The following is a 230,023-nucleotide window of genomic DNA, read 5'->3' as shown; positions in this document are numbered from 1 at the left end:
ATCACCCGTGAGGCCGGCCTCGGCGGCCTGCTGCACGACACCGGCAAGGCGCTGGTGCCGGACCACATCCTCAACAAGCCGGGTCCGCTGACGGATGAAGAGTTCGCCATCATCAAGAAGCACCCGGAAGATGGCTACAACATCCTGAAGCAATCGCCGGAAATCGGCCCGATCCCGCTCGACATCACGCTGCATCACCACGAGCGGCGCGACGGCAGCGGTTATCCGGGCAAGCAGGCCAACGACGAGATCAGCGAGCTGGCGCAGATGGCGGCGATTGTCGACGTCTACGACGCCATCACGGCCGACCGCGTCTATCACAAGGGCATGTCGGCGGCGGCGGCGCTGCGCAAGATTTACGAGTGGAGCAAGTTCCACTTCAACCCGACCTATGCGCAGGAATTCATGCGTTGCGTGGGCATCTACCCGGTGGGCACCATGGTGTTGCTGGAATCGGGACGGCTGGGCGTGGTGGTGGAGCCGCATGAAACCAATCTGCTGGCGCCCAAGGTCAACGTGTTCTTCCATACCAAGAAGAATGTCTACATCAAGCCGGAAACGGTGGATTTGTCGCGCGGAGTTGGTTTTGGCGGCGGCGACAAGATCGTCGGCCATGAATCGCCGGCCAAGTGGAATGTCGACCCGATGCGCTTCCTGACGGTCGCGGCCTAGAAGAATTCCGCCGTATCGTTGGAGGCGATGGCCTGCAGCAGGCCGCCGTTGACCAGTTCGTCGTAGTGACACACCAGGTTGCGGCCATGGCTCTTGGCGTAGTACAGCGCCTGGTCGGCATGGCCGAGAATGATCACCGGCGCCTCCAGCGCGCTGATGCTGACAAAGCCGACACTCACCGTCACTTTGCCCACCTGCGGGAAGTCGTGCGCCGCCACGTTCATGCGGAAGCGTTCGATGATTTTCTTGGCGTCGTCCAGGGTGGCCGAGCGCAGCAGCACCACAAACTCTTCACCGCCGAAACGGAACACCCGGTCCTGGGCGCGGAACGAGGACGTCAGCAGATTGGCGATCAGGATCAGCACTTCGTCGCCGTACAGGTGGCCGAAGCGGTCGTTGACGTGCTTGAAGTGGTCGACATCGACCACCGCCAGCCATTGTTTTTCCTCGTCGCGATGGGCGCGGCGCTCCGGCTCGCCCGGCAGCGTGACCGAGTCCTGTTCGGTGCTGGCGGCCAGCATCTTGGCCAGCTGGTCGTCGAAGGTCTTGCGGTTGAGCAGGCCGGTCAGCGAATCGCGCTCGCTGTAATCCAGCAAATTCTGGAAGTTGCGGTAAACGCTGACGATGCCGCCGATGACGTGGATGGTTTCCTTGGTGTACGGCGTCGGATGGACGATTTCCAGGCAGGTATCGGCCTTGTCGCCCAGCCAGATCGGCAGCCACAGCGTATGCTCGCCGGCTTCGTTGGCGATGTCGGCACCGGATTCGTGGCGGGCGATGCATTGCGCCAGCGCCGGATAGTGCTCGATCGGCTCGCCTGGATGCAGCTGGTCGGAGGTGTCCACCATTTGCGCGGCCTCGCCGGCAAGCACCACGGCGCGCGGCCGGACAAATACCTTCCCCCTGACGGTGGCGAGCGTCAACACACGGACCTGTGCGGCGTGGGCAAGCTCCTGCACCGCAGAAATCACCGAGATGTCGAGCATCGTGTGATCGCGGTGACCGGTCATGTCCACCATGTGTTTCAGTAGGGAATCCATTTGCCTTTCCAAAAAACAGCTGATCAGGATAATAGCTTTTTGCAATTGAGGCAATTCATGTATATGAAAAAAAACTTACATTGCTGAAGAATGCAACCTTTTTCCGACAATCATCTCTGCACAGATTAAAAAAGATTCCACATGGAAAACTTGCGTGACGTCAACTCTCGTGAATCTGTGGTCCGTATAGTTGAACGCAATGGCGCGGCGGCGTGGCGCCAGAGGTTCTTTTGATGGACTAACCAAGGAGGTCGACATGAACTCGCTGATGGCAGTAGCGAAGGAGTTTGCGCATGACGAGGATGGTATTACGGCGATCGAATACGGGCTGATTGCCGCCGTGATGGTGGCGGCGGTGGTGACCGCGTTCGGTTATCTGGGGCCGGCGCTGAAAACCGCGTTCCAGGACATCGCCAGCAAGATCACCACGTCCTAAGGCGTGGGGCTTTCCGGCAGCGGTCGGGCTGGAAAGCCTTTTTCTGGAGAAATATCATGCTGAACGCGATCGAAGTGATATTGATCTGCCTGGTGGCGCAGGCGGCGCTGACCGATCTGGCGGTGCGCAAGATACCCAATGTGCTGATCCTCAGCGGGCTGCTGCTGGCGCTGATCCTGCACCTGCTGAGCGGACCGCCGTGGGCGCCGCTGTCGCAATGGCTGGCCGGCGCTGTCGCCGGTTTTTTTTTATTCCTGCCGTTGTACTTGCTGCGCGGCATGGCCGCCGGCGATGTCAAGCTGATGGCCATGGTGGCTTCGTTCACCGGACCGTTGACCGGGCTCAAGGTGGCGGTGGTTTCCTATCTGATCGGCGGCGCGCTGGCGCTGCTGTTGCTGTTGTTCAGCGGACGCTGGCGCCAGAGCGCGCGCAACCTGGCGCTGATCTGCAAGCCCTTGCTGTGGCGCATGCTCGGCGTACCGCTATTGCCGGTGCCGCTGGTGCCATCGGCCAGCGTCGGCGGCATTCCCTATGGGGTGGCGATCGCGCTGGGCACGCTGGCCGTGGTGGCGGGGCCGCATCTGTGAGCTGAGCTTGCTGCACGTCAATATCCGTACGGACACACTGGCTAAACTTGATTCCACGCCGAACTATTTCCTGCGGAGAACAAGATGCTTGCCCTCGAACCGCCATCCCCATACGCGCAATTGCTCGACGCCGAGCCGGACCCCTTGCTGCCGCCACAGCCGAAATCGGTGCGCGACAGCGGCCTGGCGCAACAGCTGATCGTCGAGCTGATCGCCAAGGCGCTCTATCTCGGCGGCAAAAGCCATCTGCCGGTGCTGACCGCGCGGTTGCACCTGTCGATCAATGTGCTGCGCGAAGTGCTGGACTTTATGGTGGCCGAGCATGTGGTGGAAGTGGCGTGGCGCGGCGATTCCGACATCGACGTGCAGTACCAGCTGACCAGCGCCGGCAAGCAGCGCGCCAGCGCGTGGCTGGAGCGCAGCCCCTACGCCGGGCCGGCGCCGGTGACGCTGGAAGCTTACCGCGCCATGGTCGAACGCCAGGCCTTGCAGGCACCGCCGCTGAGCGCCGATGAACTGGCGGCCGAATTTGCCGATGATTTTCTGGCGCCAGCGGTGCAGCGCATGCTGGGCACCGCCATGCATGCCGGCCGCAGCATGCTGCTGTACGGCCCGTCCGGCAGCGGCAAGTCGCTGCTGGCGCGCCGCCTGGGCGGGCTGCTGCAAGGATTGGTGGCGGTGCCGCACGCGGTGGTGGTGGGACAGGACATCGTGCTGCTGCATGATCCGGCGGTGCACCGCGCGCCGCTGCCGCGCCAGACGCGCGGCGCGCAGCATGCGAATGAACGGCGCAGCAGCGATCCGCGCTGGGTGCTGTGTCAGCGTCCGGTGGTGGTGCTGGATGCGTCGCTGGACGAGGGCATGCTGGACCTGCAGCCGGATGCGGCCAGCGGCTGCTACCGCGCGCCGCCGCAGATGAAGGCCAACAATGGCTTGTTGATCGTGGATGATCTGGGCCGCCAGCGTGTGCCGGCCGCCGGTCTGCTGAACCGTTTCGCCCAGGCGCTGGAGCAGGAACGCAGTCCGTTGTCGCTGGCGGGCGGCTATCACTTCCAGGTGCCGTGCCGTTTGCGGCTGGTGTTTGCCACCAGCCAGTCGCCATCGGCCTTGCTGGACGAGGCGGCGCTGCGCCGCGTCGGCTACAAGATTCCGGTCGGTGCGCTGAGCGCCGCCAACTACCGCGCGTTGTTCCGCCAGCAGTGTCTGGGCATGGGTGTGGCCTACGATGAGGCGGCGCTGCGCTATCTGCTGGATGAGCTGCACGCCGGCAGCGGGCTGCCGCTGCTGGCCTGTTATCCGCGCGAGATCCTGAGCCGCATCGTCGATTTTGCGGCCTTCCTGGGCGAGCCGCCGCAGATGTCGCTGGCGACGATGGACCAGGCCTGGATCAGCATGTTCGCCGATGCTGCGCCGCGCGCCGTCGACGCTGTTGTGGAGCCGCGCATTGTATGAAGAACCGGCGCGGACTGTTGATGATGGCGTTGGCCATCGTGTTCGGCCTGGTGGCGGTGGCGTTGGCCTCGCGCTGGCTGCTGCGGCAGTCACCCGGCGCCGGCAACAAGATCGTGGTGGCGGCGACGGATGTCAGCCTCGGTCAGCGCCTGACGCCGGAGATGCTGAAGCAGATCGACTGGCCGGCCGACAGCCTGCCGCGCGGCGCGCTGCGCGATGGCAGCAAGCTGGCCGGCCGGGTGCTGAAAACCAGCGTGCTGCGCGATGAGCCGCTGAGCGAGGCCAAGCTGGCGCCGGCCGGCACGCTGGGCGGGCTGTCGGCGCTGATCGCTGAGGGCAAGCGGGCGATCACGGTGCGCGTCAACGATGTGGTGGGTGTGGCCGGTTTTGCATTGCCGGGGAATTTTGTCGACATCATCGTCAACACCCAGGCGCATGAGAGTGCGATTTCCAAGATTGTGCTGGAGCGGATACTGGTGCTGGCGGTGGCACAGGAGGTTGGCCGCGACGAGACCAAGCCGCGCGTGGTGAATGCGGTGACGCTGGAGGTGACGCCGGCGCAGGCCGAGAATCTGGACCTGGCGCGCAGCGTGGGCACGCTGTCGCTGGTGCTGCGCAATCAGGTCGATCCGCAGCCTGGCACCACCGAGGGCGCCACCAAGGGCACGCTGCTGGCTGGTCATCAGCTGGCCGCCGCTACGCCGCCGCCCGCCGCGGACGGCGCGCTGCAAACGGAGCCGCCGCCGGCGGTGGCGCGGCCGCGCGCGCGGCTGGCGACGAACGCATCGCCAGCGCGCTCCTGCGTTGGCGTCATCGAGGGCGTGCAGCGCACGCGGGAATGCCTGTGAGCGCGCCATGGACTTCCACCATCCACCCGCGCGCCCGCGCCGGCCCCACCTTGCTGCCCTGTGCGCGGCGCTGACGCTATCCCTGTTGCCGGTGGCGCCACTGCGGGCTGCCGCGCCAGCATCGGCGCCGGCCGACAGCGGCGGCTTGCGTTGCACCGGCCAGGCCGCGCAGCCCGGCCGTCTGTCGCTCCAGCTGGGCAAATCGACGCTGATGCGGATGCCGGAAGCGGTGCAGGCACGCAGCGTCGGCAATCCCGCCGTGCTGCAGGCGATGCTGGTGGCGCCGGACACGCTGTATGTGGTTGGCGTCGACATCGGCAGCAGCAATATGATTGTGCAGGGCCGCAGCGGCTTGTGCAACGTGGTCGAGGTGGTGGTCGGCATCGATCCCGAAGCGCTGCAGCAGGCGCTGGCCTCGCTGATGCCGGACCAGAAAAACATCCAGGTCAGCGCCGCCGGCGACACGCTGGTCATCAGCGGCACCGTCGATGACGCGCCCACCGCCGCGCGCGTGCTGGAACTGGCGGCCGCCTTTGTGCGTCGTCCCGCGCAACCGCTGGACGTCGGTGGCAAGGGCAGCGCCGCCAACGCTGTCGGCACCGGCGCGCAGGCCGGCGCCCGCATCGTCAACTTCCTCAACATCGGCGCGCCGCAGCAGGTAATGCTGGAAGTGAAAATCGCCGAAGTCTCCAAAACCCTGCTCGACTCATTGGAAGCTAACACCACTTTCAGCATGGGCGGCGGCAGCTGGGCCAGCGCGCTGTCGTCCAGCTTTGTCAGCGGCACGCTGAAAGGCTTGCTCAACATCGGCAAAGCCGCCGGTAACCACGTCAGCATTGCCGGCGGCAAGCAGGACGCGCTGGTGCGCGTGCTGGCCGAACCCACGGTGATGGCGATTAGCGGCCAGGAAGGAAGCTTCCTCGCCGGTGGCCGTATCTACGTGCCGGTCGCCCAGGACAACAACAAGATCACGCTGGAGGAAAAAGAATTCGGCATCGGCCTGCGTTTCACGCCGACCGTGCTGGCCGGTGGCCGCATCAACCTGCGGGTGGCGCCGGAAGTCTCCGAGATCTCGCGTGAAGGCATCGGCATCTCGGCCGCCGGCATCTCCGGCACCTCGGTGCTGCCGCTGATTACCACCCGCCGTGCCGCCACCACCGTCGAACTGTACGACGGCCAAAGCTTCGCCATCGGAGGCCTGATCAAGAACAGCCAGACCGCCAGCATCAACGGCCTGCCGCTGCTGGGTGAACTGCCGGTGCTGGGCGCGCTATTCCGCAGCACCGACTTTCAGCAGGACCGCACCGAGCTGCTGTTTGTCGTCACACCCCACTTGGTGCGGCCCCTACCGGCCAACTACAAGCTGCCGACCGACAGTGTCACGGCGCCCAGCCGCGCCGGATTGTTCCTCGGCGGTCGACTGGAAGGACCGCCGGAGCAGGGCACAGACCACAAATAACCAGGGAACCATGATGCGCAACTTACCAATCCTGCTGGCGTCAGGCATGCTGACCGCCTGCGCTTACAGCACCGTCCCCATCACGCCGCAGTGGGACAACCGCTTCGGCCTCGACACCCGCATGACGCTGGCGCAGCAGGTGTTGTACGCGGATGCCGGCCGCAATCGCGACCCGGTAGCCGGCATGGACGGCCGCAGCGCGCGCGCCGCTTATGAGCGCTATCAGAAAGCCGCTGGCGAGCAGCAGCCGTCACTCGTCAACGGCGGCGCCAAATGAAGGCGCTCATGATCAGCAAGGACAGCCTGCTGCACGCGGAGATCGCGGCGCAGGGCTCGGCGCGCATGCCGGCGGTGCAGTTGGTGGCGTCGCGCAACGGCCTGCGCGACGCGGTTGAGCGCCAGTTGCCGGAGTCACCGGAGCTGGTGGTGCTGGATGCCAGCGATGTCGGCCAGGAGGAGGGCGAACTGGTGGACCGCCTGAGCAAGCTGTATCCGCTGGCCTCCTTCATGCTGCTGACGCGCGATCCGCAACAGGATCTGCTGATCCGCGCCATGCGCGCCGGCATGCGCGAAGTGCTGCCGCTGCCGCTGGTGCACCGCGCCTTTCATGAAGCCATGGACCGCATCGAAGTGGCGGCCGGCGTCAGCTCGGTCCGCGACGGCAAGGTGCTGGCCTTCATCTCCTGCAAGGGCGGCAGCGGCGCTACTTTTTTATCGACCAACTTCGGCTACGCCTTGGCCGCACTGGCCGACAAGAAGGTGCTTCTGATCGACCTGCACGGCCAGTTTGGCGATGCCACGCTGTACGTGTCCGACCAGAAGCCGGCGATGACGCTATCCGACATCTGCGCCCAGATCAGCCGCATGGATGGCGCTTTCCTCGATTCCTGCCTGGTGCACGTGGCATCCAACTTCGGCGTGCTGGCGGCGGCGGACGACCCCAATCATTCGGTCACCATGAAGCCGGAGCACATGGACGCCATCCTGCGCATCGCCCGCCAGCACTATGACTTCGTGGTGCTGGACGTCGGCCGCCAGATCGACGCCATCTCGCTGCGCGCGCTGGATCAGGCGGACACCATCTATCCGGTGCTGCAACTGGCGCTGCCGGACATCCGCGATGGCCGCCGCCTGTTGGACATCTTCCGTTCGCTGGGCTACCCGAATGATCGGGTGCGGCTGATCGTCAACCGCTACGAAAAGGGCGGCAAGCTGCGGCTGATGGATCTGGAACAGGCGCTGGGCGCGGATGTGGTGCACACGGTGCCCAACGATTACCTGTCCGCGACCGACTCGGTCAATCAGGGCATTCCGGTGCTGCAGCTGTCGCGCAGCAGCAATGTGGCGCGCAGCCTGTCGGAGCTGGTGGAACTGGTGGCGGCGCGCCGCGTGTCGGAAACTAAGGGTCTGTTCGACCGCATCTTTGGCCGCAACGATGGAGGAGGACGATGAGCTTACGAGAACGCCTTTCGCTGGCCGATGATGGCCGCACCAACAACGGCCCGCCGGGCCTGGCCGCAGCCGCCTACCAGGAACTGAAGAAGAGCATGCACCAGACCATTCTGGACCGCATCGATCTGGAACGCCTGAAGCGCTTGACGCCCGAGCAGTTCAAGCACGAGCTGGCGCTGCTGGTCCAGCGCATCATCGAGGAAGAGCGCATTGTGCTGAACCAGCACGAACGCCATAACCTGGTGCTGGACATTCAGCACGAGATGCTGGGTTTCGGGCCGCTGGAGCCGCTGCTGGCCGATCCCGGCGTGTCCGACATCCTGGTCAACACCGCAGCCCAGGTCTATGTCGAACGCGCTGGCAAGCTGGAACTGACCGAGACCACCTTCAACGACAATGCCCATCTGATGAAGATCATCGAGAAGATCGTCTCGCGCGTGGGGCGGCGGGTCGATGAATCCAGTCCGATGGTGGATGCGCGCCTGCCGGACGGTTCGCGCGTCAACGCCATCATCCCGCCGCTGGCGATCGATGGACCGATCCTGTCGATCCGTCGCTTTGCCGTGCAGCCGCTGACGGTGGCCAATCTGCTTGAATACCGCAGCCTGACGCCGCCAATGGTGCAGGTGCTGCAGGCGTTGGGGCAGGCCAAGGTCAATATTCTGATCTCGGGCGGCACCGGCTCCGGCAAAACCACTATGCTGAATCTGCTGTCCGGCTTTATTCCGGCGCATGAGCGCATCGTCACCATCGAGGATGCAGCCGAGCTGCAGCTGCGCCAGCCGCATGTGGTGCGGCTGGAGACGCGGCCGCCCAACATCGAAGGCAAGGGCGAGGTCAATCAGCGCTCGCTGGTGCGCAATGCGCTGCGGATGCGGCCGGACCGCATCATCCTCGGCGAGGTGCGCGGTCCGGAAGCGCTGGACATGCTGCAGGCGATGAACACCGGGCACGAAGGTTCACTGGCCACCATCCACTCCAACACGCCACGCGATGCCTTGTCGCGGTTGGAGAATATGGTCGGCATGGCCGGCGTCAACCTGACGCCGCGCGCCACTCGCCAGCAAATCTGCTCCGCAGTGACGGTGGTGATGCAGGTGTCGCGTCTGACCGATGGCACGCGCAAGTTGGTCAGCCTGCAGGAAGTCACCGGCATGGAAGGGGAGGTGATCGCGATGCACGAGATCTTCCGCTTCGAGCAGAAAAACGTGGATGCGCAGGGCAAGGTACAAGGCCGCTTCTACGCCACCGGCGTGCGGCCGCGCTTTGCCGACCGGCTGCGCATGTTCGGCGTGCCGGTGCCGGACAGCGTGTTCGATCCGGACAAGGTCTACGAGTAGCGCCATGGACGGCATCTTCACCGCCTTTGCCGTGATGCTGTTCGCGGCCGTGATCCTGATGATAGAGGGCGCCTGGCTTTGGTGGTCCGGTGCGCATGGCGGCGCGGCGCGGCGCATCTCCAAGCGCCTGCGCTTGATGTCAACCGGCGGCAAGGGCGGTATCGAGCGGATTGATATTCTCAAGCGCCGCACCTACAGCAGCAATCCGGCGCTGGAAAAGCAGTTGCGCCGTATCGCCGGCCTGGCTTTGCTGGACCGGCTGCTGCTGCAGGCCGGCGTGCGCTGGTCGGTGGCGCAGTTTGGCGGTTTCTCGCTGACTGCGATGACGGCCGGTCTGCTGCTGCCGCAGATGCTGGGCATGCCATTGCTGCCCGCCCTCGGCGTGCTGGCGCTGGCGGTCGCCATGCCGTGGCTGTTGCTGATGCGCGCCCGTGCCACGCGTTTGCGCAAGCTGGAGGAACAGCTGCCGGAAGCGGCAGACTTCCTTGGCCGCGCGCTGCGCGCCGGCCATTCCTTCGCGAACGTGATGCAGATGGTGGGCGAGGAAATGCCCGACCCCATCGCCAGCGAATTCAAGTTCGCCTACGAGGAAATCAACTACGGCGTGCCGATGAACGAAGCGCTGCACAACCTGGCGCTGCGGGTGCCGCTGACCGATTTGCGCTATCTGGTGATCGCGGTGCTGATCCAGCGTGAGTCGGGCGGCAATCTGGCCGAGGTGTTCGGCAATATCAGCCGGCTGATACGGGCGCGCCTCAAGCTGCTGGCGCAGGTGCGCGTGATGTCGGCCGAGGGCCGCATGTCGGCCTGGATACTGGGCTTGCTGCCGCTGGGCGTGATGGGGCTGATGCTGCTGTCCAATCCAGCCTACATCAAGGTTCTGTGGACCGATCCGATCGGCGTCACGCTGATGTGGTACGCGGTGGCGGTGGCGGCCGGCGGTGTGCTGTGGATGCGCAATGTGATACGCATCCGCGTCTGAAAGGAGATTCTATGAACGCAGCGCAGGTCGCTTTCCTGGCCGTGGTGTTTGTGGTGGCCGCCGGCATCGCCGTGGCCGCGCTGGCGGTATTTCAGCCGGCCGCCTTGCGCGAGCGCTTGAATGAGGTAATGGAGCCGACCGAAGCCGCGCCAGATCCGATCAGCGCCGGCTGGGTGGAAAAGGTGGCGCAGGTGGCGCAGCCATTTTCTCGCCTGTCGCTGCCGGAAGATGGCTGGGAAAGGTCGCCGCTGCGTACCCGCTTCATGAACGCCGGCTGGCGCAGCGCGGCCGCGCCTTCGCTGTACTTCGCGGCCAAGACGTTGCTGGCGCTTGGTCTGCCGGCGCTGGCGGCGGTAGGCGGCGCGCTGTCGCTGACAGGCGGGATGTATCTGTTGTTGCTGGTTGCCGGCATCGGCTACTACCTGCCCAATGCCGTGCTGTCGCACAAGGCCGCCGCGCGCTGCCGAGAAATCTTCGAAAACTTCCCCGATGCGCTGGATCTGCTGACGGTGTGCGTGGAAGCGGGCCTGAGCCTGGAACGGGCACTGGCCAAGGTGGCGGGCGAGATCCACATCAAGAGCGTGGCGCTGGCGCAGGAACTGCAACTGGCGCTGATGGAGATGCGCGCCGGTTTCACCAAGGAGCGCGCCTTGCGCAATCTGGCGCTGCGCAGCGGCGTGGAGGATGTGGACACGCTGGTGGCGATGCTGATTCAGTCGGAACGCTTCGGCACCAGCATGGGCGATTCGCTGCGCATCCACTCCGATAACCTGCGCGGCAAGCGCAGCGTGCTGGCCGAGGAAGCCGCCGCCAAGATCGCGCTCAAGCTGTTGTTCCCGCTGATCTTCTGCATCTTCCCGACGCTGATGCTGGTGCTGATCGGTCCCGCCGGCATTCAGATCTACCGCATGATGCAGCTCACTCACTAGGAGGCCATGATGAAGCAATCCATCCTCATCACCTGCGTGCTGCTGGTGGCATGCACCAATGTGCAGGTTGAAGCGCCGGCCGAGGACAAGATTACGCCGCTGGAGCAGGCGTGCATGCGCGATCCGCTCGATCCGCAGCGCTGGGAGCAACTGGCCGAAGCGCTGGCCGTCGCCGGCCAGCGCGAACGCGCCGCCAGCATGTATCTGCAAGCGGCCTCGCTGCGCGCGCACGACGCGCGCCAGGACTACGCAATTCTGAAGCAGGCGCGCGACGAAGCTGTAGCAGATAATATGCCGCGCACGCAGGTGCGCCGACTCGGCCCGGCGCTGGTGGAGGTGCTGCGCATTCCGGCCGCGCCCGATCTGGTGCGCCTCGAAATCAGCAACGGCAACGGCATCACTGGCGCCGCCGCGCGGCTGGCGCGCTCGCTGGATGTGGATGGCCTGAAGACAGTACGCCTGTCGAACGTCAAGCCATTCGTGGTGCCGAACAGCCGTATCGAATATCAGCACGATCAGCAGAAGATGGCGCAAGCGCTCAGTCTGCGCCTCAAGCTACCCTTGCAACAGCGCCGCAACAGCATCGCCTACGCCGACATGCGCATCGTGCTCGGTCACGACGCGCGCTATCTCAGATAAAAAAAACCGTCCGAAAGGAGTGGCCTCCTTTGGGACGGTAAAAACACACCCATGTGTTTCCGGTGCCCGGCCACGCAGGCCGGCGCAATCTTTACTGCCAGCTGACGCTGCCCATGCCGCGTGCGCTGGCGTTACGAGTGGCTGGGTTGCCGTAGACTTTGGCCGAACCCATGCCCGTTAATTTGAGATTGGCGCTGTTCTTCGCATAGACCGAAGCGCTGCCCAGGCCAGTCAGGTTGACGTCGATGGCATCCGCGCGCAGCTGCTGCGCATCGAGGCTGCCAACGCCGCCAAGGCTGGCGTACAGTTGTTTGGTCTGGCCGCTCATTTCGATGTGGCCAGCACCGTTAAGATGCAATTCGACCTTGTCGCTATTGCCGCCGTTGACGGTCATGCCGCCCACGCCGCCGAGGCGGACGTCGAAGTTGCGATATTGTGCGTCGACTTTCACCGAGCCCGCGCCGTCCAGCGACAGGCGCAGATTGTCGCCGTTGAATCCACTCACTTCAGTCGCACCCACGCCGGCGGATTTAACTTCGCGCAGATTGGGCAGCGTCAGTTCCGCGCGCAGTTCGCGCTTGTTGCCAAAGCTGATGCTGTTCATTTTCTTGGTGCCGATGTGCAGCGTGTCGCCGCTCTGTTCGACCACCACTTTCTTCACTGCTTCCGGTTCGCCGTAGATGGTCAGCGCGGCGCTGGCGCCTTGCTTCACTTTCAGGCTGATGACGCCATCCAGTTCGATGTTCACCGTGCGCGCATCGACAACGCGGGCTTCGCTGGTGACATCGGCGGCCAGCGCGGCGGGTGCGCCGCTGCTCAGTACTGCCGCCAGGATGATCGCTTTGAAAGTGGTTTTCATCTCGTGCTCCGGGTTGAAATTACAGGGCTGCTTTTTCAGCGGCGGTCAGGCGTTTGGCGGTCACCGTCACGGTAGGCATGGTGGTCGCTTCGGCTTTGATGGCGGCTACTGGCGCGGTGCGTGCCACAGGTACGGCGGCGGTAGCGAACGAGGTGGCGCCGATCACGACGACGGTGGCGACGAAGATGGCTTCCATGTTTTTTGCGATGTTCATTTTGAGCTCCTTGGGGTTGAATAGTTCGTTGCGTTGAGTGAACTATAGACAAGGGCTATCCGTCCATCCACCGGGATGTGACGAACTGCAAAAAACGGGGGGCAGAATGCGTTCTAAGGGTGTAAAGCAGCGCCGCACAGCAGCTGTTCGTTGGCGGCATACACCTGCGACAGCCAGGCGGAGATGGTTTTGAAGCGGGCGATGCCACCGGCGTCGCGGTGGCTGAGCAGCCAGATGTCGCGCTGCACTTCGACCGTGGCGCCGATGCGCTGCAAGCCTTCCTGCTGGCCCATGATGCAGGGCAGGAGCGCCATGCCAACGCCGGCGCGGCAGGCGCGCACCACGGTGCTGAGGCTGTTCACCTTGAGTACGCGGCGCGGCTGCGGGTCCATCCCGGCCAGCCATTGCATTTCACCGGTGCCGGCCAGTGCGTCGTTGTAGGCGATCCAGGGCTGCGTGCCCCAGCAACCGCGCGGCGTGTCGGCGAATTTCTGATGGCCATAGACGGCAAAGCCCATGTCGCCCAGCTTGCGCATCACCAGCGCGGCGTCCTCGCCCGGTTTGCCGAGACGTAGCGCGAAGTCGGCCTCACGCCGGGTGAAGGACAGGTTCTGATTTTCCGCCTGCAGCACCAGTTGCAGGTTGGGATGCTGTTCGTGCAGGGCGGGAACGTGGTCCAGCAGCCAGTAGTCAAACAGGAAGTCGATCGAGGTGATGTTGACTGTGCCCACGGTGGCATCGGCCTCCTGCGAAGAGGCTTGCAACATGCTCTGGACATTGCCGTACACCGCGTCGCCATGCTGGACGAAGATGCGGCCGGCGTCGGTCAGCTGGTAGCCGGTGTTATCGCGGATGAACAGGCGCAGCTTGAGCGCCTTTTCGGCGGCGGCGATGCGGCGGCTGATGGTCGAGGCGTCCACGCCCAGCTGGCGGCCGGTGGCGCTCATGCTGCCGCTGCGGGCCAGCGCCAGGATCAGGGGGATGTCGTTCCAGTCGAATTCGGGGCTAGTGGGCATGGGGGCTCTGCATTTTTGCAAAGTGGGCTTGCAGTGTTGTCTGTTCCACAAACGTTGGCCGAGGCCTAAGATTCATTCCATCGCAGCTGCAGAACGAAATGACTGTAGCACAACACTGATTATCCATACATAGCCTAAAAGGAAGAACATCATGAACACCACCGTTAATCTGTCCCGTCGCAACGCTCTGTTCAACTCCGCTGGCGCCGCTGCCGCCGCCGTGGCCCTGCCACTGGCCGCGCTGGGCACCACCGAAGCGCAAGCCGCCACCAGCACCGGTCCGGTCAGCAAAACCGCCAGCACCATCACCACCCGCGACGGCGTCGAGATCTATTACAAGGACTGGGGCCCACGCAACGGCCAACCGGTGATCCTGAGCCACGGCTGGCCGCTGAGTTCGGACAGCTGGGAGTCGGCAGCGTTCTTCCTGGCCAATAATGGTTTCCGCGTGATTACCCATGACCGCCGTGGCCACGGCCGTTCCAGCCAGCCTTGGGAAGGCAACGACATGGACCACTACGCCGACGACCTGGCGCAGCTGATCGAAGCGCTGGACCTGAAAAACATCATCCTGGCCGGCTTCTCGACCGGCGGTGGCGAAGTGGCGCGCTACGTCGGCCGTTACGGCACCAAGCGCATCGCCAAACTGGGCCTGATCTCCTCGGTGCCACCGCTGATGCTGAAGACCGATACCAACCCGGACGGCCTGCCGATTGAAGTGTTTGACGGCATCCGCGCCGGCCAGGTCAAGGATCGCGGCCAGCTGTATCTGGATATCGCCTCCGGCCCGTTCTATAACTACAACCGTCCTGGTGCCAAACCATCGCAAGGCATCATTCAAGCTTGGTACGCACAGGGCATGCAAGGTGGCTTTAAAAACACCTACGACTCGATCAAAGCCTTCTCGGAAACCGACTTCCGCGACGACCTGAAAAAGTTCGACAAGCCGACCCTGATCATCCACGGTGATGACGACCAGGTCGTGCCGATAAAAGCCGCCGGCATCGCCTCGGCCAAGATCGTCAAGGGTTCGAAGCTGATCGTCTACCCAGGTGCGCCACACGGTCTGACCGACACGCACAAAGAGAAGTTCAATAACGACTTCCTGGCCTTCGCCAAGTCGTAATGCCCAGGTCGGGATGGATCAGTCAGATCCATCCCGGCTGGCGCGCAGAAAGCCCAGCACCAGCCGCAGCAGGGCATCTTCAAATTCCGTCGTGCCCAGTAACGGCGAGCCATGCAACGTTGCATGGCGCAGCACTTCCACCAGCGCCCGCGTCAGCACGAAGGTTTCGCTGGCGTTTAATGCCGCCGCAGTTGTCCCTTCTCCCTCTTGCCAGACTTTGACCAGCGCCTCGGCCAGATCGTCCGACGGCGCCGGCAGGCCGTGGGCGATGGCCAGCCGCAGCAGCGCGAAGGTCAGGCGCTGGTCGGCGTTGCGGTGCAGGCTGAAGGCGTGATGCAGCGTGCGCACGATCAGCCGCAGCTTTTCCTCCATGCCGCCTTTCGGCAGATGCTGGACCACCATGGCGATGCGCTGCCGCGCCTGTTCGCGCTGGCGCTCGATCAGGGCTAGCACGATGGCTTCGCGGTGCGGGAAGTACTGGTAGATGGTGCCGATCGAGAAACCGGCCTTGCGCGCCAGGTAGTTGGTGGTGAGCTTGTCCGCGCCTTCCTCCACCAGAATCTGAGCGGTGGTTTGCAATATGGTGTCGACGGTCTGGCGGGCGCGCTCCTGACGGGGATTTTTTCTTTTGGAATCAGTCATTTGCGCATTAGGGCGTGGCAGCGGCCAAGCCGCCGGGAAAGCGAGTATAAAAACTGAGCATGGCTCATTATACTGAGCGCCATCGTTATCACCGAGGGATTGCAATGCGACGTCTGATGCTGTTGATTGCCGGATTGGCGTTGTGCCTGACCGCCCGCGCCGACCCGTACCACGACAAGGTGGCTGCGGCCGGCTATGTGCAGAAGACCGCGCAGGTCAATCGCATCAAGCTGAGCTACGTGGAAGGGCCGGACAACGGGCCGCCGCTGGTGCTGCTGCATGCGCAGTTGCTGGACTGGTTCAGCTATAGCCGCGTGCTGCCGGCGCTGGCGCAGTCCTTCCATGTCTACGATATCGACTATCCCGGCCATGGCGCGACGGTGACGCCGGCCGATTATTCGATGTCGGCCAACCAGATTGGCGCCGACCTGGGCGATTTCATTGCGCGGCAGATCGGCAAGCCGGTCTACCTGAGTGGCAATTCATCCGGCGGGCTGCTGGCTACGTGGTTGGCGGCGAACCGGCCGCAATTGGTCAAGGCGGTGGTGCTGGAAGATCCGCCGCTGTTCTCATCTGAATATCCGCGCATTCAGCAGACGATCGCCAATCGAGCGTTCAGGACCAGCTATACGGCGCTGCAGGATCATCCGGATAATTTTCTGCTGTACTGGATAGACGGTAATGCCCAGTTCTTCAAAAAGAACGTCGGCCCCGGCACGCCGCTTATGTTGACGCAGCTGGTCAAGCTGTACCACCGCATGCATCCCGGCCAGCCAGCGGAAATCGGCCTGCTGCGTAACGACACGGTGCGCATGATGGTGCGGGGATTGGATCAGTACGATCCGCGTTTCGGCGCGGCGTTCTACGATGGCAGCTGGAATGCCGGCTTCGATCATGCCGCCGCGCTGGCCAGCATCGACTGTCCGGTGCTGCTGATGCAGGCACACACCACCACGCTGCCCGATGGCACCTTGAACGGCGCCATGAGCGAGGCGGAAGCGCAGCGTGCCGTATCGTTACTCAAACATGGCAGCTTGCTCAAGGTGGATGCCGGTCACGTCATCAACCTGGAACAACCGGCGCTGTTTGTCGACACGCTGCGGGGGTTCTTCCTGACGTCGTCAGGAAAGTAAGAGGATTACGGGCAGCAGGCCGCCGTCAGCATCTTCAGGCAGCAGGCGATATCGCCGCAGCAATCCATATTGGCGGCATAGGCGCCGGCCGAGACCAGCAGGATCGCCGTCACGGCGGCGGATTTGATCAGAATCGATTTCATGTGTTTTTCCTTTGAATGAATAGAAGTGTGGGATAGGACTTCCATTCATCAATCGGGCGGCCGCCAGATTTCTTCGGCCGGGCAGGGCAGCTCGGCCGCGCGATGCGGCAGCGGCGCCTGGCGCGGCGATGGCAGATCAAGCTGCAACGCCTTGCCCACCGTCGCCGGCATGGCTGACGGCGTACACGCCATCGCCACACACTGCTCCACCGGACAATGCGCATCCTTGCAGCAAGCCTTGGCCGGCGCAGCCGCCAGCACCGAGCTATACAGCACGAAGATCACTGCAGCGAGCAGGGCCAGGACGTTACGCATGAAGCTATTTTAACAGCGGTGAGTGCCGGCTTGCCAAGCATCAAAGGCGTGCTGCTCCGCTAACCACAATCGGGCCGCGCCGCCGCGCTCAGTGCCAAGCCACATCTCAATATGCTGTGCCAACTCGGGTGTGATCGCCGCGTTACCGTTTAGCACTTGCAGAAAGTGATGAGGATCAACGTCAAGTTGCGCTGCTGCCTGAGGGGCACTTAAACCGAGCGCGGGCAGTACGTCATCACGCAAAGTCAGGCCGGGATGAGGGGGATTATGCATGTGGGCCATGATGATCCTTTCAGTGAGGAACACTTGGCAGTGCGCTGCGCGCGAAATGGGGCGCGGACTTAATCATAGTCCAACGCCCCTTACCCTGTCGGTCGTTACAGCAAGGTGTTTGTCAGGCCAGGCGACTGCGGAACAAGTCGACTGTGCGTTGCCAGGCTAGTTTGGCGGCGGCTTCGTCGTAGCGTGGGGTGGTGTCGTTGTTGAAGCCGTGCTCGACGCCGGCGTACACGTAATGTTCGTACTTCACGCCGGCTTCTTTCAATGCTTTTTCGTAGGCTGGCCAGCCGGCCAGGATGCGTTCGTCCTTGCCGGCGTCGTGGATCAGCAGTTGCGCCTTGATGCGCGCCGCGTCTTCGGCTTTCGGCTGCGCGCCGTAGAAGGGGACCGCCGCCAGCAGGTCCGGCAGCTGCGTCGCCAGGTAGTTGGCGATGCCGCCGCCGTAGCAGAAGCCGACCACGCCCAGCTTGCCGTTCCCTTCCGGCAGCTGCTTCAGCCACTGCGCGGCGGAGAGGAAATCGGCGCGGGTTTTGGTCTGGTCCAGCTTGCCGAACAGTTCGCGCGCCTTGTCCTCGTCGCCCGGATAGCCGCCCAGCGTGTACAGCGCATCCGGCGCGAACGCGACAAACCCGTCCAGCGCCAGACGGCGCGCGATGTCTTCGATGTGCGGATTCAGGCCGCGGTTCTCGTGCACCACCAGCACCGTCGGCAGCTTGCCCTTGGCGCCGGCCGGCGACACCAGGTAGCCGCGCACTTTGCCATTGCCCTGCGGCGAAGGCGGTTCGACATAGCGGGCGTTGAGGCGCTTGTCGTCCGGCGTCACCAGCGGCGCGGCAAAGCTCGGGCTGAGCGCGCTCAGCAGGCCGGCGGCGCTCACGCCTCCCACCGCGTAGCGGGTGGCGGAGGACAGGAAATCGCGCCGGCTGATGCGGCCGTGTACGTACTGGTCAAACAGCTTCAGAACTTCCGGATCAAAGTCGGCGGCGGTCTTACGGGTCATATCCTGGCTCCTGGGGGGCATAAAGATTAGACAAGTGTAGCCCATCAGCGGCTATACTCGCAGGATGAAGTATTGGATCGTGTTCCTGTCTCTGATTTGCGCGACGGCGCAAGCGGCCGGCGCCTGCAAAACGGTGCGCATCGGCTATTCCGATCGCGAACGCGCGCCCTATTACATGGGCAATGGCGGCGAGGTGCCGGCCAAGCCGGGCGTGCTGGTCGAGCTGATGCGCGACGCCTTCCGCGCCGTCGGCTGCCCGGTCGAGCTGGTGCGGCTGCCGGTGGCCAGGGTGCGTCTGGCGCTGAGCAGCGGCGCGGTCGACATCGCCCCGGCCGACACGCCGGCCGACGACAATGCCGGCTACGTCATCGCCACGCTGGCGGGCGGCGACCCGGATAACCGGCGCGCGCTGCGCACCGCAGCCTACGTGTTCGTGCGCACCGCCGACCACTTGCCGGCCGATACCGATCCCACCCAGTATTTCAAGAACCGCACGCTGGCGGCCAATCAAGGCACCGTTCTGGCCCAGCACCTGAAGGAAGCCGGGCTGCGCATCGACGACGGCAGCTTCAGCTCCTGGAACAATCTGGACAAACTGCTAATGAACCGGGTGGATGGCTTCACGCTGGCGCTGATGTCGCCGGGCGCGCTCGATTCCTACGTGGCCAATCGCTACGGCAAGCAGGTGACGCGGCTGGACAAGCCGGCGCGCGTCTCCTACATGTGGCTGGGCGCCAACCGCGATTACTACCAGCGCAACCGTGAGCAGGTAGAAGCGGTCTGGAACTGGATTGGTTCCCACGGCAGCCAGCAAGTCGAGCTGCTGACCCGTAAATACGTGCTTCTGCCTTAGTCTCCTTCCTACAACATCGCAGCTTTACGTCATTGGTATGAAGGTGGTATCGTTAACCGAGTATGTTAACGTTACCCGATCAAGTTGCCGCATAACAATGGAGACCTTGCATCATGACTCATACCACCCGCCTGCTTGCCGCCGGCACCCTGCTGTTGCTGATGGCATCCGCCAGCCCGGTCTACGCCGACAATTTCGATGACCTGCGCGCCAAGTGGCTGGTGGCGCTGACCGGCGGCAGCGCCGCCGATCCCACCGATGCCGACATCGCCACCCAGATCGCCGTCATCAGCGCCAATGCCCAGAGTTATTCAACCAATTTGATCCGCACCAGCGACCGCAGCGCGCTATGGAGCGACCAGGCCGACTTCAGCAAATCGGCCACGCTGTCCAACAACTACGGCCGGCTCAGCACCATGGCGCTGGCCTACAGCACCCCCGGCTCCACGCTGTACCAGGATGCTACGCTGGCGGCCGACATCGTCAGCGCGCTGGACTGGCTGAACACCAGCTACTACAACACCAGCACCGTCTACTTCGACAACTGGTTTCACTGGCAGATCGCCATCCCCAAAACGCTGAACAACATCATGACCCTGATGTACGGCAACCTGACCGCCGCCCAGCGCGCCAACTACATCGCCGCCATCGACCACTTCGTGCCCGATCCCACCAAGCGCAAAAAAGCCAATGGCGATGATTTCGATCTCACCGAAACCGGCGCCAATCTGATCGACAAATGCATGGTGGTGATCGTGCGCGGCATGCTGGAGAAATCCCCGTCCAAACTGATCACCGGCCGCGACGCGCTGAGCGGCGTGCTGCCCTACGTCACCAGCGGCGATGGCTTCTATGAAGACGGCTCCTTCGTCCAGCACACCACCGTGGCCTACACCGGCGGCTACGGCGGCTCGCTGTTGAGCGCCATCAGCAAGATGATCGGCCTGCTGGGCGGCAGCGCATGGGACTTCAGCGATCCGGCCATCGCCAACGTCTACGCCTGGGCCAACAACGCCTTCCGCCCGGTGATCTACGACGGTGCCGCGCTGGATGCGGTACGTGGCCGTAACATTGCCTACGAATCCACCGGCGATCATGTGGCCGGGCGCGGCATGGTGGCGCCGATGGCGCAACTGGCACTGGTGGCGCCAGCGTCCGAAGCGCCGGCGCTGAAAGCCATGGTCAAGGGCTGGATACAGCGCGACACCACCTTCGGCAGCAGCTACTACCAGCCCACCACCACCGCCGGCGGCACCCAGACCGGGTTGGCCATCACCGACCTGGCCGCGCTGAAAAGCATCGCCAACGACAGCGCGGTGACGGCGCAGGACGAAGCCACCGAGGCGCGCGTGTTCGCCGGCATGGACCGGGTGGTGCAGCGCGAGCCGGGTCACGCCTTCGTACTGAGCCTGTTCTCGCCGCGCATTTCCGCCTTCGAATACGGCAACGGCGAAAATATCAAGGGCTGGTGGACCGGCATCGGCATGACCAATCTGCTCAACGCCGACCAGACCCAGTATCTGGGCAACTACTGGCCCACCGTCGACATGACGCGGCTGCCCGGCACCACCACCGACCATACCGGCAGCGGCACGCCGGTGGGCTTTAAAAGCTATCTGAATACGAAGGCGTGGGTGGGCGGCACGGTGGTCAATGGCCGTTACGCGGTGGCCGGCATGAACTACAGCATGTCCGGGGTGACCGGCAGCACGTTGACCGGCAAGAAGAGCTGGTTCATGTTCGGCAATCGCATCACGGCGCTGGGCGCGGGCATTACCAGCAGTGACAACGTCGCGGTGGAAACCATCGTCGAGAACCGCAAGCTGAATAGCGCCGGTGATAACGCGCTGACGGTGGATGGCAGCGGCAAGTCGGTATCCGCCGGTTGGAGCGAGAGCATGGCGGATGTGAAGTGGGCGCATCTGGCAGGCAGCGTGACTGGCGCCGACATTGGTTATCACTTCCCGGTGGCCACCACGGTGCAGGGCTTGCGCGAGGCACGCACCGGCAACTGGTATGCGATCAACAATGGTTCCAGCAGTACCGGCAGCACCACGGCTTACACCCACACCTTCCTCAGCCTGGCGCTGAACCATGGCAGCAATCCGTCTGGCGCGGCGTATGCGTACACGTTGCTGCCCAATCTGAGCGCGTTGGAGACTTCGGCCTATGCATCGGCGCCGACGGTGCGCATTCTGGAGAATTCCAGCGAGGCGCAAGCGGTCAATGACACGGCGCTGCAAGTCACCGGCGCCAATTTCTGGAAAAACGCCACCAAGACTGTGTATGACGGAACGCGGCATCTGATTACCGCCAACCGCATGGCGTCAGTGGCGATGCAGGAGGCTGATGGTGAGCTGGATGTCAGCGTGGCCGATCCTACGCAAACGAATACCGACACCATCGGCGTGGAGATTGGCCGCAGCGCGACTTCGGTGCTGTCGGCAGATAGCGGTGTTACGGTGGACCAGCTGTCGCCATCGGTGAAGTTGACGGTGGCGGTGAGCGGGGCGGTGGGCAAGAGCTTTAGCGTTCGGCTGGGCGGCGTGACGACTGGCGTTGATGTGACGCCGTCGCTGCCGGCCTATCAGGCGCCAACCACTTCGGTGTCCAGCACGTCCACGCTAGATGCTTATATCCGTGGCGGTACCTACGCCAGTACGGCTTATGGCAGCAACAGCTATGCGGTAGTTGCCAAGGCATCGCTGCGCAAGGCGTTGTTTCAGTTCTCGTTGTCCAATGTGCCGGATGGCGCGACCATCAAATCGGCGCAGGTGGTGCTGACGCCGGATACCGTCAGCGGCACCGGTATCACGCACCGCGCTTTCCTGCTGGCGTCCAATAGCTGGACCGAGTCGGTAACGTGGAATACGCAGCCAGCCGCATCGTCCACCACGCCGCTGACGACGTGGACGCCGGCGGTGGGCACGGCGGTCAGCATCGATGTCACCAGCGCCGCTACCGCCGCCATTAGCGTGGATCGCAAGTTGTCGCTGTTGGTCGATTCGCTGTCGGACACCTATGCTTCCTACGCTACGCGTGAATACACCGCCAATACCGCGTACCGGCCGACGCTGGTGGTCACCTATACGCCGGCTAGCAGTACCACCGCGAGCGTGATCGACGCCACCGCCAGTGTGAAGATCGCGCAGTCGGGTCTGACGCTGGACCGCGCCACGCAGCAGAGCAAGGGCACGGTGTCGTTCACCAACAAGACGGCGGCGTCGCTGAATGCGCCGCTGGTGTTCCGGCTGGATGCGCTGAGCAGCGGCGTGACGCTGGCCAATGCCACCGGCAGCCAGAGTGGCGCGCCGACGCTGACGTTGTCGCAGCCGACATTGGCGCCCGGCGCCACCATTACGGTCGCTACCAACTTCCTCAATCCGAACCGCGTGGCGATCAGCTACGTGCCCAAGCTGTTTGCCACTCAATGAAGGATGCACATCATGATGCTGTTTAAATCGATCGTCGTTTGGCTGCTGCTGGCGGTTGCCATGCCCGCGCAGGCAGCGACCTATCAGGTGACGATCAACACCGCTTCGCTGGCGGGGCAGAGTGGTTATCTGGATTTTTTGATGTTGTCGCTGGCGGGCGCCGATCCGGTGCAGGCCACGATCAGCAATTTCACCGGCAGCTACAGCAGCGGCACGTATGTCTACGGCGATGTTGGTGGCAGCGTGACGAGCAGTGTCAGCCTCGTCAACAGCACGGCGTGGAGCGAGTTTGCGCAGTGGGTGAATTTTGGCGGCGTGTACAGCTTTAGCGTCAGCTTCAGCGGCAGCAGCGGCAGCGGCGCTGGCACCAATCTCGGCATCGCGCTGCTGGATCAGGACTTCAGTTATGTCGGCAGCAGTGCGGATATCGTGACATTCGCGCTGCAGCCCGGCAGCGCCGACAGCGTACTCGCCACGGCAGGGCTGGCGACGGTCGCGGTGACCGTGCCGTCGGCCGTGCCGGAGCCGGCGGTGTGGGCGCTGCTGTGCGCGGGCCTGATGTTGCTGGCCCGCGCGCGCAGGCTTACTGGCAGCTGAAGTTGGCCGCGTCCTCGATGCTGCCGCTGCCCTTGTACTTGGCGGCCTTAGGATAAGCGCACAGCGGCCGCGTGCGAGTGGCGGACCAGCTGGACGGCAGATCGCTGTTGACGCCACCGGCATTGCCGGCGCCGCGCACGCTGGCGGTCACGCTGTCCGGTGCGGTGCCCTGTTCAACCCATTTGACCAATGGCGTCAGCATGTCGAACTGGTCGGCGGCGGGCCCGCCGGCACAGTGGTTCATGCCCGGCACCAGGAACAGCTGCGCGAAGTTGCTGGCATCGCCGCTGTTGGCGTCGCGCAGCCCCTTGTACCAGGCCACCGTGTCATCGCTGGAGAAGATCGGATCGCTGGTGCCGTGGTAGGCGATCACCTTGGCGCCACGGTTCTTCAGCGTCGCCAGGTTGGTCGGCGTCGGCGGCAGCATGAAGGACAATCCGCTTTCGGTGTAGACGCTGGTGGTGGCGCCGACCTTGGTCAGCATGCTGGCCAGATCGCCGGTCAGCGCGAAAACCGGGCCGTTGAAAGTAGTCGGGTCTTCCGGCGGCGCCTGCCAGATCAGGCCAACGGCGCCGGAGTCCAGCACCAGCGGGCTGGTGAATTTCCAAAACGCCCAGCCATCGGTGGCGAGGCCGGCATCGTAAGGGAAGCTGGAATAAATCTTGGTGCCGCTTGCCGTGGTGGCGCCTGTGAACAGGCCGCTGATGGCGGTCTTCTGCGCGCTGCTCAGGCAAGTGCCGTCACGCGAACCGCTGCAGGTTGGCACGTCGCGGTTCAAGTCAAAGGCAGCCTGACAGGCTTCGGTATTCTGGATCAGACCATCGCTGGCGCCATCCAGCGCATCGCACTTGGCCAGCACCGCGTTGGAAACCAGTGCGCGCTCGGCCAGCGTGAAGCCGGTGGACGGATCGCCGGCCGTCGAGGCCAGCGCGTTGTAGGCCTTGCCGCCTGCGATGTTGGCGATTGCCGCCAGCGGCAGGCGGTAGCCGGGATCACCGACCAGGAAGCCGTCGTACTGGTCGGCATAGCGCGCTGCCGCCACCATGGTGTGACGGCCGCCGTTGGAGCAGCCACCGAAGTAGGAGCGGTCCGGCTTGCGGCCATATGCGGTTTCGATGATGCTCTTGGCCATCGGCGTCAGCTTGGCCACCGCCTGGTAGCCGTAGTCCAGCCGCGCTTGCGGATCGATGCCGAAGAATGGCGTCGCGGCGCCATGGCCGGCGTCCGAGCTGATGACGGCAAAGCCCATGTTCAGCGCATGGTCGAGCGGCCCGCCGCCGCCCACCGCGCCGGTGGCGGTGACCACGCTGCCATCCAGACCACCGTTGGCCTGATAGAAGAAGCGGCCGTTCCAATTGTTCGGCAGCCGCATTTCAAAGCCGATGGCGTAGCTGTTGCCATCCACCGTGCTGACGCGCTTGTACATCTGGCCGGTGATCTGGCAGTGCGCCGGTACCGCCTTGCCGGCGATGGTCAGCGCGCCGGCCGCAATCGGTGTGGCGGCGGTGATGGTGGTGTTGGCGATGCTGATCTTGCTGGCCAAGTCGGCGCACGAGCTTAGCGTGCCGCTGCTGGCTGCGCTCAGCTGCGGCAGTGCGTTCGAGGTAACGGGAGCAGTGGTGTTGCTGCCGCAGGCGGACAGCAGGGCGGCGGATGCGGCGGCGATGCAGGTCATGCTTTTCATCGATAGTCTCCTTGTTTTTTAGGACGAACAGGCCCGCCGCAGCCTTCTATGGGCTGCGTCCGGACCTGCGGGAACTGCGGGAAAAACTTAGTTCGGCATCACGTCCTTGAGGACGCCGATCGGCTGGTTAACCAGCTTGCCGTTGATCTTTTTGACTTCGCGGATGTACATGTTCTGCACGATGTCGCGGCTGGCGGGATCGATGCTGATCGGGCCGCGCGGGCTGTCCCACTTCATGGTCGACAGGATCGGCATCGCCTTCTCGCCGCTGACATTGCCATTCAGCTTGCGGATGGTTTCATAGATCATGCCCATGGTGTCGTAAGCGGCGACGGTGACAAAGGTCGGCGGCAGATTCTTCGGCAGCGCAGCGGCGTAGGCGGCCAGGAAGGCTTTGTTGGCCGGGTTGTCCAGCGCGGTCGAGTAGTTCAGCACCGTGACCGCGCCCAGCGCGCGGTCACCCAGGGCTTCCAGCGTCGGCGAATCGCTGGTCATGTCGCCGACGCCGAGGAAGCGGATGCCGGCTTTGTCCAGACCTTTGTCGCTGAAGGCTTTCAGCAGGCCGGTGCCATCTTCAGCGCCGGGCGCGAAGAAGAACAGCGCGTCCGGTTTTTCATCCTTGATGCGCTGGACGAACGGCGAGTAATCCGGATTGGCCAGCGGCACCCGCGATGAGCCGATCACCTTGCCGCCGCCAGCGGTCAAGCCTTTGGTGAAGCGCGCCTCGGCGTCGATGCCGGTGCTGTAGTCGCTGACCAGCGTGTAGACCTTGCCGATTTTGTTGGCGGCGGTCCAGGTGCCGAAAGGCTCGGTCATCTGTTGCATGGTCATGCCTGTGCGCAGCATGTACGGTGACTTCGACGTGATGCCAGTGGTGACCGCGTTCATCACGATCATCGGGATCTTGGCCTGGGTGGCGATGGGCGCCACCGCCAGCGCGCTCGGGGTCAGCGAGAAGCCAACCAGGAAGCTGACTTTGTCACGCGAGATCAGTTCCTGCGCGGCGCGCTTGGATTGATCGGCATTGGTGCCGCCATCGTCGCGGTAAATCACTTCGATCTTCTTGCCGGCCACTTTGTCGCCATACTGCTGGATATAGGTCTTGATGCCGTCCTCGAACGGCTTGCCGGTGTTGGCGAACGGGCCGGTGAGGGCGGCGATGACGCCGATGCGGATGGTGTCCTGCGCCTGCGAGGCGCTGGCCAGCAGCACACCGGCGACCAGTACGGCTATCTGTTTAACCTTCATATTCGTCTCCTTTTTTATTTATCAGTGATGATGCGCGGATCGCTGCCCGCATATAGTGCGTCCACCGTGGCGGCGCGCCGGGCCAGTACGGCGGCCTGGTTGATCGAGCCCTTGTCGGTGATTTCCCGGTGGTCGATAGACGGCGGTTCGACCTCCAGCAATAGGCGCTCGATGCGCAGCGAGGAACCGCTGGCGTCGGCGTTGAGGCGCTGCAGCAGGCGCCGGAAGTAGTCGCGTACCGGCGCGCTGTTCAGGATCTGTTCCGGCATGGCGTTGTCGTCCAAGCCGGACAGTTTAAGACAGTGCTCCAGGCGCGGGAACAGCAGCAGGCCGATGGCGCTGCGGTCCATGCCGGTGACCACCGCGTCCATCACGTACGGCGCGGCGCCGCTGATGACGCGCGCCCGCATCGGGCCGACGCTGACGAAGGTGCCGGTGTTGAGCTTGAAGTCTTCCGCGATGCGGCCATCGAACATAAAGCCCAGCTCCGGCTGCGAAGGATCGATAAAACGCAGCGCGTCGCCGGTGCAGTAGTAGCCATCCTCGTCGAAGGCGGCGGCGGTCAGCTGCGGCGCGCGCCAGTAGCCGGGCATCACGTGCGGCCCCTTGAAGCGGGCTTCCAGTTTGTCACCGACCGGCACCAGCTTGACCTTGCAGCCCGGCGCCGGCACGCCGACATAGCCGGCGCGGATGATGTGGCCGGTGCCGAAGGTGCAGGAGGGCGAGGTCTCGGTCATCCCCAGGCCGGTGATGATGCGCACCGATTCGCCGCTGTGGGCGACGGCGGCGGCATCCAATCGGTCCCAGGCCGCTTGCGACAGGCCGGCGCCGGCGCACAGGAACAGCTTCACGCGCGAAAAGAAGTTGGCGCCCAGTTGGGCGTCGGTGGCCAGCGCATCGGTCAGCATTTCAAATCCCTTGGGGATGTTGAAGTACATGGTGGGCGCGATTTCGGCCAGATTGCGCAGCGTGGTCGGGAAGTCGCGCGGCGTCGGCCGGCCATCGTCCAGATACAGCGTGCCGCCGTTGTACAGCGCGATGCCGACATTGTGGCTGCCGCCGAAAGTGTGATTCCACGGCAGCCAGTCGACCAGCACCGGTGGCTCTTCGCCCATGAAGGGGAAGGTTTGCAGCAGCATTTGCTGGTTGCTGCACAACATGCCGTGGGTGGTGGTGACGGCTTTCGGTTTCTTGGTCGAGCCGGAGGTGAACAGGAACTTGGCCACGGTGTCCTTGCCGACCTGCGCGTGGGCCGCTTCCACCGAACCGGGCGTGGCATCCAGCAGCGTGGAGAAGCGGGTAGCGTTGGGGCGGCAGGGCGCGTCGCCGGTGTCCAGAATCAGCTCGGTGTCGTCCGGCAGCACGGCGGAGAGCGCTTTGCAGAAGGCCTCGCCGTCGGCGGCGTAGATGGCGCCCGGCGTCAGCTGGGTCACCAGGTCGGCCAGTTTCTGGAAGTCGGTGGCGACCAGCGAGTAGGCCGGCGACACCGGCGCGTACGGAATGCCGGCGTACATCGCGCCCAGCGCCAATTGGTAGTGTTCCAGGTCGTTGCCGGACAGGATAAGCAGCGGGCGTTCGGCCGACAAGCCACGGTCCAGCAGCGACTGGCCGATGCGGCGCGCGCGGTCCAGCATGTCGGCGTAGGACAGGCGTATCCATTCGCCATCGGGACCACGGCGTGCCACCAGCGTGCGCTCCGGATGGGCGGCGGCGCCGGATTCCAGGCGGTCGGTGTAGCGTGACGGGAACGGGGACAGCGGCGTGACGGCGTCGACATGCCAGACGCCGTCCTGCTGCCAGGCGGCGATTTCCGGTTGTCCCAGTTTGACTGGACGTCGTCTTACTGCTCCCGTTACCTGCTCCGCATTCTTGGTTGGATGCATGCGGAGCTCCTTTCAGATCGGATAGTGGCGCGGCGTGGTTTGTATCGTGATCCAGCGCAGTTCGGTGAACTCGTTGATCGCCGCCTTGCCGCCGAAGCGTCCGTAACCACTGCCCTTGACGCCGCCGAACGGCATCTGCGCCTCATCGTGCACGGTCGGACCGTTGATGTGGCAGATGCCGGACTCGATGCGCTTGGCCACCGCCATCGCGCGGCCGATATCGCGGCTGAACACGGCGGAGGACAGGCCGTATTCGCTGTCGTTGGCGAGTTGAATAGCTTCCTCGTCGCTGTCGAAACGCAGCACCGAGACGATGGGGCCGAACGATTCTTCCTGATACACGCGCATCGCCGGCGTGACCTGGTCGACAATCGCCGGCTGCATCACATTGCCCTGCACCTCGGCCGAGCTTTGCAGCACGCGCGCGCCCAACTGACGGGCATCGTCCAGCATGGCGCTGACGCGTTGCGCGGCGGCCGGCGCGATCATGCCGGCCAGCGGCGCGTCGGCCGGGGCGGCTTTCAGCGTCGCGACCTTGGCGGCGAATTTTTCCAGGAAGGCATCGGCCACTTTGCGGTCGACCAGAATGCGGTCGGCCGACATGCAGATCTGGCCCTGATTAAAGTAGGCGCTGAAGGCGGCCGCTTCGACCGCTTCGTCGAGGTCGGCATCATCCAGCACCAGCAGCGGATTTTTGCCGCCCAGTTCCAGCAGCACCGGTTTCAGATGGCGCGCGCAATGTTCGGCGATGATGCGGCCGACGCCGGTGGAACCGGTGAAGTTGACGCGGCGTACCGCCGGCGCCGCAATCAGGCGCTCGACGATCTGCGGCGCATCCTGTGGCGCGTTGGTGATGACGTTGACCACGCCGGGCGGGAAGCCGGCGTCCTCAAACACCGTGCCGATCAGGCGGTGCACGGCCGGGCACTGTTCGGACGCTTTCAGAATCACGGTATTGCCGCAAGCCAGCGGCATGGCCAGCGCGCGGGTGCCGAGGATGATAGGCGCATTCCACGGCGCGATGCCGACCACCACGCCAGCGGCCTGACGCACGCCCATGGCGATCGAGCCAGGCACGTCGGATGGAATCACTTCGCCGCTGATCTGGGTGGTCATGGATGCCGCTTCGCGCAGCATGTTGGCGGCTAGCGTGACGTTGAACTGATACCAGATGGCGTGGCCGCCGGCTTCCGCCACGGCGCGCTCGACAAAGGCGGCGCGCTGGGCTTCCATGGCGTCGGCCGCTTTCAGCAGCAAGGCGCGGCGGGCGCCCGGCAGCATGGCGGACCAGGCCGGGAAAGCTTCTTGCGCGGCTTTTACCGCGTGGTCCACATCGGCCAGCTGGGCGGCGGCGCTGCGGCTGACGGCTACACCGCAGGCGGGGCCGATGCGGTCGAAGGTTTGTTGGTCCTGGGCGGCCACGGACTGGCCGCCGATCAGCAATTCGTTTGCAAACATGAGTGTCTCCGGTATTTTTTTAGTTGGGGGATTTAATCACGTTTGAAGGTCTGCAGGCCTGGCTTGATGGTCTTATCGTCCAGGAACTGCTTCAGACCTTGCGCCCGGCCTTTTTCCGGATCGCGGAAGTTGGACTGGTCGACCTTGGCGTACAGATAGTCCTCATTCTGATCCCAGTTCAGTTCGCGGCAGCGCTTGAAGCCGTTTTTGGCGATGCGCAGCACCACCGGCGCCTTGGCCAGCAGCTTGTCGGCCAGCGCGAGCACGGCGTCGCGCAGTTCGGCGCGCGGCACGCTCTTGTTGACCAGGCCCATGGCGGCCGCTTCCTGGCCGGTGAAGGTGTCGCCGGTCATGATGTAGTGCAGTGCCTGACGGTGGCCCATGGTGTCGGCCACGGCTTTGCTGACCAGATTGCCGGGCGGGATGCCCCAGTTGATTTCGGACAGGCCGAACACCGCTTCGTCGGCGGCGATCGCCAGGTCGCAAGCCACCAGCGGAGAGAAGGCGCCGCCGAAGCACCAGCCGTTGACCATGGCGATGGTTGGCTTGGAATACATGCGCAGCAACTTCCATTGCCATTGCGAGCAGTCGCGGCGCAGGCGTTCCTGGAAAATTTCCGGCTTGCCGTCGTTTTCGCGGAAGTATTCTTTCAGGTCCATGCCGGCGGTCCACGAGTCGCCGGCGCCGGTCAGCACGATCACTTGGGCGTCTTCGTCCAGCTCCAGCGTTTCCAGCACGTCGATCATTTCGCGGTTCAGCGTTGGGCTCATGGCGTTGCGCTTTTCCGGACGGTTGAGGGTGATCCAGCCGATACGATTTTCCACGTCGACCTTCACGGTTTCCCAGCGTGCTGCATATTTGGACATACAATATCTCCTGTTGGTAAGTTTCTTATCAGGCTGCCTGATATGTGTCTTATACTATACCTGCCTTTTTTATTTTTCAAGCTGAATTTTTATGGTTAAAGCTACGTTGCCGGAAGCCGATCCAACCAAGCCTATGGGATTGGCCTATATGCTGGGTCGTCTGGATCATGTGTTGAACAAGCGCTTGCGCGAGTGTTGCGCGCCGGCTGGCCTGACGGTGCCGCAATACACCGCGCTATCGGTGTTCCGGGCTCAGGGCGCGCTGTCGAACGCGCAACTGGCCACGCGCACCATGATGGCGCCGCAGTCGGCCAATGAAATGGTCAAAGTGATGGAAGCCAAGGGCTGGATCGAACGCACGCCGGACCCGGCGCACGGCCGCATCATCCAGATCCAGCTGACCAAGCAGGGCGATGCGATCCTCAGCGAGTGCGATGGCAAGGTGCGCGCGGTCGAGCAACAGATGTTTCCCGACCTGACTGAAGCGGAATTGCAACAGCTGTTCACGCGCTTGCGCGGCGCGGTGCGGGCGCTGACGCTGGAAGGTATTTGAGTCAACGCCGGCGTGGCGAAAATGTCGGCGGGATACGATAAGAGTATCAGGTAGATTGACAACTGCCTGATTTAAATCCTACTATTTATTTAGGGCGCGAAAAAACGGACGCCCGGATAAAACAACAGGAGACAAACATGACTTATCGTATCCGTGGCGCGGTGGCGCTGCTGGCTGGCCTGGGCGCGTGCAGCGCCGCTTTGGCCCAAAGTAACGTGACCGTGTACGGCTTGCTGGACACCGGTATCGAACGCGTGACCAATGTCGATGCCGCCGGCAATTCCGCCACCCGCATGCCGTCGCTGACCGGCTCCTTCCCTTCGCGCATCGGCTTCCGCGGCAACGAAGACCTGGGCGGCGGCCTGTCGCTGGTGTTCACGCTGGAAGCCGGTCTGGCGCTCGACAGCGGCACCATGGGGCAGGGCAATCGCCTGTTCGGTCGCCAGGCCTCGGTGGGGCTGAAGGGCGACTTCGGCACCGTCACGCTGGGCCGCCAGGTCAACATGACTTACATCGCTTCGCTGAAGTATGATGTGATGGGTCCGAACCTGTTCGCCATCGGCAGCATCGATCCCTACCTGCCGAATGCGCGCAGCGATAACGCCATCGGCTACATCGGCAACTTCAATAATGTCGTGGTGGGCGCCACCTACAGCTTCGGCCGCGATACCTCGTCGGCCGGCGGCCCCGCCGCCACTGGTTGCGCCGGCGAAGTGGCCGGCAATTCCAAAGCCTGCCGTCAGGCGACCGGTTTGCTCGGCTACGAAACGCCGGAGTTCGGCGTCAACACTTCGTACGACATCATGTACGGTAACACCGGCGCCGCTGGTGGCCTCACCAGCAGCAATAACAGCGACAAGCGCGTGACCGCCAACGCCTACGTGAAAGTGGGCGAGGGCAAAATCGCCGGTGGCGTGATCGACCGCACCACCAATGCCGCCACCGGCCGCACCGAGTCGGATCTGTACTTCCTCGGCGTCAGCTATCCGCTGAATCCGTTCACCACGCTGGACACGCAGGTGGCGCGCAAGGACGTCAAGAACAGCGATGCCGACGTTACCATGCTGGTCGCGCGCCTGACCTACTATCTCTCGAAACGCACTGCGGTGTATGGCGGCGTCGGCCGCATGAAGAACTCCGGCCTGTCGGCGGTGGCGCTGGATGCCGGTGGCACGGTCGGCGCGGGCAAGACGCAAAACGGCGTGATGGCCGGCATCCGTCACACTTTCTGAAGCTGAGGGGCGCCCATGCTAGCCAATTTCGCCGGCGTGCTGTTTGACGGCATCGCTTACGGCAGTCTGTTGTTTCTGATCAGTGTCGGTCTGTCGGTGACGATGGGGATGATGAACTTTGTTAACCTGGCCCACGGCGCGTTTGCCATGCTGGGCGGCTATGTCAGCGTGACGCTGCTGGCGCGCTTTGGCTTGCCGTTCCTGGCCTCGCTGCCGCTGGCCTTCATCGCGGCGGCGCTGGTGGGCTGGGTACTGGAGCGTCTGTTGTATCGTCGCCTGTACCGCGCCAGCCATCTGGACCAGGTGCTGTTCTCGATCGGCCTGACCTTCATGTCGGTGGCGGGCGCCACCTATCTGTACGGCCCGACGCAGCAACCGGTGCAGTTGCCGGACTGGCTGCGTGGCCAGGTGCACTTGTTGGGCCTGGACGTGGGCGCGTATCGCTTGTTCCTGATCGGTGTGGTGGTGCTGATGACGGTGGCGCTGGGCCTGCTGATCGAGCGCACCCGCTTTGGCGCGCAAATCCGCGCCTCGGTCGATAACCAGGTGGCTGCGGCCGGCCTCGGTATCAACGTCAGCCGCGTGTTCAGCCTGACGTTTGCGCTGGGCTCGGGCCTGGCCGGCCTGGGCGGCGGCCTCGGCATCGACGTGCTGGGGCTGGACCCCAGCTTCCCGGTCAAGTACATGGTCTACTTCCTGCTGGTGGTTGCGGTGGGTGGCGCCGGCACCATCAAGGGGCCGCTGCTGGCCGCTATTCTGCTGGGCGTGTTCGACGTCGCCGGCAAATACTATGTGCCCGAAGTGGGCGCTTTTGTGATCTATGCGCTGATGGTGGTGCTGCTGATTTTGTTCCCTGCCGGCCTGATGCGGAGAAAAGCATGAATGCGTTTGCTGAAAAAGAAGTGAAGCCGGTGTCGGTGCTGGCGGCGCTGCCGCCGCCACGGTTGCCGAACGACCGCTGGAAGCCGCTGGAGATTGTGTTCTGGCTGCTGCCGCTGGCGGCGTATGTGGCGTTTCCCGGTTATCTGGTGCTGATTAGCCAGATCATGATTATGGGGCTGTTTGCGGTGTCGCTGGATTTGATTCTGGGTTATGCCGGCATCGTCTCGTTGGGCCATGCCGCCTTCTTCGGCCTGGGCGCTTACACCGCCGGCCTGCTGGCGGTGCATGGCTGGGGCGAGCCGCTGAGCGGTTTGCTGGCCGCCGCCGTGGTGGCCGCCGTGTTTGGTTTTGTGGTGTCGCTGCTGGTGGTGCGCGGCCAGGATTTGACGCGATTGATGGTGACGTTGGGTATCGGCCTGATGCTGCATGAGGCGGCCAACAAGGCTTCCTTCCTCACCGGCGGCGTCGACGGCTTGTCGGGCATGATGGTGGACAAGCTGTTTGGCGTGTTCGAATTCGATCTCGATGGCAAGCTCGCTTTCTGGTACAGCTTGTCTGTGTTGTTCGTGCTGTTTGTGGTGCTGCGGCGCATGGTGGCGTCGCCGTTCGGACTGAGCCTGATCGGCATTCGCGAGGGCGTGCGCCGCATGCCGGCGCTGGGCGTCAATGTGCCGCGCCGCTTGATGGCGATCTACACGGTGGGCGCGGCGGTGGCTGGCGTGGCCGGTGCATTGCTGGCGCAGACCACGCAGTTTGTCGGCCTGGATTCGCTGGGCTTCCCGCGTTCGGCCGAACTGATGATCATGCTGGTGCTGGGCGGTACCGGTCGCCTCTATGGTGGGCTGGTGGGCGCGGCGGTGTTCATGCTGGCGCAGGATTACATCTCCGGCCTGAATCCGGTGTACTGGCAGTTCTACATCGGTCTGCTGCTGGTGCTGATCGTGATGTTTGCGCGCGGCGGCATCCTCGGCGGCCTGGAAAAACTGCGCGCGCGTTTCAAGGAGCAGCCATGAGCCAGGACTTTACCCTGCGTACCGAAGGACTGGGCAAGCAATGGGGCGCCTTCGTTGCCAACAGCGATATCAACTTGAGCTTCACGCCGGGCGCGCGCCATGCGTTGATCGGGCCGAACGGTGCCGGCAAGACTACCTTCATCAATCTGCTGACCGGCGCGCTGGCGCCCAGCAGCGGCAAGGTGTTCCTGGGCGGCCAGGACATCACCCACATGCCGCAGCATCAGCGCGTGCATAGCGGCATGACGCGCACCTTCCAGCTGAATACGTTGTTTGCCGGCTTGACGGTGCTGGAATCGGTGGCGCTGGCGATCAGCGAACGGCGCGGCTTGCAGCGCGTGTGGTGGCAGACCGTGGCCAAGCGCGCCGATGTGATCGATGAGGCGATGGCGCTGCTGGCCACGCTGAAGCTGAGCGATCAGGCCAACAGCGTGACACACAGCATGGCTTACGGCAAGCAGCGGCTGGTGGAGATCGCCCTGGCGCTGGCGACCAAGCCGCGCATTCTGCTGCTGGACGAGCCGGCGGCCGGCATTCCGCAGGCCGAAAGCAAGGAGCTATTTGCGGTGCTGGCGCAGTTGCCGCGCGAGGTAACCGTGCTGTTCATTGAGCATGACATGGGATTGGTGTTCCGCTTTGCCGACCGCATCACGGTGCTGGTCGGCGGCAAAGTGCTGACCGAGGGTACGCCGGCCGAGATTGCTGCCGATCCGCGCGTTAAGGAAGTGTATCTGGGGGAGGCTGAGCATGGCTGAGTTGTTGGCGTTGGATGGTGTGACAGCCGGTTATGGCGAGGCCACCGTGCTGGAGGACGTGTCGTTCGCGTTGCAGGAGGGCGACAGTCTGGCGCTGCTGGGCCGTAACGGCGTCGGCAAGACCAGTCTGCTGGTGACGCTGATGGGGTTGACCCGCTTGCATCGCGGTGCGATCCGCTGGGGCGGCGCCGATATCGCGCGGCTCAGCACGCACAAGCGCGCTCGCGCCGGACTGGGATGGGTACCGCAGGAAAGGCATATGTTCCCATCGCTGACGGTGGAGGAGCATTTGACGGTGGTGGCGCGGCCGGGGCCGTGGACGCTGCAGCGGGTCTACGCGATGTTCCCGCGCCTGCAGGAACGGCGCAACAACATGGGCAATCAGCTGTCCGGCGGCGAGCAGCAGATGGTGGCGATCGCCCGCGCGCTGATGACCAATCCGCGCATCCTGTTGCTGGATGAGCCGATGGAGGGTCTGGCGCCGATCATCGTGCAGGAGCTGGTACGAGCGATCCGCAAGCTGGTGCAGGACGAGGGCATGTCGGTGATCGTGGTCGAGCAGCATGCGCGGCTGGCGTTGTCGCTGACGCAGCGCGCCATCGTGCTGGATCGCGGCCGCGTGGTGCACGACTCGGACAGCGCCAGCCTGCTGGCCGATGGCGAACGGCTGGACCGTCTGGTAGCGGTGGCTTAGCCTTCCGCTGAGGCCGTCTGCGCCGGCGGCTCGGCCAGCGGCGCGCGGCTTTGTTCGTTGTTGCCTTCGACCAGTTTGGTCAGCAGTTCCATGAATTGCAGTTGCTCCGGGCCGGTGAGCGGCGCCAGCAACCGGCGCCGCAGGCGTTGCGCGCCGGGGATCAGATCTTCCAGCAGTTTTTCGCCGGCCGGCGTGATGGTCAGCGCGCGCTGACGCCGGTTGTGCGGAATCACCTTGCGTTCCAACAGTCCTTTTTCCTCCAGCCGCGCGCAGACGGTGGCGCCGGTCGAGGTGTCGATGCCGTTCAGCGCCGACAGCGATACCTGATCGATGCCGGGATGGCCGGCCAGATTGCGCAGCATCGCGTATTGCACCGGCGTCAGCTCGTTGCCCAGCTCATCGTAAAAGATGGAGACGGAGATTTGCTGCGCGCGTCGCAGCAAGTGGCCCGGATGTTCGTACAGGTTGATCAGTTGGCTTTCGGTCTCGGGCATGGCGGGCTCATTGTGCGTTGCCGCATCTAAAAAGGTTTACATCGTGTCAGAAGCGCCTATACTTTACAACATTCAGTGCACTGAATATCGAAAACAAAGGAGACAAGATGTACCCAAAAAACACCTGGTACGTGGCCTGTACCCCCGACGAAATCGCCACCAAGCCGCTGGGCCGCCAGATCTGCGGCGAAAAAATCGTGTTCTATCGCGGCCCCGAGGGCAAGGTGGCGGCGGTGGAGGATTTCTGTCCGCATCGTGGCGCGCCGCTGTCGCTGGGCTTTGTGCGCGAGGGCCAGCTGGTGTGCGGTTATCACGGTCTGGAGATGGGCTGTGATGGCAAGGTCATCAGCATGCCCGGCCAGCGCGTGCGCGGCTTCCCGTGCATCCGCAGCTATCCGGTCGAGGAGCGCTACGGCTTCATCTGGGTCTGGACCGGCGAGGCCGACAAAGCCGATCCGGCGCTGATTCATCATCTGGAATGGGCCGTGAATCCGGAATGGGCGTATGGCGGCGGCTTGTACCACATCAACTGTGACTACCGGCTGATGGTCGACAACCTGATGGATCTGACGCACGAGACCTATGTGCATGCGAGCAGCATCGGCCAGAAGGAAATCGACGAAGCGCCGGTCAACACCAAGGTCGAGGGCGAGCAGGTGGTGACCAGCCGCTACATGGAAAACATCATGGCGCCGCCGTTCTGGCGCGCCGCGCTGCGCGGCAACGGCCTGGCCGACGATGTGCCGGTGGACCGCTGGCAGATCTGCCGCTTCTCGCCGCCCAGCCATGTGATGATCGAAGTCGGTGTGGCGCATGCGGGCAAGGGCGGCTATCACGCCGAGCCGCAGCACAAGGCGTCCAGCATCGTGGTCGACTTCATCACGCCGGAGACCGAAACTTCGCACTGGTATTTCTGGGGCATGGCGCGCAACTTCAAGCCGGAGGACGCGGAGCTGACCGCCACCATTCGTGAAGGCCAAGGCAAGATCTTTAGCGAAGACCGCGAAATGTTGGAGCTGCAGCAGGCCAACATCACGCGCCACCCGGAGCGCAAGCTGCTGATGCTGAACATCGACGCCGGCGGCGTGCAGTCGCGCCGCATGATCGACCAGCTGCTGGCGCAGGAGAAACCGGCATGAGTACCGAACTGTTGCAGGTGCGTGTGACGCAGCGCGTGGCCGAGGCGGAAGATATCTGCAGCTACGAGCTGGTCAGCGTGGATGGCGCGCCGCTGCCGGCGTTCGAGGCCGGCGCGCATATCGACGTGCACGTGGCGCCGGGACTGGTGCGCCAGTACTCGCTGTGCAACGCGCCGCATGAGACGCATCGCTATGTGATCGGCGTGCTGCGCGATCCTGCCTCGCGTGGCGGTTCGCAGGCGATGCACGAACGCATACAGGCCGATACCACCTTGCAGATTAGCGCGCCGAAGAATCACTTCCCGCTGCTGGCGGTGGAGCGCAGCCTGCTGCTGGCCGGCGGCATCGGCGTGACGCCGCTGCTGGCGATGGCGGAAACGCTGGCGGCGCGCGGTGCGGACTTTGCGCTGCATTACTGCACCCGTTCGCCGGCACGCACGGCGTTTCGCGAGCGTCTGCAGTCGGCGTCGTACGCGGCGCAGGTGCACTGCCATTACGACAGCGAGACCCCGCTCGATCTGGCGACACTGCTGGCCGGATTGGAGCGCGACACCCATATCTACTTCTGCGGTCCGTCCGGTTTTATCAAGCACGTGCAGTCGTGCGCGGCGGCGCAGGACTGGCCGGCCGATCAGCTGCATCTGGAATACTTCAGCGCCGAGGTGGTGCCGGCCGAAGGTGACCAGGCGTTTGAGGTCAAGCTGGCTTCCAGCGGCGCCTGCTACACCATCCCGGCCGACCGCACCGTATTGCAGGTGCTGAACGAGGCCGGCGTGTTTATTCCCGCCTCGTGCGAGCAGGGCGTGTGCGGCACTTGCCTGACGCGGGTGCTGGATGGCGTGCCCGAACATCGCGATTTGTATCTGACCGAGGAAGAGCAGGCCGCCAACGATCAGTTCACGCCGTGCTGCTCGCGTGCGCGTAGCGCCACTTTGTTGCTGGATCTCTAGTTTCTCGTTGCTATAATCCTCAGGTTTGCAATTTATTCAACCTGATGATGCCGCGCGTATTCACGCTTCTGCTGTTCCTGATTATCGCGATTCAAGCCAGCAGAGCCGAAGCGGCGCGGCCTCTGCTGACCGACTACACCCATACCGCCTGGACCGAGCTGGACGGCGCGCCCAGCGGCTCCACCCGCTTTGCGCAAGGCGCTGATGGCTGGCTGTGGATCGCCTCGCCCACTGGTTTGTACCGCTTTGACGGCGTGCGTTTCGAGCATGCCGACAAGGTCTACGGCTTTCCGCTGCAATCGTCCAATCTGATGGCGGTGACATCGGCGTCGGATGGCGCGCTGTGGGTTGGCTACCGCGTCGGCACGGTCACCGTGTTTCGCAAGAATGGCGCGCATACTTATATGGAAGACGACGGCTTGAATCCGGTCGGCGTCATGCATATTGCCGAGGCGCCGGACGGCGGCATCTGGGTCGCGATGCGCGATGGCCTGGCGGTGCTGGCGCCGGGCGCCCAGCGGTTTGAATATCTGCGCGGCGAGGCTGGCCTGCCGCCGCTGGGCATCTTCCAGGTACTGTTCGCGCGCGATGGCACGGCTTGGGTCGGCACCAATAAAGGGCCGTTCTTTCGCCGCAAGGGCGAGGCCCGTTTTTCCCCGGCGTATCCGCGCGTGACGCTGGTGTCGCTGGCCGAGGCGCCGGACGGAGCGATCTGGGGCAACGATCCGGACAAGCATACCTACCGAATCAGCGTGGCGGACCAGCCGGTGCCATCTCAGTTTGAGAGCGACGGCGTGCTGTTCGATCGCCACGGCACGCTGTGGGCGAAGCATCCCGACCGCTTTGAACGCAAGCTGTCCATCGTCAGCACCGGTGGGCCGGAGCAGTACCTGACCAAAGCCGACAACCTGAGCGGCCTGATGCCGGTGACCGCGTTTGAAGACCGCGAAGGCAATCTGTGGCTGGGTACCACGCGCGGTGTGGACCGGTTGCGGCCGAACCGTTTGCTGACCGTTGACTTGCCGCTGAGGGCGCCCGCGCTGGTGGCCGGCCCGGGTGGGACGGTGTGGGTGGGTGACTACGAGGGTGACCTTTGGCGCTATAACGCCGACGGCCGCTTGCGGCGCGAAGAGCCGGGCGCGATCACAGCCAGCTACGCGGCGCCGGACGGCGTGCTGTGGCTGGGCGGGCTCGAAGGCGTCAAGCGGCGCGATGCGAACGGGACGGTGACCTTGCTGCCATTCCCCGACCATATCAAGGGGCTGCGCGTGCATGCGCTGCAGCAGGATGGCGACGGCGCGTTGTGGGGCTCGTTTTCCACCAATTCCGTGTACAAGTTGGTGGATGGCCAGTGGATACGCAACGGCGGCCTGCAAGGCATACCGAATACGCTGACGGCCAGCATGGCGCGCGATGCGGCCGGCCGTTTGTGGATGGGGCATGTGCGCAGCCAGATCAGCGTCGTCCATGGCGCCGAGCTGCGCCGGCTGGGACCGGAGCAGGGGCTGAAGCTGGGCACCATCCTGGCGATGACGGCCGATGGCGACGCGATGTGGGTCGGCGGCGAGCAGGGTGTGGCCTTGTACCGCGCCGGCCGCTTTGTGACGCTGGGTGGCGAGCATGGCGAAGCGTTTGCCGGCGTGTCCGGCATCGCGCGCTTGCCCAATGGCGAGCTGTGGCTGAATGGCGCCGAGGGACTGTATCGCATCAGCGCCGGCGAAGTGCGGCGCTGGCTCGGCCACAGCGCCACAGCGGTGGCGTTTGCCCGCTTCAATGCGCAGGATGGCATGCAGGGCCATGCGCAGCAATGGCGTCCGCTGCCGTCGCTGTTGTATGGCAGCGATGGCTTGCTGTGGTTTGCCACCAGCGGATCGGTGGGGACGGTCGATCCGGCGCATTTGCGCCACAATCCGCTTCCACCGCCGGTGGAAGTCACTGGTCTGCACGCGGATGGCTTGCGCTATGGCGTGGCTGGCACGGCCCTGCTGAGCCTGCCGAAAGGCACGCGCGATCTGCAAATCGACTTTACCGCGCTGAGCTTGTCGATACCCGAGCGGGTGCGCTTGCGTTACCGCCTGGTCGGCTGGGATGACGCCTGGAAGGAAGCGGTTGGGCGGCGCGAGGCTTACTACACCAATCTGGCGCCGGGCAAGTATCGCTTCGAAGTCATCGCCGCCAACGAGGATGGCGTGTGGAACACCAAGGGCGCCGCATTGGACATGAAGATTCCGCCGACCTTTGTGCAAAGCGTCTGGTTCAAGCTGCTGCTGGCGGCGGCCTGTTTGCTGATTCTGTATGCGGCCTATGTGCTGCGCATCCGCTATCTGACTCAGCTGATACAGGAACGCACCGCCGAGCGCATGCGCATCGCCCGCACCTTGCACGACACGCTGCTGCAAAGCATGCAGGCATTGCTGCTGTCGTTTGACGCGCATAGCCGACATTTGAAGGAGGGCACGCCGGAGCGGCGGCGTCTGGACCAGACGCTGAACCTGGCCGAGCAACTGCTGGTGGAAGGGCGTGACCAGATCATGGACTTGCGCACCGCCGTCTCGCCCGAGGTGCTGTCGCTGACGCTGGAGGAATTCGGCAAGGGGTTGGCGGAACATCGCACCCATGCCTTCCAGATGCGGGTGATGGGCACGCCACGAAAGCTGCGTCCGGGTGTGCATGAGGAGGTGTATGCGATCGGACGCGAGGCACTGTTCAACGCTTCGCGCTACGCCGAGGCGACCCGCATCGAGCTGGAGCTGGAATACAGCGCCAGTGCCTTCGTGCTGCGCATCCGCGACAATGGCCGGGGGCTGGAGGAAGAGGTCGCCATCGCCGGTGGAAAGCCCGGACATTGGGGCTTGTCCGGCATGCGCGAACGCGCCGAGGGCATCGGGGCACAACTGGAGATTGCCAGCGAAATGGGCAGCGGCATCGAGATCACGCTGACGCTGCCGGCCCGGCGGGCATATTGAGAAGTTGCCCGGTTGACACTTGGCATGGGAAGTATATGATTGTTAACTCAAATCAATTTGCGACAATAGAAGGCTGCATGAAGATGGATAAGACATGGCCGAAGTAACCATGAGCGAGGAAGTGATTGCCGCAGCCCGCAAAAAAGTAATGATCGGCTGCAGCCATTTCTGGCCGTCGGTGGGTGGCCTGGAAACCAGCATGGCGCAGCTGGGCGCGGAGTTGATTGCGATTGGCTATGAAGTGACGGTGATTACGATGGCGTTTCCATCGCGGCAAGCCGATCACCATCGCGGCATCCGCATCATCAGTGTGGAACTGGCCGACTTGCCGGACACGATACGCGCGGCGGTCGGCTCGGGTGAGTATGGTGCCTGCCTGCTGATCCAGGACCCGATGGGAACCGTGATCCGCAGCGTCGACCTGCTGGAGCGGCCGGCGCATACGCGCTTGCTGGTCCAACCCATCATCAATGACGACGGCTATAGCCAATGGAAGGACATGGCGGAGTTCCGCCGGCGCCTGGTGCGCGTCCTCAAGATGGCCGACGCCGCGATGACCATGACCAGGAGTGGCATCGACCACCGCTACATGCTGAGTGAAGGGGTGACGCCGGTGTATCTGCCGAACGCCACCAGCCAGATGACGTCGGGCGGCGATTTCCGTAGCGCGTACGGTATCGGCCCCGATCAGTTCATGATCCTGCACGTGGCCAATGTGGTGCGGGTGAAAAACCACGTTGGCCTGATCGACGCCTTGCCGAATATGCCGCCGAACTGGAAGCTGGTGATGGTCGGCACGCCGGTTAACCCCGAGTATGTCGCCGCGCTGCGCGCCAAGCTGGCTGAACGTCCCGAGGTGTTGTACATCCCCGGCCTGGTGCCGGAATGGGTGGCGGCCGCGATGCAGGCGGCCGATGTGATGGTGCTAGCGTCGCACGGCGAAGGCTCGCCGATCACGCTGCTGGAAGGGATGTCGCATGGCAAACCGTGGCTGGCCACGCCGCAGTGCGGCGCCGCCAACGACCACCTGGGCGGCGTGATCTGCGATCTGCCCGACTTCATGCCGCACCTGCGGCAACTGGCCACCGATCCGGCGCTGCGCAAGGATCTGGGCGAGATCAGCCTGGCGCACTGGCAGCAATGCTATTCCTGGCCGGTGGTGTTGCAGGGCTGGCTGGACTTGATCGAAACAGGCCATTTGCGGCGCAGCTTTGAACCGGATGGCGCGCTGGTGGAACAGATGCGGCAAGTCCGTGAACGGATGGCTTCGGCGTTGCCGCGCGTGGCGCTGCTGGTCGAGCGCGGCAGCGCCGAGGCCGCGCTGGCGCCGGCGCTGGGATTGGCGTTGACCGGCCGCTACAGCTTCCATGTGGTGTACCGCGATTGCCAGGAGCAGCCGGACGCCGGCGCCGCCGAGGCCGATGTGCTGGTGGACTTGTGCATGGGCGCCACCGAGACCACCCGCCGCACCGCCGCCCGTTATCTGACGCGCGCCATGCTGGCCGACGGCTTGCGCGCAGTGGATTACGACCTGTACGGGGTGGATGTCTACCGCGACGGGGCGTTGCGGGTGGGCTGGATCGGCGATGCGCCGAAGCGGGCCAACGAAGTGCATCAACTGGTGGTGCCGGCCATGGGCGAGCACCATAGCATGTCGATCCTCGACGAATACGCCTCGCCGCAGGAGCGCGCAGTGTTCCTGCAAGCCATCGATGTGCTGTTGCTGACCAACGATGATGACTACAGTGCCGCAGCGTTGGCCGACGCCATGGCCGGTGCGGTGTTCACACTTGGCATCCGCCATGGGCGGCTGAGCCGCTGGCTGGTGTATCAGCCGGCCGGTATGCTGGCGGAGCCGTCCGGTGAGGCGTTGCACGCGGCGCTCAACTGGTGCGAAGCCAACCTCGGGGAACTGCGCCGGCGCAGCTACCGGCAGGCGCAGCGCATGGCGCTGCACGCGCCGGAGGTGCTGCTGCCCGGGGAATGGGAGCGGGTGCTGGGGCAGGCGCTGGGGCAAGCGGACGCGGTGTGAGGCTGGCTGTGGCGCGCTTGCCAAACCGCATCCCGTATGCGACGATGGGACTCGCCTTTGCATCCTGTCATGATTTCCGCCTTTAGATGAAGCCAATTTACGTCACCGAGCCGTCGCTGCCTCCGCTGGAGGAATTCCTGCCGTATCTGCAGCAGATCTGGGACAGCAAGCAGCTGACCAATGGCGGCCCGTTCCACCAGCAACTGGAACAGGCGTTGTGCGACTATCTGGGGGTGCAGCATATTTCGCTGTTCACCAACGCCACCGTTGCCCTGATCACCGCGCTGCAGGCGCTGCGGATCACGGGGGAGGTCATCACCACCCCCTATTCGTTTGTCGCCACCGCCCACTCGCTGCTGTGGACCGGGGTCAAGCCGGTGTTTGTCGATGTCGATCCGGTCACGCTGAATCTGGACCCGGCCAATATCGAGGCCGCCATCACGCCGCAGACCACCGCCATCATGCCGGTGCACTGCTATGGCCATCCGTGCGACGTTGAGCGGATTCAGCAGATCGCCGATACTTACGGCCTGAAAGTCATCTACGACGCCGCGCACGCCTTTGGCGTGGAGACCGCGACCGGCAGCATTCTCAATCACGGCGATCTGTCGGTGCTGAGTTTTCACGCGACCAAGGTGTTCAACACCTTCGAGGGCGGCGCCATCATCTGCCCGGACGCCAAGACCAAGCGCCGCATCGATCACTTGAAGAATTTCGGTTTCGTCGATGAAGTGACGGTGGTGGCGCCCGGCATCAACGGCAAGATGAGCGAATTCAACGCGGCGCTGGGGCTGGCGCAGCTGAAGGAAATCGAAAGCGCGATCGGCAAGCGGCAGCAAATCGATGCCCGCTACCGCGCCGCCTTTGCCGATGTGGCCGGCATTCATTGCGTGCCCGGCGCCGGCGAGCTGGTGGCCAACTATGCCTATTTCCCGATCCGGGTGCAGCCGGGCTATCCGATCAGCCGCGACGCGCTGTATCAGAAGCTGCGCGATCAGGACATCTATGGGCGGCGCTATTTCTATCCATTGATCAGCGATTTCCCGATGTACCGCGGCCTGCCCTCGGCGGCGCCAGCGCTGCTGCCACGGGCCAGCCTGGCATCCAGCCAGGTGATCTGCCTGCCGATTTATCCCACCCTGACCGAAGAGCAACAGGACCGCATTATCGCCATCGTGCGGGAAGACTAGCGTGTCCGGCTTGCTGCTGTAACTAGGCGCTGAACGGCGTCAGGTCCGCAGCGCTTCCATGCTGTCGACCAGCAGCTCCAGCATGCTGCAATCGAAGGTGGGAATGCCGCACACGGCGGCGACGTCGCGCCGTTCGGCAAAGCTGTCGTCGATGAAGATGGCATCCGGCTCGCTGATGTGGGCCGATTTCTTTTCCTTCAGACGCAAGTGGATCACCTCATCGAACAGGCCGGCCAGACGGTGGCGCGCCAGCGTTTGCTGCAGATCCTGCGCATGGCGCGTGATTAGCTTGACTGGCTTGCCCTGGTTGACGCACTGGAAGATGAACTGCACCAGGGCGGTGTTGACCTTGTCGTTCAGCAGCAGCGTATCGTCCAGGTCGATATAGGCGGTGCTGAACTTCAGCTGGTGCCGGTAGCGGTTGCCGAGCGCGCGGTCCATTTCGATCGGTCCGGGATTGAGCAGCAGCGACAGCGGCAGGCGCTCATGCTCGAAAATGCTCAATAGTGGGAAGTTCACGCCCATCATGCGGTGGGTGGCCATGGCGCCGGCGATGCGCGGCGCCACCTCCAGCAGCACCAGGCGGCCGTCGCTGGCCCGTTTCAGCTGGAAGAACCAGGCACCGCGCAAGCCCAGCCGCGCGCCGATGCCGGCCGCCATGTCTTCGATGCCATCCAGCTGTTCGGTATGGGTGTTGACCGAAATCCCATTGCGGGTACGGCGCCGGCTGCGCGCGCGGGCGAACAGCAAGCCTCGCTCGCGGTCCGAGAAACAGTCGATGGTGTATTCCTCGCCCGGCAGGTATTCGCAAATAATGGTGTCGGCCACCTTGGCCTGGGCCGCCTCCAGCTGCAGGCGCGACTGGGCCAGGCTGATGCCGAACGAGCCTTGGCCGCGGTCAGGCTTGAGAAACACCGGATAGGCCGGCACCGCGTCGGCGTGCGGATATACCGCGGGCACCGCGACCACGTCCGCCAGCGCGCGATAGGTAGCTGATTTGGAACGGGTAATCTCGCATGCCTGCAGGGGTGACGAAATCACGGTCGCCGCCAGCCGGCCCTGATCCTGGGCGCGCGCCAGCGCCACGATCACGTCGTCGTAGGCCGGCAGGATGTAGTCGATCGCCAGTGCTTGGCATAGGGCGTTCAACTGTTCCAGCCAGCCATCCTCATTGATGCTGGGCACCTCGTGGTAGGTCGGATAGGCGAAATAACCATGGTTGGATACCGCCTGGCCAGCACCGAACAGCTTCACTTCCTTGCAATGCTGGAGCGCGCGGTAGATTTCCAGTCCGATTTCGGTCCCCGCTGGGAACACCAGCACATTGCGGACTTTGACAGTAGTCATGCTCTCAGCAGGTGGCTTCAGCATTGATCGAGCGAGGCTGGTTCGCTGCCCTGATTGAGTATGCTCAGGCGCGCCAGCCGGGTTTCCATATTCGGTGCCGGATAGGTCTTGTAGATATACAGCATGGTTTCCAGCGTCAGGTCCTTGCGCGAGTTGCCGCGCCGGATATTTTCTGGCGCGCCGACCGGCGACTTGTGGATGTTGACGCCGGCAGTCGGCACGTAGCTCAAGGTGCGGCCGCGCATGCAGGCCAGCAGGAAATCCCAGTCCTCATAGATCAGCAGATCGGTCGGGAAGCGGTGCGGCGCCACCACGTCGCGGCGGTAGGCCAGGCAGCTGTTGGGGATGCCGTTGTTCACGTGCACGCTGTCGTACGTGACATGGGCGGTTTGCATCTCCAGCACCGACAGCGGGGTTGGCGGATTCTGGGTGCGGTCTTCGTACAGGATGCGGTAGTCGCAGTGCAGCAGTTCCGGCGCGCCGGTGCCGATGTGGTCGGCCATCGCCTGCAGGTGGCCGGGCTCGAAGCTGTCGTCGTCGTCCAGGAAGATCACGTACGGGGTCCTGACCAGGTCCAGCCCCATGTTGCGGCTGTCGGCCGGGCCCAGCGTGCCGCTGCGGATGACGTAGGTGTAACGGCCGGTCAGCTGCACCATTTCCGGAAACGGCGGCACGTAGGCCGCCGAATCGTCAACGACGATGACCTGGAAATCCTTGTAGGTTTGCGCGATCAGCGATTGCAGGGCACGGCGCAACAACAGCGGCCGTTCGTGGGTCGGGATGATGATGGTGAACAAGTGAAGCTCCTCTTGGCGCGCAGGTTATATTTCTCTGGCTACAATATCACAACGTCGTCGGATCGCTGGGGGATTTTGCTTACGCTGTCGCCGCGGCGCGCTGTTATCCAACGCTGGCCCGCCCCTCAATTTTGGGGCCATCGATGTACAGCCTGTAAGTTGTATTTAATTTTTACACCCTATGAGTTGTAAATGTAAAATACAATATATAGGTTGTATTTTGTCTTTACATCTTCTAAGCTGTAAAAACACATAAACTGAGCGCTCTCATGAACTATCCGATCAGAACATTGCAACAGTTGCGTCCGCTGCTCGTGGGGTTTCGTAAACAGGCAGGTTTATCGCAAGCCGATGTCGCGACGCGGCTCGGAGTGACACAACAGAGCTATGCCAAGATCGAGGCTAACCCGGCGACCACCAGTGTGGAACGGCTGTTCACTATCTTGCGGCTATTGGGTGGGGAGATAGTACTGGAACAACCTGAGGTGGTCGGGAAGGGACTGGAAGACGATGCGGCAGGCACTTTGTCGCCAGCGGCCAGCGTGCCGGGGCGTGCCGTCAGCCTTAAGAAGGCCACTGTGGCGGCGCCAACCAAGGTAGTGCCACCGTCGAAGAAAACGGAGCACTGGTAGCATGGGACGGCGCGCGCGCACCCAGCGGTTGTATATCTGGTTGAACGGCACCCCGGTCGGCTACTGGGATGCGGCGGCCGGTGACAACACGTTGACCTATTTCGAAGAATGGCTGGCGGATGAGCAGGGGCGTCCGTTGTCGCTTTCCCTGCCGTTCCAGCCGGGGAATGCGCCGTATCGCGGAGCGGTCGTGCAGAACTATTTCGACAATTTGCTGCCCGACAGCGATGCCATTCGGCGCCGGCTTGCGCAGCATTTCAGAACCGACGGCATCGCCCCTCATCAATTGCTGGCCGCCGTCGGACGCGATTGCGTTGGGGCGATACAGTTGCTTCCTCCGGATGAAACGCCGAGCGATATTTTCTCGATCAACGGCGAACCAGTGGATGAACACGGTGTTGCGTCGCTGCTGCGGCGCACCTTGTCTGACCGTCCGCTAGGACAGGGCGACGAGGTGGACGACCTGCGGTTATCGATTGCGGGCGCCCAGGAGAAAAGCGCGTTACTGTGGCATCAAGGGCAATGGCAGCGGCCGATAGGCAGTACCCCGACCACACACATCCTCAAGCTGCCATTGGGCTTGGTGGGGGCAATGCAGGCGGACATGCGAACCTCGGTGGAGAATGAGTGGTTGTGCTCACGCATCATGCATGGTTTCGGTTTGCCGGTTGCCCAGTGCGAGCTTGCGCAATTCGAGGATATGAAGGCGCTGGTGGTTGAACGCTTTGATCGTCGGTTGGCCGCTGACGGCAGTTGGATTGTGCGCCTGCCTCAAGAGGATTTTTGCCAGGCTACAGCTACCTCACCGTTGCACAAGTACCAGGCGGATGGCGGGCCTGGAATCAGTAGGATCATGGAGATATTGTTGGGTTCAGAGCAAGCGGAACAGGACCGAGCCAACTTCTTTAAAACACAGCTGCTGTTCTGGCTGCTGGCGGCAACGGATGGGCACGCGAAAAATTTCAGCATCTTCCATTTACCGGGCAATCGCTACCGCGCAACTCCGCTGTATGACGTTCTGTCCGCGCACCCTATTCTCGGCACAGGTGCAGGACAGCTGGCACCGCAGCGGGCGAAGCTGGCGATGGCGGTGCGCGGGTCGCAAAATTATTACCACCTACAGCAGATTCAGCGCCGTCATTGGGTGGATCACGCCAAGCTGGTTGGCTTGGGCGAGGTGGTTGCTGAGGGCATTCTCAATGCAGTGTTGTTGGAGGCGGAGGAGGTCGTAGCGATGGTACAGGCGCAACTACCAGATGGGTATCCCATGGACCTCGCAGAGGCAATCTTGCAAGGGATGTTGCGGCAACTTAAACGCTTGAAGCCGATGTGAAATCGGCATTGTATTGCCACGTCATGTCAGAAAAGTCGCGTCTGCGAAGCGGCCTTATCGTGGATCGCCGCTGCCGCCATCCCCGCCGCCCAAGCTTAAGGTTTGCGGAAGCGCAGGATGAACTGATCGGTGTGGGCGCGGATGCCGGTCTCGAACACCTGGGCTGTGCGGTCGTCGGCCGGATTGCGCAACGCCTGCGATTCACCGTCCAGCACGAAGCCGGCCGCCAGCACCTCCTGCTTGACCAGCGCCTCGTCGATGCGGTGCAGCTTGGCCATGCCGGCGTCGTCCAGACCAGCCACGCCCGCGTGGTCCAGCACAATATAGTAACCACCCGGGCGCAGCGCGTCGAAGGCGGCCTTGTTCAGTTGCGCCGTGCCGGCCGCGCCGCCCCAGATATGGATGTCGTGGTAGTTCTGCGAAGTCCACACCAGGTCAGCCTTGACCGGCACGTTCATCGATGCGCCGGCCACCACCTCATGCACATTGCCCCGGCCCGCCTCGGCCGAGACGGGCGGCGGCAGCGGCTTGCCTTTCAGACGGTCGATCCACAGCTGCGGCGCGGCGGCGTACACGGCGCCCTGAGGCCCCACGGCGGTGCTCAGCAGTCGGGTGAAGTAGCCTCGGCCGGGGAAATAATCGATCACCGTTTGGCCCGGCTGCACGCGCGCAAAGTCCAACATCGCATCCGGCTTGCGGTCGCCGTCGCGCGCCTTGTCGGCGTCGGGCCGGCGCGGATCGGCCACGGCCTCCTTGGCCAGCGGGGCTTGACCGGCGGCGCCGGCCGCGCTGGCGCCCAGCAACAGCAAGCCGCCCAGGCTCAGGGCGGCCAAGGGACGGAAAATTTGCGATAACGTCATTTCAATCTCCGGCAGGGTGGATGTGCAGCGATTATGCCACCGGAGCGAGCAATTAAATCAAGTCTGCTTCAAGCTTGAATTTTTGCGCGGTAAGTTGAATGGTTCCTTGCGCGATCGACACGATGCCAAGCCGTGCCAGCTCATCGACGTCATGGCGAACGGTATCCGGATCGCGCTGCAGCCGTGCAGCGATGCCACTGAGCGAGTCAGGTTGCTGTTTAAGCGCGCGGAACAGGGCCAGATTGTCTGCCCTCAACAGCACCAGCAAATCCTCGGGATCCTCGAAGCTGATGCTGCTTAGTTCGGGCAGCGGCAGCTGCTGATCGATCAAGCGCGCAATCATACGCCCCTCCTCCATGAACTCAGCCACGCTGCCGGTCTTGATGGTAGTGGTTTTCATGGCTTCTCCTTGAACATCATCCTTTTGATGCAAGCCATGATGAATATACGCCAGATTGTAGTGTGTGACCTCTTTGTGGGCGTTCACCCGCATTTCGCGACGTCTTATTACAGCTCACAGGAGTACAAGCGGGATACAAAGCAGCGCAAGCGTCGCGCGCAACAAAAAGCGGTTACAGACTGGCGTCTGCAACCGCTTGATGTGTTTGGTGCCGACTGCCGGTTTCGAACTGGCCACCTGATGATTACAAATTAGCTGAGAAAACAGTATGTCTTTGATTATTAAGCGAATTATACCGTAAGCGTGCGGAAGGGAAAACACTTTAAGATCAGTAACTTAGCGTAAAAGAGCGTAGGTTCAGTGAACTGATCCATGTACCGATTTTGTAACTCAGCCATGGTCATCTAGCCGCCCTACTTCAAAGTGTCGTCCGTCCTTTGCGGTGTTACTTCCTCAGCTAAATCGGCTTGTACTTTAACGTTCAAGCCATCGAGATTGTGTTTAATAACGTTTTCAAGATAGCTGCGAGCCTCAGTTGATCGTTTGTCTAAATGGCCCGAGTAGGCGCGCGATTGGAGGTTTATTGCCCATGTCGCATGCTCAGGAACATATAGGATCTCGCCAGCAACTCGGCCTGGCTTACCGTCTATTAAGGTGGGATGTCCTTGGAACTGCTCCTCCCCCTCCGTAACACTAAACTTGTCCTCACCCATCACTAAGTCACCAAGTTCATTGATGACCCAGATATATTTTATTTTGGTGTCGAGCTTGCCCCAGTCGTACCGACTGCCTCTACGAACAGTGAAGGTGTCTGGTCGAAGCTGGATATCATCTATGGCGTCGCTTTCCCCAGGTTTGAGAGAGCGGCGTGGGAGGCCTGCCGGTCCGTACAGCGAGTTCAAGTATGTGCGATTCCGAAGTTCGCTAAAGAATTTAACAATACAGCCAATATATTGTTTGCCGACATTGTCGCCGAGATTGTAGTTTTGCCACACACGCATTGCCAACATGCTTGATATGTTTTCCCATGCGCTAATTGCTTCTGTTGTGTATGCGATGTAGCCGATCAACACCCGGCCTTGTGGTACCTCCGTTGCGTCGAAGACGAGATCTGTGAATGGCACAAGTTTGCCGGCGGACGCAACATGAAGTCTGGCTCGCCAAATGTGCCTCGGCATACTCTGCAATAACAGCGAAGATTTTTCATAAAGCCCGTTGAAGCTTTGAAAGCTCTCATCACTGAGAATTTCCTGTTTCAGTTGAGTACTACTCGTTAAAGCGATTTCCCAAGACCCGTTGGCAATCTGAGCAAAAATATTCGATAACTCATCGACGGTTGCAATGTCGTCCTGCGGCACTTCTGTTCGCGTTTTCGCAATATCGGAGCTTGACAAGCTTGAGTAGGCAGAAAAAGCGGTACAAATATTGAAAATATGTGAGTAAGGAATGCGAACTTTATGATCTAGGCCAACGATCGCGATTTCAGGTACAAAGAGATCGTTATCGCTGCCCTCAAATGCTAAAGCAAAGCCGGTAATCTCATGGTCGCTCAACTTCAGGGACTTGGGCGCCATTCTGACCTTGACATAGGGACCGTACCTATCGTCATGGATGTAGATCTTGTCGATGTCGTGCGACCTGAACTTTAATCCGTTCGCTTGTCCAGTTGGAAGAATACTGTAGCCGACGACACAGACAAGATGCTTGCCTAAATGACTCAGACTTTGGTCTTCCTTAATTTCGTATACCTCGCCGCCGAGAACTACCGGGGTGCCGTTCTGGAGGTGGCTAAATACGTGCTCTTTTAATTCAGTCTGTGCTTGCAACCCTTTATATTCGAAAATTGAAGGCTCATAGCCGAAGGATTTGAAGCTTCGCGCTACCTGAGGTGGCGTGAGCCCAATCGTAGGGAAAGTTCTCGTACCCTCATCCTTATTGCTTGTAGCTGCTCTTGTAATAGAGCTAGGGGAAGGTAGTTGTGAAATTGACGAGTCGCGCGAAGCGCTTAGCGCTGTCCAGACTGCGCTTGTCGCACATGCCGATACGACTTTGTCTTGTTCCAAGAAAGGTACAGTTTCTACCGCTAGCTTCAAACCAAAGAGCGATACTGGAACTTCCCTCGTCAGTATTTTTGCTCCTTGGCGACCGCATAAAGTCGGGTACGGTACCAGACAAATCTTAGCAAAAAAAGTATGCGGAATAGGCCGAATGACAACAAAGCCTAAGTAATTCTCTTGGAGCTCACGGTTTAATTTTCCATGAGAAGTGGCTAAACGAGAGACGAAGTCTTGCTGCTCGAAATTGCTCTTGAAAAAATGAACACGCGAACACTTTCGTGGATGATGGGGGAAACAGCGTGCGTAGTAAGCCGAATAGTCTTCTAGATAGTGCCTATCTATATACTCGTCTTCAACAACAATCGTCTTGCAGCCCATTGCTGGGGCCGCAAGATAATTGCAAAGATAGTTCAGCTGCGTTTTATCAGATACCTCGTTCCTCTGATCCCATCCAGTCTTATGTCGGACTAACTCTACCAGAAAGTCTTTGCTGAAACTGACAACGCTAAACGGAGACAAGGTATTCTCAATCATTTCTGATAACTGATCGTTTTAATAAGATCAAGCATATCAGAAATATTGCTGAGAAAAACAAATATAGCTGAAAAGCTATTAAAGGCCGTAGCTATAATGCAAAACTGGACTACCACTCTGCGGAGTACTTTGGGTGGTCTTAAAGGTAGCTGCGTAAGTGCCAATGTCACGCTGTTCATTGGCTGCGGTGTGACTAATACGCTCGGCTAATGAATCATACGTGTCCTTCTTCTGAGCGCGCAAAAGCAGCTCAGCGAGTCGGTCGTGATTGATCATTCTTCTTTACCTTGTCAGTTTGTCATAAATGGCAGTGTGGTGCAGCCGGCGATTGTAGCCTTTTTTTCGTGCACATGCAATTTATAGCACAAATTTCGAGGGAAGATAGTATTTTGTGCGGCCGCAACAAAAGTGCTTCAAAGGATGATTGCTTGACTCACCGACATGGCTGGTGCTACCGTTTGTAATACAAATGAATACAATGGTAAGCATCTATGACCCAGCCCAAATCCGCACTCATGTCCTTGCGTATGACCCCCGAAGGCAAGGCACTCCTTGCCTTATGCGCAGAACGAGAGCACCGCAGCATGGCGTCCATGATGGAGCACATGGTGCATACGTATGCCGCTCAAGAAGGCATCTCGCTGCCAACACTCAAGGCCGCTAAGCCCATTAAGAACTCAACTAAGAAACCTTGAATGTCAAAACTCGCTGACCTCATCTGGAAAAACGCCGAGCTGCTGCGCGGCGCGTACAAAGAAAACGAATACCGCAAAGTCATCTTACCATTCACTATCCTGCGCCGCCTCGACTGCGTGTTGCATTCCACCCGCGAAGCGGTATGGGCACGCCACGCCACCGTGCAAGGTAAAGGCTACGACTTGGACAAGATGCTTACCCCCATCAGCGGGTACCCGTTCTTCAATACGTCCAAGTTCACTCTCCCAAACATCGCGAAGACTCCTGACGACGTGCGCGACAACCTTGAGGCCATGATCAATGGCTTCTCGCAGAACGTGCGGGACATCTTCGACAAGTTCGGCTTCATCGCCACCCTTGACAAGCTGGCCGAAAAAAACCGCCTGTACCTTGTGGTGCAGCGTTTTGCGGAAACCGACCTCGCCCCCCAGAAGGTCACGAACCACGACATGGGGCAGGCATTTGAAGAACTGCTACGCAAGTTCAACGACGTGTCCCCCGCTGGTGAGCAGTACACCCCACGCGACGTAATTGAGCTCATGGTGACGCTGCTATTCAACGGCGACGACGACGTCCTGTCTGTGCCCGGCGTCGTGCGTACCATGTACGACCCCACTGCAGGCACTGGGGGTATCCTGAGCGTAGCGGAAGAGCACCTGCGTAAGTTTAATGACCGCGCCACTCTGAAACTCTTTGGGCAGGAACTGGAAGACGAGACCTATGCCATTTGCAAGGCGGACATGCTCATTCGCGGGCAAGACCCGGCCAACATCGAGAACGGTGATACTTTGGAGCTCGACCGGCACCCCGGCAAGACCTTTGAGTATCAAGCCGCCAACCCCCCGTATGGCGTGGAATGGAAGCCAGCAGAAACAGCTGTTAAGAAAGAACACGCTCAGGGCGCGGTGGGACGCTTTGGGCCTGGCTTGCCAGCCATTCGCGATGGGCAGATGCTTTTTTCGCTGCATCTGCTGTCCAAGATGAAGCCCGTAGTGGCGGGTAAGGGGGGCGGGCGCATCGGCGTAGTGCACAACGGCTCGCCGCTCTTTACAGGGGATGCTGGCAGCGGGGAGAGCGAAATCCGCCGCCACATCTTAGAGCATGACTACCTTGATTGCATAGTAGCGCTGCCTACGGACATGTTCTATAACACAAACATTACTACTTACCTGTGGTTCATGACGAACCGTAAGCCGGCCGAACGCAAGGGCAAGGTGCTCTTGATCGATGCCAGCGCCATGAGCGTTTTGATGAAGAAGAACCTGGGCAAAAAGCGCCGTGAATTTACTCTCGACTGCGTGGATCGCATTGCCAAGGCATATGCCAACTTCCAATCTACTGAGTGGAAGGAGAGCGCAGATGGCAAGGCCGGGCGCGCGCTCAAATCTAAGGTGTTCGACCGGGACCACTTCTTCTATCGCCGCGTCACCATCGAACGCCCTTTGCGCATGCGCTTCCAGGCTAGCGAGCAGGGCTTGAAGCATCTTGGCTATGACAGTGCTTTTGGCAAACTGTCGCAGGAGCAAAGAGACCTGCTTACACAAGCTATACAAGGCATGGATGCTCAGGCCACGTATCTGGACGCCGACTCGTTCCGGGCAGCATTGCACGCGTTAGCCGCCACGGTGGCTGACGCGCAAGGACTGACCGCCAAGGCTGCTAAGTTAGCGCCAAAATCCGTCGAGCTGGCACGTAAGTATCTGGGCATCAAGGATAAGAACGCCGAGCCCACCACCAATGAGAAGGGCGACATCCTGAGTGATTCGGAATTGCGCGATGCCGAATATGTGTCCCTTAACGAAGACATCGAAGCGTACTTTGACAGCGAGGTGCGTCCGCATTGGCCAGATGCATGGATCAATCATGACGTGAAAGATGCCAAGGACGAAAGGACTGGCGTGGTCGGTGTCGAAATCAACTTTAACCGCGAGTTCTACGTGTACACGCCCCCGCGCAACCGTGAGGCCATCGCGGCAGACATCGAGGCAAAGGAGCATAAGTTCATGGAGCTGCTACGTAGCATCAAGGGCGGAATAAGCCAATGAAAACGTACACGAGCTACAAGCCCTCGGGTGTGCCCTGGCTGGGGGATATTCCGAGCCATTGGTGTGTTGAGAAGTTGAAGTTCTTCGCAAAATTCGTAGGAGGCGGCACCCCTAGTAAAGCTGAGCCTCTTTACTGGGGAGGTGATCTCCCGTGGGTTTCTCCAAAGGACATGAAACGATCACTAATTGGTGAGACTGAGGACTACATCACTTCCGAGGGGCTTAGGAATAGCCCCTGCGCCCTGATTCCTCCAGGTTCGGTGCTCACTGTGGTTCGCTCAGGCATTTTGCAACACACCATCCCGGTGGCTATCAATACACTGCCAGTTGCGTTGAACCAGGACATGAGATCACTTATTCCGAATGAGAGGGTGGATAGTCGATATCTCGCGTATCAAATTGAGGGGTGCCAGAGGGAGCTACGGGAAGAATGGGTCAAGCAAGGCGCAACCGTCGAGAGCATTGATCATCAGCGAATGGTTGACTCGCGTTTGGCTGTTCCATCCACCGACGAACAGCGGTCCATTGTCGACTACCTTGATGTCGAAACTGCTCGCATTGACACCCTGATTCATGAGAAGGATGAACTGATTGGATTGTTGCGGGAGTGGCGCCAGTCAGTGATAGCGGAATACACGTCGGGAGCAACCCAATCACAGGACAAGAAAGCTACCGGCAATGTGCACATGCCATGGATTCCATCGGACTGGTCTATGGTACGTGTAGGAAAGTACGCGCGTATTGGCAATGGTTCGACGCCACTGAAAGACAATGCCAGATACTGGGAAGGTGGCACTTTCCCATGGCTTAACAGTTCGGTGGTCAACTGCGACGTCGTGGATGAGGGCAGCGAATACGTAACTGATGTGGCTTTGCGCGCCTGCCATTTACCTATTGTTGAGCCTGGGTCTTTGTTGGTTGCATTGACAGGTCAGGGAAAGACACGCGGGAAAGTAACCGTTTTGCGCATCCAGGCAACTATTAACCAGCATCTGGCATACCTCGCGTTAGATGGCGCGCGTTTCGATTCCAACTTTTTATTCTGGGCGCTGACTGGCATGTACGCTGCTTTGCGAATGGTGAGTGATGGGCAGGGCGGAACCAAGGGTGCACTGACGTGCGATGACTTGTCACGGTTTGAAGTGCCCATGCCTTCATTGGCTCTGCAGCGAGAAATTGCAAAGGCGGTGTCGAGTGAGACAACCAAGATTGACGACCTCATCTCCCACACCAACGACGAAATTTTGCTCTTAAAAGAACTACGTGCCGCGACCATCGCTGATGCGGTGCTGGGACGTATCGATGTGCGCAGCACATCGCCGCAGTAACAAAAAAAAGAATGAGGATAGGGACACCCATGGCAGCCATCCACTCCGAAGAGCAATTTGAAGACGAAATTTGCGAAGTCCTGAAAGTCTATGGATGGCTTATTGATGGACCCTTGCCCTTCAAAAAAGGCTTTGCCTATGATAAGGGCTATGACCGCCGCGCGGCGCTGTATCCCGAGGATGCAATTGCCTGGGTGAAGGACACTCAGCCCGATACCTGGGAAAAGTTTGCTAAGAACCATTCTAAGAACCCCGAGGCGGTGTTTATTCAGCGGCTGGCGGAAGAGCTAGACAAAGACCGCCCAACAATCAAGAAAGAAACCCCGCAGCTCTGGGGAACGCTTCACGTGTTGCGCAAGGGCTTCAAGGACATCAACGCCACATTCAAGATGGCGCAGTTTGCCCCGAGCAACAAGCAAAATCCCATCACTTGGGAGCACTACAAGAAGAACCGCCTACGCGTGGTGCGGCAGTTGCATTACTCGCTACACAACCAGTTATGCATCGACTTAGTGCTGTTCCTTAATGGTCTGCCTTTGGCAACCGTCGAACTGAAAACCGATACGACGCAAAATATCGAAGACGCCGTCAAGCAGTATAAGTACGACCGCAACCCGGTGGACTTGGTAACAAAGCAGCCAGAGCCCTTGTTGTCGTTCGGAAAGCGCGCGTTTGTCCACTTTGCCGTGAGTACCGACGAGGTTCGGATGACAACCAAGCTTGCGGGCGCGGCCACACGTTTTTTGCCCTTCAACCGTGGCAATCCTGATGGCATGGGTGGCGCAAGCGCGGGCAATCCGCCTGACGAAGCCTTGGGTTATTCCACTGGCTATCTGTGGCACGAGGTGTTCCAACGCGATGCGTGGCTGGCGGTGGTCGGCAAGTTCTTATCGGTGGAAGTGTCCGAGGTCAAGGATGCTAAAGGCAAAAAAGTGTTCAATACTTCGCTTCTGTTCCCGCGCTACCACCAATGGGACGCAGTGAACAAGCTGTTAAATGCGACGTTAGAGGAAGGGGTGGGGCACACCTACCTGGTGCAGCATTCGGCGGGCTCTGGCAAGTCCAACACCATCGGATGGCTAGCGCACCGCCTCGCATCCCTGCATGATGCTAAGGATCAGAAGGTGTACAGCAGCGTGATTGTGATTACCGACCGCAGAGTGTTGGATACGCAGTTGCAGGACACGATCTACCAGTTCGACCATCAACAAGGTGTAGTGGAAAAGATTGACGAAAATAGCGCCCAATTGGCGGATGCCTTGGACAAGGGCAAACTCATCATCATCACCACTTTGCAAAAATTCCCGTGGGTGCTGGACAAGGTAGGTGGTTTGAGCGACAAACGCTTTGCGCTCATCCTGGACGAAGCCCATTCCAGCCAAGCAGGCAAGGGGGCGGTGAAACTGCGCGAGGTGTTAACAAAGGGCAAGCCGGGTGCGGCGGATGGAGACACGAAAGCCGATGGCGCAGCAGAGGTGGTGCCCGGTGGCGATGACGACATCACCGATGAAGACGTGCTCAACACCATCATGGCATCGCGTCAGCGCCCGCCAAATGTGTCGTACTACGCTTTTACGGCGACACCAAAACCCAAGACCATGGAATTGTTTGGACGCACGGGCGCGGACGGCACGCCCGAGCCCTTCCACGTGTATTCAATGCGCCAAGCCATCGAAGAGAAGTTCATCTTGGACGTGCTGCGGGGCTACACCACCTATGGCTTTGCCTTCAAGTTGGAGCAGACGGGCGACGACAAGGCCGTGAAATCGGGCAAGGCCAAGGCCAAGCTGTTCCGCTACGCGCAGTTACACCCGACCAGCATCGCGCAGAAGGTTACGGTCATCGTGGAGCACTTCCGCGAGCACGTCATGCATCAGTTGGGCGGGCAGGCCAAGGCCATGGTCGTGTCGGATAGCCGCGTGGCGGCGGTGCGCTACAAGAAGGCATTCGACGACTACATCAAGAAGATGAAGTACACCGACTTCAAGGCGTTGGTGGCGTATTCGGGCGATGTTACGGACGAAGAATCCAAGGTGCTCAAAGCCAAGGAAGGCGATCTCAACGATCACAGGGAACACGACGAAGGCATCAAGGAGGCGTTCAAGACCGACACCTATCAGGCGCTGATCGTCGCGTCGAAGTTTCAGACGGGCTTTGACCAGCCCAAGTTATGTGCTATGTACGTCGACAAACGTCTGGATGGCGTGTTAGCGGTGCAAACCCTGTCGCGTCTGAACCGCATGTATGCCGGCAAGGAAAACACCTTTGTGCTCGATTTCCGTAACGACGCCGAAGGCATCCTCAAAGCCTTCCTGCCGTTTTACCGCACGGCGAAAATGTCGGCAATAACCGACCCCAATTTGGTTCATACACTGCGACAGAAACTTGACCATGCAGGTATCTATTTGTGGGAGGAGGTGCTGCAATTCGCCAAGGGCTACTTCGACCTTAAGGGCAAGCAGGCCTCGATTCAAGCGCCGTTGAAGAAGGCGCACGAGCGTTTCAAGGCCCAAACCAAGGAAGTGCAAGAGCTGTTCCGTGGGGATGTGTCGTCTTACATTAGCGCCTACGACTTCCTGTCGCAACTGCGCTCCTACGACGATGCTGATCTGGAGCGCTTGCACGCGTTTTGCCGCATGCTGCTGCCCCGTTTGCAGGGCATGGCGGGCGGGGATGAAGCGCTGGATGAGTCCGTGCGCTTAGCGGGCTACAAGGTGGTCAACGAGAGAAAGCACAAGCTCGACATGGAGGCCGGCACCGCCGAGCCGATGAAACCCTTGGGTACTGGCGAGGGGCAAGCCTGGGACGATCTGGAGGATCGGTTGTCCGTCATTATCAAAAAAATGAATGAGGTGTTTTCGGGTAACTTGTCGGATGCCGATTTTAAGGGTTATGCCACTACGTTGATCGGTAAAATGGTGGGCGACCCCATTTTGCAAGAGCAGGCACAGGCTAACGATACTGTGGACGCCTTCGCCAACGGCGCGTACGAAACCAAGCTCAACAGTGCGTTAGTTGACGCATTGGAGAACCACAACGCTATGGCTGACCAAGCGCTACGGCATGAGAAAGTGTTCAAGGGGCTAGCAAACTTGCTGGTTGAAGAGGTGTACCAGCAGTTGCGAGTTGCGATTCGTGGGGGAATGTGGGCCAGTTTTTAGTGCAACTCAACAAACTAGATGCAAGCATGCAAACAGGGCAGCTAGCACTGTTTGCATTTTTAACGGTTAGTCAATTTGGGATAGATTGATTGTCGCCCCCTTAGGAGCGTCACTTCCAAGCAGCTTTAACTGAATCCACAAGTCCCTTAATTGCCTCAAGTACCGGGACAGGTGACACTTCCTCTTTTTCTTTTGAGTCTGTGCCGTTATTTGGATGTGGGGCGAAGGCTGCTCTCAGCATAGTTCCTAGTATCACAACGATAGCAACCGCCAAGATCGATACTAGTGCAACTAAGGGGACCATGGAGTCACGTATCTCACCATATATCTTCGCTTCTATCTTTACGGGTTCGCCTTCCTTGGAGGAACGCTCGTCAGTTTTTTTGGTAACGGGAGACTTGTTTTCTTTACTCGACTCATTTTGAGTTTTCTCGGACTTTGCATCAGCCTTTTGCTCAGTGGCAGGAGAGATTTTATTAACTTTCTCCTGCAACTCCACAACCACAAATTTGGAGATATTTTCAGGCTTCAATGCCTGATAGAAACCTGTACTTAACGTGGCGACCACTCCAGCAAGACTAATGGCAAAGATAGCCAACACTATCAATGCTGCCCACAAAATGGGACGACGGTATCCTCGCCGGGATATCTGATCATCGATAGAGTCCAGCTCGATTCCGGGCATCCGAGGACTATCACCTGGGCCTGTTGCAGCAGGCGTTGACTGAACTGGACTGGAACTAAGTTCTGTCCTAATCTGGTCAGGAGAGGGATCTGCGACATCATTAGTTGAGGCCGCCGCGTTGGACTGGGACTGATTAGAAGATTCACCGGCCGAAGATACAGTGCTCAATATTTTCCCTTATTCATCTAAGGCTACTAAGACCAAGGGATTAGCGAAGCAATCCCAGATTTTTCAATCGATACCCCATAGCATCTCTCGATACACCGAACATACTAGCCAAAGCTCCCACACTTGCTGCATAGTCATTTTGGTAGTACTTGATCACTAGTGAAGCAGGCATCAGAAGCTCAGCGGCAAACCTATTGGCCTGACGCTCTCGAAAATCCCCACTAGACTGGAAGTTTCCAGAGTCGCGCGGAGCATCTTTATGTCCCAGCGCATAGTGTCCTAATTCATGTGCCACCGTAAATCGCTGACGAACAGGGACTTCGGAGACGTTGTACTCAATGGATGGCACGCCATTGAACATTCTATAGTAGCCACTATAGGGATAAGCCTGGTCGCCCCAGCCTCCTCGCCCATATACTGAAATTCCCGCCGATGTAGCAATTTTTACCGGGTCAATCGGGAGCTGACCGTCCCAATATCTAGCTAACAATTCTCGCGCCGCACTCTCTTCGCTTGAGAGGGCGAGCGTGTTGTTGGATAGATGCTCCATAGCCTTCCCTTTCATGATTGTTAGTCGGAAATTTCTACTGTATGACTTTACAGTATTGAAGTTTAAATTCTAACAGCGCCAATCCCCTCATAGCAACCGGCACTTGCACACTAAAGCGAAATGCTGTACCGATATAAACGCAGCGTTGCGATTTTGGTAAAATTGCCATGCAGAGATTGTTTGCAACGTTAGGCAAGTCAAATTGGGTTACATCGCGCTGCAGCTATTGCCCCAACGAACAAGGGGTTACATGATCTATCATGCAACCCCTTGTTTTTAAAGCTAAATTTTGGTGCCGGCTGCCGGTTTCGAACTGGCCACCTGATGATTACAAATTCTTTCGCGCCAGTAACACTAGATCACATTGTACAACGAAATCAAGAACTTATGCTAACTGACCTAACAGTGCTGCCTTGGTGAGCTAACAGTAGCGTTGACACTCTGTTGACGCCCTCTTGGCTATCAGCGTTATTGACTCTTCAGCCGTTGCTCCCGCGCTTTCCAAGCAGCCGGATCGCATTCGTGGCAGAAGCCATGTGCCGAGTGACCATGCTGTGCTTGGAACAGCTTCTCAAGCAGTTCTAGAATTTGCTGAGTGGAAACGTTTGAAGCTTCCGAAGCGAACACGGTTCCGTAGTCGCGCATAAAAATCATAAAGCTTGGGAAATCGGGCAGGAACACTTCGTAGCATGTGGTCCCAGATGGGCATACGCTAGCGTAGAAGGAGTTGCCCCTTGAGGACTCGTAAATCTCAAGCTGACCACCGTGTTCATGCCCGAACTGGTGACGCGCTTGCGTGTATCCGATCCTCTCTAAGTAGCTATCCAAATCCTCGTTACCCTCCCATTCCGGGAGAGGGCTACCGTCTTCCCACGAGCCGCGATTAAACGTGAACATATTGTCAATCCTATTGAGGTTTCGAATATCACATGCTACCAGCTACTGCTGTGGTAAACGGCTATGTTTTTGGCCCTTTCCCTGCGGCTCGCAGTGCTTTTGATGCCATTTGTATTACATCCACTTCATTCCAAGGCACAGCGTGAAATGGCATCTGGCCATCTGGTTGTAGTCCGCCCTGTTCAAACTCATGATTTCTGTGAGACGACACTGAAATCCACCACTGAACGCCTCCATAAATGATGCCCCAGCATCTGTGGCCATTGATGCTCGACTTGCCGGCTTTGGTAACCATATCGACGATGCGCTTGCTTTCGTGATGGACCACTGCATATCCAAATATTGGATATTCCGAAGGCATTCCCGCATTGACATCGAGCAACATTTTTCTAATTCGTTCTTCGTGAGGGCCTAGGCTGACATCGCTGAAAGTTGGCAATGAGCAAACAGATGCCCGGAAGAGAACACTTAGATGGAATAGCTTGAAGGAAGCATATTCAACCCTTGCCATTTGCACATGCTCCAGATCGCTCCAAGGGTCTGGAAGAGGTTTAGCGCGCACCCAGCGATCAAGAAAGGGGATTTCAAAATGCTTGTTAAAGTGTTGCTCACAACTCTCACAGAACAAATGCTGCTTAATGCCGTTTTGAAGTGCAGCCCATCCGCGATTTCCCTGACCGTTAATTCCCATCAAGTGGCCCTTGGTATTGTACAAATTTGCATACAGAAACTCGGGGACAATATGAGAATTGCGTAGTTCTCGATCTTGATGGCATAGATTGCAGCGTGGCATGAGTGAATGCTCCTCTAAATCTTTATTTCTACTGTGGAGTCTGGGCTCAGCCCTGCGCTTGAAGCAGGAATTTAGTCAAATTGAGTAACCGTGCCCAAGGGAAAGGCAAACCCGGAAAGGGCATGGCTCACTATTTGGCTGGAGGCGGCGGCGTAGCTGCGTTCCGATCTGTTTTTCCGCCAGCCTTAAAATCATCGGCCGTCAACGGTTGCAAGTTCAAGTGATTCCTCACTCCCTTCGGCGATGACTGTTTGGTTGGCTTTGAGGCCGCCTTAAATTGATCTGAAGTAATGGGTTGTAATTGTAAGTGATCTCGAACACCAGGCGTTTTGGTAGAAGGCTTCGTATTGCTTGCCTGATTGGATGCAGGCTTAGATGCCTCCTGTTCAGCTGGAGTCTCTGCATTTCTCGCAGATGCCGGAATTGCAACAATAGCGACGAGTGAGGCAACGGTAGCGAATTGCATTCGATATTGTCTAAGACTTTTCATGAGGCACCTACGAAACAGAGATAGCGTAACGTAACATAACAAGATGTTGTAACGTAATATTTCTCTGGTGACTGTGACGCGCCCCACGCACGGGCGCTCCTCAAATCGTCGTTTGCGGTATGCCGTCAGCACGGCGCGTCTATTAGCAAGTCTGTGAGAGTTCTTCATCACTCATAGGGTACCCTGTCGTGCTCTTGCTTGAATTCGTGTGCGTTGCAATTTCCAACGTTGGAAATCTTACATTGTCAGTCGACGTCATAGCGTGACTACCGAGCCGGCTGGTACAACCCTTACGTCGATGCAATCTGACCGTGAGAGTTGATCATCACGCTCTTACTTGCGAAAGTTGCGAACTTTGGGATTCTTGGAATTTCCAATTCTTCAGAACGTGAGCGCTGCCGCGAGCAGGTTCAAAGTTTGGTCACTTGAAGAACTAGCAGTAGTTCAGTTCGGTCATGAGCTCCACTTTTCGAGTGCAGAAATGAGGGTAAAAAAGAGAAGCCTGAATGCCCCACGGTTTCCTTGTCTTCGGTCAGTCCGCCCAGCATGATCAATTCACCCTCCCGTAGTTGTACTCCCGTGCGCAGCTCTCGTTTGATAAGGGTTGGCGATGTGTTTACGCCTGTCGTCGTTTGCACAAAGTTCGAAAGCTGCTGCTCGACCGTCAAATCCACGGCACCTTCACGTATCTGGGGCTGAAGATTAAAGATAACGCCGGAGCTTCGATATTCCACCGACTGAACCGGAACTCCATTCTGTTGGTAGGTCACAGCTCCGAGCACAGGCACGTCCTGACCAACGGAGAAGTGGGCCTGCTGACCACTCCGAACCCGTAACGAAGGTTGAGTAACTACCTTGAACCGGCTATCAGATGATAGTGCCGAGAACACTGCGTCTGCATTCCCTACGCTCAATTTAAGCGAATTGTCTAGGGTCGTGGTTGCGAGGTTGAGTGATAGTTTGCTAGAAAGCAGCGATGCTGCCAGGCTGAACGCTGATCCTTGCTGGTTCCCAGTCTGAACCTCATAAACCACGCCACGGACCATGATTTCGCCAAGTGCATAATCTACCTGAATGAGCAGCTTTTCCAACTTACGAACTTCCGAGGGAACGCCGGAAAATACGAGGACGTCCGCGTTCCTGTCCACCATAGCGGCGGCCGAACCAGCAGGTGCAGAGTCGTCGGCCTTCGATCCAACTGGGGCAGAAATGGTGTGGTTCATAGTAAACTGACCTCGAAAGAGCGGCCGTAATAAATCTGCAAGGTAACCGGCATCTCGGAATCTCGGCTTGTACACAAATACTTCTTGTTCCTGCTCAGGCTCCTTTTTAAGACCAATGTAGTCGACACCAGTTCGCGTGCTGATAGTGTAGCCAAGCGAATCCAGTAACCTGGATAGGTCCGCTCGTACACCTGCCACAGAGCCACTGAACCGGAATGCGATTACACGTTTGTCCGCCACCAGCTCTGGCGCGAGAACATACGCATTGGTAAGGGCATCTTTGTAAATCACGCTAACGACCTGCCCGACTTCGATTCCTGACAGGTCGAAGGATAGATTGTCTTTGCCTTTGTCGGTGGCGTAGCAAACGCCATGGAGTGTAAACAGTGCAGCCAATACCCACCGCATCATTTTGATATCTCCGTTTTGATTTGCCCAGCAATGGCAGTACGAGTTGGGGGAATGCCGCTAAAAGCCGTGACCTTTGCTCCGTCCACATCTCCTATCACAGCCTGGCCAGCGAACTTGAAGACGGACGGATGCTCGTACCGCAGCGCACCGGATGAGGAAACCAGCACTATGAATTTTCCTTGAGGGATCGTGATGCTCCCGGCCGCCCTCCAATCATCACTGAATGCCCGGTGCGAAGATGGGGTTGGAGAGGTGACGGCCGGCGTCGTATTAGGGATTTGAGGGATAACAGTTGTTTTGACGGAGGTTGGTCTCGCATCACCTTTGTTGCCGAAGAAGTGCATCACGCCATATACGCTGACGACACCGCACAGTATTGTCCCGACCGCCATAGCCCATAGCTTCGGGTTCTTGAGTATATTCTGCCGGTCATCCACAGTGACCTCATTACCCTTGCCGCCCGTGTAACTGCTGTAAAGCGGAAAGACATCCTTGTCGTACTTCTTTATTTGAACTGCGACACGTGCCTTTATTGTCTGCTTCCAGCCTTCCCACATTTCGACTCGATATACCTTGTTCAGTCCGAGTGACTTTGCTTTAGTAGTACGGAACGACAGTTCCACCACAGCCTTTAGAATACGATGTAGGTCGCCAATATCCTGTACCATCAGAACCAGGTCACAGGACACCTTCGTGTCAGGATGGACGTAGTGACGATGCTCACGGAAGAAAATACGGTGGTTCGTGTGAATCTTCGAGTCAGTACCCCAAAATCGCCATGCCTCATCGATGCACACGAGATCTCCAGGGCAGCAGAAGGTATCTACTGGCTGGCCGTAAGGTAGAAAGTCTTCCTTAAATACGTCATCGTTCTGGCAATGCACCACGCTGCCAAGCTTTTCTAACTCGATACCTTGGCGCTCGTGGACGAACGCGCGAATTGCTTCTCCGTCGATGCCATCCACATTGGTAACGACTCGGCGTCCCTTTGCGATTGCCGGAACGATCACTGAGGAGACGCACTCGAACGATTTACCACTACCCATTAGACCGGTATAGGCGTTAATGGGCATTATTCAATCCCCCACAAACAATAGCGGCGGCGTTGCCAGGGCCTATTTGTACAGGTTGGAAAAAAATCGATTGACTCATGCAAATAGAAATAAGGTGCCATGGCGTCATCCGATAATTGGGATACGGCGAATAACAAAGCGAGTCAACGCAGCACTGATGATTAGCGGTAGTCCTGTGCTAAACGCAAAAAGATCAAGGAAGTACCACGTCGCTGAACTGATGCCCGCAAACGCATTGGTCAGACCATCACCAGACGGTAGCCAGGACTCCATCGCAAGTACCAGCTCTGAGACGATCATGTAAAGCGCAGTGAACACTACGAATTTAATAAGAACAGTGCGTAGCAGCCAAGCCAGCACCGAATTGAAAGCGGAAAGCAAAATACCAAACATGGCTCACCTCAAGCGGAAAGGACTATGAACATAGCGATCAATAGGAATACGACAATCATGGCGTTGTAGAGCTGTCCTCGGATGTCTTCGAACAAGGAACACTGGCCGTCCATTTTGATCGACTTGCCGAACAGTTCAAAAGTCGGCTTAGGACATTCGCCAACATGATCAGGAACTTTGTAGTTTTTCAAGTCCGGCATGAGACCAGTGAGTGGACGAAGGATATCTGCGCCAGTGGGAGTTGCTTCCAACTGCGGCGAACCAATTACAGGGTCTATTCCTAGGTTCACTAAGGGCTGCGATGCCGCAGGGTTAGTGCCTGGATTCAGCGTTGGGCTAGTCGCTGGCTCGCTAAGCGGATTAGTGGACGAGATTGGCTGAGTAAGATCACCTACAGTGGCAACAGCTTGCGATGGATTTGCCGCACGAGCCGCTGTCACGTCGGCCGCAATAACTGGGTCTGAAATGGAATAGGGAATACCGGCATAATCGGGTTTGGATGCGGCATCGCGCCAAGCAGCATCAGCAATATCAGCGACAACTTTGGGTTCTAGGGGCTTCGACTTCTGATCGGGCGTTAAATCATTAAGCGCATCAGCTACCGGCTTCGTAGTGGTGCCGCCTGCTGGATCAGTTACTGGAATTTGGGTTCCGGAGCCGATCTTTTCATAAGGGAATGGAGAACCTGTAACGGATACTGTCCGCGGCCAGGTGCTCGAAGTACCCGGTTTTGACCAGTAGCCATCGTATGTGTAAGTGTAAGTTTGCCCCAGGCCTGCGAACCATGAGCCGATCGTTCTGCTAGAAATACCTATAGAGTTCCAGGTTAGATTGTTATTGCAAGATGAAGCGCCGCATTCGGATTGCATAATTGCGCTCTGAGCAGTGGATTCGAGATTGGTACCCGTAACGACTACATTGCCTGGAAATACACTCCAGTAATATGCCTCTTGACCACTGGTGGGAGGTTTGGCGCCGGTTACGGTCACGGTGCCATCCTTATTAAACAGCCATCCGGCCAGTGCATTGATGCCATATCCAACGGCTGCAGATAGAGCTGCGGTTGCTAACACCGCGCCCCAGGCCGGAGCGGTGCCGGCAATGACAGCACCTGCGGCAATTTCCGCCACGGCGCCACCTACTGCACCCACTGCCGCCCCGAGGCGTGGATCATTAGCAGCAAATCCGCGTGCCGCAGCTTTCCACTTGATCACCGATGCTATTTCCTGCCCTAAAGCGACAGCCTGCGCATGCGCCTCACTAATGGTGAGCATGAGGCAGAATAAGAATACAAATGCTCGTTTCATCGTTCCCCTCCTTCAAAGCCCTGGATGACGGCCCAAGCACAGAGTAGACCGAACACAAACATAACCAGGTACCACAGTTGATTGATAGTCATACCAACCTCGAAAAAAAAGGGCGAGCCCGCAAAGCAGGCCGCCCTTATTAAACCAACCAGCCGATTAACGACCGCGCAACATGCCCAGCACCGTACGCGCTGCTTTGATGGAAACGTACACCACAGCGAGCGTGCCGGAGATGGCCATGACGCCAGTTACGATGTCCGATGCGCTGAATGCACCGGTAATAGCGGATACATCGACAGTGTCAGCAGCGTTAGCCGACGCAGCCATGACCAGAGCGCCGATGACAGCGACGGAAGTGATTTGCTTTTTCATATTCCTTACCCTTCATTGAATACCGGGAACCGCCCGGTCGGTTGTTATGACCTAACCTTTGCGGATTAGGCCGAGAATTGTTCCCGCGCCACGGGCCACGAACCAGCAAAGCAAAACGGTCGTAAAGCTGAAGCTCCAAAACGTTGCTGCCTGCGCGTAGTCAAATGGCTCAGCAATAGCGTCGAAGCTTCCGGCTTTTGCTGGATCAATAAGGTACGCACTCATTACCTGTGGTTGATAGCCTGTACCGCCTGCGTCCATTCCACACGGAGAAACCGCCGCTCCACCGTCTTGTCGCGGCTGGCAAACGATCACATTTACTACTGAGCCCACATCCATTTGCGTGCCTCTAAAGATCAGTGCTTGCCGGCGCTGTACAACTCGCTGTCGCCTTCGCTGCAAACAACTTGCGTCACGTAAAAACCTTCGTGACAATTCAGCGTTGCTGTATCGCAGGCTTCAGCGATCCCGTCGAAACGACCGGCTTCATGCGCCCACGGCGTGAACCCGACGTCGCCTTCGACCGGCATAAGAAATAGTGCCGACTCTTTGTCCTGTACGATGAATTTGACCTCGGACTTATGCGCTAGCATGCTTGCCACCTGCGGTAGCAGCTTTAGCCGTCTCAACTGGCTTCAGCGAGTGAATAACCGTTTTTTGAGTTTTGCCATTGGTGACGATCTCCATGTCCGCAATCGCCATGAACGGCAGTGCTTCGGCAAGGTGTTTGTACTTCTGGTATTCCTCGGCTTTACCCAAGCCGTATTCGACACATGCCGAACCCATGGCGGTATCCTTGCTGGCATCCAGCTCGGTTTCCACGAAGACCTTTGTGCTGTCGAACGACTGACCGTTATCCATCGTGCCCTTGCTGTACTTCATGCCCATAACTTTGATAGTCGAGGTAAATTTCATAGTTGTGCTCCTTTGACGATAGGCCTACGCGAATCCGTTTTCCCCATTGAGGCCGAAAGATGGGACGGTTTTAATGAATTGGATAAAGCTTGGGATGCTGAGTCCAGCATCCTCGCGAAGTCCAGGGAAATGCTCGTGTGGTTCAACATGAACCGGCGCACGCTCAGTTTTTTCGCAGCTCGCGTGAGGCTTTAGCCGTTTCGGCCAAGCGTGCTCGTCATGGTTGGTGATGAGATCAAGTGCCTCTTGATCACCAAACAAGCCGCGCAACACACGAATATATTTGCCGAATTGGCGTTTTGTAATTTCGATGCAATCATCCACTGTGATCTGAGCTGCTCGTTCTTTGATTCGCATACGAGCCGGCGTATCGTTAGCTACGAATTCAGAAAAGCATGGGTAGGCACCTTTGAAGTACGCGGTTGGGTTAAGCAGGACATCAAGTTCGATGATGCTGTTGGTGTTTTTGAACTCGACTTCACAGCGGCACCACAGAGAAGCCTTATCGCCTTCCTTCTTCCCCTTTTCATAGAAGCGGCAATATTTGCTCGATTTGCGTTGCCCGACGGTCAGCGTCCGACCTTTGCCACTAGGTCGATGCCAATTGCCGACACGCTGAATTTCTGGCGGACGCCCTCCTTGTCGGAAACTGAATCCCCCAGATAGCCATTGTGTTTCGGCCCAATCCACCGAAAGGTATTCACCGTTAAGATCGTCATGTGCTAAATCGATTCGGGAAATGGATGGACGAATGGCGGTCGTTGTTAGGAAGTCATAAAGCCGCTTCTCCCATCCGGCCACGGCATTGATGCAGCCAAGGCCAGTCAAGGTAATCAGCATGGTCGAACGCTGGCCGCCGAAGCATACGAATCCCATTTCATCCCCAAGCACCCAGGATTCGCGATAAAAATTCATACCCTTCTCACGTTTGGCTGTGATGCCGAAACCGAAAATCTTTTCCAACTGGCGGCTTGCCTCGATGATGATTTGGTCATCGGAGATCAAATGCTCACGAGCAGTCTTGAACCAAGTATCTTCAAGAACCGTAAAGTTGACCCAGTCGATTACGCAGCCCTGATTTGCCGCTGGCCGTCGTACGAGCATCGTCTTTACCTTGCCACTATCCGTCAGCACCAACTCAACTTCACCTAAGTCCTCTTCGCACACGCTGATCCAGCGGTCATCAGGGGGGCTGTCTGAGTTTTCCGCCATGTTATTAATGGCGTCGCTTGCTGCTGTAGTTACACCCGCAAAATGCGGCACTAACTGCCGCTCGCCGCTGCCTACGGCGATCCGTTCCGGCAGCGCTGGCGCGCTGGCGGTACGTTCGCCAGCGGCAGCGATGGGCTTGCCGGCGCCGTAAATTTGAGCCTTCACGTCGCGTGCAAGGCCAGATGCGCCAGAAGCATCCGCATAAGCGCGTGCTTCTTGCTCTTGAATTTTGCGAAGGAGGGATGTACGGACGGGCCTCATACACAAACCCCGCTCGCGACCAAAGTGGCATGGGCCATCGAATGGACTCGCAGACCTTCGGCGGGATACGCCCTGCCCCAAAGGGGCACGCCTACCGGCGCGGGGGCTACCGCCTCACCCTCGGCGTAGCCGAGGGCTACGGGCACCTGCTCACCATGAGCGGTAGCCGAAACCCCGCGCCCTATCGGGACGCGGCGGCCACCTTCACCGAGGACTGCGAGCGTCACAAAAAAAGCTTTGCAAATTACGCTCACAGCACAAATTCCTTTCGGGCCAATTCGCGCTGCAATGCCACAACATTGATAAGACGGCGACGGCCGAGGGTGACGGTGGGAAGAATGCCTCGATTGAGATGCCCGAGAACCACGCCTTGCGGTAAACCCACCGCTTCGGCGAACTTTTCCAGAGTCATGAGGCCGACCGTGACGCCTGGCATGTTTGCCGACGCCGCGTGCCCAACTGCGCCTACTTCTTCGATTTTGTTCAGCACCGTGTATCCCTTTTTCAGAGCTGTGTATATTTGACTGATTTGCGGCAATATAAACACAGAAATGCACGCTGTCAATAAATTTTGACCTTGTGCTGTGTAAATTTGATACGATGCTCGACATTTCTAACTGAATGAGAGTCAAATATGGACACTATTCAAGCGAGGCTGAAGGCTGTAATTGAGGTGGTTACGGACGAGCGGGGGCGTTTTGCCGAGTTGGAAAAGCTCACGAAAGTATCCGCAAATAGTTGGAAGAGCTTTTGGCACGGTCGGCAGCGGCCGACGTGCGACATGATCGAGGCAATCTGTGCTCGATGGCCTCACTTCGCATTTTGGATCGCGACCGGAATCACTGATGCGAAATATGGACACGTCAGCAGCCGTGGCGAGGCGACCTATCCCGAAAAGCGTCGGGCGCGCCGTAAGAAAGCTGAGGAATATTGGGAGTTGGCCAGTGCAATGCTCGGCTGGAGGCGTCATTGCGAGCTGAACCAAGATGTGCAAATGGACGGTGTGAGTGAGCGCAACGATGAAATAAGGTTGCTGGAGCTTGAAATTGGTCGCAATGCCGAACAGCAGGCGCTGGCGGGAATCGAGGATGCCGGCCTCATTAACGATCTGGTCAAACTAAAGACACCGTCCTATTTGCTAGACGACGAGCATGACAATAAAGAAAACTGAGAACGGATGGCTGGTAGATATTCAGCCAGGTGGGCGCGGTCATAAGCGTATCCGTAAGACGCTTATGACAAAGGCGGAGGCATTGCAATTTGAAGCATGGGCCAAGACCCAAGTTGCGCAGAATGAAGAATGGATCAAGCCGAAAAAAAACCTTACAAAGCTTTCAGAGCTAATTGAACTATGGCAGTCCCATCACGGAATTCAGCTTCGTCATAGCAGGACGTACAGCACGCTTTTGCGTGTTTGTGAAGCATTGGGAAATCCAATAGCGGAGCAGCTGAAATCGGAACACTTCGCTGCATATCGAGCAGCCCGCTTGGCCGAGGGCGTTGCACGGAATACGATCAACCGCGAGCACGCTTACTTGCGTGCGGTCTTCAACGAACTGATTCGTTTAGGATTTTGGTCGGCTGACAATCCGCTTGCTCGGCTGCGTCAATTTAAAATCGCAGAGCGTGAACTGTCCTACCTCACAGGCGGCGAAATTCGCGCCTTGCTGGCAGCACTGGAAAAGCGGACGGACCGTGATGCACTTCTGATCACAAAGCTGTGTCTTGCCTCCGCTGCACGTTGGAACGAAGCTGAGTCGTTACGCATTGCTCAGCTTCATAGTGGCATGATTCACTTCACTCAAACAAAGACCGACAAGAACCGCTCGATCCCCATTGACGATGAGCTTGCAGAAGAGGTTCGAGAATTTCACAAGACGAGTAGCCGTGATGCAACCGGCCGCATCTTCAAGAGTTCGGTTGGGGCGTTCCGAATGGCGGTAAAGGAATCTGGTATCGAACTGCTTCCCGGCCAGCTCACGCACGTTCTGCGCCACACCTTTGCCAGCCACTTCATGATGAACGGCGGGAACATTCTGGCGCTACAAAAGGTGCTCGGCCATTCAAGCCTGCAAACAACCATGATCTACGCACACCTCAGCCCGGACCATCTACAAGAAGCCAAGATGTTGAATCCGTTGACGCGGTTGACAGTTGGTTGACACCTGCCCAAAAACAAAGGGCTTACATTGCTGTAAGCCCTTGATATTACTGGTGCCGACTGCCGGTTTCGAACTGGCCACCTGATGATTACAAATCAACTGCTCTACCAAATGAGCTAAGCCGGCGTAACTTTTACGGGGCGAATTATACGCTATTTAATACGCGTAAGGGTGGGGCGGCCGCCCTTTTTGGGCGGCTCGTCACCGTCGCCCGGCGCGCTTGGCGCCTCGCTTTTCGGCTCGATGGCGGCCGGTGGCGGCACCGCCGACAGCACCGGTGCCGGTGCCTCGTCCAGTGGCGCCGAGGCCGCTGGTGCCGACTGTTGGCCCAGCTGTGGCTCGAACGCCATGCCCTGGCCATTTTCATTGGCGTAAATCGCCATCACGTTGCCGACCGGGATGTAGATTTCGCGCGAGACGCCGCCGAAGCGGGCGTGGAAGCGGATGCTGTCATTGTCCATCTTCAGGCCGGAGGTGGCGCCGAAGCTGATGTTGAGCACGATTTCACCCTTTTTCACGTATTCCATCGGCACCGTGGTGCTGGCGTCGACTTTGACGGCGAGGTAGGGCGTGTAGCCGCTGTCCGTGCACCATTCATAGATGGCGCGCAGCAGGTAGGGCTTGGTTGAGATTTCAGACATGGGATTCCAGACTGCGGTAAAACACGGCGCGCCGCCGGCAAATGCCGGCAAACGTGCCGCAGTACTTCGACTAAACGGCCGGCGTCCGATTAACGGCGCATGACCTTTTCCGACGGCGTCAGCGCTTCGATGTAGGCGGGACGCGAGAAGATGCGCTCGGCGTACTTCATCAGCGGCGCGGCGGTCTTCGACAGTTCGATGCCGTAGTGATCCAGACGCCACAGCAGCGGTGCGACCGCCACGTCCAGCATCGAGAACTCGTCGCCCAGCATGTACTTGTTCTTCAGGAACAGCGGCGCCAGCGTGGTCAGGCGGTCGCGGATTTCGGCGCGTGCCTTGTCGTGGCTCTTGTCGTTGCCCTTGGCGCGTTCGCTTTCCAGCGTGTGGACGTGGACGAACAGTTCTTTTTCAAAGTTGAACAGCATCAGGCGGGCACGGGCGCGCATCAGCGGGTCGGCCGGCATCAGTTGCGGGTGCGGGAAACGCTCGTCGATGTACTCGTTGATGATGTTCGATTCGTACAGGATCAATTCACGCTCGACCAGAATCGGCACCTGACCATACGGATTCATGGTCGAGATATCTTCCGGCTTGTTGAACAGGTCGACATCGCGCACTTCGAAGTCCATGCCTTTTTCAAACAGGACCAGGCGGCAGCGTTGCGAAAATGGGCAGGTCGTGCCCGAGTAGAGAACCATCATGTTTATCGTTCCTTAGAAGAACAAAAGGGGGTGGGCCGCGAACGGATCACCCCATATCGGCCCGTCAATGCGGGCTTCGCAAAACAAGCGCCGTACCAGCCGGCGCTCTCGTCTATTTCACTTCTTTCCAGAACGACGCATTCAAGCGCCATGCCAGAAGGGCGAACACGGCCATGAACAACACGACCACGGCGCCCAGCTTTTTGCGGGTCTGCGCAGCAGGTTCCGCCATCCATTCCATGTAGCCGACCAGGTCGGCCACGGCGTTGTCAAAGCCTATCTTGTCTAGTTTACCCGGAACGACCTGCTCAAATCCAGCAAACTCGTGCGTCATTTTGCCGTGTTCGTGCGGATCGGCGACTTCTTTCATGACAATTTTCTGTACGCCTTGCAATTCCCACAACACATGCGGCATCGCCGCGTTGTTCAGCACCAGGTTGTTCCAGCCGGTGGGACGGGTGTCGTCCTTGTAGAAAGTGCGCAGATAGGTGTACAGGTAATCGCTGCCGCTGCCGGCGCCAGACGCTTTCGCGCGCTGGATCACCGACAGGTCGGGCGGCACCACGCCGAACCATGCTTTCGCATCCTTCGGATTCAGGGTGGTGGTCATCATTTCGCCGACTTTTTCACCGGTAAACAGCAGATTGGCCTTGATCTGCTCCTCGCTCAACCCCAGGTCACGCAGGCGGTTGTAGCGCATGGAGGACGCATTATGACAGTTAAGACAGTAATTGACGAACAATTTGGCGCCGCGCTGCAGCGCCGCCATGTCGTTGGAGCGGTCCGGCGCCTTGTCCAGCGCCACGCCGCCCTCGTTGGCGAAGGCCAGGCCGGGTAACAATGTCAAAATAGCAAGCAATCGTTTCGGGAAGTTCATGTGTTGTCCTTTATATACTTTAGCGATCAATGGCCGTGGTAGACCACGCGGTCCGGGACCTTCTTGAACGTGCCCATGGCGCTCCACCATGGCATGAACAGGAAGAAACTAAAGTACAGCAGGGTGCATACTTGCGAAACAATGGTACGGCCCTCGGTGGGCGGCAGCGTGCCCAGGTAGCCCAGGGTCAGGAACGACAGGAAGAACACCGCGTACACATATTTGTGCCAGCTTGGGCGGTAGCGGATCGATTTGACCGGCGACTTGTCCAGCCAGGGCAGGAAGGCCAGGATCACCACCGACGAGCCGAAGAACACCACGCCCCAGAACTTGGCGTCCAGCACCTGCGGCAGCATGCCGACGATGGCCAGCAACGCCACCACCGCGATCACGGTCTTGATGCTGCGCGCCAGCCGCGACTTGAGCCACACGAACACCACATAGCCGGCCACGAAGAACATCAGCACCCACATGAAGTCGGCGGTGGTGGCGCGCAGCACCGAGTAGAACGCGGTGAAATACCAGGTCGGCGCGATGTGCAGCGGGGTCTTCAGCGAGTCGCCCGGCAGGAAGTTGTTGTACTCCAGGAAGTAGCCGCCCATTTCCGGCGCGAAGAATACCACCGCGCTGAAGATCAGCAGGAATACCGAGACGCCGAACAGATCGTGCACCGTGTAGTACGGATGGGAAGGGATGGAATCGACCGGGTGGCCGTCGGCGCCCAGGTTTTCCTTCACTTCGATGCCGTCCGGGTTGCTCGAACCGATTTCATGCAGCGCGATCAAGTGCGCCGCCACCAGGCCCAGCAGCACCAGCGGAATCGCGATCACGTGGAAGGCGAAGAAGCGGTTCAGGGTGGCATCGGACACCACGTAGTCGCCGCGGATCCACAGCGACAGGTCGGGGCCGATCAGCGGAATCGCGCCGAACAGGTTGACGATCACCTGCGCGCCCCAGTACGACATCTGGCCCCACGGCAGCAGGTAGCCGAAGAAGGCTTCGGCCATCAGGCACAGGAAGATGGCGAAGCCGAACAGCCAGATCAGCTCGCGTGGTTTGCGATACGAGCCGTACAGCAGGCCGCGCGTCATATGCAGGTAGACGATGATGAAGAACGACGAGGCGCCGGTCGAGTGCATATACCGCACCAGCCAGCCCCACGGCACTTCGCGCATGATGTATTCGACCGAGCCGAAGGCCAGCGTGGCGTCCGGCTTGTAGTGCATGGTCAGGAAGATGCCGGTGACGATTTGCAGCACCAGCACCAGCATCGCCAGCGAGCCGAAGATGTACCAGAAATTGAAGTTTTTCGGGGCGTAGTATTTACCCCATTGATCATTCCACAGCTTGGTGAGCGGGAAGCGGTCATCGATCCAGCCCACTGCTTTTTGAACGGCCGGTGCATCGGCCGGGAATTTGGTCTCCTTGAACGCCCCCATCTTATGCCTCGCCTTTCTCGTCTTTACCGATGACCAGCTTGGTGTCGCTCAAAAACATATAGCGCGGAACTTGCAGATTGTCCGGTGCCGGTTTGTTCTTAAATACACGGCCAGCCATGTCGAAAGTCGAGCCATGGCAAGGGCAGAGGAAGCCACCGTCCCAGTCGTCCGGCAGCGAGGGCTGCGGGCCGGGGGTGAACTTGGACGAGGGCGAGCAGCCCAGGTGGGTACAGATGCCGACCGCCACCATGAGCTCGGGCTTGCGCGAGCGCCATTCGTTGCGGGCGTATTCGGGGGTGAATTCGTCGGGATTGCGTTTCGAGTCGGCGTCGGCCACTTTGCCGTCGGTCTTCTTCAGCGAGGCGATCATCTCGGGCGTGCGTTTGATGATCCAGACCGGCTTGCCGCGCCATTCCACGGTTTTCATTTCACCGGGGTTGAGGGTGGAGATATCTACTTCGACCGGTGCGCCGGCGGCCTTGGCGCGTTCCGATGGCTGGAAGGTACTTACCAATGCGCCAGCGGTGGCCAGACCCACCACCCCGCCGGCTGCGCCCGTCGCGACCAGCAATCCGCGGCGGCCAGAATCGACCTGCTTTTCGTTACTCATACAAACCCCAATCAGTCAAAGTGCGAACAAAATCTTGAGAACTGTGTACCAACTGAAAACTTGGTGAGGCATGAAATCCAAAGCACCTTACCTTATAAGCTGTGCGTCATGCAACTCTTAACACCAACGTTGCCCGATTCCCAAGTTTTGGCCGTCTGTAACACCGTCCCCGCAGCGATAATAGGGGTTAGGGCGATGAGCATAAATTGATGTAGGTCAATTTATAGCGTAATTCGGCTTGTAAATGCGTAAACAGCAAGCGTGTTTGGAATCCAATTGAAAAAATAGTATGATCCAAGCGCGGTTTTGTTCACAAATGGCCACACCAGCGAGGGTAAAAAAATGGCAATGATGCAGGAATTTAAAGAATTCGCGATGAAGGGCAATGTGGTCGATCTGGCGGTCGGTGTCATCATCGGCGGCGCCTTCGGCAAGATCGTCGATTCGCTGGTGGCGGACATCATCATGCCGCCGATCGGCAAGCTGTTTGGCGGGCTCGACTTCGCCAACTACTACCTGCCGTTGAATGGCCAGGCCGCCAATCTGAGCCTGGCGGAAGCGAAAAAACTGGGCGCCGTGTTCGCCTACGGGAATTTTGCTACCATCTTGCTGAACTTCATCATCCTGGCGTTTGTGATCTTCCAGATGGTGCGCCTGATGAACAAGGCGCGTACCTTGGGACAGAAAAAGGACGAGGCCGCGGCTGCGGCCGCGCCACCGCCACCACCGCCGGAAGATATCGTGCTGCTGCGGGAAATCCGCGATTCTCTGAAAAAATAACTGAAGCCGCCTGCGAGGCGGCGGGCTGGACTTGCGATGCGACGACTGTGGTTATTGTTTGCGCAAACGGTGACCGTCGTATTGGCACTGTATTTCGTTTACACGGCGGTGGGCCACGAGCGCCCGGCACCGGTGCGCGTCCAGCAAATGGGCACCAGCGACCATCCGGCGGCGATGCTGGAGGCCGGGCCGGCCAAGCCGCCGGTGTCGGCGGTGGGCTCGTACCGGACGGCGGCGGCGCGCGCCATGCCGGCGGTGGTCAACATCATCACCAGCAAACGCCCGAAGCGCGGCAAGCATCCGCTGCTGCGCGATCCCTTCTTCAAAAAATTCTTCGGCGAGCGCGAGGACAGCGACGATGACGAGTCCAGCCTGGGCTCGGGCGTCATCGTGTCCGGCGAGGGCTATATCCTGACCAACAACCACGTGGTCGAGGCCGCCGATGAAATCGAGGTGGTGCTGGCCGATGGCCGCAAGGCCGCCGCCAAGCTGGTCGGCACCGATCCGGAGACCGACCTGGCGGTCATCAAGATCACGCTCGACAAGCTGCCGGTGATCGTGCTGGGCCAGGCCGAGCAGGCCCAGGTGGGCGACGTGGTGCTGGCGATCGGCAACCCGTTTGGCGTCGGCCAGACCGTGACCATGGGCATCATCTCCGCGCTGGGGCGCAACAACCTGCACATCAATCATTTCGAGAATTTCATCCAGACCGACGCCGCGATCAACTTTGGCAACTCGGGCGGCGCGCTGGTCGACGCCAACGGCAATCTGTTGGGCATCAACTCGGCGATTTATTCGCAGACCGGCGGCTCGGTCGGCATCGGCTTCGCGATTCCGGTCTCGACCGCCAAGAACGTGATGGAAGCCATCATCAAGACCGGCCACGTGGTGCGCGGCTGGATCGGCGTCGAGAGCCAGGAAATCACGCCCGAGCTGGCGGCCAGTTTCGGCCTGTCGCGCCAGAGCGGCGCCATCATCGCCGGCGTGGTGCGCAACGGCCCGGCCGACAAGGGCGGCATCAAGCCCGGTGATATTTTGCTGTCGGTGGACGGCAAAGCGGTGGCCGACACCAACAGCATGCTCAACCTCATCGCCCAGCTGAGTCCCGGCGGAAAAGCTAAAATGACGGTCCTGCGCAAAAACAAGGAAACCACGCTGGACATCACGGTCGGCAAGCGGCCGGCCAACGCCAAATAAGGAAAGCAATGCATCTGCGAGATTTGACCCAATACCTGCGCGAACTGGCGGACAACAACAACCGTCCGTGGTTCATCATGAACAAGCCGCGCTACGACATCCTGCGCGAGGAATTCCTGCAAGTGGTGACCCAGATGATTGCCGAGCTGGGCAAGTTCGACCCCCAGGTCAAGTTCAGCAATCCGAAGAAAGCCATGTTCCGCATCAACCGCGACGTCCGCTTCGCGCATGACAAGAGCCCGTACAAGACGCGCTTTTCGGCGGCGGTGGCGCCGAACGACATGCGCCGTCCGAGCAAGGCCGGCGGGCCGACCTACTATATGCAGATCGACGGCACCGGCCGCATGCTGTTTGGCGCCGGCGAATACATGCCGCCGCCGCATCGGCTGAAAGCGCTGCGCCAGCACATGGTCGACGACGCGGCCGGCTTCCGCAAAGTGCTGAAGAACAAAAAGCTGGTGGCGACCTATGGCGACATCCAGAACGAAGGCAAGCTGCTGCGGCCGCCGAAAGGCTTCGATCCCGAGCATGAGCACATCGAATACATCAAGCTGAAGAGTTTCTTCGTGTGGACCGAGATCGACCTGCCGCTGAACCAGCCGGAAAAGCTGGTGCCGATCCTGGCCGCCGGCCTGAAAGACGCCTACCCGCTGGTGGAATGGATGCGGGCGGCGAAGTCGGACCTCGAAGAGGAGTAATTACTCGTCGCGGGGATCGCGGGCGAGCAGGCGGGCCACCATGGCTTGCGGCTGGTCGCCGTCGAACAGGACACCGGCCACGGCGTTGGTGATCGGCATGTCGACGCCGACCCGGGCCGCCAGTTCGCGCACGGCTTTGGCGCAAGGCACGCCTTCGGCGACGTGACCCAGCTCTTGCACGATGACATCCAGCGCTTTGCCCTGCGCCAGCCCGAGGCCGACGCGGCGGTTGCGCGACAGGTCGCCGGTGCAGGTCAGGATCAAATCGCCCATGCCGGTCAGGCCCATGAAGGTTTCGGTCTGGCCGCCCAGCGCCACGCCGAGGCGGGTGATTTCGGCCAGGCCGCGCGTGATCAGCGCGGCACGCGCGTTCAGGCCCAGCCCCAGGCCGTCGGCGGCGCCGGTGGCGATGGCCAGGATGTTTTTGACCGCGCCACCCACTTCCACGCCCACCAGGTCTTCGCTGGAGTAGACCCGCATGTTGCCGCCGTGCGCGGTCTCGACCACGCAGGCGCGCAGCGTCGCGGAATCGGAGGCGATGGTCAGCGCACACGGCAGCCCTTTGGCCACTTCCTGCGCAAATGACGGGCCGGACAGGGCGCCGCCGGCCACGCTGTCACCCAGCACTTCGCGCACGATCTGGTGCGGCAGCAGGCCGGTGTCGTATTCAAAGCCTTTGCACAGCCAGACCACGTTCGGGATCTGACGACCCTTCAGCGATTGCAGCAGCGGCCGCAGGCCGGCAACCGGACAGGCGGCGATCAGCAGGCTGCCGGGCTCGGCCACATGGGCCAGCGCGGCGTCGAAATCGGCCGCCACGTGCAGCCGTTCGGGGAAGGGCTGGCCGGGCAGGTAGTCGGCGTTGACGCGGGCGCGGCCCATTTCCGCCAGCGCGGCGGCGTTGCGGCCCCACAGCTGGACGTCGTGACGCTGCGCCAGTGCCATGGCCACGGCGGTGCCCCAGGCGCCAGCGCCGAGCACGCTCACCTTGCGGACGCGGTCCGCCTGTTTGCTCTTGTTATCTTGCATGAGATCTCATTCGGCGCGCGGGGAGGCGCCGCTACGGCAATTATATGCCCCAGACTTCGGTTTGCTTGACGTAACCGACCAGGCCGTCGCGATGACGCACCTTGATCCAGCCGCCGGCGGCGTTTTCGCTCAGCTCCAGCAGCACGCCCTTGTCGGCGGTGAACACGGTGGCGGCACTGTCGTCCGGCGTGGCGCGGATTTTCAGATTCGGTACTTTGATGATGACGTTGCGCTTGGGACTCAGTCCCTTGGCTTCGGTCCAGGCCAGTTCGCCGTTGACGTCGCGCACTTTCAGCCATTCGCCATAGGCCAGCACCACTTCCAGCGGCGCGCCGCGCGGCACGACAAACAATTTGCCGCCCTTGGTGGACGGGGCGTCGTACAGGATGACCGGGTTGGCGCCCACCGTTTTGAAGTCGTATGCCTGGCTGCCGGCAGCGGCCAGCGTCATGGTCAGAGCAGCGATCAAACGGGGAAATGTCATGGCTTACCTTGAGAGGGTGAAACTACCGCCGGACAGGCGCCCGGCGGTGATGAAGCAAGTGCTTAGTGGGTTGCGTCGGCGGCTGGCGCGTTGGCGGCAGCTTCGGCGATCGCTTGTTGACGCTGCTGGTAGAACACTTCGAAGTTGATCTCGGCCAGGTGCACTGGCGGGAAGCCGGCACGGGTGATCACGTCGGCGATGTTCGAACGCAGGTATGGGTAAACGATGTTCGGGCAGCCGATGCCCAGCAGCGGATCCAGCTGCTCAGCAGGGATGTTGCGGGCTTCGAAGATGCCGGCTTGCTTGCCTTCTACCAGGAAAGCCACTTTGTCTTTGACTTTGGCGGTCACGGTGATGGTGACGGTCGATTCGAAGATGCCTTCGGCCAGCGGCTCGGCGCCAACGTCCAGTGCGACTTCGATGGTCGGCGCTTCCTGTTCCAGGAAAATCGCCGGCGAGTTAGGTTGCTCCAGCGACAGATCTTTCAGGTAGACGCGTTGGATTTGGAATACTGGTTGCAGGTTTTCTTCAGACATGGAACGCTTTCGTTGTAGTTTCAATGATGTTTGCTTGGTATGGCCAGAAGACAGCTCAAATCAAACGCGAGGGCAATTGTATCAAAACCATTATGGTTTCAAAGGATTTCCCAACCCGCGTTGTATTATGAGGTCCATTAGCCATTTAACAAGGGGGTCAGGCCGCCCGCTTGATCCAGCGCATACAAATCGTCAAAACCGCCAACGTGGGTGTCGCCGATGTAAATCTGCGGCACGGTGCGGCGACCGGTCTTTTGCATCATGCTGATGCGTTGCTCCGGGTCGAGGTCGACGCGGATTTTTTTCAGCCCGGTCACGCCCTTGGCTTCCAGCAGACGCTCGGCGCGGATGCAGTAAGGGCAGACGGCGGTGGTGTACATAATCACTTCGGCGCTCATGATGTGCTCCTTATTTGGCCAGCGGCAGGCCGGCTTTTTGCCAGGCGGCAATGCCACCGTCCAGATTGATCACGTCGGCAAAGCCAGCTTTGGCCAGTTTGGCGGCCGCCGACGAGGCGCGGGCGCCGCTCTTGCAGACCACGATCAGGCTGCGGCTTTTAAATTTGTCCAGTTCACCGATGCGGGTGTCCAGCTCGGCCAGCGGGATATTCTTGGCATCCGCCAGGTGGCCTTCGGCGTATTCCTTGGCATCGCGTACGTCCAAGATGGTGGTCTTGCCGCGATTAATCAACATGGTGATGTCTTGCGGGGTGCCACGCTTGCCGCGCTGGGTCAGCGCCGGCCACAGCAGGGCGCCGCCGGAAATCAGCACGATGGCGATCAGTAAAATATTGTCAATGAAGAATTTCACAGGAATCCAATGGTTGAACTTAATCTGCGCATTATAAAATAGAAGCTGTAAGCATACTCAAAGCACCGGTTTTCCAACTTTTCTGAAAAGATAGTCCATATGTACAAAATCGTTTTCATGCGCCACGGCGAATCCACCTGGAACCTGTCGAACCGCTTCACCGGCTGGACCGATGTCGATCTGACTGAAAAAGGCATCAACGAAGCCAAGCAGGCCGGCAAGCTGCTGAAGGAAGCCGGCTTCACCTTTGATCTGGCTTACACCTCGGTGCTGAAGCGCGCGGTGCGCACGCTGTGGCTGGCGCTGGACGAGATGGATGCGATGTATCTGCCAATCAAGAACGACTGGCGCCTGAACGAACGTCACTACGGCGCGCTGCAGGGCCTGGACAAGGGCGAGACCGCCGCCAAGTACGGCGACGAGCAAGTGCTCGTTTGGCGCCGCAGCTACGACACCCCGCCGCCAGCGCTGGAAGCCAATGACGACCGCGTGTCGTTCAACGATCCGCGCTACGCCGGCCTGTCGAAGGAGCAGATCCCGCTGACCGAGTGCCTGAAAGATACCGTGGCGCGCGTGGTGCCAGCCTGGGACGAGGAAATCGCCCCGGCCATCAAGGCTGGCAAGAAGATCATCATCTCGGCCCACGGCAACAGCCTGCGCGCGCTGATCAAGATGCTGGACGGCATCAGCGACAACGACATCGTCGGCCTCAACATCCCGAACGGCACCCCGCTGGTGTACGAGCTGGACGAGAACCTGAAACCGATCCGTCACTACTACCTGGGTGACGCCGACGCCATCGCCGCCGCGCAAGCCGCCGTGGCCAACCAGGGCAAGGCCAAGTAATTTGTCTTCATCTTCGTTCCGCCACGCGGCAGCGCTGCTGCTGATGTTGGCCTTGGGCGCGCAGGCCGCGCCGTTTGGCAAGGTTACCGAGCGCAGCAAGCAGAAAGCGGCGGCCGAGGCCGAGCGCGTCGGCTTGCAGCAAAAGCTCGGTGCGCTCAAGAAAGACATCAGCAAGACCGAATCCGCCAAGGACGACGCCGCCGACACGCTGGCCGAGTCCGAACAGGCGATTTCGGACGCCAACCGCGCGTTGCGCGACTTGCAGCAGGAGCAGGGCGACACCAATGTCAAACTGCAAACGCTGTCGGGCGAGCACGAGCGGCTGGCCGCCACGGTGGCGCAGCAAAAGCAGCAGCTGGCCAAGCTGCTGCGCGAGCAATACGTGGCCGGTAACGAAGACCGCATCAAGTTGCTGCTGTCCGGCGACAATCCCAACCGCATCAACCGTGATCTGCAAATGCTGGCCTATGTGTCGCAAGCGCAGGCGCGGCTGCTGGAGCAATTGCGCGCCAATCTGAAGGCGGTCGAGGTCAACCAGGAGCAGGCGCAGAACGCCAAGGATGAGCTGGAAGAAATCGCCCAGGAGCAATTGCAGCAGAAAACCAAGCTGGAGCAGGAGAAGGCGCGCCGCGCCGCCCTGCTGACCACGCTGTCGAAGAAACTGGTGGCCCAGCGCAAGGAAGCGGGCAATCTGGAGCGCGACGAGCAGCGCATCACCGGTCTGGTTGATAAACTGAATAAACTGATCGCCGAGCAGGCCGCTGCGGCCGCCGCCGAGAAGAAGCGCCAGGAACAGCTGGCCGCCGCCAAGGCGGCCAAGGCCAAGGCGGACGCCGAAGCGCGCGCGCTGGCCAAAGCCAAGGCCGCCGCCGAGGCCGAACGCCAGCGCCTGGCCAAGGCCAACAACAGCAAGTCCGGCACCATCAAGCCGGTCCAGCCAGCGCCTGCTGCGCCCAACCCGGCCGATGCGATCGATGCCGATGAACCGAAAGTGGCCGCCATCAAGCCAAGCCCGGCCCCGGCGCCACGCGAGGAAGAGTCGCCGCCGCCGGCCAAGGCGGCCGATATCGCGCTGGCGCCCGCCGCCCCGGCCGGCGCCTTCGCCAGCCTGAAAGGCCAGTTGCGGATGCCGGTGGCCGGCAAGCTGGCCGCCAAGTTCGGCGCCCGCCGTGGCGATGGCCCCAGCTGGAAGGGCGTGTTCATCCGCGCCAGCGAGGGCGCCGACGTGCACGCCGTGGCCGGCGGCCGGGTGGTGTTCGCCGATTGGCTGCGCGGCTTCGGCAATCTGATCATTGTCGATCACGGCGGCCAGTACATGAGTATTTATGGCAATAACCAGTCGCTGCTCAAACGGGCCGGTGACATCGTTAAAGCTGGCGACGCCATCGCCAGCGCAGGTAACAGCGGCGGCAACGAGGAATCGGGGCTATACTTTGAACTTCGCCATCAGGGCGCACCATTCGACCCGGCAGGCTGGGTCAAGTTTTAAGGTTCAGCGGAAAATATGGGCAACAAAGTCAAGAGCATCGGCCTGATCGGCCTCGGTATGGTGGCTGGCGTTGCCGCCTCCTTCCAGTTTTCCGCCATCGCGCAAAAAGTCACCGGCGCGCCGTTGCCGCTGGAGGAGTTGCGCCAGCTGTCGGACGTGTTCGGTCTGATCAAGACCGACTACGTCGAAAGCGTGGACGATAAAAAACTGCTGACCGAAGCCATTTCCGGCATGGTGTCGTCGCTGGACCCGCACTCGGTCTACCTGGATAAAAAAGCCTTCCGCGAAATGCGCGAGACCGTGGCCGGCAAATTCGTCGGCATCGGCGTCGAGGTCGGGCTGGAAGACGGCTACATCAAAGTGGTGTCGCCGATCGAGGATACGCCCGCCTTCAAGGCCGGCATCAAGGCCGGCGACGTGATCACCCGCATCGACGGCACGCTGATCAAGGGCGTGTCGCTGGACGAGTCGGTGAAGAAGATGCGCGGCGAGCCGCACTCCAAGGTCAGTGTCACCATCAGCCGCAAGGACGAGGACAAGCCGCTGGTGTTCAACATCACGCGCGAGGAAATCCGCGTGCAGAGCGTCAAGGCCAAGATCATCGAGCCGGGTTATGCGTGGCTGCGCATCTCGCAGTTCCAGGAACCGACCGTCGATGACATGGCGAAGAAGATTGCTGCGCTGTATCAGCAAGACCCGCACATCAAGGGTCTGGTGCTGGATCTGCGCAATGATCCGGGCGGTGTGGTGCCGGGCGCGATCGGCGTTTCGGCCGCCTTCCTGCCCAAGGATTCGGTGATCGTTTCCACCAATGGTCAGCTGCTGAGCTCCAAGGAGACCTTCTACGGTCGCCAGGAATTCTACGCGCCGCGCGCCAAGGCCGATCCGCTGGCCAAGCTGCCGGCCGCGCTGAAGGACGTGCCGATGGTTGTGCTGGTCAATGGTGGCTCGGCGTCGGCGTCGGAGATTGTCGCCGGCGCTCTGCAGGACTACAAGCGCGCCATCATCATGGGTTCGCAGACCTTCGGCAAGGGTTCGGTGCAGACGCTGCGCCAGCTGACCGCCGATACCGCCGTCAAGCTGACCACCGCCCGCTACTACACGCCAAAGAACCGCGCCATCCAGGCGCGCGGCATCACGCCGGATCTGCTGGTCGACGAAAGCGCTGACGGCGATGGCCTGGAACGGCTGCGCGTGCGCGAGGCCGATCTGCAAAAACATCTGGGCAACGACAAGGACCCGGAAGCCGACGTCAAACGCGATCCGCTGGAGGATGAGCAGTCGCTGGCGGTGCTGGCGAAGAAAACCAAGCCGGTGGAATTCGGCTCCAAGGATGACTTCCAGCTGGCGCAGGCGATCAATCACTTCAAGGGCTTGCCGGTCAAGCTGGCCAAGGCCGATGCCGCCGCCGCCCCGGCCAACGATGTTGGCGAGAGCAAGCCGGATACGCCGCCGCAGCCACCGAAGCCGCTGCAGCCCGAAACCAAAGCCAAATAAAACGGCGCGCGCCCACGCCGCAGAGACGATGAACGACGCACAATTGCTGCGCTACTCGCGCCATATCCTGCTGGACGAAATCGGCATCGAGGGCCAGCAAAAGCTGCTCGATGCGCATGCGCTGGTGATCGGCGCCGGCGGCCTCGGTTCTCCGGCCGCCATGTATCTGGCCTCGGCCGGCGTCGGCCACCTGACGCTGGTCGACAACGATGACGTCGACCTGACCAATCTGCAGCGTCAGATCGCCCACACCACCGAGCGGGTGGGCCAGCCCAAGGCCGAATCGGCACGCCTCACGCTACAGCAGATCAACCCGGAGATCGCTATCACCGCGCTGGTTGAGCGGGTTGACGACGCGCGTCTGGCCGAACTGGTGGCCGCCGCCGACGTGGTGCTGGACTGCACCGACAACTTCGCCACCCGTCACGCGGTGAACCGCGCCTGCGTGGCGGCGCATACACCGTTGGTGTCCGGCGCGGTGATCCGCTTCGATGGCCAGATCAGCGTGTTCGATCCCCGCAGCGGCGCGCAGCCCTGTTATTCCTGCCTGTTCCCGCAGGATCAGAAGTTTGAGGATGTGGCCTGCTCCACCATGGGCGTGTTCGCGCCGCTGGTGGGCGTGGTGGGCGCGATGCAGGCGGCCGAGGCGCTCAAGCTGCTGATGGGTGTGGGCGGCTCGCTGGCCGGGCGCCTGATGATGCTGGATGGCCTGTACATGGAATGGACCAGCATCGCTGTGGGGCGAAACGACGCTTGTCCGGTGTGCGCCGCTCAAAGTCGCTAACACTCGTAAGCCCATGTAAAGAAACTGTCATATTAAGATCGAATTAAGCGCCAAAGCGGATAAATCACGGCCAAATGTCGCCGCTGCCTTAAATCGGCCTTATACTCTGCACTCATTTTTATTTGTTACCCGATTATGAAAAAGTTTACCTTTCGTCGCCGTGCCCAGGGTGGTTTCACCCTGATCGAGATCATGGTAGTCGTGGTCATCATGGGTGTGCTGGCTGCCCTGGTGGTGCCGAAGCTGCTGAACCGTACCGGCGAATCGAAGATCGCCGCCGCCAAGGTGGATATCGCCACCATCATGCAGTCGCTCAAGCTGTACAAGCTGGATAACCAGCGTTATCCAACCACCGAACAAGGCTTGAACGCGCTGATCGAAAAGCCGACCAGCGGCCCGGCCGCCAACGGCTGGAAAGCCGGCGGCTACCTGGAGAAGATGCCAAAAGACCCGTGGGGCAGCCCGTACCAGTATTTGTACCCAGGCGTTAAAGGCGAGATCGACGTGTTCTCCTACGGCGCCGACGGCCAGCCGGGCGGCACCGGCGATGATGCCGATATCGGCTCCTGGGACAATTAACCAGGCGATTGTTCGTATCATGCGTCGCGCGCGTGGCTTCACGCTGATCGAACTGCTGGTGGTGATGGTCATCCTGGGCATCACCCTGGGGCTGGTGTCGCTGAGCGCGATGCCGGGCCAGAAGCAGTCCATGCTGCAGGACGCCAAGCGCATCGCGCTGCTGCTGCAACTGGCGCGTGACGAAGCCATCGTGCGCGATCACCAGATCGCGTTCGAGGCGGACAGCAACAGCTACCGCTTCTGGATCCGCAACGACAACAAGCAATGGGAACAACTGTCGCAGGACGAGCTGCTGCGCGAGCGCGAATTCCAGCACGCGCCGGTGACCTTGCTGCTGGACCCGGCGCCGCCGATGCAGGAGCAGAGCTTGCGCATTGTGTTCGGCCGCGAGCCGGTCGACAAACCTTTCGTGCTGACGCTGGCCAGCAGCGATGGCACCACGATTGCCATCCGCGCCGACGGCATTGGCCATTTCACGGTGGACTGACGATGCGCGCACCTAGCCGAGGCTTCACCATGCTGGAAGTGCTGGTCGCGCTGATGATCGTCGCCACCGCGCTGATCGCGTCGCTGCGCGCGGTCGGCAGCCTGACCGCCAACAGCGACGGCCTGCGCACCCATATGATGGCCACCTGGTCGGCTGAGAACCGGCTGGTGCAGATGCGCCTGTCCAAGGTGTTTCCACCGATCGGCAAGACTTCCTACGATTGCCCGCAGGGCGATCTGCCGCTGAGCTGCGAGGAAGAAGTGATTGCCACCGCCAACCCGCGCTTCCGCCGCGTCGAGGTCAGTGTGTATGAGGTGGCGCATCCGGAGCGCCGCATCATCAAGCTGGTGCAACTGGTGCTGAATTCATGACGTCTCGTGCGCGCGGCTTTACGCTGATTGAACTGCTGCTGGCGATTTCGATCCTGGCGGTGATCGCGGTGCTGGGCTGGCGTGGCCTGGACAGCATCATGCGCTCGCGCGGCACGCTGACCGCGGACATGGAACAGACCCGCGGCCTGCAACTGGCCTTCGCCCAACTGCAGAGCGACTGCGAAAACCTGGCCAGCAGCACGGTGCTGCACAACCGCGCCTATATGCAGGCCGAGGATAACCGCGTCACGCTGGTGCGGCTGGTGATGGCCGAGAACCAGGCCACGCGGCTGCAAGTGGTTTCTTACCGCATCAACGACGGCGTGCTGACCCGGCGCGAATCGGCCTCCACCCGCGAGCTGTTGCAACTGGACACCATGTGGCAGGCGGCGCTGGGCGACACCGATGCCGGCGCCACGGTGGCGCTGCAATCCAATGTGCAGGCCATGAGCGCGCGCTTCTGGATACCGGGCGCCACCTCGGCCAGCGCCGGCGGCTGGCGCGCCGCCAATGGCGTCTCGACGGTCGCCACCTCGGGCGTCATCTCTTCCCTGCCGACCGGGCTGGAAGTATCGCTGACGCTGCGCAGCCAGAGCGACTCGATGGTCAAGTCTTTCCTGCTGGGGCCACTATGAGATTCAAGCGACAACGCGGCGTGGCGGTGGTGACGGCGCTGCTGCTGACCACGCTGGCGGTGACCATCGTCGCCAGTCTGTTCTGGCAGCAACAGGTGCAGGTGCGCTCGATGGAGAACCAGCGCCTGCGGCTGCAGACGCGCTGGATTTTGCGCGGCGCGCTGGACCTGAGCCGTTTGGTCCTGAACCAGGACGTGATGGATTCGCCGCTGTATACGCCGCTGAGCGGAGTCTGGGCCACGCCGCTGGAAGAGACCCGGCTCGACGACTATGTCGAGCGTGAGCGGCTGCAGGGCGAAAATTACGCCGCCACGCTGTCCGGCCGCATGGAAGACGCGCAGTCGCGCTACAATCTATCGAATCTGGCGACCGGAACCACTGTCAATACTGCTGAGTTGGCGGTGTTCGAGCGCCTGCTGACCAATCTGAAACTGGACACCAGCCAGGCGTCGGCGGTGGCCAGCCTGGTGGCGAGTTCGCAGGCCACCAGCAGCACCAGCAGCGGTAGCGGCAATAGCAGCGACAGCGAAACCATGGGCATGGTGCGGGCCGACGATTTGCTGGCGGTGAGCGGTTTCACGCCGGCGGCGATTGAAACGCTGCGCAATTACGTGATCGTGCTGCCGACCACCGCAGTGACGCCGCTGAACGTCAACACCGCGCCGGCCGAAGTGCTGGCGGCGCTGGTGCCCAGCCTGTCGCTGTCGGACGCGGCGGCCATGGTCAGTTCGCGCAAGACGGTGTACTACCGCCAGAAGACGGATTTTACGAGTTTGTCGCAGATGTCCGGCAAGACGGTGACGGCCTCCTGGGATGTGCGTAGCGATTACTTCCTGGCCTATAGCCGGGTAAGGCTGGACCGCGCTTCGCTGGATACGGTATCGCTGCTGTACCGGCCGGGCAAGCTACCCGCCACCACGGTGGCATGGATACGGGAATACTAAGAAAGCGAGACCCTTTGACTACATTATTTATCCGCTATCCGTCCAAGGCCAGCGTCGACAGCGGCGCGGCGCAGACCTGTCCGTACGCGTTGGTGGGCGACGGCGGCAATCTGCTGCAGCAGGGCAGTGCGCCGCTGGGTAATCTGGGCCAGATGGTGGCGTCGGCGCGCCGCGTCACGCTGCTGCTGGCGGCGGCCGACGTCACGCTGGTGCGGGTCAAGGCGCCGCCGCTGTCGGGCGCCAGGCTGAAGGCCGCGCTGCCGGCGCTGGTGGAAGAACATGTGCTGGGCGATCCGGCCGATTGTGCCATGGCGGCCGGCGCCGCCGACGATGAAGGCATGCGCACGGTGGCGGTGGTGCAGCGCGCCTGGCTGGAAGTGCTGGTCAAGGCGCTGCTGGCGCAGGGCGCGCACGCGGTGTCGGCGCTGCCGGCGCAACTGGGACTGCCGTTCCAGCCGGGCGCCGTGTCGGCCGCGCTGCTGCCGGGCGATGCAGGCTTTGAGCTGGTGCTGCGCCAGTCGCAGAACGAGGGCCTGGGCCTGACCTTGCCGGCGCAGCCGCAGGCGGCGCTGCAGACCTTGCGCGCGCTGGCAGGCGAGCAGCCGCTGACGCTATACCTGCCGGCCGACTTGAAGCGGCAGTTCGCGCCGCTGGCGGCCGAGCAGCCGCACCTGACGCTGGAAGACGATCACTGGGCACACTGGGTAGCCGCCGCGCGTGGCGCCGGGCTGGATCTGGCGCCGGCACTGGGCGCCGCCAGCGGCGCTGCGGCGCGCGCCTGGCAGCGCTGGCGCTGGCCAGTGCGGCTGGCGTTGCTGGCGCTGCTGGTCAATGTGGTCGGCATCAATGTCGAATGGCTGCACCTGAAGCGCGACGCCAAGGCGGTCGACCAGTCGATGCGCCAGGTGTTCAAGTCGGTGTATCCGAGCGAGCCGCTGGTGGCGGCGCCGCAGGACCAGATGCGCCGCAATATCCGTCTGGCCAAGAACAACAACGGCCAGTCCGGGCCGGATGAATTTGTCACGCTGAGCGCCTCGTTCGGCGAAGCGCTGGCCACGCTGCAGCGGCGCGACATCATCGCCACGCTGGAATACAAGGACCATGCGCTGCTGGTCAAGATCAAGCCCAATACGGTGGATGGCGCGGCGGTGGCGCAGCTGCGCGGCGCGCTGGCCAGCCGCAAGCTGGAATTGCAGGAGCCGACGCCGGGCAGCTGGCGCATCCAGCCTGCCGGCGCGGGAGGAAAATCATGAGTAAAGCAAAACTGTCGACCCAAGAACTGCGCGCGCGCGCCGACGCCTTCTGGCAGGCCCGCACCGAGCAGGAACGCAAGCTGTTGCGCGTTGGTGGCATCGTGGTCGGTCTGGGCCTGTTCTACGGCCTGCTGGTCGGCCCGGCGCTTGATGGCCGCGCCCAGTTGAACAAGGAGCTGCCGCTGCTGCATCAGCAAGCCGCCGAGATGCAGGTGATGGCGCGCGAAGCGCAGGCGCTGAAAGGCCAGAGCGACATCGCGCCGACGCCGATGTCGCGCGAGACGCTGAACGCCAGCCTGGCGGCGCGCAGCCTCAATCCGCAATCGCTGAACATCACCGGCGACTACGCCAAGCTGCAGTTCAACGGCGTGCAGTACGCCGGCGTGGTGGCCTGGCTGGACGCGATCCGCACCGAAAGCCGCATCAATGTGATTGACGCCAGTTTCACCGCGCAGGATGCGCCGGGCGTGGTCAACGGCGTGCTGACGCTGCGCCAGGGCGGCCGATGAAACGCATCGTGTTATGGTTGCTGGTGATCGCGGCGACGATGGCGCTGACGCTGGCGGTGTTTTTCCCGGCCAGCTGGCTGGGCGCCATTGTCGAGGCGCGCAGCGGCGGCCGTTTGACGCTGGGGGATGCGCAAGGTACGCTGTGGCGCGGTTCGGCCTTTGTCGGCGGCGCGGCTGGCGACAACAGCCCGGTGACGCCGCTGCTGCCGGGGCGCTTCAGCTGGAAGATTTCGCCGCTGGCGCTGCTGGGCATGGTGAACATGGAGCTGGAGAATTCGGAAGCGCTGGCGCAGCCGGTGACTTTCCGTGGCGGCTGGTCGCAATGGCAGCTGAGCCCTTCGGCGCTGCTGCTGCCGGCCGAGGGGCTGGCCGGGCTGGGCGCGCCGCTCAACACGCTGGCGCCGAGCGGCACCATGCGGCTCAGCTGGACCGGGCTGGAACTGGCGCTGGCCAATCGCCAGCTCAGCGTCGATGGCCGCACCACGCTGGAGATGAGCGACATGGCGTCGCGGTTGTCGTCGATCCGGCCGCTGGGCAGTTATGCGCTGGCGCTGGACTGGCACGGCCAGCAGGCGCAATTGACGCTCAGTTCCGTCAAGGGACCGCTGCTGTTGAGCGGCAAGGGCGGTTTGAACAACGGCCGGTTGCAGTTTTCCGGACAGGCCGAAGCAGCACAGGGATACGAGGATACGCTGGCCAATTTGCTGAATTTGCTGGGCCAGCGCAAGCCAGGTAGTGACCGCAACATCATCGCATTAGAGTTCCACTAAGATAAAGTCCGACTATGAAAAAACAGTTCGTGAGCAAACCCAATCTTCCCGCGCTGCGCCGCCTGAGCGCGGGTGCGATGCTGTGCTGCGCGATCAGCGCCGCGCCCACCGCCGCGCTGCTGCTGCCCGCCATCGCCCATGCCGCCAGCGAGGAAGCGGCGCTGAACTTTGTCGGCGCCGATATCGAATCGGTGATCAAGGCGATCGGTCACTACACCAACATCACCTTCGTGATCGATCCGCGCGTGAAAGGCACGCTGACCGTGGTGTCGGAAAAGCCGGTCAGCAAATCGCAGGCTTTCTCGATGCTGACTTCCGCGTTGCGCTTGCAGGGCTTCGCGGTGGTCAGCGGCGACGGCTACGCCAAGGTGGTGCCGGAAGCGGACGCCAAGCTGCAGGCCAGCCCGACCCAGGTCGGCGCCGCGCAAGCGTCGGCCAAGGGCGACCAGATCGTCAGCCAGATTTTCCATCTGAGTTATGAATCGGCGGCCAACGTGGTGACCGTGCTGCGTCCGCTGATTTCGCCGAATAACACCATCAACGCCAACCCTGGCAACAACAGCGTGGTGGTCACCGATTACGCCGACAACGTCAAGCGCCTGGCCAAGATCGTGGCCGCGCTGGACGCGCCGGCCGCCACCGATCTGGATGTGATCCCGGTGCGCTACGCCATCGCTTCCGATCTGGCGGTGATGCTGAACAAGATGCTGGAAGGCGGCGGCGGTGGTGGTGGTGGTGGCTCCGGCAGCACCGATTCCAGCAAGACCAGCGTGCTGGCCGATCCGCGTACCAACTCGCTGATACTGCGCGCGCCGTCGGCCGCGCGCGCCAACCTGGCCAAGTCGCTGATCGCCAAGCTGGATCAGCCGACCCAGGAATTGGGCAATGTGCACGTGGTCTATCTGAAGAACGCCGAAGCGACCAAGCTGGCGCAGACGCTGCGTTCGGTGGTGTCGGGTGAGGTGGCGCAGTCGAATAGCGGCAGCGGCACCAGTTCCCAGAACGGCAGCAACAATAACAATAGCCTGGGCAGCAGCTCCAACAGCTCCAGCAGCAGCTCGTCGAGCAGCAGCAGCTCCGGCCCGAGCAGCTCCCTGCTGAGCAACTCCAACAGCTCGCAGCAGAACAGCGGCAGTGGCGGCGGCAGCTCGGCAGGTTTCATCCAGGCCGACGCCACCACCAACACCCTGATCATCACCGCGCCGGAATCGGTGTACCGCAACCTGCGCGCCGTGATCGACCAGCTGGACGTGCGCCGCGCCCAGGTCTACATCGAATCGCTGATCGTCGAAGTCACTTCCGACAAGACCTCGGAATTCGGCGTGCAGTGGGTAGGCGCCACCGGCAATTCGAACAGCTCGACGCGGGTCGGCGTGCTGCAATCGTTCACCACCGGCGGCACCTCCAACTCGCTGACCGGCATTTACAGCGGCGCCGGCTCGGTCTTGCCGAGCAATGGCCTGTCGTTCGGCCTGTTCAACAGCAGCGGTCTGGGCTTCCTGGCGCACTCGCTGGAATCGGACTCCAACGCCAACATCCTGTCGACGCCTAACCTGATCACGCTGGACAACGAACTGGCCACCATCAAGGTCGGCCAGAACGTGCCGATCCTGACCGGTTCGTACACCACCTCGTCGTCGACCTCCAGCAATCCATTCCAGACCATCGAGCGTAAGGACGTCGGCCTGACGCTGAAAGTGCGGCCGCAGATTTCCGAAGGCGGCACCATCAGGCTGGCGATCTACCACGAGACCTCCAGCGTCGACAGCTCGACCCTGACCGACGCCAACGGCATCACCATCAACAGCCGCGTGATCGAAAATAACATCGTGGCCGACGATGGCCAGATCATCGTGCTGGGCGGCCTGATGTCGGACACCGGCGGCGACGGCACCGACAAGGTGCACGGCCTGGGCGATCTGCCGATCATCGGCAATCTGTTCAAATACCAGAGCCGCACCCGCGCCAAGACCAATCTGATGGTGTTCCTGCGGCCGGTGATCGTGCGCAGCAAAGAGCAGAGCGCCAGCCTGTCCACCGACCGTTACGACTACATGCGCTCGCAGCAGAGCAATGTGGTGACGCCGCAGACCGGCCTGGTGAACGATCTGGGGCAGCCGATGCTGCCGGAAATGCAGAACGGTAAACCAGTCAGCGGCGGCGTGCTGGCGCAACCGCCGGCACAGATCCCGGCGCCGCTGCGCAACCCTGGCGCGGCCGAGAACGTGCAGCCGCAACCAGTGCAGCAGTGATATGAGTAACTTGCTCCCTTACGCCTTCGCGCGCGACTTCGTGGTGCTGGCCCAGACCAGCGACACGGCGGAAAACACCGTCGATGTGCTGGTGTGCGGCGCCACCGCGCCGGCCGCCATCGCCGAGGTGTCGCGCCGTTTCGGCCGCATCCAGCTGAAGCAGATGACGCGCGCCGAAATGGATACCGCGATCGCCGCCGCCTACGCCAGCTCGGGCGGCAACGCCTCGATGGTGGCGGAGGAATTCGACGCCGACCTCGATCTGACCAAGCTGCTGCAGGACGTGCCGGCGATCGAAGACTTGCTGGAATCGTCCGACGACGCGCCGGTGATCCGCATGATCAACGCGCTGCTGACGCAGGCGCTGCGCGACAGCGCGTCCGACATCCACATCGAACCGTTCGAGCAGACCTCGGTGGTGCGCTTCCGCGTCGACGGTACGCTGCGCGACATCGTCCGTCCGCGCAAGGCGATTCACGGTTCGCTGATCTCGCGTATCAAGATCATGGCGCAGCTGGACATCGCGGAAAAGCGCCTGCCGCAGGATGGCCGTATCACGCTGCGCATCGGCGGCAAGCCGGTTGACGTGCGGGTGTCGACGCTGCCGACCGGCCACGGCGAACGCGCGGTATTGCGTCTGCTGGACAAGGAAGCCGGCCGCCTCGATCTGAATCACCTCGGCATGAGCGAAATCATGCTGCCGAAGTTCGACGCCATGATCAACCAGCCGCACGGCATCGTGCTGGTGACCGGCCCTACCGGCTCCGGTAAAACCACCACGCTGTATGCCGCGCTGTCGCTGCTGAACGCCACCACCACCAACATCATGACGGTGGAAGACCCGATCGAGTACGACCTGCCGGGCGTTGGCCAGACCCAGGTCAACCCGCGCATCGAGATGACCTTCGCCAAGGCGCTGCGCGCGATTCTGCGGCAAGACCCGGACGTCATCATGATCGGCGAGATTCGCGACCTGGAAACCGCGCAGATCGCGGTGCAGGCATCGCTGACCGGCCACTTGGTGCTGGCCACGCTGCACACCAACGACGCCGCCGCCGCCGTCACCCGTCTGCTGGACATGGGCATCGAACCGTTCCTGCTGTCGTCCACGCTGCTCGGCGTGCTGGCGCAGCGGCTGGTGCGCAAGCTGTGCCCGAGCTGCAAAACCTTCGATGGAAAACTGTGGCACGCGGTCGGCTGCGACCATTGCGGTCATAGCGGCTATCAGGGCCGGGTCGGCGTCTACGAATTCCTGGAGACCACCGAACATATCCGCGCGCAGATTCACAACCGCGCCTCGGAAGCCGAGATCAAGACCACCGCTGTCGGCGATGGCATGCAGACCATGCGCGAGGATGGCGAACGTTGGCTGGCTAGCGGCGTCACCACCCAGGCCGAACTGATGCGCGTCACCAAGGACTAAGGCATGCCCGCATTTCGTTATGAAGCCGTCGATGCCGGCGGCGCCAGCAAAAAAGGCGTTCTCAATTCGGACAGCGCCCGTTCCGCGCGCGCCGAGCTGCGTTCGCAGGGACTGGTGCCGCTCAAGGTCGACCAGATCGCGGCGCAGGTGGATGCCGCCGGCAGGGCGCGCAGCCGTGGCTTTGGCGAACGCCTGAGCGCCAATGAGCTGGCGCTGTTCACGCGTCAGCTGGCCAGTCTGCTGGAAGCCGGGCTGCCGCTGGAGCAGGCGTTCACCGCGCTGCTGGAACAGGCCGAGCGTCCGTATCTGCGCGACCTGATCGCCTCGGTGCGCTCGGAAGTGATCGGCGGCGATTCGCTGTCCGCTGTGCTGGGCCGCCATCCGCGCGACTTCGCTGAAATCTACCGCGCGCTGGTGGCGTCCGGTGAACAGATTGGCCAGCTGTCGCGGGTGCTGTCACGCCTGGCCGACTACATCGAGCGCCGCAACGCGCTGGTGCAAAAGGTGCGGCTGGCGTTCACCTATCCGGCCATCGTCACGGTGGTGGCGTTTTCGATCGTGATCTTCCTGCTGACCTATGTGGTGCCGCAAATCGTGTCGGTGTTCGCCAATACCAAACAGAAGCTGCCGTTCCTGACCTTGCTGATGCTGGCGGTGTCCGAATTCGTGCGCAACTACGGCATTGTGGTGGCGATCGCGCTGGTCGGCGCCTGGTTCGGCTGGCGGCGCGCGCTGCAAAACATCGCGCTGAAACGGCGCTGGCACACCTGGTTGCTGACCGCGCCGCTGTACGGCAAATTTGAACGCAGCCTGAATACCTCGCGCTTCGCCAGCACGCTGGCGATCACCACCGGTTCCGGCGTGCCGATTTTGCGCGCGCTGGAAACCAGCCGCGATACCCTCAACAACGTCGCCATGCAGGAGCTGGTGGAAGAGGCCAGCGACGCGGTGCGCGAAGGCGTTAGCCTGGCGCGCGCGCTGTCGGCGCAGAAGCACTTCCCGCCGATGCTGATCCACATGATACGCGCCGGTGAAATCACCGGCGAACTGCCGGCCATGCTGGACCGCGCCGCCACCGCGCAGGAAGCGGATCTGGAACGGCGCACGCTGACCATCGCCGGCCTGCTGGAGCCGGCGCTGATCCTGGCCATGGGCGTGGTGGTGCTGCTGATCGTGTTGGCGGTGCTGATGCCTATTATCGAAATCAATCAGCTGGTACGCTGATAACAAGGACACCATGAAGCGTTTGCCCTTAATCGTTACTGTTCTCGCCGTGGTGCTGCTGTCCGCATCGCTGGCTTACTGGGGACTGCAGTTGTTCAAGCCGCAGCAGCGCGCGATCGCCGCACCGCCGCCACCGCCGCCGATGGGCGTCAACCTGGATGCCGCCAAGGGGCTGTTCGGCGGCCAGGTGACGGTGGCCGCGGTCAGCAACTACCAGCTGAAAGGCGTGGTGGCGGCGCAGGGTGAGGACAGCGCCGCCATCATCGCGGTCGACAACAAGCCGGCGGTGGCGCTGGCGGTCGGCAAGGAGATCGCGCCGGGCGTGATCGTCAAGGAAGTGCATCCGCGCCATGTGCTGCTGTCCGAGGGCGGCGTGATCAAGCGGGTCGATCTGCCGAGCGATGCCGGCGTGTCGAGCGGACCAGCGGGTGGCGTGCAGGCACCGGTGGCGCCGAGCGCACCGCAGGTGCAGCCGCAACCACCTGCGCCGCAACAGCCGCCGGTGACGCAAATGCCGGCGCCGGTGCAGGGACTGCAGCCGCCGTCGCAGCAGCCGAACGCGCAGACTTCGGGACAACGTCCGATCGCCCCGATGGGCATTCCACCCATCCCCACCAACAACCAGTAGGGTTAGGCCATGGCTTATATCCGCTCCCTGGCCGCAGCTATATGCTGCGGCTTTTTCTTGTCCATCGCCTGGGCCGCGCCGCCGCAGGCCAATGCCACCTCGGTGGCGCCGGATGCCAGCATCAAGCCGCGACCGAAGATCGCGCTGGTGCTGTCGGGCGGCGGCGCGCGTGGCTTCGCCCACATCGGCGTGCTGCGCGCGCTGCAGGAATTGCGGGTGCCGGTCGACTTCGTGGTCGGCACCAGCATGGGCAGCGTGGTGGGCGGCGCTTATGCGGCCGGCACCTCGGTCGATCAGCTGGAGCAGCTGGTGCGCCGCACCGACTGGAACGCGGTGGTGGCCGACCGGCCGCCGCGCGATGAACTGTTCTATCGTCGCCGTGAAGAAGACCTGCTGCTGCCGTCGCGGATTGAATTCGGCGTGCACTCGGACGGCGTGTCGCTGCCGCCGGCCGCCGCCGGCAACGAGGCGCTGGAACTGGCGCTGACCAGCGTGCTGCCGGCCGGCGCGCGCGACAAGCCGGCCAATTTGCTGCAGCTGCCGTTCCGCTCCGTGGCCTCGGACCTGGTGACCGGCGAACTGGTGGAACTGAGCGACGCCCCGCTGTTCCTGGCGATGCGTGCCTCGCTGGCGGTGCCGGGCGTGTTCGCGCCGGTGCGCGTCAACGAACGGTTGCTGGTCGATGGTGGCCTGGTGCGCAATCTGCCGGTCGACGTGGCGCGTGAGATGGGGGCGGACATCATCATCGCCGTCAACGTCGGCACGCCGCTGGCGCCGGAGAAGGAACTGGTCAGCGCGGTCAGCGTGGCGCAGCAGATGCTGCAAATTCTGACCGAACAAAACGTCCAGCGCTCGCTGCGCGAGCTGCGTCCCAACGACGTGCTGCTGCAGCCGAATCTGGGCGGCATCGGCTTCCTCGACTTCGGCCGCTACGACCGCGCGATGAAAGAGGGCGAGGCGGCGGTGCGCGCCATGAGCGACAAACTGGTCAAGCTGGCCTTGCCGGAAGCGCAGTACGCGGCGTATGAAACCAAACGCCTGTCGGCGCCGGTGTCGATCGACCAGTCGGTGCAACTGGCCAAGCTGGAAGTGGCGCCGAGCGGGCGCATCAATCCGAAAGAACTGGAAGTCCAGACCGGGCTCAAAGTCGGCCAGATGGTCACCAGCGAAGAAGCCAACCGGGCCGGCAACCTGCTGTTCGGTCGCGGCGACCTGGCGCGGGTGGAAACCGAAGTGCGCGACGACCAGAACGGCCGCAGTGTGCTGATCAAACCGACCGAGGCCGATTGGGCGCACAGCCGCCTGCGCGTCGGGCTGGAACTGAGCAGCGATTTCAGCGACAACAACGCCTTCGAACTGAAGGTGATGCACGTGCTGTCCTCGCTCAACGACTGGGGCGCCGAACTGCGCACCATCGGCTACGTCGGCACCGAGCGTTTGCTGGGCACACAGTGGTGGCAGCCGCTGGGCGCCGGTTCGCAGTGGTATGTGGCGCCGTCGCTGGAATACGGCTCGGGCGCCAACGACATCTTCAGCTCCAGCGGCTTCCGCCAATCGCGTTACGCCTACAACTACAGCGCCGCCACCATGGCGGTGGGGCGGCAGTTCGGGCGCTGGGGCGACCTGCGCTACTCGGTCGAGCGGCAGAACGCCAACTCGCACCCATCGATACCGGAAGACCTGACCAAGAGCTACACGTCGCAGACCTTGCAGACGCTGAGCTTCAATATCGACACGCTGGATACCATCGCCTTCCCGACCCGTGGCACCCTGTTCAGCCTGGAGTGGCAGCGCGCGCTGCACAAGCCCGGTGAAACCGCGCCGGTGCCGGCCAAGCAGCAGATCAAAGGCATGGAAGCCTTCCATACCGGGCGCTGGGCCGGACACGTGTATGCCGAATGGGCGCGCAGCGAAGGCGGCGCCACCGACAACAACCTGGGCGGCTTCCTGCGGCTATCCGGCACCACGCCGGACTCGATTGTAGGCAGCCGCACAGTGCTGGGGCGGGTGGTGATGGCGCGCAGCATCGGCGCCATGCCAGCCGCCTTGGGTGGCGACGTCCGCCTGGGCTTTTCGCTGGAAGCCGGCGGCGCCTACAGCCCGAGCGACCCGCTGCGCTGGGGTAAGCTGAAAAATGCCGCCAGCGGCTTCGTCGCGGTCGACACCCGCTTCGGCCCCTTATACTTCGGCGCCGGCACCACCAAAGCCGGCAACAGCAGCGCCTACCTCTTCCTCGGCCCGATCTGGTAAAACTCCCCGGAGTTGGCTTTCCATTTGCGCGAAGGGTAGTCGATGGTGATGGTGTGCTGGCCTAGGCCGCCAAGGCCGATGACGCCGGCCAGCGGCGTGCCGATGTCCACGGCGCGCATGCAATGGCCGAGTACCCCATCGCGGAACGTGGTGCCGCCGACGCGCAGCGTGGCGGTGAAACGGCTGATTTCACAGCCGGTCTGTTGGCCAAAGCTGGGGGCGCTGAACGCGGTGCCGCTGTCGGTGCGCAGCGCTTCGTACAGCGAACGCTGAAAGGGGACGAATGTGAACAGCGCCGCGCCGGTGTCGAACATCGCCGCTTGCGGGCCATCGGACAGCAGGATCGGTATGACGATATGGCCGCCGTCCCAGCCTGCCTGGTGCACGTAGGTGAAATCGGTGGCGTCGCTGTCTTCGCGCAGCAGCGCGTCGTCGGTGTAGGCGAAGCGATCCTGCTTCAGGTCCAGCACGATGCTGCCGTGTTCAAAAAACGCGTTTCCAACGGTGCCGGCGCGGCCACATTCGATGATCTGCGGCGCGGTGGAGGTGATGGTGTGGCCGCCGATTTCGATGCTGATCTGGCGCGTGCGCGGGTGGTGCCCGGTCGGGACGAAGGCGGCGTTGGCGCCGGTGTCCAGCTGTACCAGGCAGGGGGCGCCGTCGATCCGGGCCGGAATCAGCGCGGCGGCGCGCGGAAAGTCTTGGTCGCCGATGCGGAAGCTTTGCCAGGTGATGTGCTGCCATGCCGGTTCGGCGTGCGCCAGCATTGTCAGCAACAGCAGGGAACAACCGCAGGCGCGCCGTTTCATCGTTATTTGGTGGCGATGCGGCGGATGATTTCGTACACCGCGATCACCAACGCCAGCACCGGGAAGGCGTTGGTGATGAAGTTGGGGATTTCGTCGATATGCACCACCCGTTCCAGGATGGTGTAGCCGGTCAGCAGGATGAACACGGTGGCCAGCAGCCACTGCTTCTGCACGGTGAAGATGCCGGCCGCCGTGACGGTGCCGGCCAGGCTGATGATGGTGTCGATTTTCATGCGCGCTATTTTAATGGAGCGGCGCGCCGCAAGGCGGTAAAGGCGGCAAATTCCCACGAGCGGAATCCAACCAGCAAGGTGAAGCCGTCGCGCTCGTGCGGCAGCAGCCGGCGGTCGCTCTGGTGCAGCCGCGCCAGCTCGCCGGCCAGCTGCTGGATGCGCGATACCAGCTCCTGCGCGCTCGGCTGCGACAGCCGCGCCGGCAGGCACAGCAAGGTCTCGCCGGCGGCGTTGAAGCTGCCGCCAAAATAATCGTCCACCACGTGTTCGCGGAAGAATTGCTGCACCGGGCCATCCGGCAACCAGCGGAAGGCGTTGGAGACGCGCAGCCGGTAGCGGTTCAGCGGCTTCAGTTCGATCAAGCCCAGCCGATCCAGCTCGGCCAGCAGGACGATGCACTCCGGTTCGGTCAGGTCGTAGGTTTCCAGCACCTGTTCCAGCGTCCAGTGACCCAGGCAGCAGATCGCCATCAGCAGCAGGTTGGGATTGGACAGCAGCGATTTTTCCTGCGGCAGGGTCAGGCAATCGGCTTGCGGCGTGGCGTCGGCGGCGCCACGCAAGACATCTTCCAGCGGCACACCGGCGGCCTTGCAGATCTGCGCCAGCCGCGACAGCGACATGTCTTGCTGGCCAAACATGCGCTTGACGCTGGACTCGCTCATCGAGATGCGCTCGGCCAGCACTTTGTAGGTGACGCCCGCCGCCCGCATCTGGGTCCGCAGCACTTGCAGCAGCAATTCCGGTGAACTCATATCTTGCCTTAGTAAAAAAACAAAAGGTATCGTAGCACGCTACCCGCCGTTCTGAAAACCAGCCTTCGGAATAATTAATTAGTACATCAGCTTGAGGTGCCGCAAACTGGCTGCGTTGCTCCTCGTAGAAGCAGCAACACCAGGCATCAAACTCCGAGTAAAGGTTGTCATGAACAAATCATTGGGCTGGCTGCTGCTGTTGATCGCAGGCGCCGCGCGGGCCGAGGAACCTTCCATCTATTCGCTGGGCGCCGATCTGGGCCTGAACACCCGCTACAAGCTGAAATGCTGGTCCGGCATCGGCTGCGATCAGCGCGCCGAGCGTGGCTTGCGACTGTACACCGCTTATACGCTGGGTAGCAATCAGTTGCTGGGGCTGCGCAATTCCAACGCGCTGGAGCTCAGCGCCTTCGACTTCGGCAATGTGACCAGCGTGGTGCAGACCGCAGCCGATGGCGGCCATCTGCCGGGCAAGAGCAAGGTGGTGGGCGCGTCGCTCAATTATGTGTCGGGCTTGCAGCTGAGCGAGCGGCTGGCGTTGACCACCAAGGCTGGCGTCAGCTTTGCGCGCAGCACGGTGCAGTACGCGGATGCATTTGACCTGTCGAATTACGGCGCCGTGGGCACGACGCGCAGCAATCGCGTTGGCCTGGATTACGGTCTGGGCTTTGCCTACGCGCTGGACAAGAACTGGTCGCTGCATGGCGACTGGCTGCGGGTGCCGATCAAGCTCGGCACTTATGACAAGACCCATGTCGACATGTATTCGATCGGCCTGGGCTACCGTTTCTAATCGGAGGGAAAACAATGAAATTACTGGGATTGGGTTTATTGGCCGTTTGCCTCAGCGCCGGCGCCAGCGAGCCGTGGTATGTGGGTGCCGATGTCGGCATCGCCGGCAATTACACTCAGCAGGGCGGCAATAACGGCCGCATCTATATGGGCTATGAAGTGGTGCCCGGACAGGCAGTGGAGGTGCAGCTGTATCAGTTCAATCTGCGCCGTATCGAAAATATTTATGGCTATACCTACCAGGACACCATCCGCGCCAAGGGTGGGGCGGTGGCTTGGGCCAGCGCGTGGCCGCTCACCGACAAGATCGACCTGAACAGCAGGCTCGGCGTCAGCTATACCGAGACTCGTGTGCGGCCACAAGGTAATGGCGTAGATCAGTTCTATACCAGGGTTGGGCCGCTGGCCAGCGTGGGCGCATCGTATGCGCTGACCGAAAACATCAAGCTGCGTTCGGATGTGAGCTACACCCAACTGCAGACCGGTTACCACGATAATCTAGACCATACGGTGCTGAGCGCCGGTCTGGCCTATAAGTTCTGACGCTGGCTTTACTGCTCGTCGAGATTGAGCTTGGGATTGATCCTGGCGAGCAGCTGTTTGGCGGCGTGTCGGTCGTTGGCCTGCGGTTTGGCATGCGGACCGGCACCGCCGGCCCGCTGTTTGGCCGCCAAGGCCACCGGGTTGCGCGGCGCTTTCTGCGATGGCTCGATGCGCATCGTCATCTTTTGCCGGGTTGCCAGTGCCTTGTTTGCCATTGCCTTAGTCCTTACAGCACGTAGCGCGACAGGTCTTCGTTGACCGCCAGCGCATCCAGCCGCGCGTTGACATAAGCGGCGTCAACCGTGATGGTCTTGCCGCTGTCTTCGCTGGCGGTGAACGACAATTCTTCCAGCAGCTTTTCCATCACCGTGTACAGCCGGCGCGCGCCGATGTTTTCGGTGCGCTCGTTGACCGAATAGGCGATCTCGGCCAGGCGGGTGATGCCTTCCGGCGCGAACTCCAGCTGCACGCTTTCGGTCGCCAGCAGCGCTTCGTACTGCTTGGTCAGGCAGGCGTCGGTGCTGGTCAGGATGCGCTCGAAATCGGCGATCGACAACGACTCCAGTTCGACCCGGATCGGGAAGCGACCCTGCAGCTCGGGGATCAGGTCCGACGGTTTGGCCAGGTGGAAGGCGCCCGAGGCGATGAACAGGATGTGGTCGGTCTTGATCATGCCGTACTTGGTGTTGACGGTGGTGCCCTCGACCAGCGGCAGCAAATCGCGCTGCACGCCGGCGCGCGACACATCGGCGCCGCCGACTTCCGAACGCGACGCGATCTTGTCGATCTCGTCCAGGAACACGATGCCGTTTTGCTCGACGTTCTGGATCGCCTTCTGCTTCATCTCGTCTTCATTGACCAGTTTGGCGGCTTCCTCGTCCAGCAGCACCTTCATGGCTTCCTTGATCTTGACCTTGCGCGCTTTCTTGCGCTGGGCGCCGATGCCGGAGAACATCGACTTGATCTGCTCGGTCATTTCTTCCATGCCGGGCGGCGCCATGATTTCCATTTGCGGGCCGGTCTCGGCCAGTTCGATTTCGATTTCCTTGTCATCCAGCTCGCCCTGACGCAGACGCTTGCGGAAGGTCTGGCGGGTGCTGTCGTCCTTGGTCGGCTCGGCCGCCGATTGGGTGAAGCCGAAATCGCGCGCCGGTGGCAGCAGGATGTCCAGCACGCGGTCTTCGGCCGCGTCCTCGGCGCGCGCGCGCACCTTGGCCATCTCGGCCTGGCGGGTCTGCTTGACGCCAATGTCGATCAGGTCGCGGATGATGGTGTCGACGTCACGGCCGACGTAGCCGACTTCGGTAAACTTGGTGGCCTCGATCTTGATGAAGGGCGCATCGGCCAGCTTGGCCAGGCGGCGCGCGATCTCAGTCTTGCCGACGCCGGTCGGGCCGATCATCAGAATGTTTTTCGGCGTGATTTCATGGCGCAGCGGTTCCTCGACTTGCTGACGCCGCCAGCGGTTGCGCAAGGCGATGGCCACCGCCTTCTTGGCCTTGCCCTGGCCAACCACGTGTTTGTCGAGTTCGCCGACGATTTCCTGTGGGGTCATGTTCATGCTGGATCCAGTGTTTCAATGATGTGGTTCAGATTGGTGTAGATGCACAGCTCACCGGCGATGGTCAGTGATTTTTTGACGACTTCCGCCGGCGACAGTTCCGTGTTCTCTACCAGTGCCTTGGCGGCCGATTGCGCGTAGGTGCCGCCTGAGCCGATGGCGCCGACGCCATCTTCCGGCTCCAGCACGTCGCCGTTGCCGGTGATCACCAGCGTCGACTCGGCGTCGGCCACCAGCAGCATCGCTTCCAGACGGCGCAGCACGCGGTCGGTGCGCCAGTCCTTGGCCAGCTCCACCGAGGCGCGCAGCAGGTTGCCCTGGTGTTTCTCCAGCTTGCCTTCGAAGCGGTCGAGCAGGGTGAAGGCGTCGGCGGTGCCGCCGGCGAAGCCGACCAGGACCTTGCCCTGATACACCTTGCGCACCTTGCGGGCCGTGCCCTTCATGACGATATTGCCCAGCGTAACCTGGCCGTCGCCGCCCAGCGCGACCTGCTTGCCGCGACGCACGCACAGGATGGTGGTGCCGTGAAATTGTTCCATAGTTACCTCAAAGTAATGATGCAGACTGCGTCAAAACAGAAAAGTGGGGCCGGGAACCGAAATTGCAAGTTAGTACTTATGGGGATAGATGCGCGCCAACGAAGCGTAACCCAGCAATCTTAACAGCGCCGTGACCAGATGGTTCACGTCGCGGAAGGCGATTTTGCGGCCCGCCTCGAAGCCGGCCAGCACGCCGTGCAACTGCAGCGCGCAGGCATAGTCGATGCGCGTCAGGCGCGAGCAGTCGAACACCAGCGCCGGATATTCGTCAGCATACTGCTGTATTGCCGGTAGTAAAGCGCCGAGTTGGTTTTCTATGATCGGCGGCAACATGAAGCGGTCAGGCGAGGCCGATACGTGTTGCGCCGGCGCCATCGCCACCTTGTGCGGCGGCGTGAATGAGGGCGGCGAGACTTCAAACGTCACGCAGTAATCCATGGCGGTGTGCTCGAATTCGCGTTCGCGGTTTTGCAATTGCAGTAATTCCAGCAACAGTAGCCAGGGCGCTTCGCCATCGTCGCGGCGCCCCACCGCGATGCCGTCGCGCAGCCGGGTCGCCAGCGCCGGTGCGCCGACCAGGATCAGTTCGCGCTGCTGAGCCTGCAGTTGGCGCAGCGCGTCCAGCAGCAGCGCGCAGCCGTCGGCCGCGATGTCAGTGACGCGGCTGAATTCCAGCCGCAGCACCGGATTGTCGACCGCCAGCTGGCGCAGCCGTTCCAACTGCGGCGCGATATGCTGGTCCAGCGCGCCGGCCAGGGCGGCGGTCGGCGTCAGGCCGGCCCAGTCGGGCGAGGCGGCCGCCAGCGCGGCCGGCGCGTTCCATGGCGGCGGCGAGGTTTCAAAGGTGCTGGCGTAATCGATCGACAGGTTGTCGAAGGCGGCTTGCTGGCCGCTCACCTGGTACAGGTCGAACAACATCCACCAGGTGGTGCGGTCGCTATTGAGGCGGTTGGCCTCGGCCACCGCTGCCGCCAACATGGCTTGCGCCACCGCTTGCTGACCGTTGGCATAGAGGATGGCGATTTCTTCCACCACCGGCGCGCTGTCGTCGGCCGTCACCACCGGCAAGGCCTCGTCGTCCAGCAGCAGGGTGGTGGGGAAGTCGCCCAGGTCATCGTCGTTGCTGGCAGCGCTGGTCGCGGCCGTAGCCGGGCGGGGCGGGCGTTGGCTGCCCCAGGCTGGCTCCGGCTGGTTGAAGATGTCGGCTTCCATCGCCGATTCAATCGCGTCTATCTTCATCGCGGTGGCGCGCGCGATCTCGCGCTGGCGCGCCGCCTGCTGCTGACGCTCCACCTCGCTATTGGCGGCCAGCCGCGCCGCTTCGTCGTCGGTGAGCGGTGGCAGCGTGTCGGCCTTCTTGAAGATAGAGAACAATCCCATAGCAGCCTAGTGTAGCCGGAAGCGGTGTTTTTGCCCCATTACGTATCGGATGGGTAAGGAAAATTTACGTAAAAAAAGCACGCGGGGTCAGGCGCGTGCTTGTTTGGGCGGGGCGGGATTAGTCGCCGTACAACTTCTGCTTCAGTTCGCGGCGCTGCTGGGCTTCCAGCGACAGCGTGGCGGTTGGACGGGCGATCAGGCGCGGAATGCCGATCGGCTCGCCGGTTTCCTCGCACCAGCCATAGTCACCTTCGTCGATGGCGACGATGGATTGCTGCACTTTCTTCAGCAGTTTGCGCTCGCGGTCACGGGTGCGCAGTTCCAGTGCGTGCTCTTCCTCGATGGTGGCGCGGTCGGCCGGGTCCGGCACCAGCACGGTTTCGCGCAGGTGTTCGGTGGTTTCGCCGGCGTTTTTCAGCAGTTCTTTTTCCAGGGCTTGCAGCTTGGCCTTGAAGAACGCCATTTGCGCGGGATTCATATAGTCCTTGTCATCCATCTTCAGAATTTCTTCTTCGGTCAGGATGCGCTCGGCTGCGGGGGTCGATTTATTAGTTTTGGTCATAACTTCGCTTACCTTCGATACGACAGAGTTTTCACATTAATCAGCCCGGGTTTTGTGGCTTTTTAGCCATCCCCACAAAACCCGGATAGTTTATACCAGACATTGTTCTAAACCGCTAATAAAGATGTCTTTGGGCAGATTTTTACCAATAAATACCATTTTGCTGCCACGAACGTCGTTTTCCCCCCATTTGGCGCCCAGATCGCTACCCATGATCTGGTGCACGCCCTGGAACACTACCTTGCGATCAGCGTCCTGCATGAACAATACGCCTTTGTAGCGCAGCATGCGAGGGCCGTACACATTGATCAGACCGCCGAGGAACTCGTCCAGCTTGGCGGTGTCGAACGGGCGGTTGCTTTTGAACACGAAGGCGGCGATGTCGTCGGTGTGATGGCTGTGGTGGTGGTCGTGGTGATCGCAATGCTCACCATGTTCGTGGTCGTGCTCGTGGTGATGGTGGCCGCAGTGCTCGTCGTGGACGTGGCCTTCGTCGTGGGTCTGTTCGGTCAGCAGGAAGTCCGGGTCCAGCTCCAGCTTGTCGTTGAGGTTGAAGCCTTTCAGGTCCAGCACTTCGGCGATCGGGGCGCGGCCGAAGTCGGACTTGCTGATCGGCGCGCGCGGGTTGATGCGGTTCAGGCGGGCGGTCAGCGCGGCCACTTGTTCTGCGCTGACCAGGTCGGTCTTGGACAGCAGGATCTTGTCGGCAAAGCCGACCTGGCGCTGGGCTTCCTCGTGTTGGTCGAGCTGGTCCATGGCGTGGCGGGCATCCACCACGGTGACCACCGCGTCCAGCATGTAGTTAGCGCCCACTTCTTCGTCAACGAAGAAGGTCTGCGCCACCGGGCCGGGATTGGCCAGGCCGGTGGTCTCGATCACCACGCGGTCGAACTGGATTTCGCCGGCCTCGCGCTTTTGCGCCAGGCTGCCCAGCGCCAGGATCAGGTCGCCGCGCACGGTGCAGCAGATGCAGCCATTGTTCATTTCCACGATTTGCTCGCGGCTTTCCTGCACCAGGATTTCATTGTCGATGTTTTCCTGGCCGAACTCGTTTTCAATGACGGCGATGCGCATGCCGTGATCTTCCTGCAGGATGCGGTTGAGCAAAGTCGTCTTGCCAGCGCCCAGGAAGCCGGTAAGGATGGTGGTGGGAATCATAGCCATGTGCGTCTGCCGTAGTGTTAAGGGGGAACCCTATATGGGGTTCAAATGCGTAAATGCAATCGGGCGATTATGCCGGAATTTTTCCGGCACCTGCAATTCGTCCGATTGAGCAATCTCAGTACCGCCGCGCTACTTCAGTTTAGCGCGGGGGTGGGCCTTGTCGTAGACCTCGGCCAGATGCTGGAAATCCAGCGCGGTGTAGACCTGGGTCGAGGCGATGCTGGCGTGACCCAGCATGTCCTGCACCGCGCGCAGGTCGCCCGATGATTGCAGCACATGCGAGGCGAACGAGTGGCGCAGCATGTGCGGATGGACGTGCACCGGCGCGCCGTGCGTCAGCGCGTGCTGCTGCAGCCGTTGCTGGATCACGCGCGGCGACACCCTGGTGCCGCGCTGGCTGAGGAACAGGGCGTCGCTGCCGTCGCTGGGCGCGGGTCGCACCGCCAGCCAGGCGTGCAGCGCGTCCATGGCGGCGCCGCCGACCGGCACCGTGCGCCGCTTGTTGCCCTTGCCGGTGACGATGACTTCGCGGTTGTCCAGCTCGACCCAGCCGGGACTGGTCTTGGCCGGCGTGCGGTCCAGGCTGGCCAGCTCGGACACCCGCAGGCCGCTGGAATACAGCAGTTCGAACATGGCGCGGTTGCACAGCTCGGCCGGCTCGGGCGTGGCGCCGGCCGTTGGCCGCGCTGGCGCCACCAGTTGCACCGCGTCATCCACCGACAGCGCGCGCGGCAGCGTTTTGGCGCGTTTTGGCGGGCGCACGCCCTGCACTGGATTGGCGGCCAGCGGCATCTGCTCGCTGAGCCAGTTGAAATAGCCGCGCCAGCTGGACAGCTTGCGGGCGATCGAACGCGGATCGAGTTGCTGCGCGTGCAGCTTGGCGGTGTAGCGGCGGATCGCGTGCTGGTCGAGCTGCGGCCAGGCGGTGTCAGCGCTCAGCGCGGCCAGTTCCTGCAGGTCGCGCGCGTAGGCGGCCACGGTGTGCGGCGACAGCTGGCGCGCGCCGCGCACATGGGTCAGGTAAGCGTCGATCCAGGCCAGCTTGCTGTCTGGAGCGGCGCTCATGGCGTCGGCGCTCAGGCCAGCAGCCAGGCCAGCGCGGTGCTGGCGGTTTCGCCGATGTGGACCAGGAAGTCGGTCGCCATCAGCGAGGTGAAGCGCGTGGCATCCTGCGAACCCATGATCAGCAGGCCGAAGGCTTGCTTGTCGCCCGGCTTGCGCAGCGGGATGATGACGGTGGACACCACGGCCGACGCATCGTCCAGCCAGCGCACCGCTTCAAAGTCCTTGTTGGCGCCGCAGTACGGGGCCAGCAGGCTGTTGGCGAAGATGCGGGCATCTTCCGACACGCCTTTGACGAACCACTCGTCGCTGTAATCCGGCGCCGCGCCCCAGATGCGCAGGGTGACTTGCGGCACCTCGAACGCGCTCTTCAGGCCGCTGGTGACGGCGTGCGGCATCGAGCCCACGTCTTCCGATTGCAGCAGGATCTGGGTCCAGCGGTGGAACTTGTTGGCGATGGCTTCGTTTTCCGAGGCCAGGCGCATCAGGTTGCTCATGCGCAGTTCCAGCGCTTTGTATTTGTCGCGCAACACTTCCATCTGGCGTTCCTGCAGCGACACGGCGCGGCCGGTCAGCGGGCTGGACAGCTTGATTTCACCCAGCAAGTCAGCGTGCTCTTCGAAGAACTGTGGGTGGTCGGTCAGGTATTGCGCTACGAGCGTGGAATCCAGTGGGGCGGTCATTGAGGTCGTGTCTATGCGAGGTTGGTGTGCAATTTTAAACGAAAAAAAACGGACATGGTGACACCATGTCCGTGATCCCCTAACTCACACGGGCAGTTCTGGGCGACTGCTCAATTCAGAAGTTGTGGTGAATGCCGAGACTGTAGTAATTGAAGGTGGTGGCCGGCGTGATTTTCTTGCGCGTGCCATCCACGTACAGATAGGTGCGTGGCGACAGATTGTAGTCGTAGCCCAGCGAGAATTGCTTGGTCTTGGCGATGGTCGGGCTGTTGAGCACATTGTCCGGCGTCTTCTGGCCGAAGCCGGCGCGCCACATGCCGAGGCCGACGTTCCAGTTGGCGCCGATCATCCAGGCTTTGGTGACCGGGTTGATGGGCAGGCTGTAGTCCTGATTCTGGCGCTGGTAGGTGGCCATCAGCTTGAGCTCGCTGATCGGTTTGTACGAGGTGCCCACCGACCACAGCTTGGTGGCCACGGCGTTGCGCTCGGCCGCCAGGTAGGCCGCGAACGGGCCCTGGGTGGCGGTGGCGGATACCGAGTACGGATACTTGGGCGCCATGCTGTTGGCCGGGAACTGCGGCGCGGCGGTGGTGCCACGGCCGACGATGGCCGGATTATTGTTGGCTTCCTTGGTGCTGACGGTCAGGTTCAGCTGGAAGATGTTGGCGAACACCGGCGAATTGTAGAACACCGCGTTGGAAAAGCGGTTGGCCGAGTTGCCGGCCACGCTCAGCGGATCGCTGGTGTAGCCGGCCACTTGCAGGTCGGTCTGATAACCGGCCACGGCGGGCATGCCGGACCACGGTTCAAAGGCGGTGCTGGTTTCCTGCCACGCGGTCAGGCCGCGCCCCAGGCGCACGGTGCCGAAGTCGCCTTGCAGGCCAACCCGGCTCTGGCCCTGGAACAGCGGCCGCACGGTGCTTTCGATGGCGCCGGTGTCTGGCTCGTAGCGGATCTCCAGCTGGAACAAGGCTTTCAAGCCATTACCCAGATCTTCCACGCCGCGAAAGCCAAGCTTGTTGTTATCGCGTTTGCCGACGGCGGTGACATCGGTATCGGTGCGCCGCGAAATGCCGGCATCCAGCGTGCCATAAATGGTTACGGACGATTGCGCATAGGCGCCGCTAAACGCGCCCATCAGAGCCAGAGCCACCAAAGATTTCTTCATGGGTTCTTCCTTTGTAAGTGTCATCATCCCCGCCGCTGCGTGACCGCCGGTTGCTAAGCACCTTAATTGCTCGTTGCGTCAATTGCGCTGGAATGGTCGATTGTGACGGCTTGTTTTGGTCGAAAGCCGTGGAACCATGGCTTCTTGTTGTATTTTTGAAACGCCGTTTTTGCTTTCATCGGGGCATCAAAACAGCTCTAGCGTACAAGCCATGCAGGGGGGCATCGCTTGTGGCAAATCAAGCCGACACGCATATTGTTTATGGTGTGGCGCGGATCGCACGCTACACTTAGATTCATAAGACGCCGCAGACACAGAGACAACTGAGCGGCTCGCCCCCTTTCGCTAAATCGCATTTTTATAAAGAGACGATGGCCAATCGAGAAGAGTTAGGGATCATACGTGGCGCCCGCGCGGGAGACGCGGACTGCCAACTGGCGCTGGGCAAGCTCTACTTGTTCGGCGGCGCCGGCCTGCCGCTCAACGTGCCGACCGCGCTGCACTGGCTGCGCCGCGCCGCGCAGCAGCAGCGGGACGAAGCCTGGCAATTGATCGGCGCCCACATTCCATTCGACGTTGCCCGCCACAGCCTGGCCGAAGTGCTGCCGTGGTATCAGCGCGCCTGCGATGCCGGCGTTGCCGCCGCCGCGCCGGTACTGCAGCAACTGCTTGCCTTGCGGGCGCAGCAGGACGGCTGCCAGGCGCCGCCGCCAGACACGCGCAGCGTGGCGCCGCCGCCACGCCGGCCACATCCGCTGTCGCACAACGACCACGTCATCGCGCCGGAACAGCACGCGCAGCTGGAACGGCTGTGGCAACGCGACCACGGACTGTTTTTGCAACAGGCGCGCTTGCTGTTGCAGCTGCTATTGCAAGCAGCGCCGGCCGATGCGGAAGCGGCGCGCGCCAGCGACTGGCAGGCCGGGCCACAACAACTGAGCTTGCTGGCGCGCTGCGCCGAACTGTTGGCGCCGGGCGATATCGATGCCGAGCTGCAGCATTGCCGCGAGCTGGCGGCGCACTGTGGCGAGCGCAACGCCCAGCTGGCGCTGGGCCTGTGGTTTGCGCGCATGGATGGCGACGGCAAGCGTTTGAGTCACGGCATTGCCGCCGTCAACTTCAAGCGTGCTATCCGCTGGCTGACGCTGGCCGGAGAGCAGGGGCTGGCCGAAGCCTGGTTCGCGCTGTCGCGCATTTATCTGAAGCCGGAGTTCTCGCAACGCTGCGTGGCGGAGGCGCAAGCTTATCTGGAGCGCGCGGCCGAGATGGGGCATTGCGGCGCGCAGCTGGAATGCGGCATGTATGCGTGGCGCAACCGCCGCACCGATGAGCTCAGCGACGTGCGCGCCGCCTACTGGCTGCAGAAGGCTGCCGCGCAAGGCTGCACCGAAGCGGAAACGGCGCTGGCGCGGGTGGCGGCGCCGCCCAAGGAAGCCGGCTGGATCGCCAGCATCGTTACTTGCCTGACACGGGAATTGCTGGAGAGCCAACCGTTGCTGGCGGCGCGACTGGAGTTGGCCACGCTGTTCGGCCTCAGTCGCGCCGAAGCCTTGCTGCTGGATGTGAACGCGGCCGACCAGGGCCATTGTCTGGTGGTGGATATCCGCGCCAGCTATGGCCGCGGCAAGCGCCGGCTGGTGCTGCTGCGCACCGCGCGCGAGCGGCAGGCGCTGGACCGCATCGTGCGCTTGTTTGAATCGATCGACAGCGGTCCGGATGGATTGGAAGGGAACTACCGCCAGCGCCTGTATCGTCTGAAGACCTGGCTGCCGGCGGCGGATGACGACTTGCTGGCCGCTTAAATTGCGCGCTTAAATCTCGATTTCGCCTTCAAACACGGTGACGGCCGGGCCGGTCAGCAACACTGGCTGGCCTTCGCCGGCCCAGGCGATCGACAGCTGGCCGCCGCGCGCATCGACGCGCACCGGGCTGTCCAGCAAACCGCGACGAATGCCGGCCACGGCGGCCGCGCAGGCGCCGGTGCCGCAGGCCAGCGTTTCGCCCACGCCACGTTCGAACACGCGCAGTTTCACGTGCTGGCGGTTGATGATTTGCATGAAGCCGGCGTTGACGCGGTTGGGGAAGCGCGCATGATGCTCGATCAGCGGCCCGGTCAATTCCACCGGCGCGGTCTCGACATCGGCCACCACCTGCACCGCGTGCGGGTTGCCCATCGAGACGGCGGAAATCAGCACGCTTTCACGCGTGCCGCCCAGTTCCAGCAGCAGCGGCCACAGCGTGTCATTGCCTTGCTGCTCACCTTGCAAGCCGTCGGCGTCAAACGGTACGCGGCCCGGTTCCAGGATCGGCGCGCCCATGTCGACCGTGATCGAGCCGTTGGCCTCCAGTCGCGGCGCGATCACGCCAGCCTTGGTTTGCACCGTGATCGATTGCTTGTCGGTCAGACCTTTTTCCGAAACGAACTTCACGAACGCGCGCGAGCCATTGCCGCACTGCTCCACTTCGCCGCCGTCGGCGTTGAAGATGCGATAGCGGAAATCGCAACCGGCTTCGGTTGGCGGTTCGACCAGCAGGATCTGGTCGGCGCCGACGCCGAAGCGGCGGTCGCCCAACAGCTTCCATTGCGTGGGCGTGAAATCGATGTGCTGGTTGACGCCGTCGATGACCACGAAGTCATTGCCGGCGCCGTGCATTTTGGTGAATTTCAGTTTCATGGTCAGATTATTTTTGATACAGCGAAGGCTCGCCGTTAGGGCGGGTCTTGAAGCGTTTATGGGTCCAGAAGTATTCGGCCGGCGCCTCGCGCACGCGCTCTTCGATGAATTGGTTCATGCGACGGGTGGCGGCCACCATGTCGTCACCCGGGTAATTGTCCCACACCGGATAGAATTTCACACGCCAGCCTTGGTAATTGGGCAGGAAGGTGGCGATCACCGGCATCACTTGCGCGCCGGTGGTGGCGGCGATGCGCGCGGTGGCGGTCAGCGTGGCCGCTTCCACGCCGAAGAACGGCACGAATTCGGCATCCTTCTCGCCGAAGTCCATGTCCGGCAGCATGAAGTAGGGCAGCCGGTCGCGCAGCGCGCGCAGAATCGGCTTGATGCCGTCCTGGCGGGTGAACAGCTTGACCGGCTTGAAGCGGGCACGGCCGGCGCGCAGCACCTGGTCGAAGGCCGCATTCTTTTGCGTTACATACATCGACGAGGCGCTGGCTTCCATCGCGATCGAGGCGCCGGCCACGTCCAGGCAGACGAAGTGCGGGCACAGCAGGATGGTTGGTTTGTCGGTCATGGTCGCCACTGGAATCACGCCGTCCGGGTCGAGCTGCATCAGCCGTTTCAGGCGCGCCTCCGAGGCCCACCACAAAATCGAGCGCTCCCACACGCTGCGCGAGTACGCCTGAAAATGGCGGTGGGCGATATCGCGCCGCTCGGCCTCGCTCAGTTCCGGCATGCACAGCCGCAGATTGGTCAGCGCGATCTTGCGCCGCGCCGGCATGGCGATGAACAACAGGCTGCCGATGGCATTGCCAAAGCGGCCCAGCACCGGCAGCGGCAACCAGTGCAGCAGCCACATCAGTCCTAACAGGAATTTCATGCTTGTTCTCCCGCCGTGGTGGGCGCGGCTATGCCGTGCGGCACCTTGTAGCGGTTGTAGCTCCAGTAATATTGCGACGGGTTGCGGGCGATCAGGCGTTCCATGGCGTGGTTGATGGCCTGCGCCTGGGCGGCGCTGTCGCCGTCCAGCGTGCCGTCAAAGGGCACGAAGCGTATCACATAGCCACGTCCGCCGGGCAGGCGTTCGGCGTAGGTGACGATGATGGTGGCGTCGCCCAGGATCGCCAGCTTGGCCGGCAAGGTCATGGTGTAGGCGTTGCGGCCGAAGAAGGTGGCCCACACGCCTTCGCCCTCCTGCGGCACCTGGTCCGGCAGCACGCCGACCGGCTGGCCCTTTTTGAGGAACTTGGCCAGCATCCGCACGCCGGACATATTGGCTGGCGCCAGCAGCAGATTGTCGCGCGCGCGGGCGCCCTCGATCAACGGCTTCAGCGCTTCTTTTTTTGGTGGCCGGTACATCACCATCAGCTCGTTGCGCAGCGCGATTTCCTGCGCCACGATTTCAAAGCAGCCCAGGTGTGGCGTCATGAACACGATGCCGTGGCCGGCGTCCAGCTCCTTTTGCACCAGTTCCCAGTTTTCCAGCGTGGCGTGGCGCGACACCCGGGCCGGATCGGCGCACCAGATGAAGGGCAGTTCGAACATGCTTTTGCCGGCTTCGGCGACGGCGGCCGGCAGGTGCTGGCTAAAGCCGGCCTGGCGCATATTGTCGCGCATGCGGCGGCGGTACGATGGCGAAGCCCAGTACACGACCCAGCCCAGCGCGGCGCCCAGCGCGTGCAGGAATGACAAGGGGAAAATCGACAAAAAGCGGAAAATAGGAACCAGCATGTGGATGTTGTGCCTGTGTGAGAAGCAAGTTTTTTCAAAAAAGCGTAAAATACCACGATAGCAGTAGCCGCTGAGTTAATGACAACTTGCGATGCGGGATACAAATGTCGCTAAAGCGTCGCAAGCCGTGTTGGTATGCGACCAGTATTATTCACACCATATCAGGAGCTTGCGATGTCTAATGATTATCTTTTCACCTCGGAATCCGTCTCGGAAGGTCACCCAGACAAGGTAGCTGACCAAATTTCCGACGCCATCCTCGACGCGATTCTGGCCCAGGATCCCAAAGCCCGTGTTGCCGCTGAAACTCTGTGCAACACCGGTCTGGTGGTGCTGGCTGGTGAAATCACCACCCACGCCAACGTTGATTATATTCAAGTCGCGCGCGAAACCATCAAGCGTATCGGTTACGACAATACCGACTACGGCATCGACTACAAGGGTTGCGCCGTGCTGGTGGCTTATGACAAGCAATCGCCCGACATCGCCCAGGGCGTGGACGAAGGCGCCGGTATCGATCTGGACCAGGGTGCTGGCGACCAGGGTCTGATGTTCGGTTACGCTTGCGACGAGACCGCCGAGCTGATGCCAGCCGCGATCCACTACGCGCACCGTCTGGTCGAGCGCCAGTCGCAGCTGCGCAAGGATGGCCGTCTGCCATGGCTGCGTCCGGATGCCAAGTCGCAAGTCACGCTGCGTTATGTGAATGGCCGTCCGGTGGCGGTGGATACCGTGGTGCTGTCGACCCAGCACGCGCCGGAAATGCTGCACAAGCAGATTGAAGAAGCGGTGATCGAAGAGATCATCAAGCCGGTGCTGCCGAAAGAGTGGCTGCAGGACACCAAATACCTGGTCAACCCGACCGGCCGTTTCGTTATCGGCGGCCCGCAGGGCGATTGCGGTCTGACCGGCCGCAAGATTATCGTCGACACCTACGGCGGCGCATCGCCACACGGTGGTGGCGCGTTCTCCGGTAAAGATCCATCCAAGGTTGACCGTTCGGCTGCTTATGCGGCGCGTTATGTGGCCAAGAACGTGGTGGCGGCGGGTCTGGCGCGTCAGTGCCAGGTGCAAGTGTCGTACGCGATTGGCGTGGCGCGTCCGATCAACATCACGGTCTACACCGAAGGCACCGGCGTGATCCCGGACGAGAAAATCGCTCAGCTGGTACAAGAACACTTCGACCTGCGTCCAAAAGGCATCGTGCTGATGCTGGACCTGCTGCGTCCGATCTACGCCAAGACCGCCGCTTACGGCCACTTCGGCCGCGAAGAGCCGGAATTCACGTGGGAACGCACCGACAAGGCCGCCATCCTGCGCGCAGCAGCCGGCCTGAAGTAATCCGCCCGCATCAGATAAAACGCCCCGGCATGCCGGGGCATTTTCATTTGTGGATCATGTCGGCCGCTTTGGCGGCGGCGGAATAGGATTTGGCGGATCGTATTTCCGCCTCGGGTCGTTTTCTTTGATCATGATGATCCTAATGTCCGGTTGAGTGCGGCCTGTGTTTTTGTGCGCAGGGCTTGAGTCAATAGCAGATCATGCACAAACATATTTGATTCTGCTCCAAATTTGTTGCGCAACGCCAGCAGATCCTTTTCAAATTCTTCGATACCGAAGTCGGTATGAATCTTCATCCGCAAAATCATGGAGCCAATCTCGGTGTCCAGATTTCCGAGCGCAGCGACAGATGTGGCATGCATTTTCAGCGTTTCAGCAACGTTCAATTGCTTGGATATGATTGCCAGCAACGCACTGGTGGATGTGAACATCGGCCATAGAAAAGTATAGTCGCTATTTTTCCAGAATACGAGTCCGGCCAGCGCGGCGCCGCCGGATGCGATGGCGACCGCTATTTTGGTAATGCTATCGAGCCATACCCAACGTGCGTAGGCGCCGCATAAAAAATCAAGCCTAGCGCGGTGATACGCAGTGGTTTTGAGCTGGCGCAAATGGGAGGATTTTGTCGCCATGCGGACATAACGATGCTAGAATGCACGCTCCGAGGAGCGCTGCGACGAACTAGCTTTCGCCAGGCTCGGAGATCCCCAACCGCGCTCACGTTACTTTTTTCAACACATGAAAGGAGGGCGTGATGAACGCCGTACTCAAATCCGCTCAAGATTACCTGGTTGCCGATATCTCGCTGGCACCATGGGGTAACAAAGAAATCAAGATTGCCGAAACCGAAATGCCTGGCCTGATGGCCATCCGCGAAGAATTCGCCGCGGCCCAGCCGCTGAAAGGCGCGCGCATCACCGGTTCGCTGCACATGACCATCCAGACCGCCGTGCTGATCCAGACGCTGGAAGCGCTGGGCGCCGACGTCCGCTGGGCTTCGTGCAATATCTACTCGACCCAGGACCACGCCGCCGCCGCCATCGCCGCCAACGGCACTCCGGTGTTCGCGATCAAAGGCGAAACCCTGGACGAATACTGGGACTATACCCACCGCATCTTCGAGTGGCCAGCGGACGCCGCCGGCAACCCGGTCTACTCCAACATGATCCTGGACGACGGCGGCGACGCCACCCTGCTGCTGCACTTGGGCGCGCGCGCTGAAAAAGATATCTCGGTACTGGCCGCACCTGGCTCGGAAGAAGAAATCTGCCTGTTCAACGCCATCAAGACCCACCTGGCGAAAGATCCGGCCTGGTACTCCAAGCGTCTGCCGCACATCCTGGGCGTGACCGAGGAAACCACCACCGGCGTGCACCGCCTGTACCAGATGCACAAGGAAGGCAAGCTGGCTTTCCCTGCGATCAACGTCAACGACTCGGTCACCAAATCGAAATTCGACAACCTGTACGGTTGCCGCGAATCGCTGGTGGACGGCATCAAGCGCGCCACCGACGTGATGATCGCTGGCAAGATCGCCGTCATCGCCGGTTATGGTGACGTCGGCAAGGGCTCGGCGCAAGCCATGCGCGCGCTGTCGGCGCAAGTATGGGTCACCGAGATCGATCCGATCTGCGCGCTGCAAGCCGCGATGGAAGGCTACCGCGTGGTGACCATGGATTACGCCGCTGAACACGGCGACATCTTCGTTACCTGCACCGGCAACTATCACATCCTGACCGAAGAGCACATCCTGAAGATGAAGGACCAGGCCATCGTCTGCAACATCGGCCACTTCGACAACGAGATCGATGTTGCCGCGCTGAAGAAGTACACCTGGGAAAACATCAAGCCGCAAGTGGATCACGTGATCTTCCCGAACGGCAAGCGCATCATCCTGCTGGCCGAAGGCCGTCTGGTCAATCTGGGTTGCGGTACCGGTCACCCTTCGTACGTGATGTCGTCGTCGTTCGCGAATCAGACCATCGCCCAGATCGAGCTGTACGCCAACACCGCGAAATATCCGGTCGGCGTGTACGTGCTGCCTAAGCACCTGGACGAGAAAGTGGCGCGCCTGCAGCTGAAGAAGCTGAACGCGCAACTGACCGTGCTGACCGAAGAGCAAGCGGCCTACATCGGCGTGACGCAAGCAGGTCCGTACAAGCCAGACCACTACCGTTATTAATCGACGGACATGAGGCGGGGCCGGATGGCCCCGCTTTTTTCTGTAGCCTTTTTGCAGCGAGTCTTATCCATGCGTTTGGTCCTTACCTGGTTAATCAATGCAGTTGCCTTGCTGGCAGTGCCTTACCTGATGCATTCCGTCGATGTCACAAGCATAGGCGCAGCCCTCGTCGCGGCTCTCGTCCTGGGCCTGGTCAATACGCTGATACGCCCCGTCCTGTTATTACTGACTTTACCGGTGACCTTGTTGTCGCTGGGCCTGTTCATCTTCATCCTCAACGGCTTTATGTTCTGGCTGGTGGCGCAATGGGTGGACGGTTTCCACGTCGATAGCTTCCTGTCGGCCATCGGTGGCGCTGTGTTGTACAGTATTATTTCCTGGGCTTTGTCGACCTTACTTCTGAAGAAACAAGATGGACAATCCTAATTTCAGTATCGAATTCTTTCCGCCGAAGACGGCGGAAGGCGCGGAAAAGCTGCGCGTCACGCGCGCCAAGCTGTCCGAGCTCAAGCCTAAATATTTTTCGGTGACGTTTGGTGCCGGCGGCACCACCCAGCAGGGCACGCTGGACACCGTGGTTGAAATCCTGGCCGCTGGCGAAGACGCCGCGCCCCACCTGTCCTGCGTCGGCGGCACCCGCGACTCGATCCGCCAGATCCTGGCCGATTTCAAATCGCACAACATCAAGCGCATCGTCGCGCTGCGCGGCGACCTGCCGAGCGGCTACGGCGCGGCTGGCGAGTTCCGTTATGCCAATGAGCTGGTGGCATTCATCCGCCAGGAAACCGGCGATCATTTCCACATCGAAGTGGCGGCCTATCCGGAAGTGCACCCGCAGGCCAAATCGCCGCAGGATGACCTGCTGGCCTTCGAACGCAAAGTGAAAGCCGGCGCCAACGCTGCCATCACCCAGTACTTCTACAATGCCGACGCCTATTTCCAGTTCGTCGAGCAGACCCGCAAGCTGGGCATCGACGTGCCTATCGTGCCCGGCATCATGCCGATCACCAACTACACGCAGCTGATGCGCTTCTCCGATATGTGCGGCGCCGAGATCCCACGCTGGGTACGCCTGAAGCTGGCCAGCTTCGGCGACGACACCGCGTCGATCAAAGCCTTCGGCCTGGACGTGGTGACCGGCCTGGCCGAACGCCTGCTCCAGGGCGGCGCGCCCGGCCTGCACTTCTACAGCATGAACCAGGCCGCAGCCACCACCGCGTTGTGGCAGCGACTGGTTTAAGCTGATTCCTAAGCTGACTCGGTCACGATGCGGTCCAGCGCCACATCGTGACCATCGCTGTCGAAGCGCACCTGCAGACATTGATAGGCGATGCCCAGCGTCTGCGGGCGCGGCGCGCGCGCCAGCGTGCGGTCGTAAAAGCCGCCGCCATAACCCAGTCGATAGCCTTGCGGGCTGTAACCCAGGCAAGGCACCAGCAGCGCTGGCGGATATGCGGCCTGTAGCCGCAAGTCGGCCGGCACCGCCACTCCCATCGCATCCTTGACCATCGGCTCGCCGATGCGCCACTCGGCAAACTCCAGCGCCGCATCTTTGGCCACCACCACTGGCAGCAGCAGACGCGCACCGAGGCGCGCCAGTTCGGCATAAGCCGGATGCAGATCCGGTTCGTCGCGCAGCGGCCAGTACACGCCCAGCGCCGCCGGTTGTGTCGCCCGCCACCAGTCCACCACCTGTGTGCCGATCGCGTGGTCCCAGGCGGCGCGCGTGGCGCTGTCGATGGCGCGCCGCGCGGTCAGCAATTGCTTCCGCAAATCCGCCTTGCGGGCTGGTGATTGGGCATCGCTGCGTGGTATTCTAGGGTCGCTGGTCATATTTGGTTCAAGACTTTAGAGAGTTGCACTTTGATTTCTGCTTCGAAATGGATTGCCGGCGCCTTCGTCGTTGCCTTTACCTCGCTTGCCCATGCCGACGACATCAGCGCAGATAACCGCAGGGACGACGATAGCTTCCTGCTGTTGCGCGACGCTGTACGCCAGGACGATGCCAGCAAAGCGGATTTCTACGCCGCCCGCCTGACCGATTACGCGATTCCATCCTACGTCGATTATTATCGACTGAAATCGCATTTGAAGGATGCCACGCCGGACGATTTCCGCGCCTTCTTCAAACGCTACGAAGGCCAGGCCATCGTCGACCGCCTGCGCAACGACTGGCTGCTGGAGCTGGGCCGCAAGCGCGACTGGGCCAACTTCGACGAGCAACTGCCGCTGTTCGTGCTGAATGACGATACCCAGGTCAAATGCTACGCGCTGATCTCGCGCGCGCTCAAGGGCCAGAAAGTGGCCGACGACGCGCGCGCGCTGCTGACCTCTCCATCGGTGTACGGCCAGCCCTGCGCCGACCTGATCGCCACGCTGTACCAGAACGGCCAGTTCAACACCGACGACCTGTATGCGCAACTGCGCTTGTCCGGCGAGTTCAATGCCACCGGCCAGGCGCGCCGCATTGTCGCGCTGCTGGACGGACCGGAAAAGAAAGCGGTGCAAGCGGTCGACCTGCCGGCGGTGGCGGCGGCCAAGGGCATCGGCGCCAGCAAGGTGGAACATCAGATTTACATCGTCGCCATCGGCCGCCTGGCCAAGACCAGCATCAAGCTGGCGACCATGGCGCTGAACAAGGCGGCGCCGAAAATGTCGGCGCTGGAGCAGCAGGAAGCGTGGGCGGCGATCGCGCTGCAATCGTCGTACACGCTGGCGCCGGAAACCAGCGATTACTGGAAGCGCTCCAACGGCGCGCCGCTGTCGATCGACCAGATCCAGTGGAAGACCCGCATCGCGCTCCGTAACGGCGACTGGAAGCAGGTCGAGAACAATATCCGCGCCATGCCGTCCGCGCTGCGCGGGGAGCAGACCTGGGTCTACTGGCTGGGCCGCGCGCTGATGGCGCGTGACGGCGTCACCAGCCAGCCGACCGGCGAGGCGCTGCAGCTGTTGCGCAGCATCTCGGACCAGTCCAACTACTACGGCCAGCTGGCGCTGGAGGAAACCGGCAAGCTGATTACCATTCCGGCGCCGGGCGCGCCGATCACGCCGGCCGAGATTGCGCCGATCGCCAACAATCCCAACTTCCAGCGCGCGTTGAAGTTCTTCAGCATGCGTCTGCGCTTCGAAGGCACGCGCGAATGGAACTGGGGCTTGCGCGGCATGAGCGAGCGCGAACACCTGGCCGCAGCAGAATACGCGCGCCAGAACAATATCCTCGACCGCATGGTGAATACCTCCGAGCGGACCCGTATCCAGGTCGATTACACGCAGCGCTTCCCGTCGCCGCACAACGACATCATGCATCCGGCCACGCAGACGCTGGGCCTGGATAAAGCCTGGGTGTATGGCCTGATACGGCAGGAATCGCGCTTCATCATGGACGCGCAATCGCACGTCGGCGCTTCGGGCCTGATGCAGGTGATGCCGTCCACCGGCCGCTGGGTGGCCAAGAAAATCGGCCTGACCGACTTCGCGCAGGAGATGCTGAGCGATATCCGTTACAACATCATGCTGGGCACGAACTACCTGAATATGGTGCTGGGGAATATGGACGGCAACGAGGTGCTGGCCACCGCCGCCTACAACGCCGGGCCGGGTCGCTTGCGCACCTGGCGCGCCACGCTGGTCAAGCCGATGGATAGCACCGTGTTCATCGAATCGATCCCGTACGCGGAGACCCGCACCTACGTCAAGAACGTGATGTCGAACGCCACCTACTACGCCGTGCTGTTCGAAGGCCGGCCACAATCGCTGAAAGCGCGCCTGGGCAATGTCTCGCCCAAGGGTTATACCGAACAGGAAGAGCAGGAAACCAGTTTCGGCCCGCGCTGATTAACACCATACAGGAAACGTCATGCAGACTACCCAACTCGATCCCAGCCTGTCGCAAACCCTGGCCGCCGCGCGCTCGCCCGGCCTGACCCTCGTCATCGGCAACAAGAACTACTCGTCGTGGTCGATGCGGCCGTGGGTGGCGATGGTCGCTTTCGGCATTCCGTTCCAGGAAGTGCGCGTGCTGCTGGACCGCGACGACACCGCCAACCGCATATGCAGCTATTCCGCCTCGGGCCGGGTGCCGGTGCTGCTGGCTGGCGAAGAGATGACGATCTGGGACAGCCTGGCTATCTGCGAATATCTGGCCGAGCAGTTCCCCGAGCTGCATCTGTGGCCGCAGGACGTGGCGGCGCGCGCCATCGCGCGTTCGGTGTGCGCCGAGATGCACGCCGGCTTCAGCGACCTGCGCAACTCGATGTCGATGAATATTCGCGGCAGCTATCCGGGCAAGGGCCGCACGCCGGGCACCCAGGCCGACATCGGCCGCATCAGCGAAATCTGGGAAGAGTGTTTGTCGCGCTTTGGTCACCACCAGTTCCTGTTCGGAGAATTCTCGATCGCCGACGCTTATTATGCACCGGTGGTGATGCGCTTCCGCACTTACGGCGTGACGCTGGCGCCGGCGCTGGACGCCTACTGCCAGCGCGTGCTGGCGCATCCGGCGGTGGCGCGCTGGGTCAGCGAGGCGTTGGCCGAAACCGAAACGGCGCCCAAGCACGACGCCGAAATGCCGGACTAAGATGATGCGGACTTACGTTGTCGGCGGCGCGGTACGCGATGCGCTGCTTGGCCTGCCGGTCAAGGATCATGACCATGTGGTGGTGGGTGCCACGCCGGATCAGATGATCGCCCAAGGCTTCCGCCCGGTGGGCAAGGACTTCCCGGTGTTCCTGCATCCGCAGACGCAGGAGGAATACGCGCTGGCGCGCACCGAGCGCAAGACCGCGCCCGGCTACAAGGGCTTTGTGTTCCACACTTCGGCCGACGTCACGCTGGAAGAAGATCTGGTGCGGCGCGATCTCACCATCAACGCCATCGCCCGCGCCGACGATGGCACGCTGACCGACCCGTATGGCGGCCAGCGCGACATCGAACAGCGCGTGTTCCGCCATGTCTCCGATGCCTTCGCCGAAGACCCGGTACGCATCCTGCGACTGGCGCGCTTTGCCGCGCGCTTCAGCGATTTCACGGTGGCCCCGGAAACCAACGCGCTGATGAAACAGATGGTGGCCGATGGCGAGGTCGACGCGCTGGTGGCGGAACGCGTGTGGCAGGAATTGTCGCGCGGGCTGATGGAACACAAGCCATCGCGCATGTTCGAAGTGCTGCGCGATTGCGGCGCCCTGGCGCGCATCCTGCCGGAGCTGGACGCGCTGTGGGGCGTGCCGCAGCCGGAGCAATGGCATCCGGAGATCGACACCGGTGTGCATGTGATGCAGGTGGTCGATTGCGCGGCCGCGCTGGAGCGCGAGCTGCCGGTGCGTTTCGCCAGTCTGATGCACGATCTGGGCAAGGCGGTGACGCCATCCGACAAATGGCCATCGCATCACGGCCACGAAGAACTGGGCATCAAGCTGGTGGAGCAGCTGTGCAAGCGCCTGCGGGTGCCGACCGACTGTCGCGACCTGGCGGTGATGACCACGCGTGAACACGGCAACGTCGGCCGTGCGCTGCAGCTGCGCGCCAACACCATCGTCAAGCTGTTCGAACGTTGCGACGGCTTCCGCAAGCCGGCGCGCTTCACGCAAATGCTGCAGGCCACCGAGTGCGATTCGCGCGGCCGCATCGGTCCCAATGCCAGCTTTGCCGACAAGCCGTTCCCGCAGATGGAGCATCTGGAGCGCGCGCTGGCGGCGGCACGTGGCGTCAACGCCGGCGAGATCGCCGCCGCCTGCGCCGAACAACCGCAGCGCATTCCCGAGCGCGTGCACCAGGCGCGCGTGGCTGCGGTCAAGGCCGCGCTGTCGCTGCCCGATGAGGATGACGGGGCGCCGGCATGAATTCGTCCGACCTGTTCCAGAATCCCCTGCGCCGCTGGGGACGGGACAAGGACGGCAAACGCCGGCCGACGGTGCCGGTGAAGGAACTGCGCGAACGTGACCGGCGCCGCATGCTGCGTCATTTCATGGAGCTGGAAGACAGCGACCGCCTGCTGCGTTTCGGCTCGGTGCTGCCGGACGAGCAGGTGGAGGCTTACGTCAAGCGCATCGACTTCTCGCGCGACATGGTGTTTGGCGTCTACAACCGGGTGTTCCGATTGGTGGCGGTTGGCCATCTGGCGTTTGCGCCGCGCGATGAGAAGAACAGCGCCACCGAGAAGGAGCGGGTGGCGGAGTTTGGGGTCTCGGTCAATAAATCGGCGCGCGGCCTGGGCGTCGGCTCGCGGCTGTTCGAGCGCGCCGCCATCCACTGCCGCAACAACGACGTCGACACGCTGTACATGCACTGCCTGTCGTCCAACAAAACCATGATGCACATCGCGAAGAAGGCCGGCATGGAAATCCACCGCGACTACGGCGAGGCCGACGCCTACCTCAAGCTGCTGCCGGCCGATCCGGCCAGCATGCTGCAGGAAGCGCTGCACGAACAGTTCGCGGTGCTGGACTACACCCTCAAAGCCAACAAACGCATCGCCTCCAAGTGGCTGGGCCGGCTGTTTCGCCGCAAATAAGCAACCTTACCAATCTGCAATGATTTGAGAATATCATTGAGATAATATTGTGGAATCACAACAATATCTCAGGGATCTCGATTGAAATCGCTCACCAGCCTGCTTGCCGCCGCGCTCCTGGCGGCCGTGCCCCTGGCCCACGCCGCCACGCCAATCAATGTGTCCGCCGAAGGTTTGACCAAGACCGCCCAGTTGAAAAACTGGCGCGTGACGATACAGCCGCCGTTCAAGATCGGCACGGTGTCGCGCGGCTTGTTCTGCAATGGCGCGACCGATATGACGTACAACAAAACCTATGACCAGTACCTGACGCGTCGCATGGTCGAGGTGTTCCAGGAGCGCTCCACCGCGCTGGGCTATCCGCGCTACGCGGCCGACGATTCGGCGTTTGCCAGCCCCACCGCCAGCAATGGCGCCGACTACCGTGTCGGCTTCTCGCTGAACGCCATGAGCAACAACATCTGCGTCACCGCACCGGAAATGAGCGGCACCTCGTCGGTGACGCTGAAGGTCGAACTGTTCTCCAACCAGTTGCAGAAAGTGGTGTACTCGCGAGCGATCGACGCCAGCTACAGCTCGGACAGCAAGATCAAGGAAAACCAGTTCTACGACAATCTGATGACCAATGTTGTGAACCAGCTGTTTGCCGATCCTGCGTACGTCGATGCGTTCCGCGACAAGGCACCGGTGCCGGTGACGGTCGCGCTGGAACCACTGGCGGTGAAGAACGGCGCCAAGCCCAAGGAAAACGTCAAGACCAACTCCAAGGGACTGCTGAGCGCCGTGGTGACGGTGGAGAATGCGGGCGTCAGCGGCTCCGGCTTCTACATCGGCCGTGATGGCTATGTGATCTCGAACCAGCACGTGGTGGGGGACGCCAAGTTTGTGCGCATCCGCATGCTGGGCGGTTACTCGGTGCCGGGCGAGGTGCTGCGCACCGATACCGCGCGCGACGTGGCGCTGATCAAGACCGACATTGAACCGCCGGTGCCGATGTTCGTGCGCCAGACCATCGCCAAGACCGGCGATGAGGTGTATGCGATTGGCTCGCCATTTGGCGCGGCGCTGAGCAGCACCGTGACGCGCGGGGTGTTCAGCGGCGTGCGCAAATTCGATGAGCAGACCTATATCCAGAGCGATGTCGCCATCAATCCTGGCAACAGCGGCGGCCCGCTGGTGGATGCGGACGGTGGCCTGATCGGCATCGCCGCCCGCAAGGCCGACGCCGCCGGCATCGGCCTGTTCATCCCGATTGGCGAGGCGCTGCAAAAGCTGGGCCTCAACCTGCAATAAGGCTTACACCAGCGGCAGCGCGGTGGTGTCCTTGACGCGCTGCAGGGCGAACGAGGATTTCACGTCCAGCACCGCCGGGTGGCGCAGCAGGGTCGCCATCATGAAGCGTGAGAAGTGGTCCATGTCTTCGACGTGGACCCGCAGCAGATAGTCCATCTCGCCGGTCATGGCGTAGCAGGCCACCACTTCCGGCCAGTGCGCCACCGATTCGGCAAAGTCCTGGCGCGGCGACGGCGGCGCGTTGGGCGCGCCCAGCGCGCGCGCATTGCTGTGCGCCGCCGCGTCGCTGTGTTTTTCCAGCCGCACGTTCACATAGGCCAGCAGGCCAAGGCCAATCTTGTCCGGGTCCAGCAGGGCCACGTACTGGCGGATCACGCCGGCTTCCTCCAGGCGCTTGATGCGGCGCAGGCAAGGGGAGGGTGACAGCGCTACCTGTTCGGCCACGTCCTGGTTGGACAGGCGCCCGTCGGCCTGCAAGATGGATAAAATCTTGCGGTCGGTTTTGTCTAGCGCGATTTTGGTCATAAATACCTCTTGGTTACGGATTTAGGGCAATATTATTGCTCAAAACGGCGGCAGCCGGGAATTGTTTGCAATTTAATGCTTCGACGGCGGATCTATACTGACCGCTATAAAAAAGGAGACTTGCATGCAATTTCAGCCATGGGACAATCCGATGGGCACCGACGGCTTCGAGTTCGTCGAATACGCCGCCCCCGATCCCCAAGCCCTGGGGGCGCTGTTTGAGCGCATGGGCTTCACTGCAATCGCCCGCCACCGCCACAAGGATGTGACGCTGTACCGTCAGGGCGACATCAATTTCATCATCAACGCCGAGCAGGATTCGTTCGCGCAGCGCTTCGCGCGCCAGCATGGTCCTTCGGTGTGCGCGATCGCGATCCGCGTGCAGGACGCCGCCGCTGCCTACCGGCGCGCGCTGGAACTGGGCGCCTGGGGCTTCGATAACAAGACCGGCCCGATGGAGCTGAACATCCCGGCGATTAAAGGCGTGGGCGATTCGCTGATTTATCTGGTGGACCGCTGGCGCGGCAAGAATGGCCAGCAGGGCGGCATCGGTGACATCAGCATCTATGACGTCGACTTCGTGGCGATTCCGGGTGCTGATCCGCATCCGGTCGGCCGTGGCCTGACCTATATCGATCACCTGACCAACAACGTTCATCGCGGCCGCATGAAGGAGTGGGCGGACTTTTACGAGAAGATGTTCAACTTCCGCGAGATCCGCTATTTCGACATCGAGGGCAAGCTGACCGGCCTGAAGTCGAAAGCCATGACTTCCCCATGCGGCAAGGTGCGCATTCCGATCAACGAATCGTCGGACGACAAGTCGCAGATCGCCGAGTATCTGGACGAGTACCACGGCGAGGGCATCCAGCACATCGCGCTGGGCAGCGATGATATCTACACCTCGGTCGAGGGCATGAAGCACGATGGCATTCAGTTCCAGGACACCATCGAGACCTATTACGAACTGGTGAACCGTCGCTTGCCGAACCACGGCGAGCGGCTGGAAGAGCTGCGCCGCCTGCGCATTCTGATCGATGGCCACAGCAGCGAGAACGAACGCGAGCTGCTGCTGCAGATTTTTACCCAGAACGTGATCGGCCCGATCTTCTTCGAGATCATCCAGCGCAAGGGTGACCAGGGCTTCGGTGAAGGCAATTTCCGCGCGCTGTTTGAATCGATCGAACTGGATCAAATCAAAAGGGGTGTGCTAAAGGAGTAGAGTAGTACCAAAGCCGGTAGCAAAGCACATAGACGGAGCACCGGCGTGAACGCGGCAAAGCCTAGCCGGCACTGTCGCGCTGATTCAAAAAATTGGAGACAAAGAAATGAATGCACCTCAAAAGGGTTTGCTATTGGATCCGGCCGACATTACGTTGGACGATAAATGGACCCTGGAACGCGGCCGCGCTTTCATGACCGGCACGCAAGCGCTGATACGCCTGCCGATGATGCAGCGCGAGCGCGATTTGAAAGCTGGCCTGAACACCGCAGGCTATATCACCGGCTATCGCGGTTCCCCGGTCACCAGCGTCGACATGACGGCGATGAAGGCCAAGAAGTACCTCGACGAACATCACGTCAAATTCCATCCCGGGATGAATGAAGACCTGGCGGCGACCGCCGTCTGGGGCACCCAGCAAACCAATCTGTTCAAGGATGCCAAGTACGATGGCGTGTTCGCCATGTGGTACGGCAAAGGGCCGGGCGTGGACCGCTGCGGCGACGTTTTCAAGCATGCCAACAACGCCGGCTCCGCGCAGCATGGCGGCGTGCTGGTGCTGGCCGGCGATGATCATGCGGCCAAGTCCTCGTCCACCGCGCACCAATCGGACCATATCCTGAACGCCTGCGGCATACCGGTGCTGTATCCATCGTCAGTGCAGGAGTATATCGACTACGGCTTGCACGCATGGGCCATGAGCCGCTACACCGGGCTGTGGGTGTCGATGAAGTGCGTGACCGATATCATCGAATCCGGCGCGGTGGTGGACTTCGATCCGGACCGCGTGCAGATCCAGCTGCCGACCGATTTCGAGCTGCCGGAAGGCGGCTTGAATATCCGCTGGCCGGACACGGTGCTGGACATGGAAGTGCGCATGAACAGCTACAAGTGGTACGCCGCGCTGGCCTACTGCCGCGCCAACAAGCTGAATAAAATTATCTGGGATTCGCCCAAGCCGAAGATCGGCATCATCACCGCCGGCAAATCCTATCTGGACACGCGTCAGGCGCTGGCCGACCTGGGCATCGACGAGCAGGCCGCCGCCGACATCGGTATTCGCCTGTACAAAATCGGCATGACCTGGCCGCTGGAGGCGGAAGGCGTGCAGGAATTCGCCAAGGGGCTGGAAGAGATTCTAGTGGTCGAGGAGAAGCGCCAGATTCTCGAATACGCGCTGAAGGAAGAGCTGTACAACCTGCGCGACGACCAGCGTCCGCGCGTCGTCGGCAAGTTCGACGACACCGGTGAGTGGAGCAATCACGGTAAGACCGGACATGGCGACTGGCTGCTGCCGGCGACCTATGAACTGAATCCGGCGCAGATCGCGCGCGCCATCGCTTCGCGCATTGCCCATTACTGCCACGGCCATCCAGTGGCACAACGCGTGCAGGAGCGCATCGCCTATCTGGAAGCGAAGGAAGCGGCGCTGAAATCGCTGCCGGTAAAGGCCAATCCGCAGACCGACCGCACGCCGTTCTTCTGCTCCGGCTGTCCGCACAACTCGTCGACCAAGGTGCCGGAAGGTTCGCGCGCGCTGGCCGGCATCGGCTGTCACTACATGGTGCTGTGGATGGACCGCGAGACTTCGACCTTCACCCACATGGGCGCCGAGGGCGTGACGTGGGTGGGCCAGGCGCCGTTCACCAACGAGAAGCACGTGTTTACCAATCTTGGTGACGGTACTTACTTCCACTCGGGGATATTGGCGATACGGGCGGCGGTGGCGGCCAAGGTCAATATCACCTACAAGATCCTGTTCAACGACGCGGTGGCCATGACCGGCGGTCAGGCTTTCGACGGCCCGCTTGATCCCGGCATGATCTCGCGTCAGATTGCGGCGGAGGGCGTGTCGCCGATCATCGTGGTGACCGATGAACCGGAGAAGTACCCGTCGGATTACAACTGGGCGCCTGGTGTCACCGTGCGCCATCGCAGCGAGTTGATGGATGTGCAGCGCGAGTTGCGCGACAAGCCGGGTGTGTCGGCCATGATTTACGATCAGACCTGTGCGTCCGAAAAACGTCGTCGCCGCAAACGCAACGAATACCCGGATCCTGCCAAGCGCGCGGTGATCAATGAAGCAGTGTGTGAGGGTTGCGGCGACTGTTCGGTGCAGTCCAACTGTCTGTCAGTGGAGCCGCTGGAGACGGAGTTGGGGCGCAAGCGCCAGATCAACCAATCGTCGTGCAACAAGGACTTCTCGTGCACCACCGGTTTCTGCCCGAGCTTTGTGACGGTGGAAGGCGGCGCACTGAAGAAACCGAAGAAAGCAGCAGTGGGCGATGCGCCGCAGATGGCGTTGCCGATGCCGGTGCTGCCTTCGACCGCGCAGCCGTTTGGCATTCTCATCACCGGCATTGGTGGCACTGGCGTGGTGACGGTTGGCCAGATCCTGGCGATGGCGGCGCACGTCGAGAACAAGGGCGCCATCGTGCTGGACATGAGCGGACTGGCGCAGAAGGGCGGACCGGTGATGTCGCACGTGCGGCTGGCGGATCATCAGAGCGATCTGCATTCCACCCGCGTGGGCACTGGCAGCGCCGACCTGGTGATCGGCTGCGACCAGATCGTCACCGCCTCGCGTGACGCCCTGTCGCGCATGGGCGAGGGACGCACGCACGCCATTGTCAATTCCAGCGGCGCCACCACGGCGGCGTTTGTGAAGAATCCGGACTGGCAGTTCCCGGATGCCGGCTCGCGTGGCGAAATCCTGCGCGCCTGCGGCAACGACCACGTCGACTTTATCGACGGTGGCCAGATCGCCAGCGCGCTGATGGGCGACTCCATCGCCACCAATATGTTCATGCTGGGCTACGCCTTCCAGAAAGGCCATGTGCCGCTGAGCGAGGCGGCGCTGATCAAGGCGATCGAACTGAATGGCGTGTCGGTGGCGTTCAACAAGGCCGCCTTCCACTGGGGCCGCACAGCCGCGCACGACCTGGCGTCGGTGACCAAGCTGACCACCCCGGCCAAGGTGATCGAGTTTAAACGCATTCAGACGCTGGACGATATCGTCACCAAACGTATCGAGCTGCTGATCGCCTATCAGAATGCGGATTATGCTAAACAATATAAATCGTTTATCGACGAAGTCCACGCGGCCGAGACCAAGCTAGGAAAAGGCACGCGTCTGAGCGAAGCCGTGGCGCGCTATTACTACAAACTGATGGCCTACAAGGATGAATACGAAGTCGCTCGCCTGTACACGGATGGCGCGTTCCAGCAGAAGATTGCTGGCATGTTCGAAGGCGAGTACCAGTTGAAGTTCCATCTGGCGCCGCCGATCCTCGCCAAAACCGATGCGCAGGGCCATCTGATCAAAAAGCAGTATGGCCCGTGGATGATGAAAGCGTTCGGCGTGCTGGCCAAATTCAAAGGTCTGCGCGGCACCGCGCTCGACCCGTTCGGCCGTACCGCCGAGCGCAAGATGGAGCGCGCGCTGATCGCTGAATACCGCCAGACCATCGCCAGCCTGCTGCCCAAGCTGACGGCCGAGAACCTGGCACAGGCAGTCGCCATCGCCAGCATTCCGGAAGACATCCGCGGCTACGGCCACGTCAAGGAACGCCACCTCAACGCGGCCAAGCAGAAACAAGCCAGCCTGCTGGCCAGCTTCGGCAAACCGGTCGCCACGCCGGCATCGGCAAGCGAGGCGGCCGCCCCGCACGCTGCTTAAACTATCGACCCGTAAAGAAAAGGCGCCCAAGTGGCGCCTTTTATCTTCATCCCTTATTTTGCCTCCGACGCAGCTCTTGATGTACATCAAACGCTACACGATGCCCAGAGATAGGATCTTCAGATCTAACTCAACCAGTGAGGAAATTATGGGCTTTTCTGTTGGAATTATTACGCTTCTGTTGACAATCTCGATTGTTGCCATCGTCTATGGACGCTATGCGGTGGATTGTTTAGCTGCTTGGTATAACAAAGAGCCTCCACCCAAATATCGCGTGCATGTCGGCGCAATGGTCTTCGCGATACTATTTTTTGTGCTGGGCAGTGTACTTCAGGCTGAATTCGATAAGTATTCCGAATGCCGGCATTCTGGGTACAGTCTTGGCGAGTGCATCATGATGCACAGGTAAAGGACCGATCAGCAATATCTGCCGATCGGTTGGTGTAGACCTTTTTTAAACCACAACTTTGCGCTGGCTAGCGTGGGTCAGATATTCGCTGACCCAATACAGCAGTGCGATAGCGTTGAAGGCCATGCCGGTCAGCAGGGCGGCGTGCCAGCCGTGGGTGGCGTAGATCCAGCCGCCCAGCGCCGAGCCGATCGCGCCACCGGCGAAGAACAGGGCGAAGTAGACGCCGTTCAGGCGGCTGCGCACTTCCGCACCCAGGCTGAAGATGGCGCGCTGGCCCAGCACCAGGTTGGCCGCGACGCCCATGTCCAGCACGATCGAGGCCAGTACCAACACCCCCAGTGCGACATTGCGCGAACCCGGTACCAGCATCGGCAGCGCGAAGCCGATCACGCCCAGCAGCAGCGCGGCGGCGGTGGCCATCAGTGTGTGACCCTGGTCGGCCAGCTTGCCGGCGATCGGCGAGGCCACCGCGCCGGCCATGCCGACCAGCGCGAAGATGGCGATGCCGGTTTGCGACAGGTGGAAGGCGGGACTGGCCAGCATCAGCGGTGTCACGGTCCAGAACAGGCTGAACGAACCAAACAGACCGGCGTGATAGGCGGCGCGGCGGCGCAGTACCGGCGTTTGCAGGAACAGCTGCCACAGCGATGCCATCAGCTTGGGATAGCTGATGTGGTGGTTGGGCATGCGCTCAGGCAGTTTGGCGCGCAGGACGAAGGCCACCGCCAGTACCACCAGCGCGGCGCCGGCGAACACTACGTGCCAGCTGGTGGCGTCGGCGATCAGGCTGGCGGCGGGGCGGGACAGCATGATCCCCAGCAGCAGGCCGCTGACCACTTTGCCGACGGTGACCCCGCGCGTGGCTTCCTGCGACAGGTGGGCGGCAAACGGCACCACGATCTGCGCCGCCACCGAGCCCAGGCCGATGCCCAGCGCGGCGGTCAGGAACATCCAGGCGCTGCTGCTGATTGCGGCCAGCACCAGCATGGCGCTGGTGAACAGCAGGCCGGTGAAGATCAGGCGGCGGTTTTCCAGCAGGTCGCCCAGCGGGACGATGAATAGCAGGCCGATGCAATAGCCGATCTGGGTCAGGGTGACGATCAGGCCGGCCGCTGCGGGCGACAGGCCGGTGGAGGCGCTGATCGGGCCGACCAGGGTTTGGGCGTAGTACAAGCTGGCCACGATCAGGCCGGTGGCGCTGGCCAGCAGTGTGACCATGCCGGGGCTGATGTCTTTGTTGCTCATGATGGTTCTCCAGTGAGAGTGCGATGAGCAGATTCTAGGCAAAGTCGGAACAAAGATAATTAGGGCATAATGCACCTATACTTTTCACATTATGTGAACAATGGACCGATTAAAAGCCATGCAGACCTTTGTCCGCATCGTCGAGGCCAATAGCTACACCAAGGCCGCCGAGACGCTGGACCTGCCGCGCGCCGCGCTCACCGCCACCATCAAGAAGCTGGAAGCCTTCCTCGGCACGCAGTTGTTGCAGCGGACCACGCGCCGCTTGTCGTTGACGCCGGACGGCGCCGTTTACTTCCGCCAGTGTCTGGAAATCCTGCAGGCGGTGGAGCAGGCCGAGGGCGCGTTCCGTGGTCAGGCCGCCGGCCAGCCGCGCGGCAAGCTGCGGGTGGAGCTGCCGGGAACCTTCGGCCGGTTGGCGCTGATGCCGCACATGGGCGAGTTTTGCCGCGCCTATCCGGAGATTGAGCTGGTGGTCAGCCTGAGCGAGCGGGTGCGCGATCTGACCGAGGAGGGCGCCGACTGTGCGCTGCGCATCGGCGCGTTGCAGGATTCGGCGATGATCGGGCGGCAATTGGGCAGCATGGGGTTTGTCACCTGCGCGTCACCGGCGTATCTGGCGGCGCATGGCACGCCACAGGTGTGGAGCGAGATTCGCGAGCATCGCGGCATCCTGCATTTTTCCGGTCTCACCGGCCGGCCGTATGACTGGGATTTTATGGTCGATGGCAGTGTGGTGACGACCGAGGTGCGGAGCGTTATCAGCGTCAACGATGCCGAGGCCAGTGTCAGCTGCGCCTTGCAGGGCTTGGGCCTGGCGCAGACGGCGCGCTATCAGGTGCGTCCGCATCTGCGGAGCGGGGCGCTGGTCGAGGTGCTGGCAGACACGCTGCCGACGCCGATGCCGATCTCGCTGCTGTATCCGCAGGGGCGGATGTCGTCGCCGCGCCTGCGCGTGTTTGCCGATTGGCTGGGGGCGCTGTTGCGGGATGATCCGGACTTGCAGGAAAAGCTATAATGCTTTGATGAAATATCATCATCTCATCCTGGGGGCGGCGCTGGCCGCGTTGATCGCCGGCTGCGGCGGCGGTTCGTCCGACACGGCGGCGCAAACGCCGACCACACCGGAGACGCCCACCACGCCGACTACGCCTGAAACGCCCACCACGCCCACCACGCCCACCACGCCCACCACGCCCACCACGCCTGAAACGCCGACCACGCCGACGCTGCCGGACTGGTACACGTTGCTCAATCACTGCGCGGCGCCGCGCGGCACCGGCTTCTCGGACGTGCAGGGCACGCTGACCGATGAGATGAAGTGGCTCAGCTCCTACTTTGGCGAGACCTATCTGTGGTACCGCGAAATCCCGGCCGAACTGAACATGGCCGACTACAGCAGCGCCATCGCCTGGTTCAACAAGCTGAAGACGAGCGCCATCACCGCCTCCGGCCGTCCCAAGGACCGCTTCCACTTCACCTATCCCACCGCGACCTGGGAGGCGATGAACAACGCCGCCACCTCGGTCAGCTACGGCATCACCTGGCTGCGCAACAACGACGCCACGCTGTCGCGCATCCTCACCGCCGGCATGGTGGAGCCGAATTCGCCGGCCGCGCTGGCGGGACTGCAGCGCGGCGACAGCCTGGTGTCGGTGGACGGCATCGCGGTCAGCGACACCAGCAGCAGCGCGGTGGCGGCCATCAACGCCGCGCTGGCGCCCACCACAGCAGGCGAAAGCCATCAACTGAGCTGGAGCCGCAACGGCACCACCTTGCGGGGCACGGTGGCGGCGGTGACGCTGACGGTACCGCCGGTGCGGCTGGCCAAGGTGCTCGACACGGCGGACGGCAAGGTCGGCTACCTGCAGTTCAACGAACACAATGCGGTGGCCGAGGGCCAACTGGTGACTGCCTTCCAGTCGTTCAAGGACGCCGGCGTGCAGGATCTGGTGCTGGACCTGCGCTACAACGGCGGCGGCCTGCTGACCATCGCCAGCGAGCTGGCGTACATGGTCGCCGGCCCCGACCCGACCAGCGGCAAGGTGTTTGAACAGCCGACCTACAACGACAAGACCAAGCCGCAGCCGGCCATTCTGTTCCAGTCGACGGCGGCCGGATACAAATCGGATAACACCATCAAGGCCGGCACCGCCTTGCCTTATCTGGGCCTGAAGCGCGTGACGGTGCTGACGGCGGCCGGCACCTGCTCGGCCAGCGAGTCGGTCATCAACAGCCTGCGAGGGGTGGATGTGGAAGTGAACCTGATCGGCGGCGATACCTGCGGCAAGCCGTATGCGTTCACGCCGGCCGCCAACTGCGGCACCACCTATTTCGCGATTCAGATCCAGGGCACCAACAACAAAGGCTTTGGCGATTACGCCGACGGCTTTGCGCCCACCTGCCGTGTTGCCGACGACCTGACGCACGCGCAGGGCGATCCGGCGGAAGGCATGCTGGCGGCGGCGCTGAGCTATCGCAGCACCGGTGTCTGTCCGCCGGTGGCGCAGGCGCTGCGCAAGGCGGCGGCATCCAGCGTGATCCTGACGCCGCTGCGGCACGAGGTGCAGGAAATATCGATACGAGATCGATGATCGCAAGCGGCGGAACCGGACTATAATTTTCGACGCATCCGATGCCGGTACAGGCATCGGTCGATCAACCCTAAGCTGGAAGAGTTTCCATGATCCGTTCCGCCATTCTGCTTGCCTTTGCCACCAGCGCATCGCTGGCCCACGCCGCTCCCGCCACCGCCCCTTTGACCACTGTCGCTGAACGTTCCGGCTTCCAGAGCACCGGCCGTTATGATGAAGTCATCGCCCTGTGCAGCCAGTTCCAGAAAGCCTATCCCAAGCAGGTGCGCTGCTTTGAGTACGGCCGCACGCCGGAAGGCCGGCCGATGCTGGCGCTGGCCGTCACCCGCACCGGTGCGTTGACCGCCGAGCAGGCGAAGAAGAAGGGCGTACCGGTGATGCTGATCCAGGGCGGCATTCATGCCGGCGAGATCGACGGCAAGGACGCCGGCTTCCTGGCGCTGCGTGAAGCGCTGGAGAACAAGGTGGCACCGGGCGCGCTGGACAAGCAGGTGCTGTTGTTCGTCCCGGTGTTCAACGTCGATGGCCATGAGCGCTTTGGCAAGAACAATCGTCCGAACCAGCGCGGCCCGGTGGAGATGGGCTGGCGCGTCACCGCGCAGAACTACAATCTGAATCGCGATTACGTGAAGGCCGACGCGCCGGAAATGCAGGCCATGCTGGCGCTGGTGAATGCCTGGGACCCGCTGGCCTATGTCGACCTGCACGTGACCGATGGCGCCAAGTTCCAGCCGGATGTGTCGATCCAGGTGGAGCCGGTGCACGGCGGCGACGAGGCGCTGAAGGTGGCCGGCGCCGCGCTGCAGAAGAATGTGATGGCGGACCTGAAGGCGCAGGGTTCCGATCCGAAGCCATACTACATCTCGTTCGACAAGGAAGACGATCCGATGTCCGGTTTTGTCGATTCGATGTCGACGCCGCGCTTCTCGACCGGCTACTTCCCGCTGCGTAACCGCTTCGCCATGCTGGTGGAAACCCACTCGTGGAAGGATTACCCGACCCGCGTGCGCATCACCCACAACACCATCGTCTCGCTGCTGTCGCAGGTGGCGCAGCATGGCCAGGAGTGGCAGAAGCTGGCACGCGAAGCCGACCAGCGCGCGGTGGCGATCGCCGGCAGCGAGGTGCCGCTCAGCTATCGCACCACCTACAACACCAAGACCATCCAGTTCGCCGGCTACGCCTACACGCGTGAGCATTCGGAGATTTCCGGCGGCCTGTGGACGCGCTATGACGAGAGCAAGCCGCAGATGTGGACCGTGCCATTGCGCGACGAGGTCGTGCCGGATCTGAAAGTGGAGGCGCCGCTGGGCGGCTACATTGTGCCGGCGGCGGAAGCGGCGCTGGTGGCGGCCAAGCTGAAACAGCATGGCATTGAGTTCAAGGTGATCAACGCCGATCAGATGTCGGCCGAGGTGGAGACCTTCCGCGCCACCAAGACCAAGTTCAGCGCGCAGCCGTTTGAAGGTCATCAGTCGCTGGCGGTGGAAGGTGACTGGGGCCGCGAACGCCGTCCGGTGGCCAAGGGCGCGCTGTTCGTGCCGATCGCGCAGCCGAAGGCGCGTCTGGTCATGACCTTGCTGGAACCGCGCGGCGGCGACGGCCTGCTGGCCTGGGGCGAATTCAATAACTTCTTCGAGCGCAAGGAGTATATGGAAGACTACGTGGCCGAAGAAGTCGCGCGCGACCAGCTGGACGCCGATCCCGCGCTGCGCGCCGAGTTCCAGAAGAAGCTGGACAGCGACGCGGACTTCAACAAGAGCCCGCAGAAGCGCCTGGAATTCTTCGCCAAGCGTCACGCCTCGTGGGACGAGCGTTTCAACCTCTACCCGGTGATGCGCACCGCGCAGAAGTACTAAATCTTGATGGAGACGGCGGCGCCCTGATTCTGCGCCGTCTGTTGTTCCATCTGCTGCTGGATCATTTGGTTGATCTTGTTCATGACGGCGGTCTGCTGGGCCGGCGTCATGGCGTTGAACGCCTCCTGCGTGATGCCCAGCTTCTTCATCATCGCCTGCGTCATGCGTTCCGCCGGCGACATGTCCACATACTCTTTCAGCTCCGAAGCGGCATCGGATTGCTTGGCCGAAGCCTGCTCCAGCAGCGCGCCGAAGTCGCTGCTCTTTTTGCTGGTGCCGCTGCTACTGGCAGCAAAAGCCGCCGCCAGATTGGTGGTATCGATCTTCATTTTTTCTCCCTTACCCAAGGTTGGTGGTGCAGCTCATTAGCCGAGGGCAGGGAAAGCAATATGCTGGGAGAGTCGAAGGCTGGCATGAGCCTTTCACGCATGGATGATGTCGCCGGATGCCGCTTGATTTTGAGAGCGTAAAAAGTCTATACGCATTTCGCGACAGCTTTTTGCTGACCCGCTTCCGGCATAAGCGCCGAAATGCGGCCGACAGTGACAAATACGATTGACGGAAAGTCAGCCGAAATTCCAACAAGGCGATGACCGCTATCTAAAGGCCCTGGCACTGGCAAGCGAGATCCTTGCGCGCGCACACGAAAATTTGAAGGGGCCATGTCCAGATCTTCCTGATCGCGACCTTGTTGCAGCATTTCTTAAAGCTGACAAGGAACCTGGATTGTTACAAATGTTGAGAGGATTGAATGCTGCAGACAGAGCGGTATCAACTAAGAAGAACTCCATTCTGATATTTTCAGAAGGGATGCCGCTTGAAGTTAGAACATTTAGGGATGCTACTGATGCACTGAGGACTTGAGAGTGGGTGTGCAAAGCTGACTAAGACTAAGAATATACTTGAAGTATACCGTCCCAAAAAACGAACAAGTCGGAGACTGCGCGCTTGGTCCATTTAATTGGGAGCTCAGGCGCCATAGCGCGCGAACAGGGCCTGAACTTCGTCTTCGGATGCGAATTCGCCGCGATCAGCTGCTGCGATCGCTTCCTGCAGATCGGTCAGTTGGGCGCTGCGCCAACTTACGTAGTGTTCCAGTGCATCTTGTGCGATTTCGGGAAGCGCCTGGCCGGATAAGGCAGCGATCTCGTCGACTGCCTGTTTGAGTTCTGGCGTTACCTGAACTTCGATACATAAGCTGTTAGCCATGGCGCGCTCCCGTCAGTTGGTTTGCTTCACTCTTCCCGCTGTAATGGAATGATACCCGGTACCGTGGCCGGGGTGGAGCAGGGTTCTTCGTCGAAGGCGATGTCGCCTTGCGGGTTGGCGATGCCGTCGGCTTTGATGTCTTTGAAGCCGAACAGGTCGCGGTCCATCAGGTGCGATGGCACCACCGTCGACAGCGACGAGAAGATGTTTTCCACGCGGCCGGGGAATTTCTTTTCCCAGTCGCGCATCATCATCTTGATCTGCTTGCGCTGCAGGTTTTCCTGCGAGCCGCACAGGTCGCATGGGATGATCGGGAACTGCTTCACTTCCGCGTAGCGCTCGGTATCTTCTTCTTTCACGTAGGCCAGCGGACGGATCACCATGTGCTTGCCGTCGTCCGACACCAGCTTGGCCGGCATGCCTTTGATTTTCCCGCCGAAGAACATATTCAGGAAGAAGGTTTCGAGGATGTCGTCGCGGTGGTGGCCCAAGGCGATCTTGTTGCAGCCCAGTTCATCGGCCACGCGGTACAGGATGCCGCGGCGCAGGCGCGAGCACAGCGAGCAGGTGGTCTTGCCTTCCGGGATCAGGCGCTTGACGATGCTGTAGGTGTCCTGGTTCTCGATGTGGAACGGGATGCCCAGCTTTTCCAGATACGCCGGCAGGATGTCGGCCGGGAAGTTGGGCTGTTTCTGGTCCAGATTGACGGCCACGATCTCGAAGTTGATCGGCGCGCGTTCGCGCAGCGTCATCAGGATGTCCAGCAGCGCGTAGGAGTCCTTGCCGCCGGACAGGCAGACCATCACCTTGTCGCCGTCTTCAATCATGTTGAAGTCGCCGATGGCCTGGCCGACCAGGCGGCACAGGCGCTTGTGCAGTTTATTGTTTTCGTGCGCGATTTTCTCGGCGGACTTGACGCTCACTGGTTCGATAACGGCGTTCATGCTGCTTCCTTGATTTTGAATACTTCCACGCCCACACCTTCGCAGTCCGGATACACGTCCGGCTTCATGGTCGACACGCGCGCCGCGCGCACGCTCGGATGCGCCAGCATTTCGCGCACGATGTCGTCGCACAGCGTTTCCTGCAGCTGGACGTGGCCGCGCGCCATGCGCTGGGCGATGGTGTTGCGCATGAAGTCGTAGTCCACCACTTCCTCCAGCTGATCGTGCTGCGGCGACGAGACCGACAGCGGGATGTAGAGGTCGACGTTGATCAGCAAACGCTGTTCGCCCTTTTTCTCGAACTCGTAGACGCCGATGTTGATCATCACTTCGTAATTGCGCAGGAACAGGCGGCGGCAGTCGTTCAGTTGCGGGTGTATCAGGGCGGACAGCATGGGAATACCTTTTAATGATTGAATTTATTTAGCCAAAAACATGACGTCGCGCGGCAGCGGCAGCAGGTGCTGGCCGCCGTCGACCAGCAGCGTGGTGCCGGTCAGCGCGCGCGCCGAGGCGGCATACACCACGGCGTCGCTGATGTCTTCGGGCGTGCTGGAACGGCCCAGCGGCGTTTGTTGGTGCGCGTTGGCGAAACCGGCTTCGCTCTGGTCGCCGGACACCATGGTCAGCCCCGGCGCCACGCCGACCACCCGCAGCTTCGGCGCCAGCTGCTGCGCCAGCATGGTGGTGGCGGTGTGCAGCGCGGCCTTGGACAGCGTGTACGACAGAAAATCCGGGTTGAGATTGTACAGCTTCTGGTCCAGCAGATTGATGACGGCGGCCTGCTGGCCGTCCGGCGTGGCCGCGTGCAGCGCCTGCGCCAGCAGGATGGGCGCGGCGACGTTGGCGTGCATGTGGGCGTCGAGGCGCGCGCTGCTGAAGTCCTCGGCGCTGTCATAGTCGAACAGCGAGGCGTTGTTGACCACGCAGTGCAGCGCGCCCAGCGCCTGCACCGCGCGCGGCAGCAGTGCGCGCACCGCCGCCTCGTCCGACAGGTCGGCTTGCAGGGCGACCGCGCGGCGGCCCAGCGCGATGATCTCGGCGGCCACGGCGGCCGCTTCGGCGGCGGAAGCGCGGTAGTGCACCGCCACGTCCCAACCGGCGCGCGCCAGCCCGAGAGCGATGGCGCGGCCGATGCGGCGGCCGGCGCCGGTCACCAACGCGACGCGGGGGGCGGGCGCCGGGGCGCCGGAGGATGCTGAGTTGTCCTGTGCTGTCATCATGTTTGAACTGGATATAATGCCGGGATGTCCTTACCCGTACCTTCTAGCGACGCGCTGGCCGCGTCCCACGCCCTGCAGCACCTGATTGCCGCCGATATCGAAAGCAACGCAGGCGCCATTTCCTTCGCCCGTTACATGGAGCTGGCGCTGTATGCGCCCGGTCTGGGCTACTACAGCGGCGGCTCCGCCAAGCTGGGAAAAGATGGCGATTTTACAACCGCCCCCGAGCTGTCGCCGCTGTTCGGCGCTGCGCTGGCGCAGGTTGCAGCCGCTATTATCGCCCAAAGCGCGCCGAACCTCCTTGAATTCGGCGCCGGCACCGGCAAGCTGGCGTTCGACATCCTGACCGAGCTGAGCGCCGCCGGGGTGAAGGTCGAGCGTTATTACATCGTCGAACTGTCGGGCGAGCTGCGTGGCCGCCAGCAGGAAAAGCTGCGCGACTTCCCGCAGGTGCAATGGCTGGACGCCTTGCCCGAGTCCTTCGACGGCGTGGTGTTCGGTAACGAGGTGCTGGACGCGATGCCGGTCCACCTGGTGACCAAGCACCCGGACGGCTGGCAGGAATTGCAGGTAACGCTGCGCGACGGCCGTTTCGATTACCTCGAAGCGCCGGCCGGCGCCGAACTGCAGGCGCAGATCGAACGCCAGATTCCAGAGCACGAGTATCTGCCGGTCGGCTATGTCACCGAGCTGCATGGCGTGGCCTGCGGCTTCATGGCGACGCTGGCGCGCATGCTGGCCGCCGGCCGCGCCAATGCCGCCTTCCTGTTCGACTACGGCTTCCCGGCGCGCGAATACTATTTCGACCAGCGCGTCACCGGCACCCTGATGTGCCATTACCGCCATCACGCTCACCCGGACCCGTTCTACTATCCGGGCCTGCAGGACATCACCGCCCACGTCGATTTCACGGCGATGGCGCTGGCGGCGCAAGATGCCGGGGCCGAGGTGCTGGGCTATCTGAACCAGTCCGGCTTCCTGCTGGGCGCCGGCATCGGCGAGCTGCTGCTGCGTACCGATCCCGAGGACGCCAAGGTCTATCTGCCGCAGGCCAAGGCGATGCAGAAGCTGGTGTCGCCGGCCGAAATGGGCGAATTGTTCAAGGTGCTGGCGGTGGGCAAAGCGGTCGAGCTGCCGGCGGCCATCGTGGCGCAGGACCGCACGCACCGGCTGTAGACAGAAAGGCACAGTGAGCAGAAATGCAAGCCAATTCCTTGCCTGATCTTCGGGTTGCATGCGCTAAGATGGGCTATCATGACTGATTCTGCATCGATTACGTGCCATGGCCAAGACTCACACCCACTATGACAACCTGAAAGTGTCGCGGATGGCGCCACAGGAGGTCATACGTGCCGCCTACAAGGCCTTGAGCCAGAAATACCACCCGGACAAAAACCCGGGGGATGAGAAGGCGGCGCGCATCATGGCCATCCTCAACAGCGCCTACGAGACCTTGTCCGACCCGCAGCGCCGCAAGGAGCACGACGAATGGATCGCCTCCGAGGAATGGGAAATCGAATGGCTGGAAAGCACCCGCCACGAGGACGGCCATCATCGCCCCGACAAGGGCAAGCATGACAGCGGCTGGCATCCGGAGCATGTGCACGAGTCGCCGCTGCGGCGTGGCCGGCGCCGCGACTGGCGGGTCTGGGCCGGGCTGGCGGCCTGTCTGGCGCTGGGCTGGGTAGGCGGCATGACCATGGTGGCCGAGCCGCAGATGATGAGCAATTTATTGAGCAGCGCCTGGGGCGGCAAGGGCGGCATCAACGCCAACGCGGCCACCGCCGACTCGGCACCGGCGCACAGCGAGCTGCGTGATCTGCGCGCCGAGGCCAAGGCCGAGCAGCGCGATGCCTGGGCCTCGGTGCGCTTGTCGGAATCGCATAATTACAAGGCGTCGCCGATCCGGGTGGCGGCCATGTCGCAGGTGGTGCTGCCCGGCGCGGGCGCCGAGTGCGACACCGAAAACCAAACCCAGACCCTGGTGGCGCCCAACGGCGAGCCATGGCCGACCAAGTCCGGCTATATGGAGGGCTTCCCGGTCGGCAATCGCGGCGACGAGATGCAGCTGACGCTGGATAACTCCGGCAACGGCTCGGCGGTGTTCATCAAGGTCTACGACATGGACCGCCGCTCCAATGTGCGCTACGCCTATGTGCAGGCACACGACAAGCTGCTGGTCGATAAACTAGCCAACGGCAAGTATGAAATCCGCTACCAGAACCTGGATGTCAGCGCCAACCCGGGCGCCTGCGGCGCGACCAGCAGCCGCACCGCTGTCGCCGGCGCGGAAGCAGGGGCGTCACCGGTCAACAACTAGGGCATCGCCCCTGTCCGATAAGAGTTGTCACAGGGTGGGAATCTGATTATCCTAGGGTCACAATAGGAGAGCACGCATGACAGATTCCAACGCCGCAGACGACAACTGGCTGATCGACGAAGACGAAGAAGAGCTTCCCGCCAGCGGTCTCGGCGCTCCAGACCAGCGCTTGTGGCGGGTGCTGATCGTCGATGACGATGTCGATGTCCATGCCGTCACCCGGCTGGCGCTGCGCAACGTCAGTTTCAAGGGCCGCGAGCTGGAACTGTTCTCCGCCTACAGCGGGCGCGAAGCCTACGACATTCTGCGCGACACGCCGGACATCGCGCTGGTGCTGCTGGACGTGGTGATGGAAACCGACGACGCCGGACTGATACTGGCGCGCCGCATCCGCGAAGAGCTGCACAACTCCATCGTGCGGGTGGTGCTGCGCACCGGCCAGCCGGGCCAGGCGCCCGAGCAGCGCGTCATCATCGAATACGACATCAACGACTACAAGGCCAAGACCGAGCTGACCACGCAAAAGCTGTTCACCACGGTGATCTCGGCGCTGCGCGCCTACGAGAGCCTGAACATGCTGGAGCGCAGCCGCATCGGCCTCGGCAAGATCCTGGCCGGCGCCACCAATCTGTACCAGATCCATTCGCTGCGCGAGTTCGCGTCCGGGGTGCTGAACCAGGTCAGCGCCATCCTGGACGTCGGCTCGGACGGCGTGCTGTGCCTGATGCAGGGCGACACCGGCGTCACCACCGTGGTGGCGGCCACCGGCGGCTACGCCGAGCTGAACGACGCCGAGCTGATGCCGGCCACGCATCCGCTGTGGCCCACCATCTCGAAGGCGTTCGCGGAAAAGAAATCGCAGTTCGAACATCCGGCCAATGTGCTGTTCATCCACACCCAGGAAAACCGCGAGGTGGCGATCTCGGTGACGCCGCCGTGGCCGCTGGCGCAGATCCAGCGCGACCTGCTGGAAGTGTTCTGCCAGCGCATCGCGGCGGCGTTCGACAATCTGTACATGTTCGGCCAGCTGCGCAAGGCGCAGGAAGCCACGGTGGTGGCGCTGGCCGACCTGGCCGAGTTCCGCGACAGCGGCACCGGCGGCCATGTGCGGCGGGTGCAACTGCTGTCGTCAACCTTGGCGCAGCGGCTGCACGAGCGCGGGTCGTATCCGGACGAGGTGACGCCGCAGCTGCTGGAAATGATCGGCCTGGCCTCGATCCTGCACGACGTCGGCAAGGTGGCGACGCCGGATCACATTCTGCTCAAGCCGGGCATCCACACGCCGGAGGAGCGCGCCGAGATGCAGCAGCATGCGGCGGTGGGGCGGACCATTCTGGAGCGCGCGGCGAATATGGTGGATGGCGTCAGCTATCTGACCTATGGCGCGCAGATCGCCGGCGGCCATCACGAGCACTGGGACGGCAATGGTTATCCGAACCAGCTGAAGGGGCGTGAAATTCCGATCGCGGCGCGGATTGTGGCGGTGATCGATGTCTTCGATTCGCTGCTGCACGAGCGTCCGTACAAGGAGCCGTGGCCGCACACCGAGGCGGTCAACTACATCCGCGACCGCGCCGGCAAGCAGTTCGACCCCGAGGTGGTGGCGGCGCTGCTGGAGATGATCGAACGCGACCCTTCCATCGGCCGCACGCCCGGCTAAGCGGGCGGCGTCAAACGGCGGCCACCGGCGCGGTGGCTGCCTTCACCATCGCTTCAAACTGCGCCACCGGCATCGGCCGCGCGAACAGATAGCCCTGCGCTTCATCGCACTGCTTGGCACGCAGGAAGTCCCGCTGCGCCTGGGTTTCCACCCCTTCCGCAATCACTTCCAGTCCCAATGAATGGGCCAGCGCGATGGTGGCGGCGACGATCACCGCGTCATTCGGATCGCTCTCGATATCCTTCACAAAACCACGGTCGATCTTGATGCGGTCGATCTCGAACAGCTTCAGATAACTGAGCGACGAATAGCCGGTGCCGAAATCGTCGATCGCCACCTTGATGCCGCGCGAGCGCAGTTCGTTCAACAGCGTGCGGCTGCGTTCCGGATCCTGCATCGCCGCCGATTCGGTGATCTCCAGTTCCAGCAGCGCCGGATCGATGCCATGGCTGTGCAGCTGCCGGTCCAGATGCGGCAGCAGTCCTGGGCCGTGGCACTGGCGCGCCGACAGATTGACCGCCAGCCGCAGGTGCGCCAGCCCCGGCGCGCGCCACGAATCCAGCAAACTGATCGCGCGCTGCAGCACCCAGTCGCCGAGCGGGATGATCAGGCCTGATTCCTCGGCGATCGGAATGAAGCGGTCCGGCCCGACCATGCCCAGCTCGGGATGGTGCCAGCGCAGCAGCGCCTCGGCGCCGATGATGCGCTGGGTCGCGAGCTCGATCTGCGGCTGCAGATACAGTTCGAATTCTTCCTGTTCCAGTGCCTGCCACAAGCGGTTTTCCAGCATCAGGCGCTCGTGGGTGGCGGTGTTCATCTCGGCCGAGAAGAACTGGAAGTTGCCGCGGCCCAGGCTCTTGGCGGCGTACATGGCGGTGTCGGCGTGGCGCATCAGCGTGCCGGCGTCCTCGCCATCGTCGGGGAACATGGCGACGCCGACCGAGGCGCCGCTGTGCACGGTTTTGCCGTTCAGGTGATACGGCGCGGTCAGCGCGTCGACGATGCGCACCGCGATGTTGGAGGCGTCGTCCGGCGAGATGGCGCCGTCGGTGACGACAATGAATTCGTCGCCGCCGAGGCGGGCGATGGTGTCGACTTCGCGCAGCAGTTCCTGCAGCCGCTGCGACACCGCCACCAGCAGCAGGTCGCCGGTGGCGTGGCCGTGGGTGTCGTTGATTTTCTTGAAGTGATCGAGGTCGATGAACAGCACCGCCGCCATGCCGCCGTTGCGCCGGGTCTGCGCCAGCAACTGCTCCAGCCGCAGGTTCAGCGACAGCCGATTGGCCAGCCCGGTCAGGGTGTCGTGGTGGGCCAGGCGGTGGATGCGTTCCTGCGCCAGGTGCTGTTCGGTCAGGTCGTGCAGGATGGCGACGAACAGGTGCTCGTCCGGCAGTTCGACTTCCGACACCGACATCGCCAGCGGGAATTCGTTGCCGTCGCTGCGCCAGCCGGGCAGCTCGTATTCGTGGGTGACGCCGCAGGCGATCATGCGCAGCAGGCCGGCCGCGTCGAGACCGGCGGCCTCGCCGACGCCGACCGGGATCAAGCGCTCCAGCGGCAGCGCGCTCATCTTCTCCGGCGCGTAGCCGAACAGGCGGCCGGCGGCGGCGTTGGCCGACATCAGCACGCCATTGCTGTCGATGGTGAGGATGGCGTCGGCCGCCTTGTTGAGGATCGCCTGCAACCGTGCCTCGCGCTGACGCAGGCGCGAGGTCGATTCCTTGACCTCGCCCTGGATGCGGGCGCGCTCGCCGGAGATCAGCATCATCAACGTGCCCAGCAGGCCAGTCAGCAGCAGGCCGCAGGTCAGCACGGTCCAGCTTTGCCAGCCGCGCTGCTGTTGCAGATATTCCGCCGTCGGCGCCAGCGTCAGCTCGTAGATGCGGCCACCGAAATGCAGCTGGCGCTGGAAGTCGCCGGCGGCCGCCGGCCGTTGCAGCGTGTCGCGCACCACGCGGCTCGGGCTGTCGTCGTCGGTGTCTTCAAAGCGCACCAGGAAGTAGGGGAACTCGGAGCGCTTCAGCGCCTGCCGCAGATACGCCTCGAACTGCATCGCGATCAGCAGCGAACCCACGGCCTGGCGGTGGTTGTTGTTGGGATGTACGGTCTGCAGCAACAGCAGGCCGCCGCCCGGTTCGGCGCGGGCAAAGCGCAGCGGCGCGGTGGCGGTCGGCTGGCCGGACTGGATGGCGCGTTCCAGCGCGGCACGGCGGCGCTCTTCGGACAGCATGTCCATGCCGACGTAATCGCGGCCCGCCTCGGGTTCCACAAAGGTGATGGCGAAGTAGCGCTCGCGCTGGGCCGCGGTCTTCAATTCGCCCGACGGCTCGACCCGCTCGCGGATGCTGAACTTGGGATCGACCTGCTGCCGTGCCCAGGCTTCAAACGCCGGGCGCTCGCTGCCGGCCACCGGCATCAGCCAGGCCATCGACAGCAGCTCGGGGCGCTGGTCCAGATAGCCGTGCGCCAGGTTGCCGAAGTCCTCGGCGTTGATGGCGCGGCGCGGATCGTTGAGCGCCTTGGCCATGGCGTAGATGAAGCGTTCGTGCTCGCTGAACTGGGCTTGCAGCATGTCGCCGGTCTGCTGCGCCTTGAGGCGGAAGGTCTGCAACTGCTGGTTGCTTTCCCAGCGGTCGGCCTGCAGGTAGATGGCGATGAAGGCGGCGGCCGACAGCAGCAGCGGCAAGCCGACCAGGGTGCGCCGGCGCGCCCACAGCGCGCGCGGCCGACCGATCACGATCCAGGTCAGCGGCGCCGCCAGCAGGATGCCGATGGTGTCGCCCATCCACCATGCGATCCAGTCGGTGGCCAGGGTGTCGCGCTGCAGGATGCCCAGCATCAGCATGCCGGACAGTGAGACGGTGCTGGACACCACCGTGACGCAGGCCGCCAGCACGATGAAGCGCACCACGTCGCGGCCGGAGCCGATGGCGCTGTCGATGTAGCGGCGGAACAGCGTGCTGCCGACCCAGGCCTGCAGCGCCGCGCCGACCGCCGGCGCCAGCGCGCCAAGGAAGCTGGTGACGCTGATGCCTTGCGGGCTCAGCCATGGATAGACCAGATTGACCGACAGCGAGCCCAGCGCTACCGCCGGCAGCAGCCGGGCGCCGCCGACGGCGCAGGCGGCCAGCGCCAGGCCGGCCGGCAGGAAGATCGGGGAGGCGTAGCTCGGCGGCAGCGCCAGCAGTAGCCCAAGGCGGCCGGTGCCGAAATACACGACCCATAGGGCCAGATTGGCGAACAGCGTCAGATACCAGCGACCGCTACGATTATTCAAATCCGGGGCTCCAAGTGGCTTGTGGGATCAGATGATTCTATAGGAAAACATGCAACATAAAAACAACACTTGCACTTTCGCAGTCGGTGCGTATAAAATCTCGCCCCGAAGCAGACGAACTGTTAGCTAAGCATCGACAAGATGATAAAAACAGTTGACGGTTCGAGAATTTTGCTTCATACTCTGCGGTTCCTCGCGGAGGGGTGGCCGAGTGGTTAAAGGCGACGGACTGTAAATCCGTTCTCTCAGAGTACACTGGTTCGAATCCAGTCCCCTCCACCAAGTTTTTGCAAAAAGACTGAGTGGCGCAGTAGATGAAGAGTTGAATTGAACCAATACCTCGCGGGTGTAGCTCAATGGTAGAGCTGAAGCCTTCCAAGCTTATGACGAGGGTTCGATTCCCTTCACCCGCTCCAGTGTTGTTGCAAGCCGATGCGCAGGCATCACAGCAGTACCAATAAGCCCTTGTAGCTCAGTGGTAGAGCACTCCCTTGGTAAGGGAGAGGCCACGTGTTCAATCCACGTCAAGGGCACCAGAATTCGCAGTACGCAGTACGGCAGCACTATCAAGACAGTCGGGCAGGGTTCCTGCCAATCACACCAAATCGTTAGGAGTCTAAAATGGCAAAAGAGAAATTCGAGCGGACCAAGCCGCACGTCAACGTCGGCACCATTGGTCACGTTGACCACGGCAAGACCACCCTGACCGCTGCAATCGCAACCGTTCTGTCGAAAAAATTCGGCGGCGAAGCTAAAGCTTACGACCAGATCGATGCTGCTCCTGAAGAAAAAGCACGCGGCATTACCATCAACACCGCGCACGTCGAGTACGAAACCGCCGGTCGTCACTACGCTCACGTTGACTGCCCAGGCCACGCCGACTACATCAAAAACATGATCACCGGTGCCGCCCAGATGGACGGCGCGATCCTGGTTTGCTCCGCAGCTGACGGCCCAATGCCACAGACCCGCGAGCACATCCTGCTGGCCCGCCAAGTTGGCGTTCCATACATCATCGTGTTCCTGAACAAATGCGATCTGGTGGATGACGAAGAGCTGCTGGAGCTGGTTGAAATGGAAGTGCGCGAGCTGTTGTCGAAATACGAGTTCCCAGGCGACGACCTGCCAATCGTAAAAGGTTCGGCACGTAAAGCACTGGACGGCGACACCGGTCCTCTGGGCGAGCAAGCCATCATGGCCCTGGCCGATGCACTGGACAGCTACATCCCTACGCCAGAGCGCGCAGTGGACGGCGCCTTCCTGATGCCAGTGGAAGACGTGTTCTCGATCTCGGGTCGCGGCACCGTGGTAACCGGTCGTATCGAACGCGGCGTGATCAAAGTCGGCGAAGAGATCGAAATCGTCGGCATCATCGACACCGTGAAAACCACCTGCACCGGCGTGGAAATGTTCCGCAAACTGCTGGACCAAGGTCAAGCAGGCGACAACGTTGGTCTGCTGCTGCGCGGCACCAAGCGTGAAGACGTGCAACGTGGTCAGGTTCTGGCGAAGCCAGCATCGATCAAGCCGCACAACCACTTCACCGGCGAGATCTATGTTCTGTCGAAAGATGAAGGCGGCCGTCACACCCCGTTCTTCAACAACTATCGTCCACAGTTCTATTTCCGTACCACCGACGTGACCGGTTCGATCGAACTGCCAGCGGACAAAGAAATGGTTATGCCTGGCGACAACGTGTCGATCACTGTGAAGCTGATCAACCCGATCGCGATGGAAGAAGGTCTGCGTTTCGCTATCCGTGAGGGTGGCCGTACCGTGGGCGCAGGCGTGGTCGCTAAGATCATCGCTTAATAAGGTTCAAGATTGCCACCCGGGTGTCCGGGTGGTATAATCCGATCCTTTCTGGTTTTATGTAGGGGCGTAGCTCAATTGGCAGAGCGTCGGTCTCCAAAACCGAAGGTTGGGGGTTCGATGCCCTCCGCCCCTGCCACCGAATCTGGTGCAGGGCACCGAAAGTAAAATATAAATGTCTAATCAATCCGTGCAGACCGTCAGCACGTCGAATGACAAGATTAAGGTTGTACTGGCGATCATCGTTGCGGTAGTGGGCGTGATCGGGTTTTATTACCTGTCAGACAAACCAGCTCTGGTACGCGCAGGCGCACTTGTGGCTGGTTTGGCTTTTGCCGTTTTGATCTTGTGGACTTCGTCGACTGGCCGTGAATTCCTGAATTTCGCTAAAGAAGCCGTACGCGAGACTAAAAAGGTCGTGTGGCCTACCCGTCGCGAGGCCTCCCAAATCACGGGCATCGTGTTTGCCTTTGTGCTGGTGATGGCGGTTTTCCTGTGGGGCACGGATAAGACCTTGGAATTCCTGTTATACGACGTCATTCTGGGCATACGAAAATAATGAGCGAAAATGTGCAAGATGACGCGGCGGACGCAGTTCCGCCGCAAGACGCTGGCGCAGCGCCAATCAGCGTACCAGTGAGCAACAAGCGCTGGTACGTTGTGCATGCGTATTCCGGCATGGAAAAAAGCGTGCAGCGCGCGCTGACCGAGCGCGTCGAGCGCGCCGGCATGCAAGACCAGTTTGGCCAAATCCTGGTGCCGACCGAAGAAGTGGTGGAAGTCCGCAACGGTCAAAAATCGGTCACCGAACGTCGTTTCTTCCCCGGCTATGTGCTGGTGGAAATGGAAATGACCGACGAAACCTGGCACTTGGTGAAAAACACCTCGAAAGTCACCGGCTTCATCGGCGGCAAATCGAACAAGCCGACCCCGATTCCAGCGCGCGAGATCGACAAGATCATGCAGCAGATGCAGGAAGGCGTCGAGAAGCCACGGCCGAAAGTGCTGTACGAGGTGGGCGAGCAAGTCCGCATCAAGGACGGCCCGTTCACCGACTTCAACGGCAATGTCGAGGAAGTCAACTACGAGAAATCGAAAGTGCGCGTCTCGGTCACCATTTTTGGCCGCGCCACACCAGTCGAACTCGAATTCGGCCAGGTCGAAAAAGTATAAGCAACCGTTCGCCAGAACGGGCGACGGTGTCAAAACCCTAGTGAATTCTGGCAAAAGAGGAGCCCCGCCCTGCAGTTGCGCATGGTGGGGCGCTACTACTCATATCCAAGATAGGAGCCATCATGGCAAAGAAAATCATTGGTTTTATCAAGCTGCAAGTGCCAGCTGGTAAAGCAAACCCATCCCCACCGATCGGCCCAGCGCTGGGTCAGCGCGGTCTGAACATCATGGAATTCTGCAAAGCGTTCAACGCGCAGACCCAAGGTATGGAACCAGGCATGCCGATCCCAGTGGTGATCACCGCTTTCGCGGACAAGTCGTTCACCTTCGTGATGAAGACCCCACCAGCGACCTTCCTGATCAAGAAGCATTCGGGCGTGCAAAAAGGTTCGGCCAAGCCACATACCGACAAGGTAGGCAAGCTGACCCGCGCTCAAGCTGAAGAAATCGCTAAACTGAAAACCCCTGACCTGACCGCTGCTGACCTGGATGCTGCTGTACGCACCATCGCTGGCTCGGCTCGTTCGATGGGCATCACCGTGGAAGGTCTGTAATCATGGCAAAACTGTCCAAACGCGCACAAGCCATCAAGGCCAAAGTTGACACCACCAAGAACTACTCGTTCGATAGCGCTGTCGCGCTGATCAAAGAACTGGCTACCGCCAAGTTCAATGAATCGATCGACGTGTCGGTTCAGCTGGGCGTGGATCCTAAGAAATCGGACCAGGTGGTTCGTGGTTCGGTGGTTCTGCCAGCCGGCACCGGCAAGACCGTTCGCGTCGCCGTGTTCGCCTCGGGCGACAAGGCTGAAGCCGCTAAAGCAGCTGGCGCCGACGTGGTCGGTATGGAAGACCTGGCCGAGCGCGTCAAAGCCGGCGACATGCCTTTCGATATCGTCATCGCTTCGCCAGACACCATGCGTATCGTTGGTACCCTGGGTCAGATCCTGGGCCCACGTGGCCTGATGCCTAACCCGAAAGTCGGCACCGTAACCCCTGACGTCGCTACCGCCGTGAAAAACGCGAAAGCCGGTCAAGTTCAGTACCGTACCGACAAAGCCGGTATCATCCACGCCACCATCGGCCGTAAATCGTTCGCTGACGCGGATCTGAAGTCGAACCTGAACGCACTGATCGACGCCCTGAACAAAGCTAAACCAGCTTCGTCCAAAGGCGTGTACCTGCGTAAAGTGTCGCTGTCGTCGACCATGGGCGCTGGCGTCCGTGTTGACCAGACCACGCTGGCCGCTTAAGTTTTAAAGTATCAAGTCGCCGTGCCGCAAGGCATGGCGCAGTTCTTTGGGATGGTTGCCGCGCGAGCGGCAGCCGCAATCAAAGACCGTTGGGCTGGATGCATCAGGCAGGCATCCGGTTAATTGAATGTCTCACCCAACGCAGATGGTGTTCCCGATCAAGTTTTGCAGTCCATTGGACTCCTAACCTCGGACGCCGTTGTTCGAACCGATGGCCGGCAATTTCGCTGGCTATCATTTAAGGAGATTGACCGTGGGTCTCAATCTGAATGACAAAAAGGCCGTCGTCGCCGAAGTTTCCGCAAAAGTAGCAACTGCGCAAACTATCGTCGTGGCCGAGTATCGTGGCATCCAGGTTGCTCACTTGACGCAACTCCGTGCCAAAGCGCGCGCTCAAGGCGTGTACCTGCGAGTGTTGAAAAACACCCTCGCTCGTCGCTCCGTTGAAGGCACGCAGTTCGCCCCGCTGGCAGACAGCATGACCGGTCCGCTGATCTATTCGATCTCGGACGACGCCGTTGCAGCAGCTAAAGTCATCAACGACTTCGCTAAAACCAACGACAAACTGGTCATCACCGCCGGTAACTTCGCAGGCAAACAGCTGGATAAAGCTGGTGTTGCCGCGTTGGCGAGCATTCCTAGCCGTGAAGTTCTGCTCTCGCAGTTGTTGGGCGTTATGCTGGCTCCGGTGTCGGGCTTTGCACGTGGTCTGGCGGCTCTGGCCGCCAAAAAATCCGAAGGCGCTCCTGCCGCTGCCGAAGTGGCCGCAGAAGAAGCGCCAGCCGCCTAAGTTGCTTAGGTTGCCGGGTTTTTCATCAAGTAGCATTCTGCTGTATTAACGAATCAAAAATTATTGGAGTTTCAAATGGCAATTAGCAAAGAAGACATCCTGAACGCAGTTTCCGAACTGTCCGTGCTGGAACTGAACGAACTGGTCAAACTGTTCGAAGAAAAATTCGGCGTATCGGCTGCCGCAATGGCTGCTCCAGCCGCTGGTGGCGCAGGTCCTGCAGCCGCTGCTGAAGAGCAAACCGAGTTCAACCTGGTTCTGACCGAAGTCGGCGCGAACAAAGTTGGCGTGATTAAAGCAGTTCGCGAAATCACCGGTCTGGGCCTGAAAGAAGCCAAAGACGTGGTTGATGGCGCACCAAAAACCGTAAAAGAAGCCCTGTCGAAAGCTGACGCTGAAGCCGCTAAGAAAAAGCTGGAAGAAGCTGGCGCCAAGGCTGACCTGAAGTAATTCGTTGTACCGGCCGCTAACAGCTTATAGTTAGCGCCACGAGCCAAAGCTGCGGAAGTTTCCCCTTGCATGAGGGGAAACTTTCGGCTTTGGCTCCTTTGTCGTCTGTGTCGTATTTGTAGCGTTGTATTGACGTTGCAGTCCCAATTGAATCAGCTGGAAATGGTAGAAGTTTCAGGTTTCGTCTGTGTGACAGACAGCCTACGCCACACAGGCTAAACCTGAAATTTTTTCCCTTTCTGTCACTCACGGAGTGTCCATGCACTACTCATTTACTGAGAAGAAACGCATTCGCAAATCATTCGCGAAGCGCGCCAACGTTCACAACGTTCCGTTCCTGCTGGCTACCCAGCTCGAGTCCTACCATAGTTTCTTGCAGGAAGACGTCGCCCCGTCGACCCGTAAGAATGACGGCCTGCAGTCGGCCTTCACTTCGATTTTCCCCATCGTTTCGCACAATGGCTTCGCACGTCTGGAGTTCTTGTCGTACGTGCTGGGCGACCCTGTCTTTGACGTCAAGGAATGCCAGCTGCGCGGCCTGACCTTCGCGTCGCCGCTGCGCGCCAAGGTGCGCCTGGTGATCCTGGACAAGGAATCGCCGACCAAGCCGGTCATCAAGGAAATGAAGGAACAGGAAGTCTACATGGGCGAACTGCCCCTGATGACCTCCACCGGTTCGTTCGTCATCAATGGTACCGAGCGCGTTATCGTTTCGCAGCTGCACCGCTCCCCGGGCGTGTTCTTCGAGCACGACCGTGGCAAGACCCACTCGTCCGGCAAACTGCTGTTCTCGGCCCGCATCATTCCTTACCGCGGCTCGTGGCTGGACTTCGAGTTCGACCCGAAAGACATTCTGTACTTCCGCGTCGACCGTCGCCGCAAGATGCCAGTCAGCATCCTGCTGAAAGCGATCGGCATGTCGCCGGAACAAATCCTGGCCAACTTCTTCGTGTTCGACAACTTCCACCTGCGCTCCGAAGGCGCGGAAATGGAATTCGTCGCCGAACGCCTGCGCGGTGAAGTCGCGCGCTTCGACATCGTCGATCCGAAGACTGGCAAGACCATCGTCATGAAAGACAAGCGTATCAATGCCAAGCATGTACGCGACATCGATGGCGCCGGCCTGAAACACATTTCGGTACCGGAAGACTACCTGCTGGGCCGCGTGCTGGCCAAGAACATCGTCGACGCCGACACCGGCGAGGTGATCGCCAACGCCAACGATGAGCTGACCGATGAAGTGCTGAACCGTCTGCGCGACGCCAACGTCAACGACATCCAGACCCTGTACACCAACGATCTGGACCAGGGCGCCTACATCTCGCAGACGCTGCGCATCGACGACACCGCCGACCAGACCGCCGCCCGCATCGCGATCTACCGCATGATGCGTCCTGGCGAACCGCCAACCGAAGAGTCGGTGGAAGCGCTGTTCAACGGCCTGTTCTACAGCCCGGACCGCTACGACCTGTCGGCCGTCGGCCGCATGAAGTTCAACCGCCGCATTGGCCGCGATGAACTGACCGGCGCCATGACGCTGTCGAACGAAGACGTGCTGGCCGTGATCAAGATCCTGGTCGAGCTGCGCAATGGCCGCGGCGAAGTCGACGATATCGATCACCTGGGTAACCGTCGCGTGCGTTGCGTCGGCGAACTGGCCGAGAACCAGTTCCGCGCCGGCCTGGTGCGCGTTGAGCGCGCCGTCAAAGAGCGTCTGGGTCAAGCCGAAGCCGACAACCTGATGCCGCACGACCTGATCAACTCGAAGCCGATCTCGGCCGCTATCCGCGAGTTCTTCGGTTCGTCGCAGCTGTCGCAGTTCATGGACCAGACCAACCCGCTGTCGGAAATCACCCACAAGCGCCGTGTGTCCGCACTGGGCCCTGGCGGTCTGACCCGCGAACGCGCCGGCTTTGAAGTGCGCGACGTGCACCCGACCCACTACGGCCGCGTGTGCCCGATCGAGACTCCTGAGGGTCCGAACATTGGTCTGATCAACTCGCTGGCACTGTACGCCCGCCTGAACGAATACGGCTTCCTGGAAACCCCATACCGCAAGGTGGTGGACTCCAAGGTAACCGACCAGATCGACTACCTGTCGGCGATCGAAGAAGGCCGTTACATCATCGCTCAGGCAAATGCCAAGATCGATGAAAGCGGCAAGCTGAACGACGAACTGGTGTCGTCGCGTGAAGCCGGCGAAACCATTCTGGTGTCGCCAGAGCGCGTGCAGTACATGGACGTGGCGCCAGGCCAGATCGTCTCGGTCGCAGCCTCGCTGATTCCATTCCTGGAACACGATGATGCGAACCGTGCACTGATGGGCGCCAACATGCAGCGTCAGGCTGTGCCTTGCCTGCGTCCTGAAAAGGCGCTGGTCGGTACCGGTATCGAACGTACTGTTGCAGTCGACTCCGGCACCACCGTGCAGGCAGTCCGTGGCGGTATCGTGGATTACATCGATGCAGGCCGTGTGGTGATTCGCGTCAACGACGACGAAGCGACCGCGGGCGAAGTCGGTGTGGATATCTACAACCTGATCAAGTACACCCGTTCCAACCAGAACACCAACATTAACCAGCGTCCTATTGTTGAGCGCGGTGACCGCGTGGCCAAAGGCGACGTGATCGCTGACGGCGCATCGACCGACCTGGGCGAGCTGGCACTGGGCCAGAACATGACCGTGGCCTTCATGCCATGGAATGGTCTGAACTTCGAGGATTCGATCCTGATCTCGGAAAACGTCGTCAAAGACGACCGTTACACCTCGATCCACATCGAAGAGCTGAGCGTTGTTGCTCGTGACACCAAGCTGGGCGCGGAAGAAATCACCCGCGACATCTCGAACCTGGCTGAGAACCAGCTGGCGCGTCTGGATGAATCCGGCATCGTGTACATCGGCGCCGAAGTGCAGGCCGGTGACACCCTGGTCGGTAAAGTGACGCCAAAAGGCGAAACCCAGCTGACCCCGGAAGAGAAGCTGCTGCGCGCGATCTTCGGCGAGAAAGCCTCGGACGTGAAAGACACCTCGCTGCGCGTGCCTTCGGGCATGGTCGGCACCGTGATCGACGTCCAAGTGTTCACCCGCGAAGGCATCGTGCGTGACAAGCGCGCGCAACAGATCATCGACGATGAACTGAAGCGTTTCCGTCTGGACCTGAACGACCAGATGCGTATCGTCGAGGGCGACGCCTTCCAGCGTCTGGAAAAAATGCTGATTGGCCAAGTGGTCAACGGCGGTCCGAAGAAGCTGGCCAAGGGCGCTAAGATCACCAAGGAATACCTGGACGATCTGGACAAATACCACTGGTTCGACATCCGCCCGGCGGAAGACGCATCGGCCACCGCGCTGGAAGCGATCAAGGAATCGATCAACGAGAAGCGCCACCAGTTCGATCTGGCCTTCGAAGAGAAGCGCAAGAAACTGACCCAGGGCGACGAGCTGCAACCTGGCGTGCAGAAAATGGTCAAGGTTTACCTGGCCGTGAAACGCCGCCTGCAGTCGGGCGACAAGATGGCGGGTCGCCACGGTAACAAGGGTGTGGTGTCGCGTATCGTGCCGGTGGAAGACATGCCGCACATGGCGGACGGTACGCCGGCCGACGTGGTGCTGAACCCGCTGGGTGTTCCGTCCCGTATGAACGTGGGTCAGATTCTGGAAACCCACTTGGGCTGGGCTGCCAAGGGTCTGGGTATCCGCATCAGCGAAATGCTGGCGCAGCAGATCAAAGTGGAAGAGATGCGCAAGTATCTGACCACGGTCTACAACGAAACCGGCCGTCCGGAAGATCTGGACAACTTCGATGATGAAGAGATCATGAAGCTGGCGCGCAACCTGAAAAAAGGTGTGCCGTTCGCAACGCCGGTGTTTGACGGTGCGCACGAAGAGGAAATCCGCCGCATGCTGGACCTGGCTTACCCTGACGACATCGCCCGCAACCTGGGCATGACCGCGTCGAAGAACCAGGTCACCATGTACGACGGCCGCACCGGCGAAGCGTTCGAGCGCAAGGTTACCGTCGGCGTGATGCACATGCTGAAACTGCACCACTTGGTCGACGACAAGATGCACGCCCGTTCGACCGGTCCTTACTCGCTGGTGACGCAACAGCCGCTGGGTGGTAAAGCCCAGTTCGGTGGTCAGCGCTTCGGTGAGATGGAGGTGTGGGCACTGGAAGCGTACGGCGCCTCGTACGTGCTGCAAGAAATGCTGACCGTGAAGTCCGATGACGTGAATGGCCGTACCAAAGTGTACGAAAACCTCGTCAAGGGCGACCACGTGATCGACGCCGGCATGCCGGAATCGTTCAACGTGCTGGTGAAAGAGATCCGTTCCCTGGGTATCGATATCGACCTGGAACGCAACTAAAGCTTCGAGCTTAAGTTCACACGCACGGGCCCCGCTGGCGTCGCTGGCGGGGCAGTTTAAGAATTCATCACTACCTGGAGTGATACATGAAAGCACTGCTCGATCTATTCAAGCAAGTACAGACGAACGAGACCTTTGACGCGATCAAAATCGGTCTCGCTTCGCCTGAGAAAATCCGTTCGTGGTCCTACGGCGAAGTTAAAAAGCCGGAAACCATCAACTACCGTACCTTCAAGCCAGAGCGCGACGGTCTGTTCTGCGCCAAGATCTTTGGCCCGATCAAAGACTACGAATGCCTGTGCGGCAAGTACAAACGCCTGAAACACCGCGGCGTGATCTGCGAAAAATGCGGCGTTGAAGTCACGCTGGCCAAGGTGCGTCGTGAGCGCATGGGCCACATCGAACTGGCTTCGCCGACCGCCCACATCTGGTTCCTGAAATCGCTGCCGTCGCGTCTGGGCATGGTGCTGGACATGACGCTGCGCGATATCGAACGCGTGCTGTACTTCGAAGCATACGTCGTGACCGATCCAGGCATGACCCCGCTGAAAAAGTGCCAGATCATGTCGGAAGACGACTACGCCGCCAAGTACGAAGAGTACGGCGACGACTTCACCGCCTACATGGGCGCGGAAGGTATCCGTGAACTGCTGCGCTCGATCGACATCCACCGCGATGCCGAAACCCTGCGCGTGGAACTGAAGGAATCGAAGTCCGAAGCCAAGATCAAGAAATACGCCAAGCGTCTGAAAGTGCTGGAAGCGTTCCAGCGTTCGGGCATCAAGCCTGAGTGGATGATCATGGAAGTGCTGCCGGTGCTGCCACCGGAACTGCGCCCACTGGTGCCACTGGACGGCGGCCGTTTCGCCACCTCGGACCTGAATGACCTGTATCGCCGCGTCATTAACCGTAATAATCGTCTCAAGCGTTTGATGGAGCTGCGCGCTCCAGAGATCATCACGCGCAACGAAAAGCGCATGCTGCAAGAAGCGGTCGATTCGCTGCTGGACAACGGCCGTCGCGGCAAAGCGATGACCGGCGCCAACAAGCGTCCGCTGAAATCGCTGGCTGAGATGATCAAAGGTAAGGGCGGCCGCTTCCGTCAGAACTTGCTGGGTAAACGCGTCGACTACTCTGGCCGTTCGGTGATCGTGGTGGGTCCACAGCTGAAACTGCACCAGTGCGGTCTGCCGAAGCTGATGGCGCTGGAACTGTTCAAGCCCTTCATCTTCAACAAGCTGGAACTGATGGGTCTGGCGACCACGATCAAGGCTGCCAAGAAACTGGTTGAGATTCAAGAACCAGTGGTGTGGGACATCCTGGAAGATGTGATCCGCGAACACCCGATCATGCTGAACCGTGCACCAACCCTGCACCGTCTGGGCATTCAGGCTTTCGAGCCAGTGCTGATCGAAGGTAAAGCGATCCAACTGCACCCACTGGTTTGCGCGGCATTCAATGCTGACTTCGACGGTGACCAGATGGCAGTTCACGTGCCGCTGTCGATCGAAGCGCAGATGGAAGCCCGTACCCTGATGCTGGCGTCGAACAACATCCTGTTCCCATCGAACGGCGAACCATCGATCGTTCCTTCGCAGGATATCGTGCTGGGTCTGTACTACGCGACCCGCGAAGCGATCAACGCCAAGGGCGAGGGCATGCTGTTCCCTGACGTGTCGGAAGTCATCCGTGCCTACGACAACAAGGAAGTGGAACTGACTACCCGCATCACCGTGCGTATCGTCGAGAATCCAAAAGACGCTACCACTGGCGAGTTCGTGCGTACGCTGACCCGCTACGAAACCACCGTGGGTCGTGCGATCCTGTCCGAGATCCTGCCGAAAGGTCTGCCGTTCTCGGTGCTGAACCGCGCGCTGAAGAAAAAAGAAATTTCCAAGCTGATCAACACCTCGTTCCGTAAGTGCGGCCTGCGCGCTACCGTGGTGTTTGCCGACCAGCTGATGCAGTCGGGCTTCCGCCTGGCGACCCGCGCCGGTATTTCGATCTGCGTGGACGACATGCTGGTACCGCCGCAGAAGAAGATCCTGATCTCGACCGCCGAATCGGAAGTCAAGCAGATCGAACAGCAGTACGCTTCCGGTCTGGTGACCGCCGGCGAACGCTACAACAAAGTGGTCGACATCTGGGGCAAGACTTCCGACGAAGTCGGCAAGGCCATGATGGACCAGCTGAAAGTCGAAGACGTTGTCAAACGCGACGGCACCCAGACCACTCAGGAATCGTTCAACGCGATTTACATGATGGCCGACTCGGGCGCCCGTGGTTCGGCGGCACAGATTCGTCAGCTGGCCGGTATGCGTGGTCTGATGGCGAAACCGGATGGTTCGATTATCGAAACCCCGATTACCGCGAACTTCCGCGAAGGTCTGAACGTGTTGCAGTACTTCATCTCGACCCACGGCGCTCGTAAAGGTCTGGCGGATACGGCACTGAAAACCGCGAACTCGGGTTACCTGACCCGTCGTCTGGTCGACGTGACCCAGGATCTGGTGGTGATCGAAGACGATTGCGGCACCTCGAACGGCACCGTCATGAAGGCGATGGTCGAAGGTGGTGAAGTGATCGAAGCCCTGCGCGACCGTATTCTGGGCCGCGTGGCAGGTACCGACGTGGTCAATCCTGAAACCCAGGAAACCCTGTACGAAGCCGGCACGCTGCTGGACGAAGACATGGTGGAAGAAATCGAACGCGTCGGCATCGACGAAGTCAAAGTCCGCACCCCGCTGACCTGCGACACCCGCTTCGGCCTGTGCGCCAAGTGCTACGGCCGCGACCTGGGCCGCGGCCTGCTGGTCAACTCCGGCGAGGCAGTTGGTGTGGTGGCAGCGCAGTCGATCGGTGAGCCGGGTACCCAGCTGACCATGCGTACCTTCCACATTGGTGGTGCGGCGTCGCGTGCGGCAGTGGCATCGTCGGTGGAAGCCAAGTCGAACGGTATCATCCGCTTCACCTCGACCATGCGTTATGTGACCAACGGCAAGGGCGCGCAGATCGTCATTTCCCGTTCGGGCGAAGTACTGATCACCGACGACCACGGCCGTGAGCGCGAGCGCCACAAAGTGCCGTACGGCGCGACCCTGATCGTCAAGGATGGCCTGACCGTGAAAGCCGGTACCGCCCTGGCGACCTGGGATCCGCTGACCCGTCCGATCATTACCGAGTACGCCGGTACGGTGCGTTTCGAGAACGTCGAAGAAGGCGTGACCGTGGCCCGTCAGGTGGACGAAGTGACCGGTCTGGCCACGCTGGTGGTGATCGATGCCAAACGTCGCGGTTCGCTGACCAAAACCATGCGTCCGCAGGTCAAACTGCTGAACGAAGATGGCCAGGAAGTGAAGATCGCCGGCACCGAACACGCGGTAGCGATCGGCTTCCAGGTTGGCGCGCTGATCATGGTGAAAGACGGTCAATCGGTATCGGTGGGTGAAGTGCTGGCACGTATCCCGACCGAATCGCAGAAAACCCGTGACATTACCGGTGGTCTGCCACGCGTGGCCGAGCTGTTCGAAGCACGTTCGCCGAAAGATGCGGGCATGCTGGCGGAAGTTACCGGTACTGTTGCCTTCGGTAAAGAAACCAAGGGTAAGCAGCGTCTGGAAATCACCGACATGGACGGCAACAAGCACGAGTTCCTGATTACCAAGGACAAGCAAGTGCTGGTGCACGACGGCCAGGTGGTGAACAAGGGCGAGATGATCGTGGACGGCCCGGCCGATCCGCAAGACATCCTGCGTCTGCTGGGTATCGAAGCGCTGGCGCGTTACATCGTTGACGAAGTGCAGGACGTGTACCGTCTGCAGGGCGTGAAGATTAACGACAAGCACATCGAAGTGATCGTGCGTCAGATGCTGCGTCGGGTGCAGATCGTCAATGCCGGCGACACCAACTACATCGTTGGCGAGCAGGTTGAGCGTTCGGAAATGCTGGATGAGAACGATCGCGTGACCGCAGAGAACAAGATTCCTGCGACTTACGAGAACGTGCTGCTGGGTATTACCAAAGCGTCGCTGTCGACTGACTCGTTCATCTCGGCCGCATCGTTCCAGGAAACCACCCGCGTGCTGACCGAAGCGGCGATCATGGGCAAGCGCGATGGTCTGCGCGGCCTGAAAGAAAACGTGATCGTTGGTCGTCTGATTCCAGGCGGTACCGGTTTGGCATTCCACCGCGCTCGCAAAGAGAAAGAGCAGTGGGAAGTCGAAGAGCGTCAAGCGCTGCTGGCTGCGGAAAAAGCCGCGATGGCTGGCTCGGCAGTGGAAGCGACCGAATCGGTTATTCCACACGACGGCGAAGCATAATCTCTTCGCTGTAAATAAAAACGGCACCTGCGGGTGCCGTTTTTTTTTGCCTATTTATTTAGAAAACAGTTTTGCATCGGTTCCGAATGAAGGCCGGCTGGTTTAGGTGTGCCGCCTGGTTCGCTTTTAAACATTTCCAGCCTGCAGTGCTCACCGTTAAAAGTGTAACGAATAATATGCAGCATGCCGGGCGAGGGAATAAATGAGTATTCGCCTTCGCAAGTATATACTCCGGTCGGTACATGGAGCCGCGATTGAATATAGAAATGCGTGGTTTTATCAGCGGGGATTTTAAATTTCTTACCGCTTGGGGAATCGATGTCAGTGCGGGCGCCGCAAAAGCCTTCCTGACCGATGGTGAAACGGTCGGCATCACCCACCACGGCGATGATGGCTTTGGGCGCGTCTTCGGCAGGTGCGGCGTGGCAGGGCAGGAGCAGGGCGGCGGCAAACAGATAACGGGAGTACATGTGTCCAATGGCAAGTTTGTGTTGCCACATTATATGATGCCAACTTGGCAATGTGTAAGTGAACTGGGCGCGGTGCTTGCCAAGGCGGCGCTAAAATATGTCGCCCAGCTCTATATGGCATGCCAGCAAATAGTTCGTTCATGCTAAGATTTGGCTATGATTGCTCAAGCCCTCTTCACTCCCGCCCAGCAAAAACTGCTGGGCTTGCTGTTTGTACGTGTGAATCAAGGATTCCACCTCAACGAAATCATGCGTCTGACGGGCCTGGGCAGCGCTTCGGCGCAGCGCGAGCTGAAGCGGCTGCATGAGTCCGGGGTGATCGTCTCCGAGCGCATCGGCAATGTGCGCCGCTTCAGGCCGAACAAGGATTGCATTGTTTTCGGTGAACTCAGCGGCCTGGTGAAGAAGACCTTCGGCCTGGTCAGCGTGCTGAATTCGGCGCTGGCGCCGCTGCAGCATGTGCTGAATGTGGCGTTTGTGTATGGCGCCACCGCCAAGGAACAGGAGCATATGGATACGCCGGTGGAGTTATTGCTGATTGGCGATAACACCAGTTACGGCGAATTATTATCCCGGCTGCCGGTGGCGGAGCGTTTATTGCGCCGTAAAATTAATCCCAATCTGTATTCCATTCCCGACTTTAAACGTCGTCTGCGCGAACAGCAGCCATTTATTCTAGAAGTGCTGCGCGGTTCGAAAATATATGTGCTGGGCGATGAAACCGATTTGGAAAAAGTCAGCGGCGAGGAATTAAACGCTTAAATTTGCCCGCTGCGGAAATGACAGCGCAAAGCGGGTATATTTCCCCATCTTGGATTCGCATTGAATATTGCCGCCAAAAGCGGTAATCACTTTCTGGCAAAAAGCCAATCCCATGCCGGTGCCGCCGGTGCTATAAAACGGTTCAAATACATGGGGTAATACATCGTCTGGAATACCAGGGCCGGTATCGGTGACCAATAATCGGCGGCCGGTCAGCGTTATTTCCACCTCGCCGCGTCCGGCTGATTTAATCGCGTGCAGCGCATTTTTGAACAGGTTATACAGCACATACACCAGCAATACATCGGAACCGAAAAAAGTAAAATCTTCGGCGCCGAGGACTTGCACCTTGTCCCGCATCGCGCTTTCGAATGGATAACTGGCCAGTGCCTCATCCACGCATTTCTTGATCGAGTGATTGGCGAAATCGGCGCGGTTCAGCGTGCCGGCGCGGGCCGAGGCCAGCATCATGTCGACGATGAAATTGGAGCGGCAAATCTCGGTCTCGATATGCTGTCCCAGCCCGGCCAGATATTGCCGCTGGTTGGCTGACAGCCCGCTGACGATCAGCCCATGCGCCAGCGCCCGCTCGTAGCCGGCCATCAACTCCGGCAACGAGCGGGACAACAGGCGCGACTGGTTGCGGATGGTGGCCAGCGGCGTGCGTACCTCATGCGCGATGGTGGCCGCCACCTCCAACGGATCGGCCAGCAGGTTGTGCCGTACCATGGCCTGGGCGATCAGCCCCAGGCTGGCGGCGACAAACAGCACGCCGGGCGGATAAAACTGCACGCCGTAGTTGCACAGATAATCCACTGCGGCAAAAAAGTAGATCAGCAGGCTGACCAGGCAATAGCGCAGCCGCGTCTTTTCGGTCGACACCGCCTGCTGCTGGCGCCGGTATAGCAACCACAGCCCGCGCCCGACCACCAGCGCCGTCTGCAGCAGGTGCAGCGCGTGCAGCGGCCCGGCTTTGGGATAAAAACCGAAGAAATAGCGATACAGGCCGGCCACCACCCAATCGCTGGCCAGCAGCGCCACGCCCAGCGCGCCGGCAAAGGCGTAGGACAGCGCCACCCGGCGGCGCTCGCCGTGCTGTCCGGTCAGCTCGGCAATGAAGTGGTACAGCGTGGTCGGCAGGAACAAAATCAGCAGATAGCCCAGCTTGGCCAGCAGCAGCGCCTCCTGGGCGTCGCGCAGCTGGAACAGGATGGCCCAGGTGAATTGCCAGCAAAAAGTGGTCACGCACAGCACAAAGAAGGTCAGGCTGATGCGGTTCACGCCCCTTGAATGCAGCACATAAGCGCCGTAGCACAGGAAGAGCAGGGAAACCACGGCTGGCAGGAGCGAATGCATGGCGCTGTCCGATGAGTAAGCGGGGGAACCAAGTATTGCGCGGCCTGCAGCGGCTCGCTCGAATATCGCAACAGGATTTGTGCAAGATCAAACTTCCACCATGCCAACTCCCGCGTAGTGGGGTTGCCCGGTTGCCGGGTAACCACTTTAGGAGAACATCATGCTGATGCAAGTTACCACCCAGACCTTCACCCATTCGCTGACCATTTACCTGAAAGACTCCAACGCCTACGGCAATACCTACTTTGCCCGCTACTTTGAATGGCAAGGCATCTGCCGCGAAAAATGGTTCTTCGAGTGCATATCGTCCGACATGCTGCAGAAAGAGGGCGTCTTCATCACCAAGCACGCGGAACAGGACTACCTGCAGGAGACTTTCCCGTTCCAGGAGGTTTCTTGCGAGTTGAACGCTTATGACGTCAAAAAGTGCTCATTTTGGCTGGAGTTCCGCTTTTATGCGAACGGCCGGCCGGTCTCGGTCGGACGCCAGCAGATCGTGTTTGCCAACCACGCCAAGCAGATCACCGCGCTGCCGGCGGCGGTGATCGAGCGCATCAAGGGCTACGCTAAATAAGGGGGAGGGAAACGGCGGGCCAGGACGGCCCGCCCGAAACGATTACTGTTGCGCAGCGATCCAGCGGTCGACCTTCTGTTCCAGCAGGGCCAGCGGCACGGTGCCGTCATCCAGCACCACGGCGTGGAAGGCTGGCAGGCTGAACTTGGCGCCCAGCGCCGTCTCGGCGCGCTTGCGCAGCTCCTGGATCTTCAACGAACCGACCTTGTAGCCCAGCGCCTGACCCGGCCACGCCATGTAGCGTTCGGTCTCGCTCTTGGCGTAATCGGTGTAGCCCAGCGTATCCTGCATGTACTGGATGCTTTGCTCGCGGGTCCAGCCCTTGGCGTGCATGCCGGTATCGACCACCAGGCGCACCGCGCGCAGCATTTCATCGTTCAGATGGCCGAAGTACTGGGCCGGATCGTCAAACAAGCCCATTTCCTTGCCCAGCGTTTCGGCGTACAGCGCCCAACCTTCGGTAAACGCGTTGTTGCCGCCATATTTGCGGAAGTTAGGCAGATTCAGCTCTTGCATCAGCGCGATGTGGAAGTGGTGGCCAGGCTTGCCCTCGTGCAGGAACAGCGTGGTCATGCCGGTGCTGCCGTACTTGGTCGGATCGTTGACCACCGACCAGAACACGCCCGGACGCGAACCGTCGCCGGCTGGCGCGGTGTAGTGGTCGGACGCGGTGGCGCGGCTCAGCTCGGGCTCCAGGCGCAGGTCCAGCTTGGCTTTCGGCTGCAAGGTGAACATTTGTGGCAGCTTGGTGTCCAGCACGTCGTTCAGCTTGTGGAACACGGCCTGGACTTCCTCCTCGGTCTTGAACGGGAAGAATTTCGGCTGCGCCGCCACCCACACCGGCAGGCCGGCCGGCGCACCGTCGTAGCCCAGCTTCGGTCCCAGCACCGCAAATTGCGACTGGATGCGCGCCACTTCCTTCAGGCCGATGGCGTGGATTTCGTCCGGCGTCAGCGTGGTGGTGGTGGCGTTGGCGACACGGGCCTGATACCAGGCGGCGCCGTCCGGCAGCGCGCCCAGCCCGGTCGAGGTGCGGCAGGCCGGCAGGTATTCCTTCTCCAGGAAGGTGGACAGACGCACCAGCGCCGGCATCAGCTTGTCGTTGATGGTCTTGCGGTAGGCGGCGCTCAGGCGTTGCTTGTCGGCGTCGGAGAAGGCGGCCGGCAGCTTGGTGATCGGCGTGTAGTAAATGCTGGCTTCCGGCGTCGCACTCACCAGTTTCTGGAATTGCGGCAGCGCCGAGATCATCAGCGCCTTGGGCTGGGTGATGCCTTGCTTGATGCCCACGCGCATGTTGGCAATCGCCTGGTCGATCCACACCGGCAACTGGGCCAGGCGGCTCAGGTAGGCGTCGTATTCCTTGACGGTGCCGAGTGGCTGCGAGCCTTCGCCGCCGGCATAGTTGGCCAGCGTGACCGGGATGTTGTCCATCTGGCTGATCGGCAGCAGATGCTCGGGGAAGCGCTCCATGGCGATCAGGCCGTTCAGCTCGTATTGCAGGATGTCGTAGTTGATGCGGTCCTTGTCATCCAGCTGGTCGCGCGCGATGGCGTGCAGGCGCTGCGCGAACTGGCGGTAGGCCTTGAACTGCACCGCGCGCTTGGCTGGCGAGATGCTCAGGCCGAGTTGATTGTCGAAACGGTTGTCGCCGTTCTCGGTGGCGCCGACCGGATCGAAGCGGGCGACCGCATCGTAGTACTGGTCTGCAATTTTCAACAAAGCCTGGTGGGCCGGAGCGGCACTCACTTGCGGCGCGGCCACGGTGTCGGCGGCGTGCACGGCGCCCAGCGGCGCGAAGGCCAGCGCGATAGCGGCGGCCAGGGGAGCGATGATGTTGCGGCGATACGTCATGTGATTAGTCCAAGGTGTAACAAATTGGCGAATAGCATAAGCCATCACAAGACTGACGAGGAACAATTTTTGTATCTATCGGACACATTGTTTTTCGCCGGCAAGAGTAACTTTTAAATTGCCATGTTTATTTGTCGATTGGCTATCAGAGCAGGAGTAAGATGGCGTTCAGCGGTACCGAGAAAACCAGGGGGAGATACAAATAATAAAAGGTCGTACCACGCCATTGAGGCCGCGTTCACACGCGGCCTTTTTTTATGCGGCGGTTTCCGCGAAGCGGCTTTCATACAAGGCCGCCACCAGATCGGATTGGGTGACGATGCCGACAAATCGCTGCTCTTCGTCGACGATCGGGATGTGATGGAAACCCGAGTCCGCCATCAGCGGCACCAGATCGACAATCGGCGTATCGACCCGCGCCGTGGTCGGGTGCTGGGTCATGATCTGGCCCACCACCTCGGCCTTTTCGGTGTGAGTGATGCCGCTTTTGCGCAGGAATCGCTGCAGTTGCTGGCGGATGCTGCCGTAATCGTCCAAACCGCCGTGCTCCAGGAAGTCAGTCTGAGTGACGATGCCGATCACGCGCCGCGCGCGGTTCAGCACCGGCAGCGCGGCCACATGGTGGATGCGCATCTGCTGCCACGCCTCTGCCAGCCCAGTGCCGAACTCGGCGCTGACGATGTCGTGCGACATGATGTCGGCGCAATTGATGATGCCGAAGCGGCGCTGGTAGGCGCGCTGTTCGGTCTGCATGAACAGCGATTCCAGATCGTCGCGGCTGATATCCAGCACCTGGTTGTGCTGTTGCAGCACCGCGTCCAGGTCTTCCGGCTTGAAGCCCAGGCGCACGGTCGGCACCGCGTCCCGGGTGGCGTGCGGATTCGGATGCGGGCTGGTCTGCTGGTGCGGGTAGGCGCGACCGGTGAGGTTGTTGTAGGTCACCGCCATCAGCACCAGAAGAATAGAGTCGGCCAGCACCGTCATCAGCACGAATTCAAAGCCGGCCGCGTGCACCAGCGGGCCGCCGATCACCGTGGTCAGCGCCACCGCGCCGCCGGGTGGGTGCAGGCAACGCATGAAGAACATGGCGGCGATCGCACTGCCGCAGGCCAGGCCGGCCAACAGCGGCAGCGGCAGACTGTCACCGAACCAGCGTACACAAGCGGCGCCGGCCAGACCGCTGACGACATTGCCGCCAATCACCGACCACGGTTGCGCCAACGGGCTGGCCGGCAGCGCAAACAGCAGCACCGACGAGGCGCCGATCGGCGCCACCAGGAAGATGCTGGCATGGGTGTTTTGCAGCAGCGCTTGACTGAGCAGCGCGGTCAGCAGGATGCCGCACAGGGCGCCGAAGGCGGCGCGCAACTGTTCACGGCGATTGGCAGTGGTGGGGCTGGGCAGCCAGCTGGCGAAGAAGGCGCGCATGATCTAAATCAAGTATTTGAAATGGCGCATTATCGCACGATTGCACTTTATTGGTGCGAGACCAGACCGAGCGGCAATGCCGTGGTAATTTTGATTTGCTCCATCGAAAACGCCGACGAGACGCCGGTCAGCTGCACAGACTTGATTAACTTCTTGTAAAAGCGATCATATCCTTCGATATCGCTGGTTACCACCTTCAGCAGATAGTCGATATCACCGCTCATGCGATGGAATTCCTGCACCTCCGGCAAGGCTGCCACGGCGGCGGCAAAGTGTGCGAACCATTTCTCGTCGTGCTGGGTGATGCGGATGCTGACAAACACCGTCACCGGCAAGCCCACCTTGCGGCGGTTGATGATGGCCACGCGGTTCTCGATATAGCCTTCCTCCTCCAGCCGCCGCAGCCGTTTCCAGCACGGCGTGGACGACAAACCTATTTGCTCGCTGAGCTGGGCAACCGACAGCGTACCGTCGCGTTGCAGAGCGTCCAGGATGGCGTAATCGTAGCGGTCAAGATTGTTCATTCTAAAAATAGGAAAATCAAAGCATAAAATGACTACATCTTATGCTTGAGCGCAGAATTTTGGTACGACTATTTCACTCTGACTTAGTAAGCTATGTGCATGACTACCGAAATCTATCTCGACAGCAACGCCACCAGCGTTGTGCTGCCTGCCGCCATTACCGCCGCCGCTGATGCCATGGGCCAGCGCTACGGCAATCCGAGCAGTACCCACGCGACCGGCCTCAAGGCCAAGGTCATTCTCGACGACGCGCGCGCCCGCGCCATGCGCCTGCTCGGCGTCGGCAGCGGCCGCCTGATGTTCAACAGCGGCGCCACCGAAGGCATTCAGACCGCCGTGCTGTCGGCGCTGGTCGCGCTGCGCGAGCGCCGCGACGCCGGCGAGACCATCGGCACCTTGCTGGTCTACGGCGCCACCGAACACAAGGCGGTGCCGGAAAGCCTGGCGCACTGGAACCGCCTGCTGGGCCTGAATCTAACGCTGCACCAGTTGCCGGTCGACGCCGACGGCGCCCACCGCCTCGACGCATTGCGCGCGATCGCCGCCAACGCCGCCATGGTCTGTACCATGGCCGCCAACAACGAAACCGGCGTCATCAGCGATCTGAGCGGCATCGAAGCTATGCTCAGCGACACCGGCAGCAAGGCCTACTGGATGGTCGACTGCGTCCAGGCGTTGGGCAAGCTCAAGCTGGATCTGTCGTCAACCCGCATCGATTACGCACCGTTCTCCGGTCATAAACTGTATGCGCCCAAAGGCATCGGCATGCTGTATGTGCGTGCCGGCGCGCCGTTCACCGCCCTCATCATGGGCGGCGGCCAGGAAGCCGGGCAGCGCTCGGGCACCGAAAACATGGCCGGCATCGCCGCCCTGGGCGCGGTGCTGGCGGCGCTGGAGCGCGGCGACACCTTCCGCACTCCAGCCGAACTGTGCGCCTACCGCGCCCGTTTGGCGGACAGCCTGCGCGCCGCGCTGCCGGGCGTGGTATTCAACAATCCCTTCGACAAAGCGCTGCCAACCACGCTGAACTTCGCCGTACCAGGCCTTTCCAGCCGCGAATTGATGGACGTGTTCGACGCCGCCGAGGTACGCGTCAGCGCCGGCAGCGCCTGTTCCTCGTCCAAGGCCGCGCCCAGTTACGTGCTGGACGCGATGGGCCTGCCGCTGTGGCGCAGCGCCGGCGCCATCCGCATGTCGTTCGGCCCGCTGGCCGACGACGCCACCATCGCCGCCGCTTGCGCCCGCATCGAACGTTGCGGCGCCGCGCTGCGCGCCAGTTGCCTGATCCCATCCGAGCGCACCGCCGTGCCGCATGATGGTCTGCTGCAACTCGGTGTCGAAGGCGCGTGCAGCTGGCTGTTGCTGGATGCCGCCAGCCGCAGCTGCATCGTCATCGACCCGCTGCCGGACCATGTGGCGCGCATCGAATCCTACGTGCGCTGCCAGAACTACCAGGTGCAAGCCATCGTCAGCACCTTGCCGAACGCCGGCCGCGGCATGCTGATCGACGCGTTGGGCCGCCACTACAACCGCCATGCCGAAGCTGACGAGTACGGCTGGCCAGCCAACGCCGCCAGTGTGGCACTGGCCAACGGCGCCCGCGCCGGCGCGGTCCGGTTGGGCGCCCAGGTGCTGGCGGCGCTTCCGTGCGGCACCGGCGACGAACTGCGCGCCTATCTGCTGGGCACGCCGGAGGACGGACAATTGAAAGCGCAAGCCGTACGCTTCGCCTTCAGTGCCAAGCCAGCGCAGCAGATGCTGCGCGACTGCACCGATGGGCGCACCTTACTGTGTCCAACCCGCGATGAGCAGAATCAGTTTTGCCTCAGCATGACAACTACCCCGACGGCAACGCTCGCGAACGGCGTACAACTCGACAGCAGCATGCTGGACGCCTTCCTGCAAGCCCATCCGGAAGCCCGTTTGATCGACGTGCGCGAGCCCTATGAATTCGCCGCCACATTATCGCCGGCACCGGCCGGCCGCATCGCGTTGAGCGTACCGTTGAGCCGCCTGGCCGAGTACGCCAGTCTATGGCTACATGAAACCCCGGTACCGCTGATCTTCTTCTGCCGCAGCGGCAACCGCAGCCTGAAAGCCGCGCACTGCCTGCGCCGTCTCGGCCACCCCCAAGCCTACAGCCTCAACGGCGGCCTCGCGCTAGCCGTCCCCCTGCCACTGGCCGCCTGATTTTTTTTCACCCACTCCGGGGTCAGGTCCATCATTTCTACACGGACTCAACCGTAGCGCCCGCGCTACGGTTGAGTCCGTGTAGAAATGATGGACCTGACCCCATCTTTGTCTGCTGACCTTGTTATGTACGTCACCGTACAGTCGCCTGCCGTGCGCCCTCGTACGATGCTCTGAGACATAATTTCCCATTCGCAGAATTCGAAGCGAGGTCTAAGTTGAACAAGTCCAATCCCCTGCTGCCCGAGATGTCGCTCGGCTTCCGCGAATCCCAAACTGCCTCGCTGGTGTCCGACGACGATGATGAGGACTTGCCGCTGCGCGCTGAGCTGTTCAGCGCGGCGCAGATGGCCGCGCATGGTAAGACGCTGGCCATGCATCACGAACTCAGCAAGCGCGGCGGCCGCGATCGCCTGCTGGCGCGACTGGCGGAGAACGCGGCCGTTATTGATTCCACTTGTGATGAGCTGACCGTCGCCGTCAAGGCCGGCCGCCAGATCACGCCCGCTTCCGAATGGCTGCTGGATAATTTCTATCTGATCGAAGAGCAGATCCGCATCGCTCGCCGTCACCTGCCGAAGAATTACAGCAAGGAGCTGCCTCGCCTGGGCAAGGGCGCGCCGGATGGCTGCCCGCGCGTCTACAAGATCGCGCTGGAAATCATTTCGCACGGCGATGGCCGCGTCGATCCGGAATCGCTGTGCCGCTTCGTCGACGCGTATCAGGAGGTGGCCACGCTCAAGCTTGGCGAGCTGTGGGCGATTCCCATCATGCTGCGGCTGGCGCTGATCGAAAACCTGCGCCGCGTGGCCGCGCGCGTGGCCGAAAACCGCATCCAGCGCGACCTCGCCAACACCTGGGCCGATCAGATGACCGAGGTGGCGGAAAAAAATCCCAGCGGCTTGATTCTGATGGTGGCCGATATGGCCCGCTCCAATCCGCCCATCACCAGCGCCTTCGTGGCCGAATTGGCGCGCCGCCTGCAAGGACAGAGTCCCGCGCTGACGCTGGCGCTGACCTGGATCACGCACCGCCTGGCCGAATCCGGCCAGACCATCGAGCAGCAGATTCAGACCGAGATCCAGCAGCAGGCCGCCGAGCAGGTGTCGATCGCCAACAGCATCGGCAGCCTGCGCTTCCTCGGCACCATGGACTGGCAGGAGTTTGTCGAGACCATGAGCGTGGTCGAACAAACGCTGCGCGAAGATCCGGCCGACATCTACGGCAAAATGGAATTCGCCACCCGCGACCAGTACCGCCACGCCATCGAGAAGATCGCCAAGCGCTCGAAGTTCAGCGAAGTGGAAGTGGCGCAGCAGGCGTTGGCGCTGGCACAGGCGCATCACGGCCAGGGCGATGCGCGCCATGGCCACGTTGGTTTCTATTTGATCGGCGGCGGCCTGGCCGCGCTGGAAAAACAGACTGGCATGCGCCGCCCATGGCTGGAGGCGTTCCAGCAAACCTCTAGCGCTTCTCCTCTGACGTCCTATCTGGGCGCGATCGCCGCGATTGCGCTGGTGTCCACCGCGCTGCTGCTGGAGCGCGCGGCCTATCACGGCGTGCATGGCGTGGTATTGGCGGCGCTGGGCGTGCTGGCGCTGCTGGGCAGCAGCCAGCTGGCACTGAGTCTGGTGAACTGGGTGGCCACGCTGGTCACGCATCCTCGACCCTTGCCGCGCATGGACTTCAAGGATGGCATCCCGGCCGAGGCACGCACGCTGGTGGTGGTGCCGACGCTGGTCTACAGCAAGGAGAATATCGAGGATCTGTTCGAGCAGATGGAGGTGCGCTTCCTCGCCAATCGCGATCCCAATCTGCGCTTTTGCCTGCTGACCGATTTCGCCGATTCTCGCGCGGAGAAAATGCCGAACGATGATGCGTTGATCGAGCAGATGAAGCGCTGCCTGGCGCATCTCAATCACAAGTATGCCGGCGATCAGCCGCATGCGCCGTTCCTGCTGCTGCATCGGCCGCGCCTGTGGAATCCGCAGGAAGGCGTGTGGATGGGTTATGAGCGCAAGCGCGGCAAGCTGGAAGATCTGAACCGCTTTCTGCGCGGCGGCGCGCGCGAAAAATTCTCGCTGGTGCTGGGTGAAACCTCGGAGCTGGAAAGCATCCGCTACGTCATCACGCTGGACACCGATACCCAGCTGCCGCGCGACGCCGCGGCGCAGTTCATCGCCACCATGGAGCATCCGCTCAACCGGCCGCGCGTGGACAAACAACGTGGCCGCGTCACCGAAGGCTATGGCATTCTGCAGCCGCGCGTGGCGGTGGCGCTGCCGAGCGAGAATGCGTCGCGCTACGAGAAGCTGTGCGGTGGCGAACCGGGCATCGATCCCTATACCCGCACGGTGTCGGACGTGTATCAGGACGTGTTCTTCGAAGGTTCTTTCATCGGCAAGGGCATCTACGATGTCGACGTGTTCGAGCAGGTACTGGGCGGCCATCTGCCGGAAAACAAAATCCTCAGCCACGATCTGCTGGAGGGCTGCTATCTGCGCGCCGGCCTGCTGAGCGATGCGCAGCTGTACGAAGCCTATCCGACCCGCTACAGCGAGGATGTGACGCGTCGCCAGCGCTGGATACGCGGTGACTGGCAGCTGATCGGCTGGCTGGCCGGCCGTGTTCCGGGGCGCAGCGGCAAGCGTGAAAAGAATCCGCTGTCGCTGCTGTCGCGCTGGAAGCTGTTCGATAACCTGCGCCGCAGCTTGACCGCGCCGGCGCTGGTGTTGTCGCTGATTACCGCGTGGCGCTGGCTGCCGGATCCGTGGCTGTGGACCGGTGCCGTGCTGGCGGTGATCTTTGTGCCGCCGCTGGTCAGCATGCTGTATGACCTGGTCCACCGTCCGCGCGATACCTTGTGGAGCCAGCATATCCGCGCCTCGCTGCGGCGCGCCGGCATGCAGTTCTCGCACGCGGTTCTGATGCTGGTGTTCCTGCCATACGAAGCTTACTTCAGCATGGACGCCATCTTGCGCAGTCTGTGGCGTTCGCTGATCTCGCACCGCAAGCTGCTGGAGTGGCGCGCCTCCGCGCTGTCGCGCCAGGCCGATGGCAGTGCCAGTACCTGGCGCACCATGTGGACCGCGCCGGTGCTGGCGCTGTTCGTCGGCGGCTGGTTGCTGGGCTGGCGTCCTGCCAGTCTGCCGCCGGCCGCGCTGTTCCTGCTGGCCTGGTTGCTGGCGCCGGCGGTGGCGGACTGGATCAGCCGTCCGATCCCGCGCAAGGACGCGGTGCTGACGCCGGAGCAGCATCAGTTCCTGCACAACCTGGCGCGCCGCACCTGGGCGTATTTCGATCGCTTCGTCGGCCCGGACGACAACTGGCTGCCGCCGGATAATATGCAGGAGCATCCGGTGCAGGTGGTGGCGCACCGCACGTCACCGACCAATATCGGCATGGCGCTGCTGGCTAATCTGAGCGCGGCCGATTTCGGCTACATCACGGTGGGACAGATGATGGAGCGCACCGCCAACACGCTGAACACCATGGACCTGCTGGAGCGCCACCACGGCCACTTCTACAACTGGTATGACACGCTGACCCTGAAGCCGCTGCACCCGATCTATATCTCGTCGGTCGACAGTGGCAACCTGGCGGGCCATCTGTTGACCATGCAGCCCGGCCTGACCGGTTTGTATGATGAACCGGTGCTGGGACCGCAGATTGTCAATGGCGTCATCGCCACCGTGCGCGTGCTGCGGGAAACCATGGCTGGCGATGCCGTCACCGTTGCGGACAGCAGCGGCATCGATGAACTGCTGGCCGCATTGGCGCCGGCGCCGGAAGCCGGCAACCTGCAGCAGTTGCACACCTGGCTGACGCGGATGAGCGCTGCGTCGGAAGCTATCCAGCCGCAGGCCGCCGCGCATGGCGAGGCTGCGCTCAGCTGGGCCGACTCGCTGCTGCAGCAATGCCGCGCCGCGCTGGCTGAATTGAACGCGCTAACGCCATGGGCCGCGCTGGCTGCGGATGCCATCTTCGACACCAGCATGACGCGCATGCCGACGCTGCGCGAACTGGCGGCGCTGGCACGCGCCACCAACGATATCGCCGCCACCAATCTGGCGCCGGATGAACTGGAACGCCAGCAGCGGCTGGCCGCGTTGTTCGAACAGGGCAGCACCGCCGCGCATGAGCGCATGCGCGCGCTGGCCGATCTGGCGCAACGCTGCGCCGCGTTCGCGCAGATGGAATATGCCTTCCTGTTCAATCCCACCACCAATCTGCTGGCGATCGGCTACAACGTCACCGACCGCCGGCTGGACGCCAGCTATTACGATCTGCTGGCCTCGGAGTCGCGCCTGGCCAGCTTTGTCGCCATCGCGCAGGGCCAGCTGCCGCAGGATCATTGGTTCGCGCTGGGACGCCAGCTGTGCATCGTGTCCGGCAAGCCGGTGCTGCTGTCGTGGAGCGGTTCGATGTTCGAGTATCTGATGCCGCTGCTGGTGATGCCGAATTATCCGAACACGCTGCTGGATCAGACCTACCAGTCGGTGATCGATGCGCAAATTGATTACGGCAAGCGCCGCAACGTCCCGTGGGGCATTTCGGAGTCGGGTTACAACACCGTCGACGCCAGCCTGAATTACCAGTACCGCGCTTTCGGCGTGCCAGGCCTGGGCCTGAAGCGCGGCCTGGCCGACGATCTGGTGATCGCGCCCTACGCCACCATGATGGGGTTGATGGTGCAGCCGGAAGCCTCCTGCGCCAATCTGCAGAAAATGGCCGATACCGGTTTCATGGGACGCTACGGCTTCTACGAGGCGATCGACTACACGCCATCGCGCCTGCCGCGCGGCCAGAATTACGCCATCATTCGTTCCTTCATGGTGCACCATCAGGGCATGGGCCTGCTGGCGCTCAGCTATCTGCTGCACGACCGGCCGATGCAGCGCCGCTTCGAGTCCGACCCGCTGCTGCAATCGACGCTGCTGGTGCTGCAGGAACGCAGCCCGCAGGCGGGCGCGTTCTATTCCAACACCACCGAGATGGCGGCCGCGATCCGCAGCAACGGACCGGATCAGACGATGCCGATGCGCGTGTTGACCCAGCATTCAACCCCGCTGCCGGAAACCCAGCTGCTGTCCAACGGCCGCTATCACGTCATGGTCACCAACGCCGGCGGCAGCTACAGCCGCTGGAAAGACCTGGCGGTGACGCGCTGGCGCGAGGACAGCACGCGCGACAACTGGGGCAATTTCTGCTACGTGCGCGATCTGGAAGACGGCGAATTCTGGTCCACCACCTATCAGCCCACGCTGGTCGATCCACGCAAGTTCGAGGTAGTGTTCTCCGAAGGCCGCGCCGAGTTCCGCCGCTCCGACCGCCACATCGATCTGTACACCGAAATCGTGGTGTCGCCGGAAGACGATATCGAATTGCGCCGCACCCGCATCACCAACAAGTCGGACCGCGTGCGCACCATCGAGGTCACCAGCTTTGCCGAGGTGGTGATGGCACCTGCCGCCGCCGACAACGCCCACCCGGCGTTCAGCAAATTGTTCGTGCAGACCGAGATCCTCAAGCATGAAAACGCCATCCTGTGCACGCGCCGTCCGCGCGGCGCGCACGAGGTGATGCCGTGGCTGATGCATTCGATGATGGTGCACGATGCGCCGGTGCTGGAGGTGTCGTTCGAAACCGACCGCTCGCGCTTCATCGGCCGTGGCAACACCGCGATGGCGCCGACCGCCATGCTGGCCGAGGGTGCATTGAGCGGCGCCGAAGGTTCGGTGCTGGACCCGGTGGTGGCGATCCGCTACACCATCACGCTGAAGCCGGACCAGTTTGCGACGGTGGACATCGTCACCGGCATGACCGAACAGCGCGACACCGCGCTGCACCTGATCGATAAATATCAGGATCGCCATCTGGCCGACCGCGTGTTCGAACTGGCGTGGACCCACAGCCAGGTGGTGCTGCGTCAGCTGAACGCCAGCGAGGCCGACGGCCAGTTGTACAGCCGCCTGGCCAATTCGGTGATCTATCCGAATGGCGGCTTGCGCGCCGAGGCATCGACGCTGATCAAGAATCAGCGCGGCCAGTCCGGCCTGTGGGCGTATGCGATTTCCGGCGACCTGCCGATCGTGCTGCTGCAAATTAAAGACGCGGCCAACATCGAGCTGGCGCGCCAGATGGTGCAGGCGCACGCCTACTGGCGTCTGAAAGGGCTGGTGGTGGACTTGGTGATCTGGTACGAGGATCTGTCGGGCTATCGCCAGGCGCTGCACGATCAGATCATGGGCCTGATCGCTTCCGGCATCGACGCCCAGGCGATCGACCGGCCGGGCGGCATCTTCGTGCGCCTGATCGACCAGATTCCGAACGAGGACCGCATCCTGATGCAGTCGGTGGCGCGCGTCATCATCAGCGATGCACGCGGCACACTGGCCGAGCAGATCAAGCGTCCGGCGCCGCCGTCGATGCGCATGCCGCCGCTGCTGGCCGACAGCCGTGGCGAGTATGCGGATGCCGGTCCGGTCACGCATCAGCCGCACGACCTGGTGCTGGAAAACGGTATCGGCGGCTTCTCGCCGGATGGCCGCGAATACGTCATCACCACCAGCGCCACCCAGCGCACGCCGGCGCCGTGGTCCAACGTGCTGGCCAATCCGCAGTTCGGCAGCGTGATTTCGGAAAGCGGCCAGGCCTACACCTGGCATGAGAACGCGCACGAGTACCGCATCACGCCGTGGCACAACGACCCGGTCAGCGACGCCAGCGGCGAAGCGTTCTACCTGCGCGATGAGCAGAGCGGCCAGTTCTGGTCACCGACCGCCTTGCCGGCGCGCGGCAACGGCGTGTACGTCACGCGCCACGGTTTCGGTTACAGCGTGTTTGAACATATCGAGGCCGGCATTCACAGCGAGATGACGACCTTCGTCGCGGTTGACGCGCCGATCAAGTACACCGTGCTCAAGGTGCGCAACGACTCGCTGGTGCAGCGTCGCCTGTCGGCCTTTGGCTATGTGGAGTGGGTGCTGGGTGATATGCGTTCCAAGTCCGGCATGCACCTCGTCACCGAGGCCGATCCGGTCAGTGGCGCGCTGTTTGCCAAGAATGGTTACAACACGGAGTTCAGCGGCCGCGTGGCCTTCTTCAATTGCGACGCCTCGCTGCGCACCTTCACCGGTGACCGCACCGAATTCGTGGGCCGCAACGGCTCGCTGGCGGCGCCGGCGGCGCTGAAGCGTTCGCGCCTGTCCGGCAAGATCGGCGCAGGCCTGGATGCCTGCGCGGCGATTCAGGCGCCGTTCGATCTGCTGCCGGGACAGGAGCGCGAGATTGTGTTCGTGCTGGGCGTGGGCGGTCGCCGTAATGCGGACGCCAGCATCCTGGTACAGAAACACCGCAGCGCCGGCGCCGCGCAGGAAGCGCTGGCCGCCGTGCATGCGCACTGGGAGCAGACCTTGAGTGCGGTGAAGATCGAGACGCCGGAAAAGGAACTGGACGTTCTCGCCAACGGTTGGCTGATGTATCAGACCATCGCCTGCCGCATCTGGGCGCGCAGCGGTTACTACCAGTCTGGTGGCGCGTTCGGCTTCCGCGATCAACTGCAGGATGCGATGGCCACCATCCATACGCAACCGCAACTGCTGCGTGACCAACTGCTACTGTGTGCCGCCCACCAGTTCCTGGAAGGCGATGTGCAGCACTGGTGGCATCCACCGTCGGACCGTGGCGTGCGCACGCACTGCTCGGACGATTATCTGTGGTTGCCGTTGGGTGCCTGGCGCTACGTCTCGACCACTGGCGACACAAGCATCCTGGATGAAACCGCGCCATATCTGGAAGGCCGCGCGGTCAAGCTGGAAGAGGACTCTTACTACGACATGCCGCAGCGCTCCGGCGAACAAGGCACGCTGTACGAGCACTGTCAGCGCGCCATCCGCAACGGCCTGCGCTTCGGCCAACACGGCCTGCCGCTGATCGGCTCCTGCGACTGGAACGACGGCATGGACAAAGTGGGCGAACATGGCAAAGGGGAGAGCGTGTGGCTGGCCTTCTTCCTGTGCGAAGTGCTGAAGCGCTTTGCCGAAGTGGCTGACTTGCGTCAGGACGTTGAGTTCTCGGCCGAGTGCCGTGAACAGGCGCGCCGCATCGCCGCCAACGTCGAGCAGCATGCGTGGGACGGCGAATGGTATCGCCGCGCCTATTTCGACGATGGCACGCCGCTCGGCTCGCACACCAATGAAGAATGCCAGATCGATTCGATCTCGCAAAGCTGGGGCGTGCTGTCCGGTTCCGCCGATCCGGTGCGGGTGCGCGGCGCGATGGAGCAGGTCAATCAGCGCCTGGTGCGGCGCGATTCCGGCATCATCCAGTTGCTGGACCCGCCGTTCGATAAAGCCGGGCCGAATCCGGGCTACATCCGTGGTTACGTGCCGGGTGTGCGCGAGAATGGCGGCCAGTACACCCACGCCGCGATCTGGACCGCGATGGCCTTCGCCAGCCTGGGGGAAACCGAAAGGGCGTGGGAACTGGCGCGCATGATCAATCCGGTCATGCACGGCCGCAGCGCTGAAGGTGTCGCGGTGTACAAGGTGGAACCGTATGTGGTGACGGCCGACGTCTACGCCGTGCCGCCGCATGTGGGGCGCGGCGGCTGGAGCTGGTACACCGGCTCGTCGGGTTGGATGTATCGCTTGATACTGGAATCGCTACTCGGCCTGACGCGCAGCGCGACCCATCTGAAGCTGGAGCCGCGCATGCCGCAGGACTGGAACACATTCTCGCTGAACTACCGCTATGGCGGCACCATCTACGAGATCCGCGTCACGAAAGGCGCGACCTCGGCGCCGATCATGACGGTGGATGGTGTGCCGCAGCCCGACCGTTTGATCGCGCTGCGTGACAGCGGCGGTAGCCACCGCGTCGAGCTGCTGGTGCCTGCCTTAGACACCCAAGCTGGCGCCGGCGCCGAGTAGGGTCGCCACGCCCAGTACCGCGAAGATGACGGCGGCGATGCCGTGCACCAGCTTGAGCGAGACCTTGTTGGCGATCTTGTCACCGAAGTAGACCGCAGGGACGTTGGCCAGCATCATGCCCAGCGTGGTGCCGCACACCACGGCCACCACACTGTGGTAGCGCGCCGCCAGCGCCACCGTGGCGACCTGGGTCTTGTCGCCCATCTCGGCCAGGAAGAAGGCGATCACGGTGGTGAGGAACACGCCGTACTTGGCGAGCTGAGTGTCTTCGTCATCCAGTTTGTCCGGCACCAGCGTCCATGCCGCCATCGCCAGGAAGGACGCGCCCAGCACCCAACGCAGCAATTCCGGTCCCATCAGGCTGGTGATCCAGGCTCCGATGGCGGCGGCAAAAGCATGGTTGGCGATGGTGGACACGAAGATCCCGGCAACGATGGGTAAGGGACGGCGGAACCTGGCGGCAAGTACGAATGCGAGGAGCTGGGTTTTGTCGCCGATTTCTGCGAGGGCGACAATGCCGGTGGAGACGAGGAAGGCTTCCATTATTTTTCTGACTGAGGTTAGTGGGCCGGATAACGAAAAACCTATGACCCAAGCGCGGCTCCGGCCCAACATGGCCGCGCTGTGGTCATGGTCTCGTCAAGCCTGTACTGCTGGCCACCTGCGCCACGGTCTGTGGACCGATTATGTTGACACAGGTTCTTGCGCCGGGGAGGCGCAAGCCGACTACTCCCCAATTACGGGCGCCATCTTATCACATCCCATGAACACATCCCAGAAACATCCCTATGGTATTCTGCTTCGCGCTGCACATAACATTGAAAGTATCACCATATGATCAAGAAGACACTTACCGCCTTCGTGCTATCCGCATGCATGTCGCTGGCCGCCCACGCCGATCCGCTGAGCTACGCCCGCTACGACCAGGTCCGCACCACCGATCTGTACCTGGATCTGAAGGCCGATTTCAATCACAAAATCCTGTCCGGCTACGCCGAACTGTCGCTGAACTGGATCGACAAGAACGCCCGCACGCTGGTGCTGGACACCAATGAACTCAACATCGCCAAAGTGCAGGTGTTGAACGCCGCTGGCCGCTGGACCGCCGCCTCCTTCATGCTGGACAAGCTGGATGTGGAAAAGGGCCGCGCGCTGCGCATCGCCCTGCCGTTCCAGCCGCAGAAGGTGCGTGTCTATTACCGCACCGCGCCATCGGCCGCCGCGCTGCAGTGGATGAATCCCGAGCAGACCATGTCCGGCAAGCGTCCGTTCATGTTCAGTCAGTCCGAGAAAATCAACGCCCGTTCGTGGGCGCCGGTGCAGGACACGCCGGAAGTGCGCTTCACCTACAGCGCTCGGGTCGACGCACCGGCCGGCATGCGCGTGGTGATGAGCGCCGAGAACGACCAGCAGTCCACCGGCGCCGGTGGCTGGAAGTTCAAGATGACGAATCCGATTCCTTCCTACCTGCTGGCGATCGCGATTGGTGAACTGGATGTGCGCAACGTCGGCCCGCGTTCGGCGGTGTATGCCGAGCCACAGCGCATCGATGCCGCAGCCTACGAAATGGCCGACACCGAAAAGATGATCGCCGCCGCCGAAAGCCTGTACGGCCCATATCGCTGGGAGCGATATGACATGATCGTGCTGCCGCCATCGTTCCCGATCGGCGGCATGGAAAATCCGCGCCTGACCTTCGTCACGCCGACCATGATCGCCGGCGACCGCAGCCTGGTCGACCTGATCGCCCATGAACTGGCGCACTCGTGGTCCGGCAATCTGGTGACCAACGCCTCGTGGAAGCACTTCTGGCTGAACGAAGGCTTCACCACCTACGTCACTACCCGCGTAGTCGAAAAACTGTATGGCGAAGAAGTCGCGGACATCAACCTGCAAGTGGAGCAGGAAGAAGCCATGGCATCGCTGGCCAGCATCCCGGCCGCCAAACAGGCGCTGCTCACGCGCGACCCGGACAGCAATGCCAACAGCTACACCGACGATGGCCTGGTCTATCCGAAAGGCGCCTGGCTGTTGCGCACACTGGAACAGCGCGCCGGCCGCGAAGTGTTCGATCCCTTCCTGCGCGGCTGGTTCGATCAGCACGCGTTCAAGTCCGCCACCACCGACGAATTCGTCGCCTACCTGAAGCAGAACCTGCTGGCCGCGCATCCGGAAGTGATGTCGCAGGCGGAGTTGGACGAGTGGCTGTACGGTCCAGGCATTCCGGCCAGCGCCAAGCACGTGGCGTCGCCGCGCCTGGCCGCGCTGGACGAACAGCGCAACGCCTGGCTGAAAGGCGAACTGCCGACGGCGGACCTGAACGGCAAAAACTGGATCGCGCTGGAGTGGATGCACTTCCTGAACGATATCGCCGGCAAGGCCAATGCGCAGCAGATGCAGGAGCTGGATTCGAGCTTCGCGCTGGGTAAAAGCGGCAACAACGAAATCGCCTACCGCTTCTTCCTGGCTTCGGTGCAGGCGGGCTACAACGTGCGCGAACCGCTCAACAAATTCCTGATGAGCGTGGGCCGCAAGAAGTTCGTGGTACCGCTGTATAGCGCGCTGCTGAAGAACCCCAACGAGAAGGACTGGGCCAAGGGCGTGTACGCCAAGGCGCGTTCGCACTATCACCCGGTAACCCAGATCGCTGTTGACCAGGCATTTAAAAAATAATGAAATTCTCCCGTACCTTCGCGGCCGGCGCATTGACGCTGGCGGTTTGGGGCACGCTCGCCGGCACGCCAGTCATGGCCGCGCCGGCGGTGGCCGCTGTTCCCGCATTTAATCTCGACGCGGACGTCAACCGCGCATTGAAAACCTTCGACGTGCCAGGCATGGCCATCGCCATCGTCAAGGATGGCAAAGTGGTGGTGGCCAAAGGCTACGGCGTGCGCAAGCTGGGCGAAGCCACGCCGGTGGACGGCAAGACGCTGTTCGAAGTCGCCTCCAACTCCAAAGCCTTCACCGCCGCCACGCTGGCGCAGTTGGTCGACGAGGGCAAGCTGGCGTGGGACGACCCGGTCACCAAACATCTGCCAGGCTTCCAGATGTATGACTCGTATGTCACCGGCCAGATGACGGTGCGCGATCTGCTGACGCACCGCAGTGGCCTGGGCCTGGGCGCCGGCGATTTGCTGTGGTGGCCGAGCACCCAGTTCAGCACCGACGAAATCATCGAGAAGCTCCGTTACATCAAGCCGGCCACCAGCTTCCGCGCCAGCTACGCGTATGACAATCTGCTGTACATCGTGGCCGGCAAGATCATCGCCGAGAAGACTGGCAAGCCGTGGGGCGAGGCGGTCCAGGAACGCATCCTGACGCCGCTGGGCATGAGCGGCACCAAAACCAGCGTGGCCGAGATGCTGGCCACCAGCGACTACTCGGCGCCGCACAGCAAGATCGGTGACAAGATCTCAGTGGTGAAACCGATGCCGGTGCCGAACGCGGTGGGCGCGGTCGGCATCAACACCAACGCCGAAGACATCGCGCGCTGGATGAACGTACTGCTCGACCAGGGCAAGATGGAGAACGGCAAACAGCTGTTCAGCGCCAAGCAGGCGGCCGAGTTGTGGACCGAGCAGACGCCGATGCGCATCCGCGACCCCAAGCCGGCGCTGGCCGCCACCAAGCCTAACTTCTACGCCTATGGCCTGGGCTTCCAGCTGCGCGACTACAAGGGCCGCAAGATCGCCATGCACGGCGGCGCGCTGCAGGGCTTTTATTCGACCGTGTTGATGGTGCCCGAAGAGAAGCTGGGCATCGCGATCCTGACCAATGCCGAGAACAGCCCGGCCATGGCCTCGCTGTACTACCGCATTCTGGACCAGTACCTGAAAGTGGCGCCGAGCGACTGGATCAAGCTGTATGCCGAGCAGGAAGCGGCGTCGCACAAGGAAGAGCTGGAGCGCCAGGGCAAGGAGCACACATCGCGCGCGGCGGCCTCGCAACCATCGCTGCCGCTGGCGTCCTACGATGGCGAGTATGAGGATATCTGGTACGGCAAGGCCAGCATCCGCGAAGAGGGCGGCAAGCATATCATGCGTTTCGAGCGCACGCCGGACTTGAGCGGGGAACTGGAGCACTTCCAGCACGACACCTTCATCGTGCGCTGGAAGGAGCGCAACTTCAACGCCGACGCCTACGTCACCTTCGCGCTGAATCCGGACGGCAGCATCGAACGCATGAAAATGGCGCCGATCTCCACCGAAACCGACTTCAGCTACGACTTCCGCGACCTCACCTTCACCCCAGTGAAAAAGTAAGCCCCAATCCGGGGTCAGGTCCATCATTTCTACACGAGCCCAGCTGTAGCCGTACGGCTACAGCTGGGCTCGTGTAGAAATGATGGACCTGACCCCGGAGTTATTCGACGCGGTTGCGGCCGTTGCGTTTGGCGCGGTAGAGCGCGAGGTCGGCTTGGTGCAGCAGGTCGTCCAGCGCGGCTTGCGGGCCGCTGGCGCTGGCGACGCCGAAGCTGGCGGTGACGCGTAATACCTGGCCTCCGCTGATGGTCAGCGGCTCGCGCGCAATGGCGCTGCGCAGCCGCTCGGCCAGCAGGCCCGCTTGCTCGCGCGTGCAGTTGGATGGCATGACGACAAACTCTTCTCCGCCATGGCGCGCCAGGATTTCGCCGTCGCGCAGTTCGTTGCGGACCAATTCAGACACCTGTATCAGTACCTGGTCGCCCGCTTCGTGGCCATGGTTGTCGTTGACCGATTTGAAGTGGTCGATGTCGAACAGCAGCACCGCCAGCAGTTCGTTGCGTTCGCGCGCGTGGTGCAGGCGACGGTTGCCGGCTTTGGCGAACGCGCGCCGGTTCAGGATGCCGGTCAGGTAGTCGGTGTCGGCGCGCTTGCGCAATTCTTCGATCAGCCGTTTGCGCTCCAGCTCCAGTTGCTGGCGTTCGATGCTGTTGGTGCGCAGCGTCGACAGCGCGCGCAGCATGTCGCCGATTTCGTCGGCCCGTTGCGCGCCGCCCGGATCGCGCGAGTAGTCGCCATTCCCCAACCGGATCACGGCGCGGGTGGCGCGCAGCAGCGGTACGATCACGCGCCGCCGTACGATCAGCAGCAGCAGGGTCAGCGCCAGCAGTATGGCCACGCCGGACAGCGCCGCGATCCACAATTCGCGCAGCGCGTGATCGCGATCGCGTTCGGCCTGGGCCTGCGCGGCGCGCAGCAGTTCGTCGCGCACGGCGACGATCGGCGCCATGGTCGGCACGTAGCGCTGGGCGAACTGGCCCGGCTCGGTGGCGTAGGCGTGGCCGGCGCGGCTGGCTTGTTCGATCTCTGTCACCAGCTGCTGGCCGCCGTCGAAGTAGACGCGGTCCATGCGCGCGATCGCCGCCGTCAGCGCCGGCGGGTTGCCATCGACGCGGAACGGCATCTGGATCTGCTGGCGCAGCAATTGCAACCGGCCACGCAGCACGTTCATTTGCTCGTGCTCGGCCAGCGTCAGCGGCTGACCGGTGATCAGCGGTACGGTCAGGATGGAGCCCAGCCGCCCGGCATATTCGCGCAGTTCGACCGCATAGCGCGCCTTGATCAGGGTGCGTGAGATGCGCGGATAGGCTTGTTCGGACAGCAGCGTGTAATTGGTCACCGCGTCCAGCGCCAGCGGTACCAGCGCGAACATGCGCGCGATCGCGCCTTGCAGCTGCGCCGGCGGCCGCGTCGCCGGCGTCTGCGCCGCCAGCCGGTCGACTTCGCCGCGCGCCGCCCCCAGCGCCGCATACAGCGGCTCGATCGCGACCGGATGCGGCGCGTCGTAACCCTGCAACTGGCGGCCAACGTCGGCCCGCAGTTCGCGTTCCAGCTGCAGCAGCGCCAGGTCGGTGGCGGCGCGCGCCTGGCGCAGCCGTTCGCGCCGCGCCGGATCGCCGCCGCTCTGCTCGCCCAGCACGGCGTTGACCGGGCCGCGCTCGGCCGACAGTTTTTCCGCCGCCACCATCGCGCTTTGTGTCAGCCGCAGCGCTTGCAGGCCGGCGCCGGTGTCGTCATAGCGGCGCCAGGCGTCGCGCGTGATGTGGCCCAGCATGCCGCACACCATCAGCCCGAGTGCGGCGGTGGACAGGGTCAACTGGCGCGAAAGTTTCATGAAAATAGGTGAAGATGACTCCAGGTAAGCAATATGCCACAAAGCGGCCGTTGGCGGTGGGAATGCGGCAGTGCGCAACGGCAAATGGTACAATGCCGCCCGCGCATCGCTGCCGTTGCCTGGACAGGATGCCAAGTTTGAATGATTACTATCGAGGGAAGAAGATGTCGATGCAACGTATGATGCTGCGCTCCAAACTGCACCGTGTGACGGTGACGCAGGCCGACCTGAACTACGAAGGTTCCTGCGGTATCGACGTGGACCTGCTGGAAGCTGCGGATATCAAGGTCAACGAATATATCGAGCTGTATAACGTGAACAACGGCGAGCGCTTCGCCACCTACGCTATCGCCGGCAAACGCGGCAGCGGCGAGATTTCGCTGAACGGCGCCGCCGCCCGCAAGGCGCAGCTGGGCGACCTGCTGATCATCTGCACCTACGGTCCGATGAGCGAGGAAGCGGTCGCCACGCACCAGCCGAAACTGGTGTTCGTCGACGAAAACAACAAGATCAAGAGTGTGAAGCCGTAATCCACGCGGCCGCAAACAAAAAGGCGCCTTTCAAGGCGCCTTTTTTTATGGCTTGCTGCCGTCCTGCCGCAGCAGCTGCGACATGTATTGCGGCGTGATGCCGAGGAACGATGCCACCACCTTCTGCGAGATGCGCTGCTCCAGCCCCGGATACTCGCGGCGGAAGGCGTTCAGGCGGCCCTGCGCCGGCGAGGCGTTCAGGTACAGCCGGCGGCTCTGCTCGATGATGCTGTACTCGGTGGCGCCCAGGTAGTAGTCGCGCAGCTGGCTGTTGCGCTGGTACAGGGCGTTGATTTCGGCCCACTCCAGACGAAAGCCGTGGATGGCGGTCTCAGCCAGCACGAAGTTGCGCGCCGGCGCCGATTCGCGCGAACGCAACAGATCGTCGTGCGCGGCCACCGGTTCGCCATCGGTCTGGAAGTGCAGCGTGACTTCATTGCCGGTCTCGGTGATGAAGCCGGTGCGGGCGACGCCGCTGTTCAGCCAGTACACATATTGGGCCGGGGTGCCGATGCGTTGCAGGTACTCGCCCTTGCGCATGCTGAACGGCACCGCCAGCGGTGCGAGCAGGCGAGAGGCCTCATCGTACAACTCGGGGGAAACGCCGTAGCGGCGGGAAACGACTTCGCGATATTTGACGCGGTGCTCTAGGAATGCGTTGCTCATGAGTTTGGGTTATCGGGGGCGGGGATAGCCACTGGAACGATGATGTTTAAAATTCCGTTATGTAAACGGCCGTACAAAACCAATCCGGGAGTGTAAACCTTTTCACACGAAATGTCGGAATATTTGTTGCAGATTAGAATGGAAATTAAAATATATTTCAAGTTTCAACTAGTTGAATAGTTGTTGCCGGCGGCGGGTTTGGCGTTACTATTGAAAAACAATTCAAATACGGAGACCGGCCATGAAACTCTCTGATCTCAGCATCGGCAGGCGCATGTCGTTTGGCTTTGCCGTCATTTTCGCCATCCTGATACTCAACACCGGTCTCGGCATTTACCGCCTGCAGGGCGTGGCCGCGTCTACCCGGGCCATGATGGAGCAGCCGCTGGCCAAGGAGCGCCTGATCTCCGACTGGTATCGCAATGTGTTCGCCGGCATCCGCCGCACCACCGCCATCGCCAAGAGCGCCGATCCGTCGCTGGCCACCTTCTTTGCCGAAGAGGCCAAGAGCGCCACCGTCTTCTCGCAGGGCTTGATCAAGAAAATCGAGGAGCTGGCCAGCGACGACGACAAGAAGCTGATGAGCGAGCTGAACGCCACCCGCAAGGTCTATCTGGAGTCGCGCGACGGCTTGATGAAGGCCAAGGCGGCCGGCGACGCCGCCGAGGCCACCCGGCTGCTGGAGCAAGTCTATCTGCCGGCCTGCAAGGTGTACGAAGAGATGTTGCAGCGCATCCTGACCCATCAGCGCAAGGAGATCGACGCCGCCGCCGCCCGCATCGACGAGGTCGCGCGCGACAGCCGCAACCTGCTGATCGTGCTGGCGGTGCTGGTGGTCGGCTTCGGCTCGGCCTTCGCCTGGTGGCTGACCGCCGGCATCACCCGTCCGATCAACGAGGCGGTGGCGCTGGCCGAGAGTGTGGCCGAAGGCGATCTGGTCGACCACGGCAGCCGCAGCGCATACAGCCAGGATGAGCCGGGCAAGCTGCTGCAGGCGCTCAACCGCATGTCGCACAGCCTGGTGCGCATCGTGGGCGAAGTGCGCCAGGGCACGGACACCATCAGCACCGCCTCCACCGAAATCGCCGCCGGTAATCTGGACCTGTCGTCGCGCACCGAGGAACAGGCCAGCTCGCTGGAGGAAACCGCATCGTCGATGGAAGAACTGACCAGCACCGTCAAGCAAAACGCCGACAACGCGCGCCAGGCCAACCAGCTGGCGGCCAGCGCCGCCGAGGTGGCGCAGCGCGGCGGCGCCGTGGTGTCGGACGTGGTGCACACCATGGCCTCGATCGAGGCCTCGTCGAAGAAGATCGTCGACATCATCGGCGTCATCGACGGCATCGCGTTCCAGACCAATATCCTGGCGCTGAACGCGGCGGTGGAAGCGGCGCGCGCCGGCGAGCAGGGGCGCGGCTTCGCGGTGGTGGCGTCCGAGGTGCGTAACCTGGCGCAGCGCTCGGCCAGCGCCGCCAGGGAGATCAAGGGCTTGATCGACGATTCGGTCGGCAAGGTGGAAGCCGGCACGCGGCTGGTGGGCCAGGCCGGCAGTACCATGGAAGAGGTGGTGGACAGCATCGCCCGCGTCACCGCCATCATGGGGGAGATCAGCAACGCCAGCGCCGAGCAGACCCATGGCATCGAACAGATCAACCAGGCCATCACGCAGATGGACCATGTGACACAGCAGAACGCGGCACTGGTGGAGCAGGCTGCGGCGGCGGCCGGCGCCATGCAGGAACAGGCGGCGCGGCTGGCCGACGCGGTCAGCATTTTCAAGCTGGATCATGCTGCGCCGCAGCGGCCGGTCTTGCGCGCTACGCCCCGGACGCTGCTGGCGCAAGGCTGAAGCACGCATCGCGCACAGGCGCGGTTGTTTTGGTGCAACAGCATTGGCAATCGCGTGTCGGCGGTGGCGCGTGCGGCTGATTCTGCGCTACAGTGGGACTACCGAAGGCGCTGCCCTCAGCGGCGCTCGGCTACTACAGTGGGGTGGCGTCCAGTGAAGACTCAGACCGGGGTAGGTAGCAAATTACTAGTGCCATTCGGCTTGGCTGCCGCTGGCGCGTTGGGCACCATCGTCGCGGGCTGGAGCGCCTGGGGTTGGTACACGCTGATCTGGGCGGCGCTGCTGCTGGGCGCGGCCTTCTGGCTGAGCCGCGACAGCGGTTTCGGCAGCCCCGGCGCCGGCAACGACAGCATGATCGCCGACTACCTGGAGGGCCGACAGCGCTTTGGCGACGCGGTGCTGCCGGTGTGGTGCCGGCATATCGAAAATTCACGCACGCAGATGGAGGAAGCGGTGTCCGATCTGGCGACGCGCTTCTCCAACATCGTCGACAAGCTGGACAACGCGGTGCACGTCTCCGCCGGCGACCAGCAGAACGGCCGCTCGATGACCGAGGTGTTCAGCCACAGCGAACAGCAATTGGGCTCGGTGGTGAAGTCGATGAAGTCGGCGATGAGTTCGAAGCAGGCGATGCTGGCGCAAATCAAGGATCTGGAACGCTTCACGCGCGAGCTGCGCGGCATGGCCGAAGGCGTGGCCAGCATCGCCGCGCAAACCAATCTGCTGGCGCTGAACGCGGCGGTGGAGGCGGCGCGCGCCGGCGAGCAGGGGCGCGGCTTCGCGGTGGTGGCACAGGAGGTGCGGCAACTGTCGATGCGCTCGGCCGAAACCGGCAAGGAAATCACCAACCGCGTGGGGCTGATCAGCAGCGCCATTCTGGCCGCCAGCCAGGCCGCCGAGCAGTCGAGCGAGGCGGAAGACAAATCGATGCAGTCGGCCGAGGGCATGATCGGCGCGGTGCTGGCCGAATTCCGCCAGATGACCGACGCGCTGGTGCAATCGTCCGAGCTGCTGAAGCAGGAAAGCCGCGGCATTCAGGGCGAGGTGGGCGAGGCGCTCGTGCAGCTGCAGTTCCAGGACCGCGTCAGCCAGGTGATGGCGCACGTGCGCGAAAACATGGAGCACCTGCCGCAGCTGCTGCAGGAGAATCAGCAGGAGTACGCCGACAGCGGCGTGCTGCAGGCGCCCGACCCAGACCGTCTGCTGGGCGAGCTGCAAAAGACCTATGCAATGGCGGAGGAACACGCGGTACACAGCGGCGTGCGCCACGCGGCGCCCAGCGCCGCCGCAGCCGACGAAATCACTTTTTTCTGAAGGTGGATGAGACATGGCAAAAACCATCATGGTGGTCGATGATTCGGCCTCTTTGCGTCAGGTAGTGGGGATAGCGCTGAAGGGCGCGGGTTACGATGTGATCGAGGGACGGGATGGCGTCGATGCGCTGTCCAAATGCACCGGGCAGAAAATTCATCTGGTGGTGTGCGATGTGAATATGCCGAATATGGACGGCATCACCTTCGTCAAACAGTTCAAGCAGCTGCCGCTGTACAAATTCACGCCGGTGATCATGCTGACCACCGAGTCGCAGGAAAGCAAAAAGGAAGAGGGCAAGGCGGCCGGCGCCAGGGCGTGGGTGGTCAAGCCGTTCAAACCGGAGGTGCTGTTGGGCGCCGTCGCCAAGCTGGTGCTGCCATAATCCGAGGGAGGCTGTGATGGCGGATGATGTGAGTCGCATTTCCCTCGACGGCGAGCTGACGATCTACCGCGCCGCCGACGTGAAAGTCATTGTGCTGGAGGCGCTGCGCAAGACGCGCGTGCTGGAAATCGATTTGTCCGGTGTGATCGAGCTGGATACCGCCGGTCTGCAGGTGCTGATGCTGGCCAAGCAGACCGCCGCCGCCGACCAGCGCGAGCTGCGCCTGCTGCAGCACAGCCCCGCCGTGCTGGAGATTTTCGAGATGCTGGACCTGGTCGCCTTCTTTGGCGACGCCGTGCTGATACACGCGTGAGGGCATAGCCATGAATCTGGACGAAGCGTTACAGACATTTATCGCCGAGAGCCGCGAGCTGCTGGAAGAGATGGAGAACGCGCTGCTCAACGTCGACCTGGCCGGCGATCAGAACGAGGCGATCAACGCCATCTTCCGCGCCGCCCATACCATCAAGGGCTCGGCGGGCTTGTTCAGCCTCGATCACATCGTCGCCTTCACCCACGTGGTGGAAAGCCTGCTGGACAAGGTGCGCGACGGCAGTGTCACGCTGAATGATGAAATGGTGGTGTTGCTGCTGTCCTGCTGCGACTACCTGTCCGGCATGATAGACGCGCTGGCCGCCGGCCGCACCGAACAGGACCCGGATACCGCGCCGGAAGGCGAAATGCTGCAGCATCAGCTGCGCCGCCACATGGATGGCAACACCGCGCCGCAGATTCCGGCCGCGCTGGCGGTGCACGCCGACACGCCCAGCGTGGAGCGCATCGACAAGGATCACCTGGAGCGCATGAGCAGCGATTACTGGCACATCTCGCTGCGCTTCGGCCGGGTCGTGCTGCAGAACGGGATGGACCCGATCGCCTTCCTGCGCTACCTGGGCAAATTGGGCAAGATCGTCGGCATCGCCACGCTGCCGGACGCGCTGCCGCCGGCCGAGGAAATGGATGCGGAGTTGTGCTACCTCGGGTTTGAAATCGCCTTCGACAGCACGGCCGACCGCGAAGCCATCGCCGGCGTGTTCGAGTTCGTGCAGGAGGACTGCGAAATCCGCATCATCCCGCCGCACAGCAAGGTGTCCGAGTATGTGAATCTGATCCGCGCCTTGCCGGAGCAGGCGGCGCGGCTGGGCGAGATTCTGGTCCGTTGCGGCAGCGTGACCCAGCAGGAACTGGACGGCGCGCTACAGCAGCAATCGAATCCGGACCAGCGCCGTGACGACGCGCCGCCGCAGCAACTGGGCAGCATCCTGGTCGACGGCGGCAATGTGCCGCCGGTGGTGGTGGAGGCGGCGCTGGCCAAGCAGAAGCAGGTCAGCGAACAGAAGGCGCAGGAAAGCCGTTCGATCCGGGTCGATTCCGACAAGCTGGATCGGCTGATCGATCTGGTGGGCGAGCTGATTATCGCCGGCGCGCGCGCCAATATGATCGGCCAGCATATCCAGAACAGCGAGCTGCTGGAATGCACCTCGACCCTGACCGGCCTGGTGGAGGACGTGCGCGACGCCGCGCTGGAGCTGCGCATGGTGAAGATAGGCGCCACCTTCAACCGCTTCCAGCGCGTGGTGCACGACGTGGCGCGTGAACTGGGCAAGGACATCGGCCTGATAGTCGATGGCGAGGATTCGGAGCTGGACAAAACCGTGGTGGAGAAAATCGGCGATCCGCTGATGCACCTGGTGCGCAACGCCATGGACCACGGCATCGAACCGGCCGAGGTGCGGCTGGCGGCCGGCAAGCCGGCCAAGGGCATGATCAAGCTGAATGCCTTCCATGAATCGGGCAGCATCGTGATTGAAGTCAGCGATGACGGCGGTGGTTTGCGCAAGGAGAAAATTCTGGCCAAGGCCATCGAGCGCGGGTTGATCGACGCCGAGCGCAAGCTGACCGACAGTGAAATCTACAACCTGATTTTCGAAGCTGGCTTCTCGACGGCGGAGAAGATCACCAACCTGTCCGGGCGCGGCGTCGGCATGGACGTGGTGAAGCGGAATATCCAGGCGCTGCGCGGCAGCGTGGACGTCGGCAGCAAGGAGGGACAAGGCACCACCGTCACCGTGCGTCTGCCACTGACGCTGGCCATCATCGACGGCTTCCTGGTGCAGGTGGGGGCGTCGGTGTTTGTGATCCCGCTCGACATGATCGAGGAATGCATCGAATACGCCACCGAGCCGGGACAGGATTACACCAATCTGCGCGGCCAGGTGCTGCCGCTGGTGCGGCTGCGCGAGCTGTTCCGCATCGGCGGCGCCGCCACCCGGCGCGAGAGCATCGTGGTGCTCAAGTTCGGCAACCACCGCGCCGGGCTGGTGGTGGATACGCTGCTGGGCGAGTTCCAGACCGTGATCAAGCCACTCAGCCCGGTGTTCAGCGAAGTCAAATGCATCAGCGGTTCCACCATTCTCGGCAGCGGTGAGGTGGCGCTGATCCTGGATGTAGCGGCATTGATGCACACCGTCGGCGGCCGCGGCGCGGTGGCGCTGGCAGCCTAGGAGAGCAGGTATGAGCATAGACGCCAATGTGGTCACGTACGGAAGTCACGCCATCGTCGCGCTGCAAAGCGGCGCCGCGCTGCCCAGCCAGTTCCTGACCTTCATGCTGGGCGAGGAGCAGTATGCGGTCGGCATCCTGCACATCAAGGAGATCATCGAATACGGCAGCCTGGCCACGGTGCCGATGATGCCCGACTGCGTGCGCGGCGTGATCAACCTGCGCGGCGCGGTGGTGCCGGTGATGGATTTGTCGGCCCGCTTCGGCCGCGCCCAGAGCATCATCGGCAAACGCAGTTGCATCGTCATCGTCGAAACGGCGGGCGAGGATGGCGACAGCAAGCAGGTGCTGGGCATGCTGGTGGACGCGGTCAACGCGGTGGTGGAAATCGCCGCCGACGATATCGAACCGGCGCCGTCGTTCGGTACCCGCATCCGGCCCGACTTCATCGCTGGCATGGGTAAATACAATGGCCGCTTCGTGATCCTGCTCGATATTGAGCGCGTGCTGTCCAGCGAGGAGATTGTTGAAATGGCGCGCGGCACCGCCGCCCTGGCATGAGGATTGAGCGACATGGCCGCAGCGATGATCACCGAGCGCGAGTTTATGCAGTTCCAGCGCTTTATCTACGATGCGGCCGGCATCACCATGTCCAATGGCAAGCAGGCATTGGTGAGCGGCCGTCTGGCCAAGCGGCTGGCGCATTATCAGCTGGATAGCTTCAGCGATTATCTGCGGCTGCTGGAAAGCCGCGCGCAACCGGCCGAACTGCAGATGGCGGTGGATCTGCTGACCACCAATGAAACCTACTTCTTCCGCGAACCCAAACACTTTGCGCTGCTGCGCGACCTCGCCACCGAGGCGCGCGACAAGGGGCGCGGCCTGCGGGTGTGGAGCGCCGCCAGTTCCAGCGGCGAGGAACCGTACAGCATCGGCATGGTGCTGGCCGACGTGATGGGCATGGACGGCGCCTGGGAGGTGCTGGGCACCGACATCAGCACCCGCGTGCTGCAGCGCGCGCGCAGCGGCCACTATCCGATGGAGCGGGTGGCGCAGATGCCGCAGAATTATCTGAAAAAGTTCTGCCTCAAGGGGCAGGGCAGCGAGGCTGGCACCATGCTGATCGAACGCACGTTGCGGCAGCGCGTGCAGTTCCAGCATCTGAACCTGAACGCGCCGCTGCCGCGGGTTGGTACCTTTGATGTGATCTTTCTGCGTAACGTCATGATCTACTTCAATATGGAGACCAAGCGCCAGGTGGTGGCGCGCCTGCTGGCGCAACTGCGTCCGGGCGGCTACTTCCTGATTGGTCACTCGGAGACGCTGAACGAGATTAATGAAACGCTGGTCGCCGCCGCGCCGTCGATTTATCGCAAGCCATGAGTGAGAAGCTGATCGATATCTTCCTGATGCCGGGCGATTATTTCGTCGGCGATGGGCAGTACCGGGTGCGCACGCTGCTCGGTTCCTGCGTATCGATCACGTTGTGGCATCCGGCCTTGCGGATTGGCGCCATGTCGCATTTTCTGCTGCCGGGCCACGGCCGCCGCAAGCATGACCGGCCGGCCGACAAGCCGGGCATGTATGGCGCCGACGCCATGCAGCTGATGATGGATGGGATGGCGCAGCACGGCGTGCCGCTGGCGCAGTGCCAGGGCAAGATCTTCGGCGGCGGTGCGATGTTCCCGCGCAGCGCCAAGGTACGCGACATCGGCATGCAGAACGGCGACTACGCGCGCAGCATGCTGCAGGAACATGGCATACACGTGGTGTCCGAAAGCCTGTTTGGCGAGGGACACCGTCAACTGATATTTACCATCCGTAATGGCGAGGTTCTGAGCCGGCAGGTACCGCCGGAACCGGCATGGAGCAAGGAAGAGGCATGAATGAAATCAAGGTCATGATCGTCGACGATTCCGCCGTGGTGCGGCAGGTGCTGAGCGGCCTGCTGAACGCGGCGCCTGGCATCAAGGTCACTCACGCCGTCGCCAATCCACTGTTGGCGATGGATCGCATGAAGGTGCAGTGGCCGGACGTGCTGGTGCTGGACGTGGAAATGCCGAAGATGGACGGTATCACCTTCCTGCGCAAGCTGATGACCGAGCATCCGACCCCGGTGGTGATCTGCTCGACGCTGACCGAGAAGGGCGCGCAGACGTCGGTCGAGGCGCTGACCGCCGGCGCGGTGGCCATCATCACCAAGCCACGGCTGGACCTCAAGCAGTTTTTGCACGATAGCGCGGACGAGCTGATTTCGGCGGTGCGCGCCGCCGCTGGCGCCCATGTCGGCAAGCTGGCCAGCCGCCCGGCGCCGCCACCGGTGACAGTCAAGCTGAATGCCGACGCCATCCTGCCGCCGGAAACGGTGCGGCCGATGACCGCCACCACCGAGCGCGTAGTGGCGATCGGCACCTCGACCGGCGGCACCCAGGCACTGGAGGAAGTGCTGACCGCGCTGCCACGGGTCTCGCCAGGCATCGTGGTGGTGCAGCACATGCCGGAGAAATTCACCGCCGCCTTCGCGGCGCGGCTGGACAGCGTGTGCGAGGTGCGCGTCAAGGAGGCGGCCAACAACGACCGTGTGCTGCAAGGACAGGTGCTGATCGCGCCCGGCGGCAAGCACATGCTGCTGCGCCGCACCGGCGCGCAGTACTTCGTCGAAGTGGTGGATGGGCCGCTGGTGAACCGGCACCGGCCGTCGGTGGATGTGCTGTTCCGCTCCGCCGCGCGCGCCGCCGGTGCCAATGCGCTGGGCGTCATCATGACCGGCATGGGCGACGATGGCGCCGCCGGCCTGCTGGAGATGCTGAAGGCCGGCGCCCGCACCGTGGCGCAGGATGAAGCCACTTGCGTGGTGTATGGCATGCCGAAGGAAGCGGTGAAGAAGGGCGCGGTCGAGAAATCGCTGCCGCTGAACGCGATCTATCGCGAAATCCTGCAGCAGCTTCAGTACTAAGCATGAGCACTCAGCCAGCCGCCACTTTCGCCTGGGCCGGCCGCCGCGTGCTGGTGGTGGAGGACAGCGTGGTGCAGCGCGGCTATCTGGTCGGCTTGCTGCGCCAGCTGGCGTTTGGCGAGATTCTGGAGGCGGGTGATGGCAACGAGGCTTTGCAGCTGCTGGAACGCGAAGCGGAGCCGCTGTTCCTGGTGCTGACCGATCTGGAGATGCCGGGCATGGATGGCATTGAGCTGACTTGCCAGCTGCGCGAGCGCCGGCTGGCGGAGCACCTGATCGTGGTCAGCGCGCGCGATCCACGTCTGCTGGAGATCATCGAGAGCATGGCCTGCGAAGACGCGGCGATCGGACTGCTGGGCACCCTGCTCAAACCGGTGCAACTGGAGCCGCTGACGCAGTTGCTGTACAAGGCAGAGGGACGCAGCCGCGATTGCGCGCCCTCCGTCGCCATGCCGCCGCCGCAGGCCACGCTGGACGAGTTGGCGCAGGCATTGGCGCGCAATGAATTCCTGCCCTGGTTCCAGCCCAAGGTATCGATGCAGCATGGCCAGCTGAAAGGCGTGGAGGCGCTGGCGCGCTGGCAGCATCCGCAGCGCGGCTTGCTGTCGCCGGCGCACTTCATCGACACGCTGGAGGGACAGCCGCTGATGGCCGAATTCACGCTGGCGATGGTGCAGCAGGTGCTGCAACACATCCTGCAGTGGCAGAAGGCCGGCTTGCCGCCGCTGACGGTGTCGGTCAACCTGTCGGCCGATAACCTGGCCGAACGTGGCTTCATCGACCGCCTGACGGCGCAGGTCAGTGCTTCCGGCGTGGCGCCGGGCTGGCTGGTGTGGGAGGTCACCGAGACCAGCGTGATGCGCCAGCTGTCGCAGGCGCTGACCAATATGGGCCGGCTGCGGCTGATGGGCTATGGGCTGGCGATGGACGATTTCGGCATCGGTTATTCGTCGATGCAGCAGTTTGCGCGCTGTCCGTTCACGGAACTGAAGATAGACCGCGCCTTCGTCAATGGCGCGGCGCAGTGGCCCAACCGCCACAAGGTGCTGAAAAGCGCGCTCGATCTGGGCCAGAGCCTGGGCGTGGCGACGGTGGCCGAAGGGGTGGAAACGGAGGAGGACTGGAAGCTGTTGCGCGACCTTGGTTGCGACATGGCCCAGGGCTATTTGCTGGCCAAGCCGATGCCGGCCGAAGCGCTGGTGGGCTGGATGCGACAGGACCGGCGCCGCTTGCGCGCGCTGGCGGGATCAGAATAACGACAACCAAAGCTGGGGGGGCATCATGTTAGCGACGTTGCAGGTCAGGACCAAGATTTTGATTTTGCTGGCGGTGGCGGTGATCGCCCTGCTGACGGTGATGCTGATTGCCTTCTCGGGCATGAAGACACAGAGCGAGATGCTGGCAGAAATCGGCGGCAACCGCATGCCCTCGGTGCAGGGGCTGCAAATGATTTCGGAGGCGCAGACGGCGGCGCGTTCGGCCAGCCGCGCCATCGACGCGATGTCGGCCTATCCGGACGACGTGGCCGAGATCACCCACGAGCTGGAACGCAAGCAGCAGGCTTGGGCCGCCATCGACAAGGGCTGGAAAATCTATGAGCCCTTGCCACAGAGCTCGGAGGAAGCCGCGCTGTGGAAGATCTTCGTCAAGCAGTGGGACGCGTGGAAGCAGCGCGACGCCGTGGTGAGCGACATGGCCAGTCAGATCCTGCGTGCCGATGCCGCCAAGCGGCGCGAATTGTTCAGCAGCCTGCATGCCGCGATCAAGGACAACCGCACTGTCTTTCGCGATGCGGAAGAGAGCATCAACAAGCTGGTGGCGCTGAACATCCAGTATGGCGATCAGGCGGTCAAGGATGCGGACGCGGCGTCGGCGGCCGCGCTGCGCAGCATGTATCTGGCCTCCGGCATTGCGCTGGCGCTGCTGGTGGTGATTGGCCTGTTGATCCTGAGCGGCATCATGAAGCAGCTGGGCGGCGATCCTTCGTATGCGGCCGAGATCGTGCGTCTGGTAGCGGACGGTGATCTGCGCGTGGATGTGCAGCTGAGGAGTGGCGATACCGGCAGCCTGCTGGCGGCGATGAAGGGCATGATCGAGAAGCTGTCGCAGGTGGTGCAGGAAGTGAACAACGGCGCCGAGGCGCTGGCGTCGGCATCGGAAGAAGTCAGCGCCACCGCGCAGTCGCTGTCGCAGGCGGCCAGCGAGCAAGCCGCGGGCACCGAGGAAACCAGCGCTTCGGTGGAGCAGATGACGGCCTCGATTTCGCAGAACACCGAAAACGCCAAGGTCACCGACGGCATCGCCAGCAAGGCGGCGGTGGAAGCGGCCGAAGGCGGCGAGGCGGTCAAGTCGACGGTGGCGGCGATGCAGCAGATCGCCAAGAAGATCAGCATCATCGACGATATCGCTTACCAGACCAATCTGCTGGCGCTGAACGCGGCGATCGAGGCGGCGCGCGCCGGCGAGCATGGCAAGGGCTTCGCGGTGGTGGCGGCCGAGGTGCGCAAGCTGGCCGAACGCAGCCAGGTGGCGGCGCAGGAAATCGAACAGGTGGCGTCCAGCAGCGTGGAGCTGGCGGACAAGGCGGGGCGCTTGCTGGACGAGATGGTGCCCAACATCCGTCGCACCTCCAATCTGGTGCAGGAGATCACGGCGGCGTCGGAAGAGCAGTCGGCCGGCGTTGGCCAGATCAACGCCGCCGTCACGCAGTTGAGCCAGACCACGCAGCAGAACGCGTCCAGCTCCGAGGAGTTGGCGGCGACGGCGGAAGAGATGAGCGGCCAGGCCGAGCAGCTGCAGCACACCATGTCCTTCTTCAAGCTGGCCGGCGGCCCGCGTCCGGTGCGCACGCCTGCGGTCAGCACCCGCAAGCCGGGGCGTGGCGGCCGCGCGGCCATCGGCGCGGTGTCCAGCCGGCGCATGAGTGAAGTGACGGAGCCGGACGAGTCGCACTTCGTCAAATTTTGAGCGAGGCTAGCCATGCATACCTTGACCGCAGCCGAGCCGCCGCCGGACGGCGCCGCGCAGCAGGCGTCGGCGCAGTACCTCAGCTTCATGCTGGGGCAGGACATGTTCGCGATGGGCATATTGGCGGTGCGCGAGATTCTGGAATACGCCGGCGTGACGCCGGTGCCGCAAATGCCGCCGTCGATCAGCGGCATCATCAATTTGCGCGGCACGGCGGTGCCGGTGCTGAATCTGGCGCGGCGGCTGGACCGCGAGCCTTCCGCCATCAGCAAACGCACTTGCATCATCGTGGTCGAGGTGGCGAGCGAGGAAGGCGCGCTGGTGATCGGCATTCTGGTTGATGCGGTGAACGCGGTGCTGGACATCCCTGCCATCGACATCGAACCGGCGCCGCGCTTTGGCGCCGTCAAGGCCGATCTGCTGCATGGCATCGGCAAGGTACAAGGCCGCTTCGTGCTGCTGTTGAATGTGCAGCACCTGGTATCGACGCTGCATTTACAGGAATTCGTTGCACACATCCCCTAGGAGACTTTATATGTTCAGAAACCTGACAGTCAGGACCAAGATCCTGACGCTGATCGGCGTTGCGGTGCTGGCGCTGTTGCTGGTGGTGGTGATTGCTTTCCAGGGGCTGCAGAAGGAGGGCAGCATGCTGGCCGAGATAGGCAAGAACCGCATGCCTTCGGTGCAGGCGCTGATGGCCATCAATGAAGGCAAGACCGCGCTGCGTTCCGCCAACCGCGCGGTGGACGCTCTGGCGCTGTATCCGGATGACACAGCGGAAATCACGCAGCAGATCAAGCGCCGCACCGACACCATGGCCGGCATCGACAAGGCATGGGCGATCTATGACGCTTTGCCGCAGTCGCCCGACGAGGCCACGCTGTGGAAGACCTTCGTCAAGCAGTGGACCACGTGGAAGCAAACCGACGCTGAACTGGCTCAGTTGCTGACGCAGATGCAGGGCGTCGACACGGCCAAGCGCAAGGAATTGTTTGTCGCGGTGCACCGCAATCTGACGGAGAACAAGCAGATCTTCCGCGATATCGATGACAGCCTGCAGAAGCTGGTGGACCTGAACGTCGGCTATGGTGAGGATGCGGTGAAGGAGGCCGATGCGGCATCGACCGCCGCCACCTCGCGCATGTATAGCGCGTCGGCGGTGGCGCTGCTGGTGCTGGTCGGCCTGGGGCTGCTGATTTTGCGCGACATTCTCAAGCAGCTGGGCGGCGATCCTTCGTATGCGGCCGAGATTGTGCGCCAGGTGGCGGACGGCGATCTGCGCGTCGATGTGCAGCTGAAGAACGGCGATACCAGCAGCCTGCTGGCGGCGATGAAGAGCATGATCGAAAAGCTGTCGCAGGTGGTGCAGGAAGTGAACAACGGCGCCGAGGCGCTGGCGTCGGCGTCGGAAGAGGTCAGCGCGACGGCGCAGTCCTTGTCGCAGGCGGCCAGCGAGCAGGCCGCGGGCACCGAGCAAACCAGCGCCTCGGTGGAGCAGATGACGGCCTCGATTTCTCAGAACACCGAGAACGCCAAGGTCACCGACGGCATCGCCAGCAAGGCTGCGGTGGAGGCGGCCGAAGGCGGCGAGGCGGTCAAGTCGACGGTGGCGGCGATGCAGCAGATCGCCAAGAAGATCAGCATCATCGACGATATCGCTTACCAGACCAATCTGCTGGCGCTGAACGCGGCGATCGAGGCGGCGCGAGCCGGCGAGCATGGCAAGGGTTTCGCGGTCGTGGCGGCCGAGGTGCGCAAACTGGCCGAACGTTCGCAGGTGGCGGCGCAGGAAATCGAACAGGTGGCGTCCAGCAGCGTGGAGCTGGCCGACAAGGCGGGGCGCTTGCTGGACGAGATGGTGCCGAATATCCGCCGCACCTCCAACCTGGTGCAGGAGATCACGGCGGCGTCGGAAGAACAATCGGCCGGCGTCGGCCAGATCAACGCCGCCGTCACGCAGTTGAGCCAGACCACGCAGCAGAACGCGTCCAGCTCCGAACAGCTGGCGGCGACGGCGGAAGAGATGAGCGGTCAGGCCGAGCAACTGCAGCAGGCCATGTCCTTCTTCAAGCTGGCCGGCGCCAGCCGCGCACCGCGCGCGCCGGTGGTTCACACCCGCAAGCCTGGTCGCGGTGGCCGCCCGGCGGTGGGTGCTGCCTCCAGCCGGCGCATGCCGGAAATGGGCGAACCGGATGAAACCAATTTTGTGAAGTTCTGAGTGGAGGCCGGCGATGCGCTGCGCATCTCTGGCCCTTGCGCTGCTGCTGGCCGTGCCGGCAGCAGCGGTGGCAGCGGCGCCTACGCCGGCGCCGCCGCGCGAATCGATGCGCATTTTCGGCGCCGTCATCCCGCCGCTTAGCTTTATGCGCGACGGCACGCCAACCGGCTATTGCGTCGATCTGGCGCACGAGATTCAGCGCCGCATCAAGGACCGCACGCGGGTGGAATTGCTGCCGTGGGCACGCGCCTACCGTCTCGCCGTCGATGGCGCCAACATCATGCTGATATGCCCCAAGCGCACGCCGGAACGCGAGCCGCTGTTCCGTTGGGTGGGGCCGGTGCTGGAGTCGCAAAGCGTGGTGTACGCGCTGCGCAGTTCACGCCTGCGCCTCGGCAACCTGGCTGATTTGCGTGCGCTGGATGGGGTGCTGGTGCCGCGCGATTTCTATACCCATCAATATTTGCGCATTGCCGGCTTTACCAATCTGGACCCGGTGAACTCTTCGCAAACCATGCTGGCCATGCTGCTGGCGGGGCGCCGCAAGGCGATGGTGCTGGACCGCGAGCAGCTGCCCTTTCTGCTGCGGCAGGCTGGCGTCTCGGCCGATGTGGTGGAGCCGGTGTTGCGGGTGATGACCATCCATAGCTATTTCGCGTTTCCCCTGTACGCACCGGACGCGCTGGTCGCGCAGTGGCAGCAGGCGCTTGACCAGATGCGGCGTGACGGTACGCTGTTGCGCATTCACCGCAACTGGTTCCCGGACCTTGCAGATAGTACCGCACACCGTTAGTTTTGGTGAGAATTCCCGGCCAATATTGGATCACAATGAACGGAGATCCTGTCTGCCCGAGGAGTATTCACCCATGTTCACGCATATGAAAATGGAGACCCGGCTGCATGCCGGTTTTGGCGTCATCGTCCTGCTGGTGATACTGATGGGCTTAATCGCCTTCAGCAAACTGAGTTCGCTGCACCAGCACTGGAGCGATTTCGAACACGTGACGCTGGCGCGCAAGAACGCGGTGCTGGAAGGCGTGACGGCGCACGGCCACGCGGTGCGCCACTTCAAGAACTATCTGCTGCGCGGGGGCGACAACAACGCCAAGTTCCGCGCCGATCTCGCTGTCATAGACAAAGAGATGAACAACTACCGCGCCGCCGGCGCGCTGACGTCGGAAGAGCAGGTGCTGCTGGGCGAAGTGCTGGCGGGCCTGAAGAGTTACGACAGCAGCATGGTCCAGCTGGAGGCGATGCAGGAAAAGGGCGCCAGCGTTGTCGACATGGACAAAGCCATCAAGGGCGCCGATGACGCCATCGCCACCGCCTTCCGCAAGCTGCTCAAGGTGAACGACGCCGAAACCCAGCAAGAGTCGGAAGCCATGGGCGAGGTCACCAGCTCCGCCAAGCAGATGATACTGGCGGTGGACGTGGTGATCGCGCTACTCGGCTGCGTGCTGGCGGTGTGGCTGTCGCGCAGTCTGGCCGGCATTGTGCGCGAAGTGCAGACGGTGGTGGCCAGTCTGTCCGGCGCCTCGCAGGAAGTCAGCGCGACGGCGCAGTCGCTGTCGCAGGCGGCCAGCGAGCAGGCGGCGGGCGTGGAGGAAACCAGCGCCTCGATCGAGCAGATGACCGCCTCGATCGCGCAAAACACCGAGAACGCCAAAATCACCGACGGCATCGCCACCCAGGCGGCGGTGGAAGCGGCGCGCGGCGGCGAAGTGGTGAAGGCCACCGCATCGGCCATGAAGCAAATCGCCGGCAAGATCGGCATCATCGACGATATCGCTTATCAGACCAACCTGTTGGCGCTGAACGCGGCGATCGAGGCAGCGCGCGCCGGCGAGCATGGCAAGGGCTTCGCGGTAGTGGCGGCCGAGGTACGCAAGCTGGCCGAACGCAGCCAGGTGGCGGCGCAGGAGATCGGCGAGGTGGCGGCCGACAGCGTCAAACTGGCCGAGCAGGCCGGCGCCATGTTCGACCAGCTGGCGCCCAATATCCGCAAGACTTCGGAGCTGGTGCAGGAGATCACGGCGGCGTCGGAAGAACAGTCGTCTGGAGTGCGTCAGATTAACGGCGCGGTGATGCAGCTGAGCGAAACCACACAGGTCAACGCGGCCAGCTCGGAAGAGCTGGCGGCGACCTCGGAAGAAATGAGCGCGCAGGCCGATCAGCTGCGGCGCTTGATGGCGGTGTTCAAGCAGTACGCGGTGGACGATGGCGCGCCGCTGGTGGCATCGGTGCGGCGGCCGTCGAAATTGAAACCCGCGGCTGCCGGGCGGCCGGCGCGCAGCGTGGCGCTGTCCACCGACAGCGCGCCGGATGAAACCAAATTTACGCGTTTCTGATTATTTCGGCTTCACGAACTTGAGCGTCATGCGGTCGCTCTCGCCGATGGCCAGATATTTGGCGCGGTCCTCGTCCTTGTTGTCCAGCGTTGGCGGCAGCGCCCACACGCCGCCCTTGTGGTCGGCCGTGTCTTTCGGATTGGCGTTCACCTCCGACTTGGCGGCCAGCTTGAAGCCGGCCGCCTCCGCCAGTTTGATCACATAGGCTTCATGCATATAACCGCTGCTGGCGGTGGCGTCCTGGGTTTTCGACGCCGGCAGCCGGTGCTCCTCCACCCCCAGCACGCCGCCCGGTTTCAGCACCGTGTACAGGTTGGCGAACAGCTCCTTCGTCTTGTCCGGACCCAGCTCGATCCAGTTGTGGATGTTGCGGAAGGTGAGCACCATGTCGACGCTGTTGGGCGGCGCCATCTCGTATTTGCGGCCCGGCGAAAACACGCCGATGGCGACCTTGTTGAAGACCTCGGGCTTGGCGTTCAGGCGCGCCAGGAAGCGTTCCGCGCCCTTGCGCTCACCTTCGTTGGGCGAGGCCAGGTCGCTGCCACCGGTAATCAGCTTACCGTGATCGCGCAGATACGGCGCCAGGATCTCGGTGTACCAGCCGCCGCCCGGCGCCAACTCCACCACCGTCATATTCGGCTTGATGCCGAAGAAGGACAGTGTTTCATAAGGATGGCGGTAGACGTCGCGCTTCACATAATCCGGTGTGCGCGAGGGCGCGGCGACCGCCGCTTTCAGTGCATCGTCGGCGCTGGCGGTGCCGGTGGCGCCGATCAGCAAGGTGGCCGCCAGCGCAGCCAGTACAGATAGTTTCATGCACATCTCCTGAAGTGTGGGGTTTAGGCGACGCCCGCATCGCCCTGCGCGATCATCGGCCATGCACGCAAACAGGTCAAGCAAAACGGCGGCCACGCACAGCGCAGGTGCGTGGACACGGCGCGGACAGCATGCGGACACTGAGCGGACACCGAATCGGACACTTTATGCGTGCAAAACAGGTACTTGCGCTTGCCTTTCCGATGGCATACATTTTGCCTACTGCGCTCCTTAATCCCTCGCTAATATTGCGTGATCCGTAAAAACGAGCGACAGATATTCTGATGTAACGTTAAGTAACAATAACGATCGTGGTAGTTCAGGCAGTTAAAGCAAATAAAACGCAGAAACCTCAGCAGGACCATCGGGCGGCTGGCCCGTAACAATGTGGAGATACTATGGAACGACGTGCATTCCTCAACATCAGTAGTCTGGCTATGGGCACGATGCTGCTGCCCGCCTTTGGCCGCGCCATCGCCGCCGAAGAGCTGCTCAAGCCAGTGGATGTGAAGTTCAAAAAAGCGCTGGCCGATACCGCCATGACCGCCGCCACCCAGGCCGGCGCCTCCTACTGCGACGTGCGCGTGGGCCGCTATCTGAATCAGTTCATCACCACCCGTGACCTGAACGTGGACAACGTCACCAACACCGAATCGGCCGGCGTCGGCGTGCGCGTGATCGCCGGCGGCGCTTACGGCTTTGCCGCCACCAACGACATGACGCCGGATGGCGTGGCCGCCGCAGCGCGCCAGGCGGTGGCGATCGCCAAGGCCAATGCCAAGCTGCAGACCGAACCCGTGATTCTGGCGCCGGTAAAAGGCGTGGGTGAAGTGTCGTGGGCCACGCCCATCATCAAGGACTGGCGCACCGTCGCCATCAAGGACAAGGCCGACCTGCTGATCGCCGCCAACAAGGCCGGCATGGAGAGCGGCGCCAGCTTCATGCAGTCCTTGCTGTTCCAGGTCAACCAGCAGAAGTACTTCGCTTCCACCGATGGTTCCTATATCGACCAGGACGTGCATCGTTTGTGGATGCCGTTCTTCGCCACCGCCGTCGATCAGAAAGAGAACAAGTTCCGCACCCGCCAGGGTTTGTCGGCGCCGGTCGGCATGGGCTACGAGTATCTGGACGGACGCCCCGAGCACAAGCTGCAGGCGGCCGGCGGCATCACCACGCTGTACACCAAATCGTATGACCTGATCGAAGACGCGCGCCTGGCCGGCAAGCAGGCCAAGGCCAAGCTGAAAGCCAAGTCGGTGGAACCGGGCAAGTACGATCTGGTGCTGTCGCCTGAACACCTGTGGCTGACCATCCACGAATCGGTGGGCCACCCGACCGAGCTGGATCGCGTGCTGGGCTACGAGGCCAACTTCGCCGGCACCAGCTTCGCCACGCTGGACAAATGGCAGTCGAAGAAATTCAAGTACGGTTCGGAGCTGGTTAACATCCTCGCCGACAAAACCACGCCAGGCTCGCTGGGCGCGGTCGGTTACGACGACGAAGGCGTCAAGTGCAAGAACTGGGACATCATCAAGGACGGCATCCTGGTCAACTACCAGGCCACGCGCGATCAGGCCCACATCATCGGCGAGAAGGAGTCGCACGGCTGCTCGTATGCCGACAACTGGGCCAACGTGCAGTTCCAGCGCATGCCGAACGTATCGCTCAAGGCCGGCAAGAAGAAGCTGACGCCGGACGAAATGATCAAGGACGTCAAGAAGGGCATCTACATCGTCGGCGATGGCTCGTTCTCGATCGACCAGCAGCGCTACAACTTCCAGTTCGGCGGCCAGCTGTTCTACGAAATCAAGAACGGCAAGATCGGTCAGATGCTGGAGGACGTGGCCTATCAGTCGAATACCCAGGAATTCTGGAACGCTTGCGTGGCCATCTGCGACGAACGCGATTGGCGCATGGGCGGTTCCTTCTTCGACGGCAAAGGCCAGCCGTCACAGTCATCGATTGTGTCGCACGGCGCATCGACCACGCGCTTCAACGGCGTCAACGTGATCAATACCGCCCGCAAGATCGGCTAAAGCCTGGAGAGAGAGACAACAATGAAATTCCTGAGTCAAGAAGAGACCAAGCGTATCAGCGACAAGCTGCTGTCGCTGACCAAGGCCGATCAGTGCGAAGTCGCCATCAACGGCAAACGCAAGGGCAATATCCGCTATGCGCGCAATGCCGTGTCGACCGCCGGTCTGATTGAAGACACGCAGCTGGCGGTGTCGGTTGCCTTCGGCAAGAAGCAGGGCACCGCCACCATCAATGAATTTGACGACAAGTCGCTGGAAAAAGCCGTGCGCCGCGCCGAAGACCTGGCGCGCCTGGCACCGGAAAATCCGGAGTTCATGCCGACGCCGTCGAAGCAGGAGTACAAGGCGTCGCAGACCTTCTTCCAGAAGACCGCCGACATCGATCCTGAATTCCGCGCCCAGGTGGCGGCCTACAGCATCGAGAACTCGCGCAAGAACAAGCTGGTGGCGGCGGGCTTCTTCACCGACACCACCGAGTTCACGGCGATCGCCAATTCCAACGGCGTGTTCGGTTACCAGACCGATACCAGCCTTGATTTCACGCTGACCGTCCGTACCGAAGATGGCCGCGGCTCCGGCTGGGTCAAGCGCAGCGTGGGCGACGCCAGCAAATTCGACGCGCGCGCCGCGTCCGATGTCGCGATTGAAAAGGCGCTGCGTTCGGTGGACGCCAAGGCGCTGGAGCCGGGCCGCTACACGGTGATCCTGGAGCCGGCCGCCACCTCGGACGTGCTGGCCTATATGTTCAACTCCTTCGATGCCCGTTCGGCCGATGAGGGCCGCAGCTTCCTGGCCAAGAAGGGCGGTGGCAACCGTCTGGGCGAGAAGCTGTTCGATGAGCAGGTCAATGTGTGGGCCGACCCGTGGGACAAGGATGTCGCCGTGCTGCCGTGGGATGGTCAGAGCATGCTGGCGCGCGAACGCCAGGACATCATCAAGGATGGCCGTATCGCCAATCTGGATTACTCGCAGTACTGGGCCAAGAAGATGGGCAAGCGCGCCATCGGCGCGCCGGGCAATATCATCATGGCCGGCACCAGCAAGTCGACCGAAGAGCTGATCGCCAATACCAAGAAGGGCATCCTGGTCACCCGCACCTGGTATATCCGCATGGTGGACCCGCAATCTGTGCTGCTGACCGGTTTGACCCGTGACGGCACTTTCTACATCGAGAACGGCAAGATCAAGCACCCGATCAAGAACTTCCGCTTCAACGAAAGTCCGGTGGCGATGTTGAACAACATCGAGGAAATCGGCAAGCCGGAAATCCTGTCGGGCGACGAGTCGCAATTCCAGTTGCTGATTCCCGCCATGAAGGTGCGCGACTTTAACTTCACTTCCTTGTCGGACGCGGTGTAATAATGGAACGACGTTCATTCCTCAAAGTGGGCGCCATCGCCGGTGGCAGTTTGCTGGTGCCGGTGTTTGGCAATGCGATCGCGGCGGAAGAGCTGCTCAACCCGATGGCGGTGCAGTTCAAGAAGTCGCTGGCCGATGCCGCCATGAACGCGGCCACCAAGGCCGGCGCCAGCTACTGCGACGTGCGTGTCGGCCGTTACCTGAACCAGTTCATCACCACCCGTGACCTGAACGTGGAAAACATCGTCAACACCGAATCGTCCGGGGTTGGCGTGCGGGTGATCGCCAACGGCGCTTACGGCTTCTGCGCCACCAACGTGATGACGCTGGATGCGGTGGCCGACGCCGCGCGCCAGGCGGTGGCCATCGCCAAGGCCAACGCCAAGCTGCAAACCGAGCCGGTGGTGCTGGCGCCTGTGAAGGGCGTGGGCGAAGTGGCATGGGCCACGCCGTTCAAGAAGGACTGGCGCGCGGTGCCGATCAAGGACAAGGCCGAGATGCTGCTGGCGGCGAACAAGGCCGGCCTGGATGCGGGCGCCAGCTTCATGGCGGCCAATCTGTTCCAGGTCAACCAGCAGAAGTACTTTGCCTCCACCGACGGTTCCTACATCGACCAGGATATTCATCGTCTGTGGTCGCCGTTCACCGCCACCGCCGTCGATAAAGCCAGCGGCAAGTTCCGCACCCGCGACGGCCTGTCGTCGCCGGCCAGCATGGGCTTTGAATTCTTCGATTGCAAACCGGAGAATCGCATTCATGCCGCCGGCGGCGTCACCACGCTGTACAAGGGCGCCTACGATTTGATCGAAGATGCACGCGCGGCCGGCAAGCAGGCGCGCGAGAAGCTGAGCGCCAAGACGGTCGATCCGGGCAAGTACGATCTGGTGCTGTCGCCGGAACACCTGTTCCTGACCATCCACGAATCGGTGGGTCACGCCACCGAGCTGGATCGGGTGCTGGGCTACGAGGCCAATTACGCCGGCACCAGCTTCGCCACGCTGGACAAGTGGCAGTCGAAAAACTTCAAGTACGGTTCGGACCTGGTCAACATCGTCGCCGACAAGACCACGCCGGGTTCGCTCGGCCTGGTGGGCTACGACGATGAAGGCGTGGCGTCCAAGCGCTGGGATCTGATCCGCAACGGCATCCTGGTCAACTACCAGGCCACGCGCGACCAGGTGCAGATCATCGGTGAGAAGGAGTCGCAGGGCTGCTCGTATGCGGACAGCTGGAGCAGCGTGCAGTTCCAGCGCATGCCGAACGTGTCGCTGGAAGCGGGCAAGAAGAAGCTGACGCCGGACGAGATGGTCAAGGACATCAAGAAGGGCATCTACATTCTGGGGCGCGGTTCGTACTCGATCGACCAGCAGCGCTACAACTTCCAGTTCGGCGGCCAGCTGTACTTCGAAATCAAGAACGGCAAGATCGGCCAACAGCTGGAGGACGTGGCTTACCAGTCCAACACCCAGGAGTTCTGGAATGCCTGCTCGGCGCTGTGCGATGAACGCGACTGGCGCTTGGGCGGCTCCTTCTTCGATGGCAAAGGGCAGCCTAGCCAGGTCAGCGCCGTGTCGCACGGTTCGCCAACCACGCGCTTCAACGGCATCAACGTGATTAACACCGCTCGCAAGATAGGATAAGACAATGAAGATGCTGAACCAGGAAGAAGCAAAACGCATTTGCGACAAGGTGATGTCGCTGTCCAAGGCCGACGAGTGCCGCGTGCAGATCAGCGGCAGCCGTAACGGTAATATCCGCTATGCGCGCAACGCGGTGTCGACGGCGGGCCTGATCGAGAACACCCAGCTGACCGTGAGCGTCGCTTTCGGCAAGAAGCAGGGCACGGCGTCGATCAATGAGTTTGACGACAAGTCGCTGGAAAGAGTGGTGCGCCGCGCCGAAGACGTGGCACGTCTGGCGCCGGAGAATCCGGAGTTCCTGCCAGCGATCAAGAAGCAGGAATTCAAGCCATCGGTAACCTTTAGCGAGGCCACCGCCGCCATCGATCCCGAGTACCGCGCCGAAGTGGCGGCGGCCAGCATCAACGCGGCCAAGAAGCAGGGCTTGATCGCGGCCGGCTTCTTCAGCGATACCAACGGCTTTGAAACCGTGGCCAATTCCAACGGCGTGTTCGGTTACCAGACGCTGAGTAACCTCGGCTTCACCGTCACCACCCGTACAGAGGATGGACGCGGTTCCGGCTGGGTGACCCGCTCCGCCAACGACGCGCGCAAGTTCGACGCGCGCGAAGCGTCCGAAGTGGCCATCGAGAAGGCTGTCAAATCGGTGGATGCCAAGGCGCTGGAGCCGGGCCGCTATACCGTGATTCTGGAACCGGCGGCGACTTCGGAAATCATTGGCCGCATGTTCGGCGCCTTTGATGCGCGTCGTGCCGATGAGGGTCGCAGCTTCCTGTCGAAAAAGGGCGGTGGCAATCGCCTGGGCGAGAAGCTGTTCGACGAACAGGTCAACATCTGGGCCGATCCATGGAATCCGGATGTGCCGGTGCTGCCGTGGGATGACCAGGCCATGCTGGCGCGCGAGCGCACGGACGTGATCAAGGGCGGCAAGGTGGCTTCGCTGGATTACACCCGCTACTGGGCGGAGAAGCAGGGCCAGCGCGCCACCGGCCGTCATGGCAATATGATCATGGCCGGCGGCGGCAAGTCGACCGAGGAACTGATCGCTTCGACCAAGAAGGGCATTCTGGTTACCCGCACCTGGTATATCCGCATGGTCGATCCGCAATCGCTGCTGCTCACTGGCCTGACGCGTGACGGCACTTTCTACATCGAGAACGGCAAGATCAAGCATCCGATCAAGAACTTCCGCTTCAACGAAAGCCCGGTGTCGATGCTGAACAATATCGATGAACTGGGCAAGCCGGTGGTGATCGGCGGCGATGAGGTGCGCTTCCAGATGCTGATTCCGCCAATGAAGGTGCGCGACTTTAACTTCACGTCGCTGTCGGACGCGGTGTAAGGGCTGCCGTGGCCTCGTACGATTTCTATTTCACGCGCCTGACTTACGAGTCGGGCGACTGGGATGTGGATGTCCGCATGCCCAGCAACGTGCTCAATTCGCTGGTGGAATACACCACCTTGCGGGTCGATCCCGTTGAACGCATCGTCGCGCTGTCCGACCCCAAGATGCTGGAGGCGCCGTTCTGCTATTTCGCCGGCCACAAGCTGGTGCAGTTCACGGCGGCCGAGCGCAAGAACCTGGAACGCTACATCAAGGGCGGCGGTTTTTTGTTCGTGGACGACTGCAACCACGACATCGACGGGCTGTTCGCGAAATCGTTCGAGGCCGAAATCGCCCGTATCTTCGGGCCGAAGGCGTTGCACAAGATCCCCAACAACCATCCGATTTATTCGAGCTTCTTCAAGTTCGAGGATGGGCCGCCAAATACGACGGTGGAGTTGAACGGCTGGGGCGACGATCTGGTGCACGACTATCTGAAGGCGATCGAAGTTGGGGGCCGCGTGCGGCTCCTGTACAGCAACAAGGACTACGGCTGCGAGTGGGACTACGACTTCCGCAACAAGCGCTTTCTCGCCGTCGACAACACCCGCTTTGCGGTCAATATCATTCAATATGCGTTGGGAGCTTAGTAATGGCTGATGGGGCAATCGCCTGGAGCGAAAATGAAATCGGTGAACTGACCGCGAAGGTGAAGGCGCTGAAGGCCAGCATGTCGCGTGTGATCATCGGCCAGGAGAACGTGATCGACTCGCTCATCATCTGCCTGCTGGCCGGTGGCCACGCGCTGGTGGAGGGCGTGCCGGGACTGGGCAAGACGCTGCTGGTGAAGTCGCTGTCGCAAGCGACCGAGCTGGATTTCCATCGCGTGCAGTTCACGCCGGACTTGATGCCGTCCGATATCGTCGGCACCGAGATTCTGGAAGAGGACCATGCGACGCGCAAGCGCGAGTTCCGCTTCCAGCAAGGTCCGGTGTTCACGCAGGTGCTGCTGGCGGATGAGATCAACCGCGCGCCGCCGAAGACGCAATCGGCGCTGCTGGAGGCGATGCAGGAACGTTCGGTGACCTTCGCCGGTCAGACCCACAAGCTGCCGAAGCCGTTCTTTGTGCTGGCGACGCAGAATCCGATCGAGCAGGCTGGCACTTATCCGCTGCCGGAGGCGCAGCTGGACCGCTTCCTGCTGCGCATCGATGTGGTCTATCCGACCGAGGAAGAAGAGATTCGCATGGTATCCGCCACCACGCACGCGGGCCTGAAGGATGCGGAACCGGTGATGGACGTGCCAACCTTGCTGCGCCTGCAGCAGCTGGTGCGTGACATCGAGATCGGTGATCATCTGTTGGCGTATGCGACACGGCTGGTGCGCGCCACAAGGCCGGCGCTGACCACGGTGCCGGCGGTGAAGCAGCATATCGGCTGGGGCGCTGGTCCGCGCGCCGGGCAGGCGCTGGTGCTGGCATCGAAGGCACGCGCGTTGATGCAGGGCCGTCTGGCCGTCACGCGCGAGGATATCGGCGAGATGCTGCTGCCGGTGCTGGCGCACCGTGTGCTGCGCAACTTCGAGGCCGAGGCGGACGGCATTGCGATTGCCGACATCCTGCAGGCGCTGCGCGACCACATTCGTCCTGACTGATGCAAGCCGCCACCAGCGCCGCGCTGGCGCAGACGCGCGATCTGGATCTGGTGATCCGCCACGTGCTGGCGGGGCTGGGCCATGGCATTCACGCTGGCCGCGAGCGCGGCGCCGGCGTCGAATTCTCCGAGTACCGTGCCTACGCGCCGGGCGACGAATGGCGCCGCGTGGACTGGAAGCTGCTGGCCCGCGCCGACCGCTATTTCGTCCGTGAGGCGGAGCGCGACAGTCATGTCGCGGTGTGGTTGGTGTTGGACGCGACCGCGTCGATGGCGGAGCCTAGCCGTGAGATCAACGGCGTCGACAAGCTGTGGTTCGCGCGCACCGTGCTGGCTTGCGTGGCCGCGATCGCGCAGCGTCAGGGCGACGCCTTCGGGCTGCTGATCTGCACCGATGGCCGCATCGACTTCACGCCGGCCTCGCGCGGCCCGCGTCAGTTGCAGCGCGTGCTGGCGGCCATGAATAAAGTCACGCCGCAGGGCGTGCTGCCCGCTGCCGACATCCTGCGCAGCAGCCTGCATTTCGCCCGCGCGCCGAGTGTGATCTTCACCGCCAGCGATTTCCTCGACTGGCCATCGCCGCTGAGCGAAGCCTTGCTGCGGCTGCGGAATATGCGCCATGACGTACGTCTGCTGACGTTGCGCACGCAGGCCGAGGTGGACGCCAGTTTCAAATCCGGCACCGGTTATCGCGATCCTGAGCGGATGGATGGCTTGCACCGCATCGGCAACGCCGACAGGGCACACTACAAGCAGCAAAGCCGTGCGCACTTTGACAGCGTGGCGGCCAGCTGTCGTCAACATAACATCGTTCACCATGAGGCATGCATCGAGCAGCCGCTGGGGAGCGTCTTGCGCAGCTGGTTGCAGCTGGCGGGAGCACGCGCTAAATGATGGTGAGTACCTATCCTTTGTGGTGGCTGGCATTGCCGCTACTGTTGCTGCCGATTTGGTGGCATCGGCAGAAGCGTCAGCGCATCAAGGCCGAGCTGCTGGCGACGGCGCGGTTCCTGCCGTCGGCGCCGCCGGAACAGTTGCGGGTCTGGCAGTGGCGCGACAAGGTACTGCTGCTGGTGCGCTGCCTGCTGTTGATTGCCTTGATCGCGTGGTTGGCGGCGGTGGTATTCCCATGGCGTGGCGATACCGTGCTGCTGGATGCCGGCGTGGATCAGAGCTGGGCCGAGCAGCAAATCACCGCTGCTGGTTTTGGCGGCGCCGCGCGCATGCCGCTGCCGCCATCGGCGTTGCAATGGCTGCGCCAGAACGAGCGCGATTGGCGTGCGGACGCCCGTATCCTCATCGTCACCCGCGCCAACCAGATCGCCATGCCCGCTCGCATACCGCAATTCGGCCATGCCGTCACGGTGCGCGCACAAATGCCACCAGCACCGCCGGCCGCCCCGTCGATCGAGCAGCGCATCGCCCTGTCGGCCGAGAGCGCACACGCCGGCGCCTGGCGTTCCCTGTTTGCGGCCTTCGATGTCGCCGGCGGCGGCACTGCGCACCACACGCTGACCACCGAGCCGGACGCCCGCACCTCGCTGATCATCTGGGACCAGTCCAACACCGCACCACCCGCCAACTGGCGCGCGCCCCACTGGTGGAGCACTGCGGCCGCCTTCCCCGAGCTGACCAACGCTGTCACGCTGACAGCCAACGGCATCATCCTGAAATACGCCGACACTGCGCGTGGCCGCGTCTGGACCTCGGACGCATTCCCGCCACGCGACGCCGGCGCCGCACGCGCCCTTTACGACACCTGGCAAGCACTGGCTGCCACGCCCGCCCCAGCCTACGCCATGCCATCGCAAAGCTTCGCCGCCGCCGCGCTGCCGGCCATCAAAAACGCCAAACCCGAATACTGGCTCGCCCTGATTCTGCTAGCCCTCTTCATACTCGAACGGACCCTGACCCATGCCCGGCGAAACTGACCACCTGCTACGCCGGCTGTGGGCCGCCATCCTGCGCCGCCGCGCGCCGCAATGGCTGTTGGTGCTCGCCCCGCTGGCGATTCTCGCCATCGTCCTGCCAGCCGCTCGCACGGCAGCCGCCATCGCCATCGTCGCATGGGCGGTATGGGCCATCGCCGACGCGGCGCGCTGGCGCCGCCGCACCGCCACACAATGGACATCCTGGCTGAACGAAGCCATCCCCGCGCTGGAAGACAGCAGCGCACTGCTGGCCAGCGCCCCCCAAACGCCCATCACCCGACTGCAGCAACAACGCCTGCAAGCCCGTCTCGCCAGCGCGCTGACCGACCACGACTACCGCAGCATCGCCCGCCAACAAAGCCGCTACGCAATCGCGCCGCTACTGGTCAGCCTCGCCATTGCCGGCGCCGCAGCCGGTTTCCATGCCCAGTCCACTATCGCCGCCGTGCCGCGCCATCAGCAGCAGGCCGGCAAACCGATTATCGATGGCGAGGTCTATCTGCGCGTCACGCCTCCAGCCTACACCGGCGTCGCCGCCTTCGACACCGGTGCGCGCGACATCCAGATCCCGCAATACTCGCAAGTCCGCTGGTGCGTAAAGAACCCGACCGGCGCCCAGCCGATAGTGGAACTCGGCGACGGCCAAACCCTCACCATCGGCCCGGATTGCGCCACACTGCGCGTTGAAGACTCGCTGTTCTGGCGCACGCGCGGCACCAACACCAGCCGCTACAACATCCGCGTTACACCAGACCAGGCACCCGAAGTCACCGTCATCGAACCCACGGAACTGATCCACCTGCTGAAAAAAGACACCAGCACCGTCCAGATATCGGTCAGCGCAAAAGACGATTACGCCATCGTCCGCGCCAGCCTGCACATGACCCTCGCGCGCGGCAGCGGCGAAAACATCCGCTTCAGCGACAAGGAAGTCCCGCTGCCGCAATCGAACGACCCCAAGACCCGCAGCTGGAAAAAGCAGTGGACGCTGGCGGAACTCGGCATGGAGCCAGGCGATGAACTCTACTTCTTCGTCCGCGCCACCGACAACGCGCCGGAAAATCCGCACACCACGCAGTCGCCGACCTACACCCTGCGTCTGCCCGGCCCCGAAGCGGAAAGCCTGGATTCCACTGCATTGCCATCGATGAGCAAACCGGAAAACCTGCGCAGCCAGCGCCAGGTCATTATCGACACCGAACAGCTGGTGGCCGATCTGAAGGCGCATCCCGATATGGCCGCCGCCACGCTGCGCAGCCGTAGCGAAGGCATCGCCGCCGACCAGGCCGCGCTGCGTTTGCGCTATGGGCAGTTCCTGGGCGAGGAATCCAGCTTGTTCGGCAACGAGGAGCATGAACACGAACACCACGACAACGACAAGGGCGAGGCCGGTATGATGAAAGAATTCGGCCACGCCCACGACCAGGAAGACAACGCCACCATCTTCGATCCGCAAACCAAGGCGGTATTGAAGCGCGCGCTGGCGGCGATGTGGGATGCTGAAAAATCGCTGCGCGCAGTCTCGCCCAAGACCGCGCTGCCGCCGGAATACAAGGCGCTGGACGCCATCAAGGAACTGCAGGCTGCGGAGCGGGTCTACCTGCACCGCACCGCTTTTGTGCCGCCAGCACTGAAGGAAGAGAAGCGCATGACCGGCGATATCGTCGGCGCCATGAGCTACAAGCGCGCGCAGGGCACGGCTGGTGATACGGTGCCGGCCGAGGTGCGCGATCTGGTGCAGGCGTTGTCGCGGGATGGCGCGCTGCCGGCGCTGTGGAGTAAAGCGGCGCGTGATGCGATAGCGGCGCGCATCGGCGATCAGGAACAGAAGCTGAGCGCACAGCGCGCGGTGCAGGATGTGCAGGATGGCTGCGTGCCATGCCGCGCCGAACTGCGTGCCTGGTTGCGCGGCACACTGACGGATGCGCCGGTGCTGTTGCAGGCGCGTCCATCGGCCGATACGGCGTTCAGCAAGGCGTGGCAAGGCAAGGAGCAGGGGAAATGATGATGTCTACAGACCTGGCGACCTTGGCGCCACCGCTGCTGGCGCTCGGCACCGGCGTGGTGAGCGCGCTGCTGTATGCGCGCAAGCGGCGTTGGGCGGACGCCCTGCTGGCTGGCGTGGCCGGCGCTGCGCTGGCGGTGACGATAGCCGACGTGCGCTTGCCAACCGATGGCACATCCGCCACCGCGACCTCGATCGCTGTCGGAACGGCGGCTGGCCGCCTCGCAGATGCCGACCGCGCAGCGATTCCGGCGGCGGCCGGCATCGTGCAGACCGGCGACGGCCTGCGTGACGCCGAATGGCGCGATCTGCCCGCGCGTCCGCTGCAATGGAAACCGGCGGCGGCGGACCTGCTATGGTTGGACTTTCCACGCTCGATATCGTTGGGCCGCATCTTCACGCTGACAGTGCGTCGTCCGCAATCGGCCGCATGGCGCCTGCAACTGCTGGCGGAAAACAAGCAGGTGCTGGCCGATTCCGGCACACCATCCGCAGCGTCGCAACTGTCGGTGCAGTGGCTGGCGCCGGTGGCCGAGAACATGGTGCTGCAAGCCCGCCTGCTGGATGCAAACGGCAAGACGATCGCGCAGGGCCCGATCCCGTTGCAAGTCAAGGACGCAGTTCCCCTGCAAATCCAGGGCCGCTTCGACGCCCCATCATTCGATGCGCGCGTATTGAACCAGCTGCTGGCCGATGGCGGCGCGATCATGGACTGGAACGTCACGCTGGGCAAAGCCATCACCCGCAGCGAAACCGCGCGCGCGCCGCTGACCACACCCAACGCGATCTTCGTCGATGCCGCCTATGTCGAACACCTGAGTCCCGCCGCGCGCGGCAGCCTACTGGCGCAAGCGGCGCAGGGCATAACGCTGGTGATCCTGGGCGGCAGCGCGGCCGACGTCAGCATGTGGCAGCGGGAGCTGGGTCTGTATCTACATCCACAGTCACCCACGACCGAGAAGGAAGACGTGCGCCAGTTCGGCGTCACGTTGGCCATGCCACCGGCCACGCTGAACCCCGCCGACAACGCCGCAGCGCCATGGTCGGTGCTGGCGCGCGATGTGAAGAAGCAGCCGTGGATGTGGCAGCGCGCCGTGGGCCAAGGGCAGGTGGTATGGATGGGCGTCATGGACTGGCACAAATATGCGATCAGCGAGCCGCATTTGCTGACCTTGTGGTGGCAGTCGGCCATGGACCGCATTGCGCTGGAGAGTCCGCAGAAAACCGCCTGGCAGTTGAATGATCCGATGCCGGTGCCCGGCCTGCGCAGCGAAGTATGCGCGCAGGGCGTCAAACCTGGTGCGGCGCTGACTGTGACAGGACAGCCGCCGCTGGCCATGCAGCCGCGTAGCGACAAGGCGGATGGCGTGTGCGCCGCGTTCTGGCCACGGCAGGCCGGCTGGGTACAAGTGTCAGCGGAAGGCATGACGGAGCAGGGCAGCGAATACGTCTACGCCGCCGGCGACTGGCCGGCCTGGCAGCGCGCACTGCGTCGCGATGCCACTGCGGTGTACGTAGCCCGCGCTACGCCATCCGGCATTGCCCGCGCCGATGCCGGCACCGCTGGTATGGGCGGCGAGCAGTGGCCGTCATGGCCGACGGCCATCGTGTTCGCGCTCGCGCTGTTCGGCCTGTGGTGGCGCGAGCAGCGGGGCGGTGGCAGCCGTCCATCTGAGCGGATCGGCACAGAAACCGATTGACGCAGCACGGCGCGCGGGGCGGACAGCAGGTACACTAGCTGCATCAACCTTTCCGGTCCATCCTATGCGTGCCCACAAACCCTCACGACGCGACCGCCCCGGCATCGGCGCCGCCGCACAAGCCGGCCCCGGACAGGCGCTGCTGGACTATGCCTTCGGGCGCGCGACCGAAGCGCTGCACCCGCAGGCCGGCGTTCCCGCACCGGTGGCGCGGATTGCGTTGATGGTCGGCTATGCATCGCCTTCCCGTTTCGCCGTGCGTTTTCGCCAGCGCTTCGGCTTCACCCCCACTGCCGTCAGAGGACTTCAATCATGATCCGGATACACCACCTGAATGACTCCCAGTCCGAGCGCATTGTCTGGCTCTGCGAAGAACTGGGCATACCGTATGAATTGCAGTGTTACCAGCGCGATCCTGTCACCCGACTTTCGCCGCCGGCGCTGAAGGCGCTGCACCCGCTGGGAGCGGCGCCGGTGATCGAGGATGGCGATGTGATGCTGGCCGAATCCGCCGCCATCGTGGAGTACATCATCGTCAAGCATGGCCAGGGGCGGCTCAAGCCGGGGCCCGAATCGGCGGCGTATGCCGATTTCCTGTACTGGTTCCACTTCGCCAATGGCACGCTGCAGCCTGCGCTGCTGCGTCTGTTGTCGGTGAGCCGCGCGCAACTGCCGGACGACCATCCTGTGCTGACGGCGGTGCGCGGCCGCGCGGAGCTGGCGCTATCCCTGGTTGAGGCGCGGCTGGCGGTAGCGTCCTGTCTGGCCGGCGACGATTTCAGCGCCGCCGACATCATGACCCTGTTCAGCCTCACCACCATGCTGCTGTTTCAGCCGGTCGACCTCGCGCCTTATCCCGCCATTCGCGCCTATGTCCAGCGCATGCGCGAACGTCCTGCTTATCTCCGCAGCCAGTCGCGCACGTAAGCCGGCGCCGGCAGCGTGCAGGCCGGATCGGCTTGCGGTGCGATTGGCGTGCGTGCCCAGGGCAGCACGCCTGCCCATGCTGGCCAGCTCAGATCTTCCTCGTCGTCATTCGGACCGCCGCTGCGGATTTTGCAGGCGGCTTCCGTCAGCGGGATGCGCATCACGGTGGTGGCCGCGTATTCCTTGTCCGATCCGGGACGGATTTCGGCCTGGCGACCGGGCGCCAGCTTCTCCATGAACGCTTCCATCGCATGGCGCGCGTCATCGCCTTCCACCACCTCAAAGCGGCCGTAGATCATGGCCGAGCGGTAGTTCATCGAATGGCTAAAGGCCGATCGCGCCAATACCAGTCCATCCAGGTGCGTGATCGTCACGCAGCATTCGTCTTCCATCAGACGCTTCAGCATGCGACTGCCGTTCGAGCCATGGATGTATAGATGGTCCGCCTCGCGCCAGCACGCGGTGGGGATGCAATGCGCGCCCCTGGCGTCGCTGAAGGCGATGTGGCACAGATAGGCGTCGTCAATGATGGCGTGCAGCGTGGCGCTGTCGTAGTGCGCGTTGGTGGCGATGCGGCGGATGCGGGTGCGATCGGTCGGTGGCGTGTTCATGATCTCCTTTCGAAAGACTGCAATATAATGCGCTTACTGGCTCTATAAAAAGATCCAGCTATGGGTAATTATTTGGAGCCACGAATGGATATCTCGCTGCTGATCAATACTTATGATGCACAGCATCGCCAGCAGGGCTGGCCGCGTCAGCGTCTGTTGCACGAATGTCTGCGTGATGCCATCCGCAGCGGCAAGCTGGCCGCCGGCCAGCGCCTGGCGGCCTCGCGGGCGCTGGCCGAGGAACTGGGTGTGGCGCGCAATACGGTGCTGTACGCGTACGAACAGCTGGCCAGCGAGGGCTTCGTGACAACCGATCGGCGCGGCACGGTGGTGGCTGAGCTGCGCACAACGGGTGCGCCCATGGGAGATAGCGGGAGCGCGGGCGAGGCGGCGGCGCAGCTGGCGCCAGGCTTGTCGCAGCGCGCATGCAATCTGCGGCCGGTGTCCGGTGCAGCTGACCGCATGGGCGCGTTTGTGCCTGGCGTGCCGGCGCTGGAGCAGTTTCCGATGGCGCTATGGCGGCGCATGCTGGAGCGCGCGCTGCGCGGTATAACGGTGCGGCAGCTGAACTACGGCGACCCGGCCGGCGAGCCACAGCTGCGCGCCGCCATTGCCGATCATCTGCGCGCTTCGCGCGGCGTGGTGTGCGAGGCGACGCAAGTGTTCATCACCGACGGCACGCAAAGCAGCCTGGATCTGTGCATGCTCGCGCTGGCCGACGACGGCGACACCATCTGGATTGAAAATCCCGGCTACGGCGGCGCGCTGGCGGCCGCGCGCGGCGCCGGACTGGCGGTGGCCGGCATCGACGTCGACGACGAAGGCATCGCGCCCAAGCCGGACGATTGGCTGCTGCGGCCACCGCGCCTGATCTACACCACGCCCTCGCACCAGTACCCGGTGGGCAGCGTGCTCAGTCTGCGCCGCCGCCATGCGCTGATCGAAGCGGCGCACACCGCCGGCGCGCTGATTATCGAGGACGACTACGACAGCGAATTCCGTCACGACGGCGCGCCGCTGCACGCCATGCAGGGCTTGGCCAAAGACGCGCCGGTAGTCTATCTCGGTACCTTCAGCAAAACGATGTTCCCCTCGCTGCGGATAGGTTTTGTGGTGGTGCCGGCCGCGCTGGCAGATCAATTTGCGCAGATGCGCGCGCAGTCGTCGGCACGCGGCCGCGTCGCGGAACAATTGGCGTTGGCGGAGTTCCTGCGCAGCGGCCAGTTCCTGCTGCACTTGCGCCGCATGCGGCGGTTGTACCGGCAGCGGCGCGACGCGCTGGTGACAGCGCTACAAAAGCATCTCGGCGCGGTGGCCACGGTGCATGGCGGCTCGGCCGGCATGCATTTGTCGCTGCGCTTCAAGCGCGAGGGCATGGATGATGTGGCGGTGGTGGCGCAGGCGGCGCGGCACGGCATCGCCGTCAATGCGCTCAGCACCCACGACACGCAAGGCGATTCAGGCTGGAAGGGACTGATGCTCGGCTACGCACAAGTGCCGGCCGAGCAAATGGATGAACTGGTACAGCGATTGGCGGCGGTGGTGCACCTTGCGGCCTATGCCGCCAATCGCAAGTCCGCGCTGGCGGCGGAACTTAGAACGCCGTATCCGCCCGCACGTAGAACGAACGGCCGTTCACGCCGATAGGGCAGGTTTCCCAGCAGCGGGTGAAGCCCAGTTTAGGAAAATCGCCGCCGTTGGCCCACAGGTTGGGTAACTGGTTGAACGCATTGTTCACGCCCACGCTGAGGAAGGTACGCTTGCTGAAGGCGTAACGCACCGACGCATCCATCAGCCAGCGCGGGTCCCACTTCTGCAGAGGGCTGAAGTTTTCCGCATACACCGGACCGTAGTAGTTGGCGCGGGTGTTCAGATTCCAGGCACCGGCGGTGTAGTCGGCCGCCACCACGTGGTGCTTGCGCGGCTGGCCATGCTCGATCAGCGTCACCTGCGACTTGTCGAACAGCTGCTCGCCGGTCAGCACCGACGACGTCGAATGACGCTTGGTCACTTCCGTCTTGTTGAAGCCCAGTTGGCCCGACAGCACCAGCGTCGACGCGCTGAATTTGTTGGTCTGCTCGGCCACAATGTCCAGGCCGCGCGTGCGCGTGTCCACCGCATTGGTGAAGAACTGCGCCTGGCCCACGCCCAGCGGCTTGAGGATGTTGGCGATCGGGCCGCCATTGGCTTCCGGCGCGATCTCGCTGGAGAACACGATGCGGTCCTTGATGCGGATTTCATACGCATCGGCGGTCAGTGAGAAGTTCTTCGCCGGACGCAGCACCACACCCACGCTGCCGCTGGTCGAGGTTTCCTCTTTCAGCGGCTTGATGCCGAAGGCCTGGGTGACGGCGCTGCCCTGGCGCGCGGTCAGGGTTTCGGTCAGCACGCCGTTATTCAGGTTGGTGGAGACGGAGCTGTAGAACTCCTGCTGCACGCTCGGCGCGCGGAAGCCGGTCGACAGACTGGCGCGGATGCCGATTTCCTTGGTCGGGTCGAAACGGCCACTCAGTTTGCCGGTGACAGTGCTGCCGAAGTCCGAGTATTTTTCGTAGCGTAGCGCGCCGCCCAGCGTCACGGTGTTCACCGGCTTGGTCTCGGCGTCGAGGAACAGCGCGATATTGTGACGGCCCGAATCCACCGCCGTGCCGGGCGTGTAGCCAGGGAAGCCCTGAATCCCTGCCGCCGCGGTGGCGCCGCTGGCGGTGGTGATGGCGATGGCCGGATTGTTGGTGCGGCCGTACTGGTAAGAGACCGGATCGCCGGCGATGATCTGGTAGTTGTCGCTGCGGTACTCGAAACCGGTGGCCAGCGAGACGATGGTGTCACCGAAACGGACCGGCCCCTTGACGTCGGCGTTGAAGGTCACTTGCGAGAACTTCAGCGTGCCGGTATCAGCCTCGGTTGGCGACTCGGCGTAGATGCCGCCGCTGGCTTTCGGCTCGTACCAGTAGCTCACATTCAGGCTGTTGGACTCATGGAAGGCCAGTTCGCTGGCGCCGTAGTTGATGCTGATGTCGGCCTTCCAGTCGTTCGGCAGATCGTGCCGGTAGCCGAAGGCGAACGAGGCGTCCTTGATGTCGGTGTGGATGGCGGGCAGGAAGCCGTTCGGGTACACCGCCGTGACGGTGCGCGTATCGCCGGCCGAGCGGAAGAAGCCATACGAATCGCTCTTGCGCTGCGAAACGCCGCCGAAGGCGTAGAACTCGCTCTGCTTGTCGATCGGCAGCGCGCCGTTCCACCACAGGTAGTAATCCTTGGTATTGCTGTCGCCGATGTGCTGCGTCACGCGCGGCGGATTGACGCGTAGCGAGTCCGGGCCGGCGCGATTGGTCTCGCCGCGCTTGCGCGCTTCCGCCGTCAGGTTGAGGAAGCCGCCGTTTTCACCCAGCGCGAAGCCGCGATTGATGCTGCCCGCGTACAGGTCGCCGTCGCCTTCCGAGGTGGTGCCCAGCTGGCCGCTCAGCGCGGTCTCGCCGATGTTCGATTTCAGCACGATGTTGATCACGCCCGCAATCGCATCCGAGCCGTATTGGGCGGCGGCGCCGTCGCGCAGCACTTCGATGTGGTGGATGGCCGCCAGCGGAATGGCGTTGATGTCGGTGCCGGCCGAGCCACGGCCGATGGTCTGCTGCACGTTGACCAGCGCCTGCTGGTGACGGCGCTTGCCGTTCACCAGTACCAGCACCTGGTCCGGTCCCAGCGAACGCAGGGTGGCGGGGCGGATCGAGTCGGTGCCGTCGCTGATGAAGGTGGTGGAGAAGTTGAACGACGGGTCCAGCGTTTGCAGCAGCTTGCCCAGCTCCAGCGGGCCGGCGGTCTGCAAGTCCTTCTGGCTGATCAGGCCCACCGGGGAGGACGTGTCCAGCGCGGTCTTGGCCACCGAGCGCGAGCCCAGGACCACCACCGTTTGTTCCTCGGCCTTTACGCTGCCGTCGGTGGACGATTGCGCCTGGGCCGTTTGCGCCGCCAGCAGCAGGATGGCGCTGGCGAGCAAGGTGCGTTTGAATTGAGGTGCTCTTTGCATGGTTCTCTCTCTTGGTATTTTTCGTGAACGACTTGGGTAAGCCGTTGGAAAAATACTAAGGGGCCGCGTGAATCCAGTACAACGCGACATGCACCACAATGTTGCGAATTATGCACATTTGCTAATATTTCGTGCTTTGTAACGCAATGTATCGTAATCTGGCCGGCGGCCCGGAACGACTGTGGTGCAGAGGTGCACAAAAGTGTGGCGCGCCTGCATCGGTATGATGCGCGCGCATATCGATAGACGGAAAACTACTGCTGGTCCAGCATCCAGCCCTTCAAACCATTTACCCAGTTTTTGGCCGGTAGATTCAGGGTTTTCTTGAGGTGGGCGGCGCGCTCATACAGCACGCTGAAGTCCAGCGATGGCGATTCCTTGAAGGCGATGACGACGATGTTCGCGTCGTGTACTTCCGGCAGCCAGACCACGGCGTCGAACACCAGCTCCATGATCTGCAGGTTCTTGTCGTAGTTGGCGAAGTCGTCGCCGAATACGTTGGTGGTCATGATGCCGCCGTCGCGCAGCACGTCGGCGCAGCCCTGGTAGAACTCCTGGCTGCTCAGCACCGGCCCGCGCGCCTCCTCGTCGTACAGGTCCACCTGCAGGATGTCGACCGTGTTGCGGTTGGCTGGATCGAGCACGAAATCGAGCGCGTTCATTTCGCGTACCTGCAGCCGTTCGTCGTTGGGCGGCAGCGCGAACTGCGCTTCGCACATGGCGATTACGTTGGGATTGAGTTCGATCGCGGTGACGCGCGCCTGCGGCAGGCGGCGGTAGCAGAACTTGGTCAGCGCGGCGCTACCCAGGCCCAGTTGCACGATGTGGCGTGGCTGCTCGTTAAACAGCAACCACATCATCATCATCTGCACGTATTCGAGTTCGATGTTGTCTGGTTTGGCGACGCGCATCGCGCCCTGCACCCATGAGGTGCCGAGGTGCAGGCTGCGCACGCCCTGGAATTCGGTGATGGTGGCCGGTGGATGGCCGGGCTGGTCGAAACGGACGGCGTTGGCGGGAGACTTGGACATCCCGCTAGTTTATCAGGCCAACGGCAGGATGATGGTGACGGTCAGGCCGCCTCCTTCGCGATTGGCGAGGGTGATGCGGCCGCCGTGCGCCTCCGCGATCTCGCGCGCCAGCGCCAGACCGAGGCCGGTGCCACTGCGTTTGGTCGAATAGAACGGCACCAGCGCGTTGGTCAGCACGGCGTCGCTCATGCCGGGGCCGCGATCTTGCACGTCGATGCGCACGCCTTCGTGCAGGCGCCGCACTTCCAGGCTGACCTGGTCGGCGGGCGAGCCGGATTCGTGGGCGTTCTTCAGCAGGTTCAATAGCGCCTGTTCCAGTTGGGCCGGATCGAAGGCGCAGGCTTCGGCAGGGGCTTCGCCGCTTTGTGTGAAGATCACTTGCTCGCGCAACTGGTCGATGAAGGGCTGCCACTGCTGCGCTTCCAGGCGCGGTGCCGGCAGCTTGGCGAAGCGCGCGTAGCCGAGGATGAAGCTTTCGAGGTGGCGCGTGCGTTCTTCGATGGTGCCCAGGATTTGCGGCAGGCGTTCCGGCTGGCCGCGCCGTACCAGCTCGGCGCCGGAGTGGGCCAGCGAGGTTAGTGGCGCCAGTGAGTTATTCAGTTCGTGGCTAATGACGCGGATGACTTTTTTCCAGGTCTGGACTTCCTGCCGGCGCAGCTCCATGGTCAGTTGGCGCAGCAGCAGCAGTTCGTGTTTGCGGCCGTTCAGGTTGAAGCTGCGGCGGGCCAGGTGGTAGACCTCTTCCTCTTCATTGTCCTTGGTGGTGAACAGGCCATCGCCGCCGCGTGCCAGCGCTTCCAGCAGGGCGGGGGAGGCGTGCTGCAGGATGTCGTCCAGTTTGTGGCCTTCGAGGCGGCGGCCCTGGTGCAGCAGCTGGCGCGCGGCGATATTGGCGTAGACGATGGGGCCGGACTCGCGGACCAGCAGCATGGCCACCGGCGTGTTCTGGACCATGGTGTCCAGCAGCAGTTCGCGCTGCACCAGGTCGAGGCGCTGTTGGCGCAGCACGTCGCCGAGGGCGTTGTGGGCGGTCACCAGGTCGCTCAGTTCATCGTTCTGCGGCCAGTGCAGGCTGAACGAAAAGTCGCCGTCGCGGTAGCTGGTGACGGTGCCGGTGAGGGCGCGGAACAGCGACAGCATGCGTTCCAGTTCGGCGCGGATGGTGATGATGGAGATCGGCAGTACGCACAGCAGGCAGATGGCGACCACCAGCCCGGGATTGGCCGGCAGGTAGTGCAGCAGGGCCAGCGCGATCAGGATGCCGACCGTCAGCAGGGTGCCGATCAGCGCGGTCCAGCGGGTCAGCAATGACAGACGGAGGCCGGAGCGGCGCGCTGCGGTGGCGGTGCGGCGCGGCCGGTCGCCCGGTGGCGTGGGCTCGTCCGGCTGGCGCTCGGGCGCTGGTGGTTCGCGCTCCATTACGGGCGGACGATGCCCAGCCGCTCCATGCGGCGGTACAGCGCCTGGCGCGACAGGCCGAGTTCCGCCGCCGCCTGCGCCACCACGCCGCCGGCGCGGCTCAGCGCCAGGCTGATGGCGTCGCGGTCTGGCTCGCGCATGCCGTCTTCGGCGCCGTGGCCGATGCCGTTACTGGCCGTGGCAACCGGCAGACCGAGATCGGCCACTTTGATGACATCACCGCTGGCCAGCAGCGCGGCGCGCATCATCACATTCTTCAGCTCCCGCACATTGCCCGGCCACGCATGCGCCAGCAGCGCCGCCCGTGCATCCGCGTGCAGCTGCTTGTCCGGGCCGAGGAAGTGCATGGCCAGCGGCAGGATGTCCATTGGCCGCGCCGCCAGTGGCGGCAGCCGCAGTTCGATCACGTTCAGCCGATAGAACAGATCCTCGCGGAAGCTGCCGGCCTTGATCATCGCCTGCAGATCCGCATTGGTGGCGCTGACCACGCGCACCTTGACCTGGCGCTCGCGGTTGGAGCCGAGACGATCGAAGCGCCCGGTCTCCAGCACCCGCAACAGCTTCATTTGTCCGGCCAGTGGCAGATTGCCGATTTCGTCGAGGAATAGCGTGCCGCCATCGGCCGCTTCAAACTTGCCCTCGCGCGCCTTGGAGGCGCCAGTGTAGGCGCCGGCCTCCGCGCCAAACAGCTCGGCTTCGATCAACTCGGACGGGATGGCGCCGCAGTTCAACACCACGAACGGGCCGTTGCGCACCGAGGAATTGGCCTGGATGATTTCCGCGATCCGCTCCTTGCCGGTGCCGTTGGGGCCGGAGATCAGCACCGGCACGTCGGCGCGCGCCACCTGGCAGGCCAGATGGATCACGCGTTCGGTGGCAGGGTCCTGATACACCATGCCGCGCAGATCGTGGCCGCTTTCCAGCTCGCGGCGCTGGCGCAGTTCGGATTGCACCCGCTGCTGCAAGGCGCGCTTGGCCTGTCCCAGTTCGATCAGATTGTTGACGGTGGCGATCAGCTTGTGGTCGTCCCACGGCTTGGCCAGGTAATCGGCGGCGCCGGCCTTGATCAGGTCCACCGCCGCATCCAGATGCGTCCACGCCGTCAGCAGGATCACCGGCAGCTCCGGATGGCGCGCGCGGATGGCGCGGAACAGCGCCGTGCCTTCCTCGCCGGAGGTGGTGTCGGCCGTGAAGTTCATATCCTGGATCACCAGGTCCACGCTGTGCTGCTCCAGCAGCGCCAGGCCGGCCTCGGGCGAGGCCGCGCGCAGCGCTTCGATATCGTGCAGCGAGAACAGCACGTCCAGGGCCACGGCAACGGCGGCGTTATCGTCGATAATCAGTACGGTAGGCATGGCGCAAGCATAACATCCCCGCACCTTACGCGGTGCGGGTCGCGGTGGCTGGTGAGATGCTGGCCGCGCGCCAGGCCGGCCCATACACCGCGATCAAGCCCAGTGCCCACAACATGCCGGCGCCGGTCAGCAGATAGCCTACCGGCAGCCGCGCCATTTCCAGCTTGCTGACCAACAGCTGATTCAGGCCCAGCGCCAGCAGCACGCCGGCACCGACACCGGCGCTGGTGATCATGAAATTCTCGGTCAGGAAGTAACGCATGATATCGATCCTGCGCGCACCCAGCGCGCGCCGCACGCCAATCTGCTTGCGCCGTTGCGTCACCCACAGGCTGGCCATGCCGACGATGCCGCTGGCGGTAATCAGCAACAGCAGCACGCTGACCGTCACCAGCATCCACGCCAGCGCGTTGTCGGCGCGGTAGCGGATGTTGCGGTATTCGGTCATGGAGCGGGTCTTGATGATCAGTGCTTCCGGCGTGGCGGCGCGCAGCGCGGCTTCGGTTTCCTTCATCACGCGGTCCAGCTGTCCCGGCTCGGCACGCACCGTGTAGGTGTAGCCGGAGTCGCCGGTGAAGCGCAGCGGGACGATCATCGACTGCTCGCCACGGTCGCCCAGCT

General features: G+C 61.9%; 205 protein-coding genes, 5 tRNA genes and 2 riboswitches (2 of these 212 cut by a window edge). Of the genes, 127 read left to right on the top strand and 83 right to left on the bottom strand.

The window, feature by feature from the left end; translation table 11 throughout:
- Positions 1-672: the 3' portion of an HD-GYP domain-containing protein gene (locus GJ699_RS13940; protein ID WP_154377145.1), read on the top strand. It extends 552 nt beyond the left edge of the window; 672 of the gene's 1,224 nt are visible here — the last part of the coding sequence; the start codon falls outside the window, past its left edge; the stop codon is at positions 670-672.
- Here GJ699_RS13940 and GJ699_RS13935 read toward each other — a convergent pair.
- Positions 669-1,712 carry a GGDEF domain-containing protein gene (locus GJ699_RS13935; RefSeq protein WP_154377143.1) on the bottom strand — a complete coding sequence of 348 codons (1,044 nt, stop codon included), beginning with the start codon at positions 1,710-1,712 and terminating at the stop codon, positions 669-671. The genes GJ699_RS13940 and GJ699_RS13935 overlap by 4 nt on opposite strands.
- A gap of 256 nt (positions 1,713-1,968) precedes the next feature.
- Here GJ699_RS13935 and GJ699_RS13930 point away from each other — a divergent pair, with 256 nt between their 5' ends.
- The 11 genes from GJ699_RS13930 (at position 1,969) to GJ699_RS13880 (ending at position 11,836) form a co-directional block, all read left to right on the top strand.
- Entirely contained in the window at positions 1,969-2,148 is a 180-nt protein-coding gene (locus tag GJ699_RS13930; RefSeq protein WP_154377141.1) for a Flp family type IVb pilin, read from the top strand.
- Between the two features lie 56 nt (positions 2,149-2,204).
- Entirely contained in the window at positions 2,205-2,735 is a 531-nt protein-coding gene (locus GJ699_RS13925; protein WP_154377139.1) for a prepilin peptidase, read from the top strand.
- 84 nt (positions 2,736-2,819) lie between these two features.
- A complete protein-coding gene (locus GJ699_RS13920) occupies positions 2,820-4,187 on the top strand; it encodes a DUF8689 domain-containing protein (RefSeq protein WP_154377137.1) in 1,368 nt (455 codons plus the stop codon).
- A complete protein-coding gene (cpaB, locus tag GJ699_RS13915; RefSeq protein ID WP_154377135.1) occupies positions 4,184-5,035 on the top strand; it encodes a Flp pilus assembly protein CpaB in 852 nt (283 codons plus the stop codon). The genes GJ699_RS13920 and cpaB overlap by 4 nt, the downstream gene beginning before the upstream one ends.
- 7 nt (positions 5,036-5,042) lie before the next feature.
- On the top strand, positions 5,043-6,494 hold the full coding sequence (locus tag GJ699_RS13910) for a type II and III secretion system protein family protein (RefSeq protein ID WP_154377133.1): 1,452 nt from the start codon (positions 5,043-5,045) through the stop codon (positions 6,492-6,494).
- A gap of 10 nt (positions 6,495-6,504) precedes the next feature.
- Positions 6,505-6,771 carry a hypothetical protein gene (locus GJ699_RS13905; RefSeq protein ID WP_229262096.1) on the top strand — a complete coding sequence of 89 codons (267 nt, stop codon included), beginning with the start codon at positions 6,505-6,507 and terminating at the stop codon, positions 6,769-6,771.
- Complete coding sequence (locus GJ699_RS13900) at positions 6,768-7,946, top strand: CpaE/TadZ family protein (protein ID WP_154377130.1); 1,179 nt, start codon at positions 6,768-6,770, stop codon at positions 7,944-7,946. The genes GJ699_RS13905 and GJ699_RS13900 overlap by 4 nt, the downstream gene beginning before the upstream one ends.
- Entirely contained in the window at positions 7,943-9,286 is a 1,344-nt protein-coding gene (locus GJ699_RS13895; protein WP_154377128.1) for a TadA family conjugal transfer-associated ATPase, read from the top strand. The genes GJ699_RS13900 and GJ699_RS13895 overlap by 4 nt, the downstream gene beginning before the upstream one ends.
- A 4-nt stretch (positions 9,287-9,290) precedes the next feature.
- Positions 9,291-10,268 carry a type II secretion system F family protein gene (locus tag GJ699_RS13890; protein WP_154377126.1) on the top strand — a complete coding sequence of 326 codons (978 nt, stop codon included), beginning with the start codon at positions 9,291-9,293 and terminating at the stop codon, positions 10,266-10,268.
- A gap of 11 nt (positions 10,269-10,279) precedes the next feature.
- Positions 10,280-11,197 carry a type II secretion system F family protein gene (locus tag GJ699_RS13885; RefSeq protein ID WP_154377125.1) on the top strand — a complete coding sequence of 306 codons (918 nt, stop codon included), beginning with the start codon at positions 10,280-10,282 and terminating at the stop codon, positions 11,195-11,197.
- A gap of 6 nt (positions 11,198-11,203) precedes the next feature.
- Positions 11,204-11,836, top strand: a complete 633-nt coding sequence (locus GJ699_RS13880) for a LytR C-terminal domain-containing protein (protein WP_154377123.1) — start codon at positions 11,204-11,206, stop codon at positions 11,834-11,836.
- 91 nt (positions 11,837-11,927) lie between these two features.
- Here the strand turns inward: GJ699_RS13880 and GJ699_RS13875 are convergent, their stop codons facing one another.
- From GJ699_RS13875 to GJ699_RS13865, 3 genes are all read right to left on the bottom strand, one after another.
- Complete coding sequence (locus GJ699_RS13875) at positions 11,928-12,695, bottom strand: head GIN domain-containing protein (protein ID WP_154377121.1); 768 nt, start codon at positions 12,693-12,695, stop codon at positions 11,928-11,930.
- A gap of 19 nt (positions 12,696-12,714) precedes the next feature.
- Positions 12,715-12,909, bottom strand: coding sequence for a hypothetical protein (locus tag GJ699_RS13870; protein ID WP_154377119.1), 195 nt, complete (start codon positions 12,907-12,909; stop codon positions 12,715-12,717).
- Between the two features lie 113 nt (positions 12,910-13,022).
- Positions 13,023-13,925 (bottom strand): LysR family transcriptional regulator, encoded by a 903-nt coding sequence (locus GJ699_RS13865; RefSeq protein ID WP_154377117.1) that lies wholly within the window; start codon positions 13,923-13,925, stop codon positions 13,023-13,025.
- Between the two features lie 151 nt (positions 13,926-14,076).
- Between GJ699_RS13865 and GJ699_RS13860 the strand changes: the two genes are divergently transcribed.
- Positions 14,077-15,051 carry an alpha/beta fold hydrolase gene (locus tag GJ699_RS13860; protein ID WP_154377115.1) on the top strand — a complete coding sequence of 325 codons (975 nt, stop codon included), beginning with the start codon at positions 14,077-14,079 and terminating at the stop codon, positions 15,049-15,051.
- A gap of 18 nt (positions 15,052-15,069) precedes the next feature.
- Here GJ699_RS13860 and GJ699_RS13855 read toward each other — a convergent pair whose 3' ends face one another.
- Positions 15,070-15,693 carry a TetR/AcrR family transcriptional regulator gene (locus tag GJ699_RS13855; RefSeq protein WP_154377112.1) on the bottom strand — a complete coding sequence of 208 codons (624 nt, stop codon included), beginning with the start codon at positions 15,691-15,693 and terminating at the stop codon, positions 15,070-15,072.
- A 104-nt stretch (positions 15,694-15,797) separates the two neighbouring features.
- Here GJ699_RS13855 and GJ699_RS13850 point away from each other — a divergent pair, with 104 nt between their 5' ends.
- Complete coding sequence (locus GJ699_RS13850) at positions 15,798-16,826, top strand: alpha/beta fold hydrolase (protein ID WP_195763539.1); 1,029 nt, start codon at positions 15,798-15,800, stop codon at positions 16,824-16,826.
- 5 nt (positions 16,827-16,831) lie between these two features.
- Here the strand turns inward: GJ699_RS13850 and GJ699_RS13845 are convergent, their stop codons facing one another.
- The 4 genes from GJ699_RS13845 to GJ699_RS13830 form a co-directional block, all read right to left on the bottom strand.
- Entirely contained in the window at positions 16,832-16,969 is a 138-nt protein-coding gene (locus GJ699_RS13845; protein WP_154377110.1) for a hypothetical protein, read from the bottom strand.
- Between the two features lie 48 nt (positions 16,970-17,017).
- Positions 17,018-17,284 carry a hypothetical protein gene (locus tag GJ699_RS13840; RefSeq protein ID WP_154377109.1) on the bottom strand — a complete coding sequence of 89 codons (267 nt, stop codon included), beginning with the start codon at positions 17,282-17,284 and terminating at the stop codon, positions 17,018-17,020.
- 9 nt (positions 17,285-17,293) lie between these two features.
- Positions 17,294-17,566, bottom strand: coding sequence for a HigA family addiction module antitoxin (locus GJ699_RS13835; protein ID WP_154377108.1), 273 nt, complete (start codon positions 17,564-17,566; stop codon positions 17,294-17,296).
- A gap of 112 nt (positions 17,567-17,678) precedes the next feature.
- Positions 17,679-18,563, bottom strand: coding sequence for a dienelactone hydrolase family protein (locus GJ699_RS13830; protein ID WP_154377107.1), 885 nt, complete (start codon positions 18,561-18,563; stop codon positions 17,679-17,681).
- 79 nt (positions 18,564-18,642) lie between these two features.
- Between GJ699_RS13830 and GJ699_RS13825 the strand changes: the two genes are divergently transcribed.
- The 3 genes from GJ699_RS13825 to GJ699_RS13815 all read left to right on the top strand — a co-directional run bounded on the left by GJ699_RS13825 (position 18,643) and on the right by GJ699_RS13815 (position 23,447).
- Complete coding sequence (locus GJ699_RS13825; RefSeq protein ID WP_154377106.1) at positions 18,643-19,416, top strand: transporter substrate-binding domain-containing protein; 774 nt, start codon at positions 18,643-18,645, stop codon at positions 19,414-19,416.
- Positions 19,417-19,529: 113 nt separating this feature from the next.
- A complete protein-coding gene (locus GJ699_RS13820; protein WP_154377104.1) occupies positions 19,530-22,850 on the top strand; it encodes a polysaccharide lyase family 8 super-sandwich domain-containing protein in 3,321 nt (1,106 codons plus the stop codon).
- Between the two features lie 12 nt (positions 22,851-22,862).
- Positions 22,863-23,447: an NF038129 family PEP-CTERM protein gene (locus GJ699_RS13815; RefSeq protein ID WP_195763538.1), complete on the top strand. Its 585-nt coding sequence runs from the start codon at positions 22,863-22,865 to the stop codon at positions 23,445-23,447.
- Here GJ699_RS13815 and GJ699_RS13810 read toward each other — a convergent pair.
- The 5 genes from GJ699_RS13810 to GJ699_RS13790 form a co-directional block, all read right to left on the bottom strand.
- On the bottom strand, positions 23,434-25,131 hold the full coding sequence (locus GJ699_RS13810; protein WP_371867557.1) for a tannase/feruloyl esterase family alpha/beta hydrolase: 1,698 nt from the start codon (positions 25,129-25,131) through the stop codon (positions 23,434-23,436). The two genes, GJ699_RS13815 and GJ699_RS13810, sit on opposite strands and share 14 nt — an antisense overlap.
- Positions 25,132-25,218: 87 nt before the next feature.
- Positions 25,219-26,379, bottom strand: coding sequence for an ABC transporter substrate-binding protein (locus GJ699_RS13805; RefSeq protein WP_154377100.1), 1,161 nt, complete (start codon positions 26,377-26,379; stop codon positions 25,219-25,221).
- Positions 26,380-26,393: 14 nt separating this feature from the next.
- The gene (locus GJ699_RS13800) at positions 26,394-28,262 is read right to left on the bottom strand and encodes a feruloyl-CoA synthase (RefSeq protein ID WP_154377097.1); all 1,869 of its coding nucleotides are present in this window, start codon (positions 28,260-28,262) and stop codon (positions 26,394-26,396) included.
- 12 nt (positions 28,263-28,274) lie between these two features.
- The gene (locus tag GJ699_RS13795) at positions 28,275-29,720 is read right to left on the bottom strand and encodes an aldehyde dehydrogenase (RefSeq protein WP_154377095.1); all 1,446 of its coding nucleotides are present in this window, start codon (positions 29,718-29,720) and stop codon (positions 28,275-28,277) included.
- Positions 29,721-29,752: 32 nt separating this feature from the next.
- Positions 29,753-30,586, bottom strand: coding sequence for a p-hydroxycinnamoyl CoA hydratase/lyase (locus GJ699_RS13790; protein WP_154377093.1), 834 nt, complete (start codon positions 30,584-30,586; stop codon positions 29,753-29,755).
- 91 nt (positions 30,587-30,677) lie between these two features.
- Here GJ699_RS13790 and GJ699_RS13785 point away from each other — a divergent pair, with 91 nt between their 5' ends.
- The 6 genes from GJ699_RS13785 to GJ699_RS13760 all read left to right on the top strand — a co-directional run bounded on the left by GJ699_RS13785 (position 30,678) and on the right by GJ699_RS13760 (position 35,715).
- Positions 30,678-31,139 (top strand): MarR family winged helix-turn-helix transcriptional regulator, encoded by a 462-nt coding sequence (locus GJ699_RS13785; protein ID WP_154377091.1) that lies wholly within the window; start codon positions 30,678-30,680, stop codon positions 31,137-31,139.
- A gap of 137 nt (positions 31,140-31,276) precedes the next feature.
- Positions 31,277-32,371 (top strand): porin, encoded by a 1,095-nt coding sequence (locus tag GJ699_RS13780; protein ID WP_154377089.1) that lies wholly within the window; start codon positions 31,277-31,279, stop codon positions 32,369-32,371.
- A gap of 15 nt (positions 32,372-32,386) precedes the next feature.
- Entirely contained in the window at positions 32,387-33,253 is an 867-nt protein-coding gene (locus GJ699_RS13775; RefSeq protein WP_154377086.1) for a branched-chain amino acid ABC transporter permease, read from the top strand.
- A complete protein-coding gene (locus GJ699_RS13770; protein ID WP_154377084.1) occupies positions 33,250-34,266 on the top strand; it encodes a branched-chain amino acid ABC transporter permease in 1,017 nt (338 codons plus the stop codon). Before GJ699_RS13775 ends, GJ699_RS13770 begins: the two co-directional genes overlap by 4 nt.
- A complete protein-coding gene (locus tag GJ699_RS13765; RefSeq protein WP_154377082.1) occupies positions 34,263-35,021 on the top strand; it encodes an ABC transporter ATP-binding protein in 759 nt (252 codons plus the stop codon). Before GJ699_RS13770 ends, GJ699_RS13765 begins: the two co-directional genes overlap by 4 nt.
- The gene (locus tag GJ699_RS13760; protein WP_154377080.1) at positions 35,014-35,715 is read left to right on the top strand and encodes an ABC transporter ATP-binding protein; all 702 of its coding nucleotides are present in this window, start codon (positions 35,014-35,016) and stop codon (positions 35,713-35,715) included. The genes GJ699_RS13765 and GJ699_RS13760 overlap by 8 nt, the downstream gene beginning before the upstream one ends.
- Here GJ699_RS13760 and GJ699_RS13755 read toward each other — a convergent pair.
- Positions 35,712-36,209 carry a MarR family winged helix-turn-helix transcriptional regulator gene (locus GJ699_RS13755; protein ID WP_154377078.1) on the bottom strand — a complete coding sequence of 166 codons (498 nt, stop codon included), beginning with the start codon at positions 36,207-36,209 and terminating at the stop codon, positions 35,712-35,714. The genes GJ699_RS13760 and GJ699_RS13755 overlap by 4 nt on opposite strands.
- 107 nt (positions 36,210-36,316) lie before the next feature.
- Here GJ699_RS13755 and GJ699_RS13750 point away from each other — a divergent pair, with 107 nt between their 5' ends.
- The 5 genes from GJ699_RS13750 to vioA all read left to right on the top strand — a co-directional run bounded on the left by GJ699_RS13750 (position 36,317) and on the right by vioA (position 44,486).
- Positions 36,317-37,348 (top strand): Rieske 2Fe-2S domain-containing protein, encoded by a 1,032-nt coding sequence (locus GJ699_RS13750; RefSeq protein ID WP_154377076.1) that lies wholly within the window; start codon positions 36,317-36,319, stop codon positions 37,346-37,348.
- On the top strand, positions 37,345-38,298 hold the full coding sequence (locus GJ699_RS13745; protein WP_154377074.1) for a PDR/VanB family oxidoreductase: 954 nt from the start codon (positions 37,345-37,347) through the stop codon (positions 38,296-38,298). Before GJ699_RS13750 ends, GJ699_RS13745 begins: the two co-directional genes overlap by 4 nt.
- A gap of 44 nt (positions 38,299-38,342) precedes the next feature.
- A complete protein-coding gene (locus tag GJ699_RS13740) occupies positions 38,343-41,264 on the top strand; it encodes a sensor histidine kinase (protein ID WP_154377072.1) in 2,922 nt (973 codons plus the stop codon).
- A 94-nt stretch (positions 41,265-41,358) separates the two neighbouring features.
- Positions 41,359-43,296: a glycosyltransferase family 4 protein gene (locus GJ699_RS13735; RefSeq protein WP_154377070.1), complete on the top strand. Its 1,938-nt coding sequence runs from the start codon at positions 41,359-41,361 to the stop codon at positions 43,294-43,296.
- A gap of 86 nt (positions 43,297-43,382) precedes the next feature.
- A complete protein-coding gene (gene vioA / locus GJ699_RS13730; RefSeq protein ID WP_154377068.1) occupies positions 43,383-44,486 on the top strand; it encodes a dTDP-4-amino-4,6-dideoxy-D-glucose aminotransferase VioA in 1,104 nt (367 codons plus the stop codon).
- A gap of 39 nt (positions 44,487-44,525) precedes the next feature.
- Here the strand turns inward: vioA and GJ699_RS13725 are convergent, their stop codons facing one another.
- Together GJ699_RS13725 and GJ699_RS13720 are read right to left on the bottom strand one after the other, a co-directional pair.
- Positions 44,526-45,833 (bottom strand): ATP-grasp domain-containing protein, encoded by a 1,308-nt coding sequence (locus GJ699_RS13725; RefSeq protein ID WP_154377067.1) that lies wholly within the window; start codon positions 45,831-45,833, stop codon positions 44,526-44,528.
- A gap of 17 nt (positions 45,834-45,850) precedes the next feature.
- Entirely contained in the window at positions 45,851-46,630 is a 780-nt protein-coding gene (locus tag GJ699_RS13720; protein WP_154377065.1) for a glycosyltransferase family 2 protein, read from the bottom strand.
- Between the two features lie 269 nt (positions 46,631-46,899).
- Here GJ699_RS13720 and GJ699_RS13715 point away from each other — a divergent pair, with 269 nt between their 5' ends.
- Entirely contained in the window at positions 46,900-47,262 is a 363-nt protein-coding gene (locus GJ699_RS13715; protein WP_154377063.1) for a helix-turn-helix transcriptional regulator, read from the top strand.
- Position 47,263: 1 nt separating this feature from the next.
- Positions 47,264-48,595 carry a type II toxin-antitoxin system HipA family toxin gene (locus GJ699_RS13710; protein ID WP_154377061.1) on the top strand — a complete coding sequence of 444 codons (1,332 nt, stop codon included), beginning with the start codon at positions 47,264-47,266 and terminating at the stop codon, positions 48,593-48,595.
- Positions 48,596-48,690: 95 nt separating this feature from the next.
- Here the strand turns inward: GJ699_RS13710 and GJ699_RS13705 are convergent, their stop codons facing one another.
- Together GJ699_RS13705 and GJ699_RS13700 are read right to left on the bottom strand one after the other, a co-directional pair.
- Positions 48,691-49,455, bottom strand: a complete 765-nt coding sequence (locus GJ699_RS13705) for a class I SAM-dependent methyltransferase (protein WP_154377059.1) — start codon at positions 49,453-49,455, stop codon at positions 48,691-48,693.
- Between the two features lie 52 nt (positions 49,456-49,507).
- Positions 49,508-49,855, bottom strand: coding sequence for an HVO_A0114 family putative DNA-binding protein (locus GJ699_RS13700; protein ID WP_154377057.1), 348 nt, complete (start codon positions 49,853-49,855; stop codon positions 49,508-49,510).
- A gap of 9 nt (positions 49,856-49,864) precedes the next feature.
- On the opposite strand from GJ699_RS13700, the gene GJ699_RS13695 reads away from it, so the two are divergent.
- Positions 49,865-50,110 (top strand): hypothetical protein, encoded by a 246-nt coding sequence (locus tag GJ699_RS13695; RefSeq protein WP_154377055.1) that lies wholly within the window; start codon positions 49,865-49,867, stop codon positions 50,108-50,110.
- A 158-nt stretch (positions 50,111-50,268) separates the two neighbouring features.
- On the opposite strand, the gene GJ699_RS13690 is transcribed toward GJ699_RS13695, so the two are convergent.
- Positions 50,269-52,446 (bottom strand): hypothetical protein, encoded by a 2,178-nt coding sequence (locus tag GJ699_RS13690; RefSeq protein WP_154377053.1) that lies wholly within the window; start codon positions 52,444-52,446, stop codon positions 50,269-50,271.
- Positions 52,447-53,141: 695 nt separating this feature from the next.
- Here GJ699_RS13690 and GJ699_RS13685 point away from each other — a divergent pair.
- The 3 genes from GJ699_RS13685 to GJ699_RS13675 are packed head-to-tail and all read left to right on the top strand — an operon-like array spanning position 53,142 to position 59,676.
- A complete protein-coding gene (locus GJ699_RS13685) occupies positions 53,142-55,187 on the top strand; it encodes a type I restriction-modification system subunit M (RefSeq protein WP_154377051.1) in 2,046 nt (681 codons plus the stop codon).
- A complete protein-coding gene (locus tag GJ699_RS13680) occupies positions 55,184-56,515 on the top strand; it encodes a restriction endonuclease subunit S (RefSeq protein ID WP_154377048.1) in 1,332 nt (443 codons plus the stop codon). Before GJ699_RS13685 ends, GJ699_RS13680 begins: the two co-directional genes overlap by 4 nt.
- Before the next feature lie 29 nt (positions 56,516-56,544).
- Positions 56,545-59,676 (top strand): type I restriction endonuclease subunit R, encoded by a 3,132-nt coding sequence (locus tag GJ699_RS13675; protein WP_229262095.1) that lies wholly within the window; start codon positions 56,545-56,547, stop codon positions 59,674-59,676.
- Positions 59,677-59,785: 109 nt separating this feature from the next.
- Here GJ699_RS13675 and GJ699_RS13670 read toward each other — a convergent pair whose 3' ends face one another.
- The 13 genes from GJ699_RS13670 to GJ699_RS13610 form a co-directional block, all read right to left on the bottom strand.
- On the bottom strand, positions 59,786-60,274 hold the full coding sequence (locus GJ699_RS13670) for a hypothetical protein (protein WP_154377044.1): 489 nt from the start codon (positions 60,272-60,274) through the stop codon (positions 59,786-59,788).
- Positions 60,275-60,569: 295 nt separating this feature from the next.
- Positions 60,570-61,079, bottom strand: a complete 510-nt coding sequence (locus GJ699_RS13665) for an ImmA/IrrE family metallo-endopeptidase (protein ID WP_195763537.1) — start codon at positions 61,077-61,079, stop codon at positions 60,570-60,572.
- A gap of 468 nt (positions 61,080-61,547) precedes the next feature.
- Positions 61,548-61,976 (bottom strand): hypothetical protein, encoded by a 429-nt coding sequence (locus GJ699_RS13660; protein WP_154377040.1) that lies wholly within the window; start codon positions 61,974-61,976, stop codon positions 61,548-61,550.
- Positions 61,977-62,037: 61 nt separating this feature from the next.
- Positions 62,038-62,769, bottom strand: a complete 732-nt coding sequence (locus tag GJ699_RS13655) for a hypothetical protein (protein WP_154377038.1) — start codon at positions 62,767-62,769, stop codon at positions 62,038-62,040.
- Between the two features lie 900 nt (positions 62,770-63,669).
- Positions 63,670-64,893 carry a type II secretion system protein GspD gene (locus GJ699_RS13650; protein ID WP_154377036.1) on the bottom strand — a complete coding sequence of 408 codons (1,224 nt, stop codon included), beginning with the start codon at positions 64,891-64,893 and terminating at the stop codon, positions 63,670-63,672.
- The gene (locus GJ699_RS13645) at positions 64,890-65,966 is read right to left on the bottom strand and encodes a zonular occludens toxin domain-containing protein (RefSeq protein WP_154377034.1); all 1,077 of its coding nucleotides are present in this window, start codon (positions 65,964-65,966) and stop codon (positions 64,890-64,892) included. Before GJ699_RS13645 ends, GJ699_RS13650 begins: the two co-directional genes overlap by 4 nt.
- 105 nt (positions 65,967-66,071) lie before the next feature.
- On the bottom strand, positions 66,072-66,359 hold the full coding sequence (locus tag GJ699_RS13640; protein WP_154377032.1) for a DUF2523 family protein: 288 nt from the start codon (positions 66,357-66,359) through the stop codon (positions 66,072-66,074).
- Between the two features lie 8 nt (positions 66,360-66,367).
- Positions 66,368-67,666 (bottom strand): hypothetical protein, encoded by a 1,299-nt coding sequence (locus GJ699_RS13635; protein ID WP_154377030.1) that lies wholly within the window; start codon positions 67,664-67,666, stop codon positions 66,368-66,370.
- 156 nt (positions 67,667-67,822) lie between these two features.
- A complete protein-coding gene (locus GJ699_RS13630; protein ID WP_154377028.1) occupies positions 67,823-68,038 on the bottom strand; it encodes a hypothetical protein in 216 nt (71 codons plus the stop codon).
- 356 nt (positions 68,039-68,394) lie between these two features.
- Positions 68,395-68,631, bottom strand: a complete 237-nt coding sequence (locus GJ699_RS13625; RefSeq protein ID WP_154377026.1) for a hypothetical protein — start codon at positions 68,629-68,631, stop codon at positions 68,395-68,397.
- Complete coding sequence (locus GJ699_RS13620; RefSeq protein ID WP_154377023.1) at positions 68,618-68,953, bottom strand: hypothetical protein; 336 nt, start codon at positions 68,951-68,953, stop codon at positions 68,618-68,620. Before GJ699_RS13620 ends, GJ699_RS13625 begins: the two co-directional genes overlap by 14 nt.
- Positions 68,954-68,977: 24 nt before the next feature.
- On the bottom strand, positions 68,978-70,426 hold the full coding sequence (locus tag GJ699_RS13615; protein WP_229262094.1) for a replication initiation factor domain-containing protein: 1,449 nt from the start codon (positions 70,424-70,426) through the stop codon (positions 68,978-68,980).
- 250 nt (positions 70,427-70,676) lie between these two features.
- Positions 70,677-70,916 carry a hypothetical protein gene (locus GJ699_RS13610; RefSeq protein WP_195763547.1) on the bottom strand — a complete coding sequence of 80 codons (240 nt, stop codon included), beginning with the start codon at positions 70,914-70,916 and terminating at the stop codon, positions 70,677-70,679.
- A 144-nt stretch (positions 70,917-71,060) separates the two neighbouring features.
- On the opposite strand from GJ699_RS13610, the gene GJ699_RS13605 reads away from it, so the two are divergent.
- Both GJ699_RS13605 and GJ699_RS13600 read left to right on the top strand, forming a co-directional pair.
- Positions 71,061-71,597, top strand: a complete 537-nt coding sequence (locus GJ699_RS13605) for a hypothetical protein (RefSeq protein WP_154377021.1) — start codon at positions 71,061-71,063, stop codon at positions 71,595-71,597.
- Complete coding sequence (locus GJ699_RS13600) at positions 71,578-72,588, top strand: phage integrase (RefSeq protein ID WP_154377019.1); 1,011 nt, start codon at positions 71,578-71,580, stop codon at positions 72,586-72,588. Before GJ699_RS13605 ends, GJ699_RS13600 begins: the two co-directional genes overlap by 20 nt.
- A 50-nt stretch (positions 72,589-72,638) precedes the next feature.
- Here GJ699_RS13600 and GJ699_RS13595 read toward each other — a convergent pair.
- From GJ699_RS13595 to petA, 6 genes are all read right to left on the bottom strand, one after another.
- Positions 72,639-72,714: transfer RNA gene (locus tag GJ699_RS13595), tRNA-Thr, on the bottom strand.
- Between the two features lie 26 nt (positions 72,715-72,740).
- Positions 72,741-73,229, bottom strand: a complete 489-nt coding sequence (locus GJ699_RS13590) for a ClpXP protease specificity-enhancing factor (protein WP_154377017.1) — start codon at positions 73,227-73,229, stop codon at positions 72,741-72,743.
- A gap of 89 nt (positions 73,230-73,318) precedes the next feature.
- Positions 73,319-73,930: a glutathione S-transferase N-terminal domain-containing protein gene (locus GJ699_RS13585; RefSeq protein WP_072788101.1), complete on the bottom strand. Its 612-nt coding sequence runs from the start codon at positions 73,928-73,930 to the stop codon at positions 73,319-73,321.
- A 112-nt stretch (positions 73,931-74,042) separates the two neighbouring features.
- Complete coding sequence (locus GJ699_RS13580; protein WP_154377015.1) at positions 74,043-74,807, bottom strand: cytochrome c1; 765 nt, start codon at positions 74,805-74,807, stop codon at positions 74,043-74,045.
- Between the two features lie 26 nt (positions 74,808-74,833).
- Positions 74,834-76,246, bottom strand: a complete 1,413-nt coding sequence (locus GJ699_RS13575; protein WP_154377013.1) for a cytochrome b — start codon at positions 76,244-76,246, stop codon at positions 74,834-74,836.
- A gap of 1 nt (position 76,247) precedes the next feature.
- Complete coding sequence (gene petA / locus GJ699_RS13570; protein WP_154377011.1) at positions 76,248-76,856, bottom strand: ubiquinol-cytochrome c reductase iron-sulfur subunit; 609 nt, start codon at positions 76,854-76,856, stop codon at positions 76,248-76,250.
- A 348-nt stretch (positions 76,857-77,204) separates the two neighbouring features.
- Between petA and mscL the strand changes: the two genes are divergently transcribed.
- Genes mscL through GJ699_RS13555 form a run of 3 tightly spaced genes read left to right on the top strand, consistent with a single transcriptional unit; the run spans position 77,205 to position 79,531 of the window.
- Entirely contained in the window at positions 77,205-77,636 is a 432-nt protein-coding gene (mscL, locus tag GJ699_RS13565; protein ID WP_371867556.1) for a large conductance mechanosensitive channel protein MscL, read from the top strand.
- 36 nt (positions 77,637-77,672) lie between these two features.
- Entirely contained in the window at positions 77,673-78,833 is a 1,161-nt protein-coding gene (locus GJ699_RS13560; protein WP_154377007.1) for a Do family serine endopeptidase, read from the top strand.
- Positions 78,834-78,841: 8 nt separating this feature from the next.
- Entirely contained in the window at positions 78,842-79,531 is a 690-nt protein-coding gene (locus tag GJ699_RS13555; RefSeq protein ID WP_154377006.1) for a DUF2461 domain-containing protein, read from the top strand.
- On the opposite strand, the gene GJ699_RS13550 is transcribed toward GJ699_RS13555, so the two are convergent.
- The 5 genes from GJ699_RS13550 to GJ699_RS13530 form a co-directional block, all read right to left on the bottom strand.
- On the bottom strand, positions 79,532-80,560 hold the full coding sequence (locus GJ699_RS13550) for an NAD(P)H-dependent glycerol-3-phosphate dehydrogenase (RefSeq protein ID WP_154377004.1): 1,029 nt from the start codon (positions 80,558-80,560) through the stop codon (positions 79,532-79,534).
- Positions 80,561-80,600: 40 nt separating this feature from the next.
- Positions 80,601-81,044 (bottom strand): SH3 domain-containing protein, encoded by a 444-nt coding sequence (locus GJ699_RS13545; RefSeq protein ID WP_154377002.1) that lies wholly within the window; start codon positions 81,042-81,044, stop codon positions 80,601-80,603.
- 62 nt (positions 81,045-81,106) lie between these two features.
- A complete protein-coding gene (gene secB, locus GJ699_RS13540) occupies positions 81,107-81,580 on the bottom strand; it encodes a protein-export chaperone SecB (protein WP_154377000.1) in 474 nt (157 codons plus the stop codon).
- Between the two features lie 137 nt (positions 81,581-81,717).
- Positions 81,718-81,978 carry a glutaredoxin 3 gene (gene grxC / locus GJ699_RS13535; protein WP_154376998.1) on the bottom strand — a complete coding sequence of 87 codons (261 nt, stop codon included), beginning with the start codon at positions 81,976-81,978 and terminating at the stop codon, positions 81,718-81,720.
- Positions 81,979-81,988: 10 nt separating this feature from the next.
- Positions 81,989-82,390, bottom strand: a complete 402-nt coding sequence (locus tag GJ699_RS13530; RefSeq protein WP_371867555.1) for a rhodanese-like domain-containing protein — start codon at positions 82,388-82,390, stop codon at positions 81,989-81,991.
- Between the two features lie 99 nt (positions 82,391-82,489).
- Between GJ699_RS13530 and gpmA the strand changes: the two genes are divergently transcribed.
- The 17 genes from gpmA to GJ699_RS13445 all read left to right on the top strand — a co-directional run bounded on the left by gpmA (position 82,490) and on the right by GJ699_RS13445 (position 100,331).
- A complete protein-coding gene (gpmA, locus tag GJ699_RS13525) occupies positions 82,490-83,236 on the top strand; it encodes a 2,3-diphosphoglycerate-dependent phosphoglycerate mutase (RefSeq protein WP_154376996.1) in 747 nt (248 codons plus the stop codon).
- A 43-nt stretch (positions 83,237-83,279) separates the two neighbouring features.
- Positions 83,280-84,725, top strand: a complete 1,446-nt coding sequence (locus GJ699_RS13520; RefSeq protein WP_154377320.1) for a murein hydrolase activator EnvC family protein — start codon at positions 83,280-83,282, stop codon at positions 84,723-84,725.
- A gap of 15 nt (positions 84,726-84,740) precedes the next feature.
- A complete protein-coding gene (locus GJ699_RS13515) occupies positions 84,741-86,222 on the top strand; it encodes a S41 family peptidase (RefSeq protein ID WP_154376994.1) in 1,482 nt (493 codons plus the stop codon).
- A gap of 28 nt (positions 86,223-86,250) precedes the next feature.
- Positions 86,251-87,006 carry a HesA/MoeB/ThiF family protein gene (locus GJ699_RS13510; protein WP_154376992.1) on the top strand — a complete coding sequence of 252 codons (756 nt, stop codon included), beginning with the start codon at positions 86,251-86,253 and terminating at the stop codon, positions 87,004-87,006.
- Positions 87,007-87,141: 135 nt separating this feature from the next.
- On the top strand, positions 87,142-87,585 hold the full coding sequence (gene gspG, locus GJ699_RS13505; RefSeq protein WP_154376990.1) for a type II secretion system major pseudopilin GspG: 444 nt from the start codon (positions 87,142-87,144) through the stop codon (positions 87,583-87,585).
- Positions 87,586-87,604: 19 nt separating this feature from the next.
- Positions 87,605-88,072: a GspH/FimT family pseudopilin gene (locus GJ699_RS13500; RefSeq protein ID WP_154376988.1), complete on the top strand. Its 468-nt coding sequence runs from the start codon at positions 87,605-87,607 to the stop codon at positions 88,070-88,072.
- A gap of 2 nt (positions 88,073-88,074) precedes the next feature.
- Entirely contained in the window at positions 88,075-88,443 is a 369-nt protein-coding gene (gene gspI / locus GJ699_RS13495; protein WP_154376985.1) for a type II secretion system minor pseudopilin GspI, read from the top strand.
- Positions 88,440-89,078 carry a PulJ/GspJ family protein gene (locus GJ699_RS13490; protein ID WP_154376983.1) on the top strand — a complete coding sequence of 213 codons (639 nt, stop codon included), beginning with the start codon at positions 88,440-88,442 and terminating at the stop codon, positions 89,076-89,078. Before gspI ends, GJ699_RS13490 begins: the two co-directional genes overlap by 4 nt.
- A complete protein-coding gene (gspK, locus tag GJ699_RS13485) occupies positions 89,075-90,022 on the top strand; it encodes a type II secretion system minor pseudopilin GspK (RefSeq protein ID WP_154376981.1) in 948 nt (315 codons plus the stop codon). Before GJ699_RS13490 ends, gspK begins: the two co-directional genes overlap by 4 nt.
- Positions 90,023-90,036: 14 nt before the next feature.
- Positions 90,037-91,275: a type II secretion system protein GspL gene (gspL, locus tag GJ699_RS13480; RefSeq protein ID WP_154376980.1), complete on the top strand. Its 1,239-nt coding sequence runs from the start codon at positions 90,037-90,039 to the stop codon at positions 91,273-91,275.
- Positions 91,272-91,784 carry a type II secretion system protein M gene (locus tag GJ699_RS13475; RefSeq protein WP_154376978.1) on the top strand — a complete coding sequence of 171 codons (513 nt, stop codon included), beginning with the start codon at positions 91,272-91,274 and terminating at the stop codon, positions 91,782-91,784. The genes gspL and GJ699_RS13475 overlap by 4 nt, the downstream gene beginning before the upstream one ends.
- Positions 91,781-92,554, top strand: a complete 774-nt coding sequence (locus tag GJ699_RS13470; protein ID WP_154376976.1) for a type II secretion system protein N — start codon at positions 91,781-91,783, stop codon at positions 92,552-92,554. Before GJ699_RS13475 ends, GJ699_RS13470 begins: the two co-directional genes overlap by 4 nt.
- Positions 92,555-92,568: 14 nt before the next feature.
- Positions 92,569-94,806: a type II secretion system secretin GspD gene (gene gspD, locus GJ699_RS13465; protein WP_154376974.1), complete on the top strand. Its 2,238-nt coding sequence runs from the start codon at positions 92,569-92,571 to the stop codon at positions 94,804-94,806.
- A gap of 1 nt (position 94,807) precedes the next feature.
- A complete protein-coding gene (gene gspE, locus GJ699_RS13460) occupies positions 94,808-96,229 on the top strand; it encodes a type II secretion system ATPase GspE (RefSeq protein WP_154376971.1) in 1,422 nt (473 codons plus the stop codon).
- Positions 96,230-96,232: 3 nt separating this feature from the next.
- A complete protein-coding gene (gspF, locus tag GJ699_RS13455) occupies positions 96,233-97,453 on the top strand; it encodes a type II secretion system inner membrane protein GspF (protein WP_154376969.1) in 1,221 nt (406 codons plus the stop codon).
- 13 nt (positions 97,454-97,466) lie between these two features.
- Positions 97,467-98,081 carry a type II secretion system protein N gene (locus tag GJ699_RS13450; protein WP_154376967.1) on the top strand — a complete coding sequence of 205 codons (615 nt, stop codon included), beginning with the start codon at positions 97,467-97,469 and terminating at the stop codon, positions 98,079-98,081.
- A gap of 57 nt (positions 98,082-98,138) precedes the next feature.
- Positions 98,139-100,331, top strand: coding sequence for a patatin-like phospholipase family protein (locus GJ699_RS13445; protein WP_229262093.1), 2,193 nt, complete (start codon positions 98,139-98,141; stop codon positions 100,329-100,331).
- Here GJ699_RS13445 and GJ699_RS13440 read toward each other — a convergent pair.
- The 3 genes from GJ699_RS13440 to GJ699_RS13430 are packed head-to-tail and all read right to left on the bottom strand — an operon-like array spanning position 100,304 to position 102,125.
- Positions 100,304-101,140: a hypothetical protein gene (locus tag GJ699_RS13440; protein ID WP_154376963.1), complete on the bottom strand. Its 837-nt coding sequence runs from the start codon at positions 101,138-101,140 to the stop codon at positions 100,304-100,306. The genes GJ699_RS13445 and GJ699_RS13440 overlap by 28 nt on opposite strands.
- Positions 101,141-101,142: 2 nt before the next feature.
- Entirely contained in the window at positions 101,143-101,373 is a 231-nt protein-coding gene (locus tag GJ699_RS13435) for a hypothetical protein (RefSeq protein WP_154376961.1), read from the bottom strand.
- A 5-nt stretch (positions 101,374-101,378) separates the two neighbouring features.
- The gene (locus GJ699_RS13430; RefSeq protein ID WP_154376958.1) at positions 101,379-102,125 is read right to left on the bottom strand and encodes a helix-turn-helix domain-containing protein; all 747 of its coding nucleotides are present in this window, start codon (positions 102,123-102,125) and stop codon (positions 101,379-101,381) included.
- Positions 102,126-102,294: 169 nt separating this feature from the next.
- Here GJ699_RS13430 and GJ699_RS13425 point away from each other — a divergent pair, with 169 nt between their 5' ends.
- Both GJ699_RS13425 and GJ699_RS13420 read left to right on the top strand, forming a co-directional pair.
- The gene (locus tag GJ699_RS13425) at positions 102,295-102,918 is read left to right on the top strand and encodes an outer membrane beta-barrel protein (protein WP_154376956.1); all 624 of its coding nucleotides are present in this window, start codon (positions 102,295-102,297) and stop codon (positions 102,916-102,918) included.
- A gap of 14 nt (positions 102,919-102,932) precedes the next feature.
- On the top strand, positions 102,933-103,460 hold the full coding sequence (locus GJ699_RS13420) for an outer membrane beta-barrel protein (RefSeq protein ID WP_154376954.1): 528 nt from the start codon (positions 102,933-102,935) through the stop codon (positions 103,458-103,460).
- Between the two features lie 8 nt (positions 103,461-103,468).
- Here the strand turns inward: GJ699_RS13420 and GJ699_RS13415 are convergent, their stop codons facing one another.
- The 9 genes from GJ699_RS13415 to GJ699_RS13375 all read right to left on the bottom strand — a co-directional run bounded on the left by GJ699_RS13415 (position 103,469) and on the right by GJ699_RS13375 (position 111,579).
- Positions 103,469-103,675, bottom strand: a complete 207-nt coding sequence (locus GJ699_RS13415) for a hypothetical protein (RefSeq protein WP_154376952.1) — start codon at positions 103,673-103,675, stop codon at positions 103,469-103,471.
- Between the two features lie 11 nt (positions 103,676-103,686).
- A complete protein-coding gene (gene hslU / locus GJ699_RS13410) occupies positions 103,687-105,021 on the bottom strand; it encodes an ATP-dependent protease ATPase subunit HslU (RefSeq protein WP_154376950.1) in 1,335 nt (444 codons plus the stop codon).
- Positions 105,018-105,560 carry an ATP-dependent protease subunit HslV gene (gene hslV, locus GJ699_RS13405; protein ID WP_072788154.1) on the bottom strand — a complete coding sequence of 181 codons (543 nt, stop codon included), beginning with the start codon at positions 105,558-105,560 and terminating at the stop codon, positions 105,018-105,020. The genes hslU and hslV overlap by 4 nt, the downstream gene beginning before the upstream one ends.
- Positions 105,561-105,629: 69 nt before the next feature.
- Positions 105,630-106,940, bottom strand: coding sequence for an STAS domain-containing protein (locus tag GJ699_RS13400; protein ID WP_154376948.1), 1,311 nt, complete (start codon positions 106,938-106,940; stop codon positions 105,630-105,632).
- A 118-nt stretch (positions 106,941-107,058) separates the two neighbouring features.
- On the bottom strand, positions 107,059-107,502 hold the full coding sequence (gene dksA, locus GJ699_RS13395; RefSeq protein ID WP_154376946.1) for an RNA polymerase-binding protein DksA: 444 nt from the start codon (positions 107,500-107,502) through the stop codon (positions 107,059-107,061).
- Between the two features lie 90 nt (positions 107,503-107,592).
- Complete coding sequence (locus GJ699_RS13390) at positions 107,593-108,666, bottom strand: CobW family GTP-binding protein (RefSeq protein ID WP_154376944.1); 1,074 nt, start codon at positions 108,664-108,666, stop codon at positions 107,593-107,595.
- 129 nt (positions 108,667-108,795) lie between these two features.
- Entirely contained in the window at positions 108,796-109,731 is a 936-nt protein-coding gene (gene xerC / locus GJ699_RS13385) for a tyrosine recombinase XerC (protein WP_154376942.1), read from the bottom strand.
- An 11-nt stretch (positions 109,732-109,742) separates the two neighbouring features.
- A complete protein-coding gene (locus tag GJ699_RS13380) occupies positions 109,743-110,411 on the bottom strand; it encodes a DUF484 family protein (RefSeq protein WP_154376940.1) in 669 nt (222 codons plus the stop codon).
- Positions 110,412-110,526: 115 nt separating this feature from the next.
- Positions 110,527-111,579 carry a porin gene (locus tag GJ699_RS13375; RefSeq protein ID WP_154376938.1) on the bottom strand — a complete coding sequence of 351 codons (1,053 nt, stop codon included), beginning with the start codon at positions 111,577-111,579 and terminating at the stop codon, positions 110,527-110,529.
- Between the two features lie 371 nt (positions 111,580-111,950).
- Between GJ699_RS13375 and GJ699_RS13370 the strand changes: the two genes are divergently transcribed.
- Positions 111,951-113,381: an SEL1-like repeat protein gene (locus GJ699_RS13370; protein ID WP_154376936.1), complete on the top strand. Its 1,431-nt coding sequence runs from the start codon at positions 111,951-111,953 to the stop codon at positions 113,379-113,381.
- A gap of 9 nt (positions 113,382-113,390) precedes the next feature.
- Here GJ699_RS13370 and dapF read toward each other — a convergent pair whose 3' ends face one another.
- The 3 genes from dapF to GJ699_RS13355 are packed head-to-tail and all read right to left on the bottom strand — an operon-like array spanning position 113,391 to position 115,988.
- A complete protein-coding gene (dapF, locus tag GJ699_RS13365) occupies positions 113,391-114,254 on the bottom strand; it encodes a diaminopimelate epimerase (RefSeq protein ID WP_154376934.1) in 864 nt (287 codons plus the stop codon).
- 7 nt (positions 114,255-114,261) lie between these two features.
- Positions 114,262-115,137: an LpxL/LpxP family acyltransferase gene (locus GJ699_RS13360; protein ID WP_154376932.1), complete on the bottom strand. Its 876-nt coding sequence runs from the start codon at positions 115,135-115,137 to the stop codon at positions 114,262-114,264.
- The gene (locus GJ699_RS13355) at positions 115,134-115,988 is read right to left on the bottom strand and encodes a lysophospholipid acyltransferase family protein (RefSeq protein WP_154376930.1); all 855 of its coding nucleotides are present in this window, start codon (positions 115,986-115,988) and stop codon (positions 115,134-115,136) included. The genes GJ699_RS13360 and GJ699_RS13355 overlap by 4 nt, the downstream gene beginning before the upstream one ends.
- 174 nt (positions 115,989-116,162) lie before the next feature.
- On the opposite strand from GJ699_RS13355, the gene metK reads away from it, so the two are divergent.
- Positions 116,163-117,329: a methionine adenosyltransferase gene (metK, locus tag GJ699_RS13350; RefSeq protein WP_154376928.1), complete on the top strand. Its 1,167-nt coding sequence runs from the start codon at positions 116,163-116,165 to the stop codon at positions 117,327-117,329.
- A gap of 128 nt (positions 117,330-117,457) precedes the next feature.
- Here the strand turns inward: metK and GJ699_RS13345 are convergent, their stop codons facing one another.
- Positions 117,458-117,961: a hypothetical protein gene (locus GJ699_RS13345; protein ID WP_154376926.1), complete on the bottom strand. Its 504-nt coding sequence runs from the start codon at positions 117,959-117,961 to the stop codon at positions 117,458-117,460.
- A 25-nt stretch (positions 117,962-117,986) separates the two neighbouring features.
- Positions 117,987-118,055, top strand: a riboswitch (S-adenosyl-L-homocysteine riboswitch).
- A gap of 28 nt (positions 118,056-118,083) precedes the next feature.
- On the opposite strand from GJ699_RS13345, the gene ahcY reads away from it, so the two are divergent.
- The 3 genes from ahcY to metF all read left to right on the top strand — a co-directional run bounded on the left by ahcY (position 118,084) and on the right by metF (position 120,751).
- The gene (ahcY, locus tag GJ699_RS13340) at positions 118,084-119,511 is read left to right on the top strand and encodes an adenosylhomocysteinase (RefSeq protein WP_154376924.1); all 1,428 of its coding nucleotides are present in this window, start codon (positions 118,084-118,086) and stop codon (positions 119,509-119,511) included.
- 69 nt (positions 119,512-119,580) lie between these two features.
- Entirely contained in the window at positions 119,581-119,937 is a 357-nt protein-coding gene (locus GJ699_RS13335) for a phage holin family protein (protein WP_154376922.1), read from the top strand.
- Positions 119,924-120,751, top strand: a complete 828-nt coding sequence (gene metF / locus GJ699_RS13330) for a methylenetetrahydrofolate reductase [NAD(P)H] (RefSeq protein ID WP_154376920.1) — start codon at positions 119,924-119,926, stop codon at positions 120,749-120,751. The genes GJ699_RS13335 and metF overlap by 14 nt, the downstream gene beginning before the upstream one ends.
- Before the next feature lie 8 nt (positions 120,752-120,759).
- On the opposite strand, the gene GJ699_RS13325 is transcribed toward metF, so the two are convergent.
- Positions 120,760-121,344, bottom strand: coding sequence for a 5-formyltetrahydrofolate cyclo-ligase (locus GJ699_RS13325; RefSeq protein WP_154376918.1), 585 nt, complete (start codon positions 121,342-121,344; stop codon positions 120,760-120,762).
- Between the two features lie 30 nt (positions 121,345-121,374).
- On the opposite strand from GJ699_RS13325, the gene GJ699_RS13320 reads away from it, so the two are divergent.
- The 5 genes from GJ699_RS13320 to GJ699_RS13300 all read left to right on the top strand — a co-directional run bounded on the left by GJ699_RS13320 (position 121,375) and on the right by GJ699_RS13300 (position 127,315).
- Positions 121,375-123,348 carry a lytic transglycosylase domain-containing protein gene (locus GJ699_RS13320; protein ID WP_154376916.1) on the top strand — a complete coding sequence of 658 codons (1,974 nt, stop codon included), beginning with the start codon at positions 121,375-121,377 and terminating at the stop codon, positions 123,346-123,348.
- A 22-nt stretch (positions 123,349-123,370) separates the two neighbouring features.
- Positions 123,371-124,090 carry a glutathione S-transferase family protein gene (locus tag GJ699_RS13315; RefSeq protein WP_154376914.1) on the top strand — a complete coding sequence of 240 codons (720 nt, stop codon included), beginning with the start codon at positions 123,371-123,373 and terminating at the stop codon, positions 124,088-124,090.
- Positions 124,091-124,094: 4 nt separating this feature from the next.
- Entirely contained in the window at positions 124,095-125,351 is a 1,257-nt protein-coding gene (locus tag GJ699_RS13310) for a multifunctional CCA addition/repair protein (protein ID WP_154377318.1), read from the top strand.
- The gene (locus GJ699_RS13305; protein WP_154376912.1) at positions 125,348-126,022 is read left to right on the top strand and encodes a GNAT family N-acetyltransferase; all 675 of its coding nucleotides are present in this window, start codon (positions 125,348-125,350) and stop codon (positions 126,020-126,022) included. The genes GJ699_RS13310 and GJ699_RS13305 overlap by 4 nt, the downstream gene beginning before the upstream one ends.
- 81 nt (positions 126,023-126,103) lie before the next feature.
- Positions 126,104-127,315: a S1C family serine protease gene (locus GJ699_RS13300; RefSeq protein WP_154376910.1), complete on the top strand. Its 1,212-nt coding sequence runs from the start codon at positions 126,104-126,106 to the stop codon at positions 127,313-127,315.
- A 3-nt stretch (positions 127,316-127,318) separates the two neighbouring features.
- On the opposite strand, the gene GJ699_RS13295 is transcribed toward GJ699_RS13300, so the two are convergent.
- A complete protein-coding gene (locus GJ699_RS13295) occupies positions 127,319-127,840 on the bottom strand; it encodes an Lrp/AsnC family transcriptional regulator (RefSeq protein ID WP_154376908.1) in 522 nt (173 codons plus the stop codon).
- Between the two features lie 124 nt (positions 127,841-127,964).
- On the opposite strand from GJ699_RS13295, the gene hppD reads away from it, so the two are divergent.
- The 3 genes from hppD (at position 127,965) to GJ699_RS13280 (ending at position 133,150) form a co-directional block, all read left to right on the top strand.
- Complete coding sequence (gene hppD / locus GJ699_RS13290; RefSeq protein WP_154376906.1) at positions 127,965-129,062, top strand: 4-hydroxyphenylpyruvate dioxygenase; 1,098 nt, start codon at positions 127,965-127,967, stop codon at positions 129,060-129,062.
- Positions 129,063-129,168: 106 nt separating this feature from the next.
- Positions 129,169-132,741 (top strand): indolepyruvate ferredoxin oxidoreductase family protein, encoded by a 3,573-nt coding sequence (locus GJ699_RS13285; protein WP_154376904.1) that lies wholly within the window; start codon positions 129,169-129,171, stop codon positions 132,739-132,741.
- A 79-nt stretch (positions 132,742-132,820) separates the two neighbouring features.
- A complete protein-coding gene (locus GJ699_RS13280; protein WP_154376902.1) occupies positions 132,821-133,150 on the top strand; it encodes a hypothetical protein in 330 nt (109 codons plus the stop codon).
- Positions 133,151-133,195: 45 nt separating this feature from the next.
- Here GJ699_RS13280 and GJ699_RS13275 read toward each other — a convergent pair whose 3' ends face one another.
- On the bottom strand, positions 133,196-134,398 hold the full coding sequence (locus GJ699_RS13275) for an MFS transporter (protein ID WP_154376900.1): 1,203 nt from the start codon (positions 134,396-134,398) through the stop codon (positions 133,196-133,198).
- A 118-nt stretch (positions 134,399-134,516) separates the two neighbouring features.
- Here GJ699_RS13275 and GJ699_RS13270 point away from each other — a divergent pair, with 118 nt between their 5' ends.
- The 3 genes from GJ699_RS13270 (at position 134,517) to GJ699_RS13260 (ending at position 138,851) form a co-directional block, all read left to right on the top strand.
- Positions 134,517-135,416 (top strand): LysR family transcriptional regulator, encoded by a 900-nt coding sequence (locus tag GJ699_RS13270; RefSeq protein WP_308495516.1) that lies wholly within the window; start codon positions 134,517-134,519, stop codon positions 135,414-135,416.
- Positions 135,417-135,423: 7 nt separating this feature from the next.
- Positions 135,424-136,992: a S41 family peptidase gene (locus GJ699_RS13265; RefSeq protein ID WP_154376896.1), complete on the top strand. Its 1,569-nt coding sequence runs from the start codon at positions 135,424-135,426 to the stop codon at positions 136,990-136,992.
- Positions 136,993-137,081: 89 nt separating this feature from the next.
- The gene (locus GJ699_RS13260; RefSeq protein WP_154376894.1) at positions 137,082-138,851 is read left to right on the top strand and encodes a M14 family metallopeptidase; all 1,770 of its coding nucleotides are present in this window, start codon (positions 137,082-137,084) and stop codon (positions 138,849-138,851) included.
- Here the strand turns inward: GJ699_RS13260 and GJ699_RS13255 are convergent.
- Positions 138,848-139,180 (bottom strand): hypothetical protein, encoded by a 333-nt coding sequence (locus GJ699_RS13255; protein ID WP_154376892.1) that lies wholly within the window; start codon positions 139,178-139,180, stop codon positions 138,848-138,850. The genes GJ699_RS13260 and GJ699_RS13255 overlap by 4 nt on opposite strands.
- A gap of 226 nt (positions 139,181-139,406) precedes the next feature.
- Between GJ699_RS13255 and GJ699_RS13250 the strand changes: the two genes are divergently transcribed.
- Positions 139,407-139,715, top strand: coding sequence for a hypothetical protein (locus tag GJ699_RS13250; RefSeq protein ID WP_154376890.1), 309 nt, complete (start codon positions 139,407-139,409; stop codon positions 139,713-139,715).
- Positions 139,716-139,820: 105 nt separating this feature from the next.
- Here GJ699_RS13250 and GJ699_RS13245 read toward each other — a convergent pair whose 3' ends face one another.
- Genes GJ699_RS13245 through GJ699_RS13230 form a run of 4 tightly spaced genes read right to left on the bottom strand, consistent with a single transcriptional unit; the run spans position 139,821 to position 142,227 of the window.
- The gene (locus GJ699_RS13245) at positions 139,821-140,060 is read right to left on the bottom strand and encodes a CopG family ribbon-helix-helix protein (protein ID WP_154376888.1); all 240 of its coding nucleotides are present in this window, start codon (positions 140,058-140,060) and stop codon (positions 139,821-139,823) included.
- A 26-nt stretch (positions 140,061-140,086) separates the two neighbouring features.
- Positions 140,087-141,004: a tRNA 2-thiocytidine(32) synthetase TtcA gene (gene ttcA, locus GJ699_RS13240; protein ID WP_154376886.1), complete on the bottom strand. Its 918-nt coding sequence runs from the start codon at positions 141,002-141,004 to the stop codon at positions 140,087-140,089.
- The gene (locus GJ699_RS13235) at positions 141,001-141,399 is read right to left on the bottom strand and encodes a dihydroneopterin aldolase (protein ID WP_154376884.1); all 399 of its coding nucleotides are present in this window, start codon (positions 141,397-141,399) and stop codon (positions 141,001-141,003) included. The genes ttcA and GJ699_RS13235 overlap by 4 nt, the downstream gene beginning before the upstream one ends.
- A gap of 24 nt (positions 141,400-141,423) precedes the next feature.
- Positions 141,424-142,227 (bottom strand): SDR family oxidoreductase, encoded by an 804-nt coding sequence (locus GJ699_RS13230; protein WP_154376882.1) that lies wholly within the window; start codon positions 142,225-142,227, stop codon positions 141,424-141,426.
- Positions 142,228-142,251: 24 nt separating this feature from the next.
- Between GJ699_RS13230 and GJ699_RS13225 the strand changes: the two genes are divergently transcribed.
- The 3 genes from GJ699_RS13225 (at position 142,252) to GJ699_RS13215 (ending at position 146,207) form a co-directional block, all read left to right on the top strand.
- The gene (locus GJ699_RS13225; protein WP_154376880.1) at positions 142,252-143,403 is read left to right on the top strand and encodes a class I SAM-dependent methyltransferase; all 1,152 of its coding nucleotides are present in this window, start codon (positions 142,252-142,254) and stop codon (positions 143,401-143,403) included.
- Between the two features lie 106 nt (positions 143,404-143,509).
- Positions 143,510-144,547, top strand: coding sequence for a J domain-containing protein (locus GJ699_RS13220; RefSeq protein ID WP_154376877.1), 1,038 nt, complete (start codon positions 143,510-143,512; stop codon positions 144,545-144,547).
- Between the two features lie 76 nt (positions 144,548-144,623).
- Positions 144,624-146,207: a DUF3369 domain-containing protein gene (locus GJ699_RS13215; protein WP_154376875.1), complete on the top strand. Its 1,584-nt coding sequence runs from the start codon at positions 144,624-144,626 to the stop codon at positions 146,205-146,207.
- A gap of 10 nt (positions 146,208-146,217) precedes the next feature.
- Here GJ699_RS13215 and GJ699_RS13210 read toward each other — a convergent pair whose 3' ends face one another.
- Positions 146,218-149,484 carry an EAL domain-containing protein gene (locus GJ699_RS13210; protein ID WP_154376873.1) on the bottom strand — a complete coding sequence of 1,089 codons (3,267 nt, stop codon included), beginning with the start codon at positions 149,482-149,484 and terminating at the stop codon, positions 146,218-146,220.
- 197 nt (positions 149,485-149,681) lie between these two features.
- Between GJ699_RS13210 and GJ699_RS13205 the strand changes: the two genes are divergently transcribed.
- From GJ699_RS13205 to GJ699_RS13135, 15 genes are all read left to right on the top strand, one after another.
- A tRNA-Tyr gene (locus tag GJ699_RS13205) sits at positions 149,682-149,766 on the top strand.
- 60 nt (positions 149,767-149,826) lie between these two features.
- A tRNA-Gly gene (locus GJ699_RS13200) sits at positions 149,827-149,900 on the top strand.
- Positions 149,901-149,945: 45 nt separating this feature from the next.
- Positions 149,946-150,020, top strand: a tRNA-Thr gene (locus GJ699_RS13195).
- Positions 150,021-150,105: 85 nt separating this feature from the next.
- Complete coding sequence (gene tuf, locus GJ699_RS13190; RefSeq protein ID WP_154376748.1) at positions 150,106-151,296, top strand: elongation factor Tu; 1,191 nt, start codon at positions 150,106-150,108, stop codon at positions 151,294-151,296.
- A gap of 63 nt (positions 151,297-151,359) precedes the next feature.
- Positions 151,360-151,435 (top strand) — tRNA-Trp (locus tag GJ699_RS13185).
- Between the two features lie 36 nt (positions 151,436-151,471).
- Positions 151,472-151,855: a preprotein translocase subunit SecE gene (secE, locus tag GJ699_RS13180; RefSeq protein WP_154376871.1), complete on the top strand. Its 384-nt coding sequence runs from the start codon at positions 151,472-151,474 to the stop codon at positions 151,853-151,855.
- On the top strand, positions 151,855-152,469 hold the full coding sequence (nusG, locus tag GJ699_RS13175) for a transcription termination/antitermination protein NusG (RefSeq protein WP_154376869.1): 615 nt from the start codon (positions 151,855-151,857) through the stop codon (positions 152,467-152,469). Before secE ends, nusG begins: the two co-directional genes overlap by 1 nt.
- Positions 152,470-152,591: 122 nt before the next feature.
- Positions 152,592-153,023: a 50S ribosomal protein L11 gene (rplK, locus tag GJ699_RS13170; RefSeq protein ID WP_072789258.1), complete on the top strand. Its 432-nt coding sequence runs from the start codon at positions 152,592-152,594 to the stop codon at positions 153,021-153,023.
- Between the two features lie 2 nt (positions 153,024-153,025).
- Positions 153,026-153,721 carry a 50S ribosomal protein L1 gene (gene rplA / locus GJ699_RS13165; protein ID WP_154376867.1) on the top strand — a complete coding sequence of 232 codons (696 nt, stop codon included), beginning with the start codon at positions 153,026-153,028 and terminating at the stop codon, positions 153,719-153,721.
- Positions 153,722-153,974: 253 nt separating this feature from the next.
- Positions 153,975-154,511, top strand: a complete 537-nt coding sequence (gene rplJ, locus GJ699_RS13160; protein ID WP_371867554.1) for a 50S ribosomal protein L10 — start codon at positions 153,975-153,977, stop codon at positions 154,509-154,511.
- A gap of 75 nt (positions 154,512-154,586) precedes the next feature.
- On the top strand, positions 154,587-154,961 hold the full coding sequence (gene rplL / locus GJ699_RS13155; RefSeq protein WP_154376865.1) for a 50S ribosomal protein L7/L12: 375 nt from the start codon (positions 154,587-154,589) through the stop codon (positions 154,959-154,961).
- A gap of 259 nt (positions 154,962-155,220) precedes the next feature.
- Complete coding sequence (gene rpoB, locus GJ699_RS13150) at positions 155,221-159,330, top strand: DNA-directed RNA polymerase subunit beta (protein ID WP_154376863.1); 4,110 nt, start codon at positions 155,221-155,223, stop codon at positions 159,328-159,330.
- 86 nt (positions 159,331-159,416) lie between these two features.
- Positions 159,417-163,649 (top strand): DNA-directed RNA polymerase subunit beta', encoded by a 4,233-nt coding sequence (gene rpoC / locus GJ699_RS13145; protein WP_154376861.1) that lies wholly within the window; start codon positions 159,417-159,419, stop codon positions 163,647-163,649.
- Positions 163,650-163,903: 254 nt separating this feature from the next.
- Complete coding sequence (locus tag GJ699_RS13140) at positions 163,904-164,266, top strand: hypothetical protein (protein WP_154376859.1); 363 nt, start codon at positions 163,904-163,906, stop codon at positions 164,264-164,266.
- Positions 164,267-164,275: 9 nt separating this feature from the next.
- Positions 164,276-164,881 (top strand): helix-turn-helix domain-containing protein, encoded by a 606-nt coding sequence (locus GJ699_RS13135; protein WP_154376857.1) that lies wholly within the window; start codon positions 164,276-164,278, stop codon positions 164,879-164,881.
- Here the strand turns inward: GJ699_RS13135 and GJ699_RS13130 are convergent.
- Positions 164,870-166,237, bottom strand: coding sequence for a sensor histidine kinase (locus GJ699_RS13130; RefSeq protein WP_154376855.1), 1,368 nt, complete (start codon positions 166,235-166,237; stop codon positions 164,870-164,872). The genes GJ699_RS13135 and GJ699_RS13130 overlap by 12 nt on opposite strands.
- A 160-nt stretch (positions 166,238-166,397) precedes the next feature.
- Here GJ699_RS13130 and GJ699_RS13125 point away from each other — a divergent pair, with 160 nt between their 5' ends.
- Entirely contained in the window at positions 166,398-166,811 is a 414-nt protein-coding gene (locus GJ699_RS13125; RefSeq protein WP_154376853.1) for an acyl-CoA thioesterase, read from the top strand.
- A gap of 42 nt (positions 166,812-166,853) precedes the next feature.
- Here the strand turns inward: GJ699_RS13125 and GJ699_RS13120 are convergent, their stop codons facing one another.
- The 3 genes from GJ699_RS13120 to GJ699_RS13110 all read right to left on the bottom strand — a co-directional run bounded on the left by GJ699_RS13120 (position 166,854) and on the right by GJ699_RS13110 (position 170,614).
- On the bottom strand, positions 166,854-168,662 hold the full coding sequence (locus tag GJ699_RS13120; RefSeq protein ID WP_154376851.1) for a DUF885 domain-containing protein: 1,809 nt from the start codon (positions 168,660-168,662) through the stop codon (positions 166,854-166,856).
- Positions 168,663-168,917: 255 nt separating this feature from the next.
- A complete protein-coding gene (locus GJ699_RS13115) occupies positions 168,918-170,090 on the bottom strand; it encodes an HPP family protein (protein ID WP_154376849.1) in 1,173 nt (390 codons plus the stop codon).
- Positions 170,091-170,137: 47 nt separating this feature from the next.
- Positions 170,138-170,614 (bottom strand): Lrp/AsnC family transcriptional regulator, encoded by a 477-nt coding sequence (locus tag GJ699_RS13110; protein WP_154376847.1) that lies wholly within the window; start codon positions 170,612-170,614, stop codon positions 170,138-170,140.
- A 99-nt stretch (positions 170,615-170,713) separates the two neighbouring features.
- Here GJ699_RS13110 and GJ699_RS13105 point away from each other — a divergent pair, with 99 nt between their 5' ends.
- Both GJ699_RS13105 and GJ699_RS13100 read left to right on the top strand, forming a co-directional pair.
- Positions 170,714-172,804 carry an aminotransferase class V-fold PLP-dependent enzyme gene (locus tag GJ699_RS13105; protein ID WP_154376845.1) on the top strand — a complete coding sequence of 697 codons (2,091 nt, stop codon included), beginning with the start codon at positions 170,714-170,716 and terminating at the stop codon, positions 172,802-172,804.
- A gap of 248 nt (positions 172,805-173,052) precedes the next feature.
- Complete coding sequence (locus GJ699_RS13100) at positions 173,053-181,737, top strand: GH36-type glycosyl hydrolase domain-containing protein (protein ID WP_154377313.1); 8,685 nt, start codon at positions 173,053-173,055, stop codon at positions 181,735-181,737.
- On the opposite strand, the gene GJ699_RS13095 is transcribed toward GJ699_RS13100, so the two are convergent.
- Positions 181,705-182,280 (bottom strand): TMEM165/GDT1 family protein, encoded by a 576-nt coding sequence (locus tag GJ699_RS13095; RefSeq protein ID WP_154376843.1) that lies wholly within the window; start codon positions 182,278-182,280, stop codon positions 181,705-181,707. The two genes, GJ699_RS13100 and GJ699_RS13095, sit on opposite strands and share 33 nt — an antisense overlap.
- A gap of 24 nt (positions 182,281-182,304) precedes the next feature.
- Positions 182,305-182,484, bottom strand: a riboswitch (yybP-ykoY riboswitch).
- Positions 182,485-182,571: 87 nt separating this feature from the next.
- Between GJ699_RS13095 and GJ699_RS13090 the strand changes: the two genes are divergently transcribed.
- Positions 182,572-184,410 (top strand): M1 family metallopeptidase, encoded by a 1,839-nt coding sequence (locus GJ699_RS13090; RefSeq protein ID WP_154376841.1) that lies wholly within the window; start codon positions 182,572-182,574, stop codon positions 184,408-184,410.
- Positions 184,410-185,999: a serine hydrolase gene (locus tag GJ699_RS13085; RefSeq protein WP_154376839.1), complete on the top strand. Its 1,590-nt coding sequence runs from the start codon at positions 184,410-184,412 to the stop codon at positions 185,997-185,999. Before GJ699_RS13090 ends, GJ699_RS13085 begins: the two co-directional genes overlap by 1 nt.
- Positions 186,000-186,099: 100 nt before the next feature.
- On the opposite strand, the gene GJ699_RS13080 is transcribed toward GJ699_RS13085, so the two are convergent.
- Positions 186,100-187,833 carry a GGDEF domain-containing protein gene (locus tag GJ699_RS13080; protein WP_154376837.1) on the bottom strand — a complete coding sequence of 578 codons (1,734 nt, stop codon included), beginning with the start codon at positions 187,831-187,833 and terminating at the stop codon, positions 186,100-186,102.
- 170 nt (positions 187,834-188,003) lie between these two features.
- On the opposite strand from GJ699_RS13080, the gene panD reads away from it, so the two are divergent.
- Entirely contained in the window at positions 188,004-188,363 is a 360-nt protein-coding gene (panD, locus tag GJ699_RS13075; RefSeq protein WP_154376835.1) for an aspartate 1-decarboxylase, read from the top strand.
- Positions 188,364-188,408: 45 nt separating this feature from the next.
- Here the strand turns inward: panD and GJ699_RS13070 are convergent, their stop codons facing one another.
- Entirely contained in the window at positions 188,409-189,029 is a 621-nt protein-coding gene (locus GJ699_RS13070) for a Crp/Fnr family transcriptional regulator (RefSeq protein WP_229262092.1), read from the bottom strand.
- A gap of 241 nt (positions 189,030-189,270) precedes the next feature.
- Here GJ699_RS13070 and GJ699_RS13065 point away from each other — a divergent pair, with 241 nt between their 5' ends.
- From GJ699_RS13065 to GJ699_RS12995, 15 genes are all read left to right on the top strand, one after another.
- Entirely contained in the window at positions 189,271-190,878 is a 1,608-nt protein-coding gene (locus GJ699_RS13065) for a methyl-accepting chemotaxis protein (protein ID WP_154376833.1), read from the top strand.
- 189 nt (positions 190,879-191,067) lie between these two features.
- Positions 191,068-192,192, top strand: a complete 1,125-nt coding sequence (locus GJ699_RS13060) for a methyl-accepting chemotaxis protein (protein ID WP_371867553.1) — start codon at positions 191,068-191,070, stop codon at positions 192,190-192,192.
- A 13-nt stretch (positions 192,193-192,205) separates the two neighbouring features.
- A complete protein-coding gene (locus GJ699_RS13055; protein WP_154376830.1) occupies positions 192,206-192,574 on the top strand; it encodes a response regulator in 369 nt (122 codons plus the stop codon).
- A gap of 28 nt (positions 192,575-192,602) precedes the next feature.
- On the top strand, positions 192,603-192,887 hold the full coding sequence (locus tag GJ699_RS13050; RefSeq protein WP_371867552.1) for an STAS domain-containing protein: 285 nt from the start codon (positions 192,603-192,605) through the stop codon (positions 192,885-192,887).
- Positions 192,888-192,897: 10 nt separating this feature from the next.
- On the top strand, positions 192,898-195,078 hold the full coding sequence (locus GJ699_RS13045) for a chemotaxis protein CheA (protein WP_154376828.1): 2,181 nt from the start codon (positions 192,898-192,900) through the stop codon (positions 195,076-195,078).
- A 10-nt stretch (positions 195,079-195,088) separates the two neighbouring features.
- A complete protein-coding gene (locus GJ699_RS13040) occupies positions 195,089-195,637 on the top strand; it encodes a chemotaxis protein CheW (RefSeq protein WP_154376827.1) in 549 nt (182 codons plus the stop codon).
- A 12-nt stretch (positions 195,638-195,649) separates the two neighbouring features.
- Positions 195,650-196,459 carry a CheR family methyltransferase gene (locus GJ699_RS13035; protein WP_154376826.1) on the top strand — a complete coding sequence of 270 codons (810 nt, stop codon included), beginning with the start codon at positions 195,650-195,652 and terminating at the stop codon, positions 196,457-196,459.
- Positions 196,456-196,962 carry a chemotaxis protein CheD gene (locus GJ699_RS13030; protein WP_154376825.1) on the top strand — a complete coding sequence of 169 codons (507 nt, stop codon included), beginning with the start codon at positions 196,456-196,458 and terminating at the stop codon, positions 196,960-196,962. Before GJ699_RS13035 ends, GJ699_RS13030 begins: the two co-directional genes overlap by 4 nt.
- Positions 196,959-198,032, top strand: coding sequence for a protein-glutamate methylesterase/protein-glutamine glutaminase (locus GJ699_RS13025; protein ID WP_154376824.1), 1,074 nt, complete (start codon positions 196,959-196,961; stop codon positions 198,030-198,032). The genes GJ699_RS13030 and GJ699_RS13025 overlap by 4 nt, the downstream gene beginning before the upstream one ends.
- 2 nt (positions 198,033-198,034) lie before the next feature.
- Positions 198,035-199,288 (top strand): EAL domain-containing response regulator, encoded by a 1,254-nt coding sequence (locus GJ699_RS13020; protein ID WP_154376822.1) that lies wholly within the window; start codon positions 198,035-198,037, stop codon positions 199,286-199,288.
- Between the two features lie 25 nt (positions 199,289-199,313).
- On the top strand, positions 199,314-200,999 hold the full coding sequence (locus tag GJ699_RS13015; RefSeq protein ID WP_154376820.1) for a methyl-accepting chemotaxis protein: 1,686 nt from the start codon (positions 199,314-199,316) through the stop codon (positions 200,997-200,999).
- Positions 201,000-201,011: 12 nt separating this feature from the next.
- Complete coding sequence (locus tag GJ699_RS13010; protein ID WP_154376818.1) at positions 201,012-201,524, top strand: chemotaxis protein CheW; 513 nt, start codon at positions 201,012-201,014, stop codon at positions 201,522-201,524.
- A gap of 10 nt (positions 201,525-201,534) precedes the next feature.
- Entirely contained in the window at positions 201,535-203,220 is a 1,686-nt protein-coding gene (locus GJ699_RS13005; RefSeq protein ID WP_154376816.1) for a methyl-accepting chemotaxis protein, read from the top strand.
- Positions 203,221-203,233: 13 nt separating this feature from the next.
- Entirely contained in the window at positions 203,234-204,013 is a 780-nt protein-coding gene (locus GJ699_RS13000; RefSeq protein ID WP_154376814.1) for a substrate-binding periplasmic protein, read from the top strand.
- A gap of 73 nt (positions 204,014-204,086) precedes the next feature.
- Positions 204,087-205,568, top strand: coding sequence for a methyl-accepting chemotaxis protein (locus GJ699_RS12995; protein WP_154376812.1), 1,482 nt, complete (start codon positions 204,087-204,089; stop codon positions 205,566-205,568).
- Here the strand turns inward: GJ699_RS12995 and GJ699_RS12990 are convergent, their stop codons facing one another.
- Positions 205,569-206,384 (bottom strand): class I SAM-dependent methyltransferase, encoded by an 816-nt coding sequence (locus GJ699_RS12990; RefSeq protein WP_154376810.1) that lies wholly within the window; start codon positions 206,382-206,384, stop codon positions 205,569-205,571.
- Between the two features lie 398 nt (positions 206,385-206,782).
- Here GJ699_RS12990 and GJ699_RS12985 point away from each other — a divergent pair, with 398 nt between their 5' ends.
- From GJ699_RS12985 to GJ699_RS12930, 12 genes are all read left to right on the top strand, one after another.
- Positions 206,783-208,420 carry a TldD/PmbA family protein gene (locus GJ699_RS12985; RefSeq protein WP_154376808.1) on the top strand — a complete coding sequence of 546 codons (1,638 nt, stop codon included), beginning with the start codon at positions 206,783-206,785 and terminating at the stop codon, positions 208,418-208,420.
- Between the two features lie 21 nt (positions 208,421-208,441).
- Positions 208,442-209,779 (top strand): TldD/PmbA family protein, encoded by a 1,338-nt coding sequence (locus GJ699_RS12980; protein ID WP_154376806.1) that lies wholly within the window; start codon positions 208,442-208,444, stop codon positions 209,777-209,779.
- A gap of 2 nt (positions 209,780-209,781) precedes the next feature.
- Positions 209,782-211,419, top strand: coding sequence for a TldD/PmbA family protein (locus GJ699_RS12975; protein WP_154376804.1), 1,638 nt, complete (start codon positions 209,782-209,784; stop codon positions 211,417-211,419).
- Between the two features lie 4 nt (positions 211,420-211,423).
- On the top strand, positions 211,424-212,761 hold the full coding sequence (locus tag GJ699_RS12970) for a TldD/PmbA family protein (protein ID WP_154376802.1): 1,338 nt from the start codon (positions 211,424-211,426) through the stop codon (positions 212,759-212,761).
- Positions 212,762-212,769: 8 nt separating this feature from the next.
- Positions 212,770-213,393, top strand: a complete 624-nt coding sequence (locus GJ699_RS12965; protein ID WP_371867551.1) for a DUF4159 domain-containing protein — start codon at positions 212,770-212,772, stop codon at positions 213,391-213,393.
- A 2-nt stretch (positions 213,394-213,395) separates the two neighbouring features.
- Positions 213,396-214,397 (top strand): AAA family ATPase, encoded by a 1,002-nt coding sequence (locus tag GJ699_RS12960; RefSeq protein ID WP_154376800.1) that lies wholly within the window; start codon positions 213,396-213,398, stop codon positions 214,395-214,397.
- Positions 214,397-215,290 (top strand): DUF58 domain-containing protein, encoded by an 894-nt coding sequence (locus tag GJ699_RS12955; RefSeq protein ID WP_154376798.1) that lies wholly within the window; start codon positions 214,397-214,399, stop codon positions 215,288-215,290. Before GJ699_RS12960 ends, GJ699_RS12955 begins: the two co-directional genes overlap by 1 nt.
- Positions 215,287-216,327, top strand: a complete 1,041-nt coding sequence (locus GJ699_RS12950; RefSeq protein WP_229262091.1) for a BatA domain-containing protein — start codon at positions 215,287-215,289, stop codon at positions 216,325-216,327. Before GJ699_RS12955 ends, GJ699_RS12950 begins: the two co-directional genes overlap by 4 nt.
- Complete coding sequence (locus tag GJ699_RS12945; protein ID WP_154376796.1) at positions 216,311-218,332, top strand: DUF4175 family protein; 2,022 nt, start codon at positions 216,311-216,313, stop codon at positions 218,330-218,332. Before GJ699_RS12950 ends, GJ699_RS12945 begins: the two co-directional genes overlap by 17 nt.
- Positions 218,329-220,032, top strand: a complete 1,704-nt coding sequence (locus GJ699_RS12940; protein ID WP_229262090.1) for a hypothetical protein — start codon at positions 218,329-218,331, stop codon at positions 220,030-220,032. Before GJ699_RS12945 ends, GJ699_RS12940 begins: the two co-directional genes overlap by 4 nt.
- Before the next feature lie 64 nt (positions 220,033-220,096).
- The gene (locus GJ699_RS12935) at positions 220,097-220,348 is read left to right on the top strand and encodes a helix-turn-helix domain-containing protein (RefSeq protein WP_154376794.1); all 252 of its coding nucleotides are present in this window, start codon (positions 220,097-220,099) and stop codon (positions 220,346-220,348) included.
- Positions 220,345-220,959 (top strand): glutathione S-transferase family protein, encoded by a 615-nt coding sequence (locus GJ699_RS12930; protein ID WP_154376792.1) that lies wholly within the window; start codon positions 220,345-220,347, stop codon positions 220,957-220,959. Before GJ699_RS12935 ends, GJ699_RS12930 begins: the two co-directional genes overlap by 4 nt.
- Here the strand turns inward: GJ699_RS12930 and GJ699_RS12925 are convergent.
- Positions 220,932-221,570, bottom strand: coding sequence for a pyridoxamine 5'-phosphate oxidase family protein (locus tag GJ699_RS12925; protein ID WP_154376790.1), 639 nt, complete (start codon positions 221,568-221,570; stop codon positions 220,932-220,934). The genes GJ699_RS12930 and GJ699_RS12925 overlap by 28 nt on opposite strands.
- A gap of 84 nt (positions 221,571-221,654) precedes the next feature.
- Here GJ699_RS12925 and pdxR point away from each other — a divergent pair, with 84 nt between their 5' ends.
- Entirely contained in the window at positions 221,655-223,217 is a 1,563-nt protein-coding gene (gene pdxR / locus GJ699_RS12920; protein ID WP_154376788.1) for a MocR-like pyridoxine biosynthesis transcription factor PdxR, read from the top strand.
- Here pdxR and GJ699_RS12915 read toward each other — a convergent pair.
- The 5 genes from GJ699_RS12915 to GJ699_RS12895 form a co-directional block, all read right to left on the bottom strand.
- Positions 223,165-225,597, bottom strand: a complete 2,433-nt coding sequence (locus GJ699_RS12915) for a TonB-dependent receptor plug domain-containing protein (RefSeq protein WP_154376786.1) — start codon at positions 225,595-225,597, stop codon at positions 223,165-223,167. The two genes, pdxR and GJ699_RS12915, sit on opposite strands and share 53 nt — an antisense overlap.
- Before the next feature lie 254 nt (positions 225,598-225,851).
- Positions 225,852-226,628 carry a spermine/spermidine synthase domain-containing protein gene (locus GJ699_RS12910; RefSeq protein WP_154376784.1) on the bottom strand — a complete coding sequence of 259 codons (777 nt, stop codon included), beginning with the start codon at positions 226,626-226,628 and terminating at the stop codon, positions 225,852-225,854.
- 12 nt (positions 226,629-226,640) lie between these two features.
- On the bottom strand, positions 226,641-228,047 hold the full coding sequence (locus GJ699_RS12905) for a sensor histidine kinase (protein WP_154376782.1): 1,407 nt from the start codon (positions 228,045-228,047) through the stop codon (positions 226,641-226,643).
- A complete protein-coding gene (locus GJ699_RS12900; RefSeq protein ID WP_154376780.1) occupies positions 228,047-229,402 on the bottom strand; it encodes a sigma-54-dependent transcriptional regulator in 1,356 nt (451 codons plus the stop codon). The genes GJ699_RS12905 and GJ699_RS12900 overlap by 1 nt, the downstream gene beginning before the upstream one ends.
- 25 nt (positions 229,403-229,427) lie before the next feature.
- A protein-coding gene (locus GJ699_RS12895; RefSeq protein ID WP_154376778.1) for an ABC transporter permease crosses the window boundary here: on the bottom strand, positions 229,428-230,023 show its 3' end. Its footprint extends 640 nt past the window's final position; 596 of the gene's 1,236 nt are visible here — the last part of the coding sequence; its start codon lies off the right edge, out of view; the stop codon is at positions 229,428-229,430.

The organism is Duganella guangzhouensis (assembly GCF_009674535.1).
Lineage (GTDB): Bacteria > Pseudomonadota > Gammaproteobacteria > Burkholderiales > Burkholderiaceae_D > Rugamonas > Rugamonas guangzhouensis.
The sequence above is the reverse complement of the archived record's forward strand: the minus strand, read 5'-3'. Positions and strand labels throughout refer to the sequence as shown.

Bases quoted from the DNA above. Each gene is read 5' to 3' on its own strand.
- GJ699_RS13935 (WP_154377143.1), bottom strand. From the start codon at position 1,712: ATGGATTCCCTACTGAAACACATGGTGGACATGACCGGTCACCGCGAT.
- GJ699_RS13930 (WP_154377141.1), top strand. From the start codon at position 1,969: ATGAACTCGCTGATGGCAGTAGCGAAGGAGTTTGCGCATGACGAGGAT.
- GJ699_RS13925 (WP_154377139.1), top strand. From the start codon at position 2,205: ATGCTGAACGCGATCGAAGTGATATTGATCTGCCTGGTGGCGCAGGCG.
- GJ699_RS13920 (WP_154377137.1), top strand. From the start codon at position 2,820: ATGCTTGCCCTCGAACCGCCATCCCCATACGCGCAATTGCTCGACGCC.
- cpaB (WP_154377135.1), top strand. From the start codon at position 4,184: ATGAAGAACCGGCGCGGACTGTTGATGATGGCGTTGGCCATCGTGTTC.
- GJ699_RS13910 (WP_154377133.1), top strand. From the start codon at position 5,043: ATGGACTTCCACCATCCACCCGCGCGCCCGCGCCGGCCCCACCTTGCT.
- GJ699_RS13905 (WP_229262096.1), top strand. From the start codon at position 6,505: ATGATGCGCAACTTACCAATCCTGCTGGCGTCAGGCATGCTGACCGCC.
- GJ699_RS13900 (WP_154377130.1), top strand. From the start codon at position 6,768: ATGAAGGCGCTCATGATCAGCAAGGACAGCCTGCTGCACGCGGAGATC.
- GJ699_RS13895 (WP_154377128.1), top strand. From the start codon at position 7,943: ATGAGCTTACGAGAACGCCTTTCGCTGGCCGATGATGGCCGCACCAAC.
- GJ699_RS13890 (WP_154377126.1), top strand. From the start codon at position 9,291: ATGGACGGCATCTTCACCGCCTTTGCCGTGATGCTGTTCGCGGCCGTG.
- GJ699_RS13885 (WP_154377125.1), top strand. From the start codon at position 10,280: ATGAACGCAGCGCAGGTCGCTTTCCTGGCCGTGGTGTTTGTGGTGGCC.
- GJ699_RS13880 (WP_154377123.1), top strand. From the start codon at position 11,204: ATGATGAAGCAATCCATCCTCATCACCTGCGTGCTGCTGGTGGCATGC.
- GJ699_RS13875 (WP_154377121.1), bottom strand. From the start codon at position 12,695: ATGAAAACCACTTTCAAAGCGATCATCCTGGCGGCAGTACTGAGCAGC.
- GJ699_RS13870 (WP_154377119.1), bottom strand. From the start codon at position 12,909: ATGAACATCGCAAAAAACATGGAAGCCATCTTCGTCGCCACCGTCGTC.
- GJ699_RS13865 (WP_154377117.1), bottom strand. From the start codon at position 13,925: ATGCCCACTAGCCCCGAATTCGACTGGAACGACATCCCCCTGATCCTG.
- GJ699_RS13860 (WP_154377115.1), top strand. From the start codon at position 14,077: ATGAACACCACCGTTAATCTGTCCCGTCGCAACGCTCTGTTCAACTCC.
- GJ699_RS13855 (WP_154377112.1), bottom strand. From the start codon at position 15,693: ATGACTGATTCCAAAAGAAAAAATCCCCGTCAGGAGCGCGCCCGCCAG.
- GJ699_RS13850 (WP_195763539.1), top strand. From the start codon at position 15,798: ATGCGACGTCTGATGCTGTTGATTGCCGGATTGGCGTTGTGCCTGACC.
- GJ699_RS13845 (WP_154377110.1), bottom strand. From the start codon at position 16,969: ATGAAATCGATTCTGATCAAATCCGCCGCCGTGACGGCGATCCTGCTG.
- GJ699_RS13840 (WP_154377109.1), bottom strand. From the start codon at position 17,284: ATGCGTAACGTCCTGGCCCTGCTCGCTGCAGTGATCTTCGTGCTGTAT.
- GJ699_RS13835 (WP_154377108.1), bottom strand. From the start codon at position 17,566: ATGGCCCACATGCATAATCCCCCTCATCCCGGCCTGACTTTGCGTGAT.
- GJ699_RS13830 (WP_154377107.1), bottom strand. From the start codon at position 18,563: ATGACCCGTAAGACCGCCGCCGACTTTGATCCGGAAGTTCTGAAGCTG.
- GJ699_RS13820 (WP_154377104.1), top strand. From the start codon at position 19,530: ATGACTCATACCACCCGCCTGCTTGCCGCCGGCACCCTGCTGTTGCTG.
- GJ699_RS13815 (WP_195763538.1), top strand. From the start codon at position 22,863: ATGATGCTGTTTAAATCGATCGTCGTTTGGCTGCTGCTGGCGGTTGCC.
- GJ699_RS13810 (WP_371867557.1), bottom strand. From the start codon at position 25,131: ATGAAAAGCATGACCTGCATCGCCGCCGCATCCGCCGCCCTGCTGTCC.
- GJ699_RS13805 (WP_154377100.1), bottom strand. From the start codon at position 26,379: ATGAAGGTTAAACAGATAGCCGTACTGGTCGCCGGTGTGCTGCTGGCC.
- GJ699_RS13800 (WP_154377097.1), bottom strand. From the start codon at position 28,262: ATGCATCCAACCAAGAATGCGGAGCAGGTAACGGGAGCAGTAAGACGA.
- GJ699_RS13795 (WP_154377095.1), bottom strand. From the start codon at position 29,720: ATGTTTGCAAACGAATTGCTGATCGGCGGCCAGTCCGTGGCCGCCCAG.
- GJ699_RS13790 (WP_154377093.1), bottom strand. From the start codon at position 30,586: ATGTCCAAATATGCAGCACGCTGGGAAACCGTGAAGGTCGACGTGGAA.
- GJ699_RS13785 (WP_154377091.1), top strand. From the start codon at position 30,678: ATGGTTAAAGCTACGTTGCCGGAAGCCGATCCAACCAAGCCTATGGGA.
- GJ699_RS13780 (WP_154377089.1), top strand. From the start codon at position 31,277: ATGACTTATCGTATCCGTGGCGCGGTGGCGCTGCTGGCTGGCCTGGGC.
- GJ699_RS13775 (WP_154377086.1), top strand. From the start codon at position 32,387: ATGCTAGCCAATTTCGCCGGCGTGCTGTTTGACGGCATCGCTTACGGC.
- GJ699_RS13770 (WP_154377084.1), top strand. From the start codon at position 33,250: ATGAATGCGTTTGCTGAAAAAGAAGTGAAGCCGGTGTCGGTGCTGGCG.
- GJ699_RS13765 (WP_154377082.1), top strand. From the start codon at position 34,263: ATGAGCCAGGACTTTACCCTGCGTACCGAAGGACTGGGCAAGCAATGG.
- GJ699_RS13760 (WP_154377080.1), top strand. From the start codon at position 35,014: ATGGCTGAGTTGTTGGCGTTGGATGGTGTGACAGCCGGTTATGGCGAG.
- GJ699_RS13755 (WP_154377078.1), bottom strand. From the start codon at position 36,209: ATGCCCGAGACCGAAAGCCAACTGATCAACCTGTACGAACATCCGGGC.
- GJ699_RS13750 (WP_154377076.1), top strand. From the start codon at position 36,317: ATGTACCCAAAAAACACCTGGTACGTGGCCTGTACCCCCGACGAAATC.
- GJ699_RS13745 (WP_154377074.1), top strand. From the start codon at position 37,345: ATGAGTACCGAACTGTTGCAGGTGCGTGTGACGCAGCGCGTGGCCGAG.
- GJ699_RS13740 (WP_154377072.1), top strand. From the start codon at position 38,343: ATGATGCCGCGCGTATTCACGCTTCTGCTGTTCCTGATTATCGCGATT.
- GJ699_RS13735 (WP_154377070.1), top strand. From the start codon at position 41,359: ATGGCCGAAGTAACCATGAGCGAGGAAGTGATTGCCGCAGCCCGCAAA.
- vioA (WP_154377068.1), top strand. From the start codon at position 43,383: ATGAAGCCAATTTACGTCACCGAGCCGTCGCTGCCTCCGCTGGAGGAA.
- GJ699_RS13725 (WP_154377067.1), bottom strand. From the start codon at position 45,833: ATGACTACTGTCAAAGTCCGCAATGTGCTGGTGTTCCCAGCGGGGACC.
- GJ699_RS13715 (WP_154377063.1), top strand. From the start codon at position 46,900: ATGAACTATCCGATCAGAACATTGCAACAGTTGCGTCCGCTGCTCGTG.
- GJ699_RS13710 (WP_154377061.1), top strand. From the start codon at position 47,264: ATGGGACGGCGCGCGCGCACCCAGCGGTTGTATATCTGGTTGAACGGC.
- GJ699_RS13705 (WP_154377059.1), bottom strand. From the start codon at position 49,455: ATGACGTTATCGCAAATTTTCCGTCCCTTGGCCGCCCTGAGCCTGGGC.
- GJ699_RS13700 (WP_154377057.1), bottom strand. From the start codon at position 49,855: ATGAAAACCACTACCATCAAGACCGGCAGCGTGGCTGAGTTCATGGAG.
- GJ699_RS13690 (WP_154377053.1), bottom strand. From the start codon at position 52,446: ATGATTGAGAATACCTTGTCTCCGTTTAGCGTTGTCAGTTTCAGCAAA.
- GJ699_RS13685 (WP_154377051.1), top strand. From the start codon at position 53,142: ATGTCAAAACTCGCTGACCTCATCTGGAAAAACGCCGAGCTGCTGCGC.
- GJ699_RS13680 (WP_154377048.1), top strand. From the start codon at position 55,184: ATGAAAACGTACACGAGCTACAAGCCCTCGGGTGTGCCCTGGCTGGGG.
- GJ699_RS13675 (WP_229262095.1), top strand. From the start codon at position 56,545: ATGGCAGCCATCCACTCCGAAGAGCAATTTGAAGACGAAATTTGCGAA.
- GJ699_RS13665 (WP_195763537.1), bottom strand. From the start codon at position 61,079: ATGGAGCATCTATCCAACAACACGCTCGCCCTCTCAAGCGAAGAGAGT.
- GJ699_RS13660 (WP_154377040.1), bottom strand. From the start codon at position 61,976: ATGTTCACGTTTAATCGCGGCTCGTGGGAAGACGGTAGCCCTCTCCCG.
- GJ699_RS13655 (WP_154377038.1), bottom strand. From the start codon at position 62,769: ATGCCACGCTGCAATCTATGCCATCAAGATCGAGAACTACGCAATTCT.
- GJ699_RS13650 (WP_154377036.1), bottom strand. From the start codon at position 64,893: ATGATGCGGTGGGTATTGGCTGCACTGTTTACACTCCATGGCGTTTGC.
- GJ699_RS13645 (WP_154377034.1), bottom strand. From the start codon at position 65,966: ATGCCCATTAACGCCTATACCGGTCTAATGGGTAGTGGTAAATCGTTC.
- GJ699_RS13640 (WP_154377032.1), bottom strand. From the start codon at position 66,359: ATGTTTGGTATTTTGCTTTCCGCTTTCAATTCGGTGCTGGCTTGGCTG.
- GJ699_RS13635 (WP_154377030.1), bottom strand. From the start codon at position 67,666: ATGAAACGAGCATTTGTATTCTTATTCTGCCTCATGCTCACCATTAGT.
- GJ699_RS13630 (WP_154377028.1), bottom strand. From the start codon at position 68,038: ATGAAAAAGCAAATCACTTCCGTCGCTGTCATCGGCGCTCTGGTCATG.
- GJ699_RS13625 (WP_154377026.1), bottom strand. From the start codon at position 68,631: ATGCTAGCGCATAAGTCCGAGGTCAAATTCATCGTACAGGACAAAGAG.
- GJ699_RS13620 (WP_154377023.1), bottom strand. From the start codon at position 68,953: ATGAAATTTACCTCGACTATCAAAGTTATGGGCATGAAGTACAGCAAG.
- GJ699_RS13615 (WP_229262094.1), bottom strand. From the start codon at position 70,426: ATGAGGCCCGTCCGTACATCCCTCCTTCGCAAAATTCAAGAGCAAGAA.
- GJ699_RS13605 (WP_154377021.1), top strand. From the start codon at position 71,061: ATGGACACTATTCAAGCGAGGCTGAAGGCTGTAATTGAGGTGGTTACG.
- GJ699_RS13600 (WP_154377019.1), top strand. From the start codon at position 71,578: ATGACAATAAAGAAAACTGAGAACGGATGGCTGGTAGATATTCAGCCA.
- GJ699_RS13590 (WP_154377017.1), bottom strand. From the start codon at position 73,229: ATGTCTGAAATCTCAACCAAGCCCTACCTGCTGCGCGCCATCTATGAA.
- GJ699_RS13585 (WP_072788101.1), bottom strand. From the start codon at position 73,930: ATGATGGTTCTCTACTCGGGCACGACCTGCCCATTTTCGCAACGCTGC.
- GJ699_RS13580 (WP_154377015.1), bottom strand. From the start codon at position 74,807: ATGAACTTCCCGAAACGATTGCTTGCTATTTTGACATTGTTACCCGGC.
- GJ699_RS13575 (WP_154377013.1), bottom strand. From the start codon at position 76,246: ATGGGGGCGTTCAAGGAGACCAAATTCCCGGCCGATGCACCGGCCGTT.
- petA (WP_154377011.1), bottom strand. From the start codon at position 76,856: ATGAGTAACGAAAAGCAGGTCGATTCTGGCCGCCGCGGATTGCTGGTC.
- mscL (WP_371867556.1), top strand. From the start codon at position 77,205: ATGATGCAGGAATTTAAAGAATTCGCGATGAAGGGCAATGTGGTCGAT.
- GJ699_RS13560 (WP_154377007.1), top strand. From the start codon at position 77,673: ATGCGACGACTGTGGTTATTGTTTGCGCAAACGGTGACCGTCGTATTG.
- GJ699_RS13555 (WP_154377006.1), top strand. From the start codon at position 78,842: ATGCATCTGCGAGATTTGACCCAATACCTGCGCGAACTGGCGGACAAC.
- GJ699_RS13550 (WP_154377004.1), bottom strand. From the start codon at position 80,560: ATGCAAGATAACAAGAGCAAACAGGCGGACCGCGTCCGCAAGGTGAGC.
- GJ699_RS13545 (WP_154377002.1), bottom strand. From the start codon at position 81,044: ATGACATTTCCCCGTTTGATCGCTGCTCTGACCATGACGCTGGCCGCT.
- secB (WP_154377000.1), bottom strand. From the start codon at position 81,580: ATGTCTGAAGAAAACCTGCAACCAGTATTCCAAATCCAACGCGTCTAC.
- grxC (WP_154376998.1), bottom strand. From the start codon at position 81,978: ATGAGCGCCGAAGTGATTATGTACACCACCGCCGTCTGCCCTTACTGC.
- gpmA (WP_154376996.1), top strand. From the start codon at position 82,490: ATGTACAAAATCGTTTTCATGCGCCACGGCGAATCCACCTGGAACCTG.
- GJ699_RS13520 (WP_154377320.1), top strand. From the start codon at position 83,280: ATGTTGGCCTTGGGCGCGCAGGCCGCGCCGTTTGGCAAGGTTACCGAG.
- GJ699_RS13515 (WP_154376994.1), top strand. From the start codon at position 84,741: ATGGGCAACAAAGTCAAGAGCATCGGCCTGATCGGCCTCGGTATGGTG.
- GJ699_RS13510 (WP_154376992.1), top strand. From the start codon at position 86,251: ATGAACGACGCACAATTGCTGCGCTACTCGCGCCATATCCTGCTGGAC.
- gspG (WP_154376990.1), top strand. From the start codon at position 87,142: ATGAAAAAGTTTACCTTTCGTCGCCGTGCCCAGGGTGGTTTCACCCTG.
- GJ699_RS13500 (WP_154376988.1), top strand. From the start codon at position 87,605: ATGCGTCGCGCGCGTGGCTTCACGCTGATCGAACTGCTGGTGGTGATG.
- gspI (WP_154376985.1), top strand. From the start codon at position 88,075: ATGCGCGCACCTAGCCGAGGCTTCACCATGCTGGAAGTGCTGGTCGCG.
- GJ699_RS13490 (WP_154376983.1), top strand. From the start codon at position 88,440: ATGACGTCTCGTGCGCGCGGCTTTACGCTGATTGAACTGCTGCTGGCG.
- gspK (WP_154376981.1), top strand. From the start codon at position 89,075: ATGAGATTCAAGCGACAACGCGGCGTGGCGGTGGTGACGGCGCTGCTG.
- GJ699_RS13475 (WP_154376978.1), top strand. From the start codon at position 91,272: ATGAGTAAAGCAAAACTGTCGACCCAAGAACTGCGCGCGCGCGCCGAC.
- GJ699_RS13470 (WP_154376976.1), top strand. From the start codon at position 91,781: ATGAAACGCATCGTGTTATGGTTGCTGGTGATCGCGGCGACGATGGCG.
- gspD (WP_154376974.1), top strand. From the start codon at position 92,569: ATGAAAAAACAGTTCGTGAGCAAACCCAATCTTCCCGCGCTGCGCCGC.
- gspE (WP_154376971.1), top strand. From the start codon at position 94,808: ATGAGTAACTTGCTCCCTTACGCCTTCGCGCGCGACTTCGTGGTGCTG.
- gspF (WP_154376969.1), top strand. From the start codon at position 96,233: ATGCCCGCATTTCGTTATGAAGCCGTCGATGCCGGCGGCGCCAGCAAA.
- GJ699_RS13450 (WP_154376967.1), top strand. From the start codon at position 97,467: ATGAAGCGTTTGCCCTTAATCGTTACTGTTCTCGCCGTGGTGCTGCTG.
- GJ699_RS13440 (WP_154376963.1), bottom strand. From the start codon at position 101,140: ATGAAACGGCGCGCCTGCGGTTGTTCCCTGCTGTTGCTGACAATGCTG.
- GJ699_RS13435 (WP_154376961.1), bottom strand. From the start codon at position 101,373: ATGAAAATCGACACCATCATCAGCCTGGCCGGCACCGTCACGGCGGCC.
- GJ699_RS13430 (WP_154376958.1), bottom strand. From the start codon at position 102,125: ATGAGTTCACCGGAATTGCTGCTGCAAGTGCTGCGGACCCAGATGCGG.
- GJ699_RS13425 (WP_154376956.1), top strand. From the start codon at position 102,295: ATGAACAAATCATTGGGCTGGCTGCTGCTGTTGATCGCAGGCGCCGCG.
- GJ699_RS13420 (WP_154376954.1), top strand. From the start codon at position 102,933: ATGAAATTACTGGGATTGGGTTTATTGGCCGTTTGCCTCAGCGCCGGC.
- GJ699_RS13415 (WP_154376952.1), bottom strand. From the start codon at position 103,675: ATGGCAAACAAGGCACTGGCAACCCGGCAAAAGATGACGATGCGCATC.
- hslU (WP_154376950.1), bottom strand. From the start codon at position 105,021: ATGAACATGACCCCACAGGAAATCGTCGGCGAACTCGACAAACACGTG.
- hslV (WP_072788154.1), bottom strand. From the start codon at position 105,560: ATGGAACAATTTCACGGCACCACCATCCTGTGCGTGCGTCGCGGCAAG.
- GJ699_RS13400 (WP_154376948.1), bottom strand. From the start codon at position 106,940: ATGGGATTGTTCTCTATCTTCAAGAAGGCCGACACGCTGCCACCGCTC.
- dksA (WP_154376946.1), bottom strand. From the start codon at position 107,502: ATGACCAAAACTAATAAATCGACCCCCGCAGCCGAGCGCATCCTGACC.
- GJ699_RS13390 (WP_154376944.1), bottom strand. From the start codon at position 108,666: ATGGCTATGATTCCCACCACCATCCTTACCGGCTTCCTGGGCGCTGGC.
- xerC (WP_154376942.1), bottom strand. From the start codon at position 109,731: ATGAGCGCCGCTCCAGACAGCAAGCTGGCCTGGATCGACGCTTACCTG.
- GJ699_RS13380 (WP_154376940.1), bottom strand. From the start codon at position 110,411: ATGACCGCCCCACTGGATTCCACGCTCGTAGCGCAATACCTGACCGAC.
- GJ699_RS13375 (WP_154376938.1), bottom strand. From the start codon at position 111,579: ATGAAGAAATCTTTGGTGGCTCTGGCTCTGATGGGCGCGTTTAGCGGC.
- GJ699_RS13370 (WP_154376936.1), top strand. From the start codon at position 111,951: ATGGCCAATCGAGAAGAGTTAGGGATCATACGTGGCGCCCGCGCGGGA.
- dapF (WP_154376934.1), bottom strand. From the start codon at position 114,254: ATGAAACTGAAATTCACCAAAATGCACGGCGCCGGCAATGACTTCGTG.
- GJ699_RS13360 (WP_154376932.1), bottom strand. From the start codon at position 115,137: ATGAAATTCCTGTTAGGACTGATGTGGCTGCTGCACTGGTTGCCGCTG.
- GJ699_RS13355 (WP_154376930.1), bottom strand. From the start codon at position 115,988: ATGCTGGTTCCTATTTTCCGCTTTTTGTCGATTTTCCCCTTGTCATTC.
- metK (WP_154376928.1), top strand. From the start codon at position 116,163: ATGTCTAATGATTATCTTTTCACCTCGGAATCCGTCTCGGAAGGTCAC.
- GJ699_RS13345 (WP_154376926.1), bottom strand. From the start codon at position 117,961: ATGGCGACAAAATCCTCCCATTTGCGCCAGCTCAAAACCACTGCGTAT.
- ahcY (WP_154376924.1), top strand. From the start codon at position 118,084: ATGAACGCCGTACTCAAATCCGCTCAAGATTACCTGGTTGCCGATATC.
- GJ699_RS13335 (WP_154376922.1), top strand. From the start codon at position 119,581: ATGCGTTTGGTCCTTACCTGGTTAATCAATGCAGTTGCCTTGCTGGCA.
- metF (WP_154376920.1), top strand. From the start codon at position 119,924: ATGGACAATCCTAATTTCAGTATCGAATTCTTTCCGCCGAAGACGGCG.
- GJ699_RS13325 (WP_154376918.1), bottom strand. From the start codon at position 121,344: ATGACCAGCGACCCTAGAATACCACGCAGCGATGCCCAATCACCAGCC.
- GJ699_RS13315 (WP_154376914.1), top strand. From the start codon at position 123,371: ATGCAGACTACCCAACTCGATCCCAGCCTGTCGCAAACCCTGGCCGCC.
- GJ699_RS13310 (WP_154377318.1), top strand. From the start codon at position 124,095: ATGCGGACTTACGTTGTCGGCGGCGCGGTACGCGATGCGCTGCTTGGC.
- GJ699_RS13305 (WP_154376912.1), top strand. From the start codon at position 125,348: ATGAATTCGTCCGACCTGTTCCAGAATCCCCTGCGCCGCTGGGGACGG.
- GJ699_RS13295 (WP_154376908.1), bottom strand. From the start codon at position 127,840: ATGACCAAAATCGCGCTAGACAAAACCGACCGCAAGATTTTATCCATC.
- hppD (WP_154376906.1), top strand. From the start codon at position 127,965: ATGCAATTTCAGCCATGGGACAATCCGATGGGCACCGACGGCTTCGAG.
- GJ699_RS13285 (WP_154376904.1), top strand. From the start codon at position 129,169: ATGAATGCACCTCAAAAGGGTTTGCTATTGGATCCGGCCGACATTACG.
- GJ699_RS13280 (WP_154376902.1), top strand. From the start codon at position 132,821: ATGTACATCAAACGCTACACGATGCCCAGAGATAGGATCTTCAGATCT.
- GJ699_RS13275 (WP_154376900.1), bottom strand. From the start codon at position 134,398: ATGAGCAACAAAGACATCAGCCCCGGCATGGTCACACTGCTGGCCAGC.
- GJ699_RS13270 (WP_308495516.1), top strand. From the start codon at position 134,517: ATGCAGACCTTTGTCCGCATCGTCGAGGCCAATAGCTACACCAAGGCC.
- GJ699_RS13265 (WP_154376896.1), top strand. From the start codon at position 135,424: ATGAAATATCATCATCTCATCCTGGGGGCGGCGCTGGCCGCGTTGATC.
- GJ699_RS13260 (WP_154376894.1), top strand. From the start codon at position 137,082: ATGATCCGTTCCGCCATTCTGCTTGCCTTTGCCACCAGCGCATCGCTG.
- GJ699_RS13255 (WP_154376892.1), bottom strand. From the start codon at position 139,180: ATGAAGATCGATACCACCAATCTGGCGGCGGCTTTTGCTGCCAGTAGC.
- GJ699_RS13245 (WP_154376888.1), bottom strand. From the start codon at position 140,060: ATGGCTAACAGCTTATGTATCGAAGTTCAGGTAACGCCAGAACTCAAA.
- ttcA (WP_154376886.1), bottom strand. From the start codon at position 141,004: ATGAACGCCGTTATCGAACCAGTGAGCGTCAAGTCCGCCGAGAAAATC.
- GJ699_RS13235 (WP_154376884.1), bottom strand. From the start codon at position 141,399: ATGCTGTCCGCCCTGATACACCCGCAACTGAACGACTGCCGCCGCCTG.
- GJ699_RS13230 (WP_154376882.1), bottom strand. From the start codon at position 142,227: ATGATGACAGCACAGGACAACTCAGCATCCTCCGGCGCCCCGGCGCCC.
- GJ699_RS13225 (WP_154376880.1), top strand. From the start codon at position 142,252: ATGTCCTTACCCGTACCTTCTAGCGACGCGCTGGCCGCGTCCCACGCC.
- GJ699_RS13220 (WP_154376877.1), top strand. From the start codon at position 143,510: ATGGCCAAGACTCACACCCACTATGACAACCTGAAAGTGTCGCGGATG.
- GJ699_RS13215 (WP_154376875.1), top strand. From the start codon at position 144,624: ATGACAGATTCCAACGCCGCAGACGACAACTGGCTGATCGACGAAGAC.
- tuf (WP_154376748.1), top strand. From the start codon at position 150,106: ATGGCAAAAGAGAAATTCGAGCGGACCAAGCCGCACGTCAACGTCGGC.
- secE (WP_154376871.1), top strand. From the start codon at position 151,472: ATGTCTAATCAATCCGTGCAGACCGTCAGCACGTCGAATGACAAGATT.
- nusG (WP_154376869.1), top strand. From the start codon at position 151,855: ATGAGCGAAAATGTGCAAGATGACGCGGCGGACGCAGTTCCGCCGCAA.
- rplK (WP_072789258.1), top strand. From the start codon at position 152,592: ATGGCAAAGAAAATCATTGGTTTTATCAAGCTGCAAGTGCCAGCTGGT.
- rplA (WP_154376867.1), top strand. From the start codon at position 153,026: ATGGCAAAACTGTCCAAACGCGCACAAGCCATCAAGGCCAAAGTTGAC.
- rplL (WP_154376865.1), top strand. From the start codon at position 154,587: ATGGCAATTAGCAAAGAAGACATCCTGAACGCAGTTTCCGAACTGTCC.
- rpoB (WP_154376863.1), top strand. From the start codon at position 155,221: ATGCACTACTCATTTACTGAGAAGAAACGCATTCGCAAATCATTCGCG.
- rpoC (WP_154376861.1), top strand. From the start codon at position 159,417: ATGAAAGCACTGCTCGATCTATTCAAGCAAGTACAGACGAACGAGACC.
- GJ699_RS13135 (WP_154376857.1), top strand. From the start codon at position 164,276: ATGATTGCTCAAGCCCTCTTCACTCCCGCCCAGCAAAAACTGCTGGGC.
- GJ699_RS13130 (WP_154376855.1), bottom strand. From the start codon at position 166,237: ATGCATTCGCTCCTGCCAGCCGTGGTTTCCCTGCTCTTCCTGTGCTAC.
- GJ699_RS13125 (WP_154376853.1), top strand. From the start codon at position 166,398: ATGCTGATGCAAGTTACCACCCAGACCTTCACCCATTCGCTGACCATT.
- GJ699_RS13120 (WP_154376851.1), bottom strand. From the start codon at position 168,662: ATGACGTATCGCCGCAACATCATCGCTCCCCTGGCCGCCGCTATCGCG.
- GJ699_RS13115 (WP_154376849.1), bottom strand. From the start codon at position 170,090: ATGCGCGCCTTCTTCGCCAGCTGGCTGCCCAGCCCCACCACTGCCAAT.
- GJ699_RS13110 (WP_154376847.1), bottom strand. From the start codon at position 170,614: ATGAACAATCTTGACCGCTACGATTACGCCATCCTGGACGCTCTGCAA.
- GJ699_RS13105 (WP_154376845.1), top strand. From the start codon at position 170,714: ATGACTACCGAAATCTATCTCGACAGCAACGCCACCAGCGTTGTGCTG.
- GJ699_RS13100 (WP_154377313.1), top strand. From the start codon at position 173,053: ATGTCGCTCGGCTTCCGCGAATCCCAAACTGCCTCGCTGGTGTCCGAC.
- GJ699_RS13095 (WP_154376843.1), bottom strand. From the start codon at position 182,280: ATGGAAGCCTTCCTCGTCTCCACCGGCATTGTCGCCCTCGCAGAAATC.
- GJ699_RS13090 (WP_154376841.1), top strand. From the start codon at position 182,572: ATGATCAAGAAGACACTTACCGCCTTCGTGCTATCCGCATGCATGTCG.
- GJ699_RS13085 (WP_154376839.1), top strand. From the start codon at position 184,410: ATGAAATTCTCCCGTACCTTCGCGGCCGGCGCATTGACGCTGGCGGTT.
- GJ699_RS13080 (WP_154376837.1), bottom strand. From the start codon at position 187,833: ATGAAACTTTCGCGCCAGTTGACCCTGTCCACCGCCGCACTCGGGCTG.
- panD (WP_154376835.1), top strand. From the start codon at position 188,004: ATGCAACGTATGATGCTGCGCTCCAAACTGCACCGTGTGACGGTGACG.
- GJ699_RS13070 (WP_229262092.1), bottom strand. From the start codon at position 189,029: ATGAGCAACGCATTCCTAGAGCACCGCGTCAAATATCGCGAAGTCGTT.
- GJ699_RS13065 (WP_154376833.1), top strand. From the start codon at position 189,271: ATGAAACTCTCTGATCTCAGCATCGGCAGGCGCATGTCGTTTGGCTTT.
- GJ699_RS13055 (WP_154376830.1), top strand. From the start codon at position 192,206: ATGGCAAAAACCATCATGGTGGTCGATGATTCGGCCTCTTTGCGTCAG.
- GJ699_RS13045 (WP_154376828.1), top strand. From the start codon at position 192,898: ATGAATCTGGACGAAGCGTTACAGACATTTATCGCCGAGAGCCGCGAG.
- GJ699_RS13040 (WP_154376827.1), top strand. From the start codon at position 195,089: ATGAGCATAGACGCCAATGTGGTCACGTACGGAAGTCACGCCATCGTC.
- GJ699_RS13035 (WP_154376826.1), top strand. From the start codon at position 195,650: ATGGCCGCAGCGATGATCACCGAGCGCGAGTTTATGCAGTTCCAGCGC.
- GJ699_RS13030 (WP_154376825.1), top strand. From the start codon at position 196,456: ATGAGTGAGAAGCTGATCGATATCTTCCTGATGCCGGGCGATTATTTC.
- GJ699_RS13025 (WP_154376824.1), top strand. From the start codon at position 196,959: ATGAATGAAATCAAGGTCATGATCGTCGACGATTCCGCCGTGGTGCGG.
- GJ699_RS13020 (WP_154376822.1), top strand. From the start codon at position 198,035: ATGAGCACTCAGCCAGCCGCCACTTTCGCCTGGGCCGGCCGCCGCGTG.
- GJ699_RS13015 (WP_154376820.1), top strand. From the start codon at position 199,314: ATGTTAGCGACGTTGCAGGTCAGGACCAAGATTTTGATTTTGCTGGCG.
- GJ699_RS13010 (WP_154376818.1), top strand. From the start codon at position 201,012: ATGCATACCTTGACCGCAGCCGAGCCGCCGCCGGACGGCGCCGCGCAG.
- GJ699_RS13005 (WP_154376816.1), top strand. From the start codon at position 201,535: ATGTTCAGAAACCTGACAGTCAGGACCAAGATCCTGACGCTGATCGGC.
- GJ699_RS13000 (WP_154376814.1), top strand. From the start codon at position 203,234: ATGCGCTGCGCATCTCTGGCCCTTGCGCTGCTGCTGGCCGTGCCGGCA.
- GJ699_RS12995 (WP_154376812.1), top strand. From the start codon at position 204,087: ATGTTCACGCATATGAAAATGGAGACCCGGCTGCATGCCGGTTTTGGC.
- GJ699_RS12990 (WP_154376810.1), bottom strand. From the start codon at position 206,384: ATGAAACTATCTGTACTGGCTGCGCTGGCGGCCACCTTGCTGATCGGC.
- GJ699_RS12985 (WP_154376808.1), top strand. From the start codon at position 206,783: ATGGAACGACGTGCATTCCTCAACATCAGTAGTCTGGCTATGGGCACG.
- GJ699_RS12980 (WP_154376806.1), top strand. From the start codon at position 208,442: ATGAAATTCCTGAGTCAAGAAGAGACCAAGCGTATCAGCGACAAGCTG.
- GJ699_RS12975 (WP_154376804.1), top strand. From the start codon at position 209,782: ATGGAACGACGTTCATTCCTCAAAGTGGGCGCCATCGCCGGTGGCAGT.
- GJ699_RS12970 (WP_154376802.1), top strand. From the start codon at position 211,424: ATGAAGATGCTGAACCAGGAAGAAGCAAAACGCATTTGCGACAAGGTG.
- GJ699_RS12960 (WP_154376800.1), top strand. From the start codon at position 213,396: ATGGCTGATGGGGCAATCGCCTGGAGCGAAAATGAAATCGGTGAACTG.
- GJ699_RS12955 (WP_154376798.1), top strand. From the start codon at position 214,397: ATGCAAGCCGCCACCAGCGCCGCGCTGGCGCAGACGCGCGATCTGGAT.
- GJ699_RS12950 (WP_229262091.1), top strand. From the start codon at position 215,287: ATGATGGTGAGTACCTATCCTTTGTGGTGGCTGGCATTGCCGCTACTG.
- GJ699_RS12945 (WP_154376796.1), top strand. From the start codon at position 216,311: ATGCCCGGCGAAACTGACCACCTGCTACGCCGGCTGTGGGCCGCCATC.
- GJ699_RS12940 (WP_229262090.1), top strand. From the start codon at position 218,329: ATGATGATGTCTACAGACCTGGCGACCTTGGCGCCACCGCTGCTGGCG.
- GJ699_RS12935 (WP_154376794.1), top strand. From the start codon at position 220,097: ATGCGTGCCCACAAACCCTCACGACGCGACCGCCCCGGCATCGGCGCC.
- GJ699_RS12930 (WP_154376792.1), top strand. From the start codon at position 220,345: ATGATCCGGATACACCACCTGAATGACTCCCAGTCCGAGCGCATTGTC.
- GJ699_RS12925 (WP_154376790.1), bottom strand. From the start codon at position 221,570: ATGAACACGCCACCGACCGATCGCACCCGCATCCGCCGCATCGCCACC.
- pdxR (WP_154376788.1), top strand. From the start codon at position 221,655: ATGGATATCTCGCTGCTGATCAATACTTATGATGCACAGCATCGCCAG.
- GJ699_RS12915 (WP_154376786.1), bottom strand. From the start codon at position 225,597: ATGCAAAGAGCACCTCAATTCAAACGCACCTTGCTCGCCAGCGCCATC.
- GJ699_RS12910 (WP_154376784.1), bottom strand. From the start codon at position 226,628: ATGTCCAAGTCTCCCGCCAACGCCGTCCGTTTCGACCAGCCCGGCCAT.
- GJ699_RS12905 (WP_154376782.1), bottom strand. From the start codon at position 228,047: ATGGAGCGCGAACCACCAGCGCCCGAGCGCCAGCCGGACGAGCCCACG.
- GJ699_RS12900 (WP_154376780.1), bottom strand. From the start codon at position 229,402: ATGCCTACCGTACTGATTATCGACGATAACGCCGCCGTTGCCGTGGCC.